189 protein-coding genes, 2 tRNA genes, 1 other RNA gene and 6 pseudogenes are annotated in these 183280 nt (G+C 52.4%); 80 read left to right on the forward strand and 118 right to left on the reverse strand.

Annotated features, from left to right (window positions below; all coding sequences use genetic code 11):
- The first annotated feature begins 199 nt into the window (after positions 1-199).
- The 5 genes from ABOC97_RS10985 to ABOC97_RS11005 all read left to right on the forward strand — a co-directional run bounded on the left by ABOC97_RS10985 (position 200) and on the right by ABOC97_RS11005 (position 3059).
- The gene (locus ABOC97_RS10985; RefSeq protein ID WP_048998197.1) at positions 200-781 is read left to right on the forward strand and encodes an inovirus-type Gp2 protein; all 582 of its coding nucleotides are present in this window, start codon (positions 200-202) and stop codon (positions 779-781) included.
- A 93-nt stretch (positions 782-874) separates the two neighbouring features.
- Entirely contained in the window at positions 875-1087 is a 213-nt protein-coding gene (locus tag ABOC97_RS10990; protein ID WP_048998198.1) for a helix-turn-helix transcriptional regulator, read from the forward strand.
- A 103-nt stretch (positions 1088-1190) separates the two neighbouring features.
- Complete coding sequence (locus ABOC97_RS10995) at positions 1191-1724, forward strand: hypothetical protein (RefSeq protein ID WP_048998199.1); 534 nt, start codon at positions 1191-1193, stop codon at positions 1722-1724.
- A 10-nt stretch (positions 1725-1734) separates the two neighbouring features.
- Entirely contained in the window at positions 1735-2118 is a 384-nt protein-coding gene (locus tag ABOC97_RS11000) for a putative zinc ribbon protein (protein ID WP_071687429.1), read from the forward strand.
- Positions 2119-2447: 329 nt separating this feature from the next.
- Entirely contained in the window at positions 2448-3059 is a 612-nt protein-coding gene (locus tag ABOC97_RS11005) for an inovirus Gp2 family protein (RefSeq protein ID WP_048998200.1), read from the forward strand.
- Between the two features lie 213 nt (positions 3060-3272).
- Here ABOC97_RS11005 and ABOC97_RS11010 read toward each other — a convergent pair whose 3' ends face one another.
- Complete coding sequence (locus ABOC97_RS11010; RefSeq protein WP_349597451.1) at positions 3273-4166, reverse strand: dihydrodipicolinate synthase family protein; 894 nt, start codon at positions 4164-4166, stop codon at positions 3273-3275.
- A gap of 21 nt (positions 4167-4187) precedes the next feature.
- Entirely contained in the window at positions 4188-4883 is a 696-nt protein-coding gene (locus ABOC97_RS11015; RefSeq protein WP_048998202.1) for a B3/B4 domain-containing protein, read from the reverse strand.
- A 43-nt stretch (positions 4884-4926) separates the two neighbouring features.
- Here ABOC97_RS11015 and ABOC97_RS11020 point away from each other — a divergent pair, with 43 nt between their 5' ends.
- From ABOC97_RS11020 to ABOC97_RS11030, 3 genes are all read left to right on the forward strand, one after another.
- Positions 4927-5529 carry a helix-turn-helix domain-containing protein gene (locus ABOC97_RS11020; RefSeq protein WP_142878785.1) on the forward strand — a complete coding sequence of 201 codons (603 nt, stop codon included), beginning with the start codon at positions 4927-4929 and terminating at the stop codon, positions 5527-5529.
- Between the two features lie 61 nt (positions 5530-5590).
- Entirely contained in the window at positions 5591-6052 is a 462-nt protein-coding gene (locus ABOC97_RS11025; protein ID WP_116361278.1) for a GNAT family N-acetyltransferase, read from the forward strand.
- A 26-nt stretch (positions 6053-6078) separates the two neighbouring features.
- Positions 6079-6597: a GNAT family N-acetyltransferase gene (locus tag ABOC97_RS11030; RefSeq protein WP_035897605.1), complete on the forward strand. Its 519-nt coding sequence runs from the start codon at positions 6079-6081 to the stop codon at positions 6595-6597.
- A 125-nt stretch (positions 6598-6722) separates the two neighbouring features.
- On the opposite strand, the gene arsC (ABOC97_RS11035) is transcribed toward ABOC97_RS11030, so the two are convergent.
- The 14 genes and pseudogenes from arsC (ABOC97_RS11035) to pcoA all read right to left on the reverse strand — a co-directional run bounded on the left by arsC (ABOC97_RS11035) (position 6723) and on the right by pcoA (position 19419).
- Positions 6723-7148, reverse strand: coding sequence for a glutaredoxin-dependent arsenate reductase (arsC, locus tag ABOC97_RS11035; RefSeq protein WP_048998205.1), 426 nt, complete (start codon positions 7146-7148; stop codon positions 6723-6725).
- Positions 7149-7160: 12 nt separating this feature from the next.
- On the reverse strand, positions 7161-8450 hold the full coding sequence (gene arsB, locus ABOC97_RS11040; RefSeq protein ID WP_049014746.1) for an arsenite efflux transporter membrane subunit ArsB: 1290 nt from the start codon (positions 8448-8450) through the stop codon (positions 7161-7163).
- Positions 8451-8497: 47 nt separating this feature from the next.
- On the reverse strand, positions 8498-10249 hold the full coding sequence (arsA, locus tag ABOC97_RS11045) for an arsenite efflux transporter ATPase subunit ArsA (RefSeq protein WP_181562021.1): 1752 nt from the start codon (positions 10247-10249) through the stop codon (positions 8498-8500).
- A gap of 16 nt (positions 10250-10265) precedes the next feature.
- The gene (gene arsD, locus ABOC97_RS11050; protein WP_048998181.1) at positions 10266-10628 is read right to left on the reverse strand and encodes an arsenite efflux transporter metallochaperone ArsD; all 363 of its coding nucleotides are present in this window, start codon (positions 10626-10628) and stop codon (positions 10266-10268) included.
- A 47-nt stretch (positions 10629-10675) separates the two neighbouring features.
- Positions 10676-11026, reverse strand: a complete 351-nt coding sequence (gene arsR / locus ABOC97_RS11055) for an As(III)-sensing metalloregulatory transcriptional repressor ArsR (RefSeq protein ID WP_349597457.1) — start codon at positions 11024-11026, stop codon at positions 10676-10678.
- Positions 11027-11327: 301 nt separating this feature from the next.
- A pseudogene (locus ABOC97_RS11060) lies at positions 11328-12221 on the reverse strand (IS3 family transposase); the annotation flags it as partial.
- 12 nt (positions 12222-12233) lie between these two features.
- Positions 12234-12485, reverse strand: a pseudogene (locus ABOC97_RS11065) (IS30 family transposase); the annotation flags it as partial.
- Between the two features lie 84 nt (positions 12486-12569).
- On the reverse strand, positions 12570-13004 hold the full coding sequence (pcoE, locus tag ABOC97_RS11070) for a copper resistance system metallochaperone PcoE (protein ID WP_038633679.1): 435 nt from the start codon (positions 13002-13004) through the stop codon (positions 12570-12572).
- A gap of 215 nt (positions 13005-13219) precedes the next feature.
- Positions 13220-14620 carry a copper resistance membrane spanning protein PcoS gene (pcoS, locus tag ABOC97_RS11075; protein WP_234506736.1) on the reverse strand — a complete coding sequence of 467 codons (1401 nt, stop codon included), beginning with the start codon at positions 14618-14620 and terminating at the stop codon, positions 13220-13222.
- Positions 14617-15297, reverse strand: a complete 681-nt coding sequence (gene pcoR, locus ABOC97_RS11080; RefSeq protein WP_001188930.1) for a copper response regulator transcription factor PcoR — start codon at positions 15295-15297, stop codon at positions 14617-14619. Before pcoR ends, pcoS begins: the two co-directional genes overlap by 4 nt.
- 54 nt (positions 15298-15351) lie before the next feature.
- The gene (gene pcoD / locus ABOC97_RS11085) at positions 15352-16230 is read right to left on the reverse strand and encodes a copper resistance inner membrane protein PcoD (RefSeq protein WP_229692861.1); all 879 of its coding nucleotides are present in this window, start codon (positions 16228-16230) and stop codon (positions 15352-15354) included.
- Positions 16231-16285: 55 nt separating this feature from the next.
- Positions 16286-16666, reverse strand: coding sequence for a copper resistance system metallochaperone PcoC (pcoC, locus tag ABOC97_RS11090; RefSeq protein WP_000025662.1), 381 nt, complete (start codon positions 16664-16666; stop codon positions 16286-16288).
- Between the two features lie 39 nt (positions 16667-16705).
- The gene (pcoB, locus tag ABOC97_RS11095; protein WP_171861965.1) at positions 16706-17596 is read right to left on the reverse strand and encodes a copper resistance outer membrane transporter PcoB; all 891 of its coding nucleotides are present in this window, start codon (positions 17594-17596) and stop codon (positions 16706-16708) included.
- Between the two features lie 5 nt (positions 17597-17601).
- The gene (pcoA, locus tag ABOC97_RS11100; RefSeq protein WP_049002685.1) at positions 17602-19419 is read right to left on the reverse strand and encodes a multicopper oxidase PcoA; all 1818 of its coding nucleotides are present in this window, start codon (positions 19417-19419) and stop codon (positions 17602-17604) included.
- A 234-nt stretch (positions 19420-19653) separates the two neighbouring features.
- Here pcoA and ABOC97_RS11105 point away from each other — a divergent pair, with 234 nt between their 5' ends.
- Both ABOC97_RS11105 and ABOC97_RS11110 read left to right on the forward strand, forming a co-directional pair.
- Positions 19654-20103, forward strand: a complete 450-nt coding sequence (locus ABOC97_RS11105; RefSeq protein ID WP_001023257.1) for a copper resistance protein — start codon at positions 19654-19656, stop codon at positions 20101-20103.
- Between the two features lie 288 nt (positions 20104-20391).
- Positions 20392-21129 (forward strand): peptidoglycan DD-metalloendopeptidase family protein, encoded by a 738-nt coding sequence (locus tag ABOC97_RS11110; protein WP_000287501.1) that lies wholly within the window; start codon positions 20392-20394, stop codon positions 21127-21129.
- Between the two features lie 33 nt (positions 21130-21162).
- Here the strand turns inward: ABOC97_RS11110 and ABOC97_RS11115 are convergent, their stop codons facing one another.
- From ABOC97_RS11115 to silC, 7 genes are all read right to left on the reverse strand, one after another.
- Complete coding sequence (locus tag ABOC97_RS11115; protein ID WP_000843494.1) at positions 21163-21360, reverse strand: DUF2933 domain-containing protein; 198 nt, start codon at positions 21358-21360, stop codon at positions 21163-21165.
- A 40-nt stretch (positions 21361-21400) separates the two neighbouring features.
- Complete coding sequence (silP, locus tag ABOC97_RS11120; RefSeq protein ID WP_057064177.1) at positions 21401-23848, reverse strand: Ag(+)-translocating P-type ATPase SilP; 2448 nt, start codon at positions 23846-23848, stop codon at positions 21401-21403.
- Between the two features lie 126 nt (positions 23849-23974).
- Positions 23975-24415, reverse strand: a complete 441-nt coding sequence (locus ABOC97_RS11125) for a DUF411 domain-containing protein (protein WP_000758228.1) — start codon at positions 24413-24415, stop codon at positions 23975-23977.
- A gap of 86 nt (positions 24416-24501) precedes the next feature.
- Complete coding sequence (gene silA / locus ABOC97_RS11130; RefSeq protein WP_032620969.1) at positions 24502-27648, reverse strand: Cu(+)/Ag(+) efflux RND transporter permease subunit SilA; 3147 nt, start codon at positions 27646-27648, stop codon at positions 24502-24504.
- A gap of 10 nt (positions 27649-27658) precedes the next feature.
- Positions 27659-28951: a Cu(+)/Ag(+) efflux RND transporter periplasmic adaptor subunit SilB gene (gene silB / locus ABOC97_RS11135; RefSeq protein WP_000157620.1), complete on the reverse strand. Its 1293-nt coding sequence runs from the start codon at positions 28949-28951 to the stop codon at positions 27659-27661.
- 113 nt (positions 28952-29064) lie between these two features.
- The gene (cusF, locus tag ABOC97_RS11140) at positions 29065-29418 is read right to left on the reverse strand and encodes a cation efflux system protein CusF (protein ID WP_008786772.1); all 354 of its coding nucleotides are present in this window, start codon (positions 29416-29418) and stop codon (positions 29065-29067) included.
- 28 nt (positions 29419-29446) lie between these two features.
- Entirely contained in the window at positions 29447-30832 is a 1386-nt protein-coding gene (silC, locus tag ABOC97_RS11145) for a Cu(+)/Ag(+) efflux RND transporter outer membrane channel SilC (RefSeq protein ID WP_038633711.1), read from the reverse strand.
- Between the two features lie 189 nt (positions 30833-31021).
- Here silC and silR point away from each other — a divergent pair, with 189 nt between their 5' ends.
- From silR to ABOC97_RS11165, 4 genes and pseudogenes are all read left to right on the forward strand, one after another.
- Positions 31022-31702, forward strand: a complete 681-nt coding sequence (gene silR, locus ABOC97_RS11150) for a copper/silver response regulator transcription factor SilR (RefSeq protein ID WP_038633715.1) — start codon at positions 31022-31024, stop codon at positions 31700-31702.
- A complete protein-coding gene (gene silS / locus ABOC97_RS11155) occupies positions 31695-33170 on the forward strand; it encodes a copper/silver sensor histidine kinase SilS (RefSeq protein WP_032433718.1) in 1476 nt (491 codons plus the stop codon). Before silR ends, silS begins: the two co-directional genes overlap by 8 nt.
- A gap of 250 nt (positions 33171-33420) precedes the next feature.
- A complete protein-coding gene (silE, locus tag ABOC97_RS11160) occupies positions 33421-33852 on the forward strand; it encodes a silver-binding protein SilE (protein ID WP_000790483.1) in 432 nt (143 codons plus the stop codon).
- Positions 33853-34389: 537 nt separating this feature from the next.
- Positions 34390-35510, forward strand: a pseudogene (locus tag ABOC97_RS11165) (IS3-like element ISSen4 family transposase).
- Positions 35511-35536: 26 nt separating this feature from the next.
- On the opposite strand, the gene ABOC97_RS11170 reads toward ABOC97_RS11165, so the two are convergent.
- A complete protein-coding gene (locus ABOC97_RS11170; protein WP_234506733.1) occupies positions 35537-36727 on the reverse strand; it encodes a tyrosine-type recombinase/integrase in 1191 nt (396 codons plus the stop codon).
- A gap of 259 nt (positions 36728-36986) precedes the next feature.
- Between ABOC97_RS11170 and ABOC97_RS11175 the strand changes: the two genes are divergently transcribed.
- From ABOC97_RS11175 to ABOC97_RS11205, 7 genes are all read left to right on the forward strand, one after another.
- Positions 36987-38165, forward strand: coding sequence for a site-specific integrase (locus ABOC97_RS11175; protein WP_064363063.1), 1179 nt, complete (start codon positions 36987-36989; stop codon positions 38163-38165).
- Between the two features lie 1110 nt (positions 38166-39275).
- Entirely contained in the window at positions 39276-39650 is a 375-nt protein-coding gene (locus tag ABOC97_RS11180) for a hypothetical protein (RefSeq protein ID WP_043876086.1), read from the forward strand.
- Positions 39643-40107: a hypothetical protein gene (locus ABOC97_RS11185; RefSeq protein ID WP_064363059.1), complete on the forward strand. Its 465-nt coding sequence runs from the start codon at positions 39643-39645 to the stop codon at positions 40105-40107. Before ABOC97_RS11180 ends, ABOC97_RS11185 begins: the two co-directional genes overlap by 8 nt.
- A gap of 10 nt (positions 40108-40117) precedes the next feature.
- Positions 40118-40552, forward strand: a complete 435-nt coding sequence (locus tag ABOC97_RS11190; RefSeq protein ID WP_043876084.1) for an endonuclease domain-containing protein — start codon at positions 40118-40120, stop codon at positions 40550-40552.
- Positions 40549-40755 carry a hypothetical protein gene (locus ABOC97_RS11195; RefSeq protein WP_043876083.1) on the forward strand — a complete coding sequence of 69 codons (207 nt, stop codon included), beginning with the start codon at positions 40549-40551 and terminating at the stop codon, positions 40753-40755. The genes ABOC97_RS11190 and ABOC97_RS11195 overlap by 4 nt, the downstream gene beginning before the upstream one ends.
- A 117-nt stretch (positions 40756-40872) precedes the next feature.
- Positions 40873-42102, forward strand: a complete 1230-nt coding sequence (locus ABOC97_RS11200) for a DUF5906 domain-containing protein (RefSeq protein ID WP_064363058.1) — start codon at positions 40873-40875, stop codon at positions 42100-42102.
- A 390-nt stretch (positions 42103-42492) separates the two neighbouring features.
- Positions 42493-42879 carry a hypothetical protein gene (locus ABOC97_RS11205; protein ID WP_064363056.1) on the forward strand — a complete coding sequence of 129 codons (387 nt, stop codon included), beginning with the start codon at positions 42493-42495 and terminating at the stop codon, positions 42877-42879.
- 4 nt (positions 42880-42883) lie between these two features.
- Here the strand turns inward: ABOC97_RS11205 and ABOC97_RS11210 are convergent, their stop codons facing one another.
- A complete protein-coding gene (locus tag ABOC97_RS11210; protein ID WP_349597511.1) occupies positions 42884-43345 on the reverse strand; it encodes a helix-turn-helix domain-containing protein in 462 nt (153 codons plus the stop codon).
- A gap of 108 nt (positions 43346-43453) precedes the next feature.
- Between ABOC97_RS11210 and ABOC97_RS11215 the strand changes: the two genes are divergently transcribed.
- The 3 genes from ABOC97_RS11215 (at position 43454) to ABOC97_RS11225 (ending at position 44946) form a co-directional block, all read left to right on the forward strand.
- Positions 43454-43768, forward strand: coding sequence for a hypothetical protein (locus ABOC97_RS11215; RefSeq protein ID WP_015386387.1), 315 nt, complete (start codon positions 43454-43456; stop codon positions 43766-43768).
- 178 nt (positions 43769-43946) lie between these two features.
- The gene (locus tag ABOC97_RS11220; RefSeq protein WP_064363054.1) at positions 43947-44558 is read left to right on the forward strand and encodes a recombinase family protein; all 612 of its coding nucleotides are present in this window, start codon (positions 43947-43949) and stop codon (positions 44556-44558) included.
- Between the two features lie 190 nt (positions 44559-44748).
- Positions 44749-44946: a hypothetical protein gene (locus ABOC97_RS11225; RefSeq protein ID WP_064363052.1), complete on the forward strand. Its 198-nt coding sequence runs from the start codon at positions 44749-44751 to the stop codon at positions 44944-44946.
- Between the two features lie 4 nt (positions 44947-44950).
- Here the strand turns inward: ABOC97_RS11225 and ABOC97_RS11230 are convergent, their stop codons facing one another.
- The 17 genes from ABOC97_RS11230 to ABOC97_RS11310 form a co-directional block, all read right to left on the reverse strand.
- Positions 44951-45565 carry a hypothetical protein gene (locus ABOC97_RS11230; RefSeq protein ID WP_074181285.1) on the reverse strand — a complete coding sequence of 205 codons (615 nt, stop codon included), beginning with the start codon at positions 45563-45565 and terminating at the stop codon, positions 44951-44953.
- A gap of 165 nt (positions 45566-45730) precedes the next feature.
- The gene (locus ABOC97_RS11235; protein WP_047050811.1) at positions 45731-46357 is read right to left on the reverse strand and encodes a hypothetical protein; all 627 of its coding nucleotides are present in this window, start codon (positions 46355-46357) and stop codon (positions 45731-45733) included.
- A 25-nt stretch (positions 46358-46382) separates the two neighbouring features.
- Positions 46383-47111 carry an HNH endonuclease gene (locus ABOC97_RS11240; RefSeq protein ID WP_059347611.1) on the reverse strand — a complete coding sequence of 243 codons (729 nt, stop codon included), beginning with the start codon at positions 47109-47111 and terminating at the stop codon, positions 46383-46385.
- Positions 47112-47877: 766 nt separating this feature from the next.
- Positions 47878-48201 carry a TA system toxin CbtA family protein gene (locus ABOC97_RS11245; protein ID WP_000698542.1) on the reverse strand — a complete coding sequence of 108 codons (324 nt, stop codon included), beginning with the start codon at positions 48199-48201 and terminating at the stop codon, positions 47878-47880.
- Positions 48202-48221: 20 nt separating this feature from the next.
- Entirely contained in the window at positions 48222-48539 is a 318-nt protein-coding gene (locus ABOC97_RS11250; protein WP_000065326.1) for a type IV toxin-antitoxin system YeeU family antitoxin, read from the reverse strand.
- A gap of 18 nt (positions 48540-48557) precedes the next feature.
- Positions 48558-48779 carry a DUF987 domain-containing protein gene (locus ABOC97_RS11255; RefSeq protein WP_000691995.1) on the reverse strand — a complete coding sequence of 74 codons (222 nt, stop codon included), beginning with the start codon at positions 48777-48779 and terminating at the stop codon, positions 48558-48560.
- Between the two features lie 8 nt (positions 48780-48787).
- Complete coding sequence (locus ABOC97_RS11260) at positions 48788-49264, reverse strand: JAB domain-containing protein (protein WP_000811694.1); 477 nt, start codon at positions 49262-49264, stop codon at positions 48788-48790.
- A 15-nt stretch (positions 49265-49279) separates the two neighbouring features.
- On the reverse strand, positions 49280-49738 hold the full coding sequence (locus ABOC97_RS11265) for an antirestriction protein (RefSeq protein ID WP_016538084.1): 459 nt from the start codon (positions 49736-49738) through the stop codon (positions 49280-49282).
- A gap of 85 nt (positions 49739-49823) precedes the next feature.
- Entirely contained in the window at positions 49824-50060 is a 237-nt protein-coding gene (locus ABOC97_RS11270) for a DUF905 domain-containing protein (RefSeq protein WP_000004273.1), read from the reverse strand.
- A 77-nt stretch (positions 50061-50137) separates the two neighbouring features.
- Positions 50138-50548, reverse strand: a complete 411-nt coding sequence (locus tag ABOC97_RS11275; RefSeq protein WP_000912997.1) for a hypothetical protein — start codon at positions 50546-50548, stop codon at positions 50138-50140.
- 66 nt (positions 50549-50614) lie between these two features.
- Positions 50615-51052: a hypothetical protein gene (locus ABOC97_RS11280; RefSeq protein ID WP_024198335.1), complete on the reverse strand. Its 438-nt coding sequence runs from the start codon at positions 51050-51052 to the stop codon at positions 50615-50617.
- A 41-nt stretch (positions 51053-51093) separates the two neighbouring features.
- Positions 51094-51630 (reverse strand): DUF4339 domain-containing protein, encoded by a 537-nt coding sequence (locus tag ABOC97_RS11285; protein WP_000219797.1) that lies wholly within the window; start codon positions 51628-51630, stop codon positions 51094-51096.
- A 25-nt stretch (positions 51631-51655) separates the two neighbouring features.
- Positions 51656-52366 (reverse strand): hypothetical protein, encoded by a 711-nt coding sequence (locus ABOC97_RS11290; protein WP_024198336.1) that lies wholly within the window; start codon positions 52364-52366, stop codon positions 51656-51658.
- A gap of 208 nt (positions 52367-52574) precedes the next feature.
- Positions 52575-53399, reverse strand: coding sequence for a DUF932 domain-containing protein (locus ABOC97_RS11295; protein ID WP_000197385.1), 825 nt, complete (start codon positions 53397-53399; stop codon positions 52575-52577).
- Positions 53400-53493: 94 nt separating this feature from the next.
- A complete protein-coding gene (locus ABOC97_RS11300) occupies positions 53494-54357 on the reverse strand; it encodes a GTPase family protein (RefSeq protein ID WP_001071225.1) in 864 nt (287 codons plus the stop codon).
- A 263-nt stretch (positions 54358-54620) separates the two neighbouring features.
- Positions 54621-55544, reverse strand: a complete 924-nt coding sequence (locus ABOC97_RS11305) for a cation diffusion facilitator family transporter (RefSeq protein WP_000167917.1) — start codon at positions 55542-55544, stop codon at positions 54621-54623.
- 199 nt (positions 55545-55743) lie between these two features.
- Positions 55744-56316, reverse strand: coding sequence for a cytochrome b/b6 domain-containing protein (locus ABOC97_RS11310; RefSeq protein WP_001515348.1), 573 nt, complete (start codon positions 56314-56316; stop codon positions 55744-55746).
- A 514-nt stretch (positions 56317-56830) separates the two neighbouring features.
- Here ABOC97_RS11310 and ABOC97_RS11315 point away from each other — a divergent pair.
- Both ABOC97_RS11315 and ABOC97_RS11320 read left to right on the forward strand, forming a co-directional pair.
- The gene (locus tag ABOC97_RS11315; protein ID WP_156123960.1) at positions 56831-56983 is read left to right on the forward strand and encodes a hypothetical protein; all 153 of its coding nucleotides are present in this window, start codon (positions 56831-56833) and stop codon (positions 56981-56983) included.
- Positions 56955-57197, forward strand: a pseudogene (locus tag ABOC97_RS11320) (cytochrome b/b6 domain-containing protein); the annotation flags it as partial. The gene ABOC97_RS11315 and the pseudogene ABOC97_RS11320, both read left to right, overlap by 29 nt.
- A gap of 232 nt (positions 57198-57429) precedes the next feature.
- Here the strand turns inward: ABOC97_RS11320 and ABOC97_RS11325 are convergent.
- Positions 57430-58227, reverse strand: a complete 798-nt coding sequence (locus tag ABOC97_RS11325) for a hypothetical protein (RefSeq protein WP_000003883.1) — start codon at positions 58225-58227, stop codon at positions 57430-57432.
- A 378-nt stretch (positions 58228-58605) separates the two neighbouring features.
- On the opposite strand from ABOC97_RS11325, the gene ABOC97_RS11330 reads away from it, so the two are divergent.
- From ABOC97_RS11330 to arsA (ABOC97_RS11365), 8 genes are all read left to right on the forward strand, one after another.
- Positions 58606-59187 (forward strand): YagK/YfjJ domain-containing protein, encoded by a 582-nt coding sequence (locus ABOC97_RS11330; RefSeq protein ID WP_000347296.1) that lies wholly within the window; start codon positions 58606-58608, stop codon positions 59185-59187.
- A 103-nt stretch (positions 59188-59290) separates the two neighbouring features.
- Positions 59291-59497 carry a helix-turn-helix transcriptional regulator gene (locus ABOC97_RS11335; protein ID WP_000985661.1) on the forward strand — a complete coding sequence of 69 codons (207 nt, stop codon included), beginning with the start codon at positions 59291-59293 and terminating at the stop codon, positions 59495-59497.
- 102 nt (positions 59498-59599) lie between these two features.
- Positions 59600-60175, forward strand: coding sequence for a hypothetical protein (locus ABOC97_RS11340; RefSeq protein WP_000665320.1), 576 nt, complete (start codon positions 59600-59602; stop codon positions 60173-60175).
- Positions 60176-60360: 185 nt separating this feature from the next.
- Positions 60361-60684: an ArsR/SmtB family transcription factor gene (locus ABOC97_RS11345; protein WP_000423544.1), complete on the forward strand. Its 324-nt coding sequence runs from the start codon at positions 60361-60363 to the stop codon at positions 60682-60684.
- Between the two features lies 1 nt (position 60685).
- Positions 60686-61399 (forward strand): arsenical resistance protein ArsH, encoded by a 714-nt coding sequence (gene arsH / locus ABOC97_RS11350; protein ID WP_000145398.1) that lies wholly within the window; start codon positions 60686-60688, stop codon positions 61397-61399.
- Between the two features lie 8 nt (positions 61400-61407).
- Positions 61408-61953, forward strand: coding sequence for a sigma-70 family RNA polymerase sigma factor (locus tag ABOC97_RS11355; protein WP_001286343.1), 546 nt, complete (start codon positions 61408-61410; stop codon positions 61951-61953).
- 75 nt (positions 61954-62028) lie between these two features.
- A complete protein-coding gene (locus ABOC97_RS11360; protein WP_000034287.1) occupies positions 62029-62391 on the forward strand; it encodes an arsenic metallochaperone ArsD family protein in 363 nt (120 codons plus the stop codon).
- A 20-nt stretch (positions 62392-62411) separates the two neighbouring features.
- Complete coding sequence (arsA, locus tag ABOC97_RS11365) at positions 62412-64169, forward strand: arsenical pump-driving ATPase (protein WP_001057013.1); 1758 nt, start codon at positions 62412-62414, stop codon at positions 64167-64169.
- A 30-nt stretch (positions 64170-64199) separates the two neighbouring features.
- Here arsA (ABOC97_RS11365) and arsC (ABOC97_RS11370) read toward each other — a convergent pair whose 3' ends face one another.
- The 10 genes from arsC (ABOC97_RS11370) to actS all read right to left on the reverse strand — a co-directional run bounded on the left by arsC (ABOC97_RS11370) (position 64200) and on the right by actS (position 74084).
- Complete coding sequence (gene arsC, locus ABOC97_RS11370; protein ID WP_000065761.1) at positions 64200-64625, reverse strand: glutaredoxin-dependent arsenate reductase; 426 nt, start codon at positions 64623-64625, stop codon at positions 64200-64202.
- A gap of 12 nt (positions 64626-64637) precedes the next feature.
- Complete coding sequence (gene arsB, locus ABOC97_RS11375; RefSeq protein ID WP_016538086.1) at positions 64638-65927, reverse strand: arsenite efflux transporter membrane subunit ArsB; 1290 nt, start codon at positions 65925-65927, stop codon at positions 64638-64640.
- Between the two features lie 46 nt (positions 65928-65973).
- Positions 65974-67725 (reverse strand): arsenite efflux transporter ATPase subunit ArsA, encoded by a 1752-nt coding sequence (gene arsA, locus ABOC97_RS11380; protein ID WP_016538087.1) that lies wholly within the window; start codon positions 67723-67725, stop codon positions 65974-65976.
- Between the two features lie 17 nt (positions 67726-67742).
- Positions 67743-68105: an arsenite efflux transporter metallochaperone ArsD gene (arsD, locus tag ABOC97_RS11385; RefSeq protein WP_000855179.1), complete on the reverse strand. Its 363-nt coding sequence runs from the start codon at positions 68103-68105 to the stop codon at positions 67743-67745.
- 47 nt (positions 68106-68152) lie between these two features.
- Positions 68153-68506, reverse strand: coding sequence for an As(III)-sensing metalloregulatory transcriptional repressor ArsR (gene arsR, locus ABOC97_RS11390; RefSeq protein ID WP_270154255.1), 354 nt, complete (start codon positions 68504-68506; stop codon positions 68153-68155).
- Between the two features lie 192 nt (positions 68507-68698).
- Complete coding sequence (locus tag ABOC97_RS11395) at positions 68699-70474, reverse strand: ATP-binding protein (protein WP_000022894.1); 1776 nt, start codon at positions 70472-70474, stop codon at positions 68699-68701.
- Entirely contained in the window at positions 70471-71619 is a 1149-nt protein-coding gene (locus ABOC97_RS11400) for an SIR2 family protein (RefSeq protein WP_000460992.1), read from the reverse strand. The genes ABOC97_RS11395 and ABOC97_RS11400 overlap by 4 nt, the downstream gene beginning before the upstream one ends.
- Positions 71620-71825: 206 nt before the next feature.
- The gene (locus ABOC97_RS11405; RefSeq protein ID WP_000778549.1) at positions 71826-73019 is read right to left on the reverse strand and encodes a tyrosine-type recombinase/integrase; all 1194 of its coding nucleotides are present in this window, start codon (positions 73017-73019) and stop codon (positions 71826-71828) included.
- 164 nt (positions 73020-73183) lie between these two features.
- Positions 73184-73257, reverse strand: a tRNA-Gly gene (locus tag ABOC97_RS11410).
- Positions 73258-73337: 80 nt separating this feature from the next.
- The gene (gene actS / locus ABOC97_RS11415; protein ID WP_414467745.1) at positions 73338-74084 is read right to left on the reverse strand and encodes an amidase activator ActS; all 747 of its coding nucleotides are present in this window, start codon (positions 74082-74084) and stop codon (positions 73338-73340) included.
- 249 nt (positions 74085-74333) lie between these two features.
- Between actS and idi the strand changes: the two genes are divergently transcribed.
- A complete protein-coding gene (idi, locus tag ABOC97_RS11420) occupies positions 74334-74882 on the forward strand; it encodes an isopentenyl-diphosphate Delta-isomerase (protein WP_349597534.1) in 549 nt (182 codons plus the stop codon).
- A 62-nt stretch (positions 74883-74944) separates the two neighbouring features.
- Here the strand turns inward: idi and lysS are convergent, their stop codons facing one another.
- From lysS to xerD, 5 genes are all read right to left on the reverse strand, one after another.
- Positions 74945-76462 carry a lysine--tRNA ligase gene (gene lysS / locus ABOC97_RS11425; protein WP_349597537.1) on the reverse strand — a complete coding sequence of 506 codons (1518 nt, stop codon included), beginning with the start codon at positions 76460-76462 and terminating at the stop codon, positions 74945-74947.
- Positions 76463-76471: 9 nt separating this feature from the next.
- A protein-coding gene (gene prfB / locus ABOC97_RS11430; RefSeq protein ID WP_349597539.1) for a peptide chain release factor 2 occupies positions 76472-77570 on the reverse strand; the annotation gives its coding sequence in 2 pieces (ribosomal slippage) (positions 76472-77494 and positions 77496-77570; 1098 coding nt in all).
- A gap of 89 nt (positions 77571-77659) precedes the next feature.
- A complete protein-coding gene (gene recJ / locus ABOC97_RS11435) occupies positions 77660-79393 on the reverse strand; it encodes a single-stranded-DNA-specific exonuclease RecJ (RefSeq protein WP_349597542.1) in 1734 nt (577 codons plus the stop codon).
- 5 nt (positions 79394-79398) lie between these two features.
- On the reverse strand, positions 79399-80112 hold the full coding sequence (gene dsbC, locus ABOC97_RS11440; RefSeq protein ID WP_349597545.1) for a bifunctional protein-disulfide isomerase/oxidoreductase DsbC: 714 nt from the start codon (positions 80110-80112) through the stop codon (positions 79399-79401).
- A gap of 22 nt (positions 80113-80134) precedes the next feature.
- Positions 80135-81031, reverse strand: coding sequence for a site-specific tyrosine recombinase XerD (xerD, locus tag ABOC97_RS11445; protein ID WP_234506716.1), 897 nt, complete (start codon positions 81029-81031; stop codon positions 80135-80137).
- A 102-nt stretch (positions 81032-81133) separates the two neighbouring features.
- Between xerD and fldB the strand changes: the two genes are divergently transcribed.
- Positions 81134-81655, forward strand: a complete 522-nt coding sequence (gene fldB, locus ABOC97_RS11450) for a flavodoxin FldB (protein ID WP_349597549.1) — start codon at positions 81134-81136, stop codon at positions 81653-81655.
- On the opposite strand, the gene ABOC97_RS11455 is transcribed toward fldB, so the two are convergent.
- Together ABOC97_RS11455 and sdhE are read right to left on the reverse strand one after the other, a co-directional pair.
- Positions 81652-82068 (reverse strand): protein YgfX, encoded by a 417-nt coding sequence (locus ABOC97_RS11455; protein ID WP_234506711.1) that lies wholly within the window; start codon positions 82066-82068, stop codon positions 81652-81654. The genes fldB and ABOC97_RS11455 overlap by 4 nt on opposite strands.
- On the reverse strand, positions 82049-82315 hold the full coding sequence (gene sdhE / locus ABOC97_RS11460; protein ID WP_234506708.1) for an FAD assembly factor SdhE: 267 nt from the start codon (positions 82313-82315) through the stop codon (positions 82049-82051). Before sdhE ends, ABOC97_RS11455 begins: the two co-directional genes overlap by 20 nt.
- 247 nt (positions 82316-82562) lie before the next feature.
- Between sdhE and ygfZ the strand changes: the two genes are divergently transcribed.
- The gene (ygfZ, locus tag ABOC97_RS11465; protein ID WP_349597553.1) at positions 82563-83546 is read left to right on the forward strand and encodes a tRNA-modifying protein YgfZ; all 984 of its coding nucleotides are present in this window, start codon (positions 82563-82565) and stop codon (positions 83544-83546) included.
- A 68-nt stretch (positions 83547-83614) separates the two neighbouring features.
- Here ygfZ and trhA read toward each other — a convergent pair whose 3' ends face one another.
- Positions 83615-84277, reverse strand: a complete 663-nt coding sequence (gene trhA / locus ABOC97_RS11470; RefSeq protein ID WP_349597556.1) for a PAQR family membrane homeostasis protein TrhA — start codon at positions 84275-84277, stop codon at positions 83615-83617.
- A gap of 158 nt (positions 84278-84435) precedes the next feature.
- On the reverse strand, positions 84436-84750 hold the full coding sequence (gene yqfB / locus ABOC97_RS11475) for a N(4)-acetylcytidine aminohydrolase (RefSeq protein WP_349597559.1): 315 nt from the start codon (positions 84748-84750) through the stop codon (positions 84436-84438).
- Positions 84751-84795: 45 nt separating this feature from the next.
- Between yqfB and ABOC97_RS11480 the strand changes: the two genes are divergently transcribed.
- Both ABOC97_RS11480 and bglA read left to right on the forward strand, forming a co-directional pair.
- Complete coding sequence (locus ABOC97_RS11480; RefSeq protein WP_349597562.1) at positions 84796-85530, forward strand: MurR/RpiR family transcriptional regulator; 735 nt, start codon at positions 84796-84798, stop codon at positions 85528-85530.
- Positions 85531-85650: 120 nt separating this feature from the next.
- Entirely contained in the window at positions 85651-87084 is a 1434-nt protein-coding gene (gene bglA, locus ABOC97_RS11485; protein ID WP_349597565.1) for a 6-phospho-beta-glucosidase BglA, read from the forward strand.
- Between the two features lie 40 nt (positions 87085-87124).
- Here bglA and ABOC97_RS11490 read toward each other — a convergent pair whose 3' ends face one another.
- From ABOC97_RS11490 to ABOC97_RS11525, 8 genes are all read right to left on the reverse strand, one after another.
- Positions 87125-87868 carry an SDR family oxidoreductase gene (locus ABOC97_RS11490; protein ID WP_349597567.1) on the reverse strand — a complete coding sequence of 248 codons (744 nt, stop codon included), beginning with the start codon at positions 87866-87868 and terminating at the stop codon, positions 87125-87127.
- A gap of 60 nt (positions 87869-87928) precedes the next feature.
- A complete protein-coding gene (gene gcvP, locus ABOC97_RS11495; RefSeq protein ID WP_349597569.1) occupies positions 87929-90802 on the reverse strand; it encodes an aminomethyl-transferring glycine dehydrogenase in 2874 nt (957 codons plus the stop codon).
- 184 nt (positions 90803-90986) lie between these two features.
- Positions 90987-91376 carry a glycine cleavage system protein GcvH gene (gene gcvH / locus ABOC97_RS11500; protein WP_052281990.1) on the reverse strand — a complete coding sequence of 130 codons (390 nt, stop codon included), beginning with the start codon at positions 91374-91376 and terminating at the stop codon, positions 90987-90989.
- A gap of 26 nt (positions 91377-91402) precedes the next feature.
- Positions 91403-92497 (reverse strand): glycine cleavage system aminomethyltransferase GcvT, encoded by a 1095-nt coding sequence (gcvT, locus tag ABOC97_RS11505; RefSeq protein WP_349597751.1) that lies wholly within the window; start codon positions 92495-92497, stop codon positions 91403-91405.
- Between the two features lie 392 nt (positions 92498-92889).
- The gene (gene ubiI / locus ABOC97_RS11510) at positions 92890-94092 is read right to left on the reverse strand and encodes an FAD-dependent 2-octaprenylphenol hydroxylase (protein ID WP_349597571.1); all 1203 of its coding nucleotides are present in this window, start codon (positions 94090-94092) and stop codon (positions 92890-92892) included.
- A 20-nt stretch (positions 94093-94112) separates the two neighbouring features.
- The gene (ubiH, locus tag ABOC97_RS11515; RefSeq protein ID WP_349597573.1) at positions 94113-95291 is read right to left on the reverse strand and encodes a 2-octaprenyl-6-methoxyphenyl hydroxylase; all 1179 of its coding nucleotides are present in this window, start codon (positions 95289-95291) and stop codon (positions 94113-94115) included.
- Positions 95288-96604 carry a Xaa-Pro aminopeptidase gene (pepP, locus tag ABOC97_RS11520; protein ID WP_349597575.1) on the reverse strand — a complete coding sequence of 439 codons (1317 nt, stop codon included), beginning with the start codon at positions 96602-96604 and terminating at the stop codon, positions 95288-95290. Before pepP ends, ubiH begins: the two co-directional genes overlap by 4 nt.
- A gap of 65 nt (positions 96605-96669) precedes the next feature.
- A complete protein-coding gene (locus tag ABOC97_RS11525) occupies positions 96670-97248 on the reverse strand; it encodes a YecA/YgfB family protein (RefSeq protein WP_349597578.1) in 579 nt (192 codons plus the stop codon).
- Positions 97249-97406: 158 nt separating this feature from the next.
- Here ABOC97_RS11525 and zapA point away from each other — a divergent pair, with 158 nt between their 5' ends.
- The 3 genes from zapA (at position 97407) to ABOC97_RS11540 (ending at position 98578) form a co-directional block, all read left to right on the forward strand.
- Complete coding sequence (gene zapA, locus ABOC97_RS11530; protein WP_052281984.1) at positions 97407-97736, forward strand: cell division protein ZapA; 330 nt, start codon at positions 97407-97409, stop codon at positions 97734-97736.
- 41 nt (positions 97737-97777) lie between these two features.
- Positions 97778-97961: non-coding RNA, 6S RNA (gene ssrS, locus ABOC97_RS11535), on the forward strand.
- 20 nt (positions 97962-97981) lie between these two features.
- Positions 97982-98578, forward strand: coding sequence for a 5-formyltetrahydrofolate cyclo-ligase (locus ABOC97_RS11540; protein ID WP_349597582.1), 597 nt, complete (start codon positions 97982-97984; stop codon positions 98576-98578).
- 91 nt (positions 98579-98669) lie between these two features.
- Here ABOC97_RS11540 and ABOC97_RS24045 read toward each other — a convergent pair whose 3' ends face one another.
- From ABOC97_RS24045 to rpiA, 3 genes are all read right to left on the reverse strand, one after another.
- Positions 98670-98729, reverse strand: a complete 60-nt coding sequence (locus ABOC97_RS24045) for a type I toxin-antitoxin system Ibs family toxin (RefSeq protein ID WP_156315568.1) — start codon at positions 98727-98729, stop codon at positions 98670-98672.
- Positions 98730-98958: 229 nt separating this feature from the next.
- Positions 98959-100191: a phosphoglycerate dehydrogenase gene (gene serA / locus ABOC97_RS11545; protein ID WP_234506673.1), complete on the reverse strand. Its 1233-nt coding sequence runs from the start codon at positions 100189-100191 to the stop codon at positions 98959-98961.
- 265 nt (positions 100192-100456) lie between these two features.
- Complete coding sequence (gene rpiA, locus ABOC97_RS11550; RefSeq protein ID WP_234506671.1) at positions 100457-101116, reverse strand: ribose-5-phosphate isomerase RpiA; 660 nt, start codon at positions 101114-101116, stop codon at positions 100457-100459.
- Between the two features lie 213 nt (positions 101117-101329).
- On the opposite strand from rpiA, the gene argP reads away from it, so the two are divergent.
- Entirely contained in the window at positions 101330-102223 is an 894-nt protein-coding gene (argP, locus tag ABOC97_RS11555) for a DNA-binding transcriptional regulator ArgP (RefSeq protein WP_052281981.1), read from the forward strand.
- A gap of 49 nt (positions 102224-102272) precedes the next feature.
- On the opposite strand, the gene ABOC97_RS11560 is transcribed toward argP, so the two are convergent.
- From ABOC97_RS11560 to epd, 7 genes are all read right to left on the reverse strand, one after another.
- On the reverse strand, positions 102273-103025 hold the full coding sequence (locus ABOC97_RS11560; protein WP_349597585.1) for an oxidative stress defense protein: 753 nt from the start codon (positions 103023-103025) through the stop codon (positions 102273-102275).
- 85 nt (positions 103026-103110) lie between these two features.
- A complete protein-coding gene (gene argO, locus ABOC97_RS11565; RefSeq protein WP_349597587.1) occupies positions 103111-103746 on the reverse strand; it encodes an arginine exporter ArgO in 636 nt (211 codons plus the stop codon).
- 317 nt (positions 103747-104063) lie between these two features.
- Positions 104064-104399: a hypothetical protein gene (locus tag ABOC97_RS11570; RefSeq protein WP_349597590.1), complete on the reverse strand. Its 336-nt coding sequence runs from the start codon at positions 104397-104399 to the stop codon at positions 104064-104066.
- Between the two features lie 318 nt (positions 104400-104717).
- Positions 104718-105581, reverse strand: coding sequence for a small-conductance mechanosensitive channel MscS (mscS, locus tag ABOC97_RS11575; protein ID WP_234506659.1), 864 nt, complete (start codon positions 105579-105581; stop codon positions 104718-104720).
- A 177-nt stretch (positions 105582-105758) separates the two neighbouring features.
- Positions 105759-106838: a class II fructose-bisphosphate aldolase gene (gene fbaA, locus ABOC97_RS11580; protein ID WP_349597592.1), complete on the reverse strand. Its 1080-nt coding sequence runs from the start codon at positions 106836-106838 to the stop codon at positions 105759-105761.
- An 87-nt stretch (positions 106839-106925) separates the two neighbouring features.
- Positions 106926-108089 carry a phosphoglycerate kinase gene (gene pgk / locus ABOC97_RS11585; RefSeq protein ID WP_349597593.1) on the reverse strand — a complete coding sequence of 388 codons (1164 nt, stop codon included), beginning with the start codon at positions 108087-108089 and terminating at the stop codon, positions 106926-106928.
- Between the two features lie 39 nt (positions 108090-108128).
- A complete protein-coding gene (epd, locus tag ABOC97_RS11590) occupies positions 108129-109157 on the reverse strand; it encodes an erythrose-4-phosphate dehydrogenase (RefSeq protein WP_234506653.1) in 1029 nt (342 codons plus the stop codon).
- A 373-nt stretch (positions 109158-109530) separates the two neighbouring features.
- On the opposite strand from epd, the gene ABOC97_RS11595 reads away from it, so the two are divergent.
- The 5 genes from ABOC97_RS11595 to ABOC97_RS11615 are packed head-to-tail and all read left to right on the forward strand — an operon-like array spanning position 109531 to position 112577.
- The gene (locus ABOC97_RS11595) at positions 109531-109950 is read left to right on the forward strand and encodes a PPC domain-containing DNA-binding protein (protein WP_234506652.1); all 420 of its coding nucleotides are present in this window, start codon (positions 109531-109533) and stop codon (positions 109948-109950) included.
- 22 nt (positions 109951-109972) lie between these two features.
- Positions 109973-110551 (forward strand): ECF transporter S component, encoded by a 579-nt coding sequence (locus ABOC97_RS11600; protein ID WP_349597595.1) that lies wholly within the window; start codon positions 109973-109975, stop codon positions 110549-110551.
- Positions 110552-111259 (forward strand): energy-coupling factor transporter transmembrane component T, encoded by a 708-nt coding sequence (locus tag ABOC97_RS11605; RefSeq protein WP_349597597.1) that lies wholly within the window; start codon positions 110552-110554, stop codon positions 111257-111259.
- Positions 111247-111924, forward strand: coding sequence for an ABC transporter ATP-binding protein (locus ABOC97_RS11610; protein ID WP_349597599.1), 678 nt, complete (start codon positions 111247-111249; stop codon positions 111922-111924). Before ABOC97_RS11605 ends, ABOC97_RS11610 begins: the two co-directional genes overlap by 13 nt.
- A complete protein-coding gene (locus tag ABOC97_RS11615) occupies positions 111918-112577 on the forward strand; it encodes an ABC transporter ATP-binding protein (RefSeq protein WP_349597601.1) in 660 nt (219 codons plus the stop codon). Before ABOC97_RS11610 ends, ABOC97_RS11615 begins: the two co-directional genes overlap by 7 nt.
- Positions 112578-112638: 61 nt before the next feature.
- Here ABOC97_RS11615 and tkt read toward each other — a convergent pair whose 3' ends face one another.
- Entirely contained in the window at positions 112639-114630 is a 1992-nt protein-coding gene (gene tkt, locus ABOC97_RS11620) for a transketolase (protein ID WP_349597602.1), read from the reverse strand.
- 268 nt (positions 114631-114898) lie between these two features.
- On the opposite strand from tkt, the gene loiP reads away from it, so the two are divergent.
- Together loiP and ABOC97_RS11630 are read left to right on the forward strand one after the other, a co-directional pair.
- Positions 114899-115657 (forward strand): metalloprotease LoiP, encoded by a 759-nt coding sequence (gene loiP, locus ABOC97_RS11625; protein ID WP_349597604.1) that lies wholly within the window; start codon positions 114899-114901, stop codon positions 115655-115657.
- A 388-nt stretch (positions 115658-116045) separates the two neighbouring features.
- The gene (locus tag ABOC97_RS11630) at positions 116046-117314 is read left to right on the forward strand and encodes an OprD family outer membrane porin (protein ID WP_349597606.1); all 1269 of its coding nucleotides are present in this window, start codon (positions 116046-116048) and stop codon (positions 117312-117314) included.
- A gap of 70 nt (positions 117315-117384) precedes the next feature.
- Here ABOC97_RS11630 and ABOC97_RS11635 read toward each other — a convergent pair whose 3' ends face one another.
- From ABOC97_RS11635 to ABOC97_RS11700, 14 genes are all read right to left on the reverse strand, one after another.
- Entirely contained in the window at positions 117385-119025 is a 1641-nt protein-coding gene (locus ABOC97_RS11635; protein WP_349597608.1) for a thiamine pyrophosphate-binding protein, read from the reverse strand.
- Between the two features lie 13 nt (positions 119026-119038).
- Positions 119039-120508: an aldehyde dehydrogenase gene (locus ABOC97_RS11640; protein ID WP_349597610.1), complete on the reverse strand. Its 1470-nt coding sequence runs from the start codon at positions 120506-120508 to the stop codon at positions 119039-119041.
- Between the two features lie 9 nt (positions 120509-120517).
- Positions 120518-121288: an aspartate dehydrogenase gene (locus ABOC97_RS11645; protein WP_349597611.1), complete on the reverse strand. Its 771-nt coding sequence runs from the start codon at positions 121286-121288 to the stop codon at positions 120518-120520.
- A gap of 9 nt (positions 121289-121297) precedes the next feature.
- Complete coding sequence (locus ABOC97_RS11650) at positions 121298-122092, reverse strand: SDR family oxidoreductase (protein ID WP_349597613.1); 795 nt, start codon at positions 122090-122092, stop codon at positions 121298-121300.
- Positions 122076-122846 carry an alpha/beta fold hydrolase gene (locus tag ABOC97_RS11655; RefSeq protein ID WP_349597753.1) on the reverse strand — a complete coding sequence of 257 codons (771 nt, stop codon included), beginning with the start codon at positions 122844-122846 and terminating at the stop codon, positions 122076-122078. The genes ABOC97_RS11650 and ABOC97_RS11655 overlap by 17 nt, the downstream gene beginning before the upstream one ends.
- Before the next feature lie 10 nt (positions 122847-122856).
- Positions 122857-123387: a cupin domain-containing protein gene (locus ABOC97_RS11660; protein ID WP_349597615.1), complete on the reverse strand. Its 531-nt coding sequence runs from the start codon at positions 123385-123387 to the stop codon at positions 122857-122859.
- Positions 123388-123397: 10 nt separating this feature from the next.
- On the reverse strand, positions 123398-124654 hold the full coding sequence (locus ABOC97_RS11665; protein ID WP_349597617.1) for an MFS transporter: 1257 nt from the start codon (positions 124652-124654) through the stop codon (positions 123398-123400).
- Positions 124655-124680: 26 nt separating this feature from the next.
- Complete coding sequence (locus tag ABOC97_RS11670; RefSeq protein WP_349597619.1) at positions 124681-125868, reverse strand: NAD(P)/FAD-dependent oxidoreductase; 1188 nt, start codon at positions 125866-125868, stop codon at positions 124681-124683.
- Positions 125865-126791 carry a VOC family protein gene (locus ABOC97_RS11675; RefSeq protein WP_349597621.1) on the reverse strand — a complete coding sequence of 309 codons (927 nt, stop codon included), beginning with the start codon at positions 126789-126791 and terminating at the stop codon, positions 125865-125867. Before ABOC97_RS11675 ends, ABOC97_RS11670 begins: the two co-directional genes overlap by 4 nt.
- A gap of 88 nt (positions 126792-126879) precedes the next feature.
- The gene (locus ABOC97_RS11680) at positions 126880-127668 is read right to left on the reverse strand and encodes an IclR family transcriptional regulator (RefSeq protein ID WP_349597624.1); all 789 of its coding nucleotides are present in this window, start codon (positions 127666-127668) and stop codon (positions 126880-126882) included.
- A gap of 13 nt (positions 127669-127681) precedes the next feature.
- On the reverse strand, positions 127682-128431 hold the full coding sequence (locus tag ABOC97_RS11685) for an SDR family oxidoreductase (protein ID WP_349597627.1): 750 nt from the start codon (positions 128429-128431) through the stop codon (positions 127682-127684).
- Complete coding sequence (locus ABOC97_RS11690; RefSeq protein WP_349597630.1) at positions 128431-129453, reverse strand: aromatic ring-hydroxylating dioxygenase subunit alpha; 1023 nt, start codon at positions 129451-129453, stop codon at positions 128431-128433. The genes ABOC97_RS11685 and ABOC97_RS11690 overlap by 1 nt, the downstream gene beginning before the upstream one ends.
- Positions 129454-129463: 10 nt before the next feature.
- Positions 129464-129772 (reverse strand): recombinase-like helix-turn-helix domain-containing protein, encoded by a 309-nt coding sequence (locus tag ABOC97_RS11695; RefSeq protein WP_349597633.1) that lies wholly within the window; start codon positions 129770-129772, stop codon positions 129464-129466.
- Complete coding sequence (locus ABOC97_RS11700) at positions 129769-130092, reverse strand: Rieske (2Fe-2S) protein (protein WP_349597636.1); 324 nt, start codon at positions 130090-130092, stop codon at positions 129769-129771. The genes ABOC97_RS11695 and ABOC97_RS11700 overlap by 4 nt, the downstream gene beginning before the upstream one ends.
- 417 nt (positions 130093-130509) lie before the next feature.
- On the opposite strand from ABOC97_RS11700, the gene ABOC97_RS11705 reads away from it, so the two are divergent.
- Positions 130510-131721 (forward strand): MFS transporter, encoded by a 1212-nt coding sequence (locus ABOC97_RS11705; protein ID WP_349597638.1) that lies wholly within the window; start codon positions 130510-130512, stop codon positions 131719-131721.
- A 3-nt stretch (positions 131722-131724) separates the two neighbouring features.
- Here ABOC97_RS11705 and speB read toward each other — a convergent pair whose 3' ends face one another.
- The 4 genes from speB to ABOC97_RS24050 form a co-directional block, all read right to left on the reverse strand.
- A complete protein-coding gene (gene speB, locus ABOC97_RS11710) occupies positions 131725-132645 on the reverse strand; it encodes an agmatinase (RefSeq protein ID WP_025757725.1) in 921 nt (306 codons plus the stop codon).
- A gap of 173 nt (positions 132646-132818) precedes the next feature.
- Positions 132819-134795, reverse strand: coding sequence for a biosynthetic arginine decarboxylase (gene speA / locus ABOC97_RS11715; RefSeq protein WP_072129034.1), 1977 nt, complete (start codon positions 134793-134795; stop codon positions 132819-132821).
- Between the two features lie 8 nt (positions 134796-134803).
- Positions 134804-134935: an acid stress response protein YqgB gene (yqgB, locus tag ABOC97_RS11720; protein ID WP_349597756.1), complete on the reverse strand. Its 132-nt coding sequence runs from the start codon at positions 134933-134935 to the stop codon at positions 134804-134806.
- 96 nt (positions 134936-135031) lie between these two features.
- Complete coding sequence (locus ABOC97_RS24050) at positions 135032-135169, reverse strand: hypothetical protein (RefSeq protein WP_459253821.1); 138 nt, start codon at positions 135167-135169, stop codon at positions 135032-135034.
- A gap of 426 nt (positions 135170-135595) precedes the next feature.
- On the opposite strand from ABOC97_RS24050, the gene metK reads away from it, so the two are divergent.
- The 8 genes from metK (at position 135596) to ruvX (ending at position 142912) form a co-directional block, all read left to right on the forward strand.
- Positions 135596-136750, forward strand: coding sequence for a methionine adenosyltransferase (gene metK / locus ABOC97_RS11725; RefSeq protein WP_349597642.1), 1155 nt, complete (start codon positions 135596-135598; stop codon positions 136748-136750).
- Between the two features lie 378 nt (positions 136751-137128).
- Positions 137129-138523 (forward strand): sugar porter family MFS transporter, encoded by a 1395-nt coding sequence (locus ABOC97_RS11730; protein ID WP_349597645.1) that lies wholly within the window; start codon positions 137129-137131, stop codon positions 138521-138523.
- A gap of 76 nt (positions 138524-138599) precedes the next feature.
- A complete protein-coding gene (locus ABOC97_RS11735) occupies positions 138600-139100 on the forward strand; it encodes a SprT family zinc-dependent metalloprotease (protein WP_349597648.1) in 501 nt (166 codons plus the stop codon).
- Between the two features lie 94 nt (positions 139101-139194).
- On the forward strand, positions 139195-139902 hold the full coding sequence (gene endA, locus ABOC97_RS11740) for a deoxyribonuclease I (protein ID WP_349597651.1): 708 nt from the start codon (positions 139195-139197) through the stop codon (positions 139900-139902).
- A 192-nt stretch (positions 139903-140094) separates the two neighbouring features.
- The gene (gene rsmE / locus ABOC97_RS11745; RefSeq protein WP_349597654.1) at positions 140095-140826 is read left to right on the forward strand and encodes a 16S rRNA (uracil(1498)-N(3))-methyltransferase; all 732 of its coding nucleotides are present in this window, start codon (positions 140095-140097) and stop codon (positions 140824-140826) included.
- 12 nt (positions 140827-140838) lie between these two features.
- Positions 140839-141786 carry a glutathione synthase gene (gene gshB, locus ABOC97_RS11750; RefSeq protein WP_349597657.1) on the forward strand — a complete coding sequence of 316 codons (948 nt, stop codon included), beginning with the start codon at positions 140839-140841 and terminating at the stop codon, positions 141784-141786.
- A gap of 146 nt (positions 141787-141932) precedes the next feature.
- On the forward strand, positions 141933-142496 hold the full coding sequence (locus tag ABOC97_RS11755) for a YqgE/AlgH family protein (protein WP_349597660.1): 564 nt from the start codon (positions 141933-141935) through the stop codon (positions 142494-142496).
- Positions 142496-142912, forward strand: a complete 417-nt coding sequence (ruvX, locus tag ABOC97_RS11760) for a Holliday junction resolvase RuvX (RefSeq protein WP_234506582.1) — start codon at positions 142496-142498, stop codon at positions 142910-142912. The genes ABOC97_RS11755 and ruvX overlap by 1 nt, the downstream gene beginning before the upstream one ends.
- A 168-nt stretch (positions 142913-143080) precedes the next feature.
- On the opposite strand, the gene ABOC97_RS11765 is transcribed toward ruvX, so the two are convergent.
- Both ABOC97_RS11765 and ABOC97_RS11770 read right to left on the reverse strand, forming a co-directional pair.
- Positions 143081-143734: a LuxR C-terminal-related transcriptional regulator gene (locus ABOC97_RS11765; RefSeq protein WP_234506579.1), complete on the reverse strand. Its 654-nt coding sequence runs from the start codon at positions 143732-143734 to the stop codon at positions 143081-143083.
- 520 nt (positions 143735-144254) lie between these two features.
- Positions 144255-145247 (reverse strand): type IV pilus twitching motility protein PilT, encoded by a 993-nt coding sequence (locus ABOC97_RS11770; RefSeq protein WP_349597664.1) that lies wholly within the window; start codon positions 145245-145247, stop codon positions 144255-144257.
- Positions 145248-145263: 16 nt separating this feature from the next.
- On the opposite strand from ABOC97_RS11770, the gene ABOC97_RS11775 reads away from it, so the two are divergent.
- The 8 genes from ABOC97_RS11775 to ABOC97_RS11810 all read left to right on the forward strand — a co-directional run bounded on the left by ABOC97_RS11775 (position 145264) and on the right by ABOC97_RS11810 (position 151718).
- A complete protein-coding gene (locus ABOC97_RS11775; protein ID WP_349597667.1) occupies positions 145264-145968 on the forward strand; it encodes a YggS family pyridoxal phosphate-dependent enzyme in 705 nt (234 codons plus the stop codon).
- An 18-nt stretch (positions 145969-145986) separates the two neighbouring features.
- Positions 145987-146553 carry a YggT family protein gene (locus tag ABOC97_RS11780; RefSeq protein ID WP_234508216.1) on the forward strand — a complete coding sequence of 189 codons (567 nt, stop codon included), beginning with the start codon at positions 145987-145989 and terminating at the stop codon, positions 146551-146553.
- Positions 146550-146840, forward strand: a complete 291-nt coding sequence (gene yggU / locus ABOC97_RS11785; RefSeq protein ID WP_349597671.1) for a DUF167 family protein YggU — start codon at positions 146550-146552, stop codon at positions 146838-146840. Before ABOC97_RS11780 ends, yggU begins: the two co-directional genes overlap by 4 nt.
- An 8-nt stretch (positions 146841-146848) precedes the next feature.
- The gene (locus ABOC97_RS11790; RefSeq protein ID WP_349597675.1) at positions 146849-147442 is read left to right on the forward strand and encodes an XTP/dITP diphosphatase; all 594 of its coding nucleotides are present in this window, start codon (positions 146849-146851) and stop codon (positions 147440-147442) included.
- A complete protein-coding gene (gene hemW / locus ABOC97_RS11795; RefSeq protein ID WP_349597678.1) occupies positions 147435-148571 on the forward strand; it encodes a radical SAM family heme chaperone HemW in 1137 nt (378 codons plus the stop codon). The genes ABOC97_RS11790 and hemW overlap by 8 nt, the downstream gene beginning before the upstream one ends.
- 310 nt (positions 148572-148881) lie before the next feature.
- Entirely contained in the window at positions 148882-149868 is a 987-nt protein-coding gene (locus ABOC97_RS11800; protein ID WP_349597681.1) for a TRAP transporter substrate-binding protein, read from the forward strand.
- 45 nt (positions 149869-149913) lie between these two features.
- Positions 149914-150417: a TRAP transporter small permease gene (locus ABOC97_RS11805; RefSeq protein ID WP_349597684.1), complete on the forward strand. Its 504-nt coding sequence runs from the start codon at positions 149914-149916 to the stop codon at positions 150415-150417.
- Positions 150417-151718, forward strand: a complete 1302-nt coding sequence (locus ABOC97_RS11810) for a TRAP transporter large permease (protein WP_349597687.1) — start codon at positions 150417-150419, stop codon at positions 151716-151718. Before ABOC97_RS11805 ends, ABOC97_RS11810 begins: the two co-directional genes overlap by 1 nt.
- A gap of 58 nt (positions 151719-151776) precedes the next feature.
- On the opposite strand, the gene ABOC97_RS11815 is transcribed toward ABOC97_RS11810, so the two are convergent.
- Genes ABOC97_RS11815 through trmB form a run of 3 tightly spaced genes read right to left on the reverse strand, consistent with a single transcriptional unit; the run spans position 151777 to position 153595 of the window.
- A complete protein-coding gene (locus ABOC97_RS11815) occupies positions 151777-152496 on the reverse strand; it encodes a YggN family protein (RefSeq protein ID WP_349597690.1) in 720 nt (239 codons plus the stop codon).
- A 52-nt stretch (positions 152497-152548) separates the two neighbouring features.
- Positions 152549-152875, reverse strand: coding sequence for a YggL family protein (locus ABOC97_RS11820; protein ID WP_234508199.1), 327 nt, complete (start codon positions 152873-152875; stop codon positions 152549-152551).
- Entirely contained in the window at positions 152876-153595 is a 720-nt protein-coding gene (trmB, locus tag ABOC97_RS11825) for a tRNA (guanosine(46)-N7)-methyltransferase TrmB (RefSeq protein WP_234508197.1), read from the reverse strand.
- A gap of 156 nt (positions 153596-153751) precedes the next feature.
- Between trmB and mutY the strand changes: the two genes are divergently transcribed.
- The 4 genes from mutY to ABOC97_RS11845 all read left to right on the forward strand — a co-directional run bounded on the left by mutY (position 153752) and on the right by ABOC97_RS11845 (position 157727).
- Complete coding sequence (gene mutY / locus ABOC97_RS11830) at positions 153752-154804, forward strand: A/G-specific adenine glycosylase (RefSeq protein ID WP_349597759.1); 1053 nt, start codon at positions 153752-153754, stop codon at positions 154802-154804.
- A 26-nt stretch (positions 154805-154830) separates the two neighbouring features.
- Entirely contained in the window at positions 154831-155106 is a 276-nt protein-coding gene (locus tag ABOC97_RS11835) for an oxidative damage protection protein (RefSeq protein ID WP_061283220.1), read from the forward strand.
- A gap of 47 nt (positions 155107-155153) precedes the next feature.
- Positions 155154-156233, forward strand: a complete 1080-nt coding sequence (gene mltC / locus ABOC97_RS11840; protein ID WP_349597762.1) for a membrane-bound lytic murein transglycosylase MltC — start codon at positions 155154-155156, stop codon at positions 156231-156233.
- A 237-nt stretch (positions 156234-156470) separates the two neighbouring features.
- A complete protein-coding gene (locus ABOC97_RS11845; protein WP_349597694.1) occupies positions 156471-157727 on the forward strand; it encodes a nucleoside permease in 1257 nt (418 codons plus the stop codon).
- Positions 157728-157840: 113 nt separating this feature from the next.
- Here the strand turns inward: ABOC97_RS11845 and citG are convergent, their stop codons facing one another.
- Genes citG through ABOC97_RS11885 form a run of 8 tightly spaced genes read right to left on the reverse strand, consistent with a single transcriptional unit; the run spans position 157841 to position 165164 of the window.
- Positions 157841-158653, reverse strand: a complete 813-nt coding sequence (gene citG, locus ABOC97_RS11850; protein ID WP_349597696.1) for a triphosphoribosyl-dephospho-CoA synthase CitG — start codon at positions 158651-158653, stop codon at positions 157841-157843.
- Complete coding sequence (gene citX / locus ABOC97_RS11855) at positions 158631-159170, reverse strand: citrate lyase holo-[acyl-carrier protein] synthase (RefSeq protein WP_349597699.1); 540 nt, start codon at positions 159168-159170, stop codon at positions 158631-158633. Before citX ends, citG begins: the two co-directional genes overlap by 23 nt.
- Before the next feature lie 4 nt (positions 159171-159174).
- Positions 159175-160692: a citrate lyase subunit alpha gene (citF, locus tag ABOC97_RS11860; protein ID WP_349597702.1), complete on the reverse strand. Its 1518-nt coding sequence runs from the start codon at positions 160690-160692 to the stop codon at positions 159175-159177.
- 10 nt (positions 160693-160702) lie between these two features.
- Entirely contained in the window at positions 160703-161578 is an 876-nt protein-coding gene (citE, locus tag ABOC97_RS11865; protein WP_349597706.1) for a citrate (pro-3S)-lyase subunit beta, read from the reverse strand.
- On the reverse strand, positions 161575-161868 hold the full coding sequence (gene citD / locus ABOC97_RS11870; protein ID WP_349597709.1) for a citrate lyase acyl carrier protein: 294 nt from the start codon (positions 161866-161868) through the stop codon (positions 161575-161577). The genes citE and citD overlap by 4 nt, the downstream gene beginning before the upstream one ends.
- 16 nt (positions 161869-161884) lie before the next feature.
- Positions 161885-162904, reverse strand: a complete 1020-nt coding sequence (citC, locus tag ABOC97_RS11875) for a [citrate (pro-3S)-lyase] ligase (RefSeq protein WP_349597712.1) — start codon at positions 162902-162904, stop codon at positions 161885-161887.
- A gap of 13 nt (positions 162905-162917) precedes the next feature.
- A complete protein-coding gene (locus ABOC97_RS11880; RefSeq protein ID WP_349597715.1) occupies positions 162918-163781 on the reverse strand; it encodes a fumarylacetoacetate hydrolase family protein in 864 nt (287 codons plus the stop codon).
- Between the two features lie 21 nt (positions 163782-163802).
- Complete coding sequence (locus ABOC97_RS11885) at positions 163803-165164, reverse strand: 2-hydroxycarboxylate transporter family protein (RefSeq protein ID WP_349597718.1); 1362 nt, start codon at positions 165162-165164, stop codon at positions 163803-163805.
- A 347-nt stretch (positions 165165-165511) separates the two neighbouring features.
- Between ABOC97_RS11885 and ABOC97_RS11890 the strand changes: the two genes are divergently transcribed.
- Both ABOC97_RS11890 and ABOC97_RS11895 read left to right on the forward strand, forming a co-directional pair.
- On the forward strand, positions 165512-167149 hold the full coding sequence (locus ABOC97_RS11890; protein WP_349597721.1) for a sensor histidine kinase: 1638 nt from the start codon (positions 165512-165514) through the stop codon (positions 167147-167149).
- Positions 167139-167831 carry a response regulator gene (locus tag ABOC97_RS11895; RefSeq protein WP_349597724.1) on the forward strand — a complete coding sequence of 231 codons (693 nt, stop codon included), beginning with the start codon at positions 167139-167141 and terminating at the stop codon, positions 167829-167831. Before ABOC97_RS11890 ends, ABOC97_RS11895 begins: the two co-directional genes overlap by 11 nt.
- Positions 167832-167867: 36 nt before the next feature.
- Here ABOC97_RS11895 and ABOC97_RS11900 read toward each other — a convergent pair whose 3' ends face one another.
- Positions 167868-170003 carry an ornithine decarboxylase gene (locus ABOC97_RS11900; RefSeq protein WP_349597727.1) on the reverse strand — a complete coding sequence of 712 codons (2136 nt, stop codon included), beginning with the start codon at positions 170001-170003 and terminating at the stop codon, positions 167868-167870.
- A 430-nt stretch (positions 170004-170433) separates the two neighbouring features.
- Here ABOC97_RS11900 and ABOC97_RS11905 point away from each other — a divergent pair, with 430 nt between their 5' ends.
- From ABOC97_RS11905 to ABOC97_RS11915, 3 genes are all read left to right on the forward strand, one after another.
- Positions 170434-171141, forward strand: coding sequence for a DUF554 domain-containing protein (locus ABOC97_RS11905; protein WP_349597730.1), 708 nt, complete (start codon positions 170434-170436; stop codon positions 171139-171141).
- 105 nt (positions 171142-171246) lie between these two features.
- Positions 171247-171322, forward strand: a tRNA-Phe gene (locus ABOC97_RS11910).
- A 164-nt stretch (positions 171323-171486) separates the two neighbouring features.
- On the forward strand, positions 171487-172746 hold the full coding sequence (locus ABOC97_RS11915; RefSeq protein ID WP_349597733.1) for a tyrosine-type recombinase/integrase: 1260 nt from the start codon (positions 171487-171489) through the stop codon (positions 172744-172746).
- Positions 172747-173553: 807 nt separating this feature from the next.
- On the opposite strand, the gene ABOC97_RS11920 is transcribed toward ABOC97_RS11915, so the two are convergent.
- The gene (locus tag ABOC97_RS11920) at positions 173554-174063 is read right to left on the reverse strand and encodes a helix-turn-helix domain-containing protein (protein ID WP_349597735.1); all 510 of its coding nucleotides are present in this window, start codon (positions 174061-174063) and stop codon (positions 173554-173556) included.
- Positions 174064-174687: 624 nt separating this feature from the next.
- Here ABOC97_RS11920 and ABOC97_RS11925 point away from each other — a divergent pair.
- Entirely contained in the window at positions 174688-175962 is a 1275-nt protein-coding gene (locus ABOC97_RS11925) for an MFS transporter (RefSeq protein ID WP_349597738.1), read from the forward strand.
- Positions 175963-175982: 20 nt separating this feature from the next.
- Positions 175983-177980, forward strand: a complete 1998-nt coding sequence (locus ABOC97_RS11930; protein ID WP_349597741.1) for a heparinase II/III domain-containing protein — start codon at positions 175983-175985, stop codon at positions 177978-177980.
- Between the two features lie 393 nt (positions 177981-178373).
- Here ABOC97_RS11930 and ABOC97_RS11935 read toward each other — a convergent pair whose 3' ends face one another.
- Positions 178374-178538, reverse strand: coding sequence for a zinc ribbon domain-containing protein (locus tag ABOC97_RS11935; RefSeq protein ID WP_349597765.1), 165 nt, complete (start codon positions 178536-178538; stop codon positions 178374-178376).
- A 195-nt stretch (positions 178539-178733) separates the two neighbouring features.
- The gene (locus ABOC97_RS11940; protein ID WP_194512193.1) at positions 178734-179165 is read right to left on the reverse strand and encodes a DUF6530 family protein; all 432 of its coding nucleotides are present in this window, start codon (positions 179163-179165) and stop codon (positions 178734-178736) included.
- Positions 179166-179869: 704 nt separating this feature from the next.
- Here ABOC97_RS11940 and ABOC97_RS11945 point away from each other — a divergent pair.
- Entirely contained in the window at positions 179870-180937 is a 1068-nt protein-coding gene (locus tag ABOC97_RS11945) for a hypothetical protein (RefSeq protein WP_349597744.1), read from the forward strand.
- A gap of 2 nt (positions 180938-180939) precedes the next feature.
- Positions 180940-181857 (forward strand): hypothetical protein, encoded by a 918-nt coding sequence (locus tag ABOC97_RS11950; RefSeq protein WP_349597747.1) that lies wholly within the window; start codon positions 180940-180942, stop codon positions 181855-181857.
- A 64-nt stretch (positions 181858-181921) separates the two neighbouring features.
- On the opposite strand, the pseudogene ABOC97_RS11955 reads toward ABOC97_RS11950, so the two are convergent.
- A pseudogene (locus ABOC97_RS11955) lies at positions 181922-182107 on the reverse strand (IS3 family transposase); the annotation flags it as partial.
- Positions 182108-182114: 7 nt separating this feature from the next.
- Positions 182115-182612, reverse strand: a pseudogene (locus tag ABOC97_RS11960) (transposase); the annotation flags it as partial.
- Between the last annotated feature and the right edge of the window lie 668 nt (positions 182613-183280).

A 183280-nucleotide genomic window follows, 5' to 3' on the forward strand; every position in this document is an offset into this window, starting at 1 on the left:
TAGCTGAACAGGAGGGACAGCTGATAGAAACAGAAGCCACTGGAGCACCTCAAAAACACCATCATACACTAAATCAGTAAGTTGGCAGCATCACCGCTGATAGTAATGAACTGGATCTGCCAGGTAGGTAACATCCCCGGTTACATTACAAAAAAACAGTTCCTGCTGTTCCTTTGAACTCACCCAAAGGAATAACACAATGAAAAGACATTACCCACACTTTAAAAAAATCACTCCCGATGATTTCCTCCTGAATATGATCAATCACCATCTTAATCAGATTCTGATGCGTCACTCTAAAATACTGGCGTTTAGAATGGATTTTGATTATCAGCGAGGTACCAACCGATTCATTCGTAATTCTTCATTTGAGATACAGGATGACCTCCGGGATTTAACCCTGGCTGTAATGCAAATGCCTCAACTCTGTGGTTGTTTCTGGGTGCTGGAATGGACATCAGAAGGGGCAGTTCATGCTCATGCGATTTTTTATCTTAATGGTCAGGAACATCAAAAGTCATTCCCGTTCATTTTACGGGCAGAAGAACTGTGGCTAGAGATTACCCATGGTGAAGGCAAATCTCAGCGATGCAAACCAAATGCATATCATCGGGACAACATTAACAACGTTGTGGAATATCACAATAACGATGCCATAAACAGCCTGAGACGTATAGCCAGCTATCTGGCAAAAGAAGACCAGAAATACGGATTACCAATCTGGGGATACAACGAAATTCCTTCGCCAGCCAGGCAGGGCAGACCGAGGAAGTTTAGTTAGTTTTTTACAGCAGCACCGGTTGCTATGCCGGAGCGGGCAGCAACGTTTAATCACCCGACTCCGGTACCCATTCAGCTACCGGAGAATCAAATCATGACCAGTAAACCTTCCCTGTCTGAAGACCAGTTCGTCGATATGGCTTTTATCACCCGCCTGCTGGGGGTCAGTGATAAATGGATTTACCGACTCATCAAGGATGGCCTCTTTCCAAAACCCATCAAACTGGGTCGAAGTTCACGCTGGTTGCAAAGCGAAGTCGAAGCCTGGCTGCAGGCCCGTATTGATGCATCCCGTCCTCAGCGCTAAACCCCTTCCCGTTCGTTAACCCAAAACCAGTGCGTCATCTCGTATCCGCCTCTTGCGGAGTTTTACGGCTGCATGTCAGTTACTCATTTAAGGAATATCAGAAATGAACAATTCACCCTTACTCAACCATTACCAGGCCTGGCTGGATGATTTTACCCGCGTCAGTCTGTTCCACGGTTTATGCCAGCAGCACATCTCGCAGTGGCACAGGCTGGCGATAACCGCCTGCCCGATGCCAGGCAGTAGCGTAACAGAAGTCGTCATTCCACAGTGTCTGCTGCCGGTCACCCGCACCGGCCGACTGGGATCATGTACTTCCGCCCCCGGTCTGACTAAACACACCGATTATGCCCTTCTGCCCGGTGTGCTGCTTAGCGAATGTTATCGACTGGGGAAAAGTCGGCTGGCAAACCAGTTACAGATGTTATTCCGGCTTAATGTACAGCCCGGTATGCGCCAGGCGCTGACCCTGCTGTGCTGGTGTGAGCTGGCAACAGGTAAGGATATGGAGGAATGGTATGCGCTGCATCTGCCACAGCCTGACACGCTGACGCAATGGTTGGCAGTAAAACAGCGGGCATACCGGGGACTGAAGACGCTGACTGACGGTTACATTCGTGCCACCCAGCCGATGTGAGGGACGGATAATGCTGATACCAAAATGCTATATCGCACAGCGTAAAACCGGTGAGATTTTCGCTGTCAGCCAACTGAATTCAGGCGATGACGAGTGGTTCTGCCATCACTGCCAGTGCCCGTTGATTTTCCATCCACCCACCATAACGTCACCGCCCTGGTTCGAACACGACATACTTCAGGGACAACCAGAAGCACTGCTGCAATGCCCCTATCTGGCCCCCGTCAATGGAAAGCCTTCAGCAGTGGCTAAGCTACAGCGCCTTCTGGCACAACTCCCACCGGTCATCACGACCACACAATGGCAATGTACCATGTGCGGCCTGTCGTATGGTGGTGAGAAACGCTGCCCTCAATGCAGAAAAGGGATATACAGTCGGGAGATACGAATTTAGTGATACGTACCAGGCAATCATGGGATTGATTGGTACACCAGAAAGCTATTATATGGGGGCATATAACTTCGGAGTAAAAATCAATCACTTTCCATCATCCGGCCCCTGGTGCTGGTGGATTCGTAATTCATAATCCATGACGGGTTGGTAATATTAATTAACCAACTGATATATAAACAATATCATCTCAATGCCACACCCGTATACGGCTACTCATACACGATAGCCTTAATGGCTGGTCTTACCCCCCTTTAAATCCTTAATCCCTTTAACTGCCTATTACGGGTAAGGCTTTGCCCTGCCCGTAATTCATTACCCAAGGAAATTATATGTTTGACAATATCTGTCTCGATAGACGACACGCACCATTCAACACCACTTACCTGCAACGTATTCTACGCGTTATCGATAACGCGACTGCAGAACACGCACGCACAATGGCGGTACGGGTAGACCTGCGTCTTCCTGACAATATGCTCATTAACCGACAGGGCCTGATATCTCGCTTCATTGAATCCCTCGATGCGAAGATTGCTGCACGCTACAGAAGTAAGTTGAAACAGGGCACACGAACATATCCATGCCACCTTCGCGATGCCTGGGTTCGGGAGGTGGGTGAGATTAATCAGAAATCGCATTACCACATGGTGTTGTTCGTGAATAACGATACGTTCAATGGACTGGGAAGTTACAAAGAAGGCGGGACGGGCCTGGCGTCTCTGATACGAGAGGCCTGGTTGAGTGCTTTGCAGCTTAGTCACCGCCCAGAGCACTGGACGCTAGCCCGCTTTCCCGATAACCCACTTTATTACCTGGATATTAACTCCCACGGTTACAGCGAGGTATATGATCAACTGACGTTTCGCTTGAGTTACTTCGCTAAAGAGAGAACCAAATCCTACAGCCGTCAAGAGCGTTCTTTTGGCTGTAGTCAGTGTTAATACCTCTTGAGGCATCTATGGAAGAGGGGAATTGCTTCGTAGGCAATTCCAGAAATTAATGAATGCCATTCATAATCCCTATCCTCCCCCCTGTGCTTACAAGTCCGCTTTGAGCGATGAGCGGACCTAAAGATATAGCTTCAAACATGCGATGATGATTGATATCCAGCTAGGTTTCAGAAAGACCGACAGACTGCCGGTCCTGCGGGGAGATTACTTCAGCTCCAGCATACTTATCACATGGGCAATATCGCGGATATTGCCTGCTGACAACGGCTGCAAAGGACGAGGCAGGCAATCCATGTCGGTTAGCCCAAGCACACCAGCAGCTGTGGCAATAACACGAAGACTTCCACCATGTTTACGGAACAGCGCCCACAAAGGTTCAAGGTGGGCTGTCAGGGCAGTAACGCGTTGATGATCCTTTACCGCCGCGGCTTCAGTAATTTGTTTCGCCATCTCAGGGAACAGACCGCCACACACGGAGTACCAGGCTTCACAACCAGCGTTTAATCCCAGCCCCACATAAGCGTCGCCACTGATACCGATTGTTACACCAGGGCACAGATGTTGACGTAACGCATTCACCCGCTCAGTCGCTGCAGCGGGGCTATCCGGTACGCCAGGGATCTTGACCGAGCGAATCCCCTCAAGTGATGAGAGACGACCGTGGAGTTCATCCGTAAAGGTAAAATGCGTAGTGCCCGGATTATCATAGATACACACCGGTACAGACACGTGCCGGGTAACGGTCTCAAAGAGTGAGAATACTTCTTCGTCACGGAGTGGCTGGTAGCTGACCGCCGGGAGTAACAGAGCATTCGCGCCGGCTGCCTGCGCGTCATCTGCCAGATGCAGGATAGCATCGGTACTGACCGCTCCCACACATACCATCATTGGGATATCCCCGGCATGCTGTTTTGCCAGCGTTGCTACGCGCTTTCGCTGCTCCCGGGTCAGATAGGCGTAGCTTCCGGTTGACCCCAGGATGCCCATAGAATCAACCCGAGCTTCTGTCAGGCGGGAAAGAATATGGCTGAAACCCTTTTCATCCACGCCGCTGGCGGTGAGTGGGGTTAATGGAAACGCCGACAAACCTGTAAACATAAAAGTTTCTCCTGAATGATATTACTGCTGTTGTTCTTCGATGAGAGCAACCTCAAACCACAGACCGGGCATCATTTTTTCCAGGCCGTCGGTCAGCATCTTCCCGGCTTCGTGAAGTCTCTCCAGCGGCATCTGCGGCAGGCTTTCCAGAATAAACCACATTTGCTGAGCTTCCACACCTAAGCGGGTTCTGAGCCCCTGTCGCCAGTTCCAGCGACGGCAGGTCACGCCGATATCATCACACCAGATGATCTCGCCTTGTGAAGGATATTCAACGGCCTTTTCCCCCTCTTTGACTGTATCAAAAGGCTCTGTTCCTTTTGCTACAGCCAGACATGGTGAACCCTGATAGGCAGCGATATTCTCTCCACCCACCGGAACGGCGTAGCGGAGACTAACGGCATTATAAAGATCAACGATGGGATCAAGTGCTGGCATCGTTCCGTCACGTAATACGCGCTTGCGTAACGCATCCGCTGAGCAAGGGGTACGTTTAGGTTTAGCACCAAACTTTTGAAAAACCTCTGCCCATGCGGTCAGATGCGCTTCCGCCCACTCAGGCTCACCGGCCAGAACCGCTTCACAGGCTTCTCGCAGCGCTGTTTCTCCGATATCGGAGTTAAGCACTGGTGCAGCTTTTACGTAGACACTGAGTGCCCGAAAACCAGGCGCAATGCGATAAATTTCAGGGGCAATTGACGGAGAGACTGTTAACACGTGATAATCCTGTAATGACCAATTTATCCCATGATAATGACCGATGACCAAGAAAGTCAATTTAATGACCGATGCAGATTCTATCGTCAGCACCGTAAATGAAGCCATATCTCAGCGGATTAAGCTGTATCGTAAGCAAAAGAAAATATCGCTCGATGAACTCTCCCGCCGGGCGGGCGTCAGCAAGGGCGCGCTGGTTGAGATTGAGGGATGCCGGGCAAATCCCAGCATAGCCCTGTTATGCCGCCTGGCTGCCGCGATGGGGGTTTCGGTAGCCGATTTTGTGGATGTCAGTTCCAAACCGACCGTGCATCTCATTGCTGAAGATGAGATCCCAGAATTGTGGGCTGGTGAAAAAGGAGGGAGAGCAAGGTTGCTCGCTGGTTCGGGCGGCCCTGATATGACCGAGCTCTGGATGTGGGAAATGCAACCGGGGGAAAAGTTTGCTTCGCCCGGCCACACGGAAGGGACGCTTGAGCTGTTTTATGTTCAGACAGGCACGCTCACGCTGGGTGTGAAGGACCACCTGTATCAGGTAAAAACCGGCTGTTCAGCAACAGCCAGAACGGACGTTCCTCATTTCTATGAAAACCAGGAGGAGGGACCATTGGTGTTCATCATGACAGTACATGAGAAAACATCCTGATTGTCGCCCGGCAAGCAATAGGGCTTGTTTTATCACAGGTAAGTTTGCATGGAGTGGTTCAGTGGATAATCAACATCTGAGTTTTGCCAAAAGCCAGTTTACTGTCACAACCGATCCCGCTTTTTTTCAACTGGAAGCCATTCACGATTACCTCTCGCAATCGTCCTGGGCTCCAGGCATTGATGCCGAAACGGTCAGAATATCAATCCAGAACAGCCTTTGTTTTGCGCTTCTGGATGGAACAAGACAAATCGGCTTCGCCCGCCTTGTCACAGACTATGCCACTTTTGGTTATTTGTGTGACGTCTACGTATTAAACGATTATCAGAAAAGTGGTCTCGGCCGCTGGCTGATCGAATGCTGTCACGCCCATCCATTGATGTCACGCCTGCGACGGATAATGTTGGTCACTGACAGCGCGCCCTGGCTATACCAAAAACTGGGTTATAACCCATTGAACCGGAAAGATTTTGTCTGGCAGATCAATCGGCCCGACATTTATCGTAATGCCGGACAAAAATAAGAATACTTTTCAGAGAGTAATGATAAATGTTAATCCGTAGGGCCAGTTCCTCTGATGCTGAAGAGCTGGCTATTTTAGCCGAGCGAACCTTCAGAAAGACTTTCCAGGATGGTAATACTCAGGAGGATATGGATCTTCACTGCCATGCAAGCTATTCAACTAATATCCAGTTGAAAGAAATCCTCAGACAAGACTGGATTACATTAGTCTGCGAATACGAGAGCAAACTGATTGGGTACGCTCAACTAAGGTGGGAAGAGTTTCCTCCCTGTGTCAATAGCATCCATGCCGGAGAAATTCTGTGTCTGTATGTCGATGAGCCCTACCATGGTAAAGGATTTGCACAGGCACTGATGCAAAAGTGCTTTGCTGAATTTGAGGCAAAGGGATCGGATCCTGTCTGGTTAGGTGTCTGGGAACATAACCCAAGGGCCATCTCTTTTTACCGTAAGCTTGGGTTTACCGAGGTGGGTGAGCATATCTTTCAGGTTGGGTCAGACCCGCAGAGAGATATCATTATGAAACGCTCAACCTACGCTAGCTGAACACACATTTTGACGTCCGCTTTTGGCCCAAAGCGGACCGCCTGAAGCGTTGCGAGGTCTGCTATGAGCGAAAGGTGGACGCCCGCATAGCGTTAACAGGCGTCCGATATTTTGAAGTGGGCAGATTACTTAACACGCTTCCCCGTTTCGCCAATGACCTTCTCGCCATCCTCTTTGGTAAACGCTCCTTTCTGACGTTCCGGAAGAATATCCAGTACCTCTTCGGAAGGGCGACACAGTTTAGTTCCCAGTGGCGTCACCACAATCGGACGGTTAATCAGAATCGTATGTTGCAGCATAAAGTCGATTAGCTGGTCGTCAGTAAATTTATCTTCTACAAGACCCAGTACCTCATACGGCTCGACGTTCTTACGCAGCAAAGCACGGACGGAAATGCCCATATCCGCAATGAGTTTGACCAGCTCATCGCGTGAAGGTGGGTTTTCGAGGTAAAGAATAACGGTCGGTTCAGTACCGCTGTTTCGGATCATCTCCAACGTATTACGCGACGTGCCGCAGGCTGGATTGTGATAAATGGTGATGTTGCTCATATCAGTATCTCATTACAAAGTGAAAGAGAGACGTAGCGCCAGCGCGGCCAGCGTTACAAACAGCACAGGCAGAGTCATGACGATCCCGGTGCGGAAATAGTATCCCCAGGTGATGGTCATGTTCTTCTGTGAAAGGACATGCAGCCAGAGCAGCGTTGCCAGGCTACCAATCGGTGTAATTTTCGGTCCCAGATCGCAGCCAATCACGTTGGCATAAATCATCGCCTCTTTGATAACGCCTGTTGCGGTGCTGCCATCAATAGAGAGAGCGCCAACCAGCACGGTAGGCATATTGTTCATGATGGAAGACAGGAAAGCCGTCAGGAAGCCGGTACCAAACGTCGCGGCCCAAAGTCCTTTATCTGCCAGCACGTTCAGCACACCGGAGAGGTATTCTGTTAGTCCGGCATTACGCAGACCATAGACCACCAGATACATCCCCAGCGAGAATATGACGATCTGCCATGGCGCACCACGCAGCACTTTGCCAGTGTTAATGGCATGGCCTCGTTTCGCCACCGCAAACAGGATTACAGCGCCAACAGCCGCAATCGCGCTAACGGGAATACCGAGCGGCTCAAGAACGAAAAAGCCAACCAGAAGAAGGATCAACACGATCCAGCCGGTTCTGAAGGTTGCCAGATCTTTAATCGCTTTTGCCGGTGCTTTCAGGAGAGCCAGGTCGTAAGTAGGCGGAATATCTTTGCGGAAGAACAGATGCAGCATAACCAGCGTGGCAAAAATGGCTGCAATATCAACCGGCACCATTACCGACGCATATTTGGTGAATCCCAGACCAAAGAAGTCCACCGAGACGATATTCACCAGGTTCGACACGATAAGCGGCAGACTGGCTGTATCGGCAATAAACCCGGCGGCCATGACAAATGCCAGCGTAGTACCTTTACTGAACCCTAATGCCAGCAGCATGGCGATGACTATCGGCGTCAGAATAAGTGCCGCACCATCGTTGGCAAACAGTGCCGCTACCGCTGCGCCGAGCAGGACGATCCAGGTAAAGAGCAAACGACCACGACCATTCCCCCAACGAGATACGTGCAGCGCTGCCCATTCGAAAAAACCTGATTCATCAAGCAGCAGGCTGATGATAATCACGGCAATAAAGGTCGCTGTCGCGTTCCAGACGATATTCCACACCACCGGAATATCGCTTACATGCACAACACCAGATATCAGAGCCAGCCCCGCACCCAGCATCGCACTCCAGCCAATCCCTAATCCCTTCGGTTGCCAGATAACCAACACGATGGTCAGGACAAAAATAGCGCCTGCCAGTAACATAAAACCTCCTGACAGGGCGACTTTGTCGCCCTGTATATGCCAAAAAATTAACTCATCAACTCTCTGAGCTTTTCAATACCGGCGGGCTCTGACGCCAGCACCGGAACAAGCGCTATACGGTCAGCGTGCTGATTCTTAACAGCCTCAATCTGAGGCACTTCCTGCCGGGCACGCTGGCAAAGCAACGGAGAACACGTATCCGCAATGGAAAGGCTGTTATTGATAATCCAGCCCCACGGATGAATCCCCGTTCTTTCAAGGTCAGTCTGCAGGTTAGCCGCTTCCAGTACCGGTGTGGTTTCAGGCAAAGTGACCATCAGGACTTTGGTGCGTTCCGGGTCCTGAAGCTGCATCATCGGAGTGGAAAAATGACCTTTATTCCCCATCTTCTTGGCAATCTCACGGTGATAAGCCCCGGTAGCATCAAGCAGTAATAGCGTATGCCCGGTAGGTGCCGTATCCATGACCACAAACCGTTTGCCTGCTTCACGGATTACGCGTGAGAACGCCTGGAACACCGCAATCTCTTCCGTGCAAGGAGAACGTAAATCCTCTTCGAGCAGCCGTTTCCCTGCCTCATCCAGATTCCTGCCTTTCGTCTCAAGAACATGCTGCCGATAGCGTTCAGTTTCATCGTGAGGGTTAATTCGGCTGACCTGCAGATTTTTAAGACTTCCATTGAGCGTTGCACTGAGATGTGCAGCGGGATCTGAGGTGGTGAGATGGACATCAAATCCCATATCCGCCAGCCTGACGGCGATGGCAGCAGCCATCGTGGTTTTACCTACGCCACCTTTGCCCATCAGCATAATCAAACCGTGTTCACTGCGAGCGATATCATCAACCAGGACAGAGAGCGATAAGTTTTCAGGCGTGTACAGGACGTTCGTTGCAGGCAGCGGTAATGCTCTTGCACTGGTGTCCAGTAGTCCCTTCAATGCAGACACGCCAACCATGTTGACTGGCTGGAGTAATAAGGTATCTGTCGATAGCTCAGATAAACCGGCAGGAAGATTTGCCAGTGCTTCCTGTTCCCGTTGCCATATCGCAGCGGCAAGGGCGTCATGTTCAGCTTCTGCTTTAGGCAGCACACCATTAATAACCAGGTACTGGTTTTTCAGGCCAATTGCAGCCAGTTCTTCATGAGTGCGGGCGACTTCCTGCAGCGTAGATTTTTGCAGTCGTGCAACCAGAACCAGGCGGGTACGTTCAGGATCGGATAGCGCCTCTACTGCATGAGCATACTGCTCACGCTGCTTTTCCAGCCCGGCCATTGGGCCAAGACAGGAAGCACCATCTGGATTACTTTCAATGAAGCTACTCCAGGCACAGGGAAGCTGGAGAAGGCGAATCGTGTGGCCCGTCGGCGCTGTATCAAAAATGATGTGATCAAAGCGGGTCAGCAGAGAAGCGTCGGTCAGTAAGCCAGTAAACTCATCGAACGCCGCAATCTCAGTCGTACAGGCTCCTGAAAGCTGTTCGCTGATACTGTTAACAACGTCATCAGGCAGAAGACCTTTGATAGGATCAACGATTCTGGAGCGGTATTGTTGGGCGGCTTCCTGCGGGTCAATCTCCAGAGCAGAAAGCCCAGGAACTGCCGTCACAGGGCGAATGGTGTTACCGATAGCCTGGTCGAATACCTGGCCGACATTCGAGGCAGGATCGGTACTGACCAGCAAAACCCGCTTACCCTGTTCGGCAAGGCGGATAGCCGTCGCGCAGGAAATGGAAGTTTTTCCTACGCCTCCCTTACCGGTAAAAAACAGATAAGGCGGGATGTTCTGTAAGAATTTCATATGTCCTCCTGACATATCAGCAACAGGAAGTATTACCACCACAGCAGCTGGTGGGAGCTAACCCTACCCTCTCCAGCGGTATACCAAACCAGCGAGCTATCTCAGCACGTTTTGGGTACCGCCCTGCCATCACCGTTTCACCGTCCAACAGCAGTAGCGGAAGCCCTTCTGCTCCAGATGCTTCGAGGAATACTTTCGCTTTCTCATTATGAACAAAGCTCATGGGCTGCTGCGCCAGGTTGTAACGTTCAACCTGTACGCCACGTCCTTTCAGCCACTGCACATCAGCAGAGAAATCAACCAGAACCTGATCGATATCTGAGCCACATACGCCGGTACTGCAGCACATTACCGGGTCAAACACCGTTAACGTTTTCATCTTTAACACCTCATATCCGGAAAAGCATATATGTGCAGGCAAAATTTTTAGAGGCAAACAGCCTTACCGCTGCCAGAGCAGTTGGTTGATGCGAGCTTACGGGCGATGGCCTGTACGTCGTCCTGTTGGCTTAACCAAGCCAGCTCAATCACCTGAGCGGCCCAGGAAGGAATATGCGGGGATAAGCGGTAGTGAACCCACTTGCCCTGCTTGCGATCCAGCAATAGTCCACTTTCCCGGAGCATTGCCAAATGACGGGAGATCTTTGGCTGCGACTGATCCAGCGCCGTACAGAGATCGCACACGCACAACTCTCCCATTTCCCTGAGCAGTAACACGATGCCCAAGCGGGTTTCATCGGAGAGATTTTTGAAGAGTCGTAGGGAAGTTAGTAGCATCTGTCCTCCGGTTGATTTAATAACAGGATACTCTGTAGGTTTACAATCGCAACAATACATTCGAAAAAACATATGTAACTGTTGTCGTGGAACATTTTATCCTGATATCAGAAACTTGGTTAACTTATTGATATTCATATTTTTATACGTTTCCTTAAAGGGTGTAACTCCCATTCTGAATGCAAATAAAATATTTGGGGATTCAAGAAATGTTGATAGAACAAACTTCTTATGGCGTTACGCCGATGCTAAACTGAACTAAAGGTTTTACTTGTATGGGTATTGAATCGCCACGGAAAATCTAGACACTTCCGAGCCGTTGATAATACTGGTTTTCATATTCTGTCGGTGACATCTGATCGCTAGAACCATGCCGACGCTTACTGTTATAAAACATTTCGATGTAATCAAAAATATCGCTGCGGGCTTCTTCCCGCGTTCCGTAGATCTTTTTCTTTATCCGTTCGCGTTTCAACAACTGGAAAAAGCTTTCTGCAACCGCATTATCATGGCAGTTACCGCGACGGCTCATGCTGCCCTCCAGGCCGTGTGATTTCAGGAACGACTGCCACTCATGGCTTGTGTACTGACTGCCCTGATCCGAATGAACCAGCACCTGTTTTTGGGGATTACGCCGCCATACAGCCATCAGCAGTGCGTTCAGGACAATGTCCTTTGTCATCCGGGATTGCATGGACCAGCCGATAATTTTGCGTGAGAACAGATCAACAACAACGGCAAGATACAGCCAGCCTTCGTGGGTCCTGATGTAGGTTATGTCCGTTACCCAACGCTCATCCGGAGCATCCGGATTGAACTGTCGCTGGAGCCTGTTGGGCGACACGATACTGGCCTCGCCTTTACGTGCCCGCGGGCTCCGGTATCCGACCTGAGCCTTTATCCCGACACGTTTCATCAGTCGCCAGACCCGGTTCACTCCGCACTGTTGCCCGCTGTCCCGCAGATCCAGATGGATTTTGCGATAACCATAGACGCATCCCGATTCCAGCCAGAACTGTTTAATCTGTCCTGTCAGTCTCAGGTCTGCCTGATGGCGTTGTGAATGCGGCTGCTGAAGCCAGGCGTAAAAACCACTAGGATGAACATCCAGCCCCCGACAGAGCAGGCGAACAGGCCAGCAACAGGAGTTGTCACGGATAAAGGCGTACCTCAGTCGGACAGCTTTGCGAAGTACGCCGCTGTGAGTTCAACAGGTGGATGCAACACATTGGTTAAAACGCTCTGCGGGTGATTCATAGTCTAGCGTTTTTCTTGGCCTCTCGTTGAGCTGCCTGGCAACACTGTTTAGTCTTTGCTGGCTGTGAACTGATAAGTCAGTTCCTTTTGGAAAATACTGTCTGAGTAATCTGTTTGTATTTTCATTTGAGCCGCGTTGCCAGGGAGATTGAGGATCGCAGAAGTAAACCTGAATATCTGTGGCTACGGTCGTGGGGGCAGTCCAATGGGAAAAAAACGCTCCCGGACGGGAGCATAAGCCAGTGACTTCGGCGTCAAATGAGGGTCTAACAAGTGGAGCTGCGGGTTAATTCTGGGTGATCTGGCTGCGATGCTTTTCAGCCTGCTGCTGATGAATAACGGAAGATTGACCATTATTCGCCTTCTCATGCATAACAGCGGCTTTCTCATGCTCGTTCATTTCGGAAAATGATTTTGCTGTTTCGTTAGAAGCTGCTGGCTTGGATTTCATCATTTTTTTATGCATTTCAGCCATGTCCTGATGGGCAGCAGAATTGCCGTTTTGCATCATTTCATGGGACATTGCGGCCTGATCGTGACCGCTCATATCCATCATTTTCATGCTCTCCCCCTGAACTGCACTTTTTTCAGCGGATGATTGCATCTGATGGGCAGGCGCCTGGGCATTATTTACCTGGTCATGCATGTTCATTGTCTCTGCAGCCCAGGCAGATGAAGCGACAGCCATCATGGCAATAAAGGATACAAGGATCTTTTTCATGGTTGGGTCTCCGGTGTTTTCATACCCGAACAATCAATGCTTATAACAGAGAAAGCATTTGATCTCAGGGCTGGTTGATCATCACGCCAGGAACCGGGCGATTGAATTATCACGCTGTCCTGATTTATGGCTGATTATAAAAAACCGACTCTGTTTATCGCGTGACTGAACGATGACATTTTTGTCACCTTCCGGGTTTCTCCTGAATAACGGTATTAATCCATTAACAGACGCACACTGAACACAATTTCCCGCCCCTGCTGTTCTGCTGACAGCTCGCCGCCGTGAGCATGAATGATCGACCTTGTAATTGATAATCCCAGCCCCGCGCCTTCCGTGTTGTAGAACCTTGATGAGTCTGCGCGATAGAACCGGTCAAACAAACGTTCCAGATTAGCGGGAACCTGGCCGGACATCGTATTCGTAATCATCACGTTCACACAGTCACTGTCACGCTCAAGGTGTATCGCTGTACAGGTGTTATCGGGAGAATACTTGATTGCATTGGAAAGCAGGTTACTGAAAGCACGTCGGAGCATATCGCTGTCTCCGGTAACAACGCCCTCTCCTTCAACCGTGATTGTCTTTCCTGTTTCGTCTGCCAGGGGCTCGAACAACTCACGTAATTCATTCAGTTCGGCTGCCAGATCCACATCATGTTTATCCAGCCGCAGCAGACCATGCTCTGAACGTGCCAGAAAAAGCATGTCACTGGTCATTCGTGACAACCTTTTCAGTTCTTCCAGGTTAGCGAATAAAATTTCGCGGTAATGCGAAACATCCCTTTCCTTAGCCAGTGCAAACTGCGTCTGCATCATCAGATTACTGACTGGTGTGCGCAGCTCATGCGCGATGTCAGACGAGAAATCTGACAGTTTCCGGAATGCCCCCTCCAGGCGATCAAACATATTATTGAACTCCTGCATGGTCTCAGAGATTTCCGGCGGAGCCAGATCGGGATTTAGACGCTGATCCAGGCTGTGTACAGTCATGGAGGAAGCCAGACTGGTCATTTCCCGTAACGGTTTCAGACCAATACGTGTGGTCAGCCAGCCCAGAAAAACAGAAATAAAGACCAGACCGATATTGAACCAGAACAGCCAGGTACTGAGTTTGTCCATAAACAGGGTGTGATACCCAGTATCCGTGGCAACCGTAATGATGACATGTTTGCTTTTACCCTGTTCCGGCGTCACGGCAACCCGCCGCGAGATACTGCGGTACACGGTGTTATTTTCTTCCGTCTGGATCATATAGTCGAGAATATCACCCGACTTATTAAGCAGGACCGCTGGAACAACAGAATTTTTGGCATAGAGTTCAACAATTTTTTCATTTTCCATGTTTTTTATAGAAATGAATAAACCATTGTGCCCTACCATCGCATCATTTATTTTTTCTGATAATGACTTAATATCCGTTTTGTTCCGGAACGTCTCTGTTTTAAGAAACTCTTCGGTGAGCTGAAGTTTACCTGTCAGAAAATCGCGGTCCTGATTATCGAAATAGCCATTAAGGGTGCTAATCAGGATAAAACTTAATAACCACCATACCGTAAGCATCACCGCAGAAAAAATCAGGCTCAGGCGTGTGGTCAGGGAAATTTTGAACCTCACTCTTCTCTGATCTCCAGGACATATCCGGCACCGCGAACGGTATGGATCAGTTTTGGCTCAAAGTCATCATCAATTTTACTTCTCAGACGTCTCACGGCGACATCAATCACATTCGTATCACTGTCAAAATTCATGTTCCAGACCAGGGACGAGATAAGACTCCTGGGTAACACTTCTCCGGTGCGTTGCAGCAGCAACTCAAGCAGAACGTATTCTTTACCGGTGAGATGGATCTTCTTCCCCGAACGGATCACGGTCCGGCGCACCATATCAACGGTCATATCGGCGATGGTGCAGACTGTTGCGGCCTGCGAGCGTGCCCGGCGCAGCAGGGTTCTTACACGTGCAACCAGCTCCGTAAAATCAAAGGGCTTAATCAGGTAGTCATCTGCGCCAAGCTCCAGTCCTTTCACTTTGTCCCGCACGTTGTCCTTTGCGGTTAAAAACAGGACCGGTTCTTCGTGCCCGGACTCCCTCAGTGCGCTGATGATTTGCCACCCGTCGAGGAAAGGCAGCATCACGTCCAGTATTATCAAATCATACTGTCCCTTCGACGCGGCCCCGAGACCATCGCGGCCATTATTAAAGAGATCGGCCTGATAGCCTTCCTCAACCAGTCCCTGCTGCAGGTAACGACCTGTTTTTTGTTCGTCTTCAACGATTAAAATACGCTGCATGGTCAACTCGCTGATATGAAAGTAAAAATCTCACGCATGAGCTTTGGCTGTCCCCTAGCTGACCTGAGACGGAGCAAGCATTCCGAGCCACGCTACGGCGCCCAGAATGATAATCGCAACAACGAATTCTGTCAGGATGCTGTTTCGCATCAGGGCAACGCTGCGATCATAATTCCCTTCCCTGACCATAACTTCAAGCCGGGGACCCAGGTGAAACCGGTTTGCTGCAGCCAGAAGAAGCATCAGAACAAACAGAGCCGTCTTGGCAAGCAATATCCTCCCCCAGGAACTGTTGAATAAGGGAGTTAAGTTACCCTCAGCAATATACAGATAGTTGACCAGCGCACTCAGGATCAGGGCTACAACAATCACCGTTCCTGCCGTGGCAAATTTTGCCAGGGAGTCAGATATCACAATGACGCTCTGTGCATTATGCTCGTTTCTGCGCATCAGCAGGATAGCAAATGCAACCAGAGCACCTGTCCAGGCACCTGCAGCGCCGAGATGGGTCAGATCGCTCAGTAAATGGAGATAGTAATGCAGACCGTCATGCATAACGGCGTGTCCTCCCCAGGCAAGTGTAGCCAGCGCCACGCCCCCACTCATCGTCATCAGCAGGCAGGACAATACTCTCTTATTAGTGTAAAGGAACAAAGCACCGAGTGTGGTAAACAGGGCACAGAGCCTGACAATCCAGCTAATACCCACATCAGTTTCTTCTATCACCATCTCGATAACATGGATGGATAATTCTCTGAGGTCAGTTACTCCACTCATGGCATTAGATACCAGGAGCATATTAATGCCAGTAAGAATGATGCCTGTAACAACAGCAAAGGTTATAAACGACCTGAAATTAGTCAGGTTATAGGTTTCATGTCTGACACCGCTTATTCCATATATCTGAAAAAATGGCAATCCAAATATTACCATCAAATCCAGATAAAGAAGAAAACGAATAACAATCATAATCAGGTCGTTCATAATATTACTTCACTGTAAAGGTGTAATTACCGGTAATAGGGTGCGTATCTGAAGAAACCGCGCGCCAGTCAACACGATAAGTGCCAGCGGGTAAAGGCTCTCGCGGAATAATGACCATCGATTTAGGGTCAGCGCCTGGCGCCACTTTTGCCGCGACCGGCATCGGAGAATGTGATGACATGCCTTTCATACCCGTCATCGTTAATTTTGCACCTGAGAATTTCACGGTCAGATTTTCCGAGAAATTAAGCTGAATCTTTTCCGGGGCCGCTACGGCTGAATCTGCCTGTGGCACAGAGCTTTTTAATTCCGGATGGGCCATAGCAGAGAAAGCAACGCCCATAACGAGGCCACCTGTAAGAATGGCTTTATTTAAAATCGACATTTTATTTACCTGTTTAGTTGAGTGTTTTATATCAGTGCGTTAAAACCAGATTCTGGCTCCCGCCAGGAATACTACCTGATGGTCTTTCTCACCTTCTCTTTTCGCCATATCGGATGTTTTCCCGTAAAGTTGATTCCAGGAAACGCCTATATAGGGTGCAAACTCACGGCGTATTTCATAGCGCAGCCGGAGCCCCAGCTCTGTGTCAGTCAGTCCCCTGCCGCGACCCCGCGATTCATCATCCTGACTGTAGAAATTCACCTCATAGGATGGCTGGAGTATGAGCCGGTTAGTCAGTAAAACGTCGTATTCTCCTCCCAGACGAAGGGCTGCTTTTCCGCCATTACTGACAAAACCCGTAATTTCAGACTCAAAATTATAGAGTGCCAGCCCCTGAAAACCGACAGCAGCCCAGGTCCGGGCAGAAGCAGGTCTGAAATCCTGCCTGACACCCGCAACCAAATCCCACCATGGGCCAACCGCATGTCCCCAGAGTAACTGCGCTTCAGCCGCCTCCGTTTCCCCATTGCTTCGTTCACCTTCACTCTTTAGCCAAATCCGATCTGTGTCGCCTCCAATCCAGCTGTTAACACTCCAGCTGAAATTGTTGGTGTTATCCGACCGTTGCCATTCCAGTTGATCCAGCAGAACCAGATAATTAATCGCACTGTCGTGAATCGCATGCCCCTGTAAATTGCCGAATGCAGCCTTCCGGTCGGCATCGGTAACAGGCGGAATTGGCGTTCTGCTCTCAGTTACAATGGGCTCCATTGACGTCATCTCAGTGAAATTCTCATCTGCTGGCATCTGCATGGCAGACATGTCGTGCCCGGCGTGGGGATCTGCAGAGACGGAGCCCGCCGCAATAGAAAGCTGTGAGGTAAAGAAACCGGCGACCAGAACAGGTATGGCCTTCAAATTTCTCTTCATTCGCATCATTCCTCCACCCGGACTTCACGAAACATTCCCATTTCCATGTGATAGAGCAAATGGCAGTGATACGCCCAGCGGCCAAGCGCATCTGCTGTCACTCTGTAACTGCGTTTTGTACCAGGGGGAACATCTATTGTGTGTTTACGAACCATGAAATTACCGTTTTCATCTTCCAGATCGCTCCACATACCATGCAGGTGAATGGGGTGAGTCATCATGGTATCGTTGATCAGCGTGATCCTGAGCCGCTCACCGTATTTCAGCAGCACCGGTGCGGCATCTGAAAACTTGATTCCGTTAAATGACCAGGCAAACTTTTCCATGTGGCCGGTTAAATGCAGTTCTATGGTACGGCCAGGTTCACGTCCGTCAGGATCCTCAAAGCGGCTTTTCAAATCCGCGTACGTGAGAACCTTTCTTCCGTTATTTCGAAGACCAATACCCGGATCATTTAATTTCGGAGAGACGCTCATCGCCTGCATATCAACCAGTGGGTTATCCGTTTCTGACGCAGGATGACTTTGCATACCCGGCATTCCGGCCATCCGGGAATGATCCATACCGGCCATGCTGCTGTGATCCATGGGCGCGGAGGATGTCCCGCTATCCGGAAGGTCAGCACCGTCCATAGACATCATCTCTCCGCTGTTATCCATGCCTCCCATCTGGCTGTGGTCCATTCCTGCCATATCATGTCCCATTCCCCCCATACCCATATCTTCCATGGTCAACAGAGAACGGGGATCGAGGGGGGGAACGGCAGCACTTAACCCCTCTCTCGTGGCCAGTGTCCCTCGAGCGTAACCGGTCCTGTCCATGGATTGTGCGAAGATGGTATAGGCCTCACCCTGAGGCTCCACAATGACATCATAGGTTTCGGCAACGGCAATCCTGAATTCGTCAACGGTAACCGGGTTTACATACTGGCCATCTGCAGCCACGACCGTCATTTTCAGCCCGGGGATACGGATATCGAAATAGGTCATTGCCGAGCCGTTGATAAACCGTAAGCGTATCTTTTCACCGGGACGGAACAGTCCGGTCCAGTTTTTCAGCGGGGCCTGCCCGTTCATGAGATAGGTGTAGGTGTAGCCACTGACATCCGCGAGGTCAGTCGGATTCATTTTCATTTCAGCCCACATTTTCCGATCGGCAATGGTGGCTGACAGCCCCCTGGTATTCACGTCGCGGAAAAAAGAGCCAACGGTTGGTTTATTGAAATTGTAGTAATCCGACTGTTTTTTTAATTTTTTCAGCAGGCTGTGAGGATTTTCATCGGTCCAGTCAGACAACATGACCACATGCTCACGATCGTAAGCAAACGGTTCTGGCTCCCTGGCATCGATGATAATGGCACCGTATACCCCCTCCTGTTCCTGCAGACCGGAATGGCTGTGGTACCAGTAAGTCCCGTTCTGCTTAACCTTAAAGGTGTAAACGTAGGTATCATCAGGCTCTATGCCCATAAAACTCAGCCCCGGAACACCATCCATATTGGCCGGAAGAATAATGCCGTGCCAGTGAATGGACGTCTGTTCATTAAGACGGTTTTTGACCTTCAGGGTAATGGTGTCACCTTCTTTCCAGCGAAGAACGGGCCCCGGCAGGCCTCCATTGATTGTTTTGGCCTGACGCTCACTGCCCGTGATATTGACGGCCGTTTCACCAATGGTCAGGTCAAACTGAGTACCCTGCAGGGATGCGGCAACTGGCAGGCTCAGACTGGAACGCGCATTGAAACTCCATACGCCAAGACTTCCGGCTACGCCAGAGAGGGTTAACCCCTTCAGGAAAGTTCGTCGAGACGTTTTCAACAGCATGCGCATTCCCTTATTTAAAGTATGGTTACTGACAGAATTCGAGAACCGATTTAAATTAAATTACTGGTTCATCCACTTACAATGAAATGAATCTAGCACACCTTAAGAAACAAATTCATTACAATCGTGTAATGTACATAGCTGTATTACATTTACGTCATCTTCCCCACAGGTTGATTATTTTTATATATGATCATAAGGACATCTTTTATGTACCTCAGAAGGTAATTACACATGAATATATTAATCACGACCACTGCGTTTACAGCTTTATTTTGTGGGGCAGCTTTTGCTCAGTCCAGTGATATTGCCCATGAAGCACATCGATTTGTTAATAATGCCTCAGCCGTCAGTCATGTGAATTCCTCGACGCATGAAAACTTACCGGACAGGGTTAATAAAAACAACACGCCCTCATTCTCTGAAATGAATGAACATGAAAGGGCCATTGTTGCTCATTCATTTATGAACAACAGCGCGTCCTATGCGCATCAGAAAATGATTGAGGAACATAAAAAAATGCTGTCCGGCAGTGATGCAAATTCAAAGACCTCGTCTTCTTCTTTTAACGAACTGAATGCCGGAGAAAAAGCCGCTCTCGTGCATGAGCAGGTCAATAATGCCGGTGCGGAAGCACATCAGACGCAGGCAAGAAAGCTTCGCGGGCTGTATTCGACCAGGTAACTGCAGGCGGGTTAGTGCTTAGCGTCAGGTGCGCAGCAGGGCTTTACTGACGGGTTACGTAGCAGGACATGAGCCCCATATTGCTCTGCCGTAACCTGTTTCAGTCCCGTTAATCATCACCGTCGGGCTGGTCATACAGTTCCCAGAGCTTCAGGAGCAAACGGGAAACAAGATATGTTACAAAAATGACGACCATCAACGGTGCTCCCGATTAACTGACAGATGACACGCCTCCTGAAAACCCCTAGCATACGCCGCAGTGTTCATGCTAACGGCGAATTCCAGTAAATGTATTCTACCGATGTCGTAAAAGAAAATGCCTACCTTTCAGCCACCCGCTCGGGGCTGGAATCGAACGAGATCGCTACTCTTCAGCGCTCCTTGCCTTCCCGGTTTAATCTGCGGCATTTGAAAAAAAATGAATCATTAAAACTCGTACTGCAAAAGAAAGCGGGAAAATCACGTGTCGTGGCCTATAAATTTACGTCCGGTTCATTTAATTACACGGCGTATCGTATATCAGATAAAAAGTTCTATAACCTTTCCGATACTTCCGGGAAAGGCAGTCTCGATTATCCGTTACCGGCCACAGCAAGACTCAGTTCGCCTTTCAATCCTGCAAGACTTAACCCGGTATCGGGAAAAGTGAGTCCCCATAATGGCATTGATTATTCCATGCCCATGAACACGAAAATAGTCAGCGTCATCGACGGAAAAATCACCCGGGCCGAATACAACAGTACCATGGGATATTTTGTTGAAGTAACGGGAAAAGCCGGTGTTAAAACTCGCTATCTCCACCTCAATAAAATACTCGTTACTAAAGGGGCCAGGGTTACACGGGGAGGTGCTATTGCGTTATCCGGTAACAGCGGACGTTCATCCGGTCCTCATCTGCATTACGAGCTGGTCATCAATAACAACCCTGTTAACTCTCTGGCGTTCCGGGCAGCGGCACCCGCTGATAACAAACTCGAACAGCATGCCTTTGCGCATGCCAGAGACTACGAACGATACCTGGACTGATAACGGGACCGCGACGCGGCCCCGTCTGCCGGATTAATTTTTTTTATCGTTTTCACTTCCGTGATGTTGATGATCTCCATGCCCTCCGTGGCCGTGGAAAAGATGCATTAGCGGGCAGACCAGCAATAACAGATATGGCCAGTAACCTGCCACATGTGACCAGTGTTCGCGCAGGAGGGCAAATGCCGCGATCGCGGCGACAGCAATAAGCGCATAGGTGGTACTTTTCATACTGGACTCCTTCTGTTCGTAACTGACCCTTCACTCAGTGTTATTTCCCGAGCCTGACACTTTTCAGACGCAACGCATTCACAATGACGCTGACGGAGGAAAGAGCCATGGCCGCCGCCGCAATAACTGGCGACAGCAGTATTCCATACACAGGATAAAGCAGACCTGCAGCCACAGGCACGCCAAGTGCGTTGTAGATAAATGCAAAAAACAGATTCTGACGGATATTTTTCATGGTGATCTCTGACAGATGACGGGCCCTGTTCAGTATCATCAAGTCGCCTTTGAGAAGGGTGACTCCGGCACTTTCAATTGCCACATCTGTACCCGTTCCCATGGCTATACCCACGTCAGCCGCTGCCAGCGCCGGGGCATCATTCACACCGTCTCCGGCCATCGCAACCACATGGCCAGACTCTTTCAGTCGGGTTATCACTGCTTTTTTGCCATCCGGCAGAATTCCGGCTTCAACCTCATCTATTCCCAGTTTCCGTGCGACTGCTTCAGCAGTAAGCTGGTTATCCCCGGTGAGCATAACAATGCGGATCCCCGCCTGACGCAAAGCTTTAAGCGCATCCGGCGTGGTTGTTTTCACGGGATCCGAGATAGCTATCAGGCCTGCAAGGTCCCCGTCTGTGGCCACATAGATAACGGTAGCGCCTTCCATCCGCAACGTATCCGCAACGGCCTTTTGATTATCAATAACGATACTGTTTTCCTGCATAGCCAGTTCATTACCAATAACAACCCGTTGACCTTCGACATCGCCTGAGACACCTTTACCCGACGGTGCATCGAAATGAGTGACTGCGGGTATTGCGATCCCCTTTTCCTGTGCTGCTTTAACTACTGCCATACCCAGCGGATGCTGCGAGCCTTTTTCCACTGCGGCTGTTACACGCAAAAGAGATGTTTCCCCACCCGGATTGAGACTGATAATCCCTGTCACCGTAGGCGAACCTTCCGTGAGCGTGCCTGTTTTGTCGACAACCAGCGTGTCCACTTTTTCAAGACGCTCAAGGGCTTCGGCATTCCTGATTAACACCCCGGCCTGGGCTCCTTTGCCCACCCCCACCATTATCGACATCGGCGTGGCCAGCCCCAGCGCGCAGGGACAGGCAATAATCAGGACCGACACAGCCGCAATGAGACCGTGCGCCATCCTGGGCTCGGGCCCCCAGACAGACCAGATCACGAAAGCAACAACCGCGATAAGTATCACCAGAGGAACAAACCAGCCTGAAACGCTGTCAGCCATTCTCTGGATGGGGGCACGCGAACGCTGTGCATCAGCGACCATCTGAACAATTCGTGAGAGCATTGTTTCATCACCGACTTTCTCTGCACGGATGATGAGACTCCCTGTCTGATTAATGGTCCCCCCGATGACAGGGTCACCCTCCGTTTTGGTAACCGGCATAGATTCCCCGGTCACCATCGATTCATCAACGGTTGTTTTGCCTTCGATCACAATACCGTCGACCGGAATACTCTCTCCTGGTCTGATGCGGAGCTTATCGCCAGGCAGAACATCTTCCGCATTAATATCCGTTTCATGACCGTCATGATCCAGCCGCCTGGCGGTTTTGGGGGCAAGATTCAGTAGTGCAGTAATGGCACCTGAGGTTTGTTCCCGTGCCCGCAGCTCAAGAACCTGTCCCAGCAGAACAAGCACCGTAATAACTGCTGCGGCTTCAAAATAAACGGCCACCAGGCCATCCATGTTTCTGAACGATGCAGGAAACCAGGAGGGGAAGACGGTTGCAATGACGCTGTACACCCAGGCTACGCCGGTGCCCATTGCAACAAGGGTAAACATATTCAGGGAGCGGTTACGTAACGACATTCCGGCCCGGGCGAAGAATGGCCAGCCACACCACAACACGACAGGAGAGGCCAGAAGCAGCTGCAGCCATGTGTTGTGCTGTGGCGGTACTGTATTCCTCAAGGCGGGAAACAGATGAGATCCCATTTCGAGTACCAGAACCGGAAACGCCAGCAACAACCCCAGCCAGAAGCGTCTTGTCATGTCGCGAAGTTCATCACTTGGCCCCGTGGATGCCGTAGCTACGAGCGGCTCCAGTGCCATTCCACAGACAGGACAGCTTCCGGGACCACTGCGGCGTATCTCCGGGTGCATCGGACATGTCCACACACCTTCAGAATTCTCTTTCTCCGCCTGGTGGTGAGGCTGTTTTATCTGATCAGGGCTGACTTCGTGATGATCGTGGTGATGGTGATGGGAATGTTCACTGGCATCTTCGGTAAGATAACGATCGGGATGGGCTTTAAATTTACTCTCACAGCTGGCGGAGCAGAAATAAAGTTGATGGTCCTGGTATCGAATGCTGCTGTGCGCCCTGTCGGGCAGGATGTCCATCCCGCACACGGGATCTCTCACCTTATGCAATACGTGGCCCTCGTCCGGGGATAATGTCTGCTCAGAAGCAGTCTGGTTGTTGTGTTGCACTGCATTGTCATTTTTCACAGTAACTCTCCTTATGCATACCGAAGCATCTTCTGTCTTCAGGGTATGTCATGGATGCGATTACCACGAATGCCGCCGGCATAAGAGTGCCTGCTGCCGGCGTCCCGTTATCAGCCGTTCCGCTGACTATTCGATTCGCTGGAAGACTTTTTTACTTCCATCCGGTGAGAATGCGATAACATCGTAAGCCTCTTTTCGGGCTCCCATCTCCATTCCAGGACTTCCTGCTGGCATACCGGGGGTGGCGAGACCGTATATACCTGAACCAGACTGCATTGCCTTATGTATCGTTGTCGCAGGCACATGGCCTTCAATGATCAAATTACCGGCAACCGCGGTATGACAACTTCGCAGTCCTGCAGGAATAGCATGCTTTTCTTTCAGGGCTGACAGCGCCTGATCATTCATGACGTGAGTTCGTACTTCAAACCCGTCTTTTTCCATCGCCTTGCCCCACAGGGAACAACAGCCACAGTTTTCAGATTTGTACATATCAATCACTTTTTCACTCGCCATCGCGGGCAGTGAAAGGCCGAGAGCCAGCGCCATCAGAACCACTTTTTTCATACTCACCTCTGTATATTATCGATTTAAACCCTGACGTCAGGGTGAATCAGTAAAGAAGGACACCCACAGGGGGTGCCCTTTCAGGTTCAGGACACGCTTTTTTTATGTCTGCGCAGCCAGATTAATTTGTAGGCGGCAGGAATAATGAACAGGGACAGCAGCGGAGCCGTGATCATCCCACCAATCATGGGTGCCGCGATACGGCTCATGACTTCTGAACCTGCACCGGTTCCCCAGAGTATTGGCAGCAGACCCGCAATGATCACCGCCACGGTCATGGCTTTCGGCCGGACACGCAGTACGGCACCATGATAGAGGGCTTCATCAAGGCCTTCCGGTGTGAACGTCTCTTTACGGGACAATTCCGGGTGCGCTTCAATGGCATGACGCAGATACATCAGCATGACCACGCCAAACTCTGCTGCCACCCCGGCCAGAGCGATAAACCCCGTTCCGGTTGCGACAGACATATGGAAGCCCTGCCAGTACAGGAACCATATCCCGCCAACCAGGGCGAACGGCAGGCTCATCAGGATCAGCAGGGCTTCATCAACCCGGCGGAATGCCAGATACAACAGGATGAAGATGATCATCACCGTCATCGGCACCATCAGCTTCAGTTTCTTGTTGGCATGCTCAAGCAGTTCAAACTGTCCGGAGAATGACACGCTGGTACCCGGTCTCAGTTTCACTTTCTGACTGATCGCCGTTTTAATGTCATTAACCACCGACACCATATCCCTGCCGCGCGCGTCAATGTAAATCCAGCTGGCTGGACGGGCATTTTCCGTTTTCAGCATAGTCGGCCCGGAAACGACCTTAATATCCGCAACATCGCCCAGCGTGATCTGCTGCTTCATCGGGGTCAGGATCGGCATCTGTTTCAGGGCCTGCGGGCTGTTCCGGTAATCCTGCGGATAGCGGATATTAATCGGGTACCGGGCCACGCCTTCAACCGTCTCACCCACCATAGCCCCACCGATGGCTGATGAGATGAACAGCTGCACATCGCCCACCGTCATTCCGTAGCGGGAGGCTTTTTCCCGGTTGATATCCACATCAATGTAGCGCCCGCCTTCCAGTCGCTCTGCGAGAGCAGACACTACGCCGGGTACGGTTTTGGCGACCGCTTCGATACTCTGCGCCGTTGCATCGATATCGGACAGAACCGTTCCGGACACCTTGATACCTATCGGGCTTTTGATCCCGGTTGAGAGCATATCAATACGGTTACGGATTGGCGGCACCCAGAGGTTTGCCAGCCCCGGTAAACGGACGGTCCTGTCGAGTTCTTCAATAATCTTGTCAATCGTCATGCCTGGACGCCACTGATCCTCAGGTTTGAGCTGGATCGTGGTTTCAACCATTTCGAGCGGTGCGGAATCCGTGGCGGTCTCTGCTTTACCGGTCTTGCCAAATACAGAGGCCACTTCAGGAACGCTTTTGATTAACTTGTCCGTCGTCTGCAGGAGCGCTGCAGCTTCAGCCGGAGAGACACCCGGCAGGGTCGACGGCATATACAACAGGTCGCCCTCGTTAATCTTCGGCAGAAACTCACCGCCCACCTGGCTCAGCGGCCAGATAACGGTGAAAATGGACAAGGCCGCAACCAGCAGGGTTGTTTTTGGCCAGTGGAGAACCCGCAACAGCAATGGATGATACGCTTTGATCAGTACCCGGTTCAGGGGGTTACTGGTCTCTGCAGGAATTTTCCCCCGGATCCAGAATCCCATCAGAATCGGAATGACGATGATGGCCAGCGCGGCCGCGCCCGCCATGGAGTACGTTTTCGTGAATGCCAGCGGGCCAAACAGACGTCCTTCCTGACCTTCCAGGGTAAAGATAGGAATAAAGGACAGGGTGATGATCAGCAGGCTGATAAACAGTGCGGGTCCCACTTCAACGGAGGCATCGGTAATCACCTTCCAGCGGGTGGCGTTGTCAATCTGCTCACCAGGATGCTGATGATCCCACTCCTCAAGCCGCTTATGCGCATTCTCAATCATCACAATGGCGGCATCCACCATCGCACCGACGGCAATCGCTATCCCTCCCAGCGACATGATATTGGCGTTCAGTCCCTGGAAGTGCATGACGATAAAGGCGATACACAGACCAAGCGGCAGAGAGATAATCGCCACCAGGGCAGAACGTACGTGCCACAGGAACAGGGCACAGACGATGGCCACCACGATAAACTCTTCCAGAAGTTTGGAACTGAGGTTATCAATCGCCCGGTCGATGAGCTGGCTGCGATCGTAGGTGGTCACGATTTCAACGCCTTCCGGCAGGCTGGCCTTCAGCGTCTCAAGTTTATCCCTCACTGCCGTGATAACGTCGCGTGCATTTTTACCCGACCGCAGGATCACCACGCCGCCAGCGACTTCGCCCTGGCCGTTCAGCTCGGCAATACCACGCCGCATTTCAGGCCCGGTCTGCACGCGGGCAACATCCCGCAGATAAACCGGCACGCCGTTCTCGCCTGTTTTCAGGACGATGTTATTAAAATCATCAATGCTCTGAAGATAACCGCTGGCACGGACCATATACTCAGCTTCGGCCATTTCAACGGATGAGCCACCGGCCTCCTGGTTAGACGATTCAAGGGCCTGTTTCACTTCGGGCAGGCTGATACCATACTGAGACAGTTTTACCGGATTGACCTGAATCTGGTACTGTTTCACCACGCCGCCAACCGAAGCGACCTCAGCCACGTTCGGGATGGTTTTCAGCTCAAATTTCAGGAACCAGTCCTGCAGAGAACGCAGTTCTGAAAGGTCGTGTTTTCCGCTGCGATCGACAAGGGCATATTCAAATATCCAGCCCACCCCCGTGGCGTCCGGACCGATTTCAGAACTCACACCGGCGGGCAGTTTTCCCTGTACCTGGTTCAGGTACTCCAGCACGCGGGAACGGGCCCAGTACAGATCGGTGCCGTCTTCAAAAATGACATACACATACGAATCACCGAACTGTGAAAAACCACGCACGGTTTTTGCGCCAGGCACGGACAGCATGGTGGTGGTAAGTGGATAGGTGACCTGGTTTTCTACAATCTGCGGGGCCTGGCCGGGATAGCTGGTTTTGATAATGACCTGCACATCTGACAGGTCAGGCAAGGCATCGACAGGCGTGTTAATAATCGTCCATGTGCCCCAGATGCTGAGAAACAGGGCCCCCATCATGACCAGGAAACGGTTGGCGACAGAGCGCCGGATAATCCATTCAATCATCGTCGTCTCCTCAGTGCCCTGAATGCATATTTACAGGCTGGTCAGACATTGCTGGCATACTGCTTTCTGTTTTTTCAGGGTGGCGCATACGTTCCAGTGCGCCCGTAATATTGGCTTCAGAGTCAATGAGGAACAGGCCACTGACCACCACGGTATCGCCTTCATTCAGGCCGGAGCCGATGCCGGACTGTTGCTGTGACTCATGCAGAACGTGGATCTGTTTCGGCACAAACTTGCCTTCATCATCAACAGTAATCACGCGCTGTTCTTTGCCGGTATCGATAACGGCCTGGCTTGGTATCAGCAGCATCTCCTGGCTTCTGGTATTCAGTTTCAGATAGGCATTCATGCCCGGCTTGAGAAACTCATCCTTATTAGAAACCTGGAGACGGACCTGAAGCGTACGGGTTGTCTGATCCACGCTGGGAAGAATATTCCATTTTTCGACATGGAATGTTTTATCCGGATAAGCCGGTACCGAAATTTCAAACTGCGACGTATCTTTCAGCAGATAGGCGATAGATTCTGGCACTGCAGCGCTGATCCAGACCGGGTCCATTCCCTGAATCTGAGCCACCACCTTATCTTTCGAAATATTCATGCCGGTGCGCAGGTCAAATGCAGTAATGACACCATCAATAGGTGCTTTAATGGTAAAACGGGTCTGAATGCTCCGGGTAGAACGCAGTCTCTGAATATCCTCTTCCGGCATACCTGCCAGGCGAAGCCGTTCCAGAACGCCTTTAATTTGCGTGGAAGTACCACCGGTGCTGGATAACAGAAGGAATTCACTCTGTGCTTCCACCCAGTCCGGAATGGTAATATCGATAAGTGGCGTCCCCTTCTTCACATGATCGCCAATCGTCATGGGGTAGACTTTTTCGACAAACCCGTCAGAACGCGCCTGCACAATAACAAACTGATACTCGTTATAGCTGACATTAGCCGGGATTGTCTGAGAATAATTCAGCATTCCTCGCGTGACTTTTTGCGTTTTTAATCCCAGATTCTGAACCTGGGTTGGGTCGATACGGATCCCGCCACTGCTTTTATCGCCACTGTCATCAGCATATTTTGGCACCAGGTCCATATCCATAAAGGGCGATTTTCCGGGTTTATCAAATTTGGTATCCGGTTTCATTGGGTCATACCAGAAAAGCACCTTTCGTTCCGGTGCCTTTTGTTCTGTTTTTTCTGTCTTTTGTGCTGAGTTTACATACTGCCAGGCAGTAACCGATATCAGCCCCCCTGCTATGAGGCTGCTGATAATTATTGCAGCATATTTTATCTTTAAAGAAGCCATACAATTTTCCGCTAAAAAATCAAAACACCTGGCATATGCACCTGACGGTTAACTCACACATATACCTATGTGAATGTACAGGCGCACAGGATGTAATCGCTCCGGACAGCCAATCAGGACTGCGTCACGTTAATGCTTTTAAGTAAAGAAATATTACCCTGCTGAATAAACGAGAAATCGACATGGTTGCCGGTTTTCAGGGCATTGATAGCGTCGTCTGCATTAACAAAAGTGAAGCGCATGGTCATTGCAGGCCAGCCCACCGCAGGGATTGCTTCGTGCGAAATGGTGATCTTTTTACTATTTATATCAATTTCTTTAACGACACCGGTGCCCTTGATAACCTGCTGTACCGAAGCATCACTGGCAGTATTCATATCGCCATGCTGATGTGTTTCAGCATGAAGACCGGCAGAAAACATGACAGAGAAGGCACCAAATAAAACGGCTTTAAGTGAATTACGCATTTTAAATTTCCTGATTAATGAAATAAATTTACTCTACCCAACCGCCACCCAGTGCGGTAAACAGATTAATTTCGTTAACCTGCCGGGAATAGGTAAGATCGAGAATGGTTTGCTGCGTAGCGAAGAGAGAACGCTCTGCATCCAGCACTTCAATGTAACTGACAGCACCACTGGAATATAATCCTCTGGCACGCTGGAGAGTTATCTGAAGTGAATCAAGATAACGCTGCTGTGACTCAAGTTGCTGGCTAAGGCTGTCGCGCAGCGCAAGCGTGTCGGAAACATCCTTAAAGGCTGACTGAATTTTTTGTTCGTAATTAACCACCGACTGTTGCTGGCGAATTTCAGCCAGCTTCAGATTGGCTTTATTCCTGCCAGCATTAAATATAGGAATTTCAATTTTAGGGATAAAATTCCACATTCCACTTCCTGACGTAAACAGGCTGGACAGCTCCGTACTGCTTGCGGAAAGACCACTGGTCAGGGTAATTGAGGGGAAAAAGGCCGCTCGCGCTGCGCCAATATTGGCATCAGCCGCTTTCAGCTGATATTCCGCTTCCATAATATCCGGTCGCTGCAGCAAAATTTGTGAAGACAGATTTGGTGGCAATTTTACTGGGGCTATCTCCCCGCCTTTCATCCCTTTTTCTGACGGAAGTGCGCGGTACGTTCCCAGCACCAGTTGCAGGGCATTGTTTGCCTGAGCCAGATCGCCTTCTCGTTTGGCTATTTCGGCGCGGGTACTTTCGATTTGTCCTCGCGCCTGTTCAAGTGCCAGAACGTTCGTACTCCCGGTCACGAGCTGCTGCTCAACGAAAGCATAGGACTGTTGATAATTTTTCAGCGTTTCCCGCGCAATACGAAGTTGTTCGTACGCCAGTTGCTGGCTGAAATAGCTTTGTGAAACGTTGGATACCAGCAGGATGTGTACGGCCCGACGGGCTTCTTCGCTGGCAAAGTAGTTCTGGCGATCAGCATCACTCATGTTCTTAAGTTTGCCGAAAAAATCGAGCTCATAACTGAACTCCAGACCTGCGTCGTACTCCTGTGTGGTCGGCTTGTCACCTTTCAGACCACCGCTGTATGTGATCCCGGATGAGGCATTCAGCTGGGGATAACGATCTGCATCCGTGACGTTGAACTGGGCCCGGGCCTCTTCAACCTTCAGTGCAGCCATTCTCAAATCACGGTTATTAGTCAGGGCTTCAGTAATCAGCCGGGTGACCTGGGGATCGACAAAAAAGTTACGCCAGCCCGTATCCTGATAGCCATTCACCGCTGGCGTCAGGCTGTTACGGGACAGTGAAAACTGCTGGGGTACCGGTGCTGCCGGACGCTGATATTCAGGCGCCAGAGAGACACAACCAGCCAGAATGAAGATTGTGCTGATGCTGAGTAGTTTTAATTTGAACATATTGCTTCTCGTCCAGGCAGACCTGGTAAATGGTTCAAATGAAGTTCAGAGTATTACCAGGGTTACTTTACAGAATGCACTCTGTTTGTCGGGTGACAGAATAATGACAATGTTGTCATTTTTACGGTAATTCGTTGATTACGATCGTGTGCGCAATAGAATGACATTAGCAGCCAGACGGGGAGCAAGATGAAAATATTGATCGTCGAAGACGAAATTAAAACAGGTGAATATCTCAGCAAAGGGCTTACAGAGGCAGGGTTCGTAGTGGATCACGCTGATAATGGTCTTACCGGATATCATCTCGCCATGACAGCCGAGTATGATTTAGTCATTCTGGACATCATGCTGCCTGATGTGAACGGCTGGGATATCATCCGCATGCTGCGCACTGCCGGAAAGGGTATGCCGGTCTTACTACTGACGGCCCTCGGCACGATCGAACACAGGGTCAAAGGACTGGAACTGGGTGCGGACGATTATCTGGTTAAACCCTTTGCGTTTGCCGAACTGCTGGCCCGGGTGAGAACCCTTCTGAGGCGGGGAAACGCGATGATCACGGAAAGCCAGTTTAGGGTGGCTGATCTCTCGATGGATCTCGTATCCAGAAAAGTCAGTCGCGCCGGAAACCGCATTGTGCTCACCAGTAAAGAGTTCAGCCTGCTGGAATTTTTCATTCGCCATCAGGGCGAGGTTCTTCCCCGTTCCCTGATTGCCTCTCAGGTCTGGGACATGAATTTTGACAGCGACACTAACGCGATTGATGTCGCCGTAAAGCGACTCCGCGCTAAAATAGACAACGATTACGGGACAAAGCTGATCCAGACTGTCCGGGGCGTGGGCTATATGCTGGAGGCCCCGGATGCATAGCAAACCTTCCAGGCGCCCTTTCTCACTCGCCCTGCGGCTGACCTTTTTTATCAGCCTGTCCACGATACTGGCTTTTATCGCCTTCACCTGGTTTATGCTGCATTCTGTTGAAAATCATTTTGCCGAGCAGGATGTCAGCGATCTTCAACAAATCAGCACTACCCTGAACCGTATACTGCAGTCCCCGGTGGATCCGGATGAAAAAAAAGTAAGCAAAATAAAGGAGTCGATTGCCAGCTACCGCAACGTTGCCCTTTTGCTCCTCAATCCCAGGGGGGAAGTGCTCTTTAGTTCAGCGCAGGGGGCGGCACTACACCCGGCCGTGAATTCCGCAGATTTTAGCGAGCACAGCCGCGCACGGGATGTCTTTCTCTGGACGGTGGAGGATCCTGCGAGACCGATGGATACCGGGTCTGAAATGAAGATGGAAACATACCGGATTATCGCCTCCTCTGGCCAGGCGATATTTCAGGGCAAACAGCAGAATTATGTCATGCTGACTGGCCTCTCCATTAATTTCCATCTCCATTACCTCGATGCGCTGAAAAAAAATCTGATTGCGATCGCCGTCGTGATAAGCCTGCTGATTGTTCTGATCATTCGCATCGCTGTCCGTCAGGGGCACCTGCCCCTTCGTAATGTCAGCAATGCCATTAAAAACATCACCTCCGAGAATCTTGATGCGCGGCTGGAACCGACACGCGTTCCCATTGAGCTGGAGCAACTGGTTATCTCGTTCAATCATATGATTGGAAAGATTGAGGACGTCTTTACCCGCCAGGCCAATTTCTCTGCCGATATCGCGCATGAGATCAGAACGCCCATCACCAATCTGGTGACGCAGACTGAAATCGCACTGAGTCAGGATCGAACCCAGAAGGAACTTGAGGATGTCCTCTACTCCAGTCTTGAAGAGTATAACCGGATGACCAAAATGGTCAGCGACATGCTGTTTCTGGCACAGGCGGACAATAACCAGCTTATACCTGACAGGGTCCGTTTTGACCTCAGAGCAGAAGTCATGAAAGTCTTCGAGTTTTTCGAAGCCTGGGCCGAAGAACGCAATATCACGCTCAAATTTAACGGGATGCCCTGCCTGGTTGAGGGAGATCCACAAATGTTCAGAAGAGCGATCAATAATCTGTTATCCAATGCCCTGCGTTATACCCCGGAGGGACAGGCCATCACCGTCTCAATAAGAAAGCAGGAGAGCTTTTTTGACCTTGTGATTGAAAATCCAGGGAAACCGATCCCTGAAGAACATTTATCAAGGCTGTTTGACCGTTTTTATCGGGTGGATCCATCCAGACAACGAAAAGGAGAAGGCAGCGGCATCGGCCTTGCGATTGTGAAGTCAATCGTGGAAGCACATCACGGAAGAGTGCAGGTGGAATCAGACGTACGCTCCACGCGTTTTATCTTATCCGTGCCCAGACTGGAGAAAATGATCCCGGAAACCCAATGCTGAAAATAAAGATGTAAATGACAAAGATGTCATTAGCCTGTCATGCAGCAAACAGAAGCCATTCGATATAATTAGTGCAACTTATCAGGAAGGCTGGATTGCTTCATCAATACCCGGCGTCAGAGTACGCCAGGAAATGAATATCCAGCCCTCTTCCGGAGAAATAAACGCTGCCGAACTTGTTTCAGTTATGGAACTGAAAACACCGGTTGTACTTCCCCGGACATCACTAATTCAGAAATGGAGAGTTATCATGAAAAATATCGTATTAGCATCTTTGCTGGGCTTTGGTTTAATTTCATCGGCCTGGGCCACTGAAACCGTGAATATCCATGATCGCGTCAACAATGCACAGGCTCCTGCTCACCAGATGCAGTCTGCTGCGGCTCCTGTCGGGATCCAGGGGACTGCTCCTCGTATGACCGGTATGGACCAGCATGAACAGGCCATTATTGCTCATGAAACCATGACGAACGGCTCGGCGGATGCGCACCAGAAAATGGTGGAAAGTCATCAGAAGATGATGGGAAATAACACGGTATCCACGACCGTCCCGTCAACGTCTTACGCGGCGATGAATGAGCATGAAAGAGCAGCGGTTGCCCATGAATTCATGAATAACGGGCAATCCGGCCCACATCAGGCCATGGCCGAAGCGCACCGCCGCATGATCAATGCAGGCTGAATGCGACGGTAGTATCCGTGCTGTTACCTTTTCCCTGATAGATTTTCCTGAAACAACGTTGCTACATTTTTGCCCCCCGTCAGGGGGCTTTTTTGTCTGACTCAGCTACACTTAACCGGTACCTGTCTGAAAGGAATTATTATAGGGGTCTGACGCTCAGTGGAACGAAAACTCACGTTAAGCGATTGTGGCTGAGAAAAACCAAAGGATCCGGCGAGGATCCTTTGGTGTGCTGACATGACCAGTTTCTTTTGGGATATTTTTTCCCTGCATGAAGTCCTTTATGTCCTGATCATAATGCCATTAAAAATTCTATGCTATGGCTTCGCTATTTTAGACATTCCCTAACAGCTTTGTCTAAATCCGCCACATAAATTGGGGTAGGATGCCCAGATTTCATTTTCCATACAGTATATCCTCCCTTTGTTGCTTTGCCGCGCAGCTCTGTCTGCTTTCCTTCTGTGATTGACCTGCTCCCCGTTGATTAGTACACCCCGATGTTAGTAATGTCTTCATAAGCCACATGAGGACATCCCCATGAAGAAGCGTTTTTCCGACGAACAGATCATCAGTATTCTCCGCGAAGCCGAAGCTGGGGTACCCGCCCGTGAACTCTGCCGCAAGCATGCCATTTCCGATGCCACGTTTTACACCTGGCGTAAGAAGTATGGCGGTATGGAGGTGCCTGAAGTTAAGCGCCTGAAGTCGCTTGAGGAAGAGAACACCAGACTCAAGAAGCTGCTTGCCGAAGCCATGCTGGATAAAGAGGCGCTTCAGGTGGCTCTTGGGCGAAAGTACTGACGACAGACCAGAAGCGGGAAGCCGTGATGTTGATGTGTGATGCGACCGGTCTGTCGCAACGTCGTGCCTGCAGGCTTACAGGTTTATCCCTGTCGACCTGCCGCTATGAGGCTCACCGTCCGGCTGCTGATGCGCATTTATCAGGGCGCATCACTGAGCTGGCACTGGAGCGCAGGCGTTTTGGCTACCGTCGTATTTGGCAGTTGCTGCGCCGTGAAGGGCTTCATGTTAATCATAAGCGCGTGTACCGGCTTTATCACCTCAGTGGCCTGGGCGTAAAACGCAGAAGACGTCGTAAAGGGCTGGCAACAGAACGTCTGCCGCTGCTCCGTCCGGCGGCGCCCAATCTGACCTAGTCGATGGATTTCGTCATGGACGCACTTTCCACCGGTCGCAGGATCAAGTGTCTTACCTGCGTCGATGATTTCACAAAGGAATGCCTGACGGTCACTGTTGCCTGTGGGATTTCAGGCGTTCAGGTCACGCGTATTCTGGACAGCATTGCACTGTTTCGAGGCTATCCGGCGACGATAAGAACTGACCAGGGGCCGGAGTTCACTTGCCGTGCACTGGATCAATGGGCCTTTGAGCATGGTGTTGAGTTGCGCTTAATCCAGCCGGGCAAGCCAACGCAGAACGGATTTATTGAGAGCTTTAACGGACGATTTCGCGATGAATGTTTGAATGAGCACTGGTTCAGCGATATCGTTCATGCCAGGAAAATTATTAATGACTGGCGGCAGGATTATAACGAATGCCGCCCGCACTCCACGCTGAATTATCAGACACCGTCTGAATTTGCAGCGGGCTGGAGAAAGGGTCATTCTGAGAATGAAGATTCCGACGTTACTAACTGAGTGTTGTATCTAATCGTGGGGGCAGGTCAGCCTGACCGTACTGCTGAATTCAAATCAATGATTAGATTGCCATACCACTGCATCATCTCCCTCCTTCCCTCTAGATACTGAGCATGGTTATACGTTCCACGAATTGAGTTCTTATCGACGTGAGCCAGTTGTAGCTCGATCCAAGCTGAGTTAAATCCCTGCTCATGCAAAATAGTACTCATCGTGTGGCGGAATCCATGCCCCGTAACACGCCCGGCATAGCCGATACGCCTGACCAGCACAGTCAATGCCATATCACTCACCGGTTTCTTTGGATTATTACGTCCTGGGAACAGCAACGTTCCCGCTCCCGTCATGGGTTTAAGCTGATTAAGCAAGTCAATTACCTGGCTTGATAACGGAACCAGATGAGGGCGGCGCATTTTCATGCGCTCTGCTGGCACGTTCCAAACCTTCCGCTCAAAATCAAACTCCTGCCACTCCGCTTGCCTCAATTCCCCAGGCCTTACTCCAGTCAAAATAAGTAATTGCATCGCTATTTTAACAAGTACACTACCTGCGTAGGTGTTCAGAGTTTGAAGAAACTCTGGCAATTCATCCTGGGTCAAAAAAGCATAGTGCTCTTTCTCATGGGGAGCTACTGCGCTGGCTAGATCAGGAGCTGGATTGTACTCAGCCCTGCCAGTCACAACGGCATACTTCCAGACCTCTCCACAACGCTGGCGAACCTTACGGACCTTCTCAGTTGCTCCTCGAACTTCTATCTTTGAAAGAACAGCAAGCAACTCCATCGGTTTGATATCTTTGATTGGCCGGTGACCGATATAAGGGAACACATCCTTTTCAAAGGTTCTCAACATTTCTTCGCGGTAGGAGACAGACCAGCGGTCATAGCGACGCTGATACCACTCCCGCGTGATAGCCTCAAAAGAGTTTTCTGCATCTTGTTGACGACTAAGTTTCTCAATTTTCCGTTCAAGAGAAGGATCGTTGCCAGCCGCTAATGTCCTTTTTGCATCCTCACGCTTATTTCTGGCTTCAGCTAAAGAAACATCGGGGTAAACGCCAATAGCGAGCAGCTTCTCTTTACCTAGCGAACGGTATTTGAGACGCCAGTATCTTTTACCGTTGGGATTAACCAGCAGGTAAAGACCACCACCATCAGCGAGTTTGTAGGGCTTATCTTTAGGTTTTGCAGTTTCAACCTGACGAGCTGTCAGCTTCATTGGGGGTACCTCTCAGCAGGGGGTACAATTATACCCCCATCCATACCCCCACATTGAGCTTGACCCTGGGGGAGTACAATTGAGTTCAATAGACTAATAGAATGCTATAACTGCTGATTTATCAAGGGAAAATTGAGTTTGGTAGACTTCAGAAGACTTGAGTTTGGAGCGGGCGAAGGGAATCGAACAACCTCCCTTAACAGCCTTGAAAGATCTCAAAACTGGTAGTTGATGACGGAGATTGTAGAGGAAAAATCTCATGTCTATCAAGGCCCAATCTTATTTATATCCTACTGCTGACGGCGTTTGGATGTTCCAGATCTTCATTCCGGTGTACATGCGCCACATCTTCGGAGGGAAACGCCTGTACCGGAAATCTACAGGCACCAGGGATCTGACAGCAGCAAAACATTTCCGTAATCACATGCTGATCGAGTGGAAAACCCTGAAAGAACAGTATTCCCCGGATACGGAGGAAAGGCGCATACAACACGCCATCGCAGGACTGCATAAGCAAGCCACATTACGCGCCCCACTCCAAACAGTACCGACACTAACCACTATCCGCGATCAATACGCGGACAAATACAGAGACAAGCGCTCATTCTCGACGCTGGCTAAATCTGCTCGCGCCGTCGAGGTGTTTCTCGCATCGCTGGATCGGGTAGATGTTAAAATCACTGAGATCAGACGGTCACAAGTGACGATGTTCATCAACCAGCAGGGCAAGAAAGCCCCTCAAACCGTCCAGAACTGGCTAACGTGCCTGGGGAGCCTGTACGAGTATGCTCGGAGAAGTCATGACGACATAGCGCCGGATAACCCGTTTCACGGCATGAACCTCGAAGCGAGGGCGACGATTGAAAGTTATCAGCCGTTCGATCCTGACCAGATGCAAAAGCTACTGGATTCAGCAGAGCCAGAGATCAGGAACATTATCACTATGGGACTCTTTTCAGGATGCCGCCTTGATGAACTGGCAAGCCTCAAGAAGTCAGAGATCCAAACGGTGGAAGGTGTACGCTGTTTCTACATCTCGAAGTCAAAGACCAAAGCGGGGATCAGGCATGTCCCTATTCACTCCCGGCTATCTGAGATTGTCGATGAGTATTTGAGTCACGCTTACGGCGAATACCTGTTTCCACAGGCTAACAGGATTAACCGGAAGGACGGCAAGAAAGGCCCCTTCTACTCTCAAGCGTTCACCAGACTACGCCGTCGTGTGCTTCCTACAGCCACAGACCGCCAATGCTTCCACAGCTTGCGCGGTATGTTCATAACCTGCTTAGACCGTGCAGGAGTACCAGAACAGCGGATCGGAGCCATAACGGGACACACAGACCAGAAATCGAAGACGGAAGCCTTCCGCACCTATTCCCAGGGCGCGAGCATGGAGGAGCTAAAAAAACATGTGGAAATCGTTAAATTTTTATGGTAAATGGGTTGACTTTAAGTAAGGAAATGTGCTACCCTACACACGAAGTTCGCGAGCGAAGCGAGGGAGGTTTGTTATCCCGAAGGGATAGAGCTACCTTTGTACAATAGTATTCTTTCATGTTAGTCATGAAAGAGAGAGTATGTCTGTTCCTGTGTATCAATCACTACTCAGGTGTACTCTCTACCTCCGATCTGAATTAACCATTAGCCTCCCCTGATAATAATCTGTTCTTGTTACTACCTGATGTAGCTACGTAGGTATGAGTAATCCGAAGTCATGCACTGATCCAACTATCATTAACTTAACCTTTATAATAATCCCTTCCTGTTACTCACCGATAACCACCACCAGAGATCCATCTCGATGAGATTCCAGAGTATGCTGGAGAGTCGTCTCGATGATTACCGTCTTCATTTAACCACGTCCACCAGCAGCCCCTGAACGCATTACAGCCTGTCTCCCTGACGTTCACCCATCCTTTGAGAGAAAGCAGCACAGAACGCAACAGACGAAGCGAGAGCAGCGCCCAAGCTGGCACATCGTGCAGCCGTCGCCCTTCTCACTGGTGCAACATCCAGAAGATGATTCCCAGAGCCACCAGCGGCGCTACCTGACGTTGTGGAGAGTGGAAGCCCCCCGATCAAATGCATACGCTCTAATGAGTGCTCCGGGCCGTTCTCTCTGACAGCTTCACTGTATCCCCACTATCCACTTCCGACCATGCAGATCCAGACAACACAGCTCTCAAATCACATTTAAATACAAAAGTCAACAAAAAAACTTGACAAAAAGTGCTTTTTCCTGTATTATAAATCATATAGGGAAGCAATGATGAAACGGTGCTCATTCGTCACATGGTATGAGCGTACCCCATCGGGGAATACACGCGAGATCTCGCCGCCTTTTATAGAATCTACTCCCCTAACGCTATTCCCATAGTAGCAAGCATGACCGTGCGCAACGTCGTACACTCTCCGCAGAATAAAGCCTCCAGGTTGCCGAATGTTTTTCTCCTTAGCCCAGAACCCGATCTGGGTGGTTGTGTTGGACATTTGGATCAATCCTTCCTGGGGGCTTTCCTGCATTTGAACATAAGGAAAATCATTACAGTTGAAAAGTCAGACATTAAAAACCATTGCCGAATGGCTCCCCCGCTTTGAGTTCCACGTTTACCGCGACAGGCTACGCCAGTACGGAATGCCAACCACCCCGCAGCGAGTAGCGTTTATGTATTGGGCTGAGGAAGTGATGCAACATTGCTTCACCTTCGAGGACTTCGTAAACGAGTGGAGCAATGGCAACGATCACCGCGAAATCAACAGATGGTTGCAATCCTGCTACATCGGCATGGAGTTTTACCAGGGCAAAACGTATTACGTAACGTCTTACCTCGTCGGTGGGAAGAGTCCGTTTTATTGCCCACGCTGCAACCGCATCAACATCAAACGACTATTAGAAATCAAGGAGAAACAAAAGCGTGACTAAACTACCAGCCGCATTAATGCGTGAAGTAAAAGCAGAATTTAAGGCCCAGCGCGAAAGTTACATTTCAGGATACATTGAAGCCCATCTGTCTGATGTGTTCAGCATCTCAGACTTCTACCCTGTGATCCTCACCACGCTACAGCAAGCTATCCTCGACGGGTACACCATAGCCGACTATGACCGCCAGCCGTTCTATAACGCCGGGGAACCTGCAATTCGCATTGTGTTGAACCGCAAGCAAGATGAAATCGAGGCTCACCGTACTGCCCTCACCACAGAGGCAGAAGCCCAGCTTATGGCGTCCCTGATGGCTCAAGCAGAAGAATATTACACCCAAGCCGTAGCCGAAGAGGAACGCCGTCAACGTGCAGAAGCAGCCGCGCAAGCCGCAGCAGCAGCCGAGGCCCAGACGTTCGCCAGCCGTTTACGTGTCGCCCTCGCGGACACTGCGAGGTAAGGGACAGGTTATGTTCATTCACTATGCTCAGAAGAGAAACCCGGCGAAGCTCTCTCAGAAAAGCGCCAGCGCCTATCGTCAGATGATGACCGCCGAACAGGGCGGGAAAGATTTCATAACAGGCTCGCCACTGACAGATCCAGTTATTGACCACGACCACAGAACAGGGCATTGCCGCCTTATCCTGAACCGTGTAACGAATGCCATTGAAGGCGATTTCAATCGCATCTTGTCTCGCATTGCCTACCGTGAAGACTTCACACCGCTCTTATGGGAAGTTTATTTCGGTCATCATAGCGATCTGTACGATGAGTTATACGACGCAGCGCTCGACCGTAGGAACGGCTTTCTCAAAGAAGATGACTTCGGATTTATCTTAAAACAGTTTGCGGTGTATTACGCCGTCCGCTTTGACCAACTTCACCACCTGGAGTATTACCGATGACCAAAAACCCGCAACAATCCTTAGCCTGGTTAAAGCACTATTGGAGCCACCAGCAACAGGACATGCAGAAATCAGAAATCAAGCTCGAACCACTGAACAAGCCAGAGTTATTCGACAAAGCAGTAGATAAAATCACCATTGGTCAGTTCTATCAGTGGTTACTTTCCGAAGGCTACATCTTCAAAACTAAGGATAACAAATAATGTTGAAACTCATTATTGCACGCGACGTGCTCAGCTGGATTGATGCAAATAAGGGCGAGGACAGCCGCCCAACATTCATTATTAAAACTTTACGAAATGCTATGAACGAGGGCACTGATGACAGAAAAGCAACAAATAAGACCACTGATTGACCATTTACAAGCAGAAAAGTACGCGTTTATCAGCGCTCAAGGTAAAATACTCCTCCACCACATCCCCACGAATACAAATCACTGTCTGGACATTCTCGAAAGGGAATACCATTTATCAACTGGTAGAAAGTGGCGGCGGGATTATTTAAACCTTCTTTGGGATCACATTCCATTCATCAAAGTTTACGATTTCAACCCGGCGAAGCCATACGGTATCGATCAGAATGGAACCCTGAATACGTTCAGGCGCTGGCACAGCGACAAGACACCAGCCGCAGATCTCACCTTATGGCATGAGTACCTGGCGAGACTCTTCCCAGACCAGACAGACCGCGCCACAGTGAGCGCATACATGGCGCACATGTTCCAGCACCCAGAACAGCGCCCAAGCTGGCACATCGTGATCCCAAGCGACACCGGAACCGGGAAAGGCTTTTTGTTCAATCAAATTCTTTCGCCGCTCCTGATGCACCAGACCACGCTTTACAGCAACTACAGCACCCTAACCAGCGTCCACAATGACGCGATGGCCCGTACAATCCTGATTCTGTTTGACGACCCGCCGCCAGCTACACGCAGCATGGCAGACCGCTTAAAGTCCATCCAAACAGAACCCATGATCGAGATTAACCGGAAGTACGAACAGCCCCGCAAAGTACCAACATTCACCAGATTTTTCACGTTCAGTAACAGCGAAAGTCCGATAGAAGTAGAAGCCAATGACCGCCGTCATTACTGCACCCACCACATACGCCACAAGGTGAGCAGGGAAGAGACAGCCGAGTTTATCACCCGCCTTGCAGAGTGGCTCGCCGTGGGAGGTCTGGAAGCCGTCCATGCTTATTTAATGGCTTACCCCTTGTCAGAGTTCACTCCGTATCGCCCACCGTTCAGCGTGGCGCTTGAGCGCATGAAACAAGCCAGCATTAGCGAAGAGCAGAACGAAGCGGAGATCTTCACCGGAGAAAATCCGGCGTTTGCATTCCAGGCATTCCATGACGCTTGCCCGTCATTCGCACGACCACAGGACGCGAGTCAATGGCTACGTGATAACGGGTACATGAGCGCCAGAGTGAACACCCGCGCCGGGTTAAAATCAGTCTGGTATCGAGCGCCGCAGGACGGCAGCAGCAAGATCCCGGAGAGTGTTCTCTCCTGGTTTGTCGATAAATACTACCCAACCCCGACGAAGTGATCAGGGCTACAGGGCTATGATTTTAGCCCTGCATTTTGAAACCCGCGCCACCACTGGCTTGATCATGGCTACAAGGCTAACAGGGCTATTTATCAAGTATTCTTAGATCTTTTTCGACTTCACCGTTTTTATAACGGGGAGAGGAGACTCCCGCCAGAGTTTCCCGCAACGCATTAGCCGCCCCATTTCAGCCGCTCACCGTGACGTTCGTCATGGTGTAGCGATCTGCTGAACAAGTATTGAAAAGCAAATCTTTAAATCACTCATACAGCGAGTCTGTACTTGCACCCCATCCGGGCGGCGAGGGTAGCCGCACACATTCCCGCCCAGAAAGTGCCAGCGCACAGCCAGGGCATCAAAACAAATCACTTTTATTCAGGAGGCCATGTAATGGCACGACGCAGCAAAGCTGTATACGAAGAATTTTTCCAAAATGGGCGCAAGGCACAGCGCATAGAAGAAGTTGAGCGCCAGCTTATGAACACAGACCACCAGCACCACCGTCAGCTTGAAGCGGAGGAACGCAGCACGGAAAACATGGAAGACAATTTCCCTCGTGTTATTCCAAACACGCCAATCATCGAGTGGTTGCCGGGATACTACATCCATCGCCTTGAGTGGGAAGCGTACCGCGACGGGCGCAGCGTGATAGACGCGCAAGAACCGCGCCAGACGGTTGACCCGGAGCTAATCTCGTACCAGTGGAATCACTTTGTAGTTAACTCACGCTTTACGTGGAAGCTGGAAGATCACGCCATCGTTTACACCTTCGTTTAGCGTTTTACTTTTCGAGAGAGTCCCAGCGAACCGCAGAAACTATCCCCCAGTTGCCGTTTGCATTTGGTCGCTTCCATTTCGCAGTCTCCATCTTACGCAGGTAGTCTAAAGCCTCTTCGAAAATTAGAAACCTCTTTAGGTTATCAGCCTCGCCAACGACATAAGACCGATCCCGATTACTCGCAAGCCCCGGATTAAAACAAGTGCCGTCCTTCGCATACGGAACAATCACAATCTCTGTATTTTCAGTTTGATTAGATGCAAAGAGTTGCCATGCTTCAACCCCAAGCGCACGAGCCAATGCCTCAATAGCATCAAGCGAGGCATTTGACGTCCCTCGTTCAATCCTGCTCATGTAGCTACGAGCAAACCCACAGCGATCAGCAAATGCTTCCTGGCTAAGACCAGAAGCAATGCGAAGCTGTTTAACTCTTTGTCCAAACAAGGCTCTTAGATTCTTTTGCATCTGCTAAAGATGCAAGTTTAGACCTCTAATCAGCCACGCTCTAATCGTGACATTTTGAACTAATGTTGTATGATTTGCTCCTTCCACAGAACACAAACCAGGAACATTATGAAAAAGATTCTTATGGCGGCAGTATTGATTGCGACGGCGACTAACGCTTACGCGTTGAGCCACGGGGATAGAGCCACCCTAAAAGAAGGAACATTTAACTGTAAGAAGCTGACCGATTTTTACGAGATGATCAGTAACATTCAGGACAAAGACCAGCAAGGTATGATTGGTCTCATTACTTCCGGTAAATGCCGTCTCCTAAAAGAATCGATGACAGTTGAGATTCAGAACGTAGACGAAAAGGGTTTTGTTTCCTTCATCACTCCAGGTGGTCACGGTGGCTGGGCTGTTCAACAGTTTTTTGAAGAGTAATCCCCTTCTATCTCTTAATGGCGTGAATCCTCACGCCATCACACAAGCGTAGCATTTGAGTATACATTAACACTACGTGATAAAAGTGGCCTAAAAGACGTAGCTTAAATAGCGCTTTACTACTTAAACGCTACATGTAATTATGCTACAACACAAACGCTACACAAGGGCTACCCTGATGACCACCAGCCGAGTTTATGCCTATCTCCGCGCCTCCACCAAAGAGCAGGATGCTACACGCGCCAAAGCAGCATTGGCAGAATTCGCCGCCTCTAATGATTTAGGCCACGTCACCTACTTCATTGAGAACGTGAGCGGAGCCAGTTTACAGCGCCCGGAGCTTATGCGCCTGATAGACATAGCCGCGCCCGGTGACATTCTGTTAGTGGAGCAAGTAGACCGCCTGAGCCGTCTTAACGTTGAAGACTGGGAAACACTGAAAGCCCAGATTGATAGTAAAGGCTTGCGAGTGGTGGCCCTCGACTTGCCTACCAGTCACTTAGTTTTGAAAGTCCCAGAGGACTTTATGCAATCCATGATGAAAGCTATCAACGGTATGATGTTAGAAATGCTGGCAGCAATCGCCCGTAAAGACTATACAGACCGCCGCCGCCGTCAGGCTGAGGGAATCAGCAAGGCGAAAGCAGAGGGCGCTTACAAGGGCCGTCCAGTAAACAACAAACTACACGAACAGATCCGCGCATTGCATGAAGCAGGTAAGACAAAGAGCGAGATCCATCGCCTCACAGGAGCAGCCCGAACCACCATTAACAAAGTGCTTGTGGCGTAAGCCTTACTTGTTCCCCGCCACCAGCCAATGATATTTAGGGATGGCTGGCACTGGAATTGGGTACGTCACGAAAACGTCGTTAAGCGACTCATGTAATGGAGCAAACCAGCGCCTTCCTGGGGAGCACTCAAGCCCAAGTAGACGCATTGAGAACGAATTATTCAACGGCGATTAAGAGAGGGACACGCGCATGAAACGCTTACTTGTGCTGACGCTGGCGCTACTGCCAGCCCTGGCGAATGCCACACAGATAACCCTGATTCTCAGTGAAGAACAGGTGACTGACAATTATAAGGTGTGCATCTACGAAAACGCCAACTTTACGGAGACAGTGACGGTTAAGCCGTCGCAGCAATGCCGCTACACTATAACCTTTGAAGAGGAGTAACGATTTAAAACTTCTCTTCGTTCATCAAACTTCTGAGATAGCGTAATTCACTTGCAAAACTTCTGGCCTCTCGGACATTTGACTCTAACGATTCTATTCTTTTTTCGTTTTTAGAGTCTGAGAATACAGCAGAAGCATGAACAGAAATTTCATGTAAAGTGCGTGCTGAAATAATGGCCAAATCAAGAAGCGGCTCGCCCACATAAGCATCTCCTGATTTTTTATTTCTTACTTCACCGTTCCAGCCTGGATTTCTTAAGAAACAAGGATTTGTTTCAGATGGGATAAAATAACCGTGCATAAGGCTATTTCTATAATTTGACAAATCAAGAGCAGCCAGTGAAGCGTCCTGTAGTACCGCATTGCATTTTTGGCTTAACTTTGCATTCCCAGCACCAAAGGAACTGAACATACTCTCAGCATTCAATTTCTCTGTAAAAGGCCTTACCCCTTGCACATCAGTTTCAGTTAATGTCCAAATCGCTCGCTCAAGTGTCGTTTCAAACAATCCATACTGAACCACAAACGCTCCAATTTTCATCAAACGGTCTGGTGTCAGATGCACCGCGAAAAGTTGGCCCATGATTAAAGCGGCCCTATCTTCATAATTGTTATTCATTTTGTGGACTCGAAACACGGTACTGTACGTAAAAGCTATAATAACTGTACGCGCTCGCGCAGTGCAACGTAGAGCCCGAAGACAGGTTAAAGCGCCAGTCAGGGCAGTAAGCCAGCTACACCTATTAGTGAAGTAGCTACAGGCTTTGAGGGGGTGATGCCATTTTCATGGGAATTTTTTTCCTTGTTTCTGATAATAATCTTTCCAGAATTTCATCGGTGACTTTGCACAATAATTGGACAACTCTTTAAAGTCAGACTCATACTGAGGTAGATTTTTAGCCAATGTTATTAGCTTTGGTAGTACGCCTGTACCATCACCAACAACTTTAAACGTCATTGCCCCATGCTTTCTATCTTCGTTAACTAATTCCAATGCTGCAACAGTTTGCATTCTGCCCTCATGCAACTGCTTCAAATAGAATTTTCTGTTAAAGAAGAAATCGCGGAATGTTGGCGCGTCTGCTTCAAGCCTAATGTCCCAAGTAAGCGGTAGAGCGTCGCAGATTTTTTCACTCATCATTTCACCACTCGCGCTTCCGTCCTCGGATGCCTCCATACTCAAAGTCATCTTTGGTTGTGAAGGATCTAATCCCAGTTCTCCACTGTCCGCTAAGTATTCAGCATTTGTTGACCATTGACCTGCTAAAAATTCGCTATCGTAGATGTATGTCTTCTTTAATTCTTTATACGACGAAGGTATTTTCACCAAACTATCTAAAGCACCACTAAAGCTGGTCAGAAACCCTGCAAGATAGATCAGCGCGTATTTACCCCATTCGAGTTTTTTCATGGGCATCCTGTATGAGAAATTGTGTTCAAATTTGCTGGTTAACCGCCACCAATTCCAAAGCACCATAATGAGCTTGTCTATGGCAATTTGGACATAATGCTATAGCATTTTCCACGGAATCCTCTCCCCCTTTAGAAAGCCACTCAATGTGGTGAACCTCAAGAAATGGCGTACCATCACCTCTCAGGAAAGGTGCATCACGCTGACAGCTTTGGCACTTACCGTTTGCTCTTAAAAGAACTTCGGCAACCACATACGGGCTTCGTTTATAAACTCGTGTTGTTACTTCGGTTATCACTGGAATTTTACTTTCCGTAGCTAAAATCTTCTCCCGTGTAGAAGAGGGTAATTTAGCAGCAGCCTCTACTGCTTCTTCAAACTCCGACTTCACTTGACGGTAACACCATTTACCCTGTTTATCCTGGTACAACTCCCAAATGCCATGCACAGAGGGTTGATAGATTTCAAAAATGTTCCCTCGCTTGAATAAGCGGTCATACTCATGGTAGCGATGAGCCGTGTCATCTGTTCTTCTGGCAACTTCATTGCAAGGCCAATGACTTCTATTGCAATTGACGGTGTTAATAACCAAGTTAGAGCGCGTATTGTCCCGATAGTGAGGATACAATCCTCTAAGATAAGCATCGACTTGCTTTATTGTGGCAGCCCCTCCCAGCTTCTCTATTACCTGAACAGTAGTGATCCTTATCGGCTGGTCTCCATACTTTAAAGCACGATTTGGTTTTGTTGCCATCTTTGGCCTCACCTGCAACTAAGAATTACCTTAGGTTATCTATCAAGCATTGTTCATGCAACTATCTGATTTTAAGCAATAGAAACCATAAAGCCCCGTTAGTGGTAAGGAGACAAGCGGAGCCGTTAGGCGACTACATCAATGTTCAGAGAGGTCACACCTTATCAGGGTGCTCGTGTACCGTTAGGAGCGTGAGCGAAGCGCTGGCAGAGCCGGATCTGTAGCTACCGGAGCAATACCACTATTCACCTGTTTACGCAGCCACAAGGCCGCACATCGGGCTTAAATGCGTATGATCAATCTGGTGTAAGAGACAATGCCCGGACCAGGCTTTTCCTTCACGTTGTGCTATCGCGGTGTGAGGTTGGAACTGCCGCCGTCGAATAGTTATACTCTTACTTCCATAGTAACTATCCGTGACAACTAACAGTGTACCTCTTGTTGGTAGATCGTCGTTCAATGGTAGAACGATAATAGACAACTTATGTTAAGTAAGTTGTTGATAGCGAAACACATTAAGCCAGTAGCTGGCGGTGTTTTGCAACAAGGGGAGAGATCTGGAGCGGGCGAAGGGGTTAGAACAACCCCGCCAATAACTTGAAAAATATAGAATTTTCAAGTTATATCTTAACTTATACCCCCAAAGATACCCCCAAAGCACAGAGGCTTTGAATTCAAGTAATTACCTTTGTCGATAAATCAGCAGGAAGCGAGATGATAGCAAATGGCAGGCATACTCGAAAGCAGCGACACCAGTAGCATCAGACTAATTACGATTTAATAAACCCAGATCGCGGCGGGCCCTCATGATATCAATATTCGTGAGATATGGCGTTTGTTCTTGCCAGCTAAACCCTCTGCGATCGATACGAACCAGTTCGTACTTTTCCACTAGAAAGTTAATGGCATTAGCGAGAGTGATACCGGCATCGAAATGTTCCTTTATAACGGTTTCATCACTGAACGGCGTATCGTTCAGGGTCAGACCATAGTGTTTTTCCAGTAGCCGTGTAAGAAGCAATTGCCAGACTGCAACGGGTGGCAGGCAGGGCTTCGCCGCCCGCGAAATTGTAGCCGGTAGAATTTTCATATTTGTTCTCGTGAAATTTGTTAGCGCTGAGTGGAATAAACAGCGACGTATACATAGCCACAACTGCCAAGGGTATCGGCTTCGCAGGTAAAACCGTTGTGGTACAGGGTGACGCAGTGGGCGTGGCGAGGATTCATTTCACCCGTGCTCAGCATGGATTCCATCCGGCTGATAAAATGCGGAAATGCCACATCCAGCTTAAGACATTCGGCATCACTGAACTTACCTGTGATACAGGCCCGGTCAGCCAGGTAGTGCAGCTGGTTGCCCTCCTGCACCAGACGTGTTCCCAGGCGCGGCGTGATATCGCGCTGCAGGCCCCAAATGATGTTGCTCATTACAGTTCTCCACAATTGTCAGTTCAGGGTGATGCTCATCAGGCAGGCATAAGGCCCGTTGCGGTCCTGGCGGCGTTCGGCGTACACAGCCAGGACTCCTGTGATATCCGGAACATCCCTGCCGGTGTAATGACAGACGCTACCGTGCCACTGATATTTTCCGGTGCAGTAGCGAAAGATTCGGGACTCAGGATGCTGGCGGTATATCGTCATTGCCCGGCGTTTACTGATAATTTTCATGTAATACCTCACAACAGACCGTGTTCTGCGAACGAATAGATTTGCCTGCCACCAACAATCAGATGGTCAGGAATACGGATATCCACCAGTTGAAGTACCTGAGTCAGTCGCTGCGTGAGGGCTTTGTCAGCCTGGCTGGGTGTCGTCTCGCCGGAAGGATGGTTATGCACCAGTATCACCGCCGCCGCATTGAAGTGCAGTGCACGTTTGACCACTTCCCGGGGATGGACCTCGGTGCGGTTAATCGTGCCACTAAAGAGCGTCTCATGGGCGATAAGCTGGTTCTGATTATCCAGATACAGCACCCGGAACTCTTCCCGCTCAAGTGCGGCCATATGCAGTCGCAACCACTCCCGAACGGCGTGAGTAGAGGTGAAGGCTACCCCTGGCTCATGCAGGTGCCGCTCCAGAGCCCTGAGCGCCCGCTGAATGAGACGCCGGTCCTGTGGCGTCATCTCGCCGGGTAAAAAGGAGAGCTGTTTCATCCTTTGTTCCTCCGTTCAGTCGATGATACGCAGAATGGCGTGAGCTTCAGGATGCTGCAGGGCATAGTCCCGCAAGCGATAATAGTGTGCGGTCATTGCGTCACACTCTGTGCGACAGGCGTGATGGCTGTATTCAATCATGCAGACCGCGATACCTGCGGCTTCCACGCTCATTTCCGCGCCATTGCCGTTCATGCTATTAAACAGATGCCATTTATCGCCACCGTCAGCATCAGGGGCCATAAACGCGCCGCCATTACTGAGCGTGTAAAAGGACCAGATACCACCGCTGTACTCATCACAAAAGCGCTCCATCCAGGCGAAAATACGCGGTTCCAGCGTTATCCACTGCGGGATAGTGCCAAAGTACAGCGGCCAGAAATCGAGACGCTGTTCGTCAGGTACTGGTGTTGCTGTAAGGGCAAATTGAGGTTCATTAGCGGGTACCAATTCGCATTGAGTTTGTGTCGTCATGGATTTTCTCCGTCAATAAAAACGCCAGCGACGATGGCTGGCGTATGGGAAATAAAGGACAGACAGGGATGATGAATGGGTGTGGTCAGGAGGAGGATGCTCTGAGCATGCCTGAGTTGCGGATATAACGGTTAAGCCCTTCACCGGCATCCGGTTCAAAGCACCACGCCCGCCAGATCATTCGACCTTCAGAGTCACGAACCACCAGGCGGAAGTGTGTGCCCTGGTCGTCTTCAATGCTGATGTTGCGATACCTGCGGGTAACCGCTTCGGCCTGCTGTCGGGTAAAAGGTCCCGGTGGCAGCATGTGAGATTCAGACATTCGATGTACCTTAAAAGCAAAAGCCCCTGACGCAGACGCGTCAGGGGCTTTGGGAATATGCGGGTGTGGGGAGATTGTCAGTAACCGGTTTGTACCTTATACAGCCGCAGGGTTTTGCTGCCCCGAACAATCTTCACATACAGGGCATTATCTTCCGCGCTGCGTACAAAACCGGCCTTCACATCGCCCTTACAGTCACCACCATCGTAAGGAACATTGATGCCGGTCTGGCGCACCAGGTCGATAATCCCGAAGCTTAAATCTTCACAGGCTGGGCCCGGCAGGTCCTGAATCAGGGCAAATTTATGGTCGTCGCTGACACCGGTCAGTGAGCACATGGACGTATTGATGTCGTTTCCCTGGCACCAGTACTCCTGGCCGGGATTGTCTTTATCCATCAGACTTGCCGGAAGCTGAGCGGCACCGGCACTGAAGGCGGCAAGTGACAGAATGAGGGCAGGTACAGCAGAGGTCATTATTTTCAGCATGGTCTTCTTCCTGAATTAATCCAGCCCGCTGTCGGGCAAAATGAGAGAGGTTGATATCGGGTGTTATCAGAAGCGCCGGTAGCGAAACAGCTCTTTGCCCTGGTAAAGTGCCACCAGGTCGTCATATTCCGGCTTCTTCTGGTTGGGTTTAAAGGTCACTACCGTGCCCGGACGGCACAGGTCTTTTACGGTGAGTCCGTATTTCTTGTCCGGAGTAATGGTGAATCCTTTCGACACATCGTTGCGCATGATAGTTATCCAGCCCCACAGGCCGCCTTCGCAGTCTTTAAAGGGTGCGGAACGCACCGTGACCATCCCGCCCAGGCGGTCAACAGACATGGCTTCGCATTTTCCGGTAACCTGACGATGCGCATCGCACCAGAAAATGTTCCCGTTGTTGTCATTAACTACAGCAGGGAGGGTCCGGTTATAAGGCTGAGCCTGAGCGCCCACACAGAGCAGAAGGCTGCCGGTAATACCCAGTACTTTAATCAGTGTTTTCATTACGTTGGTCCTAAACAGAGAAAGAATCAGGTAGCGGTCATTCAGGCCCAGACAGTCAGGGCCAGCATCAAAAGCCATACCCAGAAGTAAGCCGGTTTCTGACCGAGAGTTTTCGCCCGCCGCCACAGATAGAACGGCACCAGCCAGGCCAGTTTGCCGAACGTGGTGGTGTCCACTCCGGCCTTACGCAGGCGTCGTTCATCGAGATACCCCAGAGCAATATTGAGCAGCAGCGTGATAAACCAGTACTGCCCACCCGAGACGGCATCATATGCCTCGTCAAATGACATCCCGCTCAATCCTGCAGTCCACAACTCCAGCGCGTAGCCAATGAAGGGAGCAAATGCCAGCGTCCACACAACGCCACCCGGAATGCGGTTCCCCGGCAGCGCTGGTGGTGTGGTGCTCCGGAGCAGCGTCGAAGCCAGCGGAGTAGCGGAGACCGGCTGCCACTCTGCCATTCCCTGTCGCCACACCAGAGTGGATGCAGTCAGTTCACCGCGCATAATCAGGCTGGTGATGTCGTCTTCGGTCACATTGTCGTGGCGTATGCCATTTTTCTCGTAATGCCAGGTCATTGTTTTTCCTTCTTAACAGAGGTAATTAAATCAGTGTGTTGCCCGGCTCCTCCTCTGAGGGCCCAGGAGACAGGACTTCACGGATACAGCTGAAGTGCGGAAGGGCCCGGATAAAGCCCGCCTGTGTGGTTAACTGGCTGAGACGTTTTAGCGGGGTGAAAGTTGTATTGAGGACTGTCACCGCATGGATGGTCGCCAGTGGATGCACGGTGATATGCCCGTTAAGTTCACCGGTGAGGTACCAGCAGCCGTCGAGTGATATCAGGCGGTACGGGGCCAGTCCGTCACAGCGCTCTCCCTCAGCCAGCAGCAGTACCCGTTGGCAGGCGGTAATAGCACTGACGAGACGGTAGAACACCAGTGAGGTGGCCGGTGATATAGTCTGTGGCGGTTGCCACACCAGACAGGGCATCCCTCCTGCTGTGAGCAGCATGCCCGCCAGACGCCGGTCCAGCCCCGGAAAGATATCGGCCAGTCCGGACCGGTGAGCAAAGGTCAGCGCATCCAGCTCACCCTGTACGCCCCCACTGGTGCTGCGCAGGCGGCATTGCCCTCGTCGATACTCCAGGTCCAGATACATCAGCCGTTCGCGAAAATCCCGTCGCAGGGTACGGACTGACACACTAAACTCTGCAGCCAGCCGGGCCATGTTCAGCGTCTCACCGGCAACCAGGCGGCTGATTATCAGTGACAGCCTGACAGCCAGTCGGTCGTGACGGCGCTCTGCCTGTGTTATCTCAAATCTCCGTAATAATTAACTGACTGAATATGAAATGATTCTAAAGAGGGGGGCGGACAGGGTATGGACATGGAATGAACTATTTTTTATCTGCCACCGGAGGCAAGCCCAACGCGGCGCACCGTGAAATACGGTGATAAAACACTCAATCCAATGGAGGTAAAACGGACAGGGAGTGTCCTTTCCCAACATGCTGATAACAAGCTCAGGACTGAAACCCACTCAGCATCGCTTCCGCCATCACCCAGAGAGCCCGGTTGAGCTTCACATCGCCGTCGATACCACGCACGGCGCGGGTATGTGTTCGCCCACCTTTTGCACTCCGGCCACTGAGCCCGCCCTTAATCAGGTTCTCCTGAATACGCTGGTATGTGGTCCACAGGTCATTGCTCTCATCCTGCCAGCGGCGTGGGGAGAGTATCTGAGGTGCTGTCACCGGCTGGTGGTCCTCACCAAAACGGTACGTCAGTGCAGCCTGTGCCAGAGCCTGTTGTGCAGGTGGCGGCAGCATCAGCGACTGCATGGCATCCCGCTTCTCTTCCACACGGTCAAAAATACCCAGCACTTCATACGCCCCCTCAATCACCTGACTCACGACATCTCCTTTGTGCGGTACCCGCACCTCGCCGAACGATTCACCGCAGACAAGCCCGTTCTGGCATACCGCACGGAATAATCCCGGTAACATCTGATACGAGCTGGTGCCGTCATGAGAATTGAGCAGAATGATTTCTGGGACTTGCTTGCCAGTAATTTGTCCCTCCCGGCGCAGACGTAACATATGCTTTGTATGCTCGCGACGCCCTGGGTCACGCACCCGGGTCTGGCAGGCAAAGAAAGGCTGAAAGCCTTCACACTGCAGATTTTCAAGAACGGTAATGGTTGGTATCCAGGTATACCGTGCGCTACGAGACGCATGCTTCTCCTCGCTGAAGACACTGGGCACTACACGAAACAGCTCTTCCTGGGTTAACGGACGGTCACGACGAATAAGGTTTGCTGCGCCAAAGCGCGAAGCCAGACGGGTCATAAGCAGACTCCTCATGATGGAAAATTAAATACAAAAAGCCCCGCCGCAAAATCGCGGCAGGGCTCAGGAAACTACGGGTTAGAAGGGTTAATGTTCAGAAGAAGAAATTCCAGACTGCACGGGCGACTGATACCACGATGTCGCGCACAGACTGGATGACTGACCGAACCTGGGCCGGTATCAGGGGCATGGAACTTACTGTATCCAGTACCGAGCCGACCGTTTCACCAAAATCGTCACGGGCTTTTTTATTAACGGCATCGGTACGAAGTGGCGCACTGAGTTGTACTGCCACCTGACTACTGGCCTCCCGTGGCAAGCAACGAATCATCCGCTCAGCCATCATCCGCAGCCCCCACTGCAAACGTATCGACACCGCACAGACAGGGTTTACAGGTTGGAACAACTCATGCAGCAGACAGATTTTGAGGCTGATATTTCGTTTCTGCTCTGTAGACAGCTTTTCACCACCGCAGGTGGGTTCAACCTTGTCAGACTGGCTGATAACAAACAACACCTTATGCCGGTATGCTTCACCAATCACCTGCCGGTAAAAATGTTCATCTACGGCCAGCGCCCGATCATCACCCTTAATCAACCACAGAACCAGATCCAGCTGGGGGAGCTGTTTACGGTACAGCGTGGCATACTCTGTATCCCGGCGCTCAGACTCCCCGACGCCGGGTAAATCCACCAGCGTCATAAAGCGCTTCCCCACTTGCAGGCGAAAGCGTAAGGGTTCGCGTGTGCAGGCGGTCACATCGCTGACCGGTGAAATCTCACCGGTAAACAGGGCATTACATAAGCTGCTCTTGCCCGAGCCAGTTTTACCCATGATGCCAATCACCGGCTCATAGTCAGTAAGCTGATTTATCTGCTGCAGAATACGCTCTGATGCCCAGTGCGGCAGGTTAGAAAGCGAATGCTGCAGTGACTGTAAACCTTCAAATTGATTCATTACTGCTCCTCTGAAATGAAAACAAAAAAGGCAAGACCGTGAGGTTCTGCCTTTAATGAGGTATGTTCAGGGGAATGATATATATCTGAATATTTTTAGAATGCTGATAGGCCGTTCTGTGCCAGAAGCGGACTTTTTAAAAATATTGCGTGCCCAACAATTGGGCGCAGGTCACATCAAGTACCCTCAGAATTATAGAGAATACCTGAAATTTTTGTAGAGCGAGGTTTGTTACCCTGCCCGACCAGCGACATGTGGTTAGTTTAGTGATCAGAAATGTCGAGCGTTTGGTCGTTCATTGACGCGGGATCTTCCAACGGTTCCACATGAGTGGTGATATGGATAAAAGGCAGTGCGGTGCGGATATCATTCTCTATACGCTCGGCCCAGTCGTGCCCATATTGAACAGTCCATCGCCCAGGAACTAGGATGTGCATTGTCATAAACGCCCGCCCGCCAGCCTGGCGTGTACGTAGTGCATGGAAATCAAGCCCCTGTTCACGATATCCTGCCAGCAGTGACTCGATTTTTTTGAGTTCTTCCGTGGGTAGCGATACGTCCATCAGACCTGCAGCTGAACGACTCATAAGCTGATAACCAGTCCAAACGATGTTGGCTGCGACCAGCAATGCAACGATCGGATCGACCCAAAACCAGCCGGTCAGATAAACCAGTCCGACACCAAAAATGACACCGACCGACGTCCAGACATCGGTCAGCAGGTGATGAGCATCTGCCTCAAGAGTGATAGAGTTGTGCTGCCTGCCAGCCCTTAACAAAATGCGAGCCGTCACAAAATTAAGGATTGATGCGACTGTTGAAACCAGTAATCCGAGACCAATCTCCTCAAGCGGCTGTGGAGTTAACATCCGCTCAACTGCGGTATAGGCGATACTGGCTGCCGCCAATAGGATCAGAAATCCTTCGAAAGCACTCGAGAAATATTCGGCTTTGCCGTGCCCATATGCATGGTTCTCATCGGCCGGAAGCGCAGCCAAGGTCAGCATCCAGAGCGCCATTAGGGCTCCTGCGAGGTTAACTACGGATTCGATGGCATCAGATAGCAGACCGACCGAACCGGTCATTTTCCACGCCACACCTTTGAGTCCGATAGTGGCAATAGCCGTGGCAATGGAAAGCCAAGCGTAGTGCGTCAGCGGACGAGGTAACCCTTTTGTTTTAGTCATTATTAACTTCCTAAAATAGGACGACTAACTCACATTTCTATCCATGATAGATAATTAAACAATCATTTCGCCATGAATATTTTTTCGTTTTTATTAAATTTAATTAAAAAGTCTCTGCAAGTGCTGTTTCATCTTCTAGTAAACTAAATTTTATTTTTAGGGTTTTCTTCAACTTGAAGTAATATTATCTCACAACAGATTAGTCACTTAGGTTAACTGAGCGGCTTTTATATTTTTCAATTAAAATATGCAAAACTCCCATTGCACCATGTGCATAAAAATAGACCTCAATGAAAGTAGTAAAGAACTTATGCCAGTGGATTACTGTTTCAGCCAGATTTGACTGCATGGTATTCAACAAGAACCATAGGCCACCTGAAAGTGCTACAATTAGCAATGCTAGAACTCCAAATCCTTGGATTGTACTGGCAATACCTCCCGAATGTGCATCGGGCAGTCGGAAACTAGTCAACGTTTTTATATCTTGCTTAATACCACTAAAGTCAAGCCCTACCCATGAAAAATAATAAGTAAAACCTCTTTGAGTAAGCATCCAACTTAACATAATAAAACCACAAATAATCAGTCCTAACCCTGAAATAATGTGCATCCAGGTTATAACTCCTTCAAGACTATGTTCACCAATTGCTTCGGTCTCTGTCAGATTAGAGTTAATAATTTGTGATAATATTAGAAATGCCACAATGATGTGAAGAATACGAAAAAAAGGAGCGTAATCATGGGGTAATAGATTCCAGAGTCGCAATTTCATTAATGAGTCCTTAGTAAATTTATCGATGATCTTAATCATACAAAAGAATTATTAGGATAACCTTAATTCTTAAAATTGCAGCAGGCATTAGTTCACCTCTGATATGGCCACTTGCGAAATGGGAATGGTAACTGTTATTACTATGTGTTTACTTGCTGTTCTTGTTACGCAGCCCCTTAAACACATTACTTTCAAATATGATTTCCTGCTGGGTTTAAATATGTGTCTTTCTATAGTGCGGCAACCTATTTTTACACCAACTCATGAATTAAATAAGAATCATAAATTAAATGAGAGGTTTAATTCTCTTGCTTAACGCGATGATATTAAATGGAAATTTTAATTTTTGTAATTTATTAAACAGTTAGAATGAGACATGGTAAATACGATCTTCCTTTAGATAATTCTGATAGCACTTTTTCTACTGGGCAGTCTGCAATGTCCGCTTCTCGCTCACAACGGACCTTCAGCTCAGTTAGTTCTAACCGCTTCGTGCTGTGAGTTCAACGGGTCTATGCAACCTGAATACGGGGCACTTGATGGTTATATCGCCCGGCAGGATGACGATATCGACTGGCCGCTGAAGCGCGATAATCCGACAGAAGATCATGGCTATGCAGCATTCATTTCGGAGAAAATTACTGGAGGTCGCTCTGATGGCTATTAACGGTAAGAGCTGGATTTTTCTGGGGCTCACTATTTCTCCTTTTGCTACGCCCGACCCTTTGGTGAAGTCAGTACTGAAAAATATTCACGAAACACTGGGTAATGCCGGATATTTCTTCATTGCTTTCCATGCGGCAGCGGCGTTGCTTCATCACTATGTCCAGAAGGACAACACACTATGTAGAATGCTTCCTGATCACAACAAGCCGATTTAATTTGTGTTTCTGCCGGGGGAGCGTCTTCCCGGCAGCAATATTGCTGCCCTCAACGCTTCGTTATATCCCCTGTAGCCCTGGTTCATGTCAGACAGAATGCCTGCAGCTCAGTACTGTATATTCTTTATCACATTGCTGACTTTCACCTGCACAAGGTAATTCAACCTAGATGAGTCTGAGGTTGCCACGGGATAGATGAAAACGCATGGCATGGCAGGAACAAGAATCAACGTTACTTTTTGTCCTGGTAAACCACTGTGATGTTGTCTGGTTTTCTTAACGTCGGGGCCGTAGCAGGGTCAATCAGGTACACAGGTACTATCACGGCATTTTTCCCACTAAACAGAATTGGCACCCAGCAATGAACACGTGGGTCTCCTGTCGTCTCCGGGATACCACTTGTACCGTATGACATAAGATCAACCACATTAATAAAAAGCGCCTTACCTATATCAAAGAAAAACTCGTTAAAAACCACATCTTTTGCCAGCAAAATTACAGCATCACCTGCTGCCAGTTTTATTGGGGATGAAGAGTGTCCAGAGGTTTCAACATCAGCAAAAATAATCCTTTCGGTATAGATAAAACAGGCATAGCGGGCATCCTGTTCTGATCTTTCCAGGAGCGACTGACAGAACTCTTTGATATGTCGATTTTCGACCCTGCCAACTGCATTATCCCGACGGAGGTGTCGCTTATGTTCGCGAACATGCACCTTGCCATTGACGCTGTCAAAGTCGTACCCTTTTCCAACCTGAAGCTTACTCTCCCAGATCTCCATACAATACTTTTCAGCAGCTACAACATTTCTTCGGCGAGGCAAATCCTGCTGGTAGACACCAGACAGTAGCCGGGCCTTAAGTTCGTCCGCAAGCTGATAATAGCGATTAATATCTTTCAGTACCGGAACGGTGGCATCCAGCAATGTGGAAATAACCTGCGATCGTGAGATCTTCTGTTTTTTGCTGTATTCATCCACAACACGCAGAGTCTCAGAATTGGTTACATTGAAAGTGATTCGTTCTGACATGCCAATCACCTATTAAGCATTTTAGAAAAAGTGCATAACAATTAACCTTAAACACCTTTATTATCAACAAGTTTATTCTATTGCTCTTTCTCTTTAGTTATCAATTCATAGTAACATGCTCTCACGTAAAAATACTGAATATGATGCTGTCAGGACAGCCTGGATACCAGGAGCGAACATTTGGGTTTTTAGTATAATTAAGGTCTTCATGTTTTAAGAACTTCCTCTTCATATCCCCTTCCCCAGTGATCCGCTTACCCCGTCTGTATATCTTCTGTCCCCACAGTACTGCTCAGTAAACAGAAATACTGTGACTTTCCTGCATAAAAATTACATATCACCACCTTCCTTTGTACACACACTACAGAGGATTAAATCATGGACTTTCCCTGGCCCTGGAATCGCAAATACACAATGAACTGGTTCCTGTTGTCGTTACTGAACCACCATCTTGATCAGCTACTGGAACGTTACTCCCGCCTTCAGCCCCTCAGACTCGATGTGTTCTATCAGAATGACACATGGCGTTATAACCATCACGGATGGTACGAGACAGAAAGGGAGGTACGCCAGTTAACAGAACATCTGATGTTAGAGAGCAACATCGTGGGCCACTTCTGGGTACTGGAGTGTACTTCCCGACACAAATGCCATGCCCATATCGTGATGTATCTTGATGGTCACCATAACCAGGCCACCTTTCCGGTGGCTGAACAGGCGGGGGCTGCCTGGCAGAAGATTACACAGGGTGAGGGGTACCACAATCGCTGTGATCCCAAGAAGTGCTACGAAGCCGATATCACCCGCCCCGTCAATTACGATGATGCTGCAGCCATCGACAACCTGCGCTACATCATCAGCTATCTCGCCAAGGAGAAATCAAAATACGGGCAGACTTACTACGGGGCCAACGAGGTACCACCCGCGAGTGGACTGGGCAGACCGCGAGGGCTTCGATAAAACGACGCACTTTTTTACGTCAGTTCCGGTTGTTATGCCGGAGAAGGGTACAGTGATTCATCACACGACTCCGGTACTTACTTAGCTACCGGAGAATCTCACCATGGCAATTAAACCTTCCCTGCTTGAAGATCAGTTCGTTGATATGACTTTCATCACCCGCCTGCTGGGGGTCAGTGATAAGTGGATTTACCGACTCATCAAAGATGGCATATTTCCAAAACCCATCAAACTGGGGCGAAGTTCACGATGGCTACAGAGTGAAGTGGAAGCCTGGCTACAGGCGAGAATCCACGAATCACGCAGCTAAATACCTCTCCTTACATATCACTTTCCTGACAGGCAAACTCTTTATCCTCTCATAGCGGAGGTTTGCGGCTGCCTGTCATTCAGTATCCAGGGATAATCCACCATGAAAGAGACAAAGACGCGATATAACAGTTTGCTGGTCAGCTATCAACGTTGGCTAAACGGGTTCACAAAACTGGCCATCATAAATGGCATGTGTCATCCCAATATTCAGGCCAGCCACCATCTGATGGTGGGCAGTCTGTACTTTCCCGGCGCAGGGCAGATGACTGCAGTGGTACCACAGTGCCTTTACCGACTGATTTACGGAAGTCAGCATCCAGAGCCAGTGTCGGTATTGACTGATATGCAAATCAGCCTTGAGACAAGGCAAAAAACTTTACTGCACCACCCAATGTTGGAAGGGATATTACTGAGTGAATGTATCCGCCTCAAACAACGCCCACTGGCAAATAGGCTGATTAGCCTGTTACACCAATTCAGTTCACCGGAGCATCGCCACAAACTGGTCTGGCTATGTTGGTACGATTTGATGATGGGTGCGACGCTGGAAGACTGGTTGGATAACCTGAAACGTAAGGCACCTGAAGATCTAGGCTTGTGGCTGGTTGGACGGCAGGAGGAAAACATATCCCTCACGCAAATGATGGATGAATATCTGCTATTTACCGGCCACTAATATCAGTTCCGATCTGTGCCTAACCGTTTTACTCCTGGGAAAAAGAGCAGAGCTACTCCCCACTTTTTCTCAATGATGCTCCCCCTTTATCCAAAATGTTCAGGGGCAAGGCCCATTCACTATTGGTATTTATTGGAAGATACGATATTATTCTATAATTCCGGAAATATAGAAATGAGATATAAATGGAGCTTTCGAAAGCAGCAGAAACCCTGAAAGAGCTGGGTCATCCTACGCGCCTAAGCGTATACAGAGAGCTGGTTAAAGCCGGGCATGAAGGGCTACCGGTTGGCGAACTGCAGAAGCGGCTCGAAATCCCAGCGTCTACGTTGAGCCATCATCTTTCCTCGTTGATATCAGTTTCTTTGGTACGCCAGGAACGTCAGGGCAGAACGCTTTTTTGCCACGCTCGATATGAAAACCTTGAGGCTCTGATTGCCTTCCTGACAGAAGAATGCTGCTCAGGGACTAACGACTGCCTCCCCCTGCCCCAGAAGACGGAGAAGTAAAATGACAGGTGATCTTAAGAATGTTGATTCGGGTTTGTTCGACACCTCAATCACAGAGGCAAGATTCGGTGTTCCTGCCGTTCCCCATCCTCCACGTATCCTCATGTTGTACGGCTCTGTGCGCGAACGTTCCTACAGCCGACTGGCAACGGAAGAAGCGGCAAGGTTACTGACCGCCATGGGCGCAGAAGTGCGGATCTTCAATCCTTCTGGCTTGCCTCTTCCTGATGATGCGCCTGACTCGCATCCTAAAGTCATGGAACTGCGCGAGCTGGTTCGTTGGTCCGAAGGGATGGTGTGGTGTTCCCCTGAACGCCATGGTGCGATGACCGGCATCATGAAAGCCCAGATTGATTGGATACCGTTATCAGAAGGCGCTGTTCGCCCTTCGCAGGGTAAGACTCTGGCCGTTATGCAGGTCTGCGGTGGCTCTCAGTCTTTCAATGCCGTAAACCAGATGCGCATTCTTGGCCGCTGGATGCGGATGATCACCATCCCGAATCAGTCCTCTGTGGCAAAAGCCTGGCAGGAATTTGATGAAGATGGACGAATGAAACCGTCGTCTTATTACGACCGGATCGTGGATGTGATGGAAGAACTGGTGAAATTTACTCTGCTGACCCGAGGTAACTCAGCCTATCTCGTTGATCGCTACAGCGAACGAAAAGAGTCTGCAGAAGAACTTTCACGGCGGGTTAATCAGAGCAAAATTTGAGGGCTGGTATGAGTGATGTAACGGCATTCAACAACTGCATGAGCGTGTTCTGGCGGCAACATGAAGCCGAACTCTCTCGCTTTCTGACATCTAAGACAGGTGATAGCGAAAAAGCAGCAGACCTTCTGCAAGAGCTATTCCTGCGTGCCCGCGCTCATTCAGACAGTTTCTGCGAAATGGAGAATCCGCGAGCCTGGCTGTATCGGGCGGCGAGGAATCTGCTGATTGATGAGTACCGCACCACCAGGGAATTCGTTGAGCTGGAAGATGATGCCCCATTCACTGATGCATCCCCTGATGCAATCTCAACGCTGGATATTTGCCTGCCTGAAACATTGCAGGCATTACCTGAAGATGAGCGGTGGTTGATTGAAGAATCCGACCTTAACCGGCGTCCCCAGCAGTCCCTGGCCGATGAACTGGGAATCACGCTTACGGCGTTTAAATCCCGACTACTTCGGGCCAGAAAACACCTGAAAGAGACGATGACAGAACTTTGTCAGATTGAGGCGGATGACACGTCTTCCGTCTGCTGCCACAAAAAAATGAATTAATCGCGCATCTTTTCCCCACCACCTTCGTTTACCTCAGTGTAAAGCCAAATGACTAAACACTGAGGTAAACAGTCCATGTCAAAAATTGAGATCTTTGAAGCAGCAGGCTGCTGTGCAACCAGCAGCGTTGTAGTCAGTGACGAAGCCGTCAAATGGAACGCCAGCGCCGAATGGGCGAAAAAGAATGACGTTGATATACAGCGCTACAGCCTTGCGAAGAACCCGCAGCAGTTCCTGAATTCGCCGGTCATTAAAGAGTTTCTGAACACATCAGGGATGGAGTCTCTCCCTGTCACCTTGCTCGACGGCAAACTCGTGATGGCAGGCAAACTCCCGACTCGTGAAGATATCGCCCGTTGGGCAGGTATTCCGCTTAGTCAGGACTGGAGTGAAGACAGCACGCAACCACGCTGCTGCAGCATTCCACGTATGCCTTAATTCCAGAGGAGCAATCACTGATGAATATGCCATTTTTAAAAGACATTCCCCCGTTCATCTTCTTCACTGGCAAAGGTGGCGTGGGTAAAACATCCCTGGCCTGTGCTACTGCGGTATGGCTGGCCGATCAGGGTAAGAGAACGCTTCTGGTGAGTACCGATCCGGCTTCCAATGTCGGCCAAGTCTTTAGCCAGACTATCGGCCACCGAATCACAGATATCAGTACCGTAGAAAATCTTGCCGCGATGGAAGTTGATCCGATGGCTGCAGCACAGGCATATCGTGACCGAGTACTCGACCCGGTTCGCGGGCTGATGCCAGCCGATGTGGTCAGCAGCATTGAAGAACAGCTCTCCGGTTCATGCACTACGGAAATCGCGGCATTTGATGAGTTTACTGGTCTTCTTACCAACCATGAGTTGCGGGAAAAGTATGACCATATCGTATTTGATACTGCGCCAACCGGTCATACCATCCGTATGCTTGAGTTGCCGGGGGCCTGGAGCGGTTATCTCGAAGCGAACCCTGATGCCGCCGCTAACCTCGGGCCGCTGGTGGGGCTGGAGAAACAACAGCACCAGTACTCAGACGCGGTTAAGGCGCTGTCTGATGCAGCTCTCACGCGCTTGGTTCTGGTTGCCCGAGCCCAAGCTTCAACACTGAAAGAAGTCTCTCATACGCACGATGAGCTTTCTGCTATCGGTTTGCAGCATCAACACCTTGCCATTAATGGCGTGCTGCCGCCGTTTGCGGGTGAAAATGATCCACTGGCGCAAAGTATTCTGGCTCGAGAAGAAAAAGCATTACAGGCAATGCCAGAGAACCTGGCGAACCTTCCCCGCTCGCAGCTGTATCTGAAGCCATTTAATCTGGTCGGTCTGGAAGCGCTGCGTCAGTTATTTACGGAGAACAAAGCCTCGCTGCCGCTCCCTGCTACCACGCTGAATACTTTGGATTTACCGAAACTTGCCTCACTGGTAGATGAACTCAGCCTGACAGGTAAAGGTCTGGTAATGGCAATGGGTAAAGGTGGCGTGGGCAAAACGACTGTTGCAGCTTCGATCGCGGTATCGCTGGCAAAACGCGGTCATAAAGTCCATCTGACGACGTCCGATCCGGCAGCACATCTGTCTTATACGCTGGATGGCTCGCTGCCAAACCTTCAGGTCAGCCGTATCGATCCGAAGGTGGAGACAGAGCGCTATCGCCGCTTTGTGCTGGAAAATCAGGGCAAAGGATTAGACGCTGAGGGACTAGCAGTGCTGGAGGAAGATCTCCGCTCGCCATGTACTGAAGAGATCGCCGTGTTTCAGGCATTCTCGCGGATCATCAAAGAGGCAGACGATCATTTTGTTATTATGGACACCGCGCCAACAGGTCACACACTTCTGCTACTGGATGCAACAGGAGCCTATCACCGGGAAATGGTGCGTCAGATGGGGCAAACACATGACCATGTGATGACGCCAATGATGCAATTGCAGGACCCGGAGAAGACAAAGGTTATTATCGTGACGCTTGCCGAAACGACACCGGTACTTGAAGCGGCGAACCTACAGCAGGATTTACGTCGCGCTGGCATCGAGCCATGGGCATGGGTTGTGAATAACAGCCTGGCGGCAGCTGAACCGTCTTCACCTTTCCTGAAGACCAGGGCGAACCGCGAGTTGCCTCTCATCTCTGATGTGGAAGAGCAGTATGCAAAGCGTATTGCATTAACTGCGTTACAGAGCGAAGAGCCGGTAGGTATTGACCTACTGAAAGAAATGGCTAAGTAACCATGAAGGGGGCAAATGCCCCCTTCATTTTTATTTCAGTCTTTTACCTGCATCATTAACGACTTTTTCACCATCTTCTTTGGTGAAAGCCCCTTTCTGAGATTCTGGCAGGATATCCAGAACGACTTCAGAAGGACGGCAAAGTTTAGTTCCCAGTGGCGTCACTACAATCGGACGGTTAATCAGGATCGGATGTTGCAACATAAAATCGATTAGCTGGTCGTCAGTAAATTTATCATCTGCAAGACCCAGTTCCTCATACGGTTCGACGTTCTTACGCAGCAAAGCCCGGACGGAAATGCCCATATCTGCAATGAGTTTGACCAGCTCATCGCGTGAAGGTGGGGTCTCAAGGTAAAGAATAACAGTCGGCTCATTACCGCTGTTGCGGATCATCTCCAGCGTGTTACGCGACGTGCCGCAGGCCGGGTTGTGATAAATAGTGATGTTGCTCATATCAGTATCTCATTACAAAGTGAAAGAGAGACGTAGCGCCAGCGCTGCCAGCGTTACAAACAGCACAGGCAGAGTCATGACGATCCCGGTGCGGAAATAGTATCCCCAGGTGATGGTCATATTCTTCTGTGAAAGGACATGCAGCCAGAGCAGCGTTGCCAGGCTACCAATAGGTGTAATTTTCGGGCCCAGATCGCAGCCAATCACGTTGGCGTAGATCATCGCTTCTTTGATAACGCCTGTTGCAGTGCTGCCATCAATAGAGAGAGCGCCAACCAGCACGGTAGGCATGTTGTTCATGATGGAAGACAGGAAAGCCGTCAGGAAGCCAGTACCAAGCGTCGCAACCCAGAGTCCTTTATCCGCCAGTACGTTCAGCACACCTGAAAGGTATTCGGTTAGCCCAGCGTTGCGCAGACCGTAGACCACCAGGTACATCCCCAATGAGAAGATGACAATCTGCCATGGCGCACCGCGAAGCACTTTGCCAGTGTTAATGGCATGGCCTCGTTTCGCCACCGCAAACAGAATGACAGCTCCTACAGCAGCAATCGCGCTGACCGGGATACCCACCGGCTCAAGGACAAAAAAGCCAACCAGAAGAAGGATCAACACTATCCATCCGGTTCTGAAGGTTGCCAGATCTTTAATAGCTTTTGCAGGTGCTTTCAGGAGAGCCAGGTCGTAAGTCGGCGGAATATCTTTGCGGAAGAACAGATGCAGCATCACCAGCGTGGCGATAATAGCGGCAATATCCACCGGCACCATTACCGACGCATACTCAGTGAAGCCCAGCCCAAAGAAGTCTGCAGAAACGATGTTAACCAGGTTGGACACGATAAGCGGCAGACTGGCCGTATCGGCAATAAACCCGGCGGCCATGACAAATGCCAGCGTAGTACCTTTACTGAAACCTAATGCAAGCAGCATGGCGATGACAATTGGAGTAAGAATCAATGCCGCACCATCGTTGGCAAACAATGCCGCCACCGCTGCACCTAGCAGGACGATATACGTAAAGAGCAAACGGCCACGACCGTTACCCCAGCGTGAAACATGCAATGCCGCCCATTCGAAAAAGCCGGATTCATCGAGCAGCAGGCTGATGATAATCACCGCAATAAAGGTCGCTGTCGCGTTCCAGACGATATTCCACACCACCGGAATATCGCTTACATGCACAACGCCAGATATCAAAGCCAGTCCTGCGCCTAGCATTGCACTCCAGCCGATCCCTAATCCCTTCGGTTGCCAGATAACCAAAACAATGGTCAGGACAAAAATAGCGCCTGCCAGTAACATACATCCTCCTGACAGGGCGGTTCTACCGCCCTGTAAAAACAAAAAATTAACTCGCCAACTCTCTGAGTTTTTCAATACCGGCTGGCTCAGAAGCCAGTACCGGAACGAGCGCTATACGGTTAGCGTGCTGATTCTTAACAGCCTCAATCTGAGGCTGTTCCTGCTGGGCGCGCTGGCAAAGCAACGGAGAACTCGTATCCGCAATGGAAAGGCTGTTATTGATAATCCAGCCCCACGGATGAATCCCCGCACGCTCAAGATCGGACTGCAGGTTTGCCGCTTCCAGTACCGGTGTGGTTTCAGGCAGAGTGACCAGCAGGACTTTGGTGCGTTCCGGGTCCTGAAGCTGCATCATTGGGGTAGTAAAATGACCTTTACTCCCCATTTTTTTGGCAATCTCTCGGTGGTAAGCCCCGGTCGCATCAAGCAGTAATAGCGTATGCCCGGTAGGTGCCGTATCCATGACCACAAACCGTTTGCCTGCTTCACGGATTACGCGTGAGAACGCCTGGAACACCGCAATCTCTTCCGTGCAAGGAGAACGTAAATCCTCTTCGAGCAGCCGTTTCCCTGCCTCATCCAGATCCCTGCCTTTCGTCTCAAGAACATGCTGACGATAGCGTTCAGTTTCATCGTGAGGGTTGATTCGGCTGACCTGCAGATTTTTGTGGCTGCCATTCAACGTTGTACTCAGGTGTGCAGCAGGATCTGAGGTAGTGAGATGCACATCAAAACCCTTATCTGCCAAACTGACGGCGATAGCCGCAGCCATTGTGGTTTTACCCACACCGCCTTTACCCATCAGCATAATCAGACCGTGTTCACTGCGAGCGATATCATCAACCAGGCCAGAGAGCGATAAGTTTTCAGGCGTGTACTGGATGTTCGTTACCGGGAGCGGTAATGCCTCAGAACCGGTATCCAGAAGTCCCTTCAATGCTGAAACACCAACCATATTGACTGGCTGTAGTAATAGGGTATCTGTCGGTAGCCCAGATAAACCGGCAGGAAGATTTGCCAGTGCCTCCTGCTCACGTTGCCATATCGCAGCGGCCAGGGCGTCATGTTCAGCTTCGGCTTTAGGCAGCACACCATTAATCACCAGGTATTGGTTTTTCAGGCCAATTGCGGCGAGTTCTTCATGGGTGCGGGCGACTTCCTGCAGCGTAGATTTTTGCAGTCGCGCAACCAGAACCAGGCGGGTACGTTCAGGATCGGATAACGCCTCTACCGCATGAGCATACTGCTCACGCTGCTTTTCCAGCCCGGCCATTGGGCCAAGACAGGAAGCACCATCCGGGTTACTTTCAATGAAGCTACTCCAGGCACCGGGAAGCTGGAGAAGGCGAATCGTGTGGCCCGTCGGCGCTGTATCAAAAATGATGTGATCGAAGCGGGTCAGCAGGGAAGCGTCTGTCAATAAGCCGGTGAACTCATCAAACGCCGCAATCTCAGTGGTACAGGCTCCTGAAAGCTGCTCGCTGATACTGTTAACAACGTCATCAGGCAAAAGACCTTTGATAGGATCAACGATTCTGGAGCGGTATTGTTTGGCGGCTTCCTGCGGGTCGATTTCCAGAGCGGAAAGTCCAGGAACTGCTGCCACAGGGCGAATGGTATTACCGATAGCCTGATCGAACACCTGACCGACATTGGAGGCTGGGTCAGTACTGACCAGCAAAACCCGCTTACCCTGTTCAGCAAGGCGGATAGCCGTCGCGCAGGAAATAGAAGTTTTTCCTACACCACCCTTGCCGGTAAAAAACAGGTAAGGCGGGATATTCTGTAAGAATTTCATATGTCCTCCTGACATATTCAGCAACAGGAAGTATTACCACCACAGCAGCTGGTGGGAGCTAACCCTACCTTCTCCAGCGGAATACCGAACCAGCGAGCCAGCTCAGCGCGTTTTGGGTATCGCCCTGCCATCACCGTTTCACCGTCCAATAGCAGTAACGGAAGACCTTCTGCTCCAGATGCTTCGAGGAATGCTTTCGCTTTCTCATTCTGAACAAAGCTCATGGGCTGCTGCGCCAGGTTGTAACGTTCAACCTGTACACCACGTCCTTTCAGCCACTGCACATCAGCAGAAAAATCAACCAGAACCTGATCGACATCTGAGCCACATACGCCGGTACTGCAGCACATTGCCGGGTCAAACACCGTTAACGTCTTCATTCTGAATACCTCACATTTGGAAAAACATATATGTTCAGGCAAATTTTTTAGATGCAAACAGCCTTACCGCTACCAGAGCAGTTTGCCGATGCCAGCTTACGGGCGATGGCCTGTACATCGTCCTGTTGGCTTAACCAGGCCTGCTCAATCACCTGAGCAGCCCAGAATGGAATATGCGGGGATAAGCGATAATGAACCCATTTCCCCTGCTTGCGATCCAGCAATAGACCGCTTTCCCGGAGCATTGCCAGATGGCGGGAGATCTTGGGCTGCGACTGATCCAGCGCTGTACAGAGATCGCACACGCACAGCTCTCCCATCTCTCTGAGCAGCAACACGATGCCCAAACGGGTTTCATCGGAGAGGTTTTTGAAGAGTGGTAATGCTGATAATTGTGGCATAAGCCCTCCTGCTATTATCTCGCAGTTTCTCTCTATAACAGTGCAATGTCAAAAAATATATTTGAATTTCCATATATGAAAGAAGCAAAGCTTCTCTCTACGTCTAGTATGGACAGCGAGATAATCTAGAGTAACCTCTTATACTAGGAAGCCCTGAAGACATCCACAGGGCACATTCTGTTAGAGTTAATATTAAGCTGGAGGTAGCGCCCAAAGTTCTTCAAGGTTCACATCGTCGCTGCTGGGTCGATGCTGTTTCAGCAGCGGGTCAATTTTCAATATCATTGGAAGATCAAAAGCGGTTCCAGTGACTACGCAGCAGCCCTTGGCTAGAGTCGGTATGAGAGCCTTAGAACTGGAATCTAACGTGCTAATTGTATTGTCTAATAGCATAAGGTCGCGATCGTTAACCAATCGGTGTATGAAGAAATTGTGAATCTGGGAAACAATAGTAGGTGAAATATCTGCAGGCCGCTGACTAGATAGTGTGAGGTATACGCCATACTTGCGTCCCTCCTTAATTATTTCTTCAAAGAGTTCAAGCCGGTAGTCTTTCCAGATTTCATGCTCACGGGTGGACTGCTCTGACAAAATATTGTGTGCCTCATCAATGATAAGGTGCAGAGTCCGGCTTGGAGGGCTTTTAAGATTCTCTGCATCTTTATGATTTGTGTAGAAATTTTTGGCTACAAGCAGTGGCAAGATCTTTTTTATCTCATTCTTGCATTTCTTTAAAGAGATGACATGTAAGAGATGCGGAGGTTGTGGCACATCAACGATTTCAAGAACATTACGCAGAGCCGATATAGATGATTTGGCCCTAGCTAGCACCGGTTGAATGTGTTCGTATTGGGCATAGCCAAATACAACATCTGAACAGAGTTGGAGGTAGCACCGCAATATTAGTTCGTCGAATTGATCAATTCCATCTAAATTAACACTCTCATCAATAATGGGTTTGATATTCGCGTCAAATCCATTGCCATTTGAATTATAGTACGTGCCGCTGGCATGCTTAAAATACTTATCTTTATTGTAATAAATAATTCCTTTTAAATGTTCTTGAAGCAATTCGCAGTCAATCATGCGTGCAATTTCACGGCTCAAATCCAAAGCATCTGATTTCGCTTCACCTGTACTAAAAACTTTTTCAAAAACCTTTTCTACATACCTTTTGAGTGGCGTAGTTTTAAATTTTTCCTTACCAGATAGAACGCGACGCAGAAATGGCTGTTGTGTGTTCGTAGTTGCCTGAAACAAGAGGCTTAGGGTTTCGACATCCCAAAAATGAGCGCCTTCAATCTTGAATTTGTGCTTTGCTTTTTTAGAGTCCAGCACTGTGATTTGCTTATTCTTAGCTGGTAGTAGCTGATCTTCCGTGTATTCACCATTAAAATCTATGATAACGAACTGGCTCTTGTGCTGTAATGCTTGGAGCCGCTCATTAAAAAGTGTAGTATAAAGTTTAGCTAGCGTATTAGATTTACCACTCCCGGTGTTACCAAATATGCCCAAATGGCTGTTGAATAATCGCATCCATGGGAGGTTGATGGGTACATTCTCCTTGAGCATAGAGCCAATAGAAAAACCTGTTTTACCGTCCGCCCCATAAATTTTCCCTACCATAAGTTCGCTGAGTAGAGATGCCTTGTCTCGGATCATCGGCATGTACTTCACACCTTCAAAAAACTTATCATCTACTATATAACCAATGGGGCGAACATCCACTTTTCGTACATATTGGACCTTCTCGGCATCAGTCTCTAGCCTTTTCTCATCCAAAAATTCACCTTCAACAAGACAGACAATATCTATAAAGCCTCGCTGAATAGATACGTGCTCCCGAAGTGAAATACCTCTGTACTTAACTCCTCCGTAGAAAATAGTCTCATGATTGGAGTCTTCAAAAATTCGAAGGGAGATACGCACTCCACTCACTGCAATAACCTCACCTACGATGATACTCATATCAGATCCTCCTCTTCAGCTTTTAATGGAGGTTCATAAGTGTCTGGCGTGAGTGAGAAAACATATTTATTGAAATTGGTGAAGTCCATATTCATATCTTCAGCGGGCCCAATTACTTGGACGTTTTTCCAAGATTTGAATTCTTCCCGCATGCTATTTGCACTATTGTTGCTATAACAACAAATAAAAGTATGAAGTTGTGGGTTGGAGAGGGAGCGTTGGATAAGTCTGAGAATGTGTTCATCAGCAAACGAAAAGCCAAATGTTATGAGTATAGAATTTGGTTTTTCAAGCTCATAGCTTAATAGCCTGAGCATCTGGTAGTAGTGTTCTTCGAAGACAGTTTCGTAAAACTTCCACTTAGTGGGGTTGACAATAGGTAGCTTATTGTACTCCCCCCAGAAAATATCTATCTGGTCTTGACTGAATGCCAAGGATGGAATGCCTTCAGTTCTGTTGCCATCGACACCAAGAAATTCGGAATATCCATTTAAATTTCCGAGTGTCTCTTCTGTCAAAAGGTTACTAAAATCATTGCGGTAATTGACTTCAATCTTATCACCGCTTTTTGACCAGTAAACCGAACCGTGAAGATGGATAATGTTTAGCTGCGGGATGCCATAGTTGCTTCGTTCAAATACTCCAGTTTGACATTGAAACGTACTGAAGTTTTTGGAATGAAGATGCTTTGTGTGAAATCCGGAGGTACCATCATTCACCACAAAATCATGTGATCCCTTCATGAGAAGGCTGTCAGCTGTATGGGACAGGCATCCATCATAGTTTGTGGTAAAAATATTGATTTTGCGGTTGAGGTCTTTCCTTCTATCCAACAACCCCAAAAGGGTTGTTAAAAAAATCTCATAATTCTTGAGATTTTCTTTTCCTTTATTCGTTGTAACGAAACTTGGATTGAATGTCTGCACTGGAAAAATACATGTGTTGTAGTAGTGCATGAATAACGCGGTTCGCTTCTCTGGCGAGTTTTCAAACTGTGTGGCGAGCGTTTCGATCGTTTCTCGCCGTCCCTCTGCATTCTTGATGGCTAGGGACAGCGTCGGGAACAAGTCTGCTGAAGCGCCTGAGCCAATCAGTATGTTGATGTTCTTATTGTATATATCCAATGGCTGGATCGCCTCAAACATACTTACCTCCCTTATTTAGTTTTGTCTAAAATAGCATCAGTGTATAGGCAGACCAAGTTTTGACTTAGGCAAAAAATTTGTAGCAATAGCCACTATTTCTCTGGTTTTCAACTATTGCAGTTAGCAGCATATATTGAATTACATCCATCCAGACGTCTAGGTACCCAGACGAATGCAATTGCTTTTCGAGACTGCCTTTCAACATTTCAGCTTGTAATAATCCCTTCCTTGCCTAAATTACTAGTAAAATCACCATACCACTGCATCATCGCCCTCCTCCCCTCCAGATATTGAGCATGGTTATACGTTCCACGAATTGAGTTCTTATCGACGTGAGCCAGCTGTAGCTCGATCCAGGCCGAGTTAAATCCCTGCTCATGCAAAATGGTACTCATCGTGTGGCGGAATCCATGCCCTGTAACGCGTCCTGCATAGCCGATGCGCCTTACCAACACAGTCAATGCCATATCACTCATCGGTTTCTTAGGATTATTACGTCCTGGGAACAGCAACTCTCCTGCTCCCGTCATGGGTTTAAGCTGATTAAGCAGGTCAATTGCCTGGCTTGATAACGGAACCAGATGAGGTCGGCGCATTTTCATTCGCTCTGCTGGTACGTTCCAAACCTTCCGCTCAAAATCAAACTCCTGCCACTCCGCTTGCCTCAATTCCCCAGGCCTTACTCCAGTCAAAATAAGTAATTGCATCGCAATCTTAACAATCACACTACCGGCATAGGTGTTCAGAGTCCGAAGAAACTCAGGCAGTTCATCCTGGGTCAAAAAAGCATAGTGCTCTTTCTCATGGGGAGCTACGGCGCTGGCTAGATCGGGAGCTGGATTGTACTCAGCCCTGCCAGTCACAACCGCATACTTCCAGACCTCTCCACAACGCTGGCGAACCTTACGGACCTTCTCAGTTGCTCCTCGAGTTTCTATCTTTGAAAGAACAGCAAGCAACTCCATCGGTTTGATATCTTTGATTGGTCGGTGGCCGATATAAGGAAATACATCCTTCTCAAAGGTTCTCATCATCTCTTCACGATAGGAGACAGACCAGCGATCATAGCGACGCTGATACCACTCCCGAGTGATAGCCTCAAACGAGTTTTCAGCGTCCTGCTTGCGACTGAGCTTCTCCATTTTTCTTTCGAGAGAAGGATCGTTACCAGCTGCTAATGTTCTTTTAGCATCCTCACGCTTGCTTCGTGCTTCAGCTAAAGAAACAGCAGGATAAACACCAAGCGCAAGTACATTTTCCCCTCCAGGCGTACGATACTTCAGACGCCAGTATTTCTTACCGTTGGGGTTAACCAATAAGTAAAGACTCCCACCATCAGCCAATTTGTAGGGCTTCTCTTTCGGCTTTGCAGTTTCAACCTGACGAGCAGTTAACTTCATTGGGGGTACCTCTCAGCATGGGGTACAATTATACCCCCATCCATACCCCCACATTGAGCTTGACCCTGGGGGAGTATTATTGAGTTCAATAGACTAATAGAATGCTATAACTGCTGATTTATCAAGGAAAAATTGAGTTGGGTAGACTTCAGAAGACTTGAGTTTGGAGCGGGCGAAGGGAATCGAACCCTCGTATAGAGCTTGGGAAGCTCTCGTTCTACCATTGAACTACGCCCGCTAAGGTGTGCGAGGAGCATTATAAACCTTACTCCTCGTCTGGCAAGACTTTACGGTGCTAAGTGGTGGTAAATTAACCGCTTAGCACTTCGGTTTGCTGCCCTGAGGCGGCAGATAACGCAGCGGATCAATCGCCGTCGCCCGATAGCGAATCTGGAAATGGAGACTTACAGAGTCGGCATCAGAACTGCCCATGGTGGCAATCTGCTGGCCAATCTTCACGCTTTGCCCGTTATTTACCATCAGCTTATCGTTATGGGCATAGGCGGTAATGTAATCCTCGTTATGCTTAATCATCACCAGATTACCGTAACCGCGTAGCTGGTTGCCAACATAGACCACCTTCCCGGCACCGGCCGCATAAATCGGCTGACCGCGGGTTCCGGCAATATCGATTCCCTTATTGCCCCCTTCCGAGGTGGAATAGGTCATGATGACCTTACCGCTCGCAGGCCACCGCCAGCAGCGCTGTCCGACAGGAGGCCAGGACGACTTAGGTACCGCAGATGATGGCGTGACTTTTGCCGTCTGGGTGGAGGACGATTTCTTACTTCCCGAGGATTTCGACGCGCCGCTAACCTTCAGCTTTTGCCCAACCTCAATGGTGTAAGGCGGGGAAATGCCGTTCATTCGCGCCAGATCGCGCACGCTGGTGCCGGTCATGCGTGAAATACGCGACAACGTATCCCCTCGTTTCACGGTGTAAACCGAGCCGCTGTAGCTGCCCTCTGAGTTAGACGAATTACCCGCACAGCCAGAGAGCACAAGCCCGATAACCAGGCACATCAACAGGCGTATAGGGGAAGTGATTTGGCGTCCTGCTCGCAAAACGAATCCTCAGATCATGAATAGTTGAGAACACTATGATAGCAGGGTAACGACGGATGCTAAACCACCCGTCGCGTTGATTGGCGAGCGCTGGTATCAGGAAAGTGGGATTGACTATCTCTCGGTTGCCAACATGTTACCAGGGCTTGTTTTGGTAATGCCTTTTCCCCATTAATGGGCTACGCTGGTCGCCTGAGTATATGACCCGGCGGGTTTATGCCGGGTCATCTTTTATTTTCAGGAGTTGTCATGACTGGCGAACACGTCATTTTGCTCGATGAGCACGATAAACCTTCAGGCATTCTGGAGAAGTACGCCGCTCACACCCTCTCCACACCGCTACACCTCGCTTTCTCTTGCTGGTTATTCGACGAAAGCGGCCAGTTACTGGTCACTCGCCGTTCGCTGAGTAAGATCGCCTGGCCTGGCGTCTGGACCAACTCGGTGTGCGGACACCCGCAGCAGGGTGAAACTTTCGAGCAGGCGATTACCCGCCGCAGCCGCTTTGAGCTGGGCGTCGAGATTACCGATATTACCCCCGTCGCAACTGATTTCCGCTATCGCGCCGTCGCGCCGAACGGCATCGTTGAGAATGAGGTCTGCCCGGTGTATGCCGCACGCGTTACCAGCGCCGTTTTAGCAAACCACGATGAAGTGATGGAGTATCAGTGGTGCAACCTTGCCGACATACTAGACGCGTTGACGCTAACACCATGGGCGTTTAGTCCATGGATGGTCATGGAAGCCGCCGATGAGAATGCGAGGCTGGCGTTTATCGGTTTCACAAAACAGGCCTGATCGCAAAATGACAGACGAAAAAAAACCCGGTAATACCGGGTTTTTGCTTTTCGCGGAAGCGATTATTTTACCGGGCGCATTGCCGGGAACAGAATCACGTCGCGGATGGTATGGCTGTTGGTGAACAGCATAACCATACGGTCGATACCGATACCCAGACCTGCGGTTGGCGGCAGACCATGTTCCAGCGCGGTGACGTAGTCTTCGTCGTAGAACATCGCTTCGTCATCGCCAGCTTCTTTCGCGTTAACCTGATCCTGGAAGCGCTGCGCCTGATCTTCTGCGTCGTTCAACTCGCTGAAACCGTTACCGATTTCGCGGCCGCCGATGAAGAACTCAAAGCGGTCAGTGATTTCCGGGTTCTCATCATTACGACGCGCCAGCGGAGAAACCTCTGCTGGGTATTCGGTGATGAAGGTCGGCTGAATCAGATGCGCTTCGGCAACTTCTTCGAAGATCTCGGTCACGATACGGCCCAGACCCCAGCTCTTCTCAACGTGAACGCCAATGCTTTCAGCAATCGCCTTCGCGGAGTCAAAGTTATCCAGGTCAGCCATGTCGGTTTCCGGACGATATTTCTTGATAGCTTCACGCATGGTCAGTTTTTCGAACGGCTTGCCGAAGTCGAAAGTCTGGTCGCCGTAAGGCACCGCGGTGTTGCCCAGAATGTTCTGCGCCAAAGTACGGAACAGAGATTCGGTCAGCTCGATCAGATCTTTGTAGTCCGCGTACGCCATATAGAGTTCCATCATGGTGAACTCTGGGTTATGGCGAACAGAAATACCTTCGTTACGGAAGTTACGGTTAATTTCGAATACGCGTTCGAAACCGCCAACCACCAGACGCTTCAGGTACAGTTCCGGCGCGATACGCAGGTACATGTCCAGGTCCAGCGCGTTATGATGGGTGATGAACGGACGGGCAGATGCGCCGCCAGGGATCACCTGCATCATTGGGGTTTCCACTTCCATGAAGTTGCGGCCAACCATGAACTCACGAATACCCGCGAGGATCTGGGAACGCACTTTGAAGGTGTTGCGGGACGTATCGTTAGAGATCAGGTCCAGGTAACGCTGACGATAGCGTGCTTCCTGATCCTGCAGACCGTGGAATTTGTCCGGCAGCGGGCGCAGTGCTTTGGTCAGCAGACGCAGCTCGGTGCAATGGATAGACAGTTCGCCAGTTTTGGTTTTGAACAATTTACCTTTGGCACCCAGGATATCGCCGAGGTCCCATTTCTTGAACTGCTCGTTGTAGACGCCTTCCGGCAGATCGTCACGCGCGACATACAGCTGAATACGGCCGCCAACGTCCTGCAGGGTAACGAAAGAAGCTTTACCCATGATACGGCGAGTCATCATACGACCTGCCACGGAAACTTCGATATTCAGAGCTTCCAGCTCTTCGCTTTCTTTGCTATCAAAGTCAGCGTGCAGAAGATCAGAGGTACGGTCACGGCGGAAATCATTTGGGAACGGGATGCCCTGCTCACGCAGTGCAGCCAGCTTCTCGCGGCGTGCCTTCATTTCGTTATTAAGATCGACTACCTCGTCAGCGCCTTGTGCGTTTTGTTCAGACATGTTGGTTCCTCATAGCCCTGCTTTCAAACTTGCTTCGATAAATTGATCCAGACTTCCGTCCAGTACCGCCTGCGTATTGCGGGTTTCTACCCCAGTGCGCAGGTCTTTAATGCGGGAATCGTCCAGAACATAGGAACGAATCTGACTACCCCAGCCGATGTCGGACTTGGTATCTTCCATCGCCTGTTTTTCTGCATTCTTCTTCTGCATTTCCAGTTCATAAAGCTTCGCTTTCATCTGCTTCATGGCCTGGTCTTTGTTCTTGTGCTGCGAACGGTCATTCTGACACTGCGTCACGATCCCGGTCGGAAGGTGGGTAATACGCACCGCCGATTCCGTACGGTTAACGTGCTGGCCGCCCGCGCCGGACGCGCGGTATACGTCGATACGCAGGTCCGCCGGATTAATCTCGATATCGATATCGTCGTCCACTTCCGGGTAGACAAACGCGGAGCTGAACGAGGTGTGGCGACGGCCGCCGGAGTCAAACGGGCTCTTACGCACCAGGCGGTGAACGCCGGTTTCAGTACGTAACCAGCCGTACGCGTAGTCGCCGGAGATTTTGATGGTCACGGATTTAATCCCGGCCACGTCACCTTCGGACTCTTCAATAATTTCGGTTTTAAAGCCGCGCGCTTCCGCCCAACGCAAGTACATGCGTTCGAGAATGCTTGCCCAGTCCTGCGCTTCAGTACCGCCAGAACCGGCCTGGATATCGATGTAGCAATCCGCGCTGTCATATTCACCGGAGAACATACGACGGAATTCCAGCTGTGCCAGTTTATCTTCCAGCGTGTCCAGCTCAGCAACGGCTTCGTTGAAGGTCTCTTCGTCGTCGGCTTCTACGGCAAGTTCCAGCAGGCCAGTCACATCTTCTAAACCTTGAGACATCTGGTCGAGCGTATCGACAATGGCTTCAAGGGAAGAACGCTCTTTGCCCAGCGCCTGCGCGCGTTCGGGTTCGTTCCAGACATCCGGCTGTTCCAGCTCGGCGTTTACTTCTTCCAGACGCTCTTTCTTAGCATCATAGTCAAAGATACCCCCTAAGAACGTCGGAGCGCTCCGTGAGGTCCTGAATGCGATTATTTACCGGGTTTATTTCAAACATGGTCTATTTTCTTTTAATGGACGAGAAAAATGCGGTTATAAGAGCGGAATCTTAGCGGATTCCCGCTCTTAATTACAGTTAAAGAGGTGCTAAATCGGCCAGAGATTCTCGATGATCAGCTGTAAACTGCGGTTGCCGCGATATTCGTTGATGTCCAGCCGATAGGCCAGCGTCACTTCCCGCACGCCGTTATCTGGCCAGATGGCGGTATCGACGTTAAACGCAATACCGTCCAACAGCGGACCACCACCCACCGGCTCCACCATCACTTTCAAATGACGTTCACCCACCAGTCGCTGTTGCAGCAGGCGGAAACGGCCATCAAAGAGCGGTTCCGGGAACATCTGTCCCCACGGGCCGGCTTCGCGCAGCATCTGCGCCATCTCAATTGTCATCTCCTGTGGACTCAGCTCACCGTCGGAGAGAATTTCTCCCTGCAACAGTGCCGGATCCAGCCATTCAGTCACCAGTTCGCCAAAATAGCGCTGGAACTCATCGAAACGCGCTTCTTCCAAAGAGAGCCCGGCCGCCATTGCATGGCCGCCAAATTTCAGCATCAGCCCCGGATACAGCGTATCCAGACGCTCCAGCGCATCGCGCATGTGCAGCCCCTGAATAGAACGCCCCGAACCTTTCAACTGGCCATTACCCGCCGGCGCAAACGCAATCACCGGACGATGGAAACGTTCTTTAATGCGTGAGGCCAGGATACCGACAACGCCCTGATGCCACTCCGGGTGATACATCGCCAGCCCGCCGGGAAGCTCATCACTGCTGCGTTCAAGCTGTTCGCACAGGGTCAGTGCCTCTGCCTGCATCCCTTGCTCAATTTCTTTACGCGTCTGGTTTAATGCATCGAGTTCATTGGCCAGCACGCGCGCCTCGCCAAGGTTATCGCACAGCAGCAGCGCTACACCGACCGACATATCGTCTAAGCGCCCGGCGGCATTCAGACGCGGCCCCAGCGCAAAACCGAGGTCGCTGGCCACCAGCTTCGACGCATCACGATTGGCAATCTCCAGCAGCGCTTTAATTCCCGGACGGCAGACCCCGGCGCGGATACGGCTTAAGCCCTGCCAGGTGAGAATACGGTTATTGGCATCCAGCGGTACCACGTCAGCCACGGTACCGAGCGCGACGAGGTCGAGAAATTCAACAATTTTCGGAACGGCAATACCACGGGAATCAAACCATCCCTTATCCTTCAGATGGTTACACAGTACCAGCATCAGATAGAACGCGACGCCAACCCCGGCCAGCGATTTGGACGGAAACGGGCAATCGGCAAGGTTCGGGTTGACCATCGCATCGGCGTTCGGCAGCGTATCGCCCGGCAGGTGATGATCGGTAACCAGCACGCCGATCCCCAGTTTATGGGCATGATCGACCCCGGCATGGGAAGAGATCCCATTATCTACCGTCATGATCATCTGCGCGCCGCGGGCATGGGCCTGATCGACCACTTCCGGGCTTAACCCGTAGCCGTCCTCAAAACGATTAGGTACCAGATACTCCACGCTTTGGCAGCCCATCGCGCGCAGCGCCAGGACGCTTAAGGCGGTGCTGGTCGCGCCATCGGCGTCAAAATCGCCCACCACCATAATGCGCAGATTTTTCTCGAAGGCGTCGTGCAGCATTTCGACGGCTTTTTCAACGCCAGTCAGGTCACGCCAGTGCAACATGCCTTTCAGGCCACGTTGCAGATCGTCCGATGTTTTCACGCCGCGGCTGGCGTAAAGACGGCGCAACAGCGGTGAAAGGTCGTCGGGCAACGTGATGGAATCATCCACCTCACGGCGGCGAAGTTGAGTCTGTGGTTTCACGCGAATTATTTACCGCTGGTCTGTTTTTTATGTTCGTCGAGGAAGGCTTTCATCTCTTTTGGCCCTTGATAACCCGGAACCACGTAACCGTCGTTGAGAACGATAGCCGGCGTACCGTTAATACCAAACTGCACGCCCAACGCGTAGTGGTTAGCAATGTCGATATCACAGGTTGCCGCCTGCACGCCTTTACCGCCCATTGCATCATCAAAGGCTTTGTTGCGGTCTTTGGCACACCAGATAGCTTTCATATCCTGCTCAGCCTGGCTTTGCACGCCCTGGCGTGGGAAGGCCAGATAGCGCACGGTGATCCCCAGCGCGTTGTAATCTTTCATCTCTTCATGCAGCTTGTGGCAATAGCCGCAGGTGATGTCGGTAAAGACGGTGATCACATGTTTTTCCTGCGGCGCTTTGTAGACGATCATCTCTTTTTCCAGCGCTTTCAGGTGGGTCATCAGCAGACCATTGGTCACGTTGATCGGCTGCGCGCCGCTCACGTCATACATTGGTCCCTGGATGATGTGTTTACCGTCTTCGGTGACGTACAGCACGCCGCTGTTGGTCAGCACGGTTTTCATGCCTGCGACCGGAGCTGGCTGAATATCGGTGCTCTGCACACCCAGTTTCGCCAGTGATTGCTTAATCGCAGCATCGTCAGCGTGCGCCAGGCCGGAGAAAGCGGCGGCCATCAGGGTGAACATCATTAAACCTTGTTTCATAAACTGTCCTTTTAAATCAGCATCATGCCCGTGGATGGTGCTGTTGATGAAGTTGACGCAGGCGCTCTGTCGCGACGTGCGTATAAATTTGGGTGGTCGACAGATCGCTATGCCCTAGCAGCATTTGCACCACGCGCAGATCCGCGCCGTGGTTTAACAGATGCGTCGCGAAGGCGTGACGTAAAACGTGCGGTGAAAGTTTTTCGCTATCAATCCCGGCCAGTTGGGCGTAGTGCTTAATACGGTGCCAAAAGGTCTGACGGGTCATTTGCTGCGCGCGCTGGCTGGGGAATAACACGTCGATAGCCACGCCGTTTAGCATCCACGGTCGACCATGCTCCAGCCAGTTTTCCACCCAATAGACGGCCTCTTCTCCTAAGGGAACCAGCCGCTCTTTATTTCCTTTCCCGATCACCCGAACCACGCCCTGACGCAAGCTGATGTCGCTCATCGTCAGGCCCACCAGCTCCGAAACACGCAGCCCGGTCGCATACAGTACCTCAAGCATCGCCTTATCGCGCAGTTCGAGTGGCTGATCCACTACCGGCGCCTGCAACAGTCTTTCTACCTGCGCTTCACTCAGATCTTTCGGCAGTCGCTGGGGTAGTTTAGGCGATGCCAGCAGCGCACTGGGATCGTCCTGACGAATTTTTTCACGGTACAGATGCTGGAAGAAGCGACGCATGGCACTGAGCAACCGCGCAGTGCTGGTCGCCTTGTAGCCCCCCTGCTGGCGCTCGGCAAGCAGGTTTTGCAGATCGTCGCTTTGCGCGCTCTCAAGCGCGAGGCCGCGATGCGCCAACCATTCAACCACCATCGTCAGGTCTCGCCGATACGCGCTGAGGGTATTTTCTGCCAGATTTCGTTCCAGCCACAGCGCATCGAGAAACTGCTCGATTCGTGCAAGGTCCTTGTCCACATCGGCTCCTGTGCGTGTTTAATCAGCACCATTATGCCTGAATCAGATGCCTTTCTGGTACACTAGCGGCATCGTCATCGCAAGAATCGAGAGCTGTAAGTCATGAATATTGGCCTTTTTTATGGTTCCAGCACCTGCTACACCGAGATGGCCGCGGAAAAAATTCGCGACATTATCGGGCCGGAACTGGTCACATTGCACAACCTAAAAGATGATTCTCCAGCCTTAATGGAGCAATACGATGTGCTCATTCTCGGGATCCCGACCTGGGATTTCGGTGAAATTCAGGAAGATTGGGAAGCGGTCTGGGAGCAACTGGATGCGCTGAATCTGGAAGGTAAAATCGTTGCGCTGTACGGCATGGGCGACCAGCTCGGCTACGGCGAGTGGTTCCTCGACGCACTGGGGATGCTGCACGATAAGCTGACCACCAAAGCGGTGAAGTTTGTCGGCTACTGGCCAACAGACGGGTATGAGTTCACCAGCCCGAAACCGGTTATCGCCGACGGACAGCTATTTGTCGGTCTCGCGCTGGATGAAACTAACCAGTACGATCTGAGCGATGAACGTATTCAGAGCTGGTGCGAACAGATTCTCGGCGAAATGGCCGAACAGTTCTCTTAGTGCTTGCTCGGCGCGGGCTGCTGCAACAATATTCGCCGCAGGTCGCGCCACTCTTCCGGATTCATACTGTCAGCGGCTAGCCACAAATGATGACGCCGACCACCGCCACAGCGCCGAATGCGCAGCATCATGCCCGAGCTTAACATCCACGGTGCCCCCAGAATATCCCACTCCTGATTTCGCCAGCGCAGCCGGGAATCCATCAGCAGCTTAATCTCGCCTTGATGAGAATGAATGCGCCGTTGGCTGCGCACGCAGTCGAACACCACCAATGAAAGCAGCAGCAGCCAAAGCGGGGTATAGCTCAACGGCCATGGCATCAGCAACACGAATGCCGCCACCAGACCGTGGAGTAGTAAAGAGAGCCACTGTGAGCGCCAGGAGACGCGTAAATCAGATTGCCACAGGACCACGTTCCCGATTCCGTGTCTGAATAAGTTGTACCATGTGCTGGAGATGGGTATCGGACGGCTTACCGTGGTTCATCAACCAATTGAACAGATCCGGATCGTCGCATTCCAGCAGGCGAATAAAGGTCGCTTTGTCTTCATCACTCAGCGTGTCGTACTCATGCTCAAAGAACGGCATGATGGAGATATCGAGTTCACGCATACCGCGGCGGCATGCCCAGTGGATACGGGCTTTATTATTGATGTCCATAATTTCCTTCCAGCATTACGTTGCTACTAGTTTAACGTGTTTTTTGCAGTTTCTTTACTGGAATATCACGTCACGCGCGTCATATTCAGAAAAAAACCATGATAAATGAAAGGGATTCATTTTCTTACACCCCGCCTCGCAGAACGCGCGAACGGTACAAAACGGCCTTCAAAACCGCTTGCAATGGCGGGCATCTATTTTACCATGAGGGAATAAGCGCGTTCGTTACTCAATTCAGGACACCCATATGGCTTTTACTCCTTTTCCTCCACGCCAGCCTTGCGCCTCCGCGCGTTTACCGCTGACGTTAATGACGCTTGATGATTGGGCGCTGGCAACCGTCACCGGTGCCGATAGCGAAAAGTACCTGCAGGGCCAGGTTACCGCCGACGTCGCGCAGATGGATGAACACCAGCATCTGCTGGTTGCCCACTGCGACGCGAAAGGCAAAATGTGGAGCAACCTGCGCCTGTTTCGTCGTCAGGATGGTTTTGCCTTTATTGAACGCCGCAGCGTGCGCGAAGCGCAGCTGACCCAGCTTAAGAAATACGCCGTCTTTTCGAAGGTCACTATCGCCGCTAACGACGATCTCGTTCTGTTGGGCGTGGCGGGTTTCCAGGCACGAGCCGCATTGGCAAATCTGTTTGCTGAGTTGCCAGACGCCGATAAACCCAGTGTGCAGCAAGGCGAAACATCGCTGCTGTGGCTGGCTCACCCGGACGAGCGCTTCCTGCTGGTCACTGATATCGCTACCGCCGAGCGCGTGAATGAAGCGCTGCGCGGCGAAGCGCAGCTCAATAACAGCCAGCAATGGCTGACGCTGGACATTGAAGCCGGTCTGCCGGTGATTGATGAAGTGAACAGCGTGCAGTTTATTCCACAGGCCACCAACCTACAGGCGCTGGGCGGTATCAGCTTTAAGAAAGGTTGCTATACCGGTCAGGAGATGGTGGCTCGCGCGAAATTCCGCGGCGCCAACAAGCGTGCACTGTGGACGCTGGCAGGTTTAGCCGCTCGCGTACCGGAAGCCGGAGAAGATCTCGAACTGAAAATGGGCGACAACTGGCGCCGTACTGGCACCGTGTTAGCTGCGGTACAGCTGGAAGATGGTCAGGTTCTGGTGCAGGTAGTCATGAATAATGACATGGAAGCCGACAGCGTTTTCCGCGTTCGCGACGATGCGAACATCTTAAGCATCAAGCCGCTGCCTTACTCGTTAGACGAAGAGTAAGTTAGTCTTTCTCCTCACCGGGCTACAGCAATGTTGCAGCCCGGTGAGGTGTCGAATCACCAGGGAAACTAGGCGTGCTGCCCTACATAGAGGTAGATCGCCAGAAAATGACAGGCGCTACCGCCCAGCACAAACGCGTGCCAGATTGCGTGGTTATACGGTATCCGCTTGCAGACGTAGAAAATTACCCCCAGCGAATAGACAATCCCCCCAACCGCCAGCAGCGTCACCCCACCTATCGACAGCTTCACCGCCAGTTGATACACCACGATTAGCGACAGCCAGCCCATCGTTAAGTAAGTCACCAGCGACAGAACTTTAAAGCGATGTGCAATGGTCAGCTTAAATAAGATCCCCAGCAGCGCCAGGCTCCAGATAACAATCATCAGCCCCCGCGCCAGCGGTGAATCCAGCCCAACCAGCAAAAACGGCGTGTAGGTCCCGGCAATCAGCAGATAAATGGCGCAATGATCGAATTTTTTCAGCCATACTTTTGCCCGCTGGGAAGGAATGGCATGGTACAGCGTTGAGGCGAGAAACAGCAGGATCATGCTGCCGCCGTACAAACTGTAGCTGGTGATGGCCGTGGCGCTAGCGTTGGTGTTTACTGCCTGAACCAGCAGCAACACCAGCCCAACAATACCCAACACAAAGCCGACACCATGACTGATGCTATTGGCAATTTCCTCTGCCAGAGAATATCCCTGCTTGATGAGTGGTTTCTTATCCATTACGCGCTCCGGGCGAACGACAAATCGAACTAACGCCCTAGCGTAACTGAGAATGATTTCAGTGAACACCTGTAAGCTAAAATAAAATGCTGATTTTTTGTAAAATAAGATTAATCAATGGGTTACTAAAATCATTCAACTAACACGTGCACAGGTTTTTACTCAATGCATTTAAATTCAATGACATAAAAAGTATTTTCACCAGGATAGATGTCGGCAATGACCTGCTTGAGCTCCGGCAGCGTCATATTTTCCTGTTCTGCATGGCGGTCCGTCAGAGTGTCCATCGTCACCGTTGATGTTGCCAGTACGTGAATTGTGCAAAAATAGACATCATCTTCGTAACGCCCTACCCGCAGAATATCCCCAACCTTAAAATGTGATTCCGCCGCATCGCGCAGCGTAATGGTCTTACGCCCGGCGAGAATGTCGGCCTGAAAGCGCTGAAAAAAAGTGATGTCGTTAGGCTGCATGGTATCATTCCCTTTAGATGATTTAATTTTACGAGTATCGCCACCGTGAGCCTATTCTCCCACGCCACCATCGCCAGCCTCAATAATCTTGAGATGATGGTCTATCAGTACGTTATCAAAAATCGTGACACGGTAATGTACATGACCATTCGCGAACTGGCAGACGCGGCGGGCGTCTCAACCACCACGGTGATGCGCTTTTGCCGCAAGCTTAACTGCGAAGGCTACTCTGAATTTCGCGTACGCTTCAAATTATATTTAGAGCAGGATGAACCGCAACAGGCTAATTTCGGCGCCAGTGAAATAATCAGTTTTTTCAAAGGCGTCAATAATGACGAGTTTGATAAGTTACTCGATAATGCAGTCGATATTATTCTCTCATCAGAGCGTATTATCTTTGTCGGTGCTGGAACTTCTGGCTCACTTGCTAAATACGGCGCACGTTTTTTTTCCAATATTGGAAAATTCAGTAATCATATCGACGACCCTTATTTCCCGGTCACGAATGACATGGCCAAAAACGCGCTGGCGATCGTGCTTTCAGTCTCAGGCGAGACCGAAGAGATCCTGCGCTTTGCCGGGCAGTTTAGCCTGCACCGCTGCAAGGTGATGTCCATCACCAGTCATGAGCACTCACGACTGGCGAAACTCGCCGACTTTAACCTCTCCTGGCACGTGCCACAAACCCGCATTGGCGGCGTCTACGATATTACGACACAGATTCCGGTTATCTATATTCTGGAGTCTCTGGGTCGTAAACTGGCCAAGAAATTAGCATGAAAATACAGGGTGTTTTTTCGATGTAACATATTCCGTGAGGTGGAATTTGTTATATCGTGACATTTAATTATCCTTTGTTAGACTCAATTTTATTAAGCCCAATATATGAGCATAGCAAAGATGAAAAAACTGACCTTACCGAAAGACTTTTTATGGGGTGGCGCCGTTGCCGCACACCAGGTTGAAGGCGGCTGGAATAAAGGCGGCAAAGGCCCCAGCATCTGTGATGTGCTAACCGGCGGTGCCCACGGCGTTCCGCGCGAAATCACTCAGGAAGTGGTGCCGGGGAAATATTATCCGAATCATGAAGCTATCGACTTCCACGGCCACTACAAAGAAGACATCAAGCTGTTTGCTGAGATGGGCTTCAAATGCTTCCGCACCTCAATTGCCTGGACCCGTATCTTCCCTAACGGCGACGAAGCGCAGCCAAATGAAGAAGGTCTGAAATTTTACGACGACATGTTCGATGAGCTGTTGAAATACAACATCGAGCCGGTTATCACCCTCTCCCACTTCGAAATGCCGCTGCATCTGGTGCAGCAATACGGCGCGTGGACCAACCGCAAAGTGGTCGATTTCTTTGTGCGTTTCGCCGAAGTTGTGTTCGAACGCTACAAGCACAAGGTCAAATACTGGATGACCTTCAACGAAATCAATAACCAACGCAACTGGCGCGCCCCTCTGTTCGGCTATTGCTGCTCCGGAGTGGTCTATACCGAGCATGAGAATCCAGAAGAAACCATGTACCAGGTGCTGCACCATCAGTTCGTGGCCAGCGCGCTGGCGGTGAAAGCCGCTCGCAGAATTAACCCGGAAATGCAGGTTGGCTGCATGCTGGCGATGGTGGCGCTCTATCCGTACTCCTGTAAACCGGAAGACGTGATGTTTGCCCAGGAGTCGATGCGTGAGCGCTATGTCTTTACCGATGTGCAGATGCGCGGCTACTACCCGCGTTACGTGTTAAACGAGTGGGAGCGTCGCGGCTTCAACATCCAGATGGAAGCAGGTGATGAGGCCATCTTGCGCGAAGGCACCTGTGACTATCTGGGTCTCAGCTACTACATGACTAACGCCGTGAAGGCTGAAGGTGGCAGCGGCGATGCGATTTCAGGCTTTGAAGGCAGCGTGCCTAACCCACATGTGAAAGCCTCGGACTGGGGCTGGCAGATTGACCCGGTCGGCCTGCGCTACTCGCTGTGCGAACTGTACGAACGTTATCAGAAGCCGCTGTTTATCGTGGAGAACGGCTTCGGCGCGTACGATAAAGTCGAAGCCGACGGCAGCATTAACGATGACTACCGCATCGACTATCTGCGTGCACACGTTGAAGAGATGATGAAAGCCGTCACCTACGATGGCGTTGACCTGATGGGCTATACGCCTTGGGGCTGCATCGACTGCGTATCGTTCACCACCGGGCAGTACAGCAAGCGCTACGGCTTTATTTATGTGAATAAGCATGACGACGGTACCGGCGACATGTCACGTTCACGTAAGAAGAGTTTTAACTGGTACAAAGAAGTGATCGCCAGCAACGGCGAAAACTTGTAATCAATAGCCCCTCTGCTCACGAGGAGAGGGGCTAACTTCGCTATTTACCGCCCGCCAGCTCGATAAAACTTCCGGTCACATACGACGCCTTTTCGCTCAGTAACCAGACAATCGCCTGCGCCACCTCTTCCGGCTGCCCGCCTCGCTGCATCGGCAGCATCGACTTCACTCGATCTACCCGGCCCGGCTCTCCGCCGGAGGCATGCATCTCGGTATAGATAAGACCGGGGCGTACGCAGTTGACGCGAATACCCTGCGCCGCTACCTCAAGCGCCAGCCCGGTAGTCAGCGTATCGACCGCCCCCTTTGAAGCCGCATAATCGACATATTCGAAAGGTGCGCCAAGCCGTGACGCCGCCGAGGAGACGTTAACAATCGCGCCGCCAGAGCCGCCATGCGAAACTGCCATACGTTTTACCGCTTCCCGACAGCACAGGAAATAGCCGGTAACGTTGGTCTTTAAAACCCGATTAATACGCTCGGCACTCAGTGCTTCCACGCGGCTTTGGGTAAACAGAATGCCAGCATTATTCACCAGCGCCGTTAACGGCTCCTGTTGTTTGTCCAGCCACGCAAACATGGCCTCAACCTGTTGTTCATCGCCAATATCCGCCTGCACGACAAACGCTTTGCCACCGGCCATTTTAATGGCGCTAACCACCTCATCCGCCGCCTGCTCGTTCTGGTGATAGTTCACCGCTACCGTATAGCCTTCCTGCGCTAGCTGCAGTGCCGTCGCCCGGCCAATCCCCCGGCTTGCGCCAGTGACTAATGCAAGTGCCATCAAATCCTCCAAAAAAATAAAGGCGCCGAAGCGCCTTTAAAAGATAGAGTAATCAGCTGATTACTGGTACTCGCTCATCGGTACGCAGGAGCAGAACAGATTACGGTCGCCGTAAACATCATCGAGGCGTTTCACCGTCGGCCAGTACTTGTTCGCCACGCCCGCTGGGAAGACGGCAACTTCACGGCTGTAACCGTGGTTCCAATCCGCCACCAGCTCATTCTGGGTATGCGGAGAGTTGACCAGCGGGTTGTCTTCCAGCGTCCATTCACCGGCTTTCACGCGGTCAATCTCGCTGCGGATTGCCAGCATGGCATCGATAAAGCGATCCAACTCGGCTTTGCTTTCCGATTCGGTTGGCTCAACCATCAGCGTCCCCGCAACCGGGAATGACATGGTTGGCGCATGGAAGCCGTAGTCGATAAGACGCTTAGCAATATCCAGCTCGCTAATGCCGGTTTCTTCTTTTAGTGGGCGAATATCCAGAATACATTCGTGCGCCACATGACCGTCGCGACCGGTGTACAGCACCGGATAAGCGTCTTTCAGACGGGTCGCAATGTAGTTGGCGTTCAGAATAGCCACCTGACTTGCCTGTTTTAAGCCTTCTGCACCCATCATGCGGATATACATCCAGCTAATTGGCAGAATGGAAGCGCTGCCGAATGGTGCCGCAGAAACCGCGCCCTGGCGGGTTAGCATCCCTTCGATATGCACCACGCTGTGCCCCGGTACAAACGGTGCAAGGTGCGCTTTCACGCCGATTGGCCCCATACCTGGGCCGCCGCCGCCGTGCGGGATACAGAAGGTTTTATGCAGGTTAAGGTGCGAAACGTCCGCGCCGATAAAGCCCGGAGAGGTAATGCCAACCTGCGCGTTCATGTTCGCGCCATCGAGGTAAACCTGGCCGCCAAACTGGTGGACGATTTCACACACTTCACGGATGGTTTCTTCATACACGCCGTGGGTGGACGGGTAAGTCACCATGATGCAGGAGAGATTCGCCGCGTGCTGTTCCGCTTTCGCGCGCAGATCGGCCAGATCGATGTTGCCGTTCTTATCACAGGCAACAACAACCACCTGCATCCCCGCCATCTGTGCGGAAGCCGGATTGGTACCGTGTGCAGAGCTTGGGATCAGGCAGATATCACGGTGACCATCGTTGCGGCTTTCGTGGTAGTGACGAATCGCCAGCAGCCCAGCGTATTCACCCTGTGCGCCAGAGTTCGGCTGCATGCACAGCGCGTCATAACCGGTTAATTTGACCAGCCAATCTGACAGCTGACCGATCATCTGATGGTAGCCTTCGGCTTGATCAACCGGGCAGAACGGGTGCAGTTCAGAAAATTCCGGCCAGGTTATCGGGATCATTTCCGCCGCGGCGTTCAGCTTCATGGTGCATGATCCCAGCGGGATCATCGCCTGGTTCAGCGCCAGATCTTTACGCTCCAGAGAGTGCATATAGCGCATCATCTCAGTTTCGCTGTGGTAACGATTAAAGACCGGATGGCTCAGAATCGCGTCATCACGCAGCATCACCTGTGGGATAGAGCGGCTGTCGAGCGCCACGTCTTTATCCAGGGTATCGATATCCAGACCGTGGTTATCGCCCAGAATCACACTAAACAGGCTCAGCACATCTTCACGTGTGGTGGTTTCGTTCAGGGTGATGCCTACGGCATTCAGGATATCGCTACGCAGGTTAATTTCAGCAGCCTGCGCACGTGCCAGCACAGCGGCTTTATCCGCCACTTCCACACACAGCGTGTCAAAATAGTATGCATGACGCAGTTTTTGGCCTTTCTGCTGCAGGCCAGCTGCCAGAATGTCGGTCAGGCGGTGAATGCGGTTGGCAATACGCTTGAGGCCAACCGGGCCATGGTAAACCGCATACAGGCTAGCGATGTTGGCCAGCAGTACCTGGGAAGTACAGATGTTGGAGTTCGCTTTCTCGCGGCGGATATGCTGCTCGCGAGTCTGCATCGCCATGCGCAGCGCGGTATTGCCCGCCGCATCTTTCGATACGCCGATAATACGGCCCGGCATGGCGCGTTTGAATTCATCTTTAGCGGCGAAAAATGCCGCGTGCGGGCCACCGTAGCCCATCGGTACGCCGAAGCGTTGAGCAGAGCCGAAAACAATGTCCGCGCCCTGTTTGCCCGGTGCGATTAACAGTACCAGCGCCATGAAATCAGCGGCAACGCTCACCACCACTTTGCGGGATTTCAGTTCCGCTATCAGCGCAGAGTAGTCGTGAACTTCACCGGTCGTGCCAACCTGCTGCAGTAACACACCAAATACGTCCTGGTGATCCAGCGCTTTTGCTGCATCGTCGACAATCACGTCGAAGCCGAAGGTTGCTGCACGGGTGCGGACCACATCCAGCGTTTGCGGATGCACGTCGGCCGCCACGAAGAAGCGGTTAGCATTTTTCAGTTTACTGATGCGCTTAGCCATGGCCATCGCTTCAGCAGCGGCAGTGGCTTCATCAAGTAGAGAAGCAGAAGCCATGTCGAGACCGGTCAGATCCAGCGTCACCTGCTGGAAGTTGAGCAGCGCTTCGAGGCGGCCCTGGGAAACTTCCGGCTGATACGGCGTATACGCGGTATACCAGCCCGGGTTTTCCAGCATATTGCGCAGGATAACCGGCGGCAGCTGCACAGGAGCGTAGCCCATGCCAATGTATGACTTAAAGCGCTTGTTGCGGCCGGCAATCGCCTTCAGCTCCGCCAGCGCGGCGAATTCTGTGGTGGCGTCGCCTACCTGCGGCGGCGTAGCAAGCTGGATATCTTTCGGCACGATCTGTCCAATCAGTGCGTTTAATGATTCCGCGCCAACTGTTTTGAGCATCTCTTGCTGCTGCTGGGCATCCGGCCCGATGTGACGTTCAATAAACGCGCCACGGTTTTCAAGCTGGCTTAAAGTCTGTGTCATGAGCGATGGTTCCTGAAACGTGCGGTGAATCGTGATTGTCTGACTGATTGGTCCGATGGCGCAGGCCAACCTGTTTTCGTAGGCCGGATAAGGCAACGCCGCCATCCGGCATACTGCGCCGATCGTCTGATGGCGCTGGGCTTATCAGACCTACCCCGACCCGAAGGCCGGGTAAGGCATTACATTATTCGTCTTCGAGCAGAGCTTCGTATGCGGTCGCATCCAGCAGCGCGGCAACTTCGGCTTCGTCGCTGGCTTTGATTTTGAAGATCCAGCCACCGGCGTACGGTTCGCTGTTAACCAGCTCAGGAGAGTCGCCCAGCTCATCGTTGACAGCAACGATTTCGCCGCTGATTGGCGCGTAGATATCGGATGCCGCTTTAACGGATTCCGCGACCGCGCAGTCGTCGCCCGCGCTCACGGTTGCGCCGACTTCAGGCAGATCAACAAACACCATGTCGCCCAGTAATTCCTGCGCATGTTCGGTGATGCCTACGGTGTAGCTGCCGTCAGCTTCTTTGCGCAGCCATTCGTGTTCTTTACTGTATTTCAGTTCTGCTGGTACGTTGCTCATCAAGAAATCTCCAGAATAATAATCGGTTACGCTACGGACTTACCGTTGCGTACAAAAATAGGTTTAGTGACCTTTACCGGCATTTCACGGTTACGGATTTGTACAATCGCCGTCTCGCCAATCCCTGCCGGGACGCGGGCCAGCGCAATACTGTGGCCTAACGTTGGCGAGAACGTTCCGCTGGTGATAACCCCTTCATGGGCATTGCCGTTGGCATCGGTAAAGCGCACCGGCAGTTCACCGCGCAGCACACCTTTTTCAGTCATGACCAGACCAACCAACTGCTCGGTACCTTTTTCGCGTTCCAGCTCCAGCACTTCACGACCGATAAAGTTACGGTCGGCCGGTTCCCAGGCGATAGTCCAGCCCATGTTGGCCGCCAGCGGAGAGATACTTTCGTCCATCTCCTGGCCGTACAGATTCATGCCGGCTTCCAGACGCAGCGTATCGCGCGCGCCAAGACCACAAGGCTTCACGCCCGCCTGTACCAATTTCTGCCAGAAATCAGCGGCCTGCTCTTTTGGCAGCGCAATTTCGTAGCCCGCTTCACCGGTGTAACCCGTGGTGGCGATAAAGAAGTCGCCCGCCTGTACGCCAAAGAAAGGTTTCATTCCTTCAACCGCATGACGCTGTTCATCGCTAAACAAGCTGGTCGCTTTCGCCTGCGCGTTCGGGCCCTGCACCGCAATCAGCGACAGATCGTCACGGACAGTGATGTCGATAGCGTATGGTTCGGCGTGTTGGGTAATCCAGGAGAGGTCTTTTTCGCGGGTGGCTGAGTTGACGACGAGGCGGAAATAATCTTCGGTGAGGTAATAAACAATAAGGTCGTCAATCACGCCGCCCGATGCATTTAGCATACCGCTATAAAGCGCTTTACCGGGTTTGGTGAGCTTGGCGACATCATTCGCCAGCAGGTAGCGCAGGAACTCGCGGGTCCGGCTGCCGTGAAGATCAACGATGGTCATATGCGACACATCGAACATCCCGGCGTCAGTGCGCACCGCGTGGTGCTCATCAATCTGCGAGCCATAGTGCAGCGGCATCATCCAGCCGTGGAAATCTACCATGCGCGCGCCACATAACACGTGCTGGTCATACAAAGGCGTTTGTTGAGCCATCATGTCCTCGTTGAATATATCGCACCACAAAACCTAACGACGACGCCTCTTCAGGTGCCGACGCAAACGTTCTCTTTTCCTTGAACTTACCACTGAACACCGTGCTAAACCATCAGGAAAAAGGGGACATCACATTAGCTTATGACCAAAAGCCGCGAAAAAGCATACAGAATGATTGACTACAAAAAAGCGAAATACACCACATATAATTAACAACAATGGCGATAGATTCAGCATAAGATGATATTTCATGCGGAAAACGAGGCGTGTTTTCCGTAACATGAAAACGAGCGGATTAAAAAATCTAATGCGAAAAACAACGTGAAATTAGATTTTTTCAAATGAGGAGTCAGACTCCCGGCGGGGCCACCGGGAGCAAAAGTGTGATCGACTTAACGAAGCCACTCTGGCAGGTCATTCAGGCCCATCGCCTGACGAATCAGCTGTGGTTTCACGCCGGGAAGGGTATCCGCCAATTTCAGGCCAATGTCACGCAGCAGTTTTTTCGCCGGGTTTTCGCCCGCGAACAGTTCGCGGAAACCCTGCATCCCCGCGAGCATCATCGCAGCGCTGTGCTTACGGCTGCGCTCATAGCGACGCAGATAGAAATGCTGGCCGAAATCTTTCCCTTGCGCATGTAAACGCTTGAGCTCATCGATAAGTTCAGCCGCATCCATAAAGCCCAAATTGACACCCTGCCCGGCTAACGGATGAATGGTGTGCGCCGCGTCGCCTACCAGCGCCAGACGATGCGCAGCAAACTGCCGCGCGTAGCGCCCAGTCAGCGGATAGATTTGCCGTTCACTCTCGACCTTGCACAGCCCCAGACGATTATCAAAGGCAATATTCAGCGCCTGGTTAAACTCGGCCTCGCTGGCCTGCTGCATCCGTTCGGCTTCCTGCGGCGATAACGACCAAACGATAGAGCACAGGTTTGGATCGGATAACGGCAGAAACGCGAGAATTCCTTCACCATGGAAGCACTGACGCGCCACCGCATCGTGCGCATCTGCAGTGCGAACCGTCGCCACCAGCGCATAATGGCGATAATCCCAGAAGGTCAGCGGAATATCAGCTTTGCTGCGCAGCCATGAGTTTGCACCATCAGCGCCAACCACCAGGCGAGCGGTCAGCATATTGCCATCTTTGAGCGTCAGAAAGGCTTCATTCTCGCCCCACACCACTTGCTGAAGTTCGGCAGGAGCCATTAGGCTTACGTCAGCACAACGCTCGGCTTTCTGCCATAAAGCGTGATGAATCACTGCGTTCTCGACGATATGACCGAGATGGCTGTAGCCCATACTGCGATCGTCAAACGCAATGCGACCAAAACTGTCTTTATCCCACACTTCCATACCGTGATAGCAGCTGGCGCGCTGGGCGACAATCGCCGACCAGACGTCCAGCTTTGACAGCAGTTTTTCGCTACCAGCATTAATGGCCGACACACGCAGTGCGGGTGGCGCATCGGCTGCTAGTTCGTGTGGCAACGATTGCTCCAGCACCGCAACCCGCAGGCCGCTGCCCTGTAAACCGCAGGCCACCGCCAGCCCAACCATTCCACCGCCTACGATGGCAACATCAACACTCTGCACATTAACTCCTTAAACTGCTTCTAGCGGGCGACCCAGCCCAGCGTCCGCTGCGCCAGCACATCGCGTGCGGGGGTAAACAATTCCATCGCCATCAGCCCTGCGTTACGCCCGGCAACCAAAGGAGCCCAACGATTAGCGAACAGATGTACCAGGCTATCGGTGACGCCGATAGTCGCGGATTTATCCTCCGCGCGCTGGCGTTGATACTGACAAAGTAGCGCATAGTCACCGATATCCTGCTGGGCGTTATGCGCCTGTGTCAGCGTTTCCGCCAGCGTCATCACATCACGCATACCGAGATTAAACCCTTGCCCGGCAATCGGATGCAGCGTCTGCGCGGCATTACCAACCAGCGCCAGTCGGTGCGATACCGTTCGCGTAGCGGTGGTCAACGACAGCGGATAGACGCTACGTGCACCTGTTTGCGTGATTTGCCCTAAGCGCCAGCCAAATGCCTGCTGCAACTCATGGCAAAAACGTGCATCGGACCAGCTTAAAACCTCGTCATGGCGTTCCAGCGGATGGCACCACACCAGCGAGCAGCGATTCTGCGACATGGGTAACATCGCCAGTGGCCCATATTCAGTAAAGCGCTCGAATGCGCGCCCCTGATGAGCAACGGCGGCGGTCACGTTAGCAATCACCGCGACCTGGTTATAAGGCTCTTGCTGCCAGTGGATACCACACTGTTCGCCAAGCGTTGAGCGCGAGCCATCAGCGGCAACCAACAGTTTGCCGTTCAGCGTTTCACCGTTATCCAGCGTCACGCTGACGCCGTCGGTTTGCCGCGCTACCTGCGTCACCCGCGAAGGGCAATGCAGCATAACGCCGCGCGCTTTGTGCAGCAGGGTGAAAAGCCGTTGACCCACATCGTGCAGTTCAACCACATTCCCCAGCGCCGCCAAACGGTAATCAGCCGCGTCTAAAGTTACAAAACCGGCATGTCCGCGATCGCTGACGTGAACGGTGGTGATAGCCGTCGCGCAGTCGGCGATGGCCTGCCAAAGGCCAATTTTCGCCAGCTGCTGGCAAGTACCCGCCGCCAGCGCAATCGCCCTGGCGTCAAATCCCGGATGCTGGGCAGCATTAATATCTGCCGCCTCGACCAGGTGAACCGGCAAACGGCCCTCAGTGAGATGCGAGACCGCCAGCGCCAGCGTTGCACCGGTCATCCCGCCGCCGACAATAATCAGGCTCATAGCTGGCGCGCCGCCGCCATTAACGCTTCAATGTCATCTGCCGTTTTCACCACATCGGCGGTGAGATTTTCGTTACCGTCTTCGGTGATGAGAATGTCATCTTCAATACGAATACCAATGCCTCGATACTCCGCAGGCACATCGGCATCCGGTGCGATGTACAGGCCCGGCTCAACGGTCAGCACCATGCCCGCCTCCAGCACGCGTGAGCGATCGGCCCCGTATGCACCAACGTCATGGACGTCCAGCCCCAGCCAATGACTCAGACCGTGCATAAAGAACGGGCGATGAGCGTTATCGGCAATCAACTGATCAATTTCGCCTTTGAGGATCCCCAGCCCATGTAGACCGGTAATCATGATGCGAACCACTTCGGTGGTCACTTCCTGCATCGACGTGCCGGGACGGTAAAGCTCAAGCGCTTTGTGTAGCGAGGCGAGCACGATATCGTAGATAGCGCGCTGAGCCGGGCTGAATTTGCCGTTAACCGGGAAGGTTCGGGTAATATCTCCCGCATAGCCGCGGTACTCACAGCCGGCATCAATCAGTACCAGTTCACCGTCGCGCAGCTCTGATTCATTTTCGGTGTAGTGCAGAATGCAGCCATTTTCACCGCCGCCAACGATAGTGTTGTAGGACGGATAACGCGCGCCATGGCGGGTAAATTCATGCAGAATTTCCCCTTCCAGCTGATATTCGAACATCCCCGGACGGCACTTTTCCATCGCGCGAGTATGCGCTAACGCGCTGATTTCACCGGCGCGACGCAGGATTTCAATCTCTTCGCGGTCTTTGAACAGGCGCATTTCATGCACCATAGGACGCCAGTCGACAATCGAGTCCGGCGCGCTCAGGTTCTGACGCGAACCTTTGCGCAGCTTATCCAGCGCGGTGAAGACGATTTCGTCGGCCCAGCTATATTCACCCTGTGCGTGATAAATCACATCCAGGCCATTCAGCAGTTGATACAGCTGCTGATTGATTTCGCTGAAGGCCAGTGCGCGGTCGACGCCCAGTTTTTCTGGTGCCGCATCCTGGCCCAGACGGCGGCCAAACCAGATTTCTGCGGTCAGATCGCGGACGCGGTTGAACAGTACGCTATGGTTGTGGGTGTCATCGCTTTTAATCAGCACCAGCAAGGCTTCCGGCTCATTAAAGCCGGTGAAGTACCAGAAATCACTGTTCTGGCGATAGGGATACTCGGAGTCCGCACTACGAGTCACCTCTGGCGCGGCAAAAATCAACGCCGCGCTGCCTGGCTTCATCTGCGCCAGCAACTGCTGACGACGGCGGAGAAACGCTTGCTGTGTCATGACATCTCCTTTCAATCCCTTAGCACCCCGTCAGCGTCTTTGCGCAGTAAACGGAGCAGGTACGGTTAGTGTAATGTTGGTTTTTGTACTTCCGGTGCTGTTGGCTGCGGGCGAGTGAACGAATCGTGGCACAGCAGCGCGGCTACGCGAACGTATTCGATAATTTCTTCCAGCGACATCTCCAGCTCTTCCTGGTCTTCATCTTCTTCATAACCAAGTTGCGCAATATTACGAAGATCGTCAATGGCTTCGCCCGTTTCACCCTTCACTTTATCGAGTTTTGGCTGCACCATGCCCAACCCTAGCAGGAAGTGATTCACCCAGCCACAGAGTGCGTCAGCGCGCTCGAACACGTTGACTTCATCGCCATCAGGCAGATAAAGCTGAAAAAGAAAACCGTCATCTTCCAGTGCATCGCTGGTCGCGGCATGCATTGAACGCAATGACTGGGCCAGTTCATGACCGAAGGCCAGACCTTCGTTAGTCAGGTCATGAACCAGCGGCTGCCAGGAGCTGTCCTTATTGCCGCCACACAGCAGGCCGCTTAGCAGGCCGTGCATTTCAGCAGGCGTCAGGCCTACCCCTTGTTGGTTTAATTGCTGGTTCACCGCGGTGTAACCCGGCATTTCGTTCTGTATAGACATGCGCATTCGTCATTGTTGGGAGGATTTCATGATATGCTACCACTTTGGACCCTGGGGATACCAGAAAAGGGCTTGTATGTTCATACCAGGGTAGCTATAGTGTCGCCCCTTCACATCCTGAGAGTGAAGGTCGCGCAGTCAATCAGCAGGAAGGTGGCATGTCTGCAGAACCCGTCGATATCCATATTTTTGGCCGTTCACTGCGAGTGAATTGCCCGCCTGAACAAAGGGATGCTTTGAATCAGGCTGCGGACGATCTGAATCAGCGGTTGCAAGATCTGAAAGAACGCACTAGAGTCACAAATACTGAGCAGTTGGTTTTCATCGCCGCGTTGAACATCAGCTACGAGTTAACTCAGGAAAAGGCGAAGACGCGTGACTATGCTTCGAGCATGGAACAGCGCATTCGGATGCTGCAGCAGACCATTGAACAAGCGTTGCTTGACCAGGGTCGCACATCTGATAAGTCAGGGCCAAAGTTTGAATAACACTTTGCAGTTTACTATGGTAGAGTGACTGTGAAGACAAAATTTCTCTGAGATGTTCGCAAGCGGGCCAGTCCCCTGAGCCGATATTTCATACCACAAGAATGTGGCGCTCCACGGTTGGTGAGCATGCTCGGTCCGTCCGAGAAGCCTTAAAACTGTGACGACGCATTCACCTTGAACCAAGGGTTCAAGGGTTACAGCCTGCGGCGGCATCTCGGAGATTCCCCTTCTACCTACCGGTCGTTATGACACAGCTTCCAGAGCACATTCTCTCCCGACAAGAAATTCGCCAGCTAATCCGGCAGCGTCGTCGCGCGCTCACGCCAGAGCAGCAAACTCAGTTCGGTCATGAAGCTGCCACCCGTATGATTTCCTGGCCTCCGGTCGTGATGGCACAAACCGTCGCCGTGTTTTTATCCTTTGACGGTGAACTCGATACCCAACCGCTGATTGAACAACTCTGGCAGGCGGGCAAGCGCGTTTATCTACCGGTGTTGCATCCGTTTAGCCAGGGCAACCTGCTGTTTCTGCACTACCATCCGCAAAGCAATCTGGTGATAAACCGCCTGAAAATCAGCGAGCCAAAACTCGACGTGCGCGACGTGCTGCCGCTCAATCAGCTGGATGTTCTCATTACGCCGCTGGTTGCCTTTGATGAACACGGGCAGCGTTTGGGTATGGGCGGTGGTTTTTACGATCGCACCTTACAAAACTGGCAGGCGCACGGCATCCAGCCCGTTGGCTACGCCCATGACTGCCAGCAAGTTGCCGCACTACCGGTAGAAGAGTGGGATATCCCCCTCCCCGCCGTGGTCACTCCCGCCAAAGTGTGGCAATGGTAGCCATTTTTCGTCGATTGACAACGCTGCATTTTTGACCTAAATTCCTCGGTAAAGGGTGAGGGAGGCGAACCTCCCTCCTGCATAAAGACTGTTAATATGCTGGGTAGGCGATGATTAACAGAATCAGCAGTATGATGACGAGTCTCATCATTGTCCCTTTCCTTTTAAGAGCCCCTGCTTCGGTAGGGGCTTTTCCGTTTCAGCCCCATGCTGAGCCTCTATCGTAAGTGGCTTTTTTACGCGAACAAGGCACAGCGAAGCCTTTAATCACCGTTTGCGGCGAGGCTCGTAAATGAGATGTATCGGTTGCAGAAAGGAAGATGAGGCAGGAAGGGCTGACGGAATAAGGGCAGACCATTGGCCTGCCCGTGAAGGAGTGATTAGTAAAGCAGACGTGCGCGCAGAGTGCCCGGAATTGCCTTCATGCTCAGCAGCGCTTTCTCGGCAACATCTTCTTCCGCTTCAATATCGATAACCACATAACCCATATCGGAGTTAGTTTGCAGATACTGTGCGGCAATGTTGACGCCCTGATCGGCGAAGATCTGGTTCAACGCCGTCAGTACTCCTGGGCGGTTTTCATGGATGTGCAGCAGACGACGCCCACCGTGCAGCGGTAGCGAAACTTCCGGGAAGTTCACCGCCGACAGCGTAGAACCATTGTCGGAGTACTTCGCCAGTTTACCCGCCACTTCCAGACCGATATTTTCCTGCGCTTCCTGAGTAGAACCACCGATGTGCGGCGTCAGGATAACGTTGTCGAACTCACACAGCGGTGAGGTGAACGGTTCGCTGTTGGTCGCCGGTTCCGTTGGGAATACGTCAACGGCAGCACCGGCCAGGTGTTTGCTCGCCAGCACGGCGCACAGCGCTGGGATATCAACGACCGTACCACGTGAGGCGTTAATCAGCAGCGCACCAGGCTTCATCAGCGCCAGCTCTTCCGCGCCCATCATATTTTTGGTGGAGGCGTTTTCCGGCACGTGCAGGCTAACCACATCGCTCATGTTTAGCAGGTCAGAGAGATGCTGCACCTGAGTCGCATTGCCCAGCGGCAGTTTGCTTTCAATATCGTAGAAGAAGACGTGCATCCCCAGCGATTCAGCCAGAATACCGAGCTGAGTACCGATGTGACCGTAGCCGATGATGCCCAGTTTTTTACCGCGCGCTTCATAGGAGCCCGCAGCCAGTTTATTCCACACGCCGCGGTGCGCCTTGGCGTTAGCTTCAGGAATACCACGTAGCAGTAACAGCAGTTCGCCAATCACCAGCTCCGCCACGGAACGTGTGTTAGAGAATGGGGCGTTAAACACGGGAACGCCGCGTTTTGCCGCCGCTTTCAGGTCAACCTGGTTGGTACCGATACAGAAACAACCTACCGCCACCAGTTTTTCAGCGGCCGCTAAGATCTCTTCCGTCAAGTGCGTGCGGGATCGCAGGCCGATGAAATGAGCATCACGGATCGACTCCTTCAGCTGTTCGCTATCCAGCGCACCCTTGTGAAATTCGATATTGGTGTAACCTGCTGCGCGAAGGCTATCCAGCGCCTTCTGGTGCACGCCTTCAACCAGCAGAAACTTAATTTTGTCTTTTTCCAGTGATACCTTAGCCATTTCCCCGTCCTGTCTTTGTTTTACTGATGTTGTGCTGAACGAAAGTTCATCTAAGCAACATATCAAAAATAAATATTGCGGCAATATGAACGTTTGCGTCGGGGTCATGAAGAACGGTCACGCAGGGCAAAATGCCAGCATAAAATGCTAAGCGGGAAACTAAACGTGGGATGTTAATAAGAATGGGGTTGTAAATGTGACACAAGTCACCAAATTTGGCCTGAATAAAAAAAATGGGGGAAATAGTCATTCCCCCCGGGTCAGATCATTTCACAATAGTTTTCACGCCATCGGCGGTACCGATCAACGCTACATCAGCACCACGGTTCGCGAACAGGCCGACCGTAACGACGCCAGGAAGACCATTGATAGCATTTTCCAGAGCAATTGCGTCAAGGATTTCAAGGCCGTGCACATCGAGGATCACGTTGCCGTTGTCGGTCACTACGCCCTGGCGATATTCCGGACGACCGCCCAGCTTAACCAGTTCACGCGCTACGGCGCTGCGCGCCATTGGAATAACTTCAACCGGTAGCGGGAAGTTGCCCAGGATATCAACCTGCTTAGAAGCGTCGGCGATGCAGATAAATTTATCCGCCACCGAAGCAATGATTTTTTCACGCGTCAGCGCCGCGCCACCGCCTTTGATCATCTGCATATGGCCGTTGATCTCATCCGCACCATCGACATAGATGCCCAAACGGTCGACTTCATTCAGATCGAAAACGGTGATACCGAGGCTTTTCAGCTTCTCAGTAGAGGCATCAGAGCTAGAGACCGCGCCTTCAATTTGTCCTTTCATGGTACCCAGCGCGTCAATAAAGTGTGCCGCGGTAGATCCCGTGCCTACACCGACAATCGTACCTGGCTGTACGTATTGAAGTGCCGCCCAGCCTACTGCTTTTTTCAGTTCATCCTGCGTCATGATCGTTTCGCCTGTGGTGTCATCATCTGCCGCGCATTATAGAACAGAACTCTGCCACAATTCGAGTCACCCGCCGGGCTCTAGCTGGGCATTGTGGACGGGAGGCCCAACACGTGAGCAACATCACAGTAATGTGCAAACTATTTTCGTCTGTATCTGCGGTCAATTTATGTCATAGTGCAGATAACACCTATACGGGAGCACCTCAGAGCAATGAAACGTCCGGACTACAGAACACTACAGGCGCTGGATGCCGTTATCAGGGAACGTGGGTTTGAACGCGCCGCGCAGAAACTGTGCATTACTCAGTCCGCCGTTTCTCAGCGTATTAAACAGCTGGAGAACATGTTCGGCCAGCCGCTGCTGGTGCGTACTGTCCCGCCGCGCCCAACCGAACAAGGGCAAAAGCTGTTGGCGCTGCTGCGTCAGGTCGAGCTGCTGGAAGAAGAGTGGCTGGGCGACGAACAAACCGGCTCAACGCCTCTGTTGCTGTCGCTGGCGGTCAACGCCGACAGTCTGGCGACCTGGCTGCTGCCCGCATTGTCGGAAGTCCTCAACAACTCGCCTATTCGACTAAATCTTCAGGTGGAAGATGAAACGCGCACCCAGGAACGCCTGCGTCGCGGTGAAGTGGTCGGCGCGGTGAGTATTCAGCCACAGGCGCTGCCAAGTTGTCTGGTCGATCAGCTCGGTGCACTCGATTATCTGTTTGTTGGTTCTAAGGCCTTCGCCGAACGTTATTTCCCGAATGGCGTGACGCGCTCTGCGCTACTGAAAGCCCCTGCCGTTGCCTTCGATCATCTCGATGATATGCATCAGGCATTCTTACAGCAGAACTTCGACCTGCCGCCGGGCAGCGTACCGTGCCATATCGTCAACTCTTCAGAAGCATTCGTTCAGCTGGCGCGTCAGGGCACAACCTGCTGTATGATCCCCCATCTGCAAATTGAGAAAGAGCTGGCCAGCGGCGAGCTTATCGATCTGACACCGGGGTTATTCCAGCGCCGTATGCTGTACTGGCACCGTTTCGCACCAGAAAGCCGCATGATGCGCAAGGTGACCGACGCCCTGCTCGCTTACGGGCACAAGGTTCTTCGTCAGGATTAGTACAAAGAAAAACCTCGCGATGCGAGGTTTTTTTTAGAAATGACGTTGCTTACTTCGCTGCGGCAGGAGCCGGAGCGGCTGCTGGCGCTGCGGCCTGTTCAGGCTGAAGCTGGAACACCACATCGACCTGATCGGCAAACTGGATCGCTTCCTGCTCGTAGCTTTCCTGTGCAGAAACCGGTGCTGCATCGGCTTTCATCATGCGTACCATCGGGCTAGGCTGGTAGTTAGAAACGTGATAACGCACGCTGTATACCGGCCCCAGCTTGCTGTGGAACCCAGACGCCAGCGACTGCGCCTGATGAATAGCATCTTCAATTGCCGCTTTCCGCGCTTTATCTTTGTATGCATCCGGCTGCGCAACGCCCAGCGATACCGAGCGGATCTCATTCAACCCGGCCTTTAAGGCGCCGTCGAGCAGAGAGTTGAGCTTATCCAGCTGGCGCAAGGTCACTTCCACGGTACGTACCGCCCGATACCCTTTCAGTACGCTTTTACCATTCTGGTAGTCGTAATCCGGCTGGGTACGCAGATTGGCGGAGCTGATGTCTTTTTTGTTTACGCCGTTTTGCTCAAGGAAAGAGAGGTATTGCGCAACACGCTGGTCAGCCTGTTTCTTGGCGCTCGCGGCGTCCTTAGCAGCAATATTCACTTCGATAGAAAGCGTCGCGATATCAGGCACCGCATCCACGCTCGCGGTCCCTGACGTGACAATATGTGGACCATCCGGCAATTCATTTGCCTGCACTGACATTGCGCTAAACCCGATTACTGCAGCCAGAGCCATCACTTTAAACTTCACTGTTGTATCTCCATGGTTATCACCCGACAACGGGGTCTTGCCTGCAAGCTTAGCCGTTGCCAGATGAAAGTCCATCAGATGACGCTTAGTTAAGGAGCGCCTGCAGGTGTCCAACACCCTCTTTTGCCAGCTGAAAAGCAATAATCCACATCACGAGACCGACCACTACGTTGATAATTCGTTGAGCTTTCGCCGTACGCAGACGCGGTGCCAGCCAGGCTGCCAGTAGCGCAAGCGCGAAGAACCATAAGAATGATGCGCTAATTGTACCAAGTGCAAACCAGCGTTTAGGTAGCACATCCAGCTGCCCGCCCAAACTGCCCAGTACGACAAAGGTATCAATGTACACATGCGGATTAAGCCAGGTCACCGCCAGCATGGTGGCGATAATCTTCCAGCGCCCCTGCTTCATCACTTCCGCGTTGGCCAGTTCAATGTTACTGCCCGTGGCCGTTTTCAGCGCGCCGAAACCGTACCACAGCAGGAAGGCGACGCCACCCCATGTCACCAGCGCCAGCAGCCACGGCGATGACATCAGCAGTGCGCTGCCACCAAAAATGCCGGCGCAGATAAGCAATAAGTCGCTAACCGCGCAGAGCAGCGCAATCATCAGGTGATATTGGCGACGAATGCCCTGGTTCATGACAAAAGCATTTTGCGGCCCAAGTGGCAGAATCATGGCAGCGCCAAGCATAAGACCTTGAAAATAGTAAGATAACACGGTGTATTTTTCGCTTAATGTTAGTATGTAGCGAGACTATAGCGCGGGATAATCATTAGATGAAATGGATTGTATTAATAGGTTATTAGCTAAACTAATAACACGCCACCGAGCACAGTCTGCATATTCATTCAGTGGCTATGCGTGTTAGCGCATTTCATTGGCACAAACTGAATCCGTCCTTGCCGTGTACAAGGACGGATAGCTCGAGGATATTCACAACGCGATGAAACTCAGCAAAAGATCGCAGAGCAACCACAGAGAACCACCTCAGAGAGACTCTCAGCGTCATTCTCAGAGGTCAGAACGGTGAACATTCAGGGTAGGCTCGCCTCCGTCCAGTCGAGGTCAAGCGAGAACCCATTATCCGACTTTTCCAGAGAGACTTGATAACCGGAGTCACGAAACAGTTTCATGATTTTCTCCAGCTCCTCTTCTGCGCCTGCGTTACCTAAAATCGGGAACTTCTCCCGGCTGAAAAAAGCGGAGACTACCCCTCTCTTATGCTTTTTCGGATCCCTTAATAAACGCACCAGATCTCCAGAGATCAGCGCTTTTTCGTTAGCAATACGCTGAGTCAAATCAGATCGATGCTTTTTGTAAGTCTGGTTAAGTAAGTAAGCTTTAGGAATAAACATTTCAGTGACTGTCATTCATTATTTTATGTTTTCACGAATTCAGCGCGTGCAGCCTGGCCTTGGGTCTCAAAGCAGGCTCAAACGGTAAGCGCTGATTAATTCGCGGCAATGTTGTGCATCTTCCGCGTGAGTGTACTGACTTTAAAACCTGACGACTATTGCAGCAGCACGCATTATCAATACTGAAATAAACTTTCTGCTGGCAATATCATTCTCGAATATTTATCCAATAAAATTTATCGCCACCGTGAATATTACCTAAAAAAATGGCTTCCCGAAGGAAGCCATTTTTCGTCGTTTGCCGCTTACTGACCAGGCGCCCGAGCCGCTGAATTATGCCGATTCATTCTGCGTGTTTACCGGCTTCATATTCACATCGAGCTGCGGGTAAGGAAAACTAATCCCATTAGCATCAAACTCGCGCTTAATCTGCTCCAGCACATCCCAATAGACGTTTTGCAGGTCACCGCTCAGGCTCCAGGCGCGCACCACAAAATTCACCGACGACGGCGCCAGTTCATTTAAACGCACGGTAATGTCGCGATCTTTCAGGATGCGATTATCAGATTCCAGAATACGCGTCAGGATCTGCTTAACCTTATCAATATCCGCATCGTAAGAGACGCCAATAATAAACTCATTGCGACGAGCCGGTTCGCGGGAGAAGTTGATAATGTTACCGGCGATAATTTTACCGTTTGGAATAACGACAATCTTGCCATCCACGGTACGCATGGTGGTGGAGAAAATCTGCACGCTCAACACGGTCCCAGCCACGCCGCCCAGGTCAACATATTCCCCCGCACGGAACGGACGGAACATCACCAGCAGCACGCCTGCGGCAAGGTTGGAGAGCGAGCCCTGCAGCGCCAGGCCGACGGCTAAACCAGCGGCACCCAGTACCGCGATAACCGATGCAGTCTGCACGCCAATACGGCCAAGCGCGGCGATCAGCGTGAAGGCGATGATGGCGTAACGCAGCATCGCGGAGAGGAAATCAGCCACGGTGGCGTCAATTTTACGCGCCAGCATCAGGCGGTTGACGGTATTCGATACAATACGCGCCACAATCATCCCAACGATGACAATGGCAATTGCCGCAACGATATTGACGGCATAACTCAGCAGTAATTCCTGATTGCGCACCAGCCACGTACCTGCGCCATTTATGCTATCGACAACGTTTAAATCTTCCATTCAATATTCCTTATGGGAAACAAAAAGCGGCCTGAAAAAGTACAGGCAGGTATAAAGAGTAAACAAAAAATTAGCATTTTGCCAAATTGATCACATTTCTACGCCTGACCATAACATTGAAAAGACAATAAAAAAGCCCGCCATAAGGCGGGCTTTTGCAGAAAAGTCGGTCTTTTCTTACAGAACGTCTTTCGCGTTCAGTTCAGTGAAAGCCTGTTCCAGACGGGCGATCATAGAAGTCTGAGCGGCACGCAGCCATACGCGTGGATCGTAGTATTTCTTGTTCGGCTGGTCTTCGCCTTTCGGGTTGCCCAGCTGACCCTGCAGGTAAGCTTCGTTTTCTTTGTAGTAGTTCAGGATACCTTCCCAAGTTGCCCACTGGGTGTCGGTATCGATGTTCATTTTCACTACGCCGTAGCTTACGGAATCTTTGATTTCCTGAGCAGAAGAACCGGAACCGCCGTGGAAGACGAAGTTCAGGCTGTTGTGCGGCAGGTTGTGTTTCTTAGCAACATAGTCCTGAGAATCACGCAGGATAGTTGGGGTCAGAACCACGTTACCTGGTTTGTACACGCCGTGTACGTTACCGAAGGAAGCCGCGATGGTGAAACGCGGGCTGATTTTGCTCAGCTCGGTGTAAGCGTAATCAACGTCTTCTGGCTGAGTGTACAGTGCAGAAGCGTCCATGTGGCTGTTGTCCACGCCGTCTTCTTCACCGCCGGTGCAACCCAGTTCGATTTCCAGGGTCATATCCATTTTGGACATGCGCGCCAGGTATTTGGAGCAGATTTCGATGTTTTCGTGCAGGGATTCTTCAGACAGGTCGATCATGTGAGAAGAGAACAGTGGTTTACCGGTAGCGGCAAAGTGTTTTTCACCTGCGTCCAGCAGACCGTCGATCCACGGCAGCAGTTTCTTCGCGCAGTGGTCAGTATGCAGGATAACTGGAACACCGTAGTGCTCAGCCATCTGGTGAACGTGATGTGCACCAGAGATAGCGCCCAGGATTGCAGCACCCTGAGGAACGTCGGTTTTCACGCCTTTGCCTGCGATGAACGCAGCGCCGCCGTTGGAGAACTGTACGATAACCGGTGCTTTAACTTTTGCTGCGGTTTCCAGTACGGCGTTGATGGAATCAGTACCGACGCAGTTAACGGCTGGCAGAGCAAAATTGTTTTCTTTTGCTACCTGGAAAACTTTCTGTACGTCATCACCAGTGATTACGCCTGGTTTTACGAAATCAAAAATTTTAGACATGTTACGAGTCCTGTATCTTCGGCCTTGGAAAGGGGCGCGCCCTAAAGCGCGTTAATAATGGGGCAGGTTTCCCTGCCCTTAAATGGCTTACTTCTTAGCGCGCTCTTCGAGCATTGCTACTGCTGGCAGTACTTTGCCTTCCACGAATTCGAGGAATGCGCCGCCGCCAGTAGAGATGTAGGAAATTTTGTCGGAAATACCGAACAGGTCGATAGCAGCCAGAGTATCGCCGCCGCCTGCGATGGAGAACGCTTCGCTGTCTGCGATAGCGTTAGCCACGATTTCAGTCCCTTTACGGAAGTTCGGGAATTCAAACACGCCAACCGGACCGTTCCACAGAATGGTTTTGGCGTTTTTCAGGATGTCAGCCAGCTGCTGTGCAGAAGCGTCGCCCAGATCCAGAATCTGCTCGTCATCTTTGATGTCGTTAACAGACTTCAGGGTAGCTGCCGCAGTTTCAGAGAACTCGGTCGCTACGCGAACGTCAGTTGGGACTGGGATATCGCAGGTGGTCAGCAGACGTTTTGCTTCGTCAACCAGATCCGCTTCGTACAGGGATTTACCGACGTTGTGGCCTTGAGCAGCAACGAAGGTGTTAGCGATACCACCACCAACGATCAGCTGGTCAGCGATTTTAGACAGGGAATCCAGAACGGTCAGTTTGGTAGAAACTTTAGAACCGCCAACGATAGCAACCATTGGGCGTGCTGGTTCTTTCAGAGCTTTACCCAGTGCGTCCAGCTCAGCGGCCAGCAGTGGACCTGCGCAAGCGACGTCAGCAAATTTGCCGATACCGTGAGTAGAAGCCTGTGCACGGTGTGCAGTACCGAATGCGTCCATCACGAATACGTCGCACAGTGCGGCATATTTCTTAGACAGCGCTTCGTCGTCTTTTTTCTCGCCTTTGTTAAAGCGAACGTTTTCCAGAACAACCAGCTCACCGGCCGCAACTTCAACGCCGTCCAGGTAATCTTTAACCAGACGTACTGGAGCAGACAGTTTGTCTTTCAGATAATTAACAACCGGCAGCAGAGAGAATTCTTCGTTGTACTCGCCTTCGGTCGGACGACCCAGGTGAGAAGTGACCATCACTTTTGCGCCCTGCTTCAGAGCCAGCTCAATGGTCGGCAGAGATGCACGGATACGCGCGTCGCTGGTTACTTTCCCTTCTTTAACTGGTACGTTCAGGTCCGCACGGATGAAAACGCGTTTACCAGCCAGATCCAGATCGGTCATCTTAATTACAGACATGGTGAATCCTCTCGTTGATACTTAAAGTTTTGTCGACGCTCAAGCGTCGAGCCTGAAACCAATAGCTGCCATTGCTAACGTCGTGTCGAGCATTCGGTTAGCAAAGCCCCATTCGTTATCACACCAGACCAGCGTTTTGATCAGATGTGCTCCACTCACCCGCGTCTGCGTGCCATCAACAATGGCACTGTGCGGGTCGTGATTAAAATCAGTCGAGACCAACGGTAATTCCGTATAGTCAACTATACCATGAAATGTACCCTGTGCTGCTTTTTGCAGCAACTGGTTGACTTCATGGGCTTTTACCGGCTTCTTCACCGTTACGCTCAGGTCAATAGCCGTCACGTTGATGGTCGGTACGCGCACCGCAATCGCCTCGAAATGGTCACTAAACTTAGGGAAAATACGGGCAATACCCGCCGCAAGTTTAGTATCTACCGGAATGATCGATTGGCTTGCCGCGCGCGTGCGGCGTAAATCTGGGTGATAAGCGTCAATCACCTGTTGGTCATGCATCGCGGAGTGAATAGTCGTGACCGTACCTGATTCAATGCCGTAAGCATCATCTAACAATTTGATGACGGGAATGATGCAATTCGTGGTACAGGAGGCATTGGAAACAATACGGTGTTCCGCGCGCAGTTCATGTTGGTTAACGCCGAATACGACAGTGGCGTCAAGATCGTTGCTGCCAGGATGTGAAAAGAGCACCTTCTTCGCGCCGGCGGCAATATGGGCTTCGCCGTCTTCGCGCGTACCGTATACGCCGGTACAGTCCAACACCACATCCACCGACAGTTCACGCCAGGGAAGCGCGTCTATTGAGCGCTCGTGCAGGAGACGGATGGAATCGTCGCCGACGTAGAGCTGCTCTCGCTCCTGGCGGACATCCCAGGCAAAGCGCCCATGACTGGTGTCATACTTCAACAAATGCGCGATGCCGGCAGCATCGGCCAGTTCGTTGATAGCCACTACGGTAATTTCCGCACGGCGTCCGGATTCATACAAAGCACGAACCACGTTACGTCCAATGCGACCGAAGCCATTAATCGCTACGCGTACGGTCATAGGTCTCCTGCAAGGTTATCCCGAAGCAAAGTGGCTCACAGAGTAATGCAGCCACGAGTTCTGGGAAACCTTACCCGCCACAAACAGTGACTGATTGGTTAAATGTCGAACAAACTGCCAACTGAAACGCTTCAGCTAGAATAAGCGAAACACGGAATAAAAGGAATGATTGTCCAGTTACAGAAAGCGGTTATCTGACTTACGTCACATTTTTGCGCAATGAGAAGGCCAATTTATTCCACATCCCAGAATTGTGCATAAGCGTAGCAAGATAATTTCGTTGCTGCGGCGTAAATCCTGATTTATATCAGAAAGCAAATTATCCAGTGTCGATATTATCACCGCCACGTCCGAGTCTCGGAGTCCCCCAAACATGATTGCGCCCCACTCTTCAACCGCTCGCTTTTATGCGCTTCGCTTACTTCCGGGTCAGGAAGTCTTCGCTCAGCTTCACGAATTTATCCAACAGAACTCGCTACAGGCCGCGTGGATTGCCGGTTGTACCGGAAGCCTGACGGACGTTGCCTTACGTTATGCCGGTCAGGACGAAACCACCCTGTTGAACGGCACGTTTGAAGTCATTTCCCTTAACGGCACACTGGAACTCACCGGCGAACATCTCCACCTGGCGGTCTCTGACCCGCAGGGGGCGATGCTGGGTGGCCACATGATGCCGGGCTGCACCGTGCGAACCACGCTTGAACTGGTCATTGGCGAGCTCAACGCACTGGCATTTAGCCGCCAGCCGTGTGCCGTTTCTGGCTACGACGAACTGGTTATTACTTCCCGATAAAATTCACTGATAAGAGGTTTTTATGGCGCGTCGCCAATTTTCCAGCCAGTCCCTGGCGCTGATTGTCATTGCTATCGCTATCAATATGGTCGGTGGCCAGCTCATCAGCATGTTGAAACTGCCGATTTTTCTCGACTCCATTGGCACCTTAATCAGCGCGGTGCTGCTGGGCCCGGTGGTGGGAATGTTAACCGGATTGCTCACCAACCTGCTGTGGGGGATCCTGACCGATCCTATCGCCGCCGCCTTCGCGCCGGTAGCGATGGTTATCGGTCTCGTCGCCGGATGGCTGGCGCGTGCAGGCTGGTTTCGCACCTTACCCAAAGTGGTGGCTAGCGGCGTAGTCATTACCCTTGCCGTGACCATCGTTGCCGTGCCTATCCGCACCACGCTGTTTGGCGGCGTCACCGGCAGCGGCGCCGATTTATTTGTCGCCTGGATGCACTCGGCTGGTCAGGATCTGATGGAGTCCGTTGCCGTCACGGTAGTGGGCGCCAATCTGGTGGATAAAATTCTGACGGCGGTGATTGTCTGGGTGCTGCTGCGTCAACTCCCGTTGCGCACCACGCGTCACTTCCCGACGATGGCCGCCGTACGCTAAATGCATCCGTTTACCTCACTGACCCTGTGGGCGCTCGCCGCGTGCTCCACGCTACTGCTGCCAGCCGGCATCGCGCTTAACGTTTACAGCGCGACGGTATTCCTGCTGTTGCTGTGCATGAAGGCCACGCGCCCCCGGGCAAAGTATGTGGTCTGGTTGATGATTCCATTGGGCATTGGCCTGTGGCTGGTCCACGGCGGTTGGCTAACGCAGTGGATTAGCGGGCAACCGCGCACGCCGGAACGCTGGGCCGATGCCACCACGCTGTGGCTGCGGATCCTGGCGATTGTCTCGACGTCGCAGCTTTGGATGCACTACGTCCCGATATCGCGGTTTATCCGCGCCCTGTTTGCCTCTCGCCTACCGCCCGGCGTGGCCTATCTGTTTGCCGGCCCGCTGCTGGTCGTTGAGCAGCTCAAACGACAGCTGACTATTATTCACGAGGCCCAGCGAGCACGCGGTGTACCGCTTGATGAACGCTGGTATCAGCGCCTGCGTGCGATGCCCGCGCTGATAGTCCCACTGACGCACAATGCGCTCAACGATTTGGTGGTTCGCGGTGCCGCACTCGATATGCGAGCTTTTCGTCTGCATCCTCGGCGCACGACCCTATGGGCTCCCGAGGACAGCGCTTTGCAACGTGCGGCCCGATACACCATGGTGCTAGCGATGCTAATCGAAACAGGGGTATGGCTATGGTTACGTTAGAACAGTTTCGCTATCTGCCAACCCACGCAGCGCGTCCATCGGCCAGTATCAACTTTCACTACGATGCCCCCGGCATGGTCGCTATTTTTGGCGATAACGGCAGTGGTAAAAGTACGCTGGCACAGCTGATGGCCGGCTGGTATCCGGATTTTCTGCCCGGCAGCATTGAGGGTATTGGAAAGCTGCTGGGATCGCCCATCGGCCAGCTCTCTCTGGTCGAACAGTCGCAAACCATTCAACTGGTCCAACAATCGCCCTACCTGCAACTATCGGGCTGTACCTTCAGCGTGGAGGAAGAGGTGGCTTTTGGCCCGGAGAACCTTTGTCTGCCAGAAGATGAAATTCTGCGCCGGATAGATAACGCGCTGACCCTGACGGAATGCCAGCCGCTGCGTCAGCGTCATCCGGGAACCCTCTCCGGCGGTGAAACCCAGCGGGTGGTGATAGCCTGCGCGCTGGCGATGCAGCCGAAAATTTTAATCCTCGACGAAGCATTCAGTCGTCTGACAGCCGAGATAACCGACCGGCTCCTGGCGCGCCTGCAGAGCTGGGCACAGGCGCCGGGCTCGCTGGTTATCCTGTTCGAACGCCACACTCCCCCCTTTCTCACCTACAGCCAGCAAGCCTGGCAGTTGCAAAACGGAGCGTTGATGCCGCTATGTTGATCTTAAATCAGGTGGGTTTTCGCTGGCCGGGTGCACCAACATCTTGTCTGAACGATATCTCGCTGCAGCTTAGCGCTGGGGAATGGCTGGCGTTAACCGGTGACAATGGCGCGGGGAAATCCACGCTACTGCGGGTGATGGCGGGCTTATTGTCACCGGAGTCCGGCACGATAACACTACACGACAGCCCGATTGCGCAACTGAAAAACCGTGAGCGCGCAACGCTGATTGGCGTGCTGTTTCAGGAAGCAGAAAATCAAATATTTCACAGCAATGTGGCAGAAGAAGTGGCCTTTGGCCTGCGGCTGCAAAAAATGCCTGAAGTTGAAGTTGCGCAACGTACCGCAGATGCCCTGCAATTGTGTCAATTAACTGACGTTGCCGAAGCGCACCCATTGGATTTACACACCGCCCAGCGACGGATGGTCGCCGTCGCCAGTCTTGAAGCGATGGCGCCAGCGATTCTGATGCTCGACGAACCGAGCCGCGATTTTGATGCCCATTGGCTGGCCGTATTCGAAAACTGGCTGGCGGTTTGCCGTCAGAGAGGTACCAGCGTCGTCGCCATCAGCCACGACAGCCGCTTTACCCAGCGCCACTTTCCTCGCGTGGTTCGCCTTGAAAACGGCCAACTACGCGCAGCCAACGCCTGACCTTTCGCCTGGACAAAAAAAAACGGGCCGCCTGAGCGACCCGTTTTCCACTGCCTTAAAACTACAGCAGCGCTTTCGCTTTCGCGACAACATTGTCGACGGTGAAGCCGAACTCTTCGAACAGAAGCTCTGCCGGAGCAGACTCGCCGAAGGTGGTCATACCGACGATAGCGCCGTTCAGACCCACGTATTTGAACCAGTAGTCAGCGATACCCGCTTCCACTGCCACGCGAGCGGAAACCGCTTTCGGCAGTACGGATTCACGGTAAGCCGCGTCCTGCTTGTCGAATGCGTCGGTTGACGGCATGGAAACCACGCGCGCCTTCACGCCTTCGGCGGTCAGTTTTTCGTAAGCGGCAACCGCCAGCTCAACTTCAGAACCGGTCGCGATGAAGATAAGCTCAGGCTGACCCGCGCAGTCTTTCAGCACGTAGCCACCGCGAGCGATGTTCGCCAGCTGCTCTTCGGTACGTTCCTGCTGTGCCAGGTTCTGACGGGAGAGGATCAGCGCGGTTGGGCCGTCCTGACGCTCTACGCCGTATTTCCACGCTACCGCAGATTCAACCTGGTCACATGGACGCCATGTGGACATGTTCGGGGTCACACGCAGAGAAGCAACCTGCTCTACCGGCTGGTGAGTTGGGCCATCTTCGCCCAGACCGATGGAGTCGTGGGTATATACCATGACCTGACGTTTTTTCATCAGCGCAGCCATACGTACGGCATTACGTGCGTATTCAACGAACATCAGGAAGGTAGAGGTGTATGGCAGGAAGCCGCCGTGCAGGGAGATACCGTTGGCAATAGCGGTCATACCGAATTCACGCACGCCGTAATGGATATAGTTACCCGCGATGTCTTCGTTGATTGCTTTAGAACCGGACCAGATAGTCAGGTTAGACGGCGCCAGGTCAGCAGAACCGCCGAGGAATTCTGGCAGCAATGGACCAAAGGCTTCAATCGCGTTCTGAGAAGCTTTACGGCTCGCGATTTTGGATGGATTCGCCTGCAGTTTAGCGATGAACTCATTCGCTTTCGCGTCGAAGTCTGCTGGCATATCACCTTTCATACGACGGGTGAATTCAGCCGCTTCCTGAGGGAAGGCTTTCGCGTAAGCAGCAAATTTCTCGTTCCAGCTAGCTTCTTTTGCCTGGCCTGCCGCTTTTGCATCCCACTGCGCATAGATGTCAGCTGGGATTTCAAACGGTGCATATTTCCAGCCCAGCTGTTCGCGGGTCAGTGCGATCTCAGCGTCACCCAGCGGCGCACCGTGGGAATCGTGAGTACCTTGCTTGTTCGGAGAACCGAAACCGATGATGGTTTTGCACATCAGCAGGGACGGTTTGTCGGTAACAGCACGGGCTTCTTCTACTGCGCGTTTAATCGCTTCAGCATCGTGACCGTCGATACCACGAATAACATGCCAGTTGTAGGCTTCAAAACGTTTCGCGGTGTCATCGGTGAACCAGCCTTCAACGTGGCCGTCGATGGAGATGCCGTTGTCATCGTAGAACGCAACCAGTTTGCCCAGTTTCAGGGTACCGGCCAGGGAGCACACTTCGTGAGAAATGCCTTCCATCATGCAGCCGTCGCCCATGAATGCATAGGTGAAGTGGTCAACGATGTCGTGGCCAGGACGGTTGAACTGTGCCGCCAGCGTTTTTTCTGCAATCGCCATGCCCACGGCGTTAGCAATGCCCTGACCCAGTGGGCCAGTGGTGGTTTCAACACCTGCGGTGTAGCCGACTTCCGGGTGGCCCGGAGTCTGGGAGTGCAGCTGACGGAAGTTTTTCAGCTCGGACATCGGCAGATCGTAGCCGGTGAGGTGCAGCAGGCTATAGATCAGCATGGAGCCGTGGCCGTTAGACAGCACAAAGCGGTCACGGTCAGCCCAGGACGGATTTTGCGGGTTATGGTTCATAAAATCACGCCACAGGACTTCGGCAATGTCAGCCATACCCATAGGGGCACCCGGGTGACCGGATTTGGCTTTCTGTACTGCGTCCATGCTCAGCGCACGAATAGCATTAGCAAGCTCTTTACGTGAGGACATTTTGACTCCAGTTCGGACTGTTGAAGGCTAACCCTAACGCCACGAGGCGCGCACGTTACGGGCTGTGCCAGAAAAAAGTGCCAACAATGTAACCTATGCGACAAAGCATGTACATGGAGCATCCTTTTGCGAATTCAGAAATCTCTGGAACAGAGGTTAACAAGATGTAATCTGCTCGCCCGCAACTTACGATATTCTTTATACTTAACGTCACTCTGGCGATACGATTCCAGGGCACTATCAGATAAACGACTTTGGAAGCACTCTCATGAAAAAACGGGCGATTGTTCTGGCTTTCGGCGCGACTTTACTGCTTAGCGGCTGCCAGAATATGGATTCAAATGGCTTATTAAACTCAAGCACAGGCGCACTGCAGGCGTTCTCCTTGAGCGATCAGCAGGTACAAGCTCTGAGCGATCAGGCCTGCAAGGATATGGACAGCAAAGCTACCATCGCTCCGGCCGGCAGCGACTACGTTAAACGATTGAATAAGATTGCCGCAGCCCTTGGCGACAACATCAACGGCCAGCCGGTGAACTACAAAGTCTATGTGGCGAAAGATGTTAACGCCTTCGCTATGGCCAACGGCTGCATCCGCGTGTACAGCGGCCTGATGGATCTGATGAACGATAATGAAGTCGAAGCGGTTGTCGGCCACGAAATGGGCCACGTCGCGTTAGGCCACGTGAAGAAAGGCATGCAGGTGGCCATCGGTACCAACGCGCTCCGCGCGGCGGCAGCCTCGGCGGGCGGCATCGTCGGTAGCTTGTCACAGTCGCAGTTGGGCGATCTGGGTGAGAAGCTGGTTAATTCACAGTTCTCCCAGCGCCAGGAGTCAGAAGCGGACGACTATTCCTACGACCTGCTGCGCAAACGCGGCATTAACCCAACCGGACTTGCCACCAGCTTTGAGAAGCTGGCGAAACTGGAAGATGGCCGCCAAAGCTCGATGTTTGACGATCACCCTGGCTCGCAGGAACGTGCGCAGCACATCCGCGATCGCCTGAATGCCGACGGCATTAAATAATCATTTTACGGGGGGCAATATTGCCCCCTTGCTATAATAAGCAAAAAATATTAAAAATAGCTAAACGGCATTAATTGATAACTTAAGCGCACAAACCGTTAAATATATGCAAACTTCAACCACGAAGAATATATTAGCAATAACCGTACAGCACCTTCACTCATCCTATAAATGAATATATAAGTATATTATTCCTCTCCATGAAAGGCTTTTAGCCACATATTCAAATAGTCCATACCTTCGAAGCCAAGCCAGCCACAGCCTGCCCTGTGCGTACAGACTGATGAAGCAATCGTTGATGCGACCATTGCTTTTGACACGTATTCAGGCGACTATCGAAATTGTAACAACACAATTCGACAGTGATATAAATAGAGAAGTTCCCGCCGTGAAAAATAAATTAGCGTTAATAACATTAAGTATTATTGCCTCTGCGCCGGCTTTCGCCAGCCAACAATCTGCAAGTCAGGGATTCGTTGACGACAGTCATTTAGATCTGTTTTTACGCAACGCCTATATCAAACGCGACTATCGCGATGGCCTGCATGATAAAAGCGAATGGGGCCAGGGGATTATTACCACCTTCGAATCCGGCTTTACTCAGGGCCCTATCGGCTTTGGCATAGACGGTATCGCGCAGTACGCCGTACGCCTTGATGGTGGCCGCGGTAACAGCGGCGCGGGCGGCATCGACTTCTTTGCCCAGGACAACGACGGGCGGGCGAAATCCGACCTGGCTAAGTTTGGCGCCACCGCCAAAATGCGTTTCTCCAACACCGTATTAAGCTACGGTAGCCAGCGTCCGGCGCTGCCAATTATCACCGCCGATGAGTCGCGTCTGCTGTACGAAAGCTACACCGGGACCATGCTGACCTCGCAAGAGATCGCCGGTCTGGAAGTTAACGCCGGTTACCTGACCGACGAGCAGCGTAAAAGCGATGACAGCCACAACAGCGGCCTGAAAAGCATTACCTTCGGCGGCGCCAGCTATCAGTTCAACGACCAGTTGAGCGGCGCTCTTTATGCCTCCCACGTGGAAGATGTCCTCAACAAGCAGTACCTCGGTCTGAACTACGCGCAGCCGCTGGCCGACTCGCAGAAGCTGGTCTTTGATTTCAACGGCTATAACTCTCGCCTTGAGCAGGAGTACGCCGATTCGCTGGATACCGGTCGCAGCAACTCCATCTGGAGCCTGGCCACCAGCTACATTTGGGATATTCACACCTTCAAAATCGCCTACCAGCAAAGTAGCGGCAGCACCGGCTATAACTACGGCGGCTACCAGAACCAGGGCGGCGTCGGTGACGGCGGCAATACCATCTGGCTGGCAAACTCCTACTGGTCTGATTTTAACGGTGAAGATGAACGTTCATGGCAGGCGTCCTATGCGCTGGACTTCGGCGGTCTGGGCTTACCGGGTCTGAGCTGGACTACCGCCTACGTTCGCGGTGACAACATCAAAACCGCAGAGACCAACAACGGCAAAGAGCACGAGTGGTTTAACCAGGTGCAATACCAGGTCCAGGACGGCCCGGCGAAAGATCTGAAATTCAAAGTTCGCTACTCGGTGCTGCGCGTATCCAGCAACGCCAGCGACTATAACGTCAGCGGCAACGAAGTTCGCGTATACGTCGAATATCCGTTCAACGCGTTTTAAGATTTTCCCCACCGTTCGGTGAGAATAAACAGGCCCCTTTCCCGCCAGGGAGAGGGGCCATTTTTTAGCCTTAGTACAGCGTCTTCTGCGGTGGCCCGGCAAACTTCAGCGCGCCAATCTGCCCCATTTTGACTTCAACCACCGATGGGCCCGGCATGGCGAGCGCTTCGGTCATCACCGCAGTGAAATCCTCCGACCGATCCACGCTCCACGCCTGCAGACCAATCGCCTGCGCCAGCAGAGTAAAGTCAGGCGTATGCAGCTCATTAAAGTACTGGCGCCCGCCGAAATACTTATCCTGAATGCCGCGCATCACGCCGTAGCCGCCATCGTTCATGATAAGCAGCGTCACGTTGGCCTTCTCCTGCGCCAGCGTCGCCAGTTCGCCGAGATTCAGACTCAGACCACCGTCACCAACCAGCCCAACAACCTTGCGCTGTGGATTGGCAATTGCGGTGCCGATTGCCATCGGCAGTCCCATGCCAATCGCCCCGGCTAACGAATGAATATTCATGAGTGGGCCGTTGGCGCGGAACAGACGGCTGCCCCACAGGCTGCCGGAAACGGTAATGTCGCGAACCAACAGGCCATCCTCCGGCAGCGCCTGGGCGATAGCATCGTTGAGTTTGGCATACTCGCCGCACTGCTCGCGCAGCCCCTCTTCGGCTTTCACCACCGCACCGCGCACCAGCGCATCCCACTGCGCGTTGCCCCACTCGCGCCCCTGCACTCTGTCCGCCAGCGCCGTCAGCAGCGCCGAGCAGTCGGCAATCAGCGTGTTATCCATCAAATAGTTGCGGCTGGCCGCCGCCGGGTCGATATCAATTTGCACGCGTGGATGCGGCAGTTCCAGCGTCCACGAGCGCGTTTCATTGCTGCGCAGCCGTGACCCGGCGACCAGCGTAAAATCACAGCCCGACATCACCGCCTCAACCGACGGTGAGTTGTGGAACGCCCGCAGGCTCGCGCGGTGGCTATCCGGCAACACGCCGCGCGCGTGGGTACTGGAGATAACGGTCATTCCCGCATCGGCCAGCTTTTTCACCGCCTCAGCGCAACCGAGCGCACCACCGCCCAGCCACAGCAGAGGCAGTTTCGCCTGCTTGAGCTGCGCCCACAGTGCATCCACCGCGTGGCTGTCCACACTCTCTACACCGCGCGCTTTGACCGGCGCGGTCACCAGCGACAGCGGGATCTTCGCCCCTTGAATATCAATCGGGATTTCAACCGACACCGGGCCACACGGCGGCGTTTGCGACTCCTGAATCGCCTTGTGCAAAATGGCGATAGCCTGATTGGCATTGCTGATGCGATAGGCGCGCTTCGAGCTGGCCTTGAGGAAGGTCAGCTGGTCGCGGGTTTCGTGGATAAAACCGGTATCCGCATCCAGCCACGCTTTTTCCACCTGGCCGGTCAAATGCAGCAGAGGGGTGCAGGCGTTCATCGCCTCTACCAGTGCACCGACTGCGTTGCCCGCCCCGGCGCCGGTGCTGGTCAGTGCCACGCCCAGCCCGGAAAAGCGGCCGTGGGCATCCGCCATGGTGACCGAGCCCGCTTCACCGCGCGCCGGCACAAAGCGGATGTTGCCACGCTGGCCGACCGCATCGGCAATCGGCAGGTTATGAATCGAGATGACGCCATAAATGGCTTCAACGTGATACTGCTCCAGCGTTCTGGCGATAGCGTCGCCGACGGTAATCATTTCGCTCATTGCTCACCCTTTCTTAATCGCACCAGTGGTTGACGCCATTACCCGTCGCCAGATAAATGCTCTTTTGCTGCATCCAGGCCTTTAATCCCTGAATGCCCTTTTCGCGGCCCAGACCGCTCTCTTTAAAGCCCCCAAACGGGGTCGAAATCGAAAAGACTTTGTAGGTGTTGATCCACACCGTGCCGACTTCCAGCGCGTCGCTTAAGCGCAGAGCCCGCCCGGTATCACGCGTCCAGATACCGGCGGCCAGGCCGTAAATAGAATCGTTGGCTTGGGTAATGAGCGCCGCCTCGTTGCTAAACGGTATGGCAATCACTACCGGTCCGAAGATCTCTTCCTGGCAGACGCGGGCCTGATTATTCAGCCCCTCAATAATGGTCGGCATAAAGAAGCTGCCCGCCGCCAGCGCCGGGTCGGCCGGAACCTCACCGCCGCACAGCACTCGCCCGCCTTCGCGCTTCGCCAGCTCGACATACTCCAGCACGCTTTGACGATGTTTTTCATTGATAAGCGGCCCCAGATGGGTATCGGCGCTAAACGGATGGCCGACGCGTAAACCGCGGGTTAACTCCAGCAGGCGAGCCATCAGCGGTGCATAAAGCTGCTCGTGAATGAACAGGCGCGATCCCGCAATACAAGCCTGCCCGGCTGAGCTGAAAATGCCGTAGCAGATCCCGCGCGCGGCCAGTTCAATGTCGGCATCTTCCAGCACGATGGTGGGGGATTTCCCGCCCAGTTCGAGAGACGTTGGGATCAGCTTTTCCGCCGCCACGTGCGCCAGATGGCGTCCAGTGGTTGTGCCGCCGGTAAAGGAGATTTTTCGCACCAAAGGGTGGCGCGCCAGCGCATCGCCAATCACCGAGCCTTTGCCCGGCAGTACGCTCAACAGGCCCGCAGGAAGCCCGGCTTGTTCAAAAATACGCGCCAGCTCGAGCGCCATCAGCGGCGTGGCTTCGGCGGGTTTTAAGATGACCGCGTTGCCAGCGGCAATCGCCGGGGCGACTTTTTGCATCTCGCTGGCGATAGGGGAGTTCCACGGCGTAATGGCTGCCACCACGCCCAGCGGCTCATAGCGGCTCAACGTCAGCAAATCCTGCTGACGCGGGGTCGGCAGCTCGCCTTCCAGCAATTCACAGGCAGCGGCAAAATAGCGCGCGGTACCCGCCGCGCTCATCACCAGCCCGCACGCTTCCGCCAGCGGTTTGCCGTTATCGCGGCTTTGCATCCGCGCCAGCTCATCGACGCGCGATTCAATATCGTCCGCCACCTTATGCAGCAGCTTCGCCCGCTGGTGCGGCAGCGTATTGCGCCACTGCGGGTCACGCCACGCGCGCTCTGCGCACTCAATCGCTTCCTGCAAATCCTCAAGGCTTGCCGCATTCAGCGTAGCGTTGACGGAACCGTCGGCCGGGAAATAGCTGCGCATCGCCTCTCCGCCGCCGAGACGCCAGCTGCCGCCAATAAAAATCGATAATGTTTCCATAACAACCTCTTAGCGCATCGCCAGTTCACGGCAGGCGCGAACCGCGCTTAATGCTGCCAGGGTGGAGGTTTTAGGGTTGCTCGCCAGCGGCAACCCGCTGAGTTCCAGATGGAATTCGCCAAACAGCCCTTTGACGTGAATGGTGTGGGTATTACGTTGAGTGGCCGGGTCGACCATCAGCTGTACCCGGGTTTCGTCCATGCCTACGCCGCCAAGCGCTACGGTCGCCGCCACGTTGGCATTGGCCGGAAACAGTCTGGCCGCCTCGCGGGCGCTGCCCTCAAAAAACACCTGCGCTTCAGAGACCGCATTAAGGTCGATAAGCTGCTCGGCATAGCTGCCGCGCCAGCTGGCCGGGCTTTTACGCGACTGATAGGTCACGTGTTCCAGACCGCCTTCTTTCGCCGCCGCCAGACCGTCAATCCCCGCCACCGCGCCGGACAGCAGCGTTAACTGGCCCCCGGCATTCTGCAAACGTTGCTCCAGCGCGCTATCTGCCAGCGCACCGGTGGAAATCACCGCCAGATGCCAGCCGCGCGCCAGCACCGCTTCGCCGTACTGGGCCACCGCCTGTTGGCTGGCGCATTCCAGTACTAAATCCGGCGCGTCGAGGCATTCCTGCGGTGAAGTCAGTGCTTCCACCGTAGTGCCAAACTGGGCGTGAATAGCCGCATGATGCGGTTCGCGCGCCACAATCCAGCCAATCGCCACCTGCGGCGGCAGGCGTTCAATCACCGCCTGCGCCATGGCACCGTAGCCAATTAACATGATCTTTTTCATGACGCGTCCTTAAAGGTGACGGCAGAAACCGCCGGAGACATCCAGCGCTGCACCGGTGGTAAACGAGGCCAGCGGAGAGGCGAGGAATAACAGCGCCTGCGCCGGTTCCTGCGGTTTGCCAAGGCGTGCCATTGGAATACCGCGCTTGCGGGCAATCTCCGCCGTCCACTCCGTCCAGCCCTGACTTTTATCGCTACGATTCTCAAAGCGGCGTCGCCACTGGCCGGACTCAACCATCCCCAGCAGAATGGAGTTCACGCGAACCCCTTTATCCACCTGCTCTTTTGACAGCGTCAGGGTCATATTCAGCAGCGCCGCGCGGGCCGCCGACGTGGCAATCATGTGTTCTTCCGGCTGCAGCGCCAGCAGCGAGTTCACGCAGGTAATTGAGGCGATATCCGACTGCTCCAGCTGCGGCAAAAACGCCTGCACCGGGTTAATGACGCCAAACAGTTTGAGCTCCGCTTCATGCAGCCATGCTTCGCGTGGGGTATCGGCAAAATGCGCCACGTAGCCCTGTCCGGCGTTATTGATAAGCATGTCGACGGCACCAAAGCGCGCGTTGACTGCGTCGGCAAACGCCTGTACCTCTTCACTTTTAAGCACGTCACAGCAGCGAGAGAAAATCTCGCCTGCGGGATATTCGTTTTGTAAGGTCGCGTGCGCGCTGGCGAGCCTGTCGGGATCGCGGCCGCAGAAGGCGACTTTTGCCCCCTCTCCCAACAGCAGGCGCAGCGTTTCAAAACCGATGCCTGAAGATCCTCCGGTGACTACCGCTACACGGCCATCAATTTGTGCATTCATCGCGCACCTCTTCTTTAATCCGTAAAAGCTGTTGATTGAAATATTCGTGGTTATCGAGATAGCTGGCGTGCCCGCCCTGCGGTATCGCGATGTACGGCATGGCGTATCGCAGCGCTAGTCCGTGTACCAGCTCCGGTTGGGTAATGGCATCCTGCTCGCCGCACCACACCTCAAACGCCCCGGCATAAGATTTCAGCCAGCCGTGAATGTCGTCATGCGCCAGCATCCACGACGCCGCCAGATAGCCCTCGGAACGCAGCTTGCGCATCCCGGCGGCCACGGTGGCGATATCCGTTTCGCGCGCACCGGGGCGCAGCAGCTTCGCCGCGCGGGTCTGCGCCAGGATTTCGCCGCCTAACGCGATTTGCTGCTCGCGGCTGCGCCACACGTTTTCACGCTGTTCCGGCGAGCTTTGACCGTAGCCCTGCGCCGCATCGGCCAGCACCATGTGCAGCACGTGCTGCGGGTACTTCGCCGCAAAGGCGCAGGCCACTAGCGCACCGAGCGAATGCCCTACCAGCACCGTTTGCGTCACGCCGGCCTTGTCGAGTAACGCCGCCAACGCATCGGCGTAATCACCGGCATTGGCACGCGTCGCGGCTAACATCGGGCTTTCGCCATAACCCGGCATATCCCACGCCAGGACGCGAAAACCGGGGAGCGCCATCTGCTTATGCCACGAGGCGGCTCCGGAGCTAATACCGTGCAGCAGCATCAGCGGGATACCGGTTCCCTGCTCACGAAAACCCGTCATCATGCCCCCCTTAGCTCCGCTTCACTTTGGACAGCGGATGATCCGCCGGATAGGTCGGAATATGCGGCTTCTGTGTGCCGAGCATGACGCACATCAGCGCTTCCTCTTCACCGTGGTTAAACAGCCCGCGGTAAATTCCCGGCGGAACAGAAATCAGGTCACGTTCGTGCAGCACGGTTTCGGTGTACTGGTCGCCGTCCTGGATCATCAGCGTGATCTGCCCTTTGAGCATGAAGAACACCTCCTCAACATCATCATGCAGATGCAGCGGCCCTTCGCACTTCGACGGCAACACCATCGTCGAGAAGGTGAAATGCTCGGCGGGAACGGTGTTGGTATCGCTCGCCACGCCGGTCGCCCCGGTGCCGATATAGCGCATCTGCGCACGGCGATATTTCGGGTCATAGTCGGCCTGGAACTTCAGCGCATTCCAGTCATATTTGCGGCCTTCGAAACGCGCGATACGCGATTCGACCCACTCTTCCATGGTCAGATGGTCAGGTTTAATGCCCGGTTTTGCGGTTACAGTTGAATCAGTCATGACACTCTCCTCAATAACGTCTTAGCAGCGGCAGTAACAGGAAGCAGCCCACCGCCGCCATCACCGCCAGAAAAATCAATCCGGAATCCATGCTGTGAGTGAACGCGATAAGCGCGCCCATTACCGCTGGCGACAACGCCCCAGCAAAGTTTCCCAGCCCGTTGAAAATGCCCCCCGCCGTGGCGCTCACCCGTGGATGCGTCGCTTTAGCCAGCAGGGCAAAAATGTTGGGCGCACCGGTTCCCCACATAAAGGTGCTGAAGCTCATCGCGGCGATAATCGCCAGCGGGGTATCAAGATGCATCACCATCGCCAGGCCGACGCCGGCCCCCGCCATCGAGATAAAGCAGGCGGCGGCGCGTTTATCGACCCGGTCCGACAGCCATGCACCAATCACTTCCCCCGCCAGCATGGCGATGAACGGCATCGATGAAAGCCAGCCCGCGTGTTCAAGGTGGATACCTTTGCCCTTAATCAGATAGCCCGGCAGCCAGCCGTTGATGCCCCACAGATAGGTCAGGAAGGTGATATTAAAGATGCAGATAATCCAGAAGTGCGGGCTAACGAACAGCTCGCGGCGCGCCGCCCGCCGTTCGTCCTGCGAGGTCTGGGTCGTCGCGGTTTTCGTCTCCAGACGAATGCCGCGCAGACCGATACGCACAAAAATCAGCACCGGTACGGTGAGCATTGCCATCACGAAGAAGGTGCTCTGCCAGCCAAAGGTGTTGAGCAGCCAGAGGGAAAGCGGGAAACCAATCGCCGCGCCCACCGGCGTACCGAGCAGCCACAGCATGGTGGCCCGCGCCTGCAGGTGCTGCGGAAAGTTGTGGCGGACGATGGCAAACGCCAGCGGGAACAGAGGCCCTTCGGCCACGCCAAGTAAAATGCGCAGCACAATCATCAGCGTGTAGTTATGGGTAAAGCCCATCGCCACCATCAGTACGCACCACACTGCCATCATGCCGGTCAGCAGGCGCAGCGGCGCAATCTTGTCACCGAGTCCGCTTAAAAAAACGGAGGAGAAACCGTAGCTCAGCAAAAAGGCGCTCATCAGAATACCAAGGCGCGTGGTGTCGAAATCAATGCCCATCGCCTGCTGAAAATGGCCGTCGGAAAACAGCGCAGCAATGCTGATTTTGTCGAAAAAGGCCAACAGTACGCAGGCCAGCAGCGACAGCGGAATGGCCCAGCGAACGGCTTTTTCAGGCGTACGGATGCCCTCACCGCTCGCCTCAACCGGCGCGGTGTTCGTCTCTAATGTGGTCATTTATCCCCCCTGAGGGTGCGCGTGTTTTAGCGTAATGACATCAGTGAAAAGGTCGGGTCAGCGAGCGGTACGTCCGACAAATCTCGTCCCGCCGCCATCCAGCGTTTTGCCAGCTTGACGGTGCGCGCATCGTTAAACGCCACCAGCTGCGTGAGCCGTCCGTTATCATCCAGCGAGAAATAAAGGGCATTATCGCGAACGATGGTTTCACTCCCCCGGGATGGGATCCCGAGGATCTGAATGTTGTATTGATATTGATCCGACCACAGCCACGGCGCTTCGTCATAGCCTGCGGCCTGCGGGTCGAGCATCGCTTTGGCCGTTGCCACCGCCTGGTTTTGCGCAAAGGCCCACGACTGAATACACAGGCCATAGTGATGGTGCTGAGCCACGTCACCGGCGGCGAAGATAGCCGGATCAGAAGTCCGTCCCTGCGCATCTACCACGATCCCCTGCGCGATGTTCAGCCCGGCATTGCGCGCCAGTTCGAGGTTGAGATCGACACCGATCCCCACCACTACCGCGTCGAAGGTTTCGCGTTTGCCGTCGCATTGAATCACCGGGCGACCGCTATCGTCCCCCAGCTCCAGTCCACCGCAGCCGGTGCGAATATCCACGCCCTGCTGGCGATGCATCAGCGCTAAATGCGCTGAAACATCGCGGCTGACCGAGCGCATGCACAGCGCCGGCTGCTGCTCGAACAGCGTCACCGCAACGCCGCACTTGCGCGCCGAGGCGGCAATTTCGAGCCCAATCCAACCGCCACCAATAATGGCCAGCCGTTGGCTTTGCGCCAGCCGCTGCTTCAGACGCTGCGCATCCTGCCAGTGGCGTAAGGTATAGACCTGCGGGTGATTAGCCCACGATGCGCCCGGCAGGCGTGCACGGCCGCCGGTCGCGATCAGCAGCTGGTCGTAGGCCAGAGATTCGCCGTTGCTCAGGCGTACCGTTTTTGCCACGCGATCAATCACCTCAGCGCGCTGCGGGCGATACCAGCGCAGATTCAGATTCTGCTGCACCTCTTCGCTGAACAGACGCGGCAGCGCGGCATCGGGTTCCAACAGGGAGGCCTTCGACAACGGAGGGCGCTCGTAAAAATCCCACGCCTCTTCCGCCACCACGCAGACTTCACCGCTAAAGCCTTCATCGCGCAGCGTTTTTGCCGCCCAGCCGCCCGCCTGACCGCCGCCAATAATGACAATGCGCGCCGTCATACCGCCTCCGACTTCTGCTGCTGGCGACGAGTATCATGATCAATCCCGCCTTCAACAGCCCATTCGGTAAACGACACCAGGGAGTGCTCCAGCTCGCGCGGCTGCCAGTTTTCCGTCAGGTAGTCATCGTTGGTGTAGTACTCAAACGCGCCGCCGGTTGGGCTGTTGACGTACCAGAAATAGGCCGAGGAGACAGGATGGCGGCCAGGACCGATAAACGTGCTCCAGTCGTGCTTGTTCATAGCGATACCGCCGCCAATCACCTCATGGATATCACGCACGGTGAACGCCACATGGTTCAGCCCACGTTTCCGATTTGGCAACTGGAGTAAAAAGAGGTTGTGATGACCGCCGCGTGCGCCGCAGCGCAGGAACACCGCGCGGTTGATGTAGCGGTCAGAGACCTGGAAACCGAGCACGTCGCGATAGAATTTCTCCACCGCCGCCAGCTCTTCCACAAAGAACACCACGTGGCCGACGTTAATCGGCTCGGCGCGTTGGTAAACCGGGCTCGGAGTGTCGATGCGGCGCACGTCGCCCCACTGATTAATCGGCTCAACGTTGAGTTCAACCGGCACCTGCTGGCTAACCTGCACCCGCAGCGTCATGCCGTTCGGGTCGAGACACTCCAGCGCACCGTCCACTTCACGAAAGCCCGGCTGAACCGCCAGTTTCGGTCTTAGCGCGTCAAGACTTTGTGAGTCCGCCACCGCCCAGGTCATGCGGCGCAGGGTATTCCCCGCCTCAAAGGCCGGCGGAAGATCGGGACAATCGGTAGCATTCAGTTCGACGCTCGCGCCGCTTAAGGTTGTAAAACGCTGGCCGCTGGCGTCGCCGGTCAGGCCAAAATCATGCATAAATTTGGCGCAATGCGTCAGGTTATCGACGCCAAATTCCAGCTTTTCTATTCCAATCACGCTCATCACAGGTTGCCTCATTTACCGTTTATCGCCCAAATTTGGGCGTAAGACATGCCCGACGCCCTTCGGCGCCTAGAGTTAACTCACTGATTTAACTGGCTTGAGAAAGATGCCCTAAGAAGCCAGAAATTTTGTCCGCCGCCAGGCAAACCTCCTGCTGCAAACGCACTCTGTCGGTTTGCGGGATCTCCTCGGCGGGCACCAGAATGCTCACCACCGCGGCCACCCGGCCGCTTCGGTCATAGACCGGATAGACGATGGAAGAGATGCCGTGGCGGAAGAAGGATTCGCCAATCACATAACCGCGCGCTTTATCCTCCTGCACCATCTGCCACAGCGCTTCACGCTCGAAAAGCTGACCCGGCGTGTTACCCGGCAGCCGCTCCTGCGGGAACAGCTGTTCAAAATCAGCGCGGGAGAGATCGGTCAACAGCATGCGCCCCAGCGACGTACAGTGCACCGGCAGTCGCGTACCGATACTGACCTGATTAATCCGTGAACCGGCGGCGCTGACGCGGGCGATATAGATAATGTCGCGGCCATCGCGAATCGCCAGATGGCTGCTGCATTGACTGGTGTCGCGCAGCTGTTCAATCACCGGCTGACCTACCTGAGCAACATCCAGCGAGGCGATATATTCAAAGCCCAGACGCAGCACGTTCATGCCGAGCGAGAAGGTATTGGTGCGCGTATTGCGCTCCAGAAACCCCATGTACTCCAGCGTCTGCACCACGCGATAGGCGGTGGCTTTCGGCATATCGACCAGCCGGTGCAGTTCGGCAAAGGTCAGATCGCGATGCTGCTCGCCGAAGGCCAACAGCAGCTGTAAGCCACGTTCCAGCCCCGGCACCAGATATTTCACTTCCTGATCGTTCGCCATATGCACTCCACCCTCAGTTAAAAACAAAACCGCCGTTGACCGGGATCAGCTGGCCGGTAATAAACCGCGACAGGTCGCTTAACAGCCAGACCACGCTGCCGGTGACATCTTCCGGCTGCTGCGCGCCGCTAAGCGCGCGCCCGTTTTCATACAGCTGGTGACGCTCCGCAGGCACATATTCTGTGGCCTCGACGCGGGTTAGCCCCGGCGCAATGGCGTTGATATGAATGCGTTTTTCACCCAGTTCGCGGGCCATTGAACGCGTCATGGCAATCACCGCCCCTTTGCTGGCGACGTAGGCCATCAGACGCGGCGCGCCCCACAGCGCGGTGTCCGAAGCCACGTTGACGATGCCCGATCCTTCGCGCAGCAGCGGCACCGCCGCACGGGTGACCAGCCAGGTGCCTTTGACGTTAACCGTCATCACCCGATCCCAAAGATCCGCATCGTAATCGAGCATGTTTTTACCGCCGACGCCGGTAGCCATCGCCGCGTTGTTAACCAGACCATCAATCTGGCCCTTTTCAGCGATCGCGCTGAACGCGCTGTCGATCGAGCGTGTATCCGCCAGATCGATAACGTGCGACTCGATGGTATAGCCCTGCTCGCCCAGCCCGTGGGCGCTTTCGGCAAGCTCACCTGCCAGAATGTCGCACATCACCACCGCCGCGCCCTGTTCCGCACAGGCTTTGGCAAAGTGGTAGCCCAGCCCGCGCGCCGCGCCGGTAATCACGATCCGTTTGCCGTTCAGAAGGCCATTCATCAGGCCGCTCCTTGCTGCTGTTCCCGGAGTGCCAGCTGTTCTTTGGCCGCCTTTTGCATCATGCGGCGCAGGCGGGACAGCCCCACGTCATGCTGATAGAGGTATTCGTGTTCACGGGCGTTTGGCGCCAGGCTTTCGAGCACCACGCGGTCTTGTTCCAGCACTTCCCAATGCAGTTTTTCCAGGCGATTGCGGTACATGAAGCGCCACATATCGCGCTGCCAGCCCTGTACGCGGCGGATACGCCAGAAGAACACGCGGCAGTGATCGTTATCTTCCGGCACCACCATGCCGACGATAAAGAAGTGGCCACCCGGCCCAAAGCGTTGTTTGTACGGAATCGACAGGCGCATCCAGTAGGTGCCGCTGTTGCCCAGCTCCACCCAGTCAAAGTTGACGCCGCTTTGGCCTTTTTTCTCAAAAATGAAGCCGGTCTTAGTGGGCTGCAGTACCATATCGGCCTTGCGATCGCCTTCGGCCATCGAGTGCGAGGAGGAGTGCAGGTAGGTACCGTGCATCGGGTCCATCACGTTTTCCAGCGCGTACTGATAGTTACAGTCCCACGCCGCGGTGCACAGGAAGTTGCTGTAGGCTTCGCCGTCGGCCAATTCCGTTGGGAAGGTTAATTCGTCGGGCTGCTGATCGGCGGTGACCCCAAACCACAGGAAAATCGCGCCGTGCGCTTCTTGCACGTTATAGCTGCGCACGCACTGCTGGCCCACCAGCGGGCATTTATCGACAGCGGGGACATCTTTGACTTCGCCGTTACCCGCCACTTCAACCCCGTGATACCAGCAGGCGATGCGGTCGCCCAGGTTCCAGCCCATCGACAGACGCGCCCCGCGGTGCGGGCAGCGGTCTTCCAGCGCCTGTACCTGGCCATCTTTGTTACGCCAGACCACAATCTGTTCGCCAAGGCGAGTAATGCCCACCGGCGCCGACTGGACTTCCCAGCTAGCCAATACCGGATACCAAAGGCCGCGCAGGCCCGTGTCGAGATAGTTTTGTACGCTCGTCGTCATCGCCCTGCCCTCAGTAACCATTAACCTGTAAGAATGCCTGGAAGCTGCTGTCGCTCCACGGCTCACCCTGCTGGTCGTGCATGCGGGCCGCGTTCAGCCCATTGACCAGCGCAGGGAGCGTATCAACGCCCTGTTCGAAGAGTGTCTCCAGCGCTGCAATCAGATTCAGTTCCCAGTTTTCAGGGGCGCGGCTGCGGGTCTGCCAGATGAGATTTTCGTAGCTGCCCGGCTTATGAATCGCACCGTTGCCGCCTTCGGCTGGCGGGGTGAACTGACGGCTCTCCGGCAGCGCCGGGTTAAAATTCTGGGTTTCGCTCATGCCACGGTCTCCTCGATAAACGTAATCTGAATCTGGTTCTCAAATACCCGAACCGGGTAGCGGTTGAGATTGCGGCCGCCGGGACCGTGCAGACACTGGCCGGTTTTGACATCGAAAACGGCCTCGTGCAGTGGGCACTCCACCTTACCGTCTTCGACAAAGCCCTGGCTCAACAGCGCATAGGCGTGGGGGCATACATCTTCCAGGGCAAAATATTCACCGTCGATCAGATAAATGCCGATCTCTTTGCCTTCGATATTGCCGCTAAAAGGGAAATCTTCCTGTACTTGCTCTGCGTCACATACGCCTATCCAGCTCATCGCGATCCTCCAGGCTTTTGTTTCATATATGAAACTCTGTTTCTTATTTAATACGGTCAATATAAAAGCGATGAGTCTGACGTCAAGTAGGAATGTGACCGAATTGTTAATCTCGAGAGGTTTAATTAACTAAGTGTGCAAAGGATCACGAAAAAATGCAGAGATATGAAATTTTCATAAAAAGAAACGTCAGGAATACGTTTTATTAATGACCTCTGTTTTTTAAAAATAGATATTGACTTGTTCCTGGATTAGTCTCTAAAAATTATTAAAGGCTACCATGATGCAGTTTCATAGATGAAACAAGTTATTATTTTTCATATATAAAACAATGAGTTTCATATATGAGCCATTTTAGAACCGTGATAGTAACCAGAATAACAATATAAACCGATAAAAATCATTGAGGCAGAATTTATGACGGCAAGATGGCAAGGCACAATAGCATTACTATTGTTAATTATTATTTCATACGTCGACCGGGTAAATATCTCGGTGATGATTCTCAACCCGGAATTCGCCGATCATTTCCGCCTAAATGAAAACAGAATGTTACAAGGAATGCTAATGACCTGCTTTCTTCTGGGTTATGGTTTTTCCGCTTTACTATTAACTCCGGTTATTGAAAATCGCCTTAATTACCGACAAGGCCTGCTGGGCAGTATCCTTATTTGGGCGGTGGTATGCGCCATATCACCGCTTCTGGGATCGTTGATGGGCATGCTGGTGGCGCGCATCATTCTGGGCATCGCCGAGGGGCCGCTGTTCTCACTGAAAACGCGGTTTATCAGCGATAACTTTAGCGCTGATGAGATAGGCAAACCCAACGCGGTTACCGCGCTGGGCGTCTCTTTGGGGCTGGCGGTTGGCTTTCCGCTGGTCACCTGGACAATGACCCACTTTGGCTGGATGGGATCGTTCTACGCGCTGGCGGTGATGAACCTTTTGCTCGGCGGCGGCCTCATCTGGCGCTTTCTCCCCGCTCCTCACCGAGAAGCCAAACGCTGCAGCGCGGGCTTTGTGCAAACCTTCAGCCTTGCCTGGCGGACGCCACTGCTGGGCTGGATCCTGCTGGTTGAAATCGCCACGTTGAGCTACCTCTGGGGCAGCAGCGCCTGGCTGCCGGCATGGCTGCGTGATGAACACCATTTCTCGCTGCACGCGACCGGTTTTCTCGCGGCCATTCCTTTCATCCTGAGCCTGGGTTCTAAGTTTCTCGGCGGCGTCCTGCTCGACAAAATGCGTCCGGACCAGGCACCGATACTGTTTGTGGCCGGCGGTTTGCTCACGGCCCTTTCGGTGATGGCGCTGATGTTGAGCCACCAACCGGCGATGCTGGCGCTGTTTATGCTTTCGGCGAATATCTTCTGGGGATTACAAGGCGCGGCGATTCCGGCGGTGGTACAGCATCACGCTGCGCGGGAAGTGGTGGGCAGTGCTTATGGGATTATCAATGGGATTGGCAACATCTGCGCGGCGTTTATTCCGCTGTTGATGGGGATCGTCATGAAGTCGGTGGGTTCGGTCAGCTCCGGATTTTCGGTGCTGGTTGCCTCGCAGATTATCACGCTGCTGGCGGGGGGAATGCTGCTGCTGCGCATGCGTCGCGCAGCAGCAGTGAGCGTGTAAGGCTTATTCGCCTTTTTTCGCCGCCTGGATATAGAGCATTTCCAGCGCCAGGGTCGCAGCGGCCAGCGCAGTTATCTCAGACTGGTCGTAGGCCGGAGCGACTTCAACCACGTCCATACCGACGATGTTGAGATCTTTGAGGCCACGCACCAGTTTAATCGCGCGATCGGAGGTCAGACCGCCGATCACCGGCGTACCGGTACCCGGTGCAAACGCCGGATCCAGGCAGTCGATATCGAAGGTCAGATAAACCGGCATATCGCCAACAATCTGCTTAACCTGCGCGATGATATCGTCCACGCCGCGATCGTTAACCTGGCAGGCGTCGAGCACGGTGAAGCCGTTGTCTTTATCGAACTCGGTACGAATACCAATCTGCACCGAGTGATTAGGGTCAATCAGACCTTCGTTTGGCGCGGTGAAGAACATGGTGCCGTGGTCAAATTCGCAGCCGTTAGCATAGGTGTCGGTATGGGCATCAAAGTGCACCAGCGCCATTTTACCAAAATGCTTGGCGTGCGCGCGCAGCAGCGGCAGGGTCACGAAGTGGTCGCCGCCAAAGGAGAGCATGCGCTTCCCGGCAGCCAGCAGTTTTTCTGCGTGCGCCTGCAGTTTTTCGCTCATTTCACGGGCATCGCCGAAAGCGTAAACCAGGTCGCCGCAGTCCACTACGTTCAGACGCTCGCGCATGTCGAAGTTCCACGGGAAGCGGTTGTGCTCCCAGGCCAGGTTGGTGGAAACCTGACGAATCGCCGCCGGGCCGTGACGGCCACCGGCACGACCGGAGGTCGCCATATCAAACGGTACGCCGGTAATCACCCAATCTGCATCGCTATCGTACGGCTGGAAGTTCATCGGCAGACGTAAAAAACCAAACGCGTTGGAAACCAGGGAGTTGTCGTATTGATGACCTAAGGTGCTCATGTGCTGACCTCTTGTAAAATCATGCTAAAAAAAATCCCCTCCGCGTCGTTAGGCCCGACGAGGAAGGGATTGATTTGGGTTACTGCTTATATGGGCGAATTATCGCCGTTATTTTGTGCGGATACAAGCGATGTGCGCTTGTCCCCTCTCCCAGAGAGAGAGGGCCGGTTAACTTACTCGTCTTCGAGATAAGTATAGCCGTACAGTCCAGCTTCAAACTCTTCCAGGAACTGCTGCTGCAGCTCAGCGTCCAGATCGGTGTTTTTCACCTGGTCGCGGAACTGGGTTAACAGCGTGTTCGGATCGAGCTGTACGTACTGCAGCATATCCGCCACGGTATCCCCTTCATCGGACAGCTCAACTTCCACGCTGCCGTCAGGGAAAACGAACACGTCAACCGCTTCGGTATCACCGAACAGGTTGTGCATGTTACCGAGGATCTCCTGGTATGCACCGACCATAAAGAAGCCCAGCATCGGCGGGTTATCGACGTCGTATTCCGGCATCGGCATCGTAGTGGCAATACCGTCACCATCGACATAATGATCGATAGCGCCATCGGAATCACAGGTAATATCCAGCAGCACCGCACGACGTTCTGGCGCCTGATTCAGCCCTTCCAGCGGCATCACCGGGAACAGCTGATCGATACCCCACGCATCCGGCATCGACTGGAACAGGGAGAAGTTGACGTAAATCTTATCCGCCATACGCTCCTGCAGCTCGTCGATAATCGGACGGTGTGCACGGTTGCTTGGGTCGAGCTGCTTTTGCACTTCATGGCACATGTTCAGATAGAGCTGTTCCGCCCACGCTCGCTCCTGCAGGCTAAAGGTGCCTGAAGAGTAGCCGACATGAATATCGTGCAGATCCATCTGGCTGTCGTGCAGCCATTCACGCAGCGAGCGACGGGTGCCCGGCTCATGCATTTCCTGCCAGGTTTCCCACATGCTTTGCAGGGCACGCGGCGCGTCTTCAGCCGGAGGCGTGGCTTCGGTGTTTTCGCTACGCTCAACGCCGATAATATTAGAGACCAGCACCGTATGGTGCGCGGTTACCGCACGGCCGGATTCGGTTATCACCGTCGGGTGCGGCAGGCCATGTTCTTCACAGGCATCGCCGATCGCCCAAATGATGTTGTTCGCGTATTCATTCAGGCCGTAGTTCACGGAGCAATCAGACTGCGAACGCGTACCTTCATAGTCCACGCCCAGACCGCCGCCGACGTCGAAGCACTGAATATTCACACCCAGCTTATGCAGTTCAACGTAGAAACGGGCGGATTCGCGCACGCCAGTGGCGATATCGCGAATGTTGGCCATCTGCGAACCGAGGTGGAAGTGCAGCAGTTGAATGCTGTCCAGACGGCCGCGTTCACGCAGAATTTCGACCAGTTGCAACACCTGGTTTGCCGCCAGGCCAAATTTGGATTTTTCACCGCCGGAAGACTGCCACTTACCGGAGCCTTGAGATGCCAGACGCGCGCGGACACCCAGACGTGGAACCACGTTCAGACGCTCGGCTTCTTCCAGCACGATGGCAATTTCGGACATTTTTTCGATGACCAGATAGACCTTATGACCCATCTTTTCACCGACCAGCGCGAGGCGAATATATTCACGGTCTTTATAGCCGTTACAGACAATCACGCTGCGCGTCATGCCCGCATGCGCCAGCACGGCCATCAGCTCGGCTTTCGAACCAGCTTCCAGCCCCAGCGGTTCACCGGAGTGGATCAGCGATTCAATCACGCGACGATGCTGGTTCACCTTGATTGGGTAGACGAGGAAGTAATCGCCTTTATAGCCATAGGATTCACGCGCGCGTTTAAACGCCGCGTTAATCGAGCGCAGACGATGCTGCAGGATCTGCGGGAAGCAGAACAGCGCAGGCAGACGTTGCCCCTGCGCCTCACGGGCTTTAACCAGCTCAGCAAGGTCAACGCGGGCGTCCGGAACATCAGGGTCCGGGCAGACGCTGATGTGGCCAAGCTCGTTGACGTCGTAGTAGTTATTGCCCCACCAGGCAATGTTGTATGTGCGTAGCATTTTGCTAGCTTCCTGGGAGCTCATCGCAACCTCCTGCATGGAACGTAGTACACCGCGTTCGCCTGCTGACGAAAGCGAATCCAATGAAATGTCGTCAGACATAGCGAACCTCAATTATTTATAACAAGTGTAAAACAGTTAACTACTATCGCAGCGTAACGTTGCGATAACAACCCATAAACAGACGGATTAGCCAGCAGAACATGCTGGCGCGCCGACTGTGCGACCGGTTTCTTATTCATATCATTGTAAAACACGCATCTGAACCCGGTATGACGGTTCAGCGAAACCACGAGAAAACCCTTGCCACAGCAAGAGCGCCCTTGTTCAGTCTTCAGTTACCTACCGGCTCTGGAGTCCTGAGAAGCGCCGAAATGGGTATAACATCGGCTGGAATGCAAAGCAGAAATGGGGGTTGCGGGGAGTATGTCTGCGCCAGAACGGCACGACAAAATCGGCAGAATACAACGGTTCATTATCTCGTATCACCTCCACGGTCGCCCCACATAGATAAAAGGACGAACCAACAAGCCAAAGCAAAAGTTTTAGCCCGGCTGGAAGTGGCGACACGTAGAAAATGACGTGTGCTTATTGGTATGAGCCGCGCGCGGCGTTTTATACCCATAAGGCAGGAAAAAAGCAAAACATAAATGTGTGCGTTGACGACAGTGTCAGGAAAAATTTCCATTCCATTGAGCAGCAGAATGAGAGGCATCTCAAAAAAAACTGGCAATGGGATGAAGATGTGACCTAAAATAGCCGTCCAGATGTTAATCCATCTATACCGATTAACACTCAGACTGCCAGTGACAGCAACGTACAAGTCCGTGGTAGAATCCTCCATCGTGACTATGCAGCACGACAGTTCGAGCTAACCAAATTCCTATTGGGTGATATTAAATATGGCAAAACACCTTTTTACGTCCGAGTCTGTATCCGAAGGGCATCCTGACAAAATTGCGGACCAAATTTCTGACGCCGTGCTGGACGCGATCCTCGAGCAGGATCCTAAAGCCCGCGTAGCGTGCGAAACCTACGTCAAAACCGGTATGGTGCTGGTCGGCGGTGAAATCACCACCAGCGCATGGGTTGATATCGAAGAGATCACCCGTCAAACCGTTCGCGAAATTGGCTATGTGCATTCGGATATGGGCTTTGATGCCAACTCCTGTGCGGTACTGAGCGCTATCGGTAAACAGTCTCCGGACATCAACCAGGGCGTTGACCGCGCTGACCCGCTGGAACAGGGTGCGGGCGACCAGGGCCTGATGTTTGGCTATGCAACCAACGAAACCGACGTGCTGATGCCAGCGCCAATTACCTACGCACACCGTCTGGTGCAGCGTCAGGCTGAAGTGCGTAAAAACGGCACCCTGCCGTGGCTGCGTCCGGATGCGAAAAGCCAGGTGACCTTCCAGTACGACGACGGCAAAGTTGTTGGTATTGACGCCGTGGTTCTGTCTACCCAGCACGCTGAAAGCATCGATCAGAAATCGCTGCAGGAAGCGGTGATGGAAGAGATCATCAAGCCAGTTCTGCCAACCGAGTGGCTGAACGCATCAACCAAATTCTTCATCAACCCAACCGGTCGTTTCGTTATCGGTGGCCCAATGGGTGACTGCGGTCTGACCGGTCGTAAAATCATCGTTGATACCTACGGCGGCATGGCTCGTCACGGTGGCGGTGCATTCTCCGGTAAAGATCCTTCTAAAGTTGACCGTTCCGCAGCGTACGCCGCGCGTTATGTGGCGAAGAACATCGTTGCTGCTGGCCTGGCTGACCGTTGTGAAATTCAGGTTTCCTACGCTATCGGCGTGGCAGAGCCAACCTCCATCATGGTTGAAACCTTTGGTACCGAAAAAGTACCAACTGAACAGCTGATCCTGCTGGTACGTGAGTTCTTCGACCTGCGTCCATACGGCCTGATTCAGATGCTGGATCTGCTGCACCCGATCTACAAAGAGACGGCAGCATACGGTCACTTCGGTCGCGAACATTTCCCATGGGAAAAAACCGACAAAGCAGCCCAGCTGCGTGAAGCGGCTGGCCTGAAATAAGCCCTGCCTCCTCGATAAAAGCCAGCCTCGCGCTGGCTTTTTTTATGCCTGCCTATCCCCCCATCTACGTATGAATTTACATTTCCACACAAACTGATGAAAGCGATTACATAATCAAAATGGCGCGGATAAAGCCTTTCCATGTCGCACTAAAACGCCTTTTCAACTTTATGCGTTGTGTTTCAGTTAATTCTCATTATTTGCTTTTATCACCCGGTAAAAACATACAGAGACATTTGATTTTATTGCATTTTAACTAAATTTTAACCAAAACGTTAGTGTAACCGATTACACAGTCGTGATTGTTATCACATTTTTTTACTTCGTACTCTCCTACCCTAAGCATCTACAAAATCAATGACTCAACTGGAGGGCATAATGCCTAACAATAAAAAACAGGGTCGCTCTAACAAGACAATGACCTTTTTTGTCTGTTTCTTAGCCGCTCTGGCCGGACTGCTGTTCGGCCTTGATATCGGCGTTATTGCCGGTGCATTGCCCTTTATTACTACCGATTTCCAGCTCAGTGCACATACACAAGAGTGGGTGGTGAGCTCCATGATGTTCGGTGCTGCGGTGGGTGCCATCGGCAGCGGCTGGCTCTCCTTCCGCTTGGGCCGTAAGAAAAGCCTGATGATCGGCGCGATCCTGTTTGTTGCCGGCTCCCTGTTCTCTGCCGCCGCGCCAAACGTCGAAGTACTGCTGGTGTCCCGCGTGCTGCTGGGTCTGGCCGTCGGCGTGGCGTCCTACACCGCGCCGCTGTACCTGTCTGAGATTGCCCCGGAGAAAATTCGCGGCAGCATGATCTCGATGTACCAGCTGATGATCACCATCGGTATTCTCGGCGCCTATCTGTCCGATACCGCGTTCAGCTACAGCGGCGCATGGCGCTGGATGCTGGGGGTTATCATCATCCCTGCAATCCTGCTGCTGATTGGCGTCATTTTCCTGCCGGACAGCCCGCGTTGGTTCGCCGCCAAACGTCGCTTCAACGATGCTGAGCGCGTGCTGCTGCGTCTGCGTGATACCAGTGCTGAAGCCAAACGTGAACTGGACGAAATCCGTGAAAGCCTGAAGGTAAAACAGAGCGGCTGGGCGCTGTTTAAAGAGAACAGCAACTTCCGCCGCGCGGTGTTCCTCGGCATTCTGTTGCAGGTGATGCAGCAGTTCACCGGGATGAACGTCATCATGTACTACGCGCCGAAGATCTTTGAACTGGCGGGTTACACCAACACCACCGAGCAGATGTGGGGCACGGTTATCGTTGGTTTAACCAACGTGCTGGCGACCTTTATCGCTATCGGTCTGGTTGACCGCTGGGGCCGTAAACCAACGCTTATTCTCGGCTTTATCGTCATGGCCGTCGGCATGGGCGTCCTGGGCAGCATGATGCACATTGGCATTCACTCTGCCGCCGCGCAGTACATTGCGGTTCTAATGCTGCTGATGTTCATCGTCGGTTTTGCGATGAGCGCCGGTCCGCTGATTTGGGTTCTGTGTTCTGAAATCCAGCCGCTGAAAGGCCGTGATTTTGGTATCACCTGCTCGACCGCCACCAACTGGATTGCCAACATGATTGTCGGCGCAACCTTCCTGACGATGCTGAATTCGCTGGGCAGCGCCAACACCTTCTGGGTTTACGGCGGCCTGAACGTGCTGTTCATCTTCCTGACCCTGTGGTTGATTCCAGAAACCAAAAACGTCTCTCTGGAACACATTGAACGTAACCTGATGCAGGGCCGTCCGCTGCGCGAAATTGGCGACCGCGACTAAACCTGATGCAGCTTCCTCCCGCGGGAGGAAGCTTCCCCTTGCACCACCCCCGCCTCACGTTTTATCCTCAGCCGTTATGAAAAGCCCTCGAATTCCTATCGTCATCCAGCAAAACGTTATGCGCAGCCTGCGGGAAAAACTCGCCCAGGCCAACCTTGCGCTGGGCCGAAATTACCCGGAACCGAAGCTGGTTTATCAACAGCGCGGGACCTCAGCCGGCACCGCGTGGCTTCAGCAGTATGAAATCCGCCTCAATCCGGTGTTATTGCAGGAGAATCAGCAGGCGTTTATTGATGAAGTGGTGCCGCATGAGCTGGCGCATCTGCTGGTATGGAAACACTTTGGCCGTGTGCCACCACACGGTAAAGAGTGGAAATGGATGATGGAGAGCGTGCTCGGCGTACCCGCTCGCCGTACGCATCAGTTTGAGCTGGAATCCGTGCGCCGCCAAACCTTCCCCTATCGCTGCCGCTGCCAACTACATCAGCTCACCGTCCGTCGCCATAACCGCGTGCTGCGTGGTGAAGCCACCTACCGCTGCGTTCACTGCGGCGAGCCATTAGTTGCAGAAATGTAACTATCGGAAATTCCGGGAAGTTTTCCGTTCTAACTGATTGCATCTGACAACCACATTCGTTACGTTGCGGACTCGTTTTGAGATGGAGTTCGTGATGTACCGTAAATTGTCTTTTGCCGCCGCGTTCCTGGCGACGGCGCTCTCAGGCCAGGCATTGGCCGAAGGCATCAATAATTTTTCCCAGGCTAAAACGGCGGGCGTGAAGGTCAATAATGACGTTCCCGGCGACTTTTACTGCGGCTGTAAAATCAACTGGCAGGGTAAGAAAGGCGTTATCGATCTGGAATCGTGCGGCTATAAAGTGCGTAAAAACGAAAACCGCGCCAGCCGTGTTGAATGGGAACACGTGGTACCGGCATGGCAGTTTGGCCATCAGCGTCAGTGCTGGCAGGACGGCGGCAGAAAGAACTGCGCCAAAGATCCGGAGTATCGCAAAATAGAAAGCGATATGCATAACCTGCAGCCCGCCGTCGGCGAGGTTAACGGTGACCGCGCTAATTTCATGTACAGCCAGTGGAACGGTGGCGAAGGTCAGTACGGCCAGTGCGGCATGAAGGTCGATTTTAAAGCCAAAGTCGCCGAGCCGCCGGAACGTTCGCGCGGGGCGATTGCCCGCATTTACTTCTATATGCGCGACCGCTACAGCCTGACCCTTTCCCGCCAGCAAACTCAGCTATTCAACGCCTGGGATAAAATGTATCCGGTCAGCAGCTGGGAGTGCCAGCGAGACGAGCGCATCGCCAAAGTACAGGGCAATCACAATCCTTATGTGCAGCAGGCTTGCCAGGCGCAAAAGAGCTAACCTAATAGACGTTATTCTTCAGGCGGCCTCGGCGGTGGCTGCCGAATCACTAACCTGAATAAGCTCATCGGGATGTACTCTCTTGCCGCCTTGATGCATCTTGAATGACTTTGCGTATACACTAGCGGCAATCGTTCATTTTCCCTGCCCTCTTCATAAGCTGAGGGCACAGCTACAGATGGAATTCAGACTATGCGTATCCCCCGCATCTACCACCCAGAACCGATAACCGTCGGCATGCAGATCCCCCTGTGCGACGATGCCGCTAACCACGTTGGCCGTGTCCTGCGCATGGGTAAAGGCCAGGCGATTCAGCTATTCGACGGCAGCAATCAGGTTTTTGAGGCTGTCATTACCGATGCCAGCAAAAAAAATGTGATGGTCGAGATCCAGCGCGGCGAGACGGATGACCGTGAATCTCCGGTGCATATTCATCTGGGTCAGGTGATGTCGCGGGGCGACAAAATGGAATTCACTATCCAGAAATCGATAGAACTGGGTGTAAGCCTCATTACGCCACTTTTTTCTGAGCGCTGCGGAGTTAAACTGGATGCCGAGCGTCTGAATAAGAAGCTCCAGCAGTGGCAAAAAATTGCCATTGCTGCCTGCGAGCAGTGTGGCCGCAACGTCGTACCGGAAATTCGCCCGGCAATGGATCTCGAAGCGTGGTGCGCTGAACAGGATGATGCGCTGAAACTGAATCTGCATCCACGCGCCAGCGCCAGCATTAACACCCTGCCGCAGCCGGTGGAACGTGTACGGTTACTGATTGGCCCGGAAGGCGGCCTGTCAGCGGATGAAATTGCCATGACCGCACGCTACCAGTTTACTGATATTCTGTTGGGGCCTCGCGTTTTGCGCACAGAGACTACCGCACTCACCGCCATCACCGCACTGCAGGTGCGCTTTGGCGATTTGGGTTAAAGGAGAACAATAATGATCAAGCTCGGCATCGTGATGGATCCCATCGCAAGCATCAACATCAAGAAAGACACCAGCTTCGCTATGCTGCTGGAAGCACAACGTCGTGGTTATGAACTCCATTATATGGAAATGAATGACCTGTATCTGGAAAACGGCGTGTCGCACGCCCGCACGCGTCTGCTGAGCGTTGAGCAGAACTACGATAAATGGTACGAGTTCGGCAGCGAGCAGGATATTAAGCTAGCCGATCTCGACGTTGTTTTGATGCGTAAAGATCCGCCGTTCGATACTGAATTTATCTACGCGACCTATATTCTTGAGCGCGCAGAAGAGCAAGGTACGCTTATCGTCAACAAGCCGCAGAGCCTGCGTGACTGTAACGAGAAGCTGTTCACCGCCTGGTTCTCCGACCTGACGCCGGAAACGCTGGTGACGCGTAATAAAGCACAGCTGAAAGCGTTCTGGGAAAAACACGGCGATATCATTATGAAACCGCTGGACGGTATGGGCGGCGCGTCTATCTTCCGCGTGAAGGAAGGCGATCCGAATATCGGCGTGATTGCTGAAACGCTGACCGAGCTGGGTAGCCGCTATTGCATGGCGCAAAACTACCTGCCGGCTATCAAAGACGGCGACAAACGCGTGCTAGTCATTGACGGCGAGCCGGTGCCTTATTGCCTGGCGCGTATCCCACAGGGTGGCGAAACGCGCGGCAACCTGGCCGCCGGTGGTCGCGGTGAGCCGCGTCCGTTAAGCGAGAGCGATTGGGAAATCGCCCGTAAAGTCGGCCCGACGCTGAAAGCAAAAGGTTTGATCTTCGTTGGCCTCGATATCATCGGCGACCGCCTGACAGAAATTAACGTCACCAGCCCAACCTGCGTGCGTGAAATCGAAGCGGAATATCCGATTTCCATCACCGGTATGTTGATGGATGCTATCGAAAAACGTCTGCAAAAATAAGACGTTGTATTTAAACGGCGGGAGGGAACCCGCCGCCAGCCAGGCGCCTGAGCCGTTGAGCAAGCGGGCAAGCCTGGTGACAGCAGTGCGCTTTCCCCTCATACTGGGTGCTGCTGCTTTTTGAAACAGGACAAGAACCTCTGATAATGAATTTACAGCATCACTTTCTCATTGCTATGCCAACCCTTCAGGATCCTATCTTCCGTCGTTCCGTGGTCTACATCTGCGAATATAACGATGACGGTGCTATGGGGATCATCATCAATAAACCGCTGGATAATTTGCAGATCGAGGGGATCCTCGAAAAACTGAAGATCACACCAGACCCTCGAGATCCGTCTATCCGTCTGGATAAACCGGTCATGCTGGGCGGCCCGCTGGCAGAGGATCGCGGCTTTATCGTGCATACGCCTCCGGCATCGTTCTCTTCCAGCATCCGCATCTCTGACAACACCATTGTCACGACATCACGCGACGTACTGGAAACGCTGGGTACCGAACGTCAACCGTCGGACGTGCTGGTTGCTCTGGGATACGCATCCTGGGAAAAAGGGCAGCTTGAGCAAGAGATCCTCGATAACGCCTGGCTTACCGCCCCGGCCGATCTGAATATCCTGTTTAAAACGCCTATTAGCGATCGCTGGAAAGATGCGGCGAAACTTATTGGTATCAATATCCTGACCATGTCAGGCACTGCGGGGCACGCATAATGAGTGGAACACTGCTGGCATTCGACTTTGGCACGCGCAGTATTGGCGTGGCCATCGGCCAACGCATTACCGGTACGGCGCGCCCGCTGGCGGCTATCAAAGCACAGGACGGTACGCCGGACTGGAATATTATTGGCCGTCTGCTCAAAGAGTGGCAGCCAGAATCGGTGATCGTGGGTCTGCCGCTGAATATGGACGGCACCGAGCAACCGTTAACCGCCCGGGCACGTAATTTTGCCAATAAAATTCATGGCCGCTTTGGCGTGGCGATTACGCTGCATGACGAAAGATTGAGTACCGTAGAAGCGCGTGCGGGGTTGTTTGAGCGCGGCGGATTCCGCGCGCTGGACAAAGGCAGCGTAGACTCTGCATCTGCCGTGGTGATTCTGGAAAGCTTCTTCGAGCAGGGTTTCTAGGCGGACGGCCCCGGGATAATATCCCGGGAACTCGCCAACATAACTACGCTCGTCATATTGCAAATTGCATATACGGTGGCGGTAGTCGTTTACTCAACTCACTGAATTAAATCAGTGCGCGCTTACCGCCTTCCTGAAATGCGAGTTTTATCAGGAATGGTTTATCGATTAGTGGCGCAGATTTTCGTTCGCCCAGCTTACCGCCTGAGTTCTGTTTTTCACGCTGAGTTTACGGAAAACATTATACAGGTGAGTACGCACGGTATTTTCACTGATGAACAAGGCGCGAGCAATATCCATATTGGTTGCACCATGGCGTAATTCGTTCAGAATTTCGCATTCACGCTCAGTCAGCGGCACGCTATCATTCGTATCAGGGGTTTGTTCTACTGCGTACATTGCCGGATGCATCACGCTCAATTCAGCCGTCTGTTCGCCGTTTAACACCGCTTTGACGCCCTCAATTAAGCGCGATTCTTCGTCGTCGTGACGGAATACGCCATACAATGCAGGCCACTGTGCCATTTCGTATAATTCATACTTCTGCGCGCTGTTAATAATCAGCAGGCGTGGGGAGTCGAACTGAGCACGAATAATGTCACGCCAGATACCGTTCAGCTTTTTGTTAGAAACAGCGATATCGAACAACACCACAGTTCCCTTACTCAGGCGCTGTACCAGGGGCTTATTGATGTTATGAACATCAACAGAAACTGACAGTAAATTAGTGAGGTAGTTTGCAAACGCGTTTGCCTGCACGGACGGATGGGTGATTAAAATAATTTTACGGGAATTAGATACACTCTCTGTCACTTCAAACATTTTGAAACTCTCCATAGTTCATATCCACCATCATGGTGATTAAATAAGTCAAAGCAAAGGCAAACCTAATACCATTAATAATAAGAACCAATCAATTTGTGAAACCTTATTTCATAAGATTAGTCCTAATTACACAAATAGCATAGAACGAACTCCTTGGAGGTGTCAAAAGAATATCAACCTTTTTTTGTAAGTCTACGCAACACAATGTAATCAGTTAATTACACTAATCTCATCCTTATGATTTACCGCACCATTATCATATTAGAATAAACGTCGTAGGAAGTTATACTTCCGCCTATAAAAAAATCACCCTAACATTACAAAAAAATACATTAATGCAACAGTGATAAAATCAAAGTTTACAAGCTGCGATAAATAAACAAATTATTAATCCAATATTAATAACAAAACAAAGCGTCCGTCACATTACTAATATGAATGATATGCTAACGCCAAATGTGTTTAAGGGAATCAATATTTCATTGTTCCAGACGGCGGTACTACGCAAACGCCAGGCTCACTCATGCTTTTGCAACATGCCTGCCTTGATACGTTGCTGGTAGCTTTGCCTGAAAGTCTGCATCCCAGACTGTAGCCCGGTCTGCATCACACCGGCGAGTTGGTGCGTTTTACCTTCGCGAATAAGGTTACTGACGGCGGGCGTATTCACCAGCATTTCAAATAGCGCCACCCGCCGCCCTTCACCATCGGGTTGCAGCTTTTGCGCGACCACCGCAGAAAGGCAGTTAGCCAGTTGGCTGCGCACCGGATCCTTTTCCTGTGCGGGAAACACATCGACCAGCCGCTCAATCGCCTGCGCCGCATCGCGGGTATGCAGAGTCGCCAGTACTAAATGCCCTGTCTCTGCCGCCGTTAACGCCAGGCGAATAGTTTCGCTATCGCGGAGTTCACCGAGCAATATCACATCAGGATCCTGACGCAGTGCCACCCTCAGCGCTTGCGCAAAAGACGGCGCATGTTGGCCCACTTCACGTTGTGAAATCAGGCAGCCTGCGCTGGTATGAATAAATTCAACCGGGTCTTCCAGGGTTAGAATGTGTCCAGGGAGATGGTGATTGAGGTAGTCAACCATCGCCGCCAGGGTGGTCGACTTCCCGCTACCTGTCGCACCAGTGACCAGAATCAGCCCACTGTCTTCATGTAATAGCTCCACCAGCGCTACCGGCGTATGCAGCTCGGCAAGCGTTGGGCAGCGCGTGGGCAACAGCCGCAACACCAGCGACACGCCGCCACTGTGGGCATAGGCGCTGGCGCGCAGACGCGGACCGCCAGGCAGCGACACCGAAAAATCTAGCTGTCTGTACTTTTGCCACTCCAGTTGCTGCGCTTCATTTAACCAAAGCGTCAGCAACGTATCGGGCTCAGGTGCAGTAAACGGCGCCATTTCCAGATCCCCGGCTCGACGCCAGCGCGCGTTGCTGCCGCTACACAGGTGTAGATCCGAGACATTATGCTTTACACTAAGCGCCACGATTTCTTGTATATCCATAGACCCACCAGAACATATGAACGATATTGCGCATAACCTGGCACAGGTCAGGGAAAAAATCTCAGCTGCAGCAACACGTTGCGGCCGGGCTTCAGAAGAAGTTACGCTGCTTGCCGTCAGTAAAACCAAACCTGCGAGCGCCGTCGAAGAAGCGGTGGCTGCTGGCCAAATGGCGTTTGGCGAAAACTATGTCCAGGAAGGGGTGGAAAAGATCCTCCACTTTCGTGAAAAGGGCGAGACGGGGCTGCAATGGCACTTTATTGGTCCGTTGCAGTCCAACAAAAGCCGCCTGGTCGCCGAGCATTTTGACTGGTGCCATACCGTCGATCGACTGAAAATCGCGGTTCGGCTCAGCGAACAGCGCCCAGCTGACATGCCGCCGCTCAACGTGCTGATTCAAATCAATATCAGCGATGAGCAGAGCAAATCCGGTATTCCGCTAGACGCGTTGGATGGGCTGGCAGCTGAAGTTTCCGCGCTGCCAAACCTGTGTCTGCGCGGGCTGATGGCTATTCCCGCGCCGGAGCATGAATACGAAAGGCAGTTTGCCGTTGCCAGCCAAATGGCTGTAGCATTTGCGCGGCTCAAGGCAGACTACCCAACCGTAGACACCCTCTCTTTGGGCATGTCTGACGACATGGAAGCCGCGGTTGCGGCAGGTAGTACAATGGTACGCATCGGCACCGCGATTTTCGGTGCGCGTGATTACACAAAAAAATAAGGGACCTCAAGAAACGCCATGAAGACGTTGACCTTCCTGCTCTCCACAGTTTTTGAACTGTACACTATGGTGCTACTGCTGCGCGTCTGGATGCAGTGGGCACGCTGCGATTTTTACAATCCGTTCTCTCAGTTCGTAGTGAAAATTACCCAGCCGGTTGTCGGCCCGCTGCGTCGTATCATCCCGCCGATGGGGCCGCTGGATAGCTCCTCGCTGCTGCTGGCTTTCATACTGTGCGTAGCAAAAGCCATCGTGCTGTTTATGGTCATTACCTTCCAGCCGATTATCTGGATCTCCGCGGTTCTCATCCTGCTCAAAACTATCGGCCTGCTGATTTTCTGGGTGCTGCTGCTGATGGCTATCATGAGCTGGGTAAGCCAGGGCCGCAGTCCGGTCGAATTCGTGCTGATGCAGTTGGCCGAGCCGCTGCTGCGCCCTATCCGCCGCCTGCTGCCATCGATGGGCGGTATCGACTTCTCGCCGATGATTCTGGTCCTGCTGCTGTACGTCATTAATATGGGCATCGCCGAGGTGCTGCAGGCCACCGGCAATATGCTGCTGCCGGGGCTGTGGATGGCGCTATGAGTGCCGTCACTCCCTGTGATGATGGGCTGGTTCTGCGGCTGTATATTCAGCCAAAGGCCAGCCGTGACGCGATTGTTGGGGTACATGGCGACGAGCTAAAAGTCGCCATCACCGCCCCGCCCGTTGATGGGCAAGCCAATGCCCATCTGGTGAAGTATCTCGCCAAGCAGTTTAAGGTCGCCAAAAGCCAGGTCATTATCGAGAAAGGCGAACTCGGGCGACATAAACAGGTTAAAATTATTCATCCGCAGCAGATCCCATCGGGCGTCGACGCCCTGACAAATTAGGATATCCCATGCAAAAAGTTGTTCTCGCTACCGGTAACGCCGGTAAAGTGCGCGAGCTCGCCTCGCTGCTCGCCGATTTTGGTCTGGATATCGTCGCCCAGACCGAGCTTGGCGTTGAGTCCGCCGAGGAAACCGGGCTGACTTTTATTGAAAACGCCATCCTGAAAGCACGTCATGCCGCTCAGGTCACTGGCTTACCGGCAATTGCCGATGACTCCGGCCTCGCGGTCGATGTGCTCGGCGGCGCACCGGGAATTTACTCCGCGCGTTATTCCGGCGAAGACGCCAGCGACCAGCAGAATCTTGAAAAATTGCTGGAAGCCCTGAAAGATGTGCCAGACGGACAGCGCCAGGCGCAGTTCCACTGCGTGCTGGTCTACCTGCGTCACGCGGAAGATCCAACGCCGCTGGTGTGCCACGGCAGCTGGCCTGGCGTCATCGCGCGCACCGCTGCCGGTGCTGGCGGATTTGGCTACGATCCTATTTTCTTCGTGCCATCCGAAGGTAAAACGGCCGCCGAACTAACGCGTGAAGAGAAGATTGCCATCTCCCACCGTGGACAGGCGCTGAAGTTGTTACTGGAAGCCCTTCGTAATGGTTAATTTGCCTCCGCTGAGTCTTTATATTCATATCCCGTGGTGCGTACAGAAATGCCCGTACTGCGACTTCAACTCGCACGCGCTGAAAGGCGAAGTGCCGCACGACGACTATGTGCAGCATCTGCTGAGCGATTTGGATGCCGACGTGGCCTACGCGCAGGGACGTGAAGTAAAGACCATTTTTATCGGCGGCGGTACGCCGAGCCTGCTCTCCGGCCCGGCGATGCAAACCCTGCTGGACGGCGTGCGTGCCCGCCTGACGCTGGCCGCCGATGCGGAAATTACCATGGAAGCCAATCCGGGTACGGTAGAGGCTGACCGTTTCGTGGAGTATCAGCGTGCGGGGGTGAATCGTATTTCCATCGGCGTACAGAGCTTTAGTGAAGAGAAGCTCAAGCGTCTTGGGCGTATTCACGGGCCGGAAGAGGCCAAACGTGCTGCACACCTGGCAACCGGTCTGGGGCTGCGTAGCTTCAACCTTGATTTGATGCACGGGCTGCCGGATCAGTCGCTGGAAGAGGCGCTGGACGATCTGCGCCAGGCCATTGAACTGGCACCACCGCATCTCTCCTGGTATCAGTTGACCATTGAACCGAATACCCTGTTTGGTTCACGTCCGCCGGTGCTGCCGGATGACGATGACCTGTGGGATATCTTTGAGCAAGGTCATCAGTTGCTGACCGCCGCAGGCTACCAGCAGTACGAAACTTCGGCCTACGCCAAGCCGGGCTATCAGTGCCAGCACAATCTCAACTACTGGCGCTTTGGCGATTATCTCGGTATCGGCTGCGGCGCGCACGGTAAGGTGACGTTCCCGGATGGCCGCATTCTGCGTACGGCGAAAACCCGTCATCCTCGCGGTTATATGGAAGGCCGCTATCTGGAACGCCAGCACGATGTAGAAAACAGCGATAAGCCGTTTGAGTTCTTTATGAACCGCTTCCGCCTGCTGGAACCGGCGCCACGCGCCGAATTTAGCCGCTACACCGGTCTGGATGAGAGCGTTATCCGCCCGCAGCTGGATGAAGCGCTGGCGCAGAACTATCTGACCGAGTGCGAACAGTACTGGCAGATTACCGAGCACGGTAAGCTGTTTTTAAATTCCCTGCTGGAGTTATTTCTCAGCGAATAAACCGTCATAATAATTCGCTATTACCGAATAATGGTAATAGCGAATTATATCAATCGACTATTCCGAATCATTTCCCGTATTCTTTTCGAATAATAACCAACAAAACACTTCATTTAAATATTAATAGCCGATTACGCATACGTCATTAATATAACCCAGCGCACAAAACACACATTAACCACGCAGATAGTGTAGAAATTCACGCGAGGCACGGTAAAGTTGTCGGACAACCAGGTTAATATGTCATACAGAAAAACAAATTACCCCGATAGATATATACCGCGATCATCAATGTGCATGGAGCCTATTAATGAAACCTCTCTCTTTTACAAAATCTCTGGTTTGCGCGTCGCTTCTCGCGCTGCTGTCTACCGGTGCCTCTGCCGCCGAGAAAGTGACGCTGAAGCTGGCGCATAACCTGGAGCGAAGCCACGTTGTGCACCAGGCATTTGAGGCAATGGCCAAAGAAGTCAAACAGCTCTCCGACGGTAAAATGACCATTCGAATTTATCCCAGCAGCCAGATGGGCAGCGCGCGCGAAACCATGGAGTTATTGCAAAACGGCGCCCTGGATATGACCAAAGGTTCCGCCAGCGATCTTGAATCCTTCGATAATGTTTACGCCATCTATAATTTACCTTTCTTATTTAAAGACCAGACACACTTTAATAAAGTGGTATTTGGTGACGTAGGTAAAGACATTATGGCATCGACCAAAGAAAAAGGTTTCTTTGCCCTTTCCGCCTATGTCGCCGGAACCCGTAGTTTCTATGCCAAAAAACCAATTACGAAGCCTGAAGATTTAAAAGGTTTAAAAATTCGCGTTCAGCCAAGCCCGACCACAATTAAAATGATTGAATTAATGGGTGGCTCACCAACGCCTATTTCATTCGGTGAAGTTTATACGGCGATGCAGCAAGGCGTGGTCGATGGCGCGGAAAATAACGTGCCATCATGGGTGCAAACCCGTCATATTGAAATTGCCAAAGTCTTCTCCGAAGATGAGCACGCCTCCATCCCTGACTTCCTGGTCATCTCGACCAAAACCTGGGACAAACTGACGCCGGAGCAGCAGCAGATCCTCGCCAAAGCGGCTACCGCGTCGGAAGCCTATCAGCAGACGCTGTGGGATAAAATTGACGCCGACACCCGCGCCCAGGCCAAAGCAATGGGCGGTGAGATCGTTAAAGTCGATAAAGCCCCGTTCCGTGCCGCCGTCCAACCGCTGTTTGATGATTTCAGCAAAGATCCAAAACAGGCCGCGCTGCTAGCCCGGTTTGAATCTGCCGCGCAGTAAAACCGTTTCGGGCCAGCCTCTGGCCCGCTTTCACCAGGATATCTCATGACTCTATTTTCCCGCATTAAACAGGCGGTGGACCGCCTGATCGCCGCGTTCTCGGTGGCGGTGATGGTGGCGCTGGTTGTCTGCGTCGTCTGGCAGGTTTTCAGCCGCTACGTGTTAAACCAGCCCAGTACGCTCACCGACGAACTGGCCCGTTTTCTAATGATTTGGGTAGGCCTGCTCGGCGCAGCCTATACCGTGGGTGCGCAACGTCATCTGGCTATCGATCTGCTGGCTATGTCGGTTACGCCACGTAAACAGAAGATGCTGGGAGTAGTGATTAACTTGCTAATTTTCATCTTCTCCGGGGCGGTGATCGTCACCGGCGGCGTGAAGCTGATTGCCAAAACGCTGGCGACCTCTCAGGTTTCTGCCGCGATGCAGATCCCCATGGGCTACGTCTACCTGATCCTGCCGCTGACCGGCATCATCATGATGTTTTACGCATTATGGTTTATTACCAACGGCTTACAGAGCCTGAAACAGTCTGAGGGAGCCTGCTAATGGACGGGTATATTGCATTAACGCTTTTTGGTTCGTTCTTCGTGTTGGTGTTTATCGGCGTGCCCATCTCGTTTTCTATCGGTATCGCCACCGTCGCCTCCATGCTGCTGATGTTCCCATGGGATATCGCGGCGATTACCGTGGCCCAGCGCCTGGCTAACGGGCTCGATAACTTCGCTCTGTTAGCGATTCCGTTCTTTATCTTTGCCGGCACGCTGATGAACAGCGGCGGTATCGCCATACGCTTGATAAACCTCGCGCAGGTAATGGTCGGCCGCGTTCCCGGCTCGCTTGGCCACGTTAACGTTCTCGCCAATATGATGTTTGGCTCTATTTCTGGTTCAGCCGTTGCCGCAGCGGCGGCGGTCGGTGGGACTCTACACCCCATTCAGACGAAAAAAGGCTACGATCCTGCATTCTCCACGGCGGTTAACGTGTCGTCATGTATCACCGGGTTGCTGATCCCGCCCTCTAACGTGCTGATTGTCTTCTCCCTCACCGCCGGTGGCGTGTCGGCGGCATCGTTATTTATGGCCGGTTATCTGCCGGGGCTCCTGATGGGGCTGGCAATTATGGTGGTCTGCGCCATTATTGCCAAACGTCGCGGTTATCCGGTTTCCGAGCGCCCGACCTGCGCCCAGGCGGCGAAAGCATTCCTCGACGCGCTGCCAAGCCTGCTCTTAGTGATTATCGTGATGGGGGGGATTTTAGGCGGGATCTTTACCGCCACCGAAGCGTCCGCCATTGCGGTGGTCTACACCTTTATTCTGTCGGTGATGATTTACCGCGAAGTGAAGTGGCGCGACCTGCCTAAGCTGATTCTTGAATCCGTCGTCACTACTTCAATAGTGCTGCTGCTGATCGGTTTCTCCGTCGGGATGTCGTGGGCGATGACCAACGCCGATATCCCTTATATGATCAGCGACACGCTGATGGGGATCTCTGAGAATCCGATGGTTATCCTGCTGCTTATCAACATCGTGCTATTGATCGTCGGTATCTTCATGGACATGACCCCGGCGGTGCTGATCTTCACGCCGATCTTCCTGCCTATCGCCGAAGAGCTGGGCATGAATCCGGTGCATTTCGGCATCATGATGGTCGCTAACCTGTGTATCGGCCTGCTGACGCCGCCGGTTGGTAGCGCGCTATTTGTCGGCTGCTCAATTTCCGGGGTGAAGATCCAGCAGCTGATTAAACCGCTGCTGCCGTTCTACGCCGCGTTGTTGGTGGCGCTGATGATGATTGCCTATATCCCGCAGATTTCGCTGTTTATTCCGCAGCTACTAGGGCTGATGTAACAAGGCTAAATGAACGCATTTTTTGGCTACCTGTAGAGTACAGGTAGCCGATAAGAATTTACTTCAGGGTACCCACCAGCGCTTTACGGCTGTCTTCCAGAGACACCACGCGGCTACAGACGTCTTTACCGAAAGCCTGGAAATCCGCTTCCTGGTTTTTCCACTCATTCTGAATGGCAGTTTGCAGGCCGCCTAAGCTGCCCAGCACGCCCTGCAGTGGGTTTCCACCGCCTTTGAGTACCGCTTTGGCACCCATTTCATTAATACTGTCCTGCAGGATCCCGCCCATCGCCTGGTTCACCAGCTGCTGCCCATCGGCGCGCACCTGGTCGATGGCTTTATAGTGGAAGGTTAAACCATCGGTACGATGTTCAATAATGCGGTTCATCTGCTGTTTGAGCTGGGCATCAAGCTTGGTCAAACGACCGCGCATATTGCTGCTTTCACCCACCTCTTTCGCGATGATTTTATCCAGCGCTACGCGGCCTTTTTCGACGCGATTACGGGCGCCGTCGTCAATCCACGGCAGCGCGCTGCGCAGTTCAGTTTGATAATCTTTCGCCTGCTCGCGCTGGGCGGCTGTCAGCGTGTACGCCTTACCGTTAAAGGTGACGTCACCGTTTGGGGTAATGACCAGATTGCCGTTCTCGCCCTTTACCTGCACCGTCTGCGGGTTGAGGACAACATCATCACGGGGGGTTACGCTGCATTGATAGTCAGCATGGGCGGCCATCGCCGTGAATGTTAGAACTGCCGTCAGCAGCGTTTTGCGCATCATTACTTTCCCTCAAGACAAATCGGGCCAGCAAATGCTGGCCCCGTATACGCTATTAGTCCCACCAAACGTCGAAAAGTTCGCTGGTGCGTACTTCTTCAAACTTGCGGTCTTCCAGCCATTTACGTACCTGAGCCTGGTGCTCTTCGGTGCACTTGCCGATTTCCTGGGTGCAAATCAGACCTTCCCATGCCAGGTAGCCACTGCCGTCAAACGCCAGCTTGTTCGGCTCGATGACTTCATCGATAAACTGATCGACGATCTGGTCGATCTGCTCTTCGCTGGTCCCTTCAGGGAAACGCCATGCTACAGAGAAACCGATCTCCTGAAATTCATCGATGTGCATCTTTTTACGCAAACGACGGCTACGATTCTTTGCCATTTATTTCACCCTCTCGAACATTAAGTCCCATACGCCGTGGCCAAGACGATGACCACGTTGTTCAAATTTGGTTACCGGGCGCGATTCCGGGCGCGGTACATAATCCTGACTTTCTGACAGGTTCTGATATCCGTCCATGGAGGACATCACTTCCAGCATATGTTCCGCATAGGCTTCCCAGTCGGTAGCCATGTGGAACACGCCGCCCAGCTTCAGTTTGCTTTTTACCAGTTCAGCAAACGGAACCTGAACGATACGGCGTTTATTATGACGCGCTTTGTGCCATGGGTCAGGGAAAAAGAGCTGAACCATGTTCAGTGAATTGTCAGGAATCATCTTGTGCAGTACTTCGACCGCATCGTGACACATCACGCGCAGGTTATCGACACCCTCTTCATGCGCCGATGCGAGGCACGCGCCAACCCCTGGAGAGTGTACTTCAATACCGAGGAAATTCTGCTCCGGGCGTGCTTTGGCCATCGCCACCAGCGAAGCGCCCATGCCAAAACCGATTTCCAGCGTCGTTGGCGCTTCACGGCCAAACAGCGCGGCAAAGTCGACAGGCTCTTCGCTAAACTCAACGCCCATCACCGGCCAGTAGTTTTCCAGCGCGTGTTCCTGCCCTTTCGTCAGTCGCCCCTGGCGACGAACAAAACTACGAATACGGCGCTGTGGGCGGCCGTTCTCATCAAATTCCGGTGAAATGACGTCGTTCTTCATAAAAATTAAGTCTGCTTGTGAGAGTGTTCGGGAAACGGGCATTATCCAAAGTTAGTTGCCGGATGCAAGCACCGGAAAGTTCCTGTTTACAGCATAGTGCCGCTGTGCTGCAATTTGGCCCCTAAATAGAGCGATATTGGAATCCCTGCTTTGACCATGCAAGCCGCGCAATTTTCAGCCCAGGTGCTGGACTGGTACGACAAATACGGGCGTAAAACCCTGCCCTGGCAAATTGAAAAGACGCCCTACAAAGTATGGCTGTCTGAGGTCATGTTGCAACAAACGCAGGTTGCCACAGTTATCCCCTATTTTGAACGCTTCATGTCACGCTTTCCTACCGTCACCGATCTGGCCAACGCGCCGTTAGATGACGTACTGCATCTGTGGACGGGGCTGGGCTATTACGCCCGCGCGCGTAATCTGCATAAGGCCGCACAGCAGGTCGCCACGCTGCATAAAGGGCGCTTCCCGGAAACCTTTGAGGAAGTCGCCGCGCTGCCCGGCGTGGGCCGCTCCACCACCGGGGCGATTTTATCGCTCTCGCTCGGTAAACATTTCCCTATCCTCGACGGTAACGTCAAGCGCGTGTTGGCCCGCTGCTACGCGGTGGACGGCTGGCCGGGGAAAAAAGAGGTCGAGAAGCGGCTGTGGGAATTAAGCGAGCAGGTGACGCCAGCCGAAGGGGTGTCGCGCTTTAACCAGGCGATGATGGATTTGGGCGCCATGGTTTGTACCCGCTCAAAACCTAAATGCACGCTGTGTCCGTTAGATAATGGCTGCATCTCGTCGGCCAACGGCAGTTGGGCACAGTATCCGGGCAAAAAACCGAAGCAGACAATACCGGAACGTACCGGCTATTTTCTGATGATGCAGCACGACCGCGAAGTGTTTTTACAGCAGCGTCCGCCTAGCGGGCTGTGGGGCGGTCTATACTGTTTCCCGCAGTTTGCAGATGAAGAAGCGCTGCGCGACTGGTTGAGCGAGCGGCAGATCCCCGCCGATACGCTGACTCAGCTCACCGCGTTCCGCCATACTTTCAGCCATTTCCATCTGGACATTGTGCCAATGTGGCTTACTGTGTCCTCATTCGCGTCATGCATGGATGAAGGCAGCGCTCTCTGGTATAACTTAGCCCAGCCGCCCGCCGTAGGGCTGGCTGCACCGGTTGAGCGCCTGTTGCAGCAGTTACGCGCCGATTCACTCGTTTAGCTTTCGGCGCCACAAGAGGATTGATTATGAGCAGAACTATTTTTTGTACTTACCTGCAGCAAGATGCCGAAGGGCAGGATTTTCAGCTTTACCCAGGCGAGCTAGGCAAACGCATTTATAACGAGATCTCGAAAGAGGCCTGGAAACAGTGGCAGCACAAGCAGACCATGCTCATCAATGAAAAGAAACTCAATATGATGAACGTAGAGCACCGCAAGCTGCTGGAAGAGGAAATGGTCAATTTCCTGTTTGAAGGCAAAGATGTGCACATTGAAGGCTACACGCCGCCTGAAAAGCAGTAAGGGCTTAACGGCCCTTTAAGACCACAACAACACGCGCTCCCGGAATGATGAAAAAACTATTTGCTCTGGCGTTGATAGCGCCGCTGCTTGTTTCCTGCTCCTCGAATAAAAAGGGTGATACCTATAACGAGGCCTGGGTAAAGGACACCAATGGTTTTGATATATTGATGGGGCAGTTCGCCCATAATATTGAAAACATTTGGGGTTTTAACGAGGTTCTGATAGCCGGTCCGAAGGACTACGTTAAGTATACCGACGGCTACCAGACCCGCAGCCATATCAACTTCGACGACGGTACCATTACCGTTGAGACTATCGCCGGTACGGAACCCGCCGCACGCCTACGTCAGGCCATCATCACCACGTTATTAATGGGTGACGATCCGGGCTCGGTTGACCTGTACTCCGACGCCGACGATATCCAGATTTCCAAAGAACCGTTCCTGTATGGTCAGGTCGTCGATAACAACGGCGAAGCCATTCGCTGGCAATGGCGCGCAGAGCGCTTTGCCGACTATCTGCTCCAAACGCGGATGAAAAAGCGCAGCAGCGGCCTGCACATTATCTATAGCGTGACCATCAATCTGGTACCGAACCACCTTGATAAACGTGCGCATAAATATTTAGGCATGGTGCGTCAGGCTTCGCGTAAATATGGTATCGATGAATCGCTGATTCTGGCGATTATGCAGACCGAATCGTCCTTCAACCCGTATGCCGTGAGCCGCTCCGATGCAATGGGGCTGATGCAGGTGGTGCAGCACACCGCCGGGAAAGATGTCTTCCGCTCACAGGGTAAATCCGGTACGCCAAGCCGCAGCTTCCTGTTCGATCCGGCAAGTAACATTGATACCGGTACCGCCTATCTGGCGATCCTCAACAATATCTATCTTGGCGGGATTGATAACCCTACGTCACGTCGTTACGCGGTGATCACCGCTTATAACGGCGGCGCAGGCAGCGTGCTGCGCGTCTTCTCTAACGATAAGGTGAAGGCGGCAAATATCATCAACAGCATGGCGCCGGGCGACGTTTATCAGACCCTAACAACTCGTCATCCATCAGCAGAATCGCGCCGTTACCTCTACAAGGTGAACTCCGCGCAGAAAGGCTATCGCCGCAAGTAATAATTGTCACAAATCAGACCCGCTGACGAGAGGCTTGCCGACGGTCAGCGGGTTTGTCCTTCCTCACCGTGGAAAATGTTACGTTTGTCACTAATTCGTTGTGCAAAGTAAAAATAATTGCAATTTTATGCGGCGCTTAACAATGTCTCATCGTTGTCATTGCTAGAATCGGCACAAACACCACCTCTTAATGTTATTAAACAAACATAAACTCGCCATTCTTGTGAGGAAAACAACATGAATTTAAAGCTGCAGCTTAAGATACTGTCGTTTCTGCAGTTCTGCCTTTGGGGGAGCTGGCTGACGACGCTAGGCTCGTACATGTTTGTAACGCTGAAGTTCGACGGGGCCTCAATCGGTGCAGTTTATAGCTCGCTGGGGATTGCCGCTGTCTTTATGCCAACGCTTTTAGGTATCGTGGCGGATAAGTGGATCAGTGCCAAATGGGTCTACGCCATCTGCCACCTGGTCGGCGCCGGTACGCTGTTTATGGCCGCCGAGGTGACCACGCCAAGCGCGATGTTTATGGTTATCCTGCTGAACTCGCTGGCCTATATGCCAACGCTTGGTCTGATCAACACCATCTCCTACTACCGCCTGAAATCAGCCGGTATGGATATCGTGACCGACTTCCCGCCTATCCGTATCTGGGGCACCATCGGCTTTATTCTGGCGATGTGGGCCGTGAGCTTCTCCGGCTTTGAACTGAGCCATATGCAGCTCTATATCGGCGCAGCGTTGTCCATCGTGCTGGCGCTGTTTACCCTGACGCTGCCGCATATTCCGGTATCCAACCAGCAAGAGAAGCAGAGCTGGAGCAGTATGCTGGGTCTGGATGCTTTCGCGCTGTTTAAAAATAAACGGATGGCGATTTTCTTTGTCTTCTCCATGCTGCTGGGTGCAGAGCTGCAAATCACCAACATGTTCGGTAATACCTTCCTGCACAGCTTCGATAAAGATCCGCTGTTTGCCACCAGCTTTATCGTGCAGCACGCCTCGGTGATGATGTCGATTTCACAAATCTCCGAAACGCTGTTCATCCTGACCATTCCGTTCTTCCTGAGCCGTTACGGCATTAAGAACGTGATGCTCATCAGTATCTTTGCGTGGATGCTGCGCTTTGGTCTGTTTGCTTACGGCGACCCGTCAGCCTTCGGTACCGTGCTGCTGGTGCTGTCGATGATTGTCTACGGCTGCGCGTTCGACTTCTTCAACATCTCCGGTTCCGTGTTCGTGGAGAAGGAAGTCAGACCTGAAATCCGCGCCAGCGCACAGGGTATGTTCCTGATGATGACCAACGGCTTTGGTTGCATCCTCGGCGGTATGGTCAGCGGTAAAGTGGTTGAGATGTACACTCTTGACGGCATTACTGACTGGCAGAGCGTGTGGCTGATTTTCGCCGGTTACTCTCTGGTTCTGGCCGTAGCCTTCGTTGGTCTGTTCAAATACAAACATGAGCGTGTTGCTCCAGGTGCGGTACCGGTCGCGCACTAAGGTGCCTACCCCTCACCCCGGCCCTCTCCCCACAGGGGAGAGGGAGAAAGACATAACGCACACTATTGTTAAAAACCGCACCTAACGGTCCCCTCTCCCCCACGGGGAGAGGGTTAGGGTGAGGGGGTAACGCCCGACAGCACCCATCCCACCGACAGCAAATCCGCGCTACCACCAGGACTTAAATTCCGCGCAATAAACGCATCATCCATCATCATTAAATCCTGTTCATCCCACCCCTGAGCCAACAATTGCTGGGCGTATCCCTGCACATAGCGCAGTCCCGCCATTCCACCACGCGATACCAGATTACTGTCCGGATTGACCGCCATTAAGCGTAGCAGCAGCGTGTGTAAGCCGCGACCATTCCAGCCGGGCAAAACCCGACGCACCGTGGCAAACCCGCTCTCCGCTTCACCCCGTGCCCCCGTCAGGCCAAACTGATGGAACTGCCGCTCTCCGGCGGTCGCCTGTAAGCGGCGTCCCCCTAATTCACGCGCCACCAGCCCATGACAGATGGCGCTCACTTCATCACATAAGCTGGCCTGGCTCATCTCGCCCAAACGCCCTGCGGCGAAACACAATAGCCCCAGCGCGAAGATCCCGCCTTTATGCGTATTCACGCCATCGGTTGCCGCGTACATGGCTTGCTCACAGGCCATGCCCATCGGCCGGATAAGTCGCAGCTGTTGGTTTGCGGGCAGGTGCGCATAGCTTTCGCCAAGCTCGGCAAATCGGCGAAACCACGGGGTAATTGCCTGGATACTGCATTCGAATAACCGGTGGTCCATATCCCGGTGTGCGCCATTGTTGAACTTGTCGACAAGCCCCGGTTTTGGCGTGAGATCCAGCTCCTGCCATAGCGCCTCTTCAGCCAGCGCAGGAACATCAGACGTACACGGTTTAGTCGCGATAAAACCAGTCATCAATCATCTTCTCCACGCAGGCCACAACCTCTTCAATGGGATGCTTACGCGAGCGGGAGCAGGCGTGTGCAGGCTCATCGCAAATCAGGCAACGGCGCAGATGCCGTCCCAGGGATAACCGCCCAACGTGACCCGCCTGCGGGCAGATGACGTCCAAATCCCAGAGTCGGCCAAGGGGATGCGTCTGCTCAAGCGCGGCACAGTGTGCCTTTATCTCCGGTGCCTGATGCGCCACACACCACATGGCTTCCGGCCCGGTCGGCAGCCACAAAACCTGACGGTCGAGCACCGACCAGCCGTTTTGCCACAGCATCTGATCGCACATCTGTAGCGCGACACCCATCGTATTGCGGTAGCGTTGGCTGTTTTTCACCGCGCCCGGTGTCACCAGGGTGAGTGAGATAACCGGTTGTTGATAGTGGGTTAACCAGTCAGCCTGACGCGCCGCACGGCTCTCTTTCGCCGCCAGCAGCGCATCAAGGCTGACACCCATTTTCACGGGTGTCATTGTCGTCATTACCTTACTCCTTTACCTGGCGAACGGTGTCAATCACGCTGCCATCGCGATAGCGGATCACGCCAACGATTTTATCGGTGAACTCAATTGGTTTAGGCATACCGGTCAGCGAGACCGCACGGGCATACAGCGCTTCGATATCGACAATTTTCAGCCCCGCTTCAACCAGCCGCTCGCGGATTTCCGGACGCGCCGGATTAACTGCGATACCGTGGTCAGTCACTAATACGTCAATACTTTCACCCGGCGTCAGACGCGTAGTCACGCGTTTCACCACCGTAGGGATACGGCTACGCAGCAGCGGCGCGACAACGATAGTCAGGTTGGCGGCAGCCGCCACGTCACAGTGGCCGCCGGATGCGCCACGCATTACGCCATCAGAACCGGTAATCACGTTGACGTTAAAATCGACATCAATCTCCAGCGCGCTGAGGATAACCACGTCAAGCCGGTCGCAGCTTGCCGCTTTACTGCCCGGGTTGGCGTAGACGTTGGTGGAAATCTCGACGTGGTTCGGGTTGCGCGCCAGCGAAGCGGCCGCCTGCCCGTCAAAGCATTGGGTATCAAGCAGTTTGCCAATCAGCCCTTTCTCATGCAGATCCACCAGACCGCCGGTAACGCCGCCCAGCGCGAAGCTCGCCGTCACGCCGCTACGCTCCATCTTCTCTTCCATAAAGCGCGTACAGGCGGTTGCCGCCGCGCCGGAACCGGTCTGCATCGAGAATCCAGGGACGAAATAGCCAGAGTGTTCAATCACATCTGCCGCATAGCGGGCGATCATCAGTTCGCGCGGGTTACTGGTGACGCGCGCCGCACCGACGCTGATTTTTTCCGGGTCGCCAACGCTCTCGACCTGCACAATAAAGTCCACCTGATCCTGCACCAGGCTGGCAGGCATATTGGGGAAAGGCACCAGCTCTTCGGTCAACAGCACGACCTTACGGGCGAAGTGAGCATCAACCATCGCGTAGCCCAACGAACCGCAGCAGGATTTACCGTGAGTGCCGTTGGCATTGCCAAACTCATCGCTGCACGGTACGCCCAGGAACGCTACATCGATATTCAGCTCGCCATCCTGTAGCAGCTTCACGCGGCCACCGTGCGAGTGAATTTGTACCGGCTCATCCATCAGCCCGTGAGAAATAGCATCCGCCAGTTTGCCGCGCATACCGGAGGTGTAGATACGAGTAATCACACCGCTTTTGATGTGTTCGATCAGCGCATCGTTACAGGTCATCAGCGAGCTGGACGCCAGGGTCAAATTCTTAAACCCCATCTGCGCAAGTTTCGCCACCACGCTGTTGATCACCCGGTCGCCTTCACGAAACGCATGGTGAAACGAGATGGTCATCCCATCCTGCAGGCCGCAGCGTTCAACCGCCTGTTCTACCGACTCGCACAGTTTGCGATGTTGTTTAGCATCCATGTCGGCCAGCCACGGTGTGGCATGATGGGCAGAAGTAAACGGTTTGAGTTCCCGCAAATGGGGAAAATGTTGGTGAAGAAGTTCTGTCTGATTCATTGCTTTATCCTTAACGACGTACGCCAGAAGCCGCCGCACGTTCAAGTACCCTTTGCGCGTGGTCAATAATTGGCGCATCCACCATTTTTCCGTTGAGCGACACCACGCCCAAACCTATGCGCGCGCCCTCTTCCGCCGCTTCAATCACTCGTTGGGCATGGTCGACTTCCTGTTGGGTTGGTGCGTAGGCGTTGTGGAGCAGGTCAATCTGGCGCGGGTTAATCAGCGATTTGCCGTTGAAACCCATCTTACGAATCAACTCAACCTCACGCAGGAACCCGGCTTCGTCATTAACGTCTGACCACACCACGTCGAAGGCATCGATACCGGCCGCGCGAGCCGCGTGCAGCACCGCACAACGGGCATAAAACAGTTCGGTACCATCGCCACGCTCGGTCTGCATATCCATCACGTAATCAAACGCCGCCAGCGCGATACCGATAAGGCGCGGCGAACTGCGGGCAATCGCGACGGCATTAATCACGCCAATCGCCGATTCAATGGCCGCCATCACTCGGGTGGATCCGACTTCACGGCCACACTCTCGTTCAATACGCTCAAGATGCCCTTCCAGCTCGAAGATATCTTCCGGAGTATCGGTTTTCGGCAGGCGGATAACGTCAACGCCACCGCGGACGGCGGCTTCCAGATCCAAAAGCCCGAACGGCGTATTCAGTGGGTTAATGCGGACAACGGTTTCAATGTCCTGATACATCGGGTGCTGCAACGCGTGGAACACCAGCAGGCGCGCGCTGTCTTTTTCACGCAGCGCTACCGCATCTTCGAGGTCGAACATGATAGAGTCCGGGCGATAGATAAACGCGGTAGAGAGCATGGCGGCATTGGCCCCCGGCAGGAACAGCATACTGCGGCGAAGTGTGCTCATTGCAGCGCCTCCCACGCAATCTGTTGCGTCTCTGTGGCACGCAAAATTGCGCTTTGCAGACGGGCGCGAATAACGCAGTCCAGTGCGCCTTTGTCTTCGACGATAATCAGTCCCTGATGCACCGCCATTGTCTGCAAAGTCTGTTCCACTACTTTGCGGATTTGTTCGCCAAACTGCTTAATCACTTCACTGTGGATGACAATCTCCAGCTCGCCGTCGGCGGGGGCGATTTTCACCATCAGGTCGCTGGACTCCTGCGTTCCGGCCAGCGCCTCCCTTACGATTTTCATGATAATGTCCTGATAGTTATGCGACTTCCGCGCTGTAATGCGTTTCGAGATGCGCAAAAGTAGATTCCGGGACAATGTCCCGGATACGAGAAAACTGCTGTGTTTTAAGTAAGCGACGTACTTCCGATGCCGAAATAGCGCTCCCCATCATTTTGATGCGCGGGATTTCCACCACCGTCACATTCCCGGCCAGCAGCGCGTGTAGCGTCTGGTTGTACTGATGGGTGACGGCGCAAAACGGTTCGGAACCGATAAAACGGTGGGTAATGCCCAGCGCCGGTGCGATGTAATTGCGAAAGATCAGCACGTCGATTTCGCTCCACGCCTGCTGTACCTTGCCGGACTCTTTGAGGAAATAAGCCGGAAAGGTGGCGCGTGAAATGATGTACTGCGAGCCTTCATGCACGGTGACATTGCGCAGATGCGCGACGCCTGCGCGGACCATCTCCAGCCGTGCGCGGAATGGGAAGAACGACGCGTCTTCACGCACCACGAACAGATGCAGCCAGTCACATTGGCGTGCCGCCTGTTCCACTAAGTGACGGTGGCCGAGAGTGAACGGATTGGCGTTCATCACAATGGCCCCCACCGCGTCACCCGGCTGGCGTTTCTGACGCAGCGAACGGCAGTAGCGTTCGATACCCTGTGGGGTGTTCTCCATCAGCACCGCGTTATTCCCACTTTGCGCAATCGGCCAGAAACCGCTGCGGCCAAATCGCTCTTTATTACAAGGGCGGGTGCACAGAAAGAGGTGAAAATCGCCGCGCGCCAGCGCGACGTTTTCCACCTCTGCGAGCAGGCGCGCGCTCAGATTGGCACCGCGCAATTGCTCATCCACCGCCACGCATTTAATGACGTTAGCCGCCAGCCCCGCGCACCCCACCAGCGCCGTATCGGCCCAGGCTTCCACAAACAGCGTGATATCGCTGTCCATCCCCAGCCCGCTATCCACCAGCAGCGAACGAATCTGAGCGAGCCGTTCCGGGTGTTTCGCCACCAGAGTGACTCGAAAGTCGATTGGAAGTTGCGTGTGCATCGTGCCGCCTTACTTAGTGCGCTGCCGTCAGCGTGTTCGCTGGCGCTTCCATAATGATGTTGCTGAGATGGCCGATGTGCTCAATCTCCACCTCGATACGGTCCCCCTCCTGCATAAACAGCGGCGGGTTACGTTTTTTACCGACGCCGCCGGGAGAGCCGGTGATAATGACGTCGCCCGGGCTTAGGCGAGTGAAGGTGCTGATGTACTCAATCAGCTCCGCCACTTTGTGGATCATGCTGCTGGTGTTGTCGTCCTGCACCATTCGCCCGTTGAGCCACGTGCGGATAGCCAGCTGGTGCGGGTCGGGTATTTCATCGGCGGTCGCCATCCATGGGCCGAACGCCCCGGTCTGACGCCAGTTTTTCCCGGCGGTAAACCACGTGTGCTGCCAGTCGCGCGCCGAGCCGTCCATGTAGCAGCTATAACCTGCCACGTGGCGCAGCGCCTCTTCACGGCTGATGTTCTCGCCGCCTTTGCCAATAATCACCGCCAGCTCGCCTTCATAGTCAAATTCATGCGAGTGGCGCGGCTTAAGCACCGGCTCGTTATGCGCCGTTTGCGAATCGGGGAAACGGACAAACAGCGTCGGTGCCGGATTGTGCTGGTCGAACTCTTTGCGTTTTTCGGCGTAGTTCATCCCCACGCAGAGGATCTTTTCCGGGTGCTCAATCACCGGTAAAAAGGTCACCGCGTCCATCGGCACATCGGCCACGTCATGAAGATAGCGGGTGGCATCCGCCAGCCCGTTGCCCTGTAACAGCGCCTTGAGGTCGCTGTAGCGGTCGCCAAGACGGCGACCTAAATCAATCATCCCTTCCGCCTTCACGATGCCGTAGCTGCGAACGCCCTGATAGATAAAACTTGCGAGTTTCATTGTTAATCCTGAATACCATGTTTAAACGAGGAAGTTGCCCAGCACCAGCAGCGAGACCGCGACGTTAATCGCCCCACCGATACGGGTGGCAATCTGCGCGAACGGCATCAGACTCATACGATTACCTGCGGTCAGAATCGCCACATCGCCGGTACCGCCCTGGCCGCTCTGGCAGCAGGAGACGATGGCGACATCAATCGGGTGCATGCCGATTTTTTTGCCCACAAAGAAGCCGGTGGCGACCAGCGCCGACACGGTGCTGACGATGACCAGCAGGTTGCTGAGGGTGAAGGCATTAACCAGTTCTTGCCACGGAGTGATAGCCACGCCAACGGCAAACAGAATCGGGTAGGTCACTGAGGTCTGGAAGAACTTGTAAACCACCTGCGAGCCTTCCAGCAGACGTGGGGAAGCGCCGTTGCACAGTTTCACCAGCACCGCCATAAACAGCATGCCAACCGGTGCAGGCAGACCAATGAGCTTGTGACCCAGCATCCCCAGCATGTACAGCAGTACAGCCAGCAGCGCGCCGGAAGCAATGGTGGTCACGTCGGTTTTGCCGGAGAACGCAGGCTGCGAAGATTGCGTATCCGCGTTGTCGCGGTTTGGCATCAGTTGACCTTCACCGGTGAGGTGCGGGAAGCGCTTACCAAGCTGGTTCAGGCAGCCGGAGATAATGATGGCGGTTAAACCACCGAGCATGACCATTGGCAGGACACGACCTAATGCCACACCCTGATCCATATGCAATATCGTGGCATAGCCAATGGATAGCGGAATCGCCCCTTCGCCCACCCCACCCGCCATAATCGGCAGAATGATAAAGAAGAAGATCTGGAACGGTTCAAGGCCCAGCGCCATACCGACGCCCATCCCAACAATCATGCCGACGATTTCGCCGCACAGCATCGGGAAGAAGATGCGCAGGAAACCCTGAATCAGCACGGTACGGTTCATGCTCATGATGCTGCCAACGATGATGCAGCAGATATACAAGTAGAGAATGTTGGTCGATTTGTAGAACTTGGTAGTCGACTCTACAACGACATCCGGCAGCAGGCCGTAATAGACCATCGCCGAAGGGATAAAGGTGGCGCAAATAGCCGCCGCCCCAAGTTTGCCAACAATCGGCAGGCGTTTACCGAATTCGCCACAGGCAAAACCAAAGAACGCCAGCGTCGCCACCATCACCACAATATCGCTCGGCAGCTTACCGCCCAGGCAATCGATGGCGATAAGGGCCCCTGCTAACACAAACAATGGCAGGGGAATAATACCGACTTTCCAGGTATCCATAATATGCCACCAGCGCTCTTTAAGTGCTGGTCGTTGAATTTCTATCGGTTCATGGGTAACAGAGAATGAATCATCAGTTGTGCTCATAATGAAGCCCTTTGGTTATTTTGTATTTTTAGCTTAAGGGCCAAAAGGCTTACTTTGTGTGAGTGAAAGCATATTAAAACCGAAGTTTTAATGGCGCCTATGGTTTTAATGGTTTCTTTTATTTAATGTGATTAATGCCTTATTTATAAGCGTGGTTTTTATGGTTTCTTTTCTAAATTGAACAAACAAATAACATTTATTAATTTAACCTTAATTGAACCTGTTTTTCAGAAAAATACCTTTCTACACCTTGCTGTGCAAGGGATCACAAGTTTCCGGCAAACCGGAAGCCCCAGAAGAAAAAGATGATATATTGCTAGCTTCCGTCGCTACCGTACGTGAGAGTAATGAAAGTATCATTTCAAATAAAACTATTTATTTCACTGGTCGTGTTTTTCTCAGTGCTGTTTGCATTGCTGGGTAGCTATTATTATATCGATGTTGGAAAACAGCTATATCAGGAGATGAGTGGACGGGCAAAAATACAGGCGGAAGAAATAGCCATCATCCCCAGTTTGCGCAAACAGGTAGCGGATAAGAACATCCCGGCGATCCATGATTTTATGCAGAAATTAGCCGCCCGCAGCGATGCTAGCTTTATCGTGATTGGCGATAATAAAGGCCTGCATCTGTACCATTCTGTATTTGACGATCGGGTTGGTAAGACGCTGGTTGGCGGCGATAACGCAGAGGTACTGCAAGGTAAAAGCACCACGACAATCCGCCAGGGAGGTCTGGGGATTTCGTTACGCAGCAAAGCGCCCATTTTCAATGACAGTGGGCAGGTGGTGGGTATTGTCTCGGTCGGCTATCTCACCAGCTATCTCGACACCATTACCGTCAGCAAAGTGGTCAATATCCTGATTGCCGCGGTGCTCTTGTTGATTGCATTGTTTGTCTTCTCCTGGTTTTTCACCCGCAGCATCAAAAAACAGATTTTCTCACTCGAGCCCCGTGAGATAGGCCTACTGGTGCGTCAGCAAAAAGCGATGATGGAGTCTATTTACGAAGGGGTTATCGCCATTGACGATAACCTGCGCATTGAGGTGATAAACCAGGCGGCAAGGACGCTGCTTGGCCTCACCCTGCCGGCACGCGAGCTGCGCGGTCAATTGATTGACGAGGTCATTGCACCGGTGCCTTTTTTCTCCCGCGAAACCATGCTGCGGCAGGATACCCACGATGAGATCTGTCATTTTAACGATCTGACGGTGATCGCCAGCCGGGTGCGGATCATGCTGGAAGATTCCCTGCAAGGCTGGGTTATCACCTTCCGCGATCGCAACGAGATCGACTCGCTCAGCGCCCAGCTAAGCCAGGTCAAACGCTACGCCGACAACCTGCGCATCATGCGCCACGAGCAGCTAAACCGGATGACGACGCTTTCGGGTTTACTGCACATGGGGCGCTATGATGAGGCGATTCGCTATATCCAGGCGCAGTCCGAGCATGCGCAAGAGCTGCTGGACTTTATCTCCTCACGCTTTAGCTCGCCGACGCTGTGCGGCCTGCTACTGGGGAAAGCCGCCCGCGCCCGCGAGAAAGGCGTGGCGCTGCGCTTCGACCCCGGCTGCTCGATGAGAGAAGCGTTTACGCCGCTGGCGGAATCCGAGGTGATTTCCATTATCGGCAACCTGATCGATAACGCTATCGAGGCCACCCAGCGCGCGCCGCAACCCCACGAACCGGTGGAAGTTTTGATCCTGCTTAATGAAAGAGAGCTGATCATTGAAGTGGCCGATCAGGGGATTGGTATAAAACCGGAGATCCGTGAACGGATATTCGAACGCGGCGTGACCACTAAAACCCAGGGCGATCATGGCATCGGGCTGTATTTGATCGAAAGTTACGTTACACAGGCTGGCGGTCTGATAGAAGTGGCCGATAACACCCCCCATGGCACCATTTTCTCGCTGTTTATTCCCGCAACGGGAGACGCCCGGTGTACCTCACAGGAACTGGAAGATACCGACTATGCAACATGAACTTATTGATGTACTCATCGTGGAAGATGAGAACGAACTGGCTGAGCTACACGCGGAGCTTATCAGCAAGCACCCGCGTCTGCGGCTGGTAGGCATTGCCGCTTCACTGGCTGACGCGCAGGTACAGCTGGAAAGTAAACGGCCGCAGCTCATGCTGTTGGACAACTACTTGCCCGACGGTAAGGGTATTACGCTTATCAGTAACCCCATGTTGCTCCGCGCCAACTGCTCGGTCATTTTTATCACCGCAGCGAGCGATATGGACACCTGTAGCCAGGCCATTCGCAACGGCGCGTTTGATTACATCCTCAAACCGGTGTCGTGGAAACGTCTTAGCCAGTCCCTGGAACGCTTCGTGCAGTTCGCCGAGCAGCAGCGAGTATGGAAAATTGTCGACCAGCAGAACGTCGACTCACTCTATCAACTGCAGGCAAAAAACTATCGTCAGGACAACGGTAGCAAAGGAATTGAAGAAAACACGCTGGCACGGGTACAGAAGCTGTTTAACGATAAGGTTGAGCACTGCTTTTCCGTAGATGAAGTGGTCAGCGAAACCGGGCTCAGTAAGACCACCACCCGACGCTATCTGGAACATTGCGTTGAAGTCGGTTTTCTTAGCGTCGAGATGCTGTACGGAAAGATTGGCCACCCACGGCGGATGTACCGCCGCAGCGACGCGTGATCCCCCCATCCTTGCGGGATGAGGGGAAACCGCAAACTACTTCAGCACATAGCCGAACAGCCGCATAATGCCGTCGGCATCTTTCTCGCTATACACTCCTTGAAGCTCCGGCGAGAAGCCGGGCAGCAGGTTGACGCCCTCTTCCAGCGCCAGGAAGTAACGCTGCACCGCGCCGCCCCACACTTCTCCCGGCACCACGCACAGCACGCCCGGCGGATATGGCAGCGCCCCTTCGGCGGCGATACGCCCTTCTGAATCGCTGATACGCACCAGCTCAACGTTGCCACGAATAAACTCACTGTTGGCGTCCTGCGGGTTCATCGCCACCGCCGGCAGGCTCTCTTTGCGGAACATCGCTTTTTGCAGATCTTTGACGTCAAAGCTGACGTACAGATCGTGCATCTCCTGGCATAGTTCACGCAGGGTGTAGTCGCGATAGCGCCCCGGATATTTGTGATAGATGGTCGGTAGCACATCCGCCAACGGCGTATCGTCTTCAATGTGCTGTTCAAACTGCGCGAGCATCGCCACTAGCTGCGCCAGCTTCTCCGACGTTTCAGCCGGGGTAAGCAGGAAGAGGATCGAGTTCAGATCGCACTTCTCCGGCACGATGCCGTTCTCACGCAGATAATGGGCCAGAATGGTCGCTGGAATACCGAATTCGGTATAGCGCCCGGTTTGGGCGTCGATCCCCGGCGTGGTCAGCAGCAGTTTGCACGGATCAACAAAGTATTGATCCTGCGCGTAGCCGTCAAAGCCGTGCCAATGCGCGCCCGGCGCGAAGCTGAAGAAACGCCGCTCGCTGGCGATAGTCTGGGTGGGATGATCCTGCCACGGGCGTCCGTCAACGATCGGCGGAATAAACGGCTGGATCATTTTACAATTCGCCACGATTGCCTTACGCGCTTCGATCCCCAATGCCACGCATTCGGCCCATAGACGGCGGCCGCTCTCGCCTTCATGAATTTTGGCGTTGATATCCAGCGCCGCAAACAGCGGATAAAACGGGCTGGTTGAGGCATGCAGCATAAAGGCATTGTTCAGGCGCTTATGTGGGCAAAAACGCGCCTGACCGCGGATATGATTATCTTTTTTGTGGATCTGCGACGTCTGCGAGAATCCAGCCTGCTGCTTGTGCACCGACTGGGTAACAAAAATGCCCGGATCGTTTTCATTCAGGTCCAGCAGCAGCGGCGAGGTATCCGCCATCATGTCGATAAACTGCTCGTAGCCTACCCATGCGGAGTCAAACAGGATGTAGTCACACAGATGGCCGATTTTATCCACCACCTGACGCGCGTTGTAGATAGTGCCGTCGTAGGTACCCAACTGAATAATCGCCAGCCGGAACGGGCGTGGCGCATCGGCTTTTTGCGGCGCGACTTCGCGGATGAGTTCGCGCAGATAGGCATCATCAAAACAGTGCTCATCAATCCCGCCGATAAAGCCGAACGGGTTACGCGCGGCCTCCAGATAGACCGGCGTCGCGCCGGCCTGAATCAGTGCACCGTGGTGGTTGGATTTGTGATTGTTGCGGTCGAACAGCACCAGATCGCCACGGGTCAGCAGTGCGTTAGTCACCACTTTATTCGCCGCCGAAGTGCCGTTTAACACAAAATAGGTTTTGTCCGCATTGAACACCCTGGCCGCAAACTTCTGCGCGTGCTTGGCCGAACCTTCGTGGATAAGCAGATCGCCCAGTTTGACGTCAGCGTTACACATGTCGGCACGAAAGACGTTCTCACCGAAAAACTCGTAGAACTGGCGGCCCGCCGGGTGTTTTTTAAAGAACGCACCGTGCTGATGCCCAGGGCAGGCAAAGGTGCTGTTGCCCATCTCAACATACTGGCTCAGGGTGTTAAAGAACGGCGGCAGGAGCTTCTCTTCGTAGCGGCAGGCCGCCGCTTCCAGCTCAAGCCATTCCTGTTCTTTACCACTTATTACTGCATCAACACCTTCCGGGGTATCGATACTGTCTGCCGTCAGCACAAACACCGGCAGATGAAAACCGGTACGTTTGAGTAATGCCAGAATGCCGCTGTGGCTGTCAGCCACCGTAATGACGACTGCTGCCACATCGGTAAAGTCGGTACTATCCAGCGCCACCACGCTGCGGTGGGAGGATAGACGAGAGACCAGTTCACGACTGGCGGCAATGTTCATTGATTTCATAAGCGCAACGACCCGTTGAGGGTGAGTAAAGGCCCCGAGCAAAGCGCCTGGCTTTGCCCCACGATGCGTCTGGGTGCAGTTGGATTACAGCTCCGACCGCCAGACATCAGTAAAAGCAGACGTGGTCTAATCTTACTGTTGTCCTGCAGTGAGCGTACGTTGCCGTCACCGCATGATGAGCGGGGAGTACGACGCAGAGAAATGGGAGAGCCTTCGCAAGGCTGCGAAGCGGCATTGGCGTTGTAATGGCAAGGATGTCATTGCAGGCTGCCCCCTATCAGGAAAGGAGAAATTTCGCGCAATCATTGCACCTTTCGCCAGAGGGCGCAAGACGAAATCTTTATGCATTCACATCAAGGAAAAATCACCACTGAACCGATTAATCGGTCCATAATAATGCAGAATTCAGAGATAAATATTAGGAGTGAATGTGGTTATTGGACCTTTTATCAATGCCAGCGCAGTGCTGGTTGGCGGGCTTCTCGGCGCGTTGCTTAGCCAGCGTTTGCCAGAACGCATCCGCGTTTCCATGACCTCAATTTTTGGCCTGGCATCGCTGGGGATTGGCCTGCTGTTGGTTATCAAATGCGCCAATATGCCGGTGATGGTGCTGGCCACCCTGGTCGGCGCGCTGATTGGCGAGTTTTGCTACCTGGAAAGAGGCATTAACAACGCCGTATCCCGGGTGCAAAAACGGATGCTCAAACCCGGCCAAAGCAGTCAGCACGAGAATTTTATTCAGAGCTTTGTCGCCATCATCGTGCTGTTTTGCGCCAGCGGCACCGGGATTTTTGGTTCAATGCATGAAGGCATGACCGGCGATCCCACCATTCTGATTGCCAAGTCGTTTCTCGATTTCTTTACCGCGATGATTTTCGCCTGCTCGTTGGGTTTTGCCGTCTGCGCCATCAGCGTGCCCATGTTAATCATCCAGCTGTCTCTGGCCTTCTGCGCCTTTTTGATTCTGCCGCTCACTACCCCAGAGATGATGGCCGATTTTACCGCCGTCGGAGGCCTACTGCTGTTAGCTACCGGCCTGCGCATCTGCGGTATCAAGATGTTTGCGGTGGTCAATATGCTGCCCGCCCTGCTGCTGGCGATGCCTATTTCCGCCGCCTGGACGGCATTTTTTGCCTGAAAAGTCGTGCTAACTGCGTGAAGTGGTGATAGATTGTGCAACTCGCCGCAAATTTTATAAATTTCGTTGACGAGTCGAGGCGATTACGGTTTAATGCGCCCCGTTGCCCGGATAGCTCAGTCGGTAGAGCAGGGGATTGAAAATCCCCGTGTCCTTGGTTCGATTCCGAGTCCGGGCACCACTATTTTAGTTTTGGGACGTTCCTATACGTCCGGGAACATAGAAAAATCAGTAAGTTGATGAAAATCTGGAGTACCGCAAGGTACTGCCAGATTTTTTGACATCCGTAGTTTTTGGGGGCTTAATTGGGGGCCTGCCGGTTTGATAAACTACGGAGCCCCCACAATGCCTCTGACTGATACCGCCACCCGCCACGCCAAACCTCTCGACAAACCTTACAAACTCAGCGACACGCAAGGTTTATACCTGCTGATTAAACCCAACGGTTCCAAACTCTGGCACCTTAAGTACCGCTTTGGCGGAAAAGAGAAAAAGCTGGCGTTTGGCGCTTACCCGACTGTCTCGCTGGCAACGGCCCGTAAACTGCGCCAGGAAGCCCGTACAATACTGAGCACAGGTGCCGATCCCGGTGTAAAGAAACAGCAGGACAAGCAGGCGAGAAAAAACGGCATTACCTTCGAGACCGTCTCCCGTCAGTGGGTAGCCGCGAACATTCGCTGGAGTGAAGCACACGCCACCAGAGTCCTGAGGTCACTGGAGTTGCACATTTTCCCGCTCATCGGCAATGCCCTTGTAACTAACCTGAAAACTGCCGATCTGCTTATTCCGCTACGGATAGCGGAGAAAAAAGGTTGCCTGGAAACAGCAGCACGAATACAGCAACGTACCACGGTCATCATGCGTTATGCCGTACAGGAAGGATTGATTACAAGCAACCCGGCCAATGACCTCTGCGGCGCTATCACCCCGCCACCAAAAAACCATTACCCTGCCCTGCCGCTGGAAAAATTACCTGAACTACTGGAAAGAATAGAAAGCTATTCAGGCAGACTGCTAACAAAGCTGGCGGTACAGCTTAATTTGCTGATTTTTATTCGCTCCAGTGAATTACGTTTTGCCCGCTGGCCGGAGATCGACCTGGATAATGCGATGTGGACACTTCCTGCAAATCGGGAACCCATCACCGGTGTGCGTTACTCAGAACGCGGTGCAAAAATGAAAACGCCGCATCTGGTACCGCTGTCAAAACAGGCGGTAACGGTACTGAAGCAGCTAAAACTGTTATCCGGCAACGGGGATTTACTCTTCCCCGGCGATCACGATGCCCGTAAGCCAATGAGTGAGAACACCATCAACAAGGCACTGCGCACGATGGGTTACGACACACAGGTGGACATCTGCGGACATGGCTTCCGTACGATAGCGTGTAGCGCGTTGATTGAATCAGGTCGCTGGTCAAAAGATGCTGTGGAGCGGCAGATGAGCCATCAGGAGCGTAATCACGTTCGTGCCGCCTATATTCATAAAGCAGAACACCTCGACGAACGAACTCAAATGATGCAATGGTGGTCGGATTATCTTGATGCCTGCCAGCATCAATTTATCCCGGCTTATCGCTTTGAGAAGTCGATTAAGGTTGCCTGAGCCAGACTAGTGCACCAGGGAATAAGCCGCTACTGAACAAACAAAGGGCTGAGGTGGAGTGCACCAGAGCTAGCACTGATAAAACAGCGGGATTTTTCTCCATCGTCATTACCTGTGTTTCAGGGACAATCGATATGACAGGCTGCGCTTGTATGGCTTTTTAATGGATGCGAACAGCAGAAATTAAAAAGTGGCGTGAGGTGAGTAAATTCCATTTCGAAGAAATGGCTAATTTGCGTCGCCCGAATCCACCTGCGAGCGTTCACCCCGGGGGGAACCGAGCAGGCCGGGGGGAGCCGAATAAATTTTGCCGCCCCAGCGAGCAAAAAGACGCGCCCACGCGTCGGTTTATTTGGGGGGCTTGCCCCGCACACCGTCGCCGCTAAGTCTCCGGCCAGAAGCCGGTAGCGTTGCGCGACCAACCCCTTTAAAGCAGCGTTCCCGTTTTTTGGAGCCTGCGAGAAAAAACAGGCGAAACGCGCGTCTTAAAGGGGTTGGTCGCGCGTAGCGCGTGACGGTGTGCCGCTTTTGACCCAGGGGGTTTTGGCGCGGCGTCCAGACGCGACATTACCCCTGCGAGACTGGAAATAAGGGCGTCCAGCCCGCATTGACAGGCGTTCAGGATGTTGTGCCGGGAAGCACAGCTTTACGGCACTTTGCCGCAACGCGAGCTGGCTGTCGCCCCATGACATCGCCCAACACCGTGGGGCGAACTGACTGGGCGATACCATGGGGCGGATGACAAAGGAGGCTCAGTGATCTTAAATACACGGCTTATTTACTTAACTTAAGTAACAGTTTTCCTGATCAACTATCGATTTGTAGGTCCAAACCAAGATGCGCTGAAAGCTTTTCTTTTTCTTCTTGAGTAAGAGAATTTATTTTTACTGCGGTATTTATCACCTTGGATGTAAGATTTTGTAGGTCTTGTTCACCAATTTCATCATATTGACTTGCTAATGCTGATAATACGAGTTTTAAAGCCATGCGACGGTGCATTCCTGACAAATGTCTGAACAGCGCAATCAGTAAGGATATATCTTCTTCAGCATCCAGTTTTGAATGCGGCTCATTTCCCTCACCAAGTAACCATGAAGCTCGAACTCCTAATGCTTTCGATAATTTCATCAATTGAGCAATACTTGGTGATGACTCATTTTTTAGATAAGCCCTTATAGCACCTTCAGAAAGTTCAGATTTACGAGCTAAAGAACTTTTTGTATCACCAGAAAGTTTCATAGCTATTGATAACCTTACTCCGAAGGAGTCCTCAATATCACCTGCTAGATCCTGAGTATTTTTCTTCGTCATAGCCATTACCAACAACCCTTTGTTTTTTATAGGCTTAGGTGATTGAGCATCATTAAATCGCAAAATAATGCGATTTAATGGTTGAAAACGCACTATTTTGCGATACACTCAATTGTATAAAATGCAGACGTTTAGTATCTGCAAATCCAAATTCTGAGGATCTCATAAACAGGGCTGAAATGTCACGCATGCGCTCGCCCTGAAAAAACTCAGCAGGTAAAGCTGCCCATCCAGTTCTCCATCAATGTGCAGATCTGGATAGGGATTCATCCCGGTTGGGCTTGCTATGCAGGAAGCCGCTCGAACCAAAATCCCCGGCGGGATACAGGCCTTTTTACTCCCCTCGCCAACTGGTGACCGCTGATCGTGGTCACCAGTTGGCTCCGCGCAAAGGCTGAAAAGACAGGGCTCGACACACTACACCCTTACAGGGTGGGGATAACTGTTGCCTGAAACTAAGCAGGACCACCGCACGAGGAGGTATAAGAACCCACACATAACCTGACTGACAGTACTACCCGATTTCGTCTCTGGCCTTTATTTCGTATACGGGCAACGGCTTCGCTCACGCGTTATTCAGGCAGGACACCAAAACTAACGCATTAACGGATAGAAAAGGATGCCCTGGAAATGAAAATTAAGAATCTACGATGGTACATTATTGTCCTGGTTATGATGGGCACCATCACTAACTACCTGTCCCGTAATACCCTCGGTATCGCTGCTCCGACCATGCTGAAGGACATCGGCTTCACCGAACAGCAGTACGCCTGGATCACCGCCGCCTTTAATCTTGCCTACCCGGTGGGCGGGGTCTGTGCCGGCTATATCATGGACCGGTTCGGCGTACGCTGGGTCTTCGCCATGATGGCCATCCTCTGGTCCGTGTTTAACGCGCTGACCGGTTTCTTCAGCTCCTGGATACCCATGATGATACTCCGGATGGGCATTGGCCTCACCGAGTCCACCTTCAATCCTGCCGGAATGAAAGTCTCTGCCCAGTGGTTCCCGCCTCGGGAGCGCGGCCTGGCCTGTGGGATCTACAGCATCGGCACCTCAGCCGGGGCCATGCTCGCTCCGCCCGTGGTCGCCTGGTCCATCATCCATTACAACTGGCGCATCGCCTTCGTCGTGGCAAGTGTCTTCGGGATTGTCTGGTCCGTGCTCTGGCTTATTGCCTACCGCCCCCCGGAAAAGCATGCCCTCATGACAGAAGAAGAGCTCGCTCTGATTGGCCGCGAAGCGACACACGCCAGGATCACGCGCCGCGTCTCGCTGAAATCGCTGTTGCCCCGGCGTAACCTCTGGGCCATCTCCCTGCCCCGCCTGTTTGCGGACCCCACCTGGGCCGCGCTGGGCTTCTGGATGCCCCTCTATCTGGTCACCGTCCGCCATCTGGATCTGAAACAAATTGCCCTCTTCGCCTGGCTGCCGTTCCTCACCGCCGACGCAGGTTGCCTCTTTGCTGGCCTGTTTGCCCAATGGCTTAACCGGCGCGGGATCACCCTCATCAACGCCAAACGCATCACCTTCACCCTGGCCGCCTGCCTGATGATGCTTATCCCGCTGCTCAACTTTGTCACCACCACCGGGATGGCCATCACCCTCTTCTGCGTCGCCGGGTTCGCCCACCAGTGTGCCTCCATCACGGTGATCAGCATGTCGGCTGAATTCTTCAGCGAGGACGAGGTCGGCACCGTCACCGGCTTTGCCGGGCTGGTCGGCGGCGTGGGGGGATTTATCGGGACGCTGCTGATCGGGGTCGCCGTGGCCAGTATCGGCTATAGCCTGGTCTTCGACGTGCTGGGCTTCCTTGACCTTATCGGGGCCGTCCTGCTCTGGACCCTGCTCAGCATTCCCCGCTCCGATCCCCTCCGTGACACTGTCCTTAACCCGGGTCTCTGACCCCACCAGGAGAAAGCATCATGAAACAGTTCAGTCCGTCCGATATCCAGCGCCTGAGACAGGCCAGCCTCGACGATCCGCGCATCCTTAACAAAATACGCAAGGACAATGAGGTCGTGCTTAACCACCCCGTTCTGGTCCCCGAAACAGGATGTGCCAGCTGGGAGCTCTTCTACTACTGCCCGAAACATGGCGTCCCGCTTATCTGGGACCGGCTCTCGCCGGAGGCCTACCACTGCCCGGTCGATAACGAAGTTCTGACGGGGGAACCGTACCGGGGCGCCTGGTGGCGAAAACTCAACGATCTGAACGCCCGGGCCTGTTATGAACTGGGTATCGCCTGGATGCTGACCGGGGAGAAGCTCTATTTCACGATAGTACGGGATATTCTCATGGCGTACGCGCGCTACTACCCCGGCTATGCCGAGCACGGCGGGATCCCCTATAACGGCCCCGGAAAAATGAATGCACAGACGCTCTGTGAAGCCCTGTGTCTGTCCGGGTTTGTGAAGGGCTACGATCTCATTTATGACGCACTGGCCCCGGCTGAACGAACCACCATCGAGCGTGATTTACTCCGGGCCTGCGCTGAATTTCTCATCAGCAAACGCTGGAAGCAACTGCATAACCATGAAGTGCGGATCAACAGTGCGCTGGCCATGACCGGTGCGGTGCTGGATGACCCCCGCTACCTGCAGACCGGCGTCAATGCCGTCTGGGGTCTGCACGACCAGCTCAGGTGCGGGGTCCTCAAAGGCGGCCTGTGGTTTGAAGGGTCCCTGCACTATCACCATTATGCCCTGCAGGGCTTCTTCGAATTTGAGCGCATGGTCCGCTATGCCCACCAGGACTACAGCCTGATGAGCCAGCCGTACTACAGGAAAATGCTCGACCTGCCCATTAAGCTGCTGATGCCGGACGACACCGAGCCCACATTCAATGACTGCATCCCGATGAAAGATACAGTGACCTATCCTGACCTTTACGAGTTTGCCTACGCCTGCTACGGCGAAGACAACTATGCGCGCATGCTCTCCATCATCTATGACAAGGAGCCCCGGACCAGCCTGGGTGCCTTCCTGTACGGCGATCCGCGGCTGCGCATCACGGAGCCGGTCCGGGAGACGGGCAATTATCACGACCCGGATAACGGCATCACCATTTTCCGCAATCCCGATCAGGGCCGGGCTGTGGTCGTCAAGCACACCCCCTACGGGGGCGAGCACGATCACTACGATAAGCCCGGGCTCATTATTTACGACCAGAACGTGGCCATTCTTCCTGACATGGGCACCACCGGATACGGGGCTCCGATGCACTACAGCTACTACAAAAACACGCTCACCCATAACGTCCTGTGCGCAGAAGAGTCCAACCAGCCGCCCGCCAGTCCACAGACACTGAGCTTTACAGAGACGGAAAAGTACGCCGAGGTGACGGTCGAGGTAGACTGGCGTGAGCCCCCTGCCGAGGTACCCTGCCTGACCCGCGTGGAGTGGAACACCCACGCCTACCGGGACATCGTTTATCGCCGGAAGGTGATTGTGTATGAACACATGGTGGTGGATATCACCCGCGTGACCAACCCCCACCGCCGTCAGCTGGATAACATTCTGCACATTGACGGCGAACGGCTGATAACCACCGGAAGCTACCGGCCCCTGCGTGATTATGACGAAAGCGATCCCCTGTTTTATTTCAGTGAGTGCTTCGTCAGCCCGATGAGCCGGACAGTCACGGTGCCGTTCCGCACCCTGATGGGGAAAAAAATCCAGATCCACTGCGCCTGCAGTGACCCGAAGGCAGAACTCCACCAGTTGCAGGGCCCGGCAAACCCGCCCCTGACGTCACTGAGCTACCTGAAAACCCGCTCACGGGCACCGGCGTTCATCAGCGTTCACGTCATTGACCTGCACGCGGAAGAGGACCTGATGCGTAACGTGGTTATCTCGCTGCGGCAAAACACCGTGACTATCACCTCGGATTTACAGCGGGAGATCATCACCCACCCTATCTGATGCCTTATATCGGCGACTGTGCCTGACGATACGCTATCTTCCATGGTCAGGCCGTTCGAACACGGAGCGGCTGAATTCAGGAGAACCAGCCCTCAGGGCTGGTTTTTTGATTACCAGGGCCGGAGAGAAAAGAGAAATCGCATCAGCCAGCTATCCCTGCCCTGACATTTAAAATAGATAAAGCTCCGTTACCACTGCTGAAATCCATTACTAACATTACGGTGTATTAATCAACGTGGAACAGGTCATGTCCGCTGCGTGCTGTGGGTTCAATGGGTCGATGCAACGCTACCGCGCCGGTGGCTTGCTCAACCCTCCACATACCCGATAAGAATTCCCGGATATGCTCAGGGTTATCAGTAAACACCGCAGAGTAGTCACTCCCTACCCCGTCTAAACCGCCACCGCCGCAATATTGATAGCGGCATTGATATCCCTGTGATGTCCGGAGCCGCAGCAGGGGCACGTCCATGTTCGCATGGCCAGTGTCAGGTCAGTATGGATTTCACCACAAGAACTGAAGCGTTTACAGCTGGGTTCCCATCTGCCAATATTCAGTAGTCTTACCTCACGCTAGGCACATTGGTATCCCAGTTGCCGGAAAAACTCACCGAGACCGGTTAAGCCCGCGCTTGGTGCTACAACCGTTGGGTAGGAACATGCCCCCCGTTTCAGGAATGGCCATCATGCCACGAACTTGCCGCAGGCCAGTATGGTCGGCCGCTTAAACGGCCTAATACTCAATCAAATTAGTTAGTACCCGAGTCTTTTAAGTTCGAGCGATAGTCGCTGGAGGCTTCTATCAAGATTCTCATGATTTTCTTTCAGTTCCTTTTTCATTAGCCCAATGTGATGAGTTAGATCAGCGTTATCTGCTGAGCGGGTTACAGGAAAGTCATCACTCGAAGACAATCTGCCATTTTTGCTGTAGTCCATTGTAATGCAAATAAGTGTTGCCAGGTCGATTACCCGGTGAAGGGGGAGTTCCTCTGACTGACGTGACCATTTTTCTCCCGTGTTTCGCCAAACTTTGGCTGAAAGCTCTGTCCAACCCGGACCGTTCCACTGAGCTATACCAACTGATAGACCCATGGCATCAGTATCATCAGCATATGGGCCGTCAATGCGGTCATAATTTTCAACTTGAAAAATAGGTTTGTGTTTTAAATGCGCCGGGATTTTCATGTAAACCTCTTTCTATGATTAGATGATTAACAAAATATATGAATTACATAATTAGTAAATTTAGTAAATGAAACAATTTATGTATATATAACTATATCAATGCATTGAAGGTTAGTTTTGCAAGAATGAAGAAATAGAAACTTGTGAACAGCTTTGGCCTGAGCAGCTCACACAGATATTTTTTGGTGACTTAAAAAGGTGGATGAAAAGGCTGTTTCTCGGTCATAGCCGCAAAGAGTACTACCGCGTCGGTGGCTTGCTCAACCCTTCACATTCCAGGCAAAAATTCCTGGCTACGTTCAGGATTAACAGTAAACCCGCTGCGTCCCTCCCCATTGTCGGCTTCTATTTCCACTTTATCCGGTCAATATCCTCTCTGTTGTTCATCTGGCTTAGGCCGGGTGCTGCAATGCGCTAAAAACTCATAGCCTGCCCGATAGAGTCAAATGGCCTACATCTGACGAATTTAGAGATGTCTTCTGATTTCCAGCAGTTATGCCTACGTACTTTATGGCGAATTCCCTCTTCTTAAATCTTGTTTAGTGCCCTGCTTCCAGTACTTTCTTTATGCATAATGCAATCCTTATCTGAACAGCTAAACTGTATTTTTTAGCTAAGGATTAGCTTTTTCCTGTTTCTTAGCTGTACAGATAAACTATAATTCTTGGCTAAGAAAAATACATTTTATTGAGGGGCCGTACGCAATGATTTATTCAGAAAACAAGCTCCTACAGGATGTGGCGTTGACCCTTGAACGTGTCCTTGAAGCCAGGATTAAAAAACGGAGTGGCCTGTTGGACGACGACGGTATTGATTGTGTGCTGGAGGTCAGAGGTATTCAGGGTTACTGGATCATACCCTTAGAGGTAAAAAAACAGGCTTACCCAAGGGATATCAGGCAAGCAATCTGGAAAATTCAGGAGTTCTGCCAGAAAAACGCCAATGAGCCTGATATTGTACCGATTTTTGTCGCTGAGCTGGTCAGTGAGGGCGCAAGAGAAATGCTCAAAGAGCATGGTATTGGATATTATGAGATGGGTGGCACTCTCTTTATCAAGCATAACCAGTCAATTATCGATATACAAAAACCACGCAAAAGAGCAGCGAAGCGCGGTGGTGGTGATCTGTTCACTGGTGCGAGGGAAATGGTCGTTCATGCATTACTTCAGTCACAGGGGAAATGGTTCTCAGGTGAAGAACTCAGTTATCACTCTGGAACTTCGGCATATACGGTTTCTGGCGTTTTAAAAGAGCTGGAAATGAGAGAATGGTTGGAGAAAACCAGTGAGGGCGGTCGTTCACAGCGACGCAGACTGAGCAATCCCGGCGCTTTACTTGACGCCTGGTCTGAGGCATTCAGGCAACGGGAAAATCATGCAATCTACGGGTATCTGTTTGCGACGGATGCAGTGGATTGCGTTAGGAGAATTGAACGCAGGATTAGTCACGAAGGTAGTGACATCAATTGGGCGCTGACAGGTGCCCTGCCGGCAAATCAAGTCACGCCATTACTCACGGGCGTAAATGTGGCAGAAATTATCGTCTCTCCCGGAAGGACGGAGCAACTTATGCATCTGACGGGAATTCAACGCGCGGAAAAGGGCTACAACATTGTTGTACATGAATGCGCCCCCGCTGCCTTGCAATTTATAAATTTTGAAAACAACATCCCCGTCGCCAGTAACTACATTCAGTATCTGTCTCTGCTGGACGGTAAAGGAAGAAACGCTGAACTTGCTGAGCAGTTTCGCCGGGAAATTCTGGAGATATAACAATGGTAGTGCACACCAAACCGAAAGACAGATCCGGGTATTCAGCCGTTAACACGGAAATGTGTGAGCGGGTGTTAGTCACTTTATTGACTACCTTCGGCACCATGAAAGGCTCGCTTCGCCTGATAGGCGGTCTTGTCCCGCGCTATTTGACTCCCGCGCAGGAACCTCTTGTTCCTGAACATTTTGGTACATCTGATGTGGATATCGTGCTTAACCTGCAAGTAATCGCTGAAGGGGAGAACTATGCCTCTCTGCACGATCAGTTGGTTGAAAGAGGCTTCAGAAAACACTCTGATACAAACGCATGGCGATGGGAGTTCCCCATTCCTGGTGGTTCTCCTGTATTGGTGGAGTTTTTACAGGGAAACAATGCTGGCGGAAAACCTGGCAAAGAAGTTCCGATAGATGGCGAGGCGGTCTCTGCTCTCGTGATCCCCTTTGCTGAAATGTCATATGATTGGTACGCCGAGAAAAAAATTGCTGCGTTGCTCTTTGGGGATAAAGGCCAGGGGGACGCAGGGATTGTTTTTGAAACCATAAGGTTTGCGGATGAAGTTGTGTTTATCCTGCTGAAAGCGATTTCGTTTCAAAATCGCAACGAACCCAAGGATGCAGCCGATTTGATCCATGTGATGCGTTACGCTGGAGCACCTGAAGACATTGCAGATAAATTCCTTGACCACATCAAAACTGGAAAACATCAGACAGCGATTGAGACGGGACTGAATGCATTGCAGATATGCTTTGCGGAAGGTAATGACAACGTTGAAGGCTACCTGCTGACGGGCCCTGTGCGCTATGGGCAGTTCCTACATGGTACTGATGCAAGTTTGGAAGATGAGAGAGTGCGGGATCAGCGCTTCGCAGCCGGACTAGTAACGGAAGTTTTGCGCTTAATTGAAGAGGGCCGCAATTAAACTCAGTAATGTAGAATGCTTGATCTGTCTGGACTGCCCACACGCCCGTAGACATATTCTGTCCTCACGACGAGGCCTGTTCGAAGGCCTCCGGACTGACGCCGTCGAGGTGGCTGTGGCGCCGGGACCGGTTATAGAAGACTTCAATGTAATCGAAGATATCCGCCCGGGCCAGATCCCTGGTTTTATATATGCGTTTTCTGATCCGTTCTTTTTTCAGCGAACTGAAGAACGATTCGGCCACCGCATTGACGCTCCTATGTCAAGAGTGGGCGATTGGCGTAGGCGAGGTCCGATAAAATCAATGGATAGAGTTCACGGACAATGTAGCGTTATAGGCATCTCAGGATCTCTTTGGTCGACAAACCTTCACCAGTCCGCCTGTCGACATAGATTCTTGTGCGCGGATCACTACGCATACGCACAAGGGCTATTGTCCACAGGGCGTTGTTTGCTTCACGTGAGCCGCCACGATTTAATCTGTGTCTGACTGTTTTTCCTGATGATGCTGGTAAAGGATTTACGCCGCAGAGAGATGCCAGAGCCGCTTCATTTTTTAAACGTTCGGGGTTATCACCTGCAACAGCCAGCAGCGTTGCCGCCGTCTGTGATCCTACTCCAAACTGGCGACGAAGGTTACTGGCATATTTGCGGGTCAGTTTATCCAGTGAATCGTCCAGTTCATTTAGCTCTTCAGTCAGGGCCATCCATCGCTTCGCAAGACTTCGAAGCGTGCTGCACAGGGCTACCCGTACATGCAAAGGTTGTCTGAGCACGAAGGCTTAAGAAGTCATAGAAAAAACGGTCATAAACCGTTCAAACTGAGGACGCTTGTCTCAAATCATCATGAATGAGAACGCGCTATGTCGATGGCACTGAATGCATTAAATGATTCAGAAATAGGTAAACTCCGACTCCACTGGCTCTTTCAGTACAGAACCAGCATCTGTTCCCAGGAGTAACAGACATACCGTCCGAAGACGCCACCTCTCAGGCTTCGATGGCATTGGCACGTGATCACCCGAAGGCGCTTCTCTCAGATCACTCGGTACAGACTGGTACCTGAAGCATTGGCAGTTGTCCCATGGACAAAGGTGTTACACAGGGATAGTGGATCAACGTTTATGATGAGATCAAGAATTACCTTACATTAACGGTAGTCCTTTTCGCTGACTGACAATTGCTGATAATATGACTAAAAAGTGAGATAGGGATGAGCCCATAAATGGAAAATAAAGCAGACCACGCTCTTTCATTGATGATAAAGTTTTGCCTGTTTGAAGAAGATTGTTTTCCTGTTCTGAAGAACCATTTTGGCAATGACTGCTAGGTGATGCTGCCAACTTACTGATTTAGTGTATGATGGTGTTTTTGAGGTGCTCCAGTGGCTTCTGTTTCTATCAGCTGTCCCTCCTGTTCAGCT

This window comes from Kluyvera huaxiensis (assembly GCF_040149365.1).
Lineage (GTDB): Bacteria > Pseudomonadota > Gammaproteobacteria > Enterobacterales > Enterobacteriaceae > Kluyvera > Kluyvera intermedia_A.

Coding starts and splice junctions, on each gene's coding strand:
- trhA (WP_349597556.1), bottom strand. CDS start 84,277: ATGGATAAGAAACCACTCATCAAGCAGGGATATTCTCTGGCAGAGGAA.
- serA (WP_234506673.1), bottom strand. CDS start 100,191: ATGGCTAAGGTATCACTGGAAAAAGACAAAATTAAGTTTCTGCTGGTT.
- arsR (WP_349597457.1), bottom strand. CDS start 11,026: ATGCTACTAACTTCCCTACGACTCTTCAAAAATCTCTCCGATGAAACC.
- ABOC97_RS11890 (WP_349597721.1), top strand. CDS start 165,512: ATGAAAGTATCATTTCAAATAAAACTATTTATTTCACTGGTCGTGTTT.
- ABOC97_RS11735 (WP_349597648.1), top strand. CDS start 138,600: ATGAAAAGCCCTCGAATTCCTATCGTCATCCAGCAAAACGTTATGCGC.
- ABOC97_RS11685 (WP_349597627.1), bottom strand. CDS start 128,431: ATGAATGGCCTTCTGAACGGCAAACGGATCGTGATTACCGGCGCGGCG.
- ABOC97_RS11115 (WP_000843494.1), bottom strand. CDS start 21,360: ATGAAAAGTACCACCTATGCGCTTATTGCTGTCGCCGCGATCGCGGCA.
- ABOC97_RS11340 (WP_000665320.1), top strand. CDS start 59,600: ATGAAAGAGACAAAGACGCGATATAACAGTTTGCTGGTCAGCTATCAA.
- speB (WP_025757725.1), bottom strand. CDS start 132,645: ATGAGCACCTTAGGTCATCAATACGACAACTCCCTGGTTTCCAACGCG.
- ABOC97_RS11920 (WP_349597735.1), bottom strand. CDS start 174,063: ATGGCTATGACGAAGAAAAATACTCAGGATCTAGCAGGTGATATTGAG.
- yqfB (WP_349597559.1), bottom strand. CDS start 84,750: ATGCAGCCTAACGACATCACTTTTTTTCAGCGCTTTCAGGCCGACATT.
- ABOC97_RS11230 (WP_074181285.1), bottom strand. CDS start 45,565: ATGAATAACAATTATGAAGATAGGGCCGCTTTAATCATGGGCCAACTT.
- ABOC97_RS11205 (WP_064363056.1), top strand. CDS start 42,493: ATGGCACGACGCAGCAAAGCTGTATACGAAGAATTTTTCCAAAATGGG.
- pcoE (WP_038633679.1), bottom strand. CDS start 13,004: ATGAAAAAGATCCTTGTATCCTTTATTGCCATGATGGCTGTCGCTTCA.
- ABOC97_RS11820 (WP_234508199.1), bottom strand. CDS start 152,875: ATGGCAAAGAATCGTAGCCGTCGTTTGCGTAAAAAGATGCACATCGAT.
- ABOC97_RS11765 (WP_234506579.1), bottom strand. CDS start 143,734: ATGTTTGAAGTGACAGAGAGTGTATCTAATTCCCGTAAAATTATTTTA.
- arsB (WP_016538086.1), bottom strand. CDS start 65,927: ATGTTACTGGCAGGCGCTATTTTTGTCCTGACCATTGTTTTGGTTATC.
- arsD (WP_000855179.1), bottom strand. CDS start 68,105: ATGAAGACGTTAACGGTGTTTGACCCGGCAATGTGCTGCAGTACCGGC.
- rsmE (WP_349597654.1), top strand. CDS start 140,095: ATGCGTATCCCCCGCATCTACCACCCAGAACCGATAACCGTCGGCATG.
- ABOC97_RS11305 (WP_000167917.1), bottom strand. CDS start 55,544: ATGACTAAAACAAAAGGGTTACCTCGTCCGCTGACGCACTACGCTTGG.
- silB (WP_000157620.1), bottom strand. CDS start 28,951: ATGGCTTCTTTAAAGATAAAATATGCTGCAATAATTATCAGCAGCCTC.
- ABOC97_RS11200 (WP_064363058.1), top strand. CDS start 40,873: ATGACAGAAAAGCAACAAATAAGACCACTGATTGACCATTTACAAGCA.
- ABOC97_RS11275 (WP_000912997.1), bottom strand. CDS start 50,548: ATGCTGAAAATAATGACCTCTGCTGTACCTGCCCTCATTCTGTCACTT.
- ABOC97_RS11805 (WP_349597684.1), top strand. CDS start 149,914: ATGACTCTATTTTCCCGCATTAAACAGGCGGTGGACCGCCTGATCGCC.
- arsC (WP_000065761.1), bottom strand. CDS start 64,625: ATGAGCAACATCACTATTTATCACAACCCGGCCTGCGGCACGTCGCGT.
- ABOC97_RS11345 (WP_000423544.1), top strand. CDS start 60,361: ATGGAGCTTTCGAAAGCAGCAGAAACCCTGAAAGAGCTGGGTCATCCT.
- ABOC97_RS11010 (WP_349597451.1), bottom strand. CDS start 4,166: ATGTTTACAGGTTTGTCGGCGTTTCCATTAACCCCACTCACCGCCAGC.
- mutY (WP_349597759.1), top strand. CDS start 153,752: ATGCAAGCCGCGCAATTTTCAGCCCAGGTGCTGGACTGGTACGACAAA.
- citD (WP_349597709.1), bottom strand. CDS start 161,868: ATGAAAATCGTAAGGGAGGCGCTGGCCGGAACGCAGGAGTCCAGCGAC.
- ABOC97_RS11800 (WP_349597681.1), top strand. CDS start 148,882: ATGAAACCTCTCTCTTTTACAAAATCTCTGGTTTGCGCGTCGCTTCTC.
- hemW (WP_349597678.1), top strand. CDS start 147,435: ATGGTTAATTTGCCTCCGCTGAGTCTTTATATTCATATCCCGTGGTGC.
- ABOC97_RS10985 (WP_048998197.1), top strand. CDS start 200: ATGAAAAGACATTACCCACACTTTAAAAAAATCACTCCCGATGATTTC.
- ABOC97_RS11020 (WP_142878785.1), top strand. CDS start 4,927: ATGACCAAGAAAGTCAATTTAATGACCGATGCAGATTCTATCGTCAGC.
- ABOC97_RS11925 (WP_349597738.1), top strand. CDS start 174,688: ATGAAAATTAAGAATCTACGATGGTACATTATTGTCCTGGTTATGATG.
- arsC (WP_048998205.1), bottom strand. CDS start 7,148: ATGAGCAACATCACCATTTATCACAATCCAGCCTGCGGCACGTCGCGT.
- ABOC97_RS11195 (WP_043876083.1), top strand. CDS start 40,549: ATGACCAAAAACCCGCAACAATCCTTAGCCTGGTTAAAGCACTATTGG.
- citG (WP_349597696.1), bottom strand. CDS start 158,653: ATGACTGGTTTTATCGCGACTAAACCGTGTACGTCTGATGTTCCTGCG.
- ruvX (WP_234506582.1), top strand. CDS start 142,496: ATGAGTGGAACACTGCTGGCATTCGACTTTGGCACGCGCAGTATTGGC.
- dsbC (WP_349597545.1), bottom strand. CDS start 80,112: ATGAAACAAGGTTTAATGATGTTCACCCTGATGGCCGCCGCTTTCTCC.
- ABOC97_RS11315 (WP_156123960.1), top strand. CDS start 56,831: ATGCAACCTGAATACGGGGCACTTGATGGTTATATCGCCCGGCAGGAT.
- ABOC97_RS11030 (WP_035897605.1), top strand. CDS start 6,079: ATGTTAATCCGTAGGGCCAGTTCCTCTGATGCTGAAGAGCTGGCTATT.
- ABOC97_RS11190 (WP_043876084.1), top strand. CDS start 40,118: ATGTTCATTCACTATGCTCAGAAGAGAAACCCGGCGAAGCTCTCTCAG.
- ABOC97_RS11605 (WP_349597597.1), top strand. CDS start 110,552: ATGCATCCGTTTACCTCACTGACCCTGTGGGCGCTCGCCGCGTGCTCC.
- ABOC97_RS11885 (WP_349597718.1), bottom strand. CDS start 165,164: ATGAGCACAACTGATGATTCATTCTCTGTTACCCATGAACCGATAGAA.
- ABOC97_RS11570 (WP_349597590.1), bottom strand. CDS start 104,399: ATGACAGTCACTGAAATGTTTATTCCTAAAGCTTACTTACTTAACCAG.
- gcvT (WP_349597751.1), bottom strand. CDS start 92,497: ATGGCTCAACAAACGCCTTTGTATGACCAGCACGTGTTATGTGGCGCG.
- citX (WP_349597699.1), bottom strand. CDS start 159,170: ATGACGACAATGACACCCGTGAAAATGGGTGTCAGCCTTGATGCGCTG.
- mltC (WP_349597762.1), top strand. CDS start 155,154: ATGAAAAAACTATTTGCTCTGGCGTTGATAGCGCCGCTGCTTGTTTCC.
- ABOC97_RS11395 (WP_000022894.1), bottom strand. CDS start 70,474: ATGAGTATCATCGTAGGTGAGGTTATTGCAGTGAGTGGAGTGCGTATC.
- ABOC97_RS11225 (WP_064363052.1), top strand. CDS start 44,749: ATGAAACGCTTACTTGTGCTGACGCTGGCGCTACTGCCAGCCCTGGCG.
- fldB (WP_349597549.1), top strand. CDS start 81,134: ATGAATATTGGCCTTTTTTATGGTTCCAGCACCTGCTACACCGAGATG.
- idi (WP_349597534.1), top strand. CDS start 74,334: ATGACTGGCGAACACGTCATTTTGCTCGATGAGCACGATAAACCTTCA.
- ABOC97_RS11880 (WP_349597715.1), bottom strand. CDS start 163,781: ATGAAACTCGCAAGTTTTATCTATCAGGGCGTTCGCAGCTACGGCATC.
- ABOC97_RS11810 (WP_349597687.1), top strand. CDS start 150,417: ATGGACGGGTATATTGCATTAACGCTTTTTGGTTCGTTCTTCGTGTTG.
- mscS (WP_234506659.1), bottom strand. CDS start 105,581: ATGGAAGATTTAAACGTTGTCGATAGCATAAATGGCGCAGGTACGTGG.
- silS (WP_032433718.1), top strand. CDS start 31,695: ATGCATAGCAAACCTTCCAGGCGCCCTTTCTCACTCGCCCTGCGGCTG.
- ABOC97_RS11645 (WP_349597611.1), bottom strand. CDS start 121,288: ATGAAAAAGATCATGTTAATTGGCTACGGTGCCATGGCGCAGGCGGTG.
- citE (WP_349597706.1), bottom strand. CDS start 161,578: ATGAGCACACTTCGCCGCAGTATGCTGTTCCTGCCGGGGGCCAATGCC.
- ABOC97_RS11005 (WP_048998200.1), top strand. CDS start 2,448: ATGTTTGACAATATCTGTCTCGATAGACGACACGCACCATTCAACACC.
- citC (WP_349597712.1), bottom strand. CDS start 162,904: ATGCACACGCAACTTCCAATCGACTTTCGAGTCACTCTGGTGGCGAAA.
- ABOC97_RS11635 (WP_349597608.1), bottom strand. CDS start 119,025: ATGAGCGAAATGATTACCGTCGGCGACGCTATCGCCAGAACGCTGGAG.
- silA (WP_032620969.1), bottom strand. CDS start 27,648: ATGATTGAATGGATTATCCGGCGCTCTGTCGCCAACCGTTTCCTGGTC.
- tkt (WP_349597602.1), bottom strand. CDS start 114,630: ATGTCCTCACGTAAAGAGCTTGCTAATGCTATTCGTGCGCTGAGCATG.
- ABOC97_RS11835 (WP_061283220.1), top strand. CDS start 154,831: ATGAGCAGAACTATTTTTTGTACTTACCTGCAGCAAGATGCCGAAGGG.
- speA (WP_072129034.1), bottom strand. CDS start 134,795: ATGTCTGACGACATTTCATTGGATTCGCTTTCGTCAGCAGGCGAACGC.
- ABOC97_RS11730 (WP_349597645.1), top strand. CDS start 137,129: ATGCCTAACAATAAAAAACAGGGTCGCTCTAACAAGACAATGACCTTT.
- ABOC97_RS11790 (WP_349597675.1), top strand. CDS start 146,849: ATGCAAAAAGTTGTTCTCGCTACCGGTAACGCCGGTAAAGTGCGCGAG.
- ABOC97_RS11110 (WP_000287501.1), top strand. CDS start 20,392: ATGTATTCTACCGATGTCGTAAAAGAAAATGCCTACCTTTCAGCCACC.
- arsA (WP_181562021.1), bottom strand. CDS start 10,249: ATGAAATTCTTACAGAACATCCCGCCTTATCTGTTTTTTACCGGTAAG.
- silC (WP_038633711.1), bottom strand. CDS start 30,832: ATGTTCAAATTAAAACTACTCAGCATCAGCACAATCTTCATTCTGGCT.
- ABOC97_RS11125 (WP_000758228.1), bottom strand. CDS start 24,415: ATGAAAAAAGTGGTTCTGATGGCGCTGGCTCTCGGCCTTTCACTGCCC.
- ABOC97_RS11280 (WP_024198335.1), bottom strand. CDS start 51,052: ATGAAAACACTGATTAAAGTACTGGGTATTACCGGCAGCCTTCTGCTC.
- ABOC97_RS11775 (WP_349597667.1), top strand. CDS start 145,264: ATGAACGATATTGCGCATAACCTGGCACAGGTCAGGGAAAAAATCTCA.
- arsA (WP_016538087.1), bottom strand. CDS start 67,725: ATGAAATTCTTACAGAATATCCCGCCTTACCTGTTTTTTACCGGCAAG.
- pcoR (WP_001188930.1), bottom strand. CDS start 15,297: ATGCAGCGTATTTTAATCGTTGAAGACGAACAAAAAACAGGTCGTTAC.
- arsB (WP_049014746.1), bottom strand. CDS start 8,450: ATGTTACTGGCAGGCGCTATTTTTGTCCTGACCATCGTGTTGGTTATC.
- zapA (WP_052281984.1), top strand. CDS start 97,407: ATGTCTGCAGAACCCGTCGATATCCATATTTTTGGCCGTTCACTGCGA.
- pcoB (WP_171861965.1), bottom strand. CDS start 17,596: ATGAAGAGAAATTTGAAGGCCATACCTGTTCTGGTCGCCGGTTTCTTT.
- gcvP (WP_349597569.1), bottom strand. CDS start 90,802: ATGACACAGACTTTAAGCCAGCTTGAAAACCGTGGCGCGTTTATTGAA.
- ABOC97_RS11210 (WP_349597511.1), bottom strand. CDS start 43,345: ATGCAAAAGAATCTAAGAGCCTTGTTTGGACAAAGAGTTAAACAGCTT.
- ABOC97_RS11295 (WP_000197385.1), bottom strand. CDS start 53,399: ATGACCCGTCTGGCTTCGCGCTTTGGCGCAGCAAACCTTATTCGTCGT.
- ABOC97_RS11845 (WP_349597694.1), top strand. CDS start 156,471: ATGAATTTAAAGCTGCAGCTTAAGATACTGTCGTTTCTGCAGTTCTGC.
- ABOC97_RS11770 (WP_349597664.1), bottom strand. CDS start 145,247: ATGGATATACAAGAAATCGTGGCGCTTAGTGTAAAGCATAATGTCTCG.
- metK (WP_349597642.1), top strand. CDS start 135,596: ATGGCAAAACACCTTTTTACGTCCGAGTCTGTATCCGAAGGGCATCCT.
- trmB (WP_234508197.1), bottom strand. CDS start 153,595: ATGAAGAACGACGTCATTTCACCGGAATTTGATGAGAACGGCCGCCCA.
- ABOC97_RS11700 (WP_349597636.1), bottom strand. CDS start 130,092: ATGAGCTGGATAGGCGTATGTGACGCAGAGCAAGTACAGGAAGATTTC.
- ABOC97_RS11235 (WP_047050811.1), bottom strand. CDS start 46,357: ATGAAAAAACTCGAATGGGGTAAATACGCGCTGATCTATCTTGCAGGG.
- ABOC97_RS10995 (WP_048998199.1), top strand. CDS start 1,191: ATGAACAATTCACCCTTACTCAACCATTACCAGGCCTGGCTGGATGAT.
- ABOC97_RS11900 (WP_349597727.1), bottom strand. CDS start 170,003: ATGAAATCAATGAACATTGCCGCCAGTCGTGAACTGGTCTCTCGTCTA.
- fbaA (WP_349597592.1), bottom strand. CDS start 106,838: ATGTCTAAAATTTTTGATTTCGTAAAACCAGGCGTAATCACTGGTGAT.
- ABOC97_RS11265 (WP_016538084.1), bottom strand. CDS start 49,738: ATGACGACACAAACTCAATGCGAATTGGTACCCGCTAATGAACCTCAA.
- ABOC97_RS11915 (WP_349597733.1), top strand. CDS start 171,487: ATGCCTCTGACTGATACCGCCACCCGCCACGCCAAACCTCTCGACAAA.
- silE (WP_000790483.1), top strand. CDS start 33,421: ATGAAAAATATCGTATTAGCATCTTTGCTGGGCTTTGGTTTAATTTCA.
- ABOC97_RS11600 (WP_349597595.1), top strand. CDS start 109,973: ATGGCGCGTCGCCAATTTTCCAGCCAGTCCCTGGCGCTGATTGTCATT.
- citF (WP_349597702.1), bottom strand. CDS start 160,692: ATGAATCAGACAGAACTTCTTCACCAACATTTTCCCCATTTGCGGGAA.
- argP (WP_052281981.1), top strand. CDS start 101,330: ATGAAACGTCCGGACTACAGAACACTACAGGCGCTGGATGCCGTTATC.
- ABOC97_RS11360 (WP_000034287.1), top strand. CDS start 62,029: ATGTCAAAAATTGAGATCTTTGAAGCAGCAGGCTGCTGTGCAACCAGC.
- ABOC97_RS11240 (WP_059347611.1), bottom strand. CDS start 47,111: ATGGCAACAAAACCAAATCGTGCTTTAAAGTATGGAGACCAGCCGATA.
- ABOC97_RS11815 (WP_349597690.1), bottom strand. CDS start 152,496: ATGATGCGCAAAACGCTGCTGACGGCAGTTCTAACATTCACGGCGATG.
- ABOC97_RS11335 (WP_000985661.1), top strand. CDS start 59,291: ATGGCAATTAAACCTTCCCTGCTTGAAGATCAGTTCGTTGATATGACT.
- ABOC97_RS11285 (WP_000219797.1), bottom strand. CDS start 51,630: ATGACCTGGCATTACGAGAAAAATGGCATACGCCACGACAATGTGACC.
- arsA (WP_001057013.1), top strand. CDS start 62,412: ATGAATATGCCATTTTTAAAAGACATTCCCCCGTTCATCTTCTTCACT.
- arsD (WP_048998181.1), bottom strand. CDS start 10,628: ATGAAAACGTTAACGGTGTTTGACCCGGTAATGTGCTGCAGTACCGGC.
- ABOC97_RS10990 (WP_048998198.1), top strand. CDS start 875: ATGACCAGTAAACCTTCCCTGTCTGAAGACCAGTTCGTCGATATGGCT.
- bglA (WP_349597565.1), top strand. CDS start 85,651: ATGAAAAAACTGACCTTACCGAAAGACTTTTTATGGGGTGGCGCCGTT.
- ABOC97_RS11680 (WP_349597624.1), bottom strand. CDS start 127,668: ATGGCGAACGATCAGGAAGTGAAATATCTGGTGCCGGGGCTGGAACGT.
- ABOC97_RS11665 (WP_349597617.1), bottom strand. CDS start 124,654: ATGACCACATTAGAGACGAACACCGCGCCGGTTGAGGCGAGCGGTGAG.
- endA (WP_349597651.1), top strand. CDS start 139,195: ATGTACCGTAAATTGTCTTTTGCCGCCGCGTTCCTGGCGACGGCGCTC.
- gcvH (WP_052281990.1), bottom strand. CDS start 91,376: ATGAGCAACGTACCAGCAGAACTGAAATACAGTAAAGAACACGAATGG.
- yqgB (WP_349597756.1), bottom strand. CDS start 134,935: ATGAATAAGAAACCGGTCGCACAGTCGGCGCGCCAGCATGTTCTGCTG.
- ABOC97_RS11895 (WP_349597724.1), top strand. CDS start 167,139: ATGCAACATGAACTTATTGATGTACTCATCGTGGAAGATGAGAACGAA.
- lysS (WP_349597537.1), bottom strand. CDS start 76,462: ATGTCTGAACAAAACGCACAAGGCGCTGACGAGGTAGTCGATCTTAAT.
- ABOC97_RS11705 (WP_349597638.1), top strand. CDS start 130,510: ATGACGGCAAGATGGCAAGGCACAATAGCATTACTATTGTTAATTATT.
- sdhE (WP_234506708.1), bottom strand. CDS start 82,315: ATGGACATCAATAATAAAGCCCGTATCCACTGGGCATGCCGCCGCGGT.
- pcoD (WP_229692861.1), bottom strand. CDS start 16,230: ATGGTAATATTTGGATTGCCATTTTTTCAGATATATGGAATAAGCGGT.
- loiP (WP_349597604.1), top strand. CDS start 114,899: ATGAAAAAACGGGCGATTGTTCTGGCTTTCGGCGCGACTTTACTGCTT.
- pgk (WP_349597593.1), bottom strand. CDS start 108,089: ATGTCTGTAATTAAGATGACCGATCTGGATCTGGCTGGTAAACGCGTT.
- ABOC97_RS11490 (WP_349597567.1), bottom strand. CDS start 87,868: ATGGCACTTGCATTAGTCACTGGCGCAAGCCGGGGGATTGGCCGGGCG.
- ABOC97_RS11670 (WP_349597619.1), bottom strand. CDS start 125,868: ATGACGGCGCGCATTGTCATTATTGGCGGCGGTCAGGCGGGCGGCTGG.
- ABOC97_RS11260 (WP_000811694.1), bottom strand. CDS start 49,264: ATGAAACAGCTCTCCTTTTTACCCGGCGAGATGACGCCACAGGACCGG.
- epd (WP_234506653.1), bottom strand. CDS start 109,157: ATGACCGTACGCGTAGCGATTAATGGCTTCGGTCGCATTGGACGTAAC.
- ABOC97_RS11650 (WP_349597613.1), bottom strand. CDS start 122,092: ATGAATGCACAAATTGATGGCCGTGTAGCGGTAGTCACCGGAGGATCT.
- ABOC97_RS11940 (WP_194512193.1), bottom strand. CDS start 179,165: ATGAAAATCCCGGCGCATTTAAAACACAAACCTATTTTTCAAGTTGAA.
- ABOC97_RS11540 (WP_349597582.1), top strand. CDS start 97,982: ATGACACAGCTTCCAGAGCACATTCTCTCCCGACAAGAAATTCGCCAG.
- ABOC97_RS11660 (WP_349597615.1), bottom strand. CDS start 123,387: ATGACTGATTCAACTGTAACCGCAAAACCGGGCATTAAACCTGACCAT.
- yggU (WP_349597671.1), top strand. CDS start 146,550: ATGAGTGCCGTCACTCCCTGTGATGATGGGCTGGTTCTGCGGCTGTAT.
- pcoA (WP_049002685.1), bottom strand. CDS start 19,419: ATGCTGTTGAAAACGTCTCGACGAACTTTCCTGAAGGGGTTAACCCTC.
- ABOC97_RS11355 (WP_001286343.1), top strand. CDS start 61,408: ATGAGTGATGTAACGGCATTCAACAACTGCATGAGCGTGTTCTGGCGG.
- ABOC97_RS11220 (WP_064363054.1), top strand. CDS start 43,947: ATGACCACCAGCCGAGTTTATGCCTATCTCCGCGCCTCCACCAAAGAG.
- ABOC97_RS11250 (WP_000065326.1), bottom strand. CDS start 48,539: ATGAGCAACATCATTTGGGGCCTGCAGCGCGATATCACGCCGCGCCTG.
- ABOC97_RS11610 (WP_349597599.1), top strand. CDS start 111,247: ATGGTTACGTTAGAACAGTTTCGCTATCTGCCAACCCACGCAGCGCGT.
- silR (WP_038633715.1), top strand. CDS start 31,022: ATGAAAATATTGATCGTCGAAGACGAAATTAAAACAGGTGAATATCTC.
- rpiA (WP_234506671.1), bottom strand. CDS start 101,116: ATGACGCAGGATGAACTGAAAAAAGCAGTAGGCTGGGCGGCACTTCAA.
- ABOC97_RS11655 (WP_349597753.1), bottom strand. CDS start 122,846: ATGACGGGTTTTCGTGAGCAGGGAACCGGTATCCCGCTGATGCTGCTG.
- ABOC97_RS11400 (WP_000460992.1), bottom strand. CDS start 71,619: ATGTTTGAGGCGATCCAGCCATTGGATATATACAATAAGAACATCAAC.
- ABOC97_RS11945 (WP_349597744.1), top strand. CDS start 179,870: ATGATTTATTCAGAAAACAAGCTCCTACAGGATGTGGCGTTGACCCTT.
- ABOC97_RS11270 (WP_000004273.1), bottom strand. CDS start 50,060: ATGTCTGAATCTCACATGCTGCCACCGGGACCTTTTACCCGACAGCAG.
- cusF (WP_008786772.1), bottom strand. CDS start 29,418: ATGCGTAATTCACTTAAAGCCGTTTTATTTGGTGCCTTCTCTGTCATG.
- ABOC97_RS11595 (WP_234506652.1), top strand. CDS start 109,531: ATGATTGCGCCCCACTCTTCAACCGCTCGCTTTTATGCGCTTCGCTTA.
- ABOC97_RS11000 (WP_071687429.1), top strand. CDS start 1,735: ATGCTGATACCAAAATGCTATATCGCACAGCGTAAAACCGGTGAGATT.
- ygfZ (WP_349597553.1), top strand. CDS start 82,563: ATGGCTTTTACTCCTTTTCCTCCACGCCAGCCTTGCGCCTCCGCGCGT.
- ABOC97_RS11170 (WP_234506733.1), bottom strand. CDS start 36,727: ATGAAGCTGACAGCTCGTCAGGTTGAAACTGCAAAACCTAAAGATAAG.
- ABOC97_RS11300 (WP_001071225.1), bottom strand. CDS start 54,357: ATGAATCAATTTGAAGGTTTACAGTCACTGCAGCATTCGCTTTCTAAC.
- ABOC97_RS11255 (WP_000691995.1), bottom strand. CDS start 48,779: ATGAAAATTATCAGTAAACGCCGGGCAATGACGATATACCGCCAGCAT.
- ABOC97_RS11755 (WP_349597660.1), top strand. CDS start 141,933: ATGAATTTACAGCATCACTTTCTCATTGCTATGCCAACCCTTCAGGAT.
- ABOC97_RS11695 (WP_349597633.1), bottom strand. CDS start 129,772: ATGAGCGAAACCCAGAATTTTAACCCGGCGCTGCCGGAGAGCCGTCAG.
- ABOC97_RS11950 (WP_349597747.1), top strand. CDS start 180,940: ATGGTAGTGCACACCAAACCGAAAGACAGATCCGGGTATTCAGCCGTT.
- ABOC97_RS11175 (WP_064363063.1), top strand. CDS start 36,987: ATGTCTATCAAGGCCCAATCTTATTTATATCCTACTGCTGACGGCGTT.
- ABOC97_RS11930 (WP_349597741.1), top strand. CDS start 175,983: ATGAAACAGTTCAGTCCGTCCGATATCCAGCGCCTGAGACAGGCCAGC.
- ABOC97_RS11690 (WP_349597630.1), bottom strand. CDS start 129,453: ATGACGACGAGCGTACAAAACTATCTCGACACGGGCCTGCGCGGCCTT.
- ABOC97_RS11780 (WP_234508216.1), top strand. CDS start 145,987: ATGAAGACGTTGACCTTCCTGCTCTCCACAGTTTTTGAACTGTACACT.
- ABOC97_RS11640 (WP_349597610.1), bottom strand. CDS start 120,508: ATGGAAACATTATCGATTTTTATTGGCGGCAGCTGGCGTCTCGGCGGC.
- ABOC97_RS11330 (WP_000347296.1), top strand. CDS start 58,606: ATGGACTTTCCCTGGCCCTGGAATCGCAAATACACAATGAACTGGTTC.
- ABOC97_RS11405 (WP_000778549.1), bottom strand. CDS start 73,019: ATGAAGTTAACTGCTCGTCAGGTTGAAACTGCAAAGCCGAAAGAGAAG.
- ABOC97_RS24050 (WP_459253821.1), bottom strand. CDS start 135,169: ATGAACCGTTGTATTCTGCCGATTTTGTCGTGCCGTTCTGGCGCAGAC.
- ABOC97_RS11325 (WP_000003883.1), bottom strand. CDS start 58,227: ATGTCAGAACGAATCACTTTCAATGTAACCAATTCTGAGACTCTGCGT.
- ABOC97_RS11245 (WP_000698542.1), bottom strand. CDS start 48,201: ATGAAAATTCTACCGGCTACAATTTCGCGGGCGGCGAAGCCCTGCCTG.
- ubiH (WP_349597573.1), bottom strand. CDS start 95,291: ATGAGCCTGATTATTGTCGGCGGCGGGATGACCGGTGCAACGCTGGCG.
- ABOC97_RS11215 (WP_015386387.1), top strand. CDS start 43,454: ATGAAAAAGATTCTTATGGCGGCAGTATTGATTGCGACGGCGACTAAC.
- arsR (WP_270154255.1), bottom strand. CDS start 68,506: ATGCCACAATTATCAGCATTACCACTCTTCAAAAACCTCTCCGATGAA.
- ABOC97_RS11525 (WP_349597578.1), bottom strand. CDS start 97,248: ATGTCTATACAGAACGAAATGCCGGGTTACACCGCGGTGAACCAGCAA.
- pepP (WP_349597575.1), bottom strand. CDS start 96,604: ATGACACAGCAAGCGTTTCTCCGCCGTCGTCAGCAGTTGCTGGCGCAG.
- arsH (WP_000145398.1), top strand. CDS start 60,686: ATGACAGGTGATCTTAAGAATGTTGATTCGGGTTTGTTCGACACCTCA.
- gshB (WP_349597657.1), top strand. CDS start 140,839: ATGATCAAGCTCGGCATCGTGATGGATCCCATCGCAAGCATCAACATC.
- ABOC97_RS11105 (WP_001023257.1), top strand. CDS start 19,654: ATGAATATATTAATCACGACCACTGCGTTTACAGCTTTATTTTGTGGG.
- ABOC97_RS11310 (WP_001515348.1), bottom strand. CDS start 56,316: ATGAAATTGCGACTCTGGAATCTATTACCCCATGATTACGCTCCTTTT.
- ABOC97_RS11675 (WP_349597621.1), bottom strand. CDS start 126,791: ATGAGCGTGATTGGAATAGAAAAGCTGGAATTTGGCGTCGATAACCTG.
- pcoC (WP_000025662.1), bottom strand. CDS start 16,666: ATGTCGATTTTAAATAAAGCCATTCTTACAGGTGGCCTCGTTATGGGC.
- ABOC97_RS11615 (WP_349597601.1), top strand. CDS start 111,918: ATGTTGATCTTAAATCAGGTGGGTTTTCGCTGGCCGGGTGCACCAACA.